The 222,294-nt window shown below is 73.2% G+C and carries 216 protein-coding genes and 2 pseudogenes (2 of these 218 running past the window's edge); 116 read left to right on the top strand and 102 right to left on the bottom strand.

Translation table 11 applies throughout. The features are described from left to right. The 5 genes in view from ACIBST_RS02100 to ACIBST_RS02080 are tightly spaced (at most 46 nt apart) and all read left to right on the top strand, a layout consistent with a single transcriptional unit that may run on beyond the window. Positions 1-566, top strand: the 3' portion of a protein-coding gene (locus ACIBST_RS02100; protein ID WP_397168287.1) for an ABC transporter permease. It extends 385 nt beyond the left edge of the window; only the last 566 of its 951 coding nucleotides appear in the window; the start codon falls outside the window, past its left edge; its stop codon occupies positions 564-566. Then, positions 563-1,450, top strand: coding sequence for an ABC transporter permease (locus ACIBST_RS02095; protein ID WP_397168285.1), 888 nt, complete (start codon positions 563-565; stop codon positions 1,448-1,450). Before ACIBST_RS02100 ends, ACIBST_RS02095 begins: the two co-directional genes overlap by 4 nt. A gap of 46 nt (positions 1,451-1,496) precedes the next feature. Then, complete coding sequence (locus ACIBST_RS02090; RefSeq protein WP_397168283.1) at positions 1,497-3,359, top strand: ABC transporter substrate-binding protein; 1,863 nt, start codon at positions 1,497-1,499, stop codon at positions 3,357-3,359. Further along, complete coding sequence (locus tag ACIBST_RS02085) at positions 3,356-4,588, top strand: erythromycin esterase family protein (protein ID WP_397168282.1); 1,233 nt, start codon at positions 3,356-3,358, stop codon at positions 4,586-4,588. The genes ACIBST_RS02090 and ACIBST_RS02085 overlap by 4 nt, the downstream gene beginning before the upstream one ends. Further along, entirely contained in the window at positions 4,585-6,672 is a 2,088-nt protein-coding gene (locus ACIBST_RS02080) for a prolyl oligopeptidase family serine peptidase (protein WP_397168280.1), read from the top strand. The genes ACIBST_RS02085 and ACIBST_RS02080 overlap by 4 nt, the downstream gene beginning before the upstream one ends. Here the strand turns inward: ACIBST_RS02080 and ACIBST_RS02075 are convergent. The 6 genes from ACIBST_RS02075 to ACIBST_RS02050 all read right to left on the bottom strand — a co-directional run bounded on the left by ACIBST_RS02075 (position 6,650) and on the right by ACIBST_RS02050 (position 13,775). Beyond that, the gene (locus ACIBST_RS02075) at positions 6,650-8,311 is read right to left on the bottom strand and encodes a helix-turn-helix domain-containing protein (protein WP_397168278.1); all 1,662 of its coding nucleotides are present in this window, start codon (positions 8,309-8,311) and stop codon (positions 6,650-6,652) included. The genes ACIBST_RS02080 and ACIBST_RS02075 overlap by 23 nt on opposite strands. Positions 8,312-8,400: 89 nt before the next feature. Further along, positions 8,401-9,510: an o-succinylbenzoate synthase gene (gene menC / locus ACIBST_RS02070; protein WP_397168276.1), complete on the bottom strand. Its 1,110-nt coding sequence runs from the start codon at positions 9,508-9,510 to the stop codon at positions 8,401-8,403. After that, positions 9,507-10,394, bottom strand: coding sequence for a GNAT family N-acetyltransferase (locus tag ACIBST_RS02065; protein WP_397168274.1), 888 nt, complete (start codon positions 10,392-10,394; stop codon positions 9,507-9,509). The genes menC and ACIBST_RS02065 overlap by 4 nt, the downstream gene beginning before the upstream one ends. A gap of 113 nt (positions 10,395-10,507) precedes the next feature. Further along, positions 10,508-11,635 (bottom strand): M20 family metallopeptidase, encoded by a 1,128-nt coding sequence (locus ACIBST_RS02060; protein ID WP_397168272.1) that lies wholly within the window; start codon positions 11,633-11,635, stop codon positions 10,508-10,510. A 126-nt stretch (positions 11,636-11,761) separates the two neighbouring features. After that, complete coding sequence (locus ACIBST_RS02055) at positions 11,762-12,424, bottom strand: potassium channel family protein (protein ID WP_397168270.1); 663 nt, start codon at positions 12,422-12,424, stop codon at positions 11,762-11,764. After that, on the bottom strand, positions 12,417-13,775 hold the full coding sequence (locus ACIBST_RS02050) for a TrkH family potassium uptake protein (protein WP_397168269.1): 1,359 nt from the start codon (positions 13,773-13,775) through the stop codon (positions 12,417-12,419). The genes ACIBST_RS02055 and ACIBST_RS02050 overlap by 8 nt, the downstream gene beginning before the upstream one ends. A gap of 225 nt (positions 13,776-14,000) precedes the next feature. Between ACIBST_RS02050 and ACIBST_RS02045 the strand changes: the two genes are divergently transcribed. Both ACIBST_RS02045 and ACIBST_RS02040 read left to right on the top strand, forming a co-directional pair. Then, positions 14,001-15,596 (top strand): PP2C family protein-serine/threonine phosphatase, encoded by a 1,596-nt coding sequence (locus ACIBST_RS02045; protein WP_397168268.1) that lies wholly within the window; start codon positions 14,001-14,003, stop codon positions 15,594-15,596. Beyond that, the gene (locus tag ACIBST_RS02040) at positions 15,593-16,651 is read left to right on the top strand and encodes a B12-binding domain-containing protein (RefSeq protein WP_397168266.1); all 1,059 of its coding nucleotides are present in this window, start codon (positions 15,593-15,595) and stop codon (positions 16,649-16,651) included. Before ACIBST_RS02045 ends, ACIBST_RS02040 begins: the two co-directional genes overlap by 4 nt. 13 nt (positions 16,652-16,664) lie before the next feature. Here the strand turns inward: ACIBST_RS02040 and ACIBST_RS02035 are convergent, their stop codons facing one another. Next, positions 16,665-17,306: a 4a-hydroxytetrahydrobiopterin dehydratase gene (locus tag ACIBST_RS02035; protein WP_397168264.1), complete on the bottom strand. Its 642-nt coding sequence runs from the start codon at positions 17,304-17,306 to the stop codon at positions 16,665-16,667. Positions 17,307-17,414: 108 nt separating this feature from the next. Between ACIBST_RS02035 and ACIBST_RS02030 the strand changes: the two genes are divergently transcribed. Then, complete coding sequence (locus tag ACIBST_RS02030) at positions 17,415-17,561, top strand: hypothetical protein (RefSeq protein ID WP_364334320.1); 147 nt, start codon at positions 17,415-17,417, stop codon at positions 17,559-17,561. Beyond that, positions 17,519-17,857 carry a hypothetical protein gene (locus ACIBST_RS02025; RefSeq protein WP_397168262.1) on the top strand — a complete coding sequence of 113 codons (339 nt, stop codon included), beginning with the start codon at positions 17,519-17,521 and terminating at the stop codon, positions 17,855-17,857. The genes ACIBST_RS02030 and ACIBST_RS02025 overlap by 43 nt, the downstream gene beginning before the upstream one ends. A 25-nt stretch (positions 17,858-17,882) precedes the next feature. Here the strand turns inward: ACIBST_RS02025 and ACIBST_RS02020 are convergent, their stop codons facing one another. Beyond that, positions 17,883-18,344, bottom strand: a complete 462-nt coding sequence (locus ACIBST_RS02020) for a VOC family protein (protein ID WP_397168261.1) — start codon at positions 18,342-18,344, stop codon at positions 17,883-17,885. 50 nt (positions 18,345-18,394) lie between these two features. Continuing rightward, on the bottom strand, positions 18,395-19,324 hold the full coding sequence (locus tag ACIBST_RS02015; RefSeq protein WP_397168259.1) for a LysR family transcriptional regulator: 930 nt from the start codon (positions 19,322-19,324) through the stop codon (positions 18,395-18,397). A 72-nt stretch (positions 19,325-19,396) separates the two neighbouring features. Here ACIBST_RS02015 and ACIBST_RS02010 point away from each other — a divergent pair, with 72 nt between their 5' ends. The 4 genes from ACIBST_RS02010 to ACIBST_RS01995 all read left to right on the top strand — a co-directional run bounded on the left by ACIBST_RS02010 (position 19,397) and on the right by ACIBST_RS01995 (position 23,137). Continuing rightward, a complete protein-coding gene (locus ACIBST_RS02010) occupies positions 19,397-20,344 on the top strand; it encodes an NAD-dependent epimerase/dehydratase family protein (RefSeq protein WP_397168258.1) in 948 nt (315 codons plus the stop codon). Positions 20,345-20,350: 6 nt separating this feature from the next. Further along, positions 20,351-21,223, top strand: coding sequence for an aldo/keto reductase (locus ACIBST_RS02005; protein WP_397168256.1), 873 nt, complete (start codon positions 20,351-20,353; stop codon positions 21,221-21,223). Between the two features lie 60 nt (positions 21,224-21,283). Next, positions 21,284-22,327, top strand: a complete 1,044-nt coding sequence (locus tag ACIBST_RS02000) for a response regulator transcription factor (protein ID WP_397168255.1) — start codon at positions 21,284-21,286, stop codon at positions 22,325-22,327. A gap of 87 nt (positions 22,328-22,414) precedes the next feature. After that, a complete protein-coding gene (locus ACIBST_RS01995) occupies positions 22,415-23,137 on the top strand; it encodes a hypothetical protein (RefSeq protein ID WP_397168253.1) in 723 nt (240 codons plus the stop codon). 72 nt (positions 23,138-23,209) lie between these two features. Here the strand turns inward: ACIBST_RS01995 and ACIBST_RS01990 are convergent, their stop codons facing one another. Further along, complete coding sequence (locus ACIBST_RS01990; protein WP_397168251.1) at positions 23,210-24,559, bottom strand: S8 family peptidase; 1,350 nt, start codon at positions 24,557-24,559, stop codon at positions 23,210-23,212. A 91-nt stretch (positions 24,560-24,650) separates the two neighbouring features. Further along, positions 24,651-25,619, bottom strand: a complete 969-nt coding sequence (locus ACIBST_RS01985; protein WP_397168250.1) for an EamA family transporter — start codon at positions 25,617-25,619, stop codon at positions 24,651-24,653. A gap of 216 nt (positions 25,620-25,835) precedes the next feature. Here ACIBST_RS01985 and ACIBST_RS01980 point away from each other — a divergent pair, with 216 nt between their 5' ends. Next, positions 25,836-26,657: a lysostaphin resistance A-like protein gene (locus ACIBST_RS01980; protein ID WP_397168248.1), complete on the top strand. Its 822-nt coding sequence runs from the start codon at positions 25,836-25,838 to the stop codon at positions 26,655-26,657. Then, a complete protein-coding gene (gene lexA / locus ACIBST_RS01975; protein ID WP_397168247.1) occupies positions 26,654-27,313 on the top strand; it encodes a transcriptional repressor LexA in 660 nt (219 codons plus the stop codon). Before ACIBST_RS01980 ends, lexA begins: the two co-directional genes overlap by 4 nt. A 13-nt stretch (positions 27,314-27,326) precedes the next feature. On the opposite strand, the gene ACIBST_RS01970 is transcribed toward lexA, so the two are convergent. Continuing rightward, on the bottom strand, positions 27,327-27,941 hold the full coding sequence (locus tag ACIBST_RS01970; RefSeq protein WP_397168245.1) for a peptide deformylase: 615 nt from the start codon (positions 27,939-27,941) through the stop codon (positions 27,327-27,329). A gap of 164 nt (positions 27,942-28,105) precedes the next feature. On the opposite strand from ACIBST_RS01970, the gene ACIBST_RS01965 reads away from it, so the two are divergent. The 4 genes from ACIBST_RS01965 (at position 28,106) to ACIBST_RS01950 (ending at position 31,662) form a co-directional block, all read left to right on the top strand. Beyond that, a complete protein-coding gene (locus tag ACIBST_RS01965; protein WP_397168244.1) occupies positions 28,106-28,993 on the top strand; it encodes a hypothetical protein in 888 nt (295 codons plus the stop codon). Between the two features lie 113 nt (positions 28,994-29,106). Next, positions 29,107-30,153 carry a methyltransferase gene (locus tag ACIBST_RS01960; protein WP_397168243.1) on the top strand — a complete coding sequence of 349 codons (1,047 nt, stop codon included), beginning with the start codon at positions 29,107-29,109 and terminating at the stop codon, positions 30,151-30,153. Between the two features lie 64 nt (positions 30,154-30,217). Then, positions 30,218-31,066: a GNAT family N-acetyltransferase gene (locus tag ACIBST_RS01955; RefSeq protein WP_397168241.1), complete on the top strand. Its 849-nt coding sequence runs from the start codon at positions 30,218-30,220 to the stop codon at positions 31,064-31,066. 143 nt (positions 31,067-31,209) lie between these two features. Next, entirely contained in the window at positions 31,210-31,662 is a 453-nt protein-coding gene (locus tag ACIBST_RS01950; protein ID WP_397168239.1) for a PepSY domain-containing protein, read from the top strand. 97 nt (positions 31,663-31,759) lie between these two features. Here ACIBST_RS01950 and ACIBST_RS01945 read toward each other — a convergent pair whose 3' ends face one another. From ACIBST_RS01945 to ACIBST_RS01935, 3 genes are read right to left on the bottom strand one after another with little or no spacing between them, the layout of a single operon-like run. Continuing rightward, the gene (locus tag ACIBST_RS01945; RefSeq protein WP_397168238.1) at positions 31,760-32,371 is read right to left on the bottom strand and encodes a class I SAM-dependent methyltransferase; all 612 of its coding nucleotides are present in this window, start codon (positions 32,369-32,371) and stop codon (positions 31,760-31,762) included. After that, entirely contained in the window at positions 32,368-33,039 is a 672-nt protein-coding gene (locus tag ACIBST_RS01940) for a TIGR04282 family arsenosugar biosynthesis glycosyltransferase (RefSeq protein WP_397168237.1), read from the bottom strand. The genes ACIBST_RS01945 and ACIBST_RS01940 overlap by 4 nt, the downstream gene beginning before the upstream one ends. Before the next feature lie 41 nt (positions 33,040-33,080). Beyond that, a complete protein-coding gene (locus ACIBST_RS01935; protein ID WP_397168235.1) occupies positions 33,081-34,421 on the bottom strand; it encodes a glycosyltransferase 87 family protein in 1,341 nt (446 codons plus the stop codon). Positions 34,422-34,549: 128 nt separating this feature from the next. Here ACIBST_RS01935 and ACIBST_RS01930 point away from each other — a divergent pair, with 128 nt between their 5' ends. Beyond that, a complete protein-coding gene (locus ACIBST_RS01930; RefSeq protein WP_397168233.1) occupies positions 34,550-35,530 on the top strand; it encodes an NAD-dependent epimerase/dehydratase family protein in 981 nt (326 codons plus the stop codon). Further along, the gene (locus tag ACIBST_RS01925) at positions 35,527-36,216 is read left to right on the top strand and encodes a glycosyltransferase family 2 protein (RefSeq protein WP_397168231.1); all 690 of its coding nucleotides are present in this window, start codon (positions 35,527-35,529) and stop codon (positions 36,214-36,216) included. Before ACIBST_RS01930 ends, ACIBST_RS01925 begins: the two co-directional genes overlap by 4 nt. Here ACIBST_RS01925 and ACIBST_RS01920 read toward each other — a convergent pair. Both ACIBST_RS01920 and ACIBST_RS01915 read right to left on the bottom strand, forming a co-directional pair. After that, positions 36,194-36,526, bottom strand: a complete 333-nt coding sequence (locus ACIBST_RS01920) for a YnfA family protein (protein WP_352325964.1) — start codon at positions 36,524-36,526, stop codon at positions 36,194-36,196. The two genes, ACIBST_RS01925 and ACIBST_RS01920, sit on opposite strands and share 23 nt — an antisense overlap. A gap of 179 nt (positions 36,527-36,705) precedes the next feature. Beyond that, positions 36,706-36,855, bottom strand: coding sequence for a hypothetical protein (locus ACIBST_RS01915; protein WP_397168229.1), 150 nt, complete (start codon positions 36,853-36,855; stop codon positions 36,706-36,708). A gap of 96 nt (positions 36,856-36,951) precedes the next feature. On the opposite strand from ACIBST_RS01915, the gene ACIBST_RS01910 reads away from it, so the two are divergent. After that, positions 36,952-37,098, top strand: a complete 147-nt coding sequence (locus tag ACIBST_RS01910; protein WP_397168228.1) for a hypothetical protein — start codon at positions 36,952-36,954, stop codon at positions 37,096-37,098. A gap of 101 nt (positions 37,099-37,199) precedes the next feature. Continuing rightward, entirely contained in the window at positions 37,200-38,414 is a 1,215-nt protein-coding gene (nhaA, locus tag ACIBST_RS01905) for a Na+/H+ antiporter NhaA (RefSeq protein WP_397168226.1), read from the top strand. On the opposite strand, the gene ACIBST_RS01900 is transcribed toward nhaA, so the two are convergent. Further along, the gene (locus ACIBST_RS01900; protein WP_397168224.1) at positions 38,411-39,367 is read right to left on the bottom strand and encodes a helix-turn-helix transcriptional regulator; all 957 of its coding nucleotides are present in this window, start codon (positions 39,365-39,367) and stop codon (positions 38,411-38,413) included. The genes nhaA and ACIBST_RS01900 overlap by 4 nt on opposite strands. A 72-nt stretch (positions 39,368-39,439) precedes the next feature. On the opposite strand from ACIBST_RS01900, the gene ACIBST_RS01895 reads away from it, so the two are divergent. The 5 genes from ACIBST_RS01895 (at position 39,440) to ACIBST_RS01875 (ending at position 44,592) form a co-directional block, all read left to right on the top strand. After that, positions 39,440-40,198 (top strand): DinB family protein, encoded by a 759-nt coding sequence (locus tag ACIBST_RS01895; protein WP_397168223.1) that lies wholly within the window; start codon positions 39,440-39,442, stop codon positions 40,196-40,198. Between the two features lies 1 nt (position 40,199). Beyond that, positions 40,200-40,907 (top strand): alpha/beta fold hydrolase, encoded by a 708-nt coding sequence (locus ACIBST_RS01890; RefSeq protein ID WP_397168222.1) that lies wholly within the window; start codon positions 40,200-40,202, stop codon positions 40,905-40,907. 68 nt (positions 40,908-40,975) lie between these two features. Next, positions 40,976-42,052: a phosphate ABC transporter substrate-binding protein PstS gene (gene pstS, locus ACIBST_RS01885; protein WP_397168220.1), complete on the top strand. Its 1,077-nt coding sequence runs from the start codon at positions 40,976-40,978 to the stop codon at positions 42,050-42,052. A 103-nt stretch (positions 42,053-42,155) separates the two neighbouring features. Further along, the gene (ppk2, locus tag ACIBST_RS01880) at positions 42,156-43,115 is read left to right on the top strand and encodes a polyphosphate kinase 2 (protein ID WP_397168218.1); all 960 of its coding nucleotides are present in this window, start codon (positions 42,156-42,158) and stop codon (positions 43,113-43,115) included. Between the two features lie 370 nt (positions 43,116-43,485). Then, positions 43,486-44,592, top strand: coding sequence for a mandelate racemase/muconate lactonizing enzyme family protein (locus ACIBST_RS01875; protein ID WP_397168216.1), 1,107 nt, complete (start codon positions 43,486-43,488; stop codon positions 44,590-44,592). A 53-nt stretch (positions 44,593-44,645) separates the two neighbouring features. On the opposite strand, the gene ACIBST_RS01870 is transcribed toward ACIBST_RS01875, so the two are convergent. The 10 genes from ACIBST_RS01870 to ACIBST_RS01825 form a co-directional block, all read right to left on the bottom strand. Beyond that, complete coding sequence (locus tag ACIBST_RS01870; RefSeq protein WP_397168214.1) at positions 44,646-45,653, bottom strand: dihydrodipicolinate synthase family protein; 1,008 nt, start codon at positions 45,651-45,653, stop codon at positions 44,646-44,648. Position 45,654: 1 nt separating this feature from the next. Continuing rightward, positions 45,655-46,680 (bottom strand): NAD-dependent epimerase/dehydratase family protein, encoded by a 1,026-nt coding sequence (locus ACIBST_RS01865; protein WP_397168213.1) that lies wholly within the window; start codon positions 46,678-46,680, stop codon positions 45,655-45,657. Next, positions 46,667-48,130 carry a beta-N-acetylhexosaminidase gene (locus ACIBST_RS01860; RefSeq protein ID WP_397168212.1) on the bottom strand — a complete coding sequence of 488 codons (1,464 nt, stop codon included), beginning with the start codon at positions 48,128-48,130 and terminating at the stop codon, positions 46,667-46,669. Before ACIBST_RS01860 ends, ACIBST_RS01865 begins: the two co-directional genes overlap by 14 nt. Before the next feature lie 32 nt (positions 48,131-48,162). Next, positions 48,163-48,933, bottom strand: a complete 771-nt coding sequence (locus tag ACIBST_RS01855) for a sugar phosphate isomerase/epimerase family protein (protein ID WP_397168210.1) — start codon at positions 48,931-48,933, stop codon at positions 48,163-48,165. Next, entirely contained in the window at positions 48,930-49,937 is a 1,008-nt protein-coding gene (locus tag ACIBST_RS01850; RefSeq protein ID WP_397168209.1) for a Gfo/Idh/MocA family protein, read from the bottom strand. Before ACIBST_RS01850 ends, ACIBST_RS01855 begins: the two co-directional genes overlap by 4 nt. 32 nt (positions 49,938-49,969) lie before the next feature. Then, positions 49,970-50,782 carry a carbohydrate ABC transporter permease gene (locus tag ACIBST_RS01845; RefSeq protein ID WP_397168208.1) on the bottom strand — a complete coding sequence of 271 codons (813 nt, stop codon included), beginning with the start codon at positions 50,780-50,782 and terminating at the stop codon, positions 49,970-49,972. Beyond that, the gene (locus ACIBST_RS01840) at positions 50,775-51,707 is read right to left on the bottom strand and encodes a sugar ABC transporter permease (protein ID WP_358293385.1); all 933 of its coding nucleotides are present in this window, start codon (positions 51,705-51,707) and stop codon (positions 50,775-50,777) included. The genes ACIBST_RS01845 and ACIBST_RS01840 overlap by 8 nt, the downstream gene beginning before the upstream one ends. After that, on the bottom strand, positions 51,704-52,996 hold the full coding sequence (locus ACIBST_RS01835; RefSeq protein ID WP_397168207.1) for an extracellular solute-binding protein: 1,293 nt from the start codon (positions 52,994-52,996) through the stop codon (positions 51,704-51,706). Before ACIBST_RS01835 ends, ACIBST_RS01840 begins: the two co-directional genes overlap by 4 nt. Positions 52,997-53,051: 55 nt before the next feature. Beyond that, complete coding sequence (locus ACIBST_RS01830; protein WP_397168206.1) at positions 53,052-54,167, bottom strand: GntR family transcriptional regulator; 1,116 nt, start codon at positions 54,165-54,167, stop codon at positions 53,052-53,054. A gap of 112 nt (positions 54,168-54,279) precedes the next feature. Next, positions 54,280-56,523, bottom strand: coding sequence for a hypothetical protein (locus ACIBST_RS01825; protein ID WP_397168204.1), 2,244 nt, complete (start codon positions 56,521-56,523; stop codon positions 54,280-54,282). A gap of 249 nt (positions 56,524-56,772) precedes the next feature. Here ACIBST_RS01825 and ACIBST_RS01820 point away from each other — a divergent pair, with 249 nt between their 5' ends. After that, on the top strand, positions 56,773-57,252 hold the full coding sequence (locus tag ACIBST_RS01820) for a hypothetical protein (protein WP_397168203.1): 480 nt from the start codon (positions 56,773-56,775) through the stop codon (positions 57,250-57,252). Here ACIBST_RS01820 and ACIBST_RS01815 read toward each other — a convergent pair. The 4 genes from ACIBST_RS01815 to ACIBST_RS01800 all read right to left on the bottom strand — a co-directional run bounded on the left by ACIBST_RS01815 (position 57,241) and on the right by ACIBST_RS01800 (position 62,096). After that, positions 57,241-57,864 (bottom strand): cysteine hydrolase, encoded by a 624-nt coding sequence (locus ACIBST_RS01815; protein ID WP_397168202.1) that lies wholly within the window; start codon positions 57,862-57,864, stop codon positions 57,241-57,243. The two genes, ACIBST_RS01820 and ACIBST_RS01815, sit on opposite strands and share 12 nt — an antisense overlap. An 11-nt stretch (positions 57,865-57,875) precedes the next feature. Continuing rightward, a complete protein-coding gene (locus tag ACIBST_RS01810; protein WP_397168201.1) occupies positions 57,876-58,904 on the bottom strand; it encodes an alcohol dehydrogenase catalytic domain-containing protein in 1,029 nt (342 codons plus the stop codon). A 147-nt stretch (positions 58,905-59,051) separates the two neighbouring features. Further along, positions 59,052-60,740 carry an RICIN domain-containing protein gene (locus ACIBST_RS01805; RefSeq protein ID WP_397168199.1) on the bottom strand — a complete coding sequence of 563 codons (1,689 nt, stop codon included), beginning with the start codon at positions 60,738-60,740 and terminating at the stop codon, positions 59,052-59,054. A 201-nt stretch (positions 60,741-60,941) separates the two neighbouring features. Then, a complete protein-coding gene (locus ACIBST_RS01800; protein WP_397168198.1) occupies positions 60,942-62,096 on the bottom strand; it encodes an ROK family protein in 1,155 nt (384 codons plus the stop codon). Between the two features lie 161 nt (positions 62,097-62,257). On the opposite strand from ACIBST_RS01800, the gene ACIBST_RS01795 reads away from it, so the two are divergent. Genes ACIBST_RS01795 through ACIBST_RS01760 form a run of 8 tightly spaced genes read left to right on the top strand, consistent with a single transcriptional unit; the run spans position 62,258 to position 72,495 of the window. Next, positions 62,258-63,559 (top strand): glycoside hydrolase family 36 protein, encoded by a 1,302-nt coding sequence (locus ACIBST_RS01795; protein WP_397168197.1) that lies wholly within the window; start codon positions 62,258-62,260, stop codon positions 63,557-63,559. Then, complete coding sequence (locus tag ACIBST_RS01790) at positions 63,556-64,485, top strand: carbohydrate ABC transporter permease (protein WP_397168196.1); 930 nt, start codon at positions 63,556-63,558, stop codon at positions 64,483-64,485. Before ACIBST_RS01795 ends, ACIBST_RS01790 begins: the two co-directional genes overlap by 4 nt. Positions 64,486-64,493: 8 nt before the next feature. Continuing rightward, positions 64,494-65,303 (top strand): carbohydrate ABC transporter permease, encoded by an 810-nt coding sequence (locus tag ACIBST_RS01785; RefSeq protein WP_352353992.1) that lies wholly within the window; start codon positions 64,494-64,496, stop codon positions 65,301-65,303. Between the two features lie 22 nt (positions 65,304-65,325). After that, entirely contained in the window at positions 65,326-66,627 is a 1,302-nt protein-coding gene (locus ACIBST_RS01780; protein ID WP_397168195.1) for an ABC transporter substrate-binding protein, read from the top strand. 8 nt (positions 66,628-66,635) lie between these two features. Continuing rightward, the gene (locus ACIBST_RS01775) at positions 66,636-68,180 is read left to right on the top strand and encodes an alkaline phosphatase D family protein (RefSeq protein ID WP_397168193.1); all 1,545 of its coding nucleotides are present in this window, start codon (positions 66,636-66,638) and stop codon (positions 68,178-68,180) included. 10 nt (positions 68,181-68,190) lie between these two features. Then, positions 68,191-70,149 (top strand): NPCBM/NEW2 domain-containing protein, encoded by a 1,959-nt coding sequence (locus tag ACIBST_RS01770; RefSeq protein WP_397168192.1) that lies wholly within the window; start codon positions 68,191-68,193, stop codon positions 70,147-70,149. Between the two features lie 4 nt (positions 70,150-70,153). Then, positions 70,154-71,776: a beta-N-acetylhexosaminidase gene (locus ACIBST_RS01765; RefSeq protein ID WP_397168190.1), complete on the top strand. Its 1,623-nt coding sequence runs from the start codon at positions 70,154-70,156 to the stop codon at positions 71,774-71,776. Continuing rightward, entirely contained in the window at positions 71,773-72,495 is a 723-nt protein-coding gene (locus ACIBST_RS01760) for a tyrosine-protein phosphatase (RefSeq protein WP_397168189.1), read from the top strand. The genes ACIBST_RS01765 and ACIBST_RS01760 overlap by 4 nt, the downstream gene beginning before the upstream one ends. 19 nt (positions 72,496-72,514) lie before the next feature. On the opposite strand, the gene ACIBST_RS01755 is transcribed toward ACIBST_RS01760, so the two are convergent. Further along, positions 72,515-73,366, bottom strand: a complete 852-nt coding sequence (locus ACIBST_RS01755) for a PHP domain-containing protein (RefSeq protein ID WP_397168187.1) — start codon at positions 73,364-73,366, stop codon at positions 72,515-72,517. Positions 73,367-73,479: 113 nt separating this feature from the next. On the opposite strand from ACIBST_RS01755, the gene ACIBST_RS01750 reads away from it, so the two are divergent. Then, complete coding sequence (locus ACIBST_RS01750; protein WP_397168186.1) at positions 73,480-74,124, top strand: TetR/AcrR family transcriptional regulator; 645 nt, start codon at positions 73,480-73,482, stop codon at positions 74,122-74,124. Here the strand turns inward: ACIBST_RS01750 and ACIBST_RS01745 are convergent. The 7 genes from ACIBST_RS01745 to paaA all read right to left on the bottom strand — a co-directional run bounded on the left by ACIBST_RS01745 (position 74,112) and on the right by paaA (position 79,588). After that, a complete protein-coding gene (locus ACIBST_RS01745) occupies positions 74,112-74,966 on the bottom strand; it encodes a 3-hydroxyacyl-CoA dehydrogenase family protein (protein WP_397168185.1) in 855 nt (284 codons plus the stop codon). The genes ACIBST_RS01750 and ACIBST_RS01745 overlap by 13 nt on opposite strands. After that, positions 74,963-75,703: an enoyl-CoA hydratase/isomerase family protein gene (locus tag ACIBST_RS01740; protein WP_397168184.1), complete on the bottom strand. Its 741-nt coding sequence runs from the start codon at positions 75,701-75,703 to the stop codon at positions 74,963-74,965. The genes ACIBST_RS01745 and ACIBST_RS01740 overlap by 4 nt, the downstream gene beginning before the upstream one ends. A gap of 69 nt (positions 75,704-75,772) precedes the next feature. Next, positions 75,773-76,858 carry a 1,2-phenylacetyl-CoA epoxidase subunit PaaE gene (paaE, locus tag ACIBST_RS01735; RefSeq protein ID WP_397168183.1) on the bottom strand — a complete coding sequence of 362 codons (1,086 nt, stop codon included), beginning with the start codon at positions 76,856-76,858 and terminating at the stop codon, positions 75,773-75,775. A 1-nt stretch (position 76,859) separates the two neighbouring features. Continuing rightward, positions 76,860-77,402: a 1,2-phenylacetyl-CoA epoxidase subunit PaaD gene (paaD, locus tag ACIBST_RS01730; RefSeq protein WP_397168181.1), complete on the bottom strand. Its 543-nt coding sequence runs from the start codon at positions 77,400-77,402 to the stop codon at positions 76,860-76,862. Further along, complete coding sequence (gene paaC / locus ACIBST_RS01725; protein WP_397168180.1) at positions 77,399-78,319, bottom strand: 1,2-phenylacetyl-CoA epoxidase subunit PaaC; 921 nt, start codon at positions 78,317-78,319, stop codon at positions 77,399-77,401. Before paaC ends, paaD begins: the two co-directional genes overlap by 4 nt. 13 nt (positions 78,320-78,332) lie before the next feature. Then, positions 78,333-78,626 (bottom strand): 1,2-phenylacetyl-CoA epoxidase subunit PaaB, encoded by a 294-nt coding sequence (gene paaB, locus ACIBST_RS01720; RefSeq protein ID WP_352324188.1) that lies wholly within the window; start codon positions 78,624-78,626, stop codon positions 78,333-78,335. Then, positions 78,623-79,588, bottom strand: a complete 966-nt coding sequence (paaA, locus tag ACIBST_RS01715) for a 1,2-phenylacetyl-CoA epoxidase subunit PaaA (RefSeq protein WP_397168179.1) — start codon at positions 79,586-79,588, stop codon at positions 78,623-78,625. Before paaA ends, paaB begins: the two co-directional genes overlap by 4 nt. 91 nt (positions 79,589-79,679) lie before the next feature. Between paaA and paaZ the strand changes: the two genes are divergently transcribed. Beyond that, complete coding sequence (gene paaZ, locus ACIBST_RS01710) at positions 79,680-81,719, top strand: phenylacetic acid degradation bifunctional protein PaaZ (protein ID WP_397168178.1); 2,040 nt, start codon at positions 79,680-79,682, stop codon at positions 81,717-81,719. Position 81,720: 1 nt separating this feature from the next. Next, entirely contained in the window at positions 81,721-82,512 is a 792-nt protein-coding gene (locus tag ACIBST_RS01705; protein ID WP_397168177.1) for an enoyl-CoA hydratase/isomerase family protein, read from the top strand. Between the two features lie 59 nt (positions 82,513-82,571). Here ACIBST_RS01705 and ACIBST_RS01700 read toward each other — a convergent pair whose 3' ends face one another. Beyond that, positions 82,572-83,081 (bottom strand): Lrp/AsnC family transcriptional regulator, encoded by a 510-nt coding sequence (locus ACIBST_RS01700; protein ID WP_397168176.1) that lies wholly within the window; start codon positions 83,079-83,081, stop codon positions 82,572-82,574. Positions 83,082-83,207: 126 nt separating this feature from the next. On the opposite strand from ACIBST_RS01700, the gene pdhA reads away from it, so the two are divergent. The 4 genes from pdhA to ACIBST_RS01680 all read left to right on the top strand — a co-directional run bounded on the left by pdhA (position 83,208) and on the right by ACIBST_RS01680 (position 87,405). Further along, positions 83,208-84,308: a pyruvate dehydrogenase (acetyl-transferring) E1 component subunit alpha gene (pdhA, locus tag ACIBST_RS01695; RefSeq protein ID WP_397168175.1), complete on the top strand. Its 1,101-nt coding sequence runs from the start codon at positions 83,208-83,210 to the stop codon at positions 84,306-84,308. Between the two features lies 1 nt (position 84,309). Further along, entirely contained in the window at positions 84,310-85,329 is a 1,020-nt protein-coding gene (locus ACIBST_RS01690) for an alpha-ketoacid dehydrogenase subunit beta (protein ID WP_397168174.1), read from the top strand. Further along, a complete protein-coding gene (locus ACIBST_RS01685) occupies positions 85,326-86,822 on the top strand; it encodes a dihydrolipoamide acetyltransferase family protein (RefSeq protein WP_397168173.1) in 1,497 nt (498 codons plus the stop codon). Before ACIBST_RS01690 ends, ACIBST_RS01685 begins: the two co-directional genes overlap by 4 nt. A 241-nt stretch (positions 86,823-87,063) precedes the next feature. Then, positions 87,064-87,405 (top strand): MazG-like family protein, encoded by a 342-nt coding sequence (locus ACIBST_RS01680; protein WP_397168172.1) that lies wholly within the window; start codon positions 87,064-87,066, stop codon positions 87,403-87,405. A gap of 146 nt (positions 87,406-87,551) precedes the next feature. On the opposite strand, the gene ACIBST_RS01675 is transcribed toward ACIBST_RS01680, so the two are convergent. The 3 genes from ACIBST_RS01675 to ACIBST_RS01665 form a co-directional block, all read right to left on the bottom strand. Then, positions 87,552-87,872 carry a GYD domain-containing protein gene (locus ACIBST_RS01675; RefSeq protein WP_397168171.1) on the bottom strand — a complete coding sequence of 107 codons (321 nt, stop codon included), beginning with the start codon at positions 87,870-87,872 and terminating at the stop codon, positions 87,552-87,554. Positions 87,873-88,021: 149 nt separating this feature from the next. Beyond that, entirely contained in the window at positions 88,022-88,552 is a 531-nt protein-coding gene (locus tag ACIBST_RS01670; protein WP_397168170.1) for a hypothetical protein, read from the bottom strand. Between the two features lie 213 nt (positions 88,553-88,765). Further along, a complete protein-coding gene (locus ACIBST_RS01665) occupies positions 88,766-89,293 on the bottom strand; it encodes a hypothetical protein (protein WP_397168169.1) in 528 nt (175 codons plus the stop codon). Positions 89,294-89,690: 397 nt separating this feature from the next. Between ACIBST_RS01665 and ACIBST_RS01660 the strand changes: the two genes are divergently transcribed. After that, positions 89,691-91,169 (top strand): alpha/beta fold hydrolase, encoded by a 1,479-nt coding sequence (locus tag ACIBST_RS01660; protein ID WP_397168168.1) that lies wholly within the window; start codon positions 89,691-89,693, stop codon positions 91,167-91,169. A 246-nt stretch (positions 91,170-91,415) separates the two neighbouring features. Here the strand turns inward: ACIBST_RS01660 and ACIBST_RS01655 are convergent, their stop codons facing one another. Further along, on the bottom strand, positions 91,416-91,715 hold the full coding sequence (locus ACIBST_RS01655) for a hypothetical protein (protein ID WP_397168167.1): 300 nt from the start codon (positions 91,713-91,715) through the stop codon (positions 91,416-91,418). Positions 91,716-92,036: 321 nt separating this feature from the next. On the opposite strand from ACIBST_RS01655, the gene ACIBST_RS01650 reads away from it, so the two are divergent. Both ACIBST_RS01650 and ACIBST_RS01645 read left to right on the top strand, forming a co-directional pair. Beyond that, the gene (locus ACIBST_RS01650; protein WP_397168165.1) at positions 92,037-92,789 is read left to right on the top strand and encodes a peptidylprolyl isomerase; all 753 of its coding nucleotides are present in this window, start codon (positions 92,037-92,039) and stop codon (positions 92,787-92,789) included. Between the two features lie 126 nt (positions 92,790-92,915). Beyond that, the gene (locus tag ACIBST_RS01645) at positions 92,916-93,671 is read left to right on the top strand and encodes a PASTA domain-containing protein (protein WP_397168164.1); all 756 of its coding nucleotides are present in this window, start codon (positions 92,916-92,918) and stop codon (positions 93,669-93,671) included. A gap of 155 nt (positions 93,672-93,826) precedes the next feature. Here the strand turns inward: ACIBST_RS01645 and ACIBST_RS01640 are convergent, their stop codons facing one another. Then, positions 93,827-94,189: a DUF1622 domain-containing protein gene (locus ACIBST_RS01640; protein ID WP_397168162.1), complete on the bottom strand. Its 363-nt coding sequence runs from the start codon at positions 94,187-94,189 to the stop codon at positions 93,827-93,829. A 513-nt stretch (positions 94,190-94,702) separates the two neighbouring features. Then, positions 94,703-95,302, bottom strand: coding sequence for a TetR/AcrR family transcriptional regulator (locus ACIBST_RS01635; RefSeq protein WP_397168160.1), 600 nt, complete (start codon positions 95,300-95,302; stop codon positions 94,703-94,705). Positions 95,303-95,584: 282 nt separating this feature from the next. On the opposite strand from ACIBST_RS01635, the gene ACIBST_RS01630 reads away from it, so the two are divergent. After that, positions 95,585-95,947 (top strand): STAS domain-containing protein, encoded by a 363-nt coding sequence (locus ACIBST_RS01630; protein ID WP_397168159.1) that lies wholly within the window; start codon positions 95,585-95,587, stop codon positions 95,945-95,947. Between the two features lie 434 nt (positions 95,948-96,381). Here ACIBST_RS01630 and ACIBST_RS01625 read toward each other — a convergent pair whose 3' ends face one another. After that, complete coding sequence (locus tag ACIBST_RS01625) at positions 96,382-96,762, bottom strand: STAS domain-containing protein (protein WP_397168157.1); 381 nt, start codon at positions 96,760-96,762, stop codon at positions 96,382-96,384. 342 nt (positions 96,763-97,104) lie between these two features. Here ACIBST_RS01625 and ACIBST_RS01620 point away from each other — a divergent pair, with 342 nt between their 5' ends. The 3 genes from ACIBST_RS01620 to ACIBST_RS01610 all read left to right on the top strand — a co-directional run bounded on the left by ACIBST_RS01620 (position 97,105) and on the right by ACIBST_RS01610 (position 100,855). Beyond that, positions 97,105-97,551 carry an ATP-binding protein gene (locus ACIBST_RS01620; RefSeq protein WP_397168155.1) on the top strand — a complete coding sequence of 149 codons (447 nt, stop codon included), beginning with the start codon at positions 97,105-97,107 and terminating at the stop codon, positions 97,549-97,551. Positions 97,552-97,700: 149 nt separating this feature from the next. Next, positions 97,701-98,600 carry an SDR family oxidoreductase gene (locus ACIBST_RS01615; RefSeq protein WP_397168154.1) on the top strand — a complete coding sequence of 300 codons (900 nt, stop codon included), beginning with the start codon at positions 97,701-97,703 and terminating at the stop codon, positions 98,598-98,600. 77 nt (positions 98,601-98,677) lie between these two features. After that, on the top strand, positions 98,678-100,855 hold the full coding sequence (locus ACIBST_RS01610; protein ID WP_397168152.1) for a SpoIIE family protein phosphatase: 2,178 nt from the start codon (positions 98,678-98,680) through the stop codon (positions 100,853-100,855). A gap of 14 nt (positions 100,856-100,869) precedes the next feature. Here ACIBST_RS01610 and ACIBST_RS01605 read toward each other — a convergent pair whose 3' ends face one another. Beyond that, positions 100,870-101,577, bottom strand: a complete 708-nt coding sequence (locus tag ACIBST_RS01605; RefSeq protein ID WP_397168150.1) for an NADPH-dependent F420 reductase — start codon at positions 101,575-101,577, stop codon at positions 100,870-100,872. 320 nt (positions 101,578-101,897) lie between these two features. Here ACIBST_RS01605 and ACIBST_RS01600 point away from each other — a divergent pair, with 320 nt between their 5' ends. Then, entirely contained in the window at positions 101,898-102,413 is a 516-nt protein-coding gene (locus ACIBST_RS01600; protein WP_397168149.1) for a carboxymuconolactone decarboxylase family protein, read from the top strand. Between the two features lie 24 nt (positions 102,414-102,437). Here the strand turns inward: ACIBST_RS01600 and ACIBST_RS01595 are convergent, their stop codons facing one another. Beyond that, positions 102,438-102,830 carry a nuclear transport factor 2 family protein gene (locus ACIBST_RS01595; RefSeq protein ID WP_352330337.1) on the bottom strand — a complete coding sequence of 131 codons (393 nt, stop codon included), beginning with the start codon at positions 102,828-102,830 and terminating at the stop codon, positions 102,438-102,440. Positions 102,831-102,969: 139 nt separating this feature from the next. On the opposite strand from ACIBST_RS01595, the gene ACIBST_RS01590 reads away from it, so the two are divergent. After that, positions 102,970-103,542 carry a carboxymuconolactone decarboxylase family protein gene (locus ACIBST_RS01590; protein WP_397168147.1) on the top strand — a complete coding sequence of 191 codons (573 nt, stop codon included), beginning with the start codon at positions 102,970-102,972 and terminating at the stop codon, positions 103,540-103,542. After that, positions 103,542-105,077 carry an NAD(P)-binding domain-containing protein gene (locus tag ACIBST_RS01585; RefSeq protein WP_397168145.1) on the top strand — a complete coding sequence of 512 codons (1,536 nt, stop codon included), beginning with the start codon at positions 103,542-103,544 and terminating at the stop codon, positions 105,075-105,077. The genes ACIBST_RS01590 and ACIBST_RS01585 overlap by 1 nt, the downstream gene beginning before the upstream one ends. A gap of 68 nt (positions 105,078-105,145) precedes the next feature. Here ACIBST_RS01585 and ACIBST_RS01580 read toward each other — a convergent pair whose 3' ends face one another. Next, positions 105,146-106,288, bottom strand: a complete 1,143-nt coding sequence (locus tag ACIBST_RS01580) for a glutamate--cysteine ligase (RefSeq protein WP_397168143.1) — start codon at positions 106,286-106,288, stop codon at positions 105,146-105,148. 274 nt (positions 106,289-106,562) lie between these two features. Here ACIBST_RS01580 and ACIBST_RS01575 point away from each other — a divergent pair, with 274 nt between their 5' ends. After that, positions 106,563-107,834 carry a cytochrome P450 gene (locus tag ACIBST_RS01575; RefSeq protein ID WP_397168141.1) on the top strand — a complete coding sequence of 424 codons (1,272 nt, stop codon included), beginning with the start codon at positions 106,563-106,565 and terminating at the stop codon, positions 107,832-107,834. 25 nt (positions 107,835-107,859) lie between these two features. Here the strand turns inward: ACIBST_RS01575 and ACIBST_RS01570 are convergent, their stop codons facing one another. Further along, positions 107,860-108,711: a DUF72 domain-containing protein gene (locus ACIBST_RS01570; protein WP_397168139.1), complete on the bottom strand. Its 852-nt coding sequence runs from the start codon at positions 108,709-108,711 to the stop codon at positions 107,860-107,862. Positions 108,712-108,789: 78 nt separating this feature from the next. Here ACIBST_RS01570 and ACIBST_RS01565 point away from each other — a divergent pair, with 78 nt between their 5' ends. After that, entirely contained in the window at positions 108,790-109,647 is an 858-nt protein-coding gene (locus ACIBST_RS01565) for an NAD(+)/NADH kinase (protein ID WP_397168137.1), read from the top strand. A 6-nt stretch (positions 109,648-109,653) separates the two neighbouring features. Here the strand turns inward: ACIBST_RS01565 and ACIBST_RS01560 are convergent, their stop codons facing one another. Continuing rightward, complete coding sequence (locus ACIBST_RS01560; protein WP_397168135.1) at positions 109,654-110,949, bottom strand: YibE/F family protein; 1,296 nt, start codon at positions 110,947-110,949, stop codon at positions 109,654-109,656. A gap of 70 nt (positions 110,950-111,019) precedes the next feature. On the opposite strand from ACIBST_RS01560, the gene ACIBST_RS01555 reads away from it, so the two are divergent. Both ACIBST_RS01555 and ACIBST_RS01550 read left to right on the top strand, forming a co-directional pair. Further along, positions 111,020-111,733: a DUF72 domain-containing protein gene (locus ACIBST_RS01555; RefSeq protein WP_397168133.1), complete on the top strand. Its 714-nt coding sequence runs from the start codon at positions 111,020-111,022 to the stop codon at positions 111,731-111,733. Further along, positions 111,733-112,701: a magnesium transporter CorA family protein gene (locus ACIBST_RS01550; protein WP_397168131.1), complete on the top strand. Its 969-nt coding sequence runs from the start codon at positions 111,733-111,735 to the stop codon at positions 112,699-112,701. Before ACIBST_RS01555 ends, ACIBST_RS01550 begins: the two co-directional genes overlap by 1 nt. A gap of 16 nt (positions 112,702-112,717) precedes the next feature. On the opposite strand, the gene thrS is transcribed toward ACIBST_RS01550, so the two are convergent. Continuing rightward, positions 112,718-113,893 carry a threonine--tRNA ligase gene (gene thrS / locus ACIBST_RS01545; RefSeq protein ID WP_397168129.1) on the bottom strand — a complete coding sequence of 392 codons (1,176 nt, stop codon included), beginning with the start codon at positions 113,891-113,893 and terminating at the stop codon, positions 112,718-112,720. A 197-nt stretch (positions 113,894-114,090) separates the two neighbouring features. Between thrS and ACIBST_RS01540 the strand changes: the two genes are divergently transcribed. Continuing rightward, complete coding sequence (locus ACIBST_RS01540) at positions 114,091-115,065, top strand: response regulator transcription factor (protein ID WP_397168127.1); 975 nt, start codon at positions 114,091-114,093, stop codon at positions 115,063-115,065. Here ACIBST_RS01540 and ACIBST_RS01535 read toward each other — a convergent pair. Next, on the bottom strand, positions 115,019-115,549 hold the full coding sequence (locus ACIBST_RS01535) for an ATP-binding protein (protein ID WP_397168126.1): 531 nt from the start codon (positions 115,547-115,549) through the stop codon (positions 115,019-115,021). The genes ACIBST_RS01540 and ACIBST_RS01535 overlap by 47 nt on opposite strands. 176 nt (positions 115,550-115,725) lie before the next feature. Between ACIBST_RS01535 and ACIBST_RS01530 the strand changes: the two genes are divergently transcribed. The 3 genes from ACIBST_RS01530 to ACIBST_RS01520 all read left to right on the top strand — a co-directional run bounded on the left by ACIBST_RS01530 (position 115,726) and on the right by ACIBST_RS01520 (position 117,627). Continuing rightward, complete coding sequence (locus ACIBST_RS01530) at positions 115,726-116,193, top strand: adenylyltransferase/cytidyltransferase family protein (RefSeq protein ID WP_352328879.1); 468 nt, start codon at positions 115,726-115,728, stop codon at positions 116,191-116,193. Positions 116,194-116,258: 65 nt separating this feature from the next. Next, positions 116,259-116,843 (top strand): hypothetical protein, encoded by a 585-nt coding sequence (locus ACIBST_RS01525; RefSeq protein ID WP_364334046.1) that lies wholly within the window; start codon positions 116,259-116,261, stop codon positions 116,841-116,843. Positions 116,844-116,883: 40 nt separating this feature from the next. Further along, positions 116,884-117,627 (top strand): DUF427 domain-containing protein, encoded by a 744-nt coding sequence (locus tag ACIBST_RS01520; RefSeq protein ID WP_397168124.1) that lies wholly within the window; start codon positions 116,884-116,886, stop codon positions 117,625-117,627. A gap of 43 nt (positions 117,628-117,670) precedes the next feature. On the opposite strand, the gene ACIBST_RS01515 is transcribed toward ACIBST_RS01520, so the two are convergent. Beyond that, a complete protein-coding gene (locus ACIBST_RS01515; protein WP_397168122.1) occupies positions 117,671-118,270 on the bottom strand; it encodes a TIGR03086 family metal-binding protein in 600 nt (199 codons plus the stop codon). Positions 118,271-118,357: 87 nt separating this feature from the next. Here ACIBST_RS01515 and ACIBST_RS01510 point away from each other — a divergent pair. Further along, positions 118,358-118,525 (top strand): annotated as a pseudogene (locus ACIBST_RS01510) (hypothetical protein); the annotation flags it as partial. Here the strand turns inward: ACIBST_RS01510 and ACIBST_RS01505 are convergent. From ACIBST_RS01505 to ACIBST_RS01485, 5 genes are all read right to left on the bottom strand, one after another. Then, positions 118,518-119,780, bottom strand: coding sequence for a M20/M25/M40 family metallo-hydrolase (locus ACIBST_RS01505; protein ID WP_397168120.1), 1,263 nt, complete (start codon positions 119,778-119,780; stop codon positions 118,518-118,520). The pseudogene ACIBST_RS01510 and the gene ACIBST_RS01505 sit on opposite strands and share 8 nt — an antisense overlap. After that, on the bottom strand, positions 119,777-121,639 hold the full coding sequence (locus ACIBST_RS01500) for a prolyl oligopeptidase family serine peptidase (protein WP_397168118.1): 1,863 nt from the start codon (positions 121,637-121,639) through the stop codon (positions 119,777-119,779). Before ACIBST_RS01500 ends, ACIBST_RS01505 begins: the two co-directional genes overlap by 4 nt. Positions 121,640-121,645: 6 nt before the next feature. Then, positions 121,646-122,680 (bottom strand): C39 family peptidase, encoded by a 1,035-nt coding sequence (locus tag ACIBST_RS01495; RefSeq protein WP_397168116.1) that lies wholly within the window; start codon positions 122,678-122,680, stop codon positions 121,646-121,648. 107 nt (positions 122,681-122,787) lie between these two features. Beyond that, positions 122,788-123,900 carry a DUF5925 domain-containing protein gene (locus ACIBST_RS01490; RefSeq protein ID WP_397168114.1) on the bottom strand — a complete coding sequence of 371 codons (1,113 nt, stop codon included), beginning with the start codon at positions 123,898-123,900 and terminating at the stop codon, positions 122,788-122,790. A 56-nt stretch (positions 123,901-123,956) separates the two neighbouring features. Next, entirely contained in the window at positions 123,957-125,486 is a 1,530-nt protein-coding gene (locus ACIBST_RS01485) for a serine/threonine-protein kinase (protein WP_397168112.1), read from the bottom strand. A 95-nt stretch (positions 125,487-125,581) separates the two neighbouring features. Between ACIBST_RS01485 and ACIBST_RS01480 the strand changes: the two genes are divergently transcribed. The 5 genes from ACIBST_RS01480 to scpA all read left to right on the top strand — a co-directional run bounded on the left by ACIBST_RS01480 (position 125,582) and on the right by scpA (position 133,186). Beyond that, a complete protein-coding gene (locus ACIBST_RS01480) occupies positions 125,582-127,447 on the top strand; it encodes a potassium transporter TrkA (RefSeq protein ID WP_397168110.1) in 1,866 nt (621 codons plus the stop codon). 40 nt (positions 127,448-127,487) lie between these two features. Continuing rightward, entirely contained in the window at positions 127,488-128,426 is a 939-nt protein-coding gene (gene mtnA / locus ACIBST_RS01475) for an S-methyl-5-thioribose-1-phosphate isomerase (RefSeq protein ID WP_397168108.1), read from the top strand. Positions 128,427-128,504: 78 nt separating this feature from the next. After that, entirely contained in the window at positions 128,505-129,284 is a 780-nt protein-coding gene (locus ACIBST_RS01470) for an N-acetylmuramoyl-L-alanine amidase (protein WP_397168107.1), read from the top strand. Between the two features lie 45 nt (positions 129,285-129,329). Further along, the gene (locus tag ACIBST_RS01465; protein WP_397168105.1) at positions 129,330-131,045 is read left to right on the top strand and encodes a methylmalonyl-CoA mutase family protein; all 1,716 of its coding nucleotides are present in this window, start codon (positions 129,330-129,332) and stop codon (positions 131,043-131,045) included. Then, positions 131,042-133,186, top strand: a complete 2,145-nt coding sequence (scpA, locus tag ACIBST_RS01460; protein WP_397168103.1) for a methylmalonyl-CoA mutase — start codon at positions 131,042-131,044, stop codon at positions 133,184-133,186. Before ACIBST_RS01465 ends, scpA begins: the two co-directional genes overlap by 4 nt. Before the next feature lie 71 nt (positions 133,187-133,257). Here the strand turns inward: scpA and ACIBST_RS01455 are convergent, their stop codons facing one another. Then, positions 133,258-134,931 (bottom strand): protein kinase, encoded by a 1,674-nt coding sequence (locus tag ACIBST_RS01455; RefSeq protein WP_397168101.1) that lies wholly within the window; start codon positions 134,929-134,931, stop codon positions 133,258-133,260. A 101-nt stretch (positions 134,932-135,032) separates the two neighbouring features. Here ACIBST_RS01455 and meaB point away from each other — a divergent pair, with 101 nt between their 5' ends. The 5 genes from meaB to ACIBST_RS01430 all read left to right on the top strand — a co-directional run bounded on the left by meaB (position 135,033) and on the right by ACIBST_RS01430 (position 141,353). After that, complete coding sequence (meaB, locus tag ACIBST_RS01450; protein ID WP_397168100.1) at positions 135,033-136,001, top strand: methylmalonyl Co-A mutase-associated GTPase MeaB; 969 nt, start codon at positions 135,033-135,035, stop codon at positions 135,999-136,001. Positions 136,002-136,216: 215 nt separating this feature from the next. Further along, the gene (locus ACIBST_RS01445; RefSeq protein WP_397168098.1) at positions 136,217-138,382 is read left to right on the top strand and encodes a CehA/McbA family metallohydrolase; all 2,166 of its coding nucleotides are present in this window, start codon (positions 136,217-136,219) and stop codon (positions 138,380-138,382) included. 92 nt (positions 138,383-138,474) lie between these two features. Next, positions 138,475-139,095 carry a TetR/AcrR family transcriptional regulator gene (locus ACIBST_RS01440; RefSeq protein ID WP_397168096.1) on the top strand — a complete coding sequence of 207 codons (621 nt, stop codon included), beginning with the start codon at positions 138,475-138,477 and terminating at the stop codon, positions 139,093-139,095. After that, positions 139,092-140,183: an acyltransferase family protein gene (locus tag ACIBST_RS01435; RefSeq protein ID WP_397168094.1), complete on the top strand. Its 1,092-nt coding sequence runs from the start codon at positions 139,092-139,094 to the stop codon at positions 140,181-140,183. Before ACIBST_RS01440 ends, ACIBST_RS01435 begins: the two co-directional genes overlap by 4 nt. A gap of 105 nt (positions 140,184-140,288) precedes the next feature. Continuing rightward, entirely contained in the window at positions 140,289-141,353 is a 1,065-nt protein-coding gene (locus tag ACIBST_RS01430; RefSeq protein WP_397168093.1) for a glycoside hydrolase family 19 protein, read from the top strand. Positions 141,354-141,372: 19 nt separating this feature from the next. Here ACIBST_RS01430 and ACIBST_RS01425 read toward each other — a convergent pair whose 3' ends face one another. Then, on the bottom strand, positions 141,373-141,774 hold the full coding sequence (locus ACIBST_RS01425) for a MerR family transcriptional regulator (RefSeq protein ID WP_397168091.1): 402 nt from the start codon (positions 141,772-141,774) through the stop codon (positions 141,373-141,375). Between the two features lie 86 nt (positions 141,775-141,860). Here ACIBST_RS01425 and ACIBST_RS01420 point away from each other — a divergent pair, with 86 nt between their 5' ends. Next, positions 141,861-142,751 carry an NAD(P)-dependent oxidoreductase gene (locus tag ACIBST_RS01420; protein WP_397168089.1) on the top strand — a complete coding sequence of 297 codons (891 nt, stop codon included), beginning with the start codon at positions 141,861-141,863 and terminating at the stop codon, positions 142,749-142,751. A 42-nt stretch (positions 142,752-142,793) separates the two neighbouring features. Here ACIBST_RS01420 and ACIBST_RS01415 read toward each other — a convergent pair whose 3' ends face one another. Together ACIBST_RS01415 and ACIBST_RS01410 are read right to left on the bottom strand one after the other, a co-directional pair. Beyond that, entirely contained in the window at positions 142,794-144,563 is a 1,770-nt protein-coding gene (locus ACIBST_RS01415; protein WP_397168088.1) for an AMP-dependent synthetase/ligase, read from the bottom strand. A gap of 50 nt (positions 144,564-144,613) precedes the next feature. Continuing rightward, positions 144,614-144,796: a hypothetical protein gene (locus ACIBST_RS01410; protein ID WP_352354135.1), complete on the bottom strand. Its 183-nt coding sequence runs from the start codon at positions 144,794-144,796 to the stop codon at positions 144,614-144,616. A 25-nt stretch (positions 144,797-144,821) separates the two neighbouring features. Between ACIBST_RS01410 and ACIBST_RS01405 the strand changes: the two genes are divergently transcribed. From ACIBST_RS01405 to ACIBST_RS01395, 3 genes are all read left to right on the top strand, one after another. Next, on the top strand, positions 144,822-145,349 hold the full coding sequence (locus ACIBST_RS01405) for a CGNR zinc finger domain-containing protein (RefSeq protein ID WP_397168086.1): 528 nt from the start codon (positions 144,822-144,824) through the stop codon (positions 145,347-145,349). A gap of 234 nt (positions 145,350-145,583) precedes the next feature. Beyond that, entirely contained in the window at positions 145,584-147,194 is a 1,611-nt protein-coding gene (locus ACIBST_RS01400; RefSeq protein WP_397168084.1) for an ABC-F family ATP-binding cassette domain-containing protein, read from the top strand. Positions 147,195-147,231: 37 nt separating this feature from the next. After that, a complete protein-coding gene (locus ACIBST_RS01395; protein ID WP_397168082.1) occupies positions 147,232-148,230 on the top strand; it encodes a hypothetical protein in 999 nt (332 codons plus the stop codon). Between the two features lie 67 nt (positions 148,231-148,297). On the opposite strand, the gene ACIBST_RS01390 is transcribed toward ACIBST_RS01395, so the two are convergent. Both ACIBST_RS01390 and ACIBST_RS01385 read right to left on the bottom strand, forming a co-directional pair. After that, entirely contained in the window at positions 148,298-148,555 is a 258-nt protein-coding gene (locus tag ACIBST_RS01390; RefSeq protein WP_352331027.1) for a zf-TFIIB domain-containing protein, read from the bottom strand. 59 nt (positions 148,556-148,614) lie between these two features. Beyond that, a complete protein-coding gene (locus ACIBST_RS01385) occupies positions 148,615-149,469 on the bottom strand; it encodes a phosphotransferase family protein (protein ID WP_397168081.1) in 855 nt (284 codons plus the stop codon). 40 nt (positions 149,470-149,509) lie between these two features. On the opposite strand from ACIBST_RS01385, the gene ACIBST_RS01380 reads away from it, so the two are divergent. Beyond that, positions 149,510-149,818 carry a hypothetical protein gene (locus tag ACIBST_RS01380; RefSeq protein ID WP_397168079.1) on the top strand — a complete coding sequence of 103 codons (309 nt, stop codon included), beginning with the start codon at positions 149,510-149,512 and terminating at the stop codon, positions 149,816-149,818. 60 nt (positions 149,819-149,878) lie between these two features. On the opposite strand, the gene ACIBST_RS01375 is transcribed toward ACIBST_RS01380, so the two are convergent. Next, entirely contained in the window at positions 149,879-150,118 is a 240-nt protein-coding gene (locus tag ACIBST_RS01375) for a hypothetical protein (RefSeq protein WP_352331431.1), read from the bottom strand. A gap of 150 nt (positions 150,119-150,268) precedes the next feature. Between ACIBST_RS01375 and ACIBST_RS01370 the strand changes: the two genes are divergently transcribed. Next, positions 150,269-151,165: a TIGR03619 family F420-dependent LLM class oxidoreductase gene (locus ACIBST_RS01370; protein WP_397168077.1), complete on the top strand. Its 897-nt coding sequence runs from the start codon at positions 150,269-150,271 to the stop codon at positions 151,163-151,165. On the opposite strand, the gene ACIBST_RS01365 is transcribed toward ACIBST_RS01370, so the two are convergent. Genes ACIBST_RS01365 through murQ form a run of 3 tightly spaced genes read right to left on the bottom strand, consistent with a single transcriptional unit; the run spans position 151,162 to position 153,618 of the window. Next, positions 151,162-151,539, bottom strand: a complete 378-nt coding sequence (locus tag ACIBST_RS01365; RefSeq protein ID WP_364333958.1) for a VOC family protein — start codon at positions 151,537-151,539, stop codon at positions 151,162-151,164. The two genes, ACIBST_RS01370 and ACIBST_RS01365, sit on opposite strands and share 4 nt — an antisense overlap. Positions 151,540-151,543: 4 nt before the next feature. After that, entirely contained in the window at positions 151,544-152,662 is a 1,119-nt protein-coding gene (locus ACIBST_RS01360; protein ID WP_397168075.1) for a serine hydrolase domain-containing protein, read from the bottom strand. Between the two features lie 56 nt (positions 152,663-152,718). After that, positions 152,719-153,618, bottom strand: a complete 900-nt coding sequence (murQ, locus tag ACIBST_RS01355; RefSeq protein ID WP_397168073.1) for an N-acetylmuramic acid 6-phosphate etherase — start codon at positions 153,616-153,618, stop codon at positions 152,719-152,721. Between the two features lie 57 nt (positions 153,619-153,675). Here murQ and ACIBST_RS01350 point away from each other — a divergent pair, with 57 nt between their 5' ends. Further along, positions 153,676-154,788, top strand: a complete 1,113-nt coding sequence (locus ACIBST_RS01350; protein ID WP_397168071.1) for an exo-beta-N-acetylmuramidase NamZ domain-containing protein — start codon at positions 153,676-153,678, stop codon at positions 154,786-154,788. A gap of 2 nt (positions 154,789-154,790) precedes the next feature. Here the strand turns inward: ACIBST_RS01350 and ACIBST_RS01345 are convergent, their stop codons facing one another. The 8 genes from ACIBST_RS01345 to ACIBST_RS01310 all read right to left on the bottom strand — a co-directional run bounded on the left by ACIBST_RS01345 (position 154,791) and on the right by ACIBST_RS01310 (position 163,717). Further along, positions 154,791-155,645, bottom strand: coding sequence for a GNAT family N-acetyltransferase (locus ACIBST_RS01345; protein WP_397168070.1), 855 nt, complete (start codon positions 155,643-155,645; stop codon positions 154,791-154,793). Continuing rightward, positions 155,645-156,655 carry an ABC transporter ATP-binding protein gene (locus tag ACIBST_RS01340; protein ID WP_397168068.1) on the bottom strand — a complete coding sequence of 337 codons (1,011 nt, stop codon included), beginning with the start codon at positions 156,653-156,655 and terminating at the stop codon, positions 155,645-155,647. Before ACIBST_RS01340 ends, ACIBST_RS01345 begins: the two co-directional genes overlap by 1 nt. Beyond that, entirely contained in the window at positions 156,652-157,638 is a 987-nt protein-coding gene (locus tag ACIBST_RS01335; protein WP_397168066.1) for an ABC transporter ATP-binding protein, read from the bottom strand. The genes ACIBST_RS01340 and ACIBST_RS01335 overlap by 4 nt, the downstream gene beginning before the upstream one ends. A gap of 3 nt (positions 157,639-157,641) precedes the next feature. Further along, complete coding sequence (locus ACIBST_RS01330; protein ID WP_397168064.1) at positions 157,642-158,547, bottom strand: ABC transporter permease; 906 nt, start codon at positions 158,545-158,547, stop codon at positions 157,642-157,644. Next, on the bottom strand, positions 158,544-159,551 hold the full coding sequence (locus ACIBST_RS01325; RefSeq protein WP_397168062.1) for an ABC transporter permease: 1,008 nt from the start codon (positions 159,549-159,551) through the stop codon (positions 158,544-158,546). Before ACIBST_RS01325 ends, ACIBST_RS01330 begins: the two co-directional genes overlap by 4 nt. A gap of 3 nt (positions 159,552-159,554) precedes the next feature. Continuing rightward, positions 159,555-161,387, bottom strand: coding sequence for an ABC transporter substrate-binding protein (locus tag ACIBST_RS01320; RefSeq protein WP_397168060.1), 1,833 nt, complete (start codon positions 161,385-161,387; stop codon positions 159,555-159,557). Positions 161,388-161,558: 171 nt separating this feature from the next. Next, positions 161,559-162,524 carry a zinc-dependent alcohol dehydrogenase family protein gene (locus tag ACIBST_RS01315; RefSeq protein ID WP_397168058.1) on the bottom strand — a complete coding sequence of 322 codons (966 nt, stop codon included), beginning with the start codon at positions 162,522-162,524 and terminating at the stop codon, positions 161,559-161,561. Beyond that, positions 162,524-163,717 (bottom strand): M20 family metallopeptidase, encoded by a 1,194-nt coding sequence (locus tag ACIBST_RS01310; RefSeq protein WP_397168056.1) that lies wholly within the window; start codon positions 163,715-163,717, stop codon positions 162,524-162,526. The genes ACIBST_RS01315 and ACIBST_RS01310 overlap by 1 nt, the downstream gene beginning before the upstream one ends. A 100-nt stretch (positions 163,718-163,817) precedes the next feature. On the opposite strand from ACIBST_RS01310, the gene ACIBST_RS01305 reads away from it, so the two are divergent. The 5 genes from ACIBST_RS01305 (at position 163,818) to ACIBST_RS01285 (ending at position 168,593) form a co-directional block, all read left to right on the top strand. Next, a complete protein-coding gene (locus ACIBST_RS01305; protein WP_397169419.1) occupies positions 163,818-164,558 on the top strand; it encodes an HAD-IIA family hydrolase in 741 nt (246 codons plus the stop codon). Between the two features lie 167 nt (positions 164,559-164,725). Continuing rightward, a complete protein-coding gene (locus tag ACIBST_RS01300) occupies positions 164,726-164,908 on the top strand; it encodes a hypothetical protein (RefSeq protein ID WP_397168054.1) in 183 nt (60 codons plus the stop codon). Between the two features lie 79 nt (positions 164,909-164,987). Continuing rightward, a complete protein-coding gene (locus ACIBST_RS01295; protein ID WP_397168053.1) occupies positions 164,988-165,917 on the top strand; it encodes an acyl-ACP desaturase in 930 nt (309 codons plus the stop codon). A 78-nt stretch (positions 165,918-165,995) separates the two neighbouring features. Further along, positions 165,996-167,963 (top strand): ABC1 kinase family protein, encoded by a 1,968-nt coding sequence (locus ACIBST_RS01290; protein ID WP_397168051.1) that lies wholly within the window; start codon positions 165,996-165,998, stop codon positions 167,961-167,963. Between the two features lie 96 nt (positions 167,964-168,059). Further along, positions 168,060-168,593: an NADPH-dependent FMN reductase gene (locus ACIBST_RS01285; RefSeq protein ID WP_397168050.1), complete on the top strand. Its 534-nt coding sequence runs from the start codon at positions 168,060-168,062 to the stop codon at positions 168,591-168,593. Positions 168,594-168,617: 24 nt separating this feature from the next. Here the strand turns inward: ACIBST_RS01285 and arfB are convergent, their stop codons facing one another. Next, positions 168,618-169,028, bottom strand: a complete 411-nt coding sequence (arfB, locus tag ACIBST_RS01280) for an alternative ribosome rescue aminoacyl-tRNA hydrolase ArfB (protein ID WP_352327447.1) — start codon at positions 169,026-169,028, stop codon at positions 168,618-168,620. A gap of 145 nt (positions 169,029-169,173) precedes the next feature. On the opposite strand from arfB, the gene ACIBST_RS01275 reads away from it, so the two are divergent. Next, positions 169,174-169,953 carry a hypothetical protein gene (locus tag ACIBST_RS01275; RefSeq protein WP_397168048.1) on the top strand — a complete coding sequence of 260 codons (780 nt, stop codon included), beginning with the start codon at positions 169,174-169,176 and terminating at the stop codon, positions 169,951-169,953. A gap of 30 nt (positions 169,954-169,983) precedes the next feature. Here ACIBST_RS01275 and ACIBST_RS01270 read toward each other — a convergent pair whose 3' ends face one another. Then, positions 169,984-170,250, bottom strand: coding sequence for a helix-turn-helix domain-containing protein (locus ACIBST_RS01270; RefSeq protein WP_397168046.1), 267 nt, complete (start codon positions 170,248-170,250; stop codon positions 169,984-169,986). A gap of 155 nt (positions 170,251-170,405) precedes the next feature. On the opposite strand from ACIBST_RS01270, the gene ACIBST_RS01265 reads away from it, so the two are divergent. The 3 genes from ACIBST_RS01265 (at position 170,406) to ACIBST_RS01255 (ending at position 173,534) form a co-directional block, all read left to right on the top strand. Next, on the top strand, positions 170,406-171,227 hold the full coding sequence (locus ACIBST_RS01265; RefSeq protein WP_397168044.1) for a hypothetical protein: 822 nt from the start codon (positions 170,406-170,408) through the stop codon (positions 171,225-171,227). Beyond that, the gene (locus tag ACIBST_RS01260; protein WP_397168042.1) at positions 171,224-171,814 is read left to right on the top strand and encodes an HAD family hydrolase; all 591 of its coding nucleotides are present in this window, start codon (positions 171,224-171,226) and stop codon (positions 171,812-171,814) included. The genes ACIBST_RS01265 and ACIBST_RS01260 overlap by 4 nt, the downstream gene beginning before the upstream one ends. 139 nt (positions 171,815-171,953) lie before the next feature. Then, entirely contained in the window at positions 171,954-173,534 is a 1,581-nt protein-coding gene (locus ACIBST_RS01255) for an alkaline phosphatase D family protein (protein ID WP_397168041.1), read from the top strand. Positions 173,535-173,676: 142 nt separating this feature from the next. On the opposite strand, the gene ACIBST_RS01250 is transcribed toward ACIBST_RS01255, so the two are convergent. Beyond that, positions 173,677-175,800 (bottom strand): efflux RND transporter periplasmic adaptor subunit, encoded by a 2,124-nt coding sequence (locus tag ACIBST_RS01250; protein ID WP_397168039.1) that lies wholly within the window; start codon positions 175,798-175,800, stop codon positions 173,677-173,679. 176 nt (positions 175,801-175,976) lie between these two features. On the opposite strand from ACIBST_RS01250, the gene ACIBST_RS01245 reads away from it, so the two are divergent. The 6 genes from ACIBST_RS01245 to ACIBST_RS01220 are packed head-to-tail and all read left to right on the top strand — an operon-like array spanning position 175,977 to position 181,855. Continuing rightward, positions 175,977-177,062 (top strand): efflux RND transporter periplasmic adaptor subunit, encoded by a 1,086-nt coding sequence (locus ACIBST_RS01245; protein WP_397168037.1) that lies wholly within the window; start codon positions 175,977-175,979, stop codon positions 177,060-177,062. Next, positions 177,059-177,820: an ABC transporter ATP-binding protein gene (locus ACIBST_RS01240; RefSeq protein WP_397168035.1), complete on the top strand. Its 762-nt coding sequence runs from the start codon at positions 177,059-177,061 to the stop codon at positions 177,818-177,820. The genes ACIBST_RS01245 and ACIBST_RS01240 overlap by 4 nt, the downstream gene beginning before the upstream one ends. Next, on the top strand, positions 177,807-179,057 hold the full coding sequence (locus ACIBST_RS01235; protein ID WP_397168033.1) for an ABC transporter permease: 1,251 nt from the start codon (positions 177,807-177,809) through the stop codon (positions 179,055-179,057). Before ACIBST_RS01240 ends, ACIBST_RS01235 begins: the two co-directional genes overlap by 14 nt. A gap of 10 nt (positions 179,058-179,067) precedes the next feature. Next, the gene (locus tag ACIBST_RS01230; RefSeq protein WP_397168031.1) at positions 179,068-179,622 is read left to right on the top strand and encodes a hypothetical protein; all 555 of its coding nucleotides are present in this window, start codon (positions 179,068-179,070) and stop codon (positions 179,620-179,622) included. Continuing rightward, positions 179,619-180,311: a response regulator transcription factor gene (locus ACIBST_RS01225; protein ID WP_352330355.1), complete on the top strand. Its 693-nt coding sequence runs from the start codon at positions 179,619-179,621 to the stop codon at positions 180,309-180,311. Before ACIBST_RS01230 ends, ACIBST_RS01225 begins: the two co-directional genes overlap by 4 nt. Positions 180,312-180,343: 32 nt before the next feature. Next, a complete protein-coding gene (locus tag ACIBST_RS01220) occupies positions 180,344-181,855 on the top strand; it encodes a sensor histidine kinase (RefSeq protein ID WP_397168030.1) in 1,512 nt (503 codons plus the stop codon). Here the strand turns inward: ACIBST_RS01220 and ACIBST_RS01215 are convergent. After that, positions 181,840-183,243, bottom strand: a complete 1,404-nt coding sequence (locus tag ACIBST_RS01215) for an FG-GAP and VCBS repeat-containing protein (RefSeq protein ID WP_397168028.1) — start codon at positions 183,241-183,243, stop codon at positions 181,840-181,842. The genes ACIBST_RS01220 and ACIBST_RS01215 overlap by 16 nt on opposite strands. A 136-nt stretch (positions 183,244-183,379) precedes the next feature. Between ACIBST_RS01215 and ACIBST_RS01210 the strand changes: the two genes are divergently transcribed. Then, entirely contained in the window at positions 183,380-184,609 is a 1,230-nt protein-coding gene (locus tag ACIBST_RS01210; protein ID WP_358293170.1) for a cytochrome P450, read from the top strand. Here the strand turns inward: ACIBST_RS01210 and ACIBST_RS01205 are convergent. From ACIBST_RS01205 to ACIBST_RS01165, 9 genes and pseudogenes are all read right to left on the bottom strand, one after another. Further along, the gene (locus ACIBST_RS01205) at positions 184,599-186,005 is read right to left on the bottom strand and encodes an MFS transporter (protein ID WP_397168026.1); all 1,407 of its coding nucleotides are present in this window, start codon (positions 186,003-186,005) and stop codon (positions 184,599-184,601) included. The genes ACIBST_RS01210 and ACIBST_RS01205 overlap by 11 nt on opposite strands. Before the next feature lie 57 nt (positions 186,006-186,062). After that, positions 186,063-186,662 (bottom strand): TetR/AcrR family transcriptional regulator, encoded by a 600-nt coding sequence (locus tag ACIBST_RS01200; protein WP_397168024.1) that lies wholly within the window; start codon positions 186,660-186,662, stop codon positions 186,063-186,065. A 76-nt stretch (positions 186,663-186,738) separates the two neighbouring features. Next, the gene (locus ACIBST_RS01195) at positions 186,739-187,710 is read right to left on the bottom strand and encodes an urease accessory protein UreD (protein WP_397168022.1); all 972 of its coding nucleotides are present in this window, start codon (positions 187,708-187,710) and stop codon (positions 186,739-186,741) included. Beyond that, positions 187,692-188,372: an urease accessory protein UreG gene (gene ureG, locus ACIBST_RS01190; protein ID WP_397168020.1), complete on the bottom strand. Its 681-nt coding sequence runs from the start codon at positions 188,370-188,372 to the stop codon at positions 187,692-187,694. The genes ACIBST_RS01195 and ureG overlap by 19 nt, the downstream gene beginning before the upstream one ends. Before the next feature lie 17 nt (positions 188,373-188,389). After that, complete coding sequence (locus ACIBST_RS01185) at positions 188,390-189,061, bottom strand: urease accessory protein UreF (RefSeq protein ID WP_397168019.1); 672 nt, start codon at positions 189,059-189,061, stop codon at positions 188,390-188,392. Then, positions 189,058-190,782 carry an urease subunit alpha gene (ureC, locus tag ACIBST_RS01180; protein ID WP_397168017.1) on the bottom strand — a complete coding sequence of 575 codons (1,725 nt, stop codon included), beginning with the start codon at positions 190,780-190,782 and terminating at the stop codon, positions 189,058-189,060. Before ureC ends, ACIBST_RS01185 begins: the two co-directional genes overlap by 4 nt. Before the next feature lie 223 nt (positions 190,783-191,005). Continuing rightward, a pseudogene (locus tag ACIBST_RS01175) lies at positions 191,006-191,311 on the bottom strand (urease subunit beta); the annotation flags it as partial. A 31-nt stretch (positions 191,312-191,342) separates the two neighbouring features. Beyond that, positions 191,343-191,648, bottom strand: coding sequence for an urease subunit gamma (locus ACIBST_RS01170; RefSeq protein WP_352330244.1), 306 nt, complete (start codon positions 191,646-191,648; stop codon positions 191,343-191,345). 9 nt (positions 191,649-191,657) lie between these two features. Then, positions 191,658-192,590: an urea transporter gene (locus tag ACIBST_RS01165; protein WP_397168015.1), complete on the bottom strand. Its 933-nt coding sequence runs from the start codon at positions 192,588-192,590 to the stop codon at positions 191,658-191,660. Positions 192,591-192,814: 224 nt separating this feature from the next. On the opposite strand from ACIBST_RS01165, the gene ACIBST_RS01160 reads away from it, so the two are divergent. Genes ACIBST_RS01160 through ACIBST_RS01145 form a run of 4 tightly spaced genes read left to right on the top strand, consistent with a single transcriptional unit; the run spans position 192,815 to position 196,830 of the window. Further along, a complete protein-coding gene (locus ACIBST_RS01160) occupies positions 192,815-194,032 on the top strand; it encodes an ammonium transporter (RefSeq protein WP_397168013.1) in 1,218 nt (405 codons plus the stop codon). Continuing rightward, a complete protein-coding gene (locus tag ACIBST_RS01155; protein WP_397168011.1) occupies positions 194,032-194,424 on the top strand; it encodes a CrcB family protein in 393 nt (130 codons plus the stop codon). The genes ACIBST_RS01160 and ACIBST_RS01155 overlap by 1 nt, the downstream gene beginning before the upstream one ends. Continuing rightward, on the top strand, positions 194,421-194,798 hold the full coding sequence (gene crcB, locus ACIBST_RS01150) for a fluoride efflux transporter CrcB (protein WP_397168009.1): 378 nt from the start codon (positions 194,421-194,423) through the stop codon (positions 194,796-194,798). Before ACIBST_RS01155 ends, crcB begins: the two co-directional genes overlap by 4 nt. A 22-nt stretch (positions 194,799-194,820) precedes the next feature. After that, a complete protein-coding gene (locus ACIBST_RS01145) occupies positions 194,821-196,830 on the top strand; it encodes an APC family permease (protein WP_397168007.1) in 2,010 nt (669 codons plus the stop codon). Here the strand turns inward: ACIBST_RS01145 and ACIBST_RS01140 are convergent. Further along, positions 196,814-197,464 carry a heme oxygenase (biliverdin-producing) gene (locus ACIBST_RS01140; RefSeq protein WP_397168006.1) on the bottom strand — a complete coding sequence of 217 codons (651 nt, stop codon included), beginning with the start codon at positions 197,462-197,464 and terminating at the stop codon, positions 196,814-196,816. The two genes, ACIBST_RS01145 and ACIBST_RS01140, sit on opposite strands and share 17 nt — an antisense overlap. 255 nt (positions 197,465-197,719) lie before the next feature. Between ACIBST_RS01140 and ACIBST_RS01135 the strand changes: the two genes are divergently transcribed. Genes ACIBST_RS01135 through ACIBST_RS01110 form a run of 6 tightly spaced genes read left to right on the top strand, consistent with a single transcriptional unit; the run spans position 197,720 to position 203,553 of the window. After that, entirely contained in the window at positions 197,720-198,556 is an 837-nt protein-coding gene (locus ACIBST_RS01135; RefSeq protein ID WP_397168004.1) for an STAS domain-containing protein, read from the top strand. Continuing rightward, positions 198,556-198,921, top strand: a complete 366-nt coding sequence (locus ACIBST_RS01130) for an STAS domain-containing protein (protein WP_397168003.1) — start codon at positions 198,556-198,558, stop codon at positions 198,919-198,921. Before ACIBST_RS01135 ends, ACIBST_RS01130 begins: the two co-directional genes overlap by 1 nt. Then, positions 198,918-199,313, top strand: coding sequence for an anti-sigma regulatory factor (locus ACIBST_RS01125; protein ID WP_397168001.1), 396 nt, complete (start codon positions 198,918-198,920; stop codon positions 199,311-199,313). The genes ACIBST_RS01130 and ACIBST_RS01125 overlap by 4 nt, the downstream gene beginning before the upstream one ends. Then, positions 199,301-200,302 (top strand): ATP-binding protein, encoded by a 1,002-nt coding sequence (locus ACIBST_RS01120; RefSeq protein ID WP_397168000.1) that lies wholly within the window; start codon positions 199,301-199,303, stop codon positions 200,300-200,302. The genes ACIBST_RS01125 and ACIBST_RS01120 overlap by 13 nt, the downstream gene beginning before the upstream one ends. Continuing rightward, positions 200,289-201,971: a hybrid sensor histidine kinase/response regulator gene (locus ACIBST_RS01115; RefSeq protein WP_397167998.1), complete on the top strand. Its 1,683-nt coding sequence runs from the start codon at positions 200,289-200,291 to the stop codon at positions 201,969-201,971. Before ACIBST_RS01120 ends, ACIBST_RS01115 begins: the two co-directional genes overlap by 14 nt. Continuing rightward, positions 201,964-203,553 (top strand): SpoIIE family protein phosphatase, encoded by a 1,590-nt coding sequence (locus ACIBST_RS01110; RefSeq protein ID WP_397167996.1) that lies wholly within the window; start codon positions 201,964-201,966, stop codon positions 203,551-203,553. The genes ACIBST_RS01115 and ACIBST_RS01110 overlap by 8 nt, the downstream gene beginning before the upstream one ends. Positions 203,554-203,610: 57 nt before the next feature. On the opposite strand, the gene ACIBST_RS01105 is transcribed toward ACIBST_RS01110, so the two are convergent. The 3 genes from ACIBST_RS01105 to ACIBST_RS01095 form a co-directional block, all read right to left on the bottom strand. Then, positions 203,611-204,972, bottom strand: coding sequence for a phenylacetate--CoA ligase family protein (locus ACIBST_RS01105; RefSeq protein WP_397167995.1), 1,362 nt, complete (start codon positions 204,970-204,972; stop codon positions 203,611-203,613). A gap of 682 nt (positions 204,973-205,654) precedes the next feature. Then, the gene (locus ACIBST_RS01100) at positions 205,655-206,311 is read right to left on the bottom strand and encodes a response regulator (protein WP_397167993.1); all 657 of its coding nucleotides are present in this window, start codon (positions 206,309-206,311) and stop codon (positions 205,655-205,657) included. Beyond that, positions 206,308-207,798 carry a sensor histidine kinase gene (locus tag ACIBST_RS01095; protein WP_397167991.1) on the bottom strand — a complete coding sequence of 497 codons (1,491 nt, stop codon included), beginning with the start codon at positions 207,796-207,798 and terminating at the stop codon, positions 206,308-206,310. Before ACIBST_RS01095 ends, ACIBST_RS01100 begins: the two co-directional genes overlap by 4 nt. Positions 207,799-207,974: 176 nt before the next feature. Here ACIBST_RS01095 and lon point away from each other — a divergent pair, with 176 nt between their 5' ends. Further along, on the top strand, positions 207,975-210,335 hold the full coding sequence (gene lon, locus ACIBST_RS01090; RefSeq protein ID WP_397167989.1) for an endopeptidase La: 2,361 nt from the start codon (positions 207,975-207,977) through the stop codon (positions 210,333-210,335). 93 nt (positions 210,336-210,428) lie between these two features. On the opposite strand, the gene ACIBST_RS01085 is transcribed toward lon, so the two are convergent. Continuing rightward, positions 210,429-210,848, bottom strand: coding sequence for a MarR family winged helix-turn-helix transcriptional regulator (locus ACIBST_RS01085; RefSeq protein ID WP_397167987.1), 420 nt, complete (start codon positions 210,846-210,848; stop codon positions 210,429-210,431). Positions 210,849-210,887: 39 nt separating this feature from the next. Between ACIBST_RS01085 and ACIBST_RS01080 the strand changes: the two genes are divergently transcribed. The 9 genes from ACIBST_RS01080 to ACIBST_RS01040 all read left to right on the top strand — a co-directional run bounded on the left by ACIBST_RS01080 (position 210,888) and on the right by ACIBST_RS01040 (position 218,946). After that, positions 210,888-211,700: an SAM-dependent methyltransferase gene (locus ACIBST_RS01080; protein WP_397167985.1), complete on the top strand. Its 813-nt coding sequence runs from the start codon at positions 210,888-210,890 to the stop codon at positions 211,698-211,700. Positions 211,701-211,997: 297 nt separating this feature from the next. Continuing rightward, positions 211,998-212,960, top strand: a complete 963-nt coding sequence (locus ACIBST_RS01075) for a methionine ABC transporter ATP-binding protein (RefSeq protein WP_397167983.1) — start codon at positions 211,998-212,000, stop codon at positions 212,958-212,960. Then, entirely contained in the window at positions 212,957-213,613 is a 657-nt protein-coding gene (locus ACIBST_RS01070) for a methionine ABC transporter permease (protein ID WP_397167981.1), read from the top strand. Before ACIBST_RS01075 ends, ACIBST_RS01070 begins: the two co-directional genes overlap by 4 nt. A 10-nt stretch (positions 213,614-213,623) precedes the next feature. Next, the gene (locus tag ACIBST_RS01065; protein ID WP_364333824.1) at positions 213,624-214,451 is read left to right on the top strand and encodes a MetQ/NlpA family ABC transporter substrate-binding protein; all 828 of its coding nucleotides are present in this window, start codon (positions 213,624-213,626) and stop codon (positions 214,449-214,451) included. 101 nt (positions 214,452-214,552) lie between these two features. After that, on the top strand, positions 214,553-216,088 hold the full coding sequence (locus ACIBST_RS01060; protein WP_397167980.1) for an AMP-binding protein: 1,536 nt from the start codon (positions 214,553-214,555) through the stop codon (positions 216,086-216,088). 109 nt (positions 216,089-216,197) lie between these two features. Next, entirely contained in the window at positions 216,198-216,686 is a 489-nt protein-coding gene (locus ACIBST_RS01055) for a DUF5946 family protein (RefSeq protein ID WP_397167978.1), read from the top strand. A 93-nt stretch (positions 216,687-216,779) separates the two neighbouring features. Then, a complete protein-coding gene (locus ACIBST_RS01050; protein WP_397167976.1) occupies positions 216,780-217,046 on the top strand; it encodes a hypothetical protein in 267 nt (88 codons plus the stop codon). Positions 217,047-217,095: 49 nt separating this feature from the next. After that, the gene (locus tag ACIBST_RS01045; RefSeq protein ID WP_397167974.1) at positions 217,096-217,317 is read left to right on the top strand and encodes a hypothetical protein; all 222 of its coding nucleotides are present in this window, start codon (positions 217,096-217,098) and stop codon (positions 217,315-217,317) included. Positions 217,318-217,710: 393 nt separating this feature from the next. Continuing rightward, positions 217,711-218,946, top strand: a complete 1,236-nt coding sequence (locus ACIBST_RS01040; RefSeq protein WP_397167973.1) for a S1C family serine protease — start codon at positions 217,711-217,713, stop codon at positions 218,944-218,946. Between the two features lie 110 nt (positions 218,947-219,056). Here the strand turns inward: ACIBST_RS01040 and ACIBST_RS01035 are convergent, their stop codons facing one another. The 5 genes from ACIBST_RS01035 to cydC all read right to left on the bottom strand — a co-directional run. Beyond that, on the bottom strand, positions 219,057-219,797 hold the full coding sequence (locus tag ACIBST_RS01035; RefSeq protein ID WP_397167971.1) for an ABC transporter permease: 741 nt from the start codon (positions 219,795-219,797) through the stop codon (positions 219,057-219,059). Continuing rightward, positions 219,790-220,683, bottom strand: coding sequence for an ABC transporter ATP-binding protein (locus tag ACIBST_RS01030; protein WP_397167969.1), 894 nt, complete (start codon positions 220,681-220,683; stop codon positions 219,790-219,792). The genes ACIBST_RS01035 and ACIBST_RS01030 overlap by 8 nt, the downstream gene beginning before the upstream one ends. Continuing rightward, on the bottom strand, positions 220,680-221,003 hold the full coding sequence (locus tag ACIBST_RS01025) for a transcriptional regulator (protein WP_352328377.1): 324 nt from the start codon (positions 221,001-221,003) through the stop codon (positions 220,680-220,682). Before ACIBST_RS01025 ends, ACIBST_RS01030 begins: the two co-directional genes overlap by 4 nt. Next, positions 221,000-221,620 (bottom strand): hypothetical protein, encoded by a 621-nt coding sequence (locus ACIBST_RS01020; protein WP_397167967.1) that lies wholly within the window; start codon positions 221,618-221,620, stop codon positions 221,000-221,002. The genes ACIBST_RS01025 and ACIBST_RS01020 overlap by 4 nt, the downstream gene beginning before the upstream one ends. 80 nt (positions 221,621-221,700) lie before the next feature. Next, positions 221,701-222,294, bottom strand: partial view of a thiol reductant ABC exporter subunit CydC gene (gene cydC, locus ACIBST_RS01015; RefSeq protein WP_397167966.1) — the 3' end only. Its footprint extends 1,086 nt past the window's final position; the window shows 594 of its 1,680 coding nt (coding positions 1,087-1,680); its start codon lies off the right edge, out of view; it ends in the stop codon at positions 221,701-221,703.

The raw sequence follows: 222,294 nt of genomic DNA, 5'->3' as shown, positions 1-222,294 counted from the left end.
ACCGGCTGCTCACGGCGGTCTCGTACGTGCTCTACGCGACGCCGTCGTTCCTGCTCGGGCTGATCCTCATCGCCGTCTTCAGCCAGGCGCTGCCGATCTTCCCGGCCGAGGCGTCCCAGTCGCACTCGCCCTGGGTCGTGCTCACCGATCCGCGGGCGATGGCGTTGCCGGTCATCACGCTGGCCGCGGCCAGCGTCGCGGTGTTCGCGCAGTACCAGCGCTCCTCGGCCCTGGACCAGCTCGGCCAGGACTACATCCGGGTGGCGCGGGCCAAGGGCCTGCCCGAGCGGCTGATCCTGCTGCGCCACCTGCTGCGCAACGCCTGCCTGCCGCTGGTCACCCTGGTCGGCACGCTCATCCCCACCCTCCTGGCGGGCAACCTGATCGTCGAGTCGCTGTTCAACTATCCCGGCCTCGGCCTGCTGTTCCTCAACAGCCTGCAACGCGAGGACTATCCGGTGCTGCTCGCCTACACCCTCGTCGGCGGCGTCCTGACCGTGGCCGGCAACTTCGTCGCCGACCTCGTGGTCGCCGCCGCCGACCGCCGAATCGAGCTGACGAAATGACCACACAGAACGTGGAGGCCACGCCGGAGGCCGAGACCGTCCCGGCGCGGGACCGGCGCCGGGTGCTGCGCGGGCTCCGGCGCAGCCCGCTCGGCCTGACCGGCGGCCTGCTCCTGCTGCTGATCGCCGGGTTCTGCTTCCTCGGGCCGCTGCTCCACCCCACCAACCAGATCGACGTGGACCTGGTCAACGCGGCCCTGCCGCCCGGCCCCGGCCATCCGCTCGGCACGGACGCCAACGGCTTCGACGTGCTCGGCCGGCTGATGGCCGGCGGCCGCCTGTCGCTGCAGATCGGCCTGCTCGCCGCCCTGTTCGCCACCGCGATCGGCACCCTGTACGGCGCCGTCGCGGGCCTGGCCGGAGGCGTCGTGGACGGGTTCCTCATGCGGCTGGTCGACGTCATGCTCTCGGTGCCGTTCCTGTTCTTCGTCCTCATCCTGTCGGCCCGCTTCCACGCCGACGCGCTGTCGCTGAGCCTGGTCATCGGCGGGTTCTCCTGGCTGGTGTCGGCCCGGCTGGTCCGCGGCGAGGTGCTGACGCTGCGGGTGCGGGAGTTCGTGCTGGCCGCGCGGGTGATGGGCGCCTCCCGCCGGCGGCTCATCCTCACCCACCTGATCCCGAACGCGCTCGGCGTGATCATCGTCAACATCACGTTCCAGGTCGCCGACGCGATCCTGGTCGTGGCGGCGCTGGGCTTCCTCGGGTTCGGGCTGACGTACCCGACCGAGGACTGGGGCAGCCAGCTCGCCGGCGGCGTCGCCTACATCTCGGCCGACTACTGGTGGCTGATCTACCCGGTCGGGGGCTGCATCGTCCTGACGGTGCTCGCGCTCAACCTGCTCGCCGACGCCCTGCGCGACGCCGTCGGGCGGCAGGCCGACTGATGGAACCTCGTCGCGCATCTCCACCCCCACATGTAGGGAGCCTGCAATGACGCACGTGTCCGGACAGCGGCGAGCACGCCTGGCGGTGGCGCTCGCCGCCGCGGTGGCGATGCTCGCCACAGCGTGCACCGGCGGCGGGGGCGCCGCGAAGGACCCCGCCGCGGCCTACGCCAGCCAGCCGGCGCAGTCGGGCAAGCCCAAGGACGGCGGCACGGTCACCGTCGCGCTGACCCCCGGCCTCAGCCCGAACTACATCTACCCCTACCCGCCGGCCGCCGCCAACGGGACCGTCATCGCCCGCGGCCTGATGTGGCGCTCCCTCTACCGGCCCAGCGGCGAGGGCGACCAGGTGGCCGACGCCGAGCTGAGCCTGGCCGAGCCGCCCGCCTACAGCGCCGACCGCAAGACCGTGACCATCAAGATGAAGGACTACAAGTGGTCCGACGGCAACCCGGTCACCGCCGGTGACGTCGTCTTCTCCCTGACGCTGCTCAAGGCGGCGCTCGCGGAGAGCCCGGCCAACTGGAGCTTCTACACCCCGGGCCAGTTCCCCGACGGGGTCACCGCCAAGGCCGCCGCGCCCGGCACGCTGACCCTCGAACTGGAGACGGCCTACAACCCGTCGTACCTGATGTCGATGCTGACGCTGCTGTACGTGATGCCGTCCAAGGCGTGGGACATCGACCGCGCGGGCGGCCCGCACCTCGACTACACCAAGCCGAAGAACGCCACGGCGATCTACAAGTACCTCACCAAGGAGTCGGAGTCGCAGTCCACGTTCGCCACCAACCCGCTGTGGCAGGTGGTCAACGGCCCGTACCGGCTCAAGAGCTTCGACCCGACGACCGGCTCGTTCTCGCTGGCGCCCAACGAGTCCTACAGCGGGCCCGGCGACTCGCGGCTCGACCAGGTCGACTTCAAGGCGTTCACCTCGGCCGCCGCGGTGCTCAACCAGTTCAAGGCGGGGAACCTGACCGTCGGCACGCTCGACTCCAGCTTCATCACGCAGATCGGCGCGCTGAAGGCCAAGGGGTTCAACGTCTACGGCGCGCCCGCGCCCGCCCGCTTCGACTCGCTGACCATCAACTTCGGCAACACCGTGAACGGCTTCGACAAGATCATCGCCCAGCCGTACGTCCGGCAGGCCCTCCAGCGCCTGATCGACCAGCCGGGCTACATCGCCGGCCGGGGCATCTACAACGGCGCGGGCTCGCCCAACTACAGCACCGCGGGCAGCGGCTCGCCGTACCCCCCGGCGTTCGGCGACGCGCCGCCGTACCCGCACGACCCGGCGGCGGCGGCCAAGCTGCTCACCGACAACGGCTGGCAGGTGGTCCAGAACGGCTCCACCACCTGCGTGCGGCCCGGCACCGGGCCGGGCGAGTGCGGCGCCGGCATCCCGCGCGGCCAGAAGATCAGCTTCACCCTGGCCTCCGCGAACACCCCCGCCTACGTCGGCGCCCGGGACGTCGCCTTCGCCTCGGCGGCCAAGAAGCTCGGCATCGAGGTCAAGATCGTCACCAAGTCCCTCACCTACATGTACGCCAACTACGGCAACACCTTCGCCCCCGCGAACAAGAACGAGTGGGCGATGCAGGACTACGGACCGCTCTACCTGGCGGCCGGTTACCCCAGCAGCAACACCGTCTTCAACGCCAAGGGCAGCTTCAACCTCGGCGGCTACCGCGACGACGAGGTGGACCGGCTCATCGACGCCTCGACCTTCGGCGCCGACGCCGGGGCCCTGTCGGCCGAGGTGACCAGAATCGCCCAGGAACTGCCCGTGCTGTTCTTCCCGACCCCGCACACCCTGGTCGTGTGGAAGGACACGCTGTCCGGCCCGCAGTCGTCGTTCCGGGCACTGCTCAGCTACCTGTACACGCCCGAACTGTGGTACTTCCACGCATGACGCCCGACGCCTTCGCCCGGCCGCTGCGCCACCTCGACCCGGCCGCCGCCGCCGTCGCGGACGCCCGCACGCTGCGCGAGCTGGTCGGCGACGCCCGCGTGGTGGCCGTCGGCGAGGGGGCGCACAATGTCACCGAGTTCTACCGGCTCAAGGACCGGCTGTTCCGCATCCTCGTCCGCGAGCTGGGGTTCTCGGCGTTCGTGATGGAGTCCGGCTTCGCCGAGGGGCTGGCCGTGGACGCCTGGGTCCACGGCGGGCCCGGCGCGGCGGCGACGGTCGCCCGCGACGGCATCACCTACCGGTTCGGCGAGTGCGAGCCGATGCGGCGGCAGCTTCGCTGGATGCGCCGCCGCAACTCGGCGGGCCCGGCGCAGGTCTCCTTCTACGGGATGGACCTGCCCGGCTCGTCCACCTCGCCCGGCCCGGCGGTGCGCGCGTGCCTGGACCGCATGCCGGCCGGGCCGGGCGACGAGGAGCTGCTGATCCTGAGCGACCTGGGCGGCCGGACCGAGGCGGCGGTCCGGTACGCGGCCATGCCCCCGGCCGGCCGGGCCCGCCTGATCGCGGGGCTGCGCGAGCTGGCCGGGCGCGCGCTCCGGTCGCAGGACCCGGTGCTGCGCCGGTGCGCCGCCTCCCTCCAGGCGTTCGCCGACGAGGCCGAGGCGGGGGAGGCCGTGCCGGCGGGCCTGCCGTATCCCCGGGACCGGTTCATGGCCGAGACCGTGGAATGGGTGCTCGAACGGGAGGAGCGGATCGTCGTCAGCGCCCACAACTCCCACGTCCGGCGCTCGCCCTTCCACGGCCGGCCGACGCTGGGCGGCATGCTCGCCGCGTCCCTGGGAGACGGCCTGGTCGTCGTCGGCACGACCTACGGCTCCGGCCCGGAGGTGCGCTTCACGCAGCGCTCCCCGCGGCCGTTCGACTGCGACGTCTCGCTGGAGGCGCGCACCCTGCCGCCCAACTGCGTGGAGGCGCCGCTCGACCGCCTCGGCCCGCCCGTGACCGTCGTCGACCTGCGCCGCGCGCCGGGGGAGCTGTTCGACGGGATCGACGGCACGCTCGCCGGCGGCGGCCTCGACCCGGTGGACGACTTCCCGGCCGCCTACGACGCCCTGATCCACGTCCGCCGGGTCGGCCGGGTCCCCGGCGCGTTCGAACGGCTCCAGGCCGAGTTCGACGCCGCCCGTCCCGCCAGTCCCGCCCGTCCTGAATCGCCGGAGTTGTCGTGACCCTCTCCTATCCGCTCGCCTATCCGCCCGCGCGCACCGTCGAGGTCGTCGAGGACGTCGCGGGCGTCCGCGTGCCCGATCCGTACCGGTGGCTGGAGGAGGAGACGCCCGAGGTGCGGCGGTGGCAGCGGCGGCAGGCCGAGCTGGCCGCCGCCGTCGCCTACGACGGGCAGGACCCGGCGGCCGCCCGGGACCTGATCCTGGCCTTCGACGCCGGTTCCCGCCCGCCGCTGCCCAAGTATGCGGCCGGCCGCTGGTTCCGCCCGGTCACCCCGCCCGGCGGGACGGCGGCCACCGTGGTCGTCGCCGACCAGCCCTACGGCCCCGGCCGGACGGTGGCCGACCTGGCGCAGTTCGGCGGCACGCGGGACGCGGTGCTGTCCTGGCTGGCGCCCTCCCCGGACGGCCGCGTCCTGGCCCTCGGCGTGTGCGTCGACGGCAGCGAGCACAACACCATCCGGCTCGTCGAGGTCGACACCGGCCGCACGCTCGACGCGCCCGCCCAGGTCCTGCACAGCGCGTGGGCCGGCGGCGTCTCCTGGACGCCCGACAGCGGCGGCTTCTCCTTCCTCGCGCTCACCGGCCCGCCGGAGGAGTTCCGGCAGGCGGTCTTCACCCACCGCCTCGGGACGCCGGGGGAGACCGTCGTGGAGCCGATCCCGGTCCCGGCCGGCTCGCGGGAGTACACGCTCGTCCAGTTCTCCCCGGACGGCCGCTGGGCCGTGGCCGCGCACCGGGTGGGCAGCCCGATCCCGTGCGCCGTCCGCGACCTGTCCGTGCCCGGGTCGGCGTGGCGGCCCTTCGTCACCCGCTGCGCCGGCACGGTCGCCGGCCACGTCGTCGGCGACCGCTACGTGGCGGTGACCGACGTCGGCGCGCCGCGCGGCCGGGTGGTCGCCATCCCGCTCGACGCCGCCGACCCGGACGACCCGTCGGGATGGACGGAGCTGGTGCCCGAGGGCGAGACCGTGCTGCGCTCGCTCACGCCGGTCGGCGAGCACCTGTACCTCAGCGAGTTCGACCGGACGTTCGCCCGGGTGCGGATCCTCGACCGCGCGGGCGCCGTCGCCGGCGAGGTGCCGCTGCCCGGCCGGGGCGCGCTCGCCGCCCCCTTCTTCGCCCTGACCGCCCTGGCCACCGGCGTGCCCGCGGCCGACTTCGTCTTCGCCTTCTCCACGCTGACCAGCTCCTGGGGCGTCTACCGGCACCGGCCCGGCCAGGGCGCGCCGCACACCCTGTCGGCCCCGGCGGTCACGCTCGACGCCGAGGTGGCGGAGGGGCAGGCGGTGGCGGCCGACGGGGTCGCGGTGCCGTACCACGTGGTGCGCCCGGCCGGTCTCGACCCGGCGCGGCCCGCGCCGGTGCTCGTCTCGGCGTACGGGGCGGCCAACGTGCCGCTCCTTCCCCAGTACCAGCCGGACCTGGCCGCGTTCGTCGCCGCCGGGGGCGTGCTGGTGCAGGCGTACCTGCGCGGGGGCGGCGAGTTCGGCGGGGACTGGTACCGGGCCGCGCACCGGGAGCGGCGGCACGTCCGCGACTCCGACCTGGTGGCCGTCGCCGAGCACCTGATCGCCGAGGGCGTGACGGCCGCCGACCGGCTGGCGCTGACCGGCGGCTCCGACGGCGGGCTCATGTGCGGGATCGCCGTCACCACCCGGCCCGAGCTGTGGCGGGCCGTCCTGCCGCGGGCGCCGCTGCTGGACCTGATCGGCGGCACCCGCGACCCGTACCTCGACTTCGTCATCCGCAAGGCGTGGGCGGACCCGGACGACCCCGAGGAGGTCCGGCGGCTGCTGCGGATGTCGCCGTACGAGCGGGTGCGCCCCGGCGTCTTCCCCGCGGTCTACCTCCAGGCCGGGGCGACGGACCCGCGCTGCCGTCCCTGGCACGCGCGCAAGTTCGCCGCCCGCCTCCAGGCGGCCCAGCAGGGGGACGAGCCCGTCCTGCTGCACGTCTTCGACGACGCCGGGCACGGCGCGGCCACCCCCCAGGACGTGGCGGTCGCCCAGGACGCCGAATGGCTGGCCTTCCTCATCGGCACGCTCGGCCTGCGCGGCCCGGTCAGTCGTCCGGCGCGGACCTGATCGACATCAGGCGCAGCTGCAGCATGGCCGACAGGCGCGCGTCCGGGGAGCCGAGGTCGATCCGGCCCACCTCGGCCGCGCGCCGCAGCCGGTAGCGGAACGTGTTGGGATGGACGAACATCGCGGCGGCGGCCACCGAGACGTCGCCGAAGGCGTCGAGCCAGGCGTCCAGCGTCTCGACCAGGCTCGTCTGGTGCTCCCGGTCATAGGCGACGACCCGGGCGATCGGCCCGCTCGGGACGTCGCCGCGCGGCACGAGGTCGGCCAGCTCCAGCAGCAGCGCGTCCACGTGCACGTCGTCCAGGCGGGCCACCTGGCGTCCGGCGGCGCCCGAGCGCAGCACGCGCAGCGCCCGGTCGGCGCCCGAACGCGAGCGGGCCAGGGCCGAGATGTCCCCGGCCGGCCGGCCCACCCCGACCAGCGGGCGCAGGCGGGAGCCGACCCGGGCCAGGAACTCGGTGGCCACCAGGACCGCGCGCTCGTCGGCGTCCTGCCGGTTCTGCGGCAGTGGCAGGATGCCGTAGGCGACGTCGCCGACCAGCGCGGCGGCGGCCCGCGGGTGCACGGCCGACAGGTGCATGGCGAAGGCGTCGGCCAGCCGCTTGCGCTCGGCGGCGAGCTGGGCGGGCAGCGGGCTCTCGCCCGGCGGGCCGACGACGGTGAGCGCGAGGACGACCGCGGGCTCGTCCTTCAGCCCTAGGCGGCGGGCGGCCTCCAGGGAGCCGGGCCCGCTCTCCAGCGCGGTGCCCAGCAGCTCGGCCCGCAGCCGCCGTTCCATGTCGGCGTCGGCGCGCTGCCACACCATGTGCATCGCGACCAGCTTGGACGCCTCGTAGAGCGCCTGGGCGCGCTCCTCGCCCAGCGGCTCGGGGACGACGACCCAGATCGTGCCGAGGATCTCGTCGCCGGCGCGCACCGCGATCGCCGCCCGGGGCAGCGCGGGCGGCTGCCGGCCCTCGGGGTCGGGCAGGGGCGCCACGAAGACGGGCCGGTCGCTGCGGTAGATCGCCTGGAAGACGCCGCGTTCCTCCAGGATGCGGGTGTACTGCTCCGGGACCTGGCGGCCCAGGATCGTCCGCACGCGGGAGGTGTCGGTGTCCTCCTGGCGGCTGGAGAAGGCCAGCAGCCGCGAGTGGCGGTCCTCGATGGTGACGGGCGCGTCGAGCAGCGCGGCGATGGCGTTGGCCACGGCGAACAGGTCGCCGGACCCGATCCGGCCCGAGGCGTGGGCGTCGGGGCCGAGCCGGCCGCCGTCGGAGGTCAGCTCGCGCAGCATGCCGGCCAGGTGCGTCCAGGACGCTCCGCGGGCGAAGGCCAGCACCGCCACGTCCGCCCGGCCCGCCGCCGCGACCAGCCGCTCGTCGGCGACGACGGGCGCCCGGACGACCAGCGCGGCGGCGCCGTGCCGCCCGAGCCGGGTCACCACCTGGGCGATCTCGGCCGGGTCGTGCAGGCCGACGCCGAGGACCAGCGCGTCGGCCGGCAGCTCGGGCTCGTCGAGCGGGTCGTGGATGACGACGCCGCCGATGTCGCGGGCGAGCCCGGCGTCGCCGCAGACGACCTGGAGCAGGGTGGTACCGAGTTCCTCCAGGACGCGGCCCAGGCTGGCACGCGGGAGGCCGGTCACGGGGACAAGCACGCTCCCGAAGCTAGCGCCGCCCCGGTGGCCCATCCTTCGTCCAGGACGACGAAATGCCACCGGCTGATCTGTCGGGACGGACCAACGGCTCAGGACGGCATCGGCACCCACGTCCTGGCGACGGTGACCTCCTCCAGCACCTCCGGGATCGGGGCGACGCCGATCCCCGGGCCGGTCGGCACGGCGAGATGGCCGTCCACCAGGCGGAACGGCGGCGTCAGGTCGGTGCGGTAGTAGCGGTCGGAGGCCGAGGTGTCGCCGGGCAGCAGGAACCCGGGCAGCGCGGCGAGCGCCACGTTGGCGGCCCGGCCCACGCCGGTCTCCAGCATGCCGCCGCACCACACCGGGACGTCGTGCGCGGCGCACACGTCGTGGATGCGCCGGGCCTCCAGATGGCCGCCGACCCGGCCCGGCTTGATGTTGACCACCTGGCAGGCCCCGAGCGCGATGGCGTCGGCGGCGGCGCGAGCCGAGACGATCGACTCGTCCAGGCAGATCGGCGTCGTGATCCGCTCGGCCAGCCGGGCGTGCCCGAGCAGGTCGTCCTGCGCGAACGGCTGCTCGATCAGCAGCAGGCCGAACGGGTCCAGCCCGGCCAGGTGCCGGGCGTCGCCGCGCCCGTACGCGGTGTTGGCGTCCACCTGGAGCGGGACGTCGCCGAACCGCTCGCGCACGGCCCGGACCGGCTCGACGTCCCAGCCGGGCTCGATCTTCAGCTTGATCCGCAGGTAGCCCGCGTCCAGGTACTCGGCGACGGCGTCGAGCAGCGCCGGGATCGACCCGGTGATGCCCACCGACACCCCGCACGGCACGCTGTCGCGCACCGCCCCGAGCGCGTGGGCCAGCGGGACGCCGCGGGCGCGCAGGTCCGCGTCCAGGACGGCGGTCTCCAGGGCGGCCTTGGCCATCCGGTGCCCCTTGAACGCCGCCAGCGCCGGGGCGACCTTGTGGGCGTCCAGGTCGGCCACGCCGGCCAGCGCCGGGACCAGGAAGCGGGCCAGCACGTCGGCGGCGGCGTCGGTGTACTCCGAGGAGTACAGGGGCGCCGTGCCCGCGCCGCACTCGCCCCAGCCCTCGGCCTCGCCGGTGACGACCCGCACCAGCACCGCCCGCCGCACCGTCTCGGTGCCGAACGACGTGCGGAACGGCGTCACGAGCGGCATCTCGACCGTGCGGACCTCCACACCGGTGATCTTCACTCCGTCTCCTGTCTGTCCACGATGTACCAGCCTGTCCGGTCGAAGCCGCGTACCCGGCCGCCCTGTTCGAGCAGTTCGCCCAGTACGTCCCGCAGTGCCCTGCGCCAGTCGGCGGCGCGGGCCGGGTCGCTCTCGCGCATCGCCTCGACGTCGCCGGGCACGCCGACCAGGACGGTGGCCGCGCCGGCGTACCGGACCAGCGGCCCGCCCGCCGCCGACGCCTCCAGCGCCACGGCCGCGCCCGCCGCCCGCGCCGCCGCCGCGTCCGCCACGGCCGGGCGGCCCGCGCAGGCCGCCTCGACGACGGGCGTCTCCAGCCGCCAGCGGACCAGGACGCGGTCGGTGGCGTCGGCGCGGTTGATGTCGTCGTCCATGGGGCCGTAGAAGTCCGGCAGGTACTCGGCCGGGTCGGCGCCCAGCTTGGCCAGGTTGAAGTAGGCGTTGCGGCGGACCAGCGGGTCGTAGGTCCAGCAGATCTCGCCGACGCCGCGCAGCATCGCCCAGGCCCGCTGGTGCAGCTTCATGGCGAACCCGACGTTGCGGCCCTGCATGCCCGCCACCACGCCGGCGATGTGACTGTGCAGGGCGGCGCGCGCCGGCGGCGAGAAGAAGCCGAAGCACGCGCCCACCATCCGGTCGCCGTCGAAGGCGCCGCTCACGTAGCTGCCCGCCTTCGACATCGCGCGCAACATGTCGGCCGTCACCGGCGGGTTGTTCTCGCCGGTGCGCCAGATGTGCTCGTACAGGCGGCGGACGGCTTCCAGCTCGCCGACGCTGTCCAGGGGGCGGATGTCGATGCCCGCGCCGTCGGCGGCGGCCTGCGCCGCGGCGCACGCGGCCTCGACGGGCCGGGAGTCGCGACGGTCACGGATGAGATCAGTCACGCCGGTCATGGTCGCAGCCGCCTTCGTCCCGTAGCTGGTCGGCGAGCACCGGGCGGCGGCGTCCGGTTCGTCCGCCCGGACAACAGCGTCCCGGGTGCCCTTGTGAGGAGCGGTCACCGCGCTGCGGCCAGCAGGTCGGCGACCAGGGCCGTCAGCAGCCGGGTGCGGCCCGGCAGCTCGGCGACCAGCACGTGCTCGTCGTCGGCGTGCGCGCCGCCGCCGACCGCGCCCAGGCCGTCCAGGGTGGGGGTGCCCGTCCCGGCGGTGAAGTTGCCGTCGGAGGCCCCGCCCACGGCGACCGCGGCCAGCGGGCCGATCCCGAGGGCGTCGGCGAGCCGGCACGCCCGCTCGAACAGGTCCTTCGACGCCGACGCCGGGAGCGGCGGCCGGTTCGGCCCGCCGCCGACCGTGACGCCCGCCCCGGGCAGCACCGGCCGCAGCCCGCGCATCGCCGCGTCCACCCGGTCCTGCTCGCGGGCGTCCCTGACCCGTACGTCCACGTCGAAGCGGGCCCGCGCGGGCACCGTGTTGACCGTGGTGCCCGCCTCCAGCCGGGTCGGGGTGACGGTCGTGCCCAGCGCGGGATCGGCCAGCGCCGCCACGGCCGCGACCTGGTGGGTCACCTCGACCGTCGCGTTCACGCCGCGTTCCGGCTCCAGCCCGGCGTGCGCGGCCCGGCCCCGCACCAGCACCTCGTACCGGGAGACGCCCTTGCGCTCGGTCTTGAGCGCCCCGCCGGGACCGGCGGCCTCCAGGACCAGCGCCGCCGCGCAGCCGCGGGCCTCGTCCTCGACCAGCCGCCGCGAGGTGGGGGAGCCGGGCTCCTCGTCGCCGGTGACCAGGACGGTCACGCCGTCCAGGTCGTCCAGCGCCGCCAGCGCGTGGAAGGCCATCACCAGCCCGGCCTTCATGTCGAAGCAGCCCGGCCCGCGCAGCACTCCGTCGCGAACCTCGAACGGGCGCCGCTCCAGCGAGCCGACCGGCCACACCGTGTCGTGGTGGCCGAGCAGCAGCACCCGGGGCTCGCCGCCGAACCGCCACCGCAGGTGGGTGCGCCCGTCGATGACCACGCGCTCGGCCTCGGCCCCCAGGCGGGCCGCGCCCAGCCCGGCCACGGCCGTGGCGCTGCGGGCGACCGCGGCCAGGTCGCCGGACGGCGACTCGCAGCGTACGAGCCGCTCGATGTCGGCGATCATCGCGGCCTCGCGGGCCCGGTCGGACGGGGTACGGCGTGGTGTCATGGTGGCTGCCTCCGGTCGGACGGACCGCCCATCATCGTCAACCACGACGCGGACGGGCCTGTCGCACCGGCCAACATCGGCCCGCCTCGTTGGGCCCCGCCGACGACCGCCCCCGGGCCCGCCCGGCTAGGTCAGGTCGGCGAAGCGCTCGACGTCCTCGGTGCGGCCGGAGACGATGATCACGTCGCCGTACGCCAGCTCGGTGTCGGAACCGGCGTAGGTGAACTCCTCCTCCGCGCTCTTGACCGCCACCACGGTGACGCCGTGCTTGCGGCGCAGGTTGGAACGGCCGAGCGGCACCCCGATGTACTCCTTGGGCGGGCGGGTCTTGGCCATCGCGAAGTTCTCGTCCACCTGCATGAAGTCCAGCATCCGGCCGGTCACCATGTGGGCCACCCGCTCGCCCATGTCGTGCTCGGGGAAGACGACGTGATGGGCGCCGATGCGCCCGAGGATCCGGCCGTGCTGGCGGCTGACGGCCTTGGCCCAGATGTCGTCGATCTCCAGCTCGATCAGCAGCGACGTGGTCAGGATGCTGGCCTCCAGGTCGCCGCCGATGGCCACGACCGCCCGGTAGAAGTCGGGCACGCCGAGCTGGCGCAGCGTCTCCAGGTCGGTGGAGTCGGCGGTGGCGATGTGGGTGATCTGCCCGGCCAGGCTCTGGGCGACCTTCGGCCGGTTGTCGATGGCCAGGACCTCGGTGCCGCGCCGGGTGAGCTCCAGGGCGAGCGAGGTGCCGAACCGGCCCAGGCCGATGACCACGACGGGGTCTGTCTTCTTGTCAGCCAACGATGACACGTTCCTCGGGTAGTTCGTAGCGGCGGGTGCGCTCCTTCAGGGCGAGCGCGGACCCCAGCGTGAGCGGGCCGATGCGCCCGATGAACATCAGCGCCGCCAGCAGCAGGTGCCCGGCGGGCGTGGTCTCGGCGGTGATGCCGGTGGACAGCCCGTTCGTGCCGAACGCCGAGACCACCTCGAACAGCACCTGGTCCAGGCTGTGGGGCGTGATGGCGAGCAGCAGGTAGGTCGAGACGGCGACCAGCACGACGCCGATCATGGTGATCGAGATGACCTGGCGCTGCGCGGACTCGGCCAGGCGCCGGTGGCCGATGTTCACCCGGGGCTCGCCCCGCAGCTCGGCCCAGATGATGAACGCCAGCAGCCCGAACGTGGTGACCTTGATGCCGCCCGCCGTGCCTGCGCTGCCGCCGCCGATGAACATCAGCAGGTCGGTGGCGAGCAGGCTGCTCGGGTAGAGCTGGCCGATGTCGAGGCTGTTGAACCCGCCCGAGCGCGGCATGACCCCGGTGAAGAACGCGGCCAGCAGCTTGCCGGAGTCGTCGAGCCCGCCGAGCGTCCTGGGGTTGCGCCACTCGGTCACCAGGAAGACCAGCGTCCCCACCGCCAGCAGGACGAGCGTCACCCCGACGGTGACCCGGGTGAGCACCGACCAGCGGCTGGGCCGGCGCCAGGCGCGGGCCAGCTCGAACACCACCGGGAAGCCCAGCCCGCCCACGATCACCGCGATCGCGATCGGCAGGCAGATCCACGCGTCGGTGACGAAGCGCATCAGGTTGTCCGGCCACAGCGCGAACCCGGCGTTGTTGAACGCCGACACCGCGTGGAACCAGCCCAGGTACATCGCCCGGCCCAGCGGCTCGCCGTAGCCCGTGACGAAGCGCGCGGTGAGCACGGCGCCGACGATCAGCTCGGAGACCAGGCTGAAGATGACCACGTTGCGCACCACGCGCCGGACGTCGGACATGCTCAGCGTCTTGGTCTCGGCCTGGGCGAACATGCGGGCGCGCAGCCCCAGCCGGCCCGCGACCAGCACGGTGAACAGCGTCGCCATCGTCATGATGCCCAGCCCGCCCACCTGGGCCAGCATGGCGAACACCACCTCCCCGGCCACCGACCAGTGGGTGGCGGTGTCCACCACGACCAGGCCGGTCACGCAGGCCGCGGACGTCGCGGTGAAGAGCGCGGTCAGCCAGCCGGCCGACTCGCCCGTGGCGGTGGCCATCGGCGAGGTCAGCAGGGCCGTGCCGGTCAGGATGAGCGCCGCGAACCCGGTCGCGATGACCTGCGCCGGATGGTGGAACCGGGACAGGAAGGCGCCCGTCAGCCGCAGGTTCCTCATGGCGCGCCCCCGCCGCGCGCGGCCGGGCGGGGGACATGATGTGAGACGGGCACGATCAGACGGTAGACCACCCGGCGACCACTCCGGCAAACGCGTCCGGAGACGTGCCCCGGAGGGTGCCGCGGCTAAAAATGCGACAAAGACGATTCGGCGTCGGGAAAGCCGTGCAGGTCACGTCAGTAGAGTGACAATGTCGTAGGTGATCACGAACGGGGCGCGATCGGCATGCTGGGGGAGGACACGCCGTACCCGATGCTGGTCGCCGACGCCTCGGGCGCCGTCGAGCGGGCGAACGCCGCCGCCCGGTCGCTGCTGGGCGAGGCGCCGCGGATCGCGCCGGACTGGCTGGCCCGCGCCCACCACGACCTGTGCGCCCGCCTGGCCGCCTCGCCCGCCGCCGAAGGCGCGCCCGACGCCGGGAGCCTGCCCGAGCCCGCGCGGGGACCGGTCGGGGAGCGGGTGTTCGAGGCCCACCCCGTGCTCGCCGGGCGCGACCGCGTCACCTGGTGGCTGGTCGACGTCACCACGCGGGAGCGGGCCATGGAGCTGCTGCGGGCCGAGCGGGACTCGACCGCGTCCATGGTGGCGGCGGCCACCGAGCTGCTGTCCTCGCTCAACCTCGACCGCTGCCTGGAGGCGGTCGCCCGCCTGGCCGTCACGCACCTCGCCCACGCCGCCCGGGTCGTCGTGCCGTTCGGCCCGCGCCGGTACGAGGTCGCCTACAACGAGGCCGGCGGCGAGGCCGTGCGCCGGAACCTGGACATCGATCCGCGGTCCATGCCGGGGCTGGCCGAGGCGCTGCGGGCCTTCCCGCCGGTGCCCGCCCGCTGGGTGGACCCTGGGCGGGCGCCCGGCTGGGTGCTGGGCGAGGGGCGGCACGACACGCGTTCCGTGGCGGTGATCTCGCTGCCCGGCTACGGCCTGCCCGCGGGGGCGCTGATCCTGCTGCGCTCGGCGGCCGGCTTCTCCCCGGCCGAGGAGGCGTTCGCCCGGCTGTTCGTGGCCCGGGCCGGCACCGCGATCTCCATCGCCCGCGTGTACGCCGAGCAGGGGGCCATCGCCGAGACGCTGATGGCCGACCTGCTGCCGCCGATGACGCCGTACCTCGACGTCGCCGACGTGGCGGCCCGCTACCGGGCGGCGGGCCACGGCGCGCTGGTCGGCGGGGACTTCTACGACGTGCACCCGGTCGCCGGATCGGGCGGGGCGGCGCTGGTGGTGCTCGGCGACGTCTCGGGCAAGGGGCTGGAGGCCGCCGTGCTGACCGGCAAGATCCGCAACACGCTGCGCGCCCTGCTGCCGCTGGCCGACGACCACCAGCGCGTGCTGGAACGGCTCAACGAGGTGCTGCTCGCCGGGCCAAGCCCGCGCTACGTCACGCTGGTGCTGGCCGGGGTCGAGCGCCGCGGCCACCGGCTGGAGCTGCGGCTGACCAGCGCGGGCCATCCGCCGCCGATGATCGTCCGCAACGACGGCCGGGTGGAGGACGCCCGCACCCAAGGCACCCTGATCGGCCTGCTCGACCAGATCACCAGCGTCACCCAGACGGTGCTCCTGGACCCCGGCGAGACGTGCCTGCTCTACAGCGACGGCGTCATCGAGGCCAGGGGCGGCCCGCTGGGCGACGAGATGTTCGGCGACGACCGGCTGCGCGAGGAGCTGCGGCAGTGCGTCGGCATGCCGGCCGCCGCGCTGGCCGAACGCGTCCAGATGCTCGCCTCCCAGTGGGCGGGCGAGCGGGAGCGCGACGACATCGCCATCGTCGCCATCGGCGCGCCGCGCGAGTCCGCCGACGGCCCGGCCGGAGGTCCTCCGGCGTGAGCGCCTCCGGCATGAGGGACGAGATCGAGCGCTGCGTCGAGGCGCTGCGGGCGGCGGCGACGTCCGGCGACGAGTACGCCGCCATCGACGCCGCGCGGGCCGGTCTGGACGCCGGCGTGCCCCTGGAGACCATGCTCCTGGACGTCGTCGCCGTCGCGCAGGCCCGCGTGGGCCTGGACTGGGCGGCCAACCGGCTTACCGTGGCCCAGGAGCACACGGCGACCGCCGTCCACGAGCGGGTGCTGGCCGTGCTGGCCCACGAGCCGGGCGCGCGCGGCCACCGCGTCGCGCCGGTCAAGGGGCGGGTGAGCGTGGCGTGCGTGGACGGCGAGTGGCACACCTTCCCGGCCCGGCTGCTGGCCGAGGTGCTCCGGCTGCGCGGCTGGCAGGTGGACTACCTGGGCGCGCACGTGCCGACCGCGCACCTGGTCGTGCACGTGCACAGGACCGCCCCGGCCGCGGTCGCGCTGTCCGGGTCGCTCGCCACCCGGCTGCCCGCCGCGCACGCGGCCATCAGCGCCTGCCAGGCGGCGGGCGCGCCCGTGCTCGTCGGCGGCGCCGCCTTCGGGCCCGACGGCCGCTACGCCCGCCTGCTCGGAGCCGACGCCTGGGCGCCCGACGCGCGGGCCGCCGCCGACCTGCTCGACGCCGGGCCGCCGCGCCGGGCCGCGACCGGGCTGAGCCCGGGACGGCCGCCGCACCTGGCCGGCCCCGAGTTCACGGCGCTCACCGACCGGGCGCCCGAGCTGGTCAGAGGCGTCATGCAGGAGCTGGACGAGCACGTGCCCGTCACCGGGGGCGAGGAGCCGACCGGCCACACCGCCGAGGACGTCGCCTACGTCGTCGACTACCTCAAGGCCGCCGCCTACGTCGACGACCCCGGCCTGTTCACGTCCTTCATCGGCTGGATGGCGGAGGTGCTGGCGGCGCGCGGCGCGCCGGCCCGGGTGCTGGCAGTCACGCTGGACGCGCTGTCCGCCCGCCTGGCCGGCCTGCCGCGCACCCGCGAGCTGCTCGCGGAGGCACGGGCCGGGCTGCCCGACGGCCCCCGCTGACCGCCGCCGCGGCTCAGTCGCGCTCCTGCCAGGTGCACAGGCAGACGTTGTTGCCCTCGGGGTCGGCCAGCACCCAGAACCGCGGCGCCTCGTCGGTGTGCACCAGCCGCCCGCCCGCCGCCAGCGCCGCGTCGATCCGGGGCTGGACCTGCGCGGGCTCCACCCACACGTCGAGGTGCCAGCGCTGGCGGGGCTCCTCGTCGCCGGACGGCTGGAACCACACGCCGGGCAGCGCGCCGGCCGGGTCGTGCAGGTCGCCCCGGTCGTCGGCGGGCATCGCCAGCACCGCCCCCCAGAACGGCCGGACCGTCTCCCGCACGGGAGTGTCGAGGCCGAGTTCGAGCGCGGAGACCGACGCGGGGTCGAGGCGCACCCCGGCGTCGGCGGCCAGGGACGTGACCGCCCGCGCCAGCCGCAGGTCGCGCCCGGTGACGCCGCCCGCGTCGTGGCTGGACAGCCGGACGTCGACATGGGCGTAACGCAGGTCGAGGTCGGGATGGTGGTCCATCTCCTCGGCCACCGCCCCGATGGCGTCGACGAGCGCGAGCCCGGCCGCGAACGTGCCGGTGTGGATGCGGGTGTGCAGGCGGCCCAGCAGGTACGCCCACCCCGCCGGCCCCTCCTGTGCGATCTGCGCTCCGGTCAGCTTGGCCATACGGCCATTCTGGCAGCACACGTCTTCTGCCTTCCCCGCGACTGAGGTGAGCGCACCGGATCCGCCAGGCGGCAGACAGCCTGCACATGCTCGGCTACCGTCCGCAGTATGGCGTACGACGACGAGCAGGAAGAGCGTCCGGTGTGCGGCATCTGCATGGGTGCCGGCGGGGAGTGGATCGACCGGAACGGCGACTCGAAGAAGCAGTCCACATGGGTGTCGTGCAAGTCCTGCAGCGGGACCGGCAGGAAGTGACGGACCCGATCACCTGCCCCGAATGCCGGGGCCGCCGCGGCGTGCAGCTCGGCGAGCTGTTCCTTTCCTGCACGTTCTGCGGCGGCCTCGGCCAGGTGGGCGGCGAGAACGAGCCCGCCGAGCGCGGCGCGGAACCGCCCCCGGACGGGCCGCCGCCGGCCTGGCGACACAACGTTTGGTCCGACCCCTGGATTGCCGAGACGCTGAAATGCCGCTTCTGCCTCGGCTCGAAGAAGGTGACCCACATCGAAGCGGGCACGCTGCTCATCGTGCCATGCAGGTGTGCCGACGACTGATTCCTCAGCCGGACGTCCTGGATGGTCAGTCGAGGCAGAACTCGTTGCCCTCGGGGTCGGTCAGCACGATGTGGCCGGCGCCGAACGGCGGCTCGGGCTCGTGCCGCCGCACCCGCGTCGCGCCCAGCCCGACCAGCCGCTCGCACTCGGCCTCCAGCGCCGCCATGCGCTCCTCGCCGCGCAGCCCGGGAGCCGCCCGGACGTCGAGGTGCACGCGGTTCTTGCCGGACCTGCCCTCCGGCACCCGCTGGAAGAACACCCGGGGGCCGCGGCCTTCGGGGTCCTCGATGGCCGACCGCGCGTCGCGCTCCTCCTCGGGGACGCCCGCCCTGGCCAGGAAGTCGTCCCAGGCGGCCAGCGGGTCGGCGCCCTGCGGCAGCTCGATCCCGGGCGGGCCGGGGTGGACGTAGCGCAGCGCGTCACGCCAGAACGTCGACAGCGCCTTCGGGTCGTGGGCGTCGAAGGTGATCTGGACATGGCGGCTCATCTGAATCACTCCGTTCGGTGCAGGAAGAGGTTCCCGGGACCACTGTGGCATCACCGGCGGACAGGATCGGTCCGCTGCCGTCCCAGGGCCGCGGCCTCCTCGCGCAGCCACTCGACCAGCGTCGGCACCAGCGGGTGGTCGCGCCGCGGGGCGGTGGCGATCCCGATGTAGCGGGCCGGGCGCGGCGGGTTCAGCGGCACGACGGCCAGGCCGGGCGTGTCGCGCGCCAGGCAGATGGACGGCACCAGGCTGACGCCCAGCCCGGCCGCCGTGAGCGCCTGCGCCAGGTGGTAGTCGGTGGTGGAGCCGCTGACCCGCAGCTCGAACCCGGCCGCGGCGGCGTACCCGCGCAGGAACGCCTCGGTCTTGGAGCAGCCGATCACCCACGGCTGCTCGGCCAGCTCGGTCAGGTCCAGCGACGCCCGGCCGGCCAGCGGGTGGGCGGCCGGCAGCGCCACCGACAGCGGGTCCTCGGCCAGCGGCGTCCAGGCCAGCCCCGTGCGGTCGCCGGGCAGCACCGGTAGCGGCCCGTCGAAGTGGTAGGCGATCGCCAGGTCCGCCTCGCCGCGGCGGACCAGCGGCAGGCTGTCCTCCGGCTCCCGCTCGACCACGTTCGTCGCGACCTCGGGATGGGCGGCGACGAACCGCGCCAGCACGCCGGGCAGCAGCGCGCGGCCGCCGCTGGTGAAGGTGGCCACGGTCAGCCGCCGGCGCCCCGAGGCCAGCTCGTCGATCCGCTCCCGGGCGTGCCGCAGCTCGGCCGCTATCGTCTCGGCCGTCTCCACCAGCAGCCGGCCCGGCTCGGTGAGGGCCACGCCCCGGGTGCTGCGGGTGACGACCGGGGTGCCGAGCTGCCGTTCCAGCGCGGCGATCTGCTGCGAGACGGCGGACGGCGTGAGCAGCATCGCGGCCGCCGCCCGGTTGAAGCTGCCGTGCGCGGCCACCTCCCGCAGCACCCTGAGCCGGTGGGCGTCGATCAACAGTTCTCCTTAACACAAGACCAGTGAGTCACCACTACCACTGCTGACCCGGTTCGGGCCAGTCTTGGCCGCATGCGACACATCTGCGTCATCGGCGGCAACCGCTACTTCGGCCGCCGCCTGATCGGCCTGCTGCTGGCCGGCGGGGACCGCGTGACCGTGGTCAACCGGGGCTCGGCCGCGCCGCCGCCCGGGGCCGAGCACGTCGTCGCCGACCGGGCGGACGCGGCGGCCCTCGCCCGCGCCCTGGACGGCCGGGCCTTCGACGCCGTCGTGGACCAGGTCTGCTACACGCCCCAGCACGCCGACGTCGCCCGCCGGGTCTTCGCCGGCCGCGCCGCCCGCTACGTGATGACCTCCACCATGGAGGTCTACGACCCGGCCACCTCGCCGTCCCTGCTGCCTCCGGCCGCGGCCCCGGTGCGCGAGGAGGCGGTCGAGGCCGCGTCCTGGCCGGTGGACCGCGGCCTGCCGTGGGGGTCGCCGGACGCCCTGTCCCGGCTGCTCGGGGAGGCGGCCGCGTACGCGGAGGGCAAACGCCAGGCCGAGGCCGTGTTCGCCCGGGACCCGGCCTTCCCGTTCCTCGCCGTGCGCAGCGCCCACGTGCTCGGCGGCGGGGACGCCGACTTCACCGGACGGCTGCGCCACTACGTGGACCGCGTACGCGCCGGGCTGCCGGTCGCCGTGCACCGCGACCCGGCGCCGACGTCGTTCGTCCACCACGCGGAGATCGCCGCGTTCCTGCACTGGACGGCGACCGGCACCGACGTCACCGGCGCGCTCAACGCCGCCTCGCGCGACGCGCTGACCGTCAACGGCCTGTGCGCGGCCGTCGCCGCCGCGACCGGCTCGCCGGCCCCCGCCTACCGGGTGGTGACCGGCGGTGAGCCCGCCTCGCCGTTCTCCTTCGACCGCTCCTACGCCCTCGACACCGGCCGGGCCGCCGCGCTCGGCTTCACCTTCAGCGACGTCGCGGCCTGGCTGCCGCGAGCCGTCGCCGACCTGCTCCAGGAAGGCTGACCAAACATGATCACCCGTCGTGTCGGAACCGCCGAGGTCGGCGCCGTCGGTCTGGGCGCCATGCCGCTGTCCATCGAGGGCCGTCCGGATCGCGCCCGCGCGATCGCCACCGTGCACGCCGCCCTCGACGCGGGCCTCACCCTGATCGACACGGCCGACTCCTACCACTGGCACGCCGGCGAGCGCGGCCACAACGAGGAGCTCGTCGCCGAGGCCCTGGCCACCTGGTCCGGCGACGCCTCCGGCGTGCTGGTCGCCACGAAGGGCGGGCGCGGCCGTCCCGGCGACGGCTCCTGGACGGTCGACGGCCGTCCCGACCGCCTCAGGGCCGCCTGCGAGGGCTCCCTGCGCCGCCTGCGCGTCGAGGCGATCGGCCTCTACCAGCTGCACAAGCCCGACCCGGACGTCCCGTGGGCGGAGTCGGTGGGCGCGCTGCGCGACCTCCTCGACGCGGGCCTCATCCGCGCGGCCGGCGTCTCCAACGTGACCTGCGAGCAGATCCACGAGGCCAGGGCCGTCCTCGGCGACCGCCTGGTCTCGGTGCAGAACCGCTACAGCCCTCAGCACCGCGACAGCCTGCCCGAGCTGCGGCTGTGCGACCGCCTCGGCATCGCCTTCCTGCCGTGGAGCCCCCTCGGCGGCATCGCCCGCAGCGCCCTGGACGGCCCCGGCGCAGCCCCGCCGCGCACCCCCTTCCACGAGGTGGCCGAGGAACGCGGCCGCACCCCGCAGCAGGTCTGCCTGGCCTGGCATCTGGCGCACTCCGCGCACGTCGTCCCCATCCCGGGGGCCACCCGGCCGGAGTCGGTGCGGGCGTCGGCGGAGGCGACGGCACTGACGCTGACCGGTGACGAGCTGCGGCGGCTGGATGTGACCTGACGTAGCCGAACGGCTACCCTGTGCTTGCCGGGTGGGGGTGCGGCGTGCTGACCTGGCCGCGTGAGCTCATGCCAGGACCGCGTGGTCCACGAGGTGCGCACCCTGATGGACCGGGGAGTCGCCACCGAGCACGTCGGCGCCGCCGTGTCCGCCGCCATCGCCCCGCTGCTGCCGCACGACGCGCTGAGGCTGGTCGGCACCAGCCCGGCGACCGGGCTCGGGCAGGGCTCGTTCAGCTTCTGGCACCGCTACGAACGCGAGCTGGCCGTCTCCCTGCTCGCCCACCGCCGCGCCCACGGCGACCCGTGCCGGCCGGCGTCGCTGGCCCGGCTGCGGGTGCCGGTGGCGGTGGCCGGCGCGGAGGAGGGGGCGCGGCGGGCGTTCGCGGCCTGCGGCGCCTCCTGCGAGCTGCGGCTGCTGCTGCGGGACGGGCGCGGCGGCGTGTGGGGCCTGCTCGGGCTGGTCCGCGCCTGCGACGCCCCGCCGTTCAGCCAGGACGACCTGCGCAGGGCCACGCTGCTCGCCCCGGCCCTGATGGCCGCGCTGCGCAGGTACGTCACCGCCGCCCCGCTCGCCCCCACCTCGCCCGCCCTGCCCGCCGGGGTGATCGTCGTCGGCCCCGACCGCGGCGTCCGCGCCGTGACGCCGCAGGCCAGGGCGTGGCTCGACCGGCTGCGCCGCCCCGACCGGTACGGCGTGCACGCCTGGCTGGCCGACACGTTCGTCACGGCCCTGGCCGCCGACGCCGCCGAGCACGCGCGCGGCGCGGACGCCGGCCGGCCGGTCATCTGCGCCCCGGCGGCCCGGTACGGCCGCTGGCTCGCCGTCGAGGGCCAGGCTCTCGACGGGGACGGCACGGGCGAGGTGGCGGTGGTGATCCAGGCGGCGACCGGCGGCCTGCTGCTGCCCTCGTTCTGCGACTGGTACGCCCTCACCCCGCGCGAGCGCGGCGTCCTCGACCTGCTGTGCGCCGGAGCCGCCCCGAAGCAGATCGCCCGGCTGCTCGACCTGTCCGGACACACCGTGCACGACCACCTCAAAGCGATCTTCCGCAAGACCGGCGCGAGCGGCCGGGACGAGCTCATGGCCGCCTTCACCGCCTGAACGCCATCCCCAACACTGGGGGGCTGCCCCCGCCGCCGCCCCGCCCGACCATGAGGGAGTACGCAGCACTACCAGGGGAGGCACCCGATGACCCAGATCTCAACCCCCGCCCGCCGCCAGGTCGAACGCTTCCTGGACTTCTCCGACCACGTCGGGGGCCTGGAGGAGGCCGACGTGCTGGCCCTCCTGCGCGACCACGACATCACCACGCTGGAGCAGCTCGTCGCCAAGGCGGTCAGGGCGCCGCGCTCGGCCGAGCCCGTGCCGGCGGACCCCGCCAGGACGCTCGCCCGGCCCAAGGCCGCCACAGCGCTCGCCACCGCACGCATCACCCACCCCGCGCCCGCCATGGCGGTGGTCGTGGACGGCGTCGAGCACGACCCGGCGGACCTGACCCGGTTCGACGGCCGCCCGCTGACCTACCTCTACCACCCCGAGCGCCTGACGGCGGTCACCGACGACACCGCGGTCAACGGCGCGCTGTGGGCCGCGGCGCTGCTGCGCGACCCGCGTCCGGCCACACGGGGCGAGGTGCAGATGTTCGAGCACGTCGAGTACGCCGGCGACTGGTTCTGGTGCCCGGCCCGCCAGGCCTACAACGACCTGACCGACGTCCACCACGGCCCGCTGCACCTGCACGACTGGAACGACGTCATCAGCTCCATGGGCGGCACGAACTGCACGGTCCGCTACTACGAGCACATCAACTTCGGCGGCAGCTCGCTGATCGTGCCGCCCTTCTCCGACATCCCGAACCTCGTCCCCAGCGGGTGGAACGACCGGATCTCCTCGGTCTGGAACCACGGCTGACCCTTCGTCCACCGGCCCTCCCCGGCGGACGGCGGCGCCGCGTACCCACGGGTACGCGGCGCCGTCGCGGTTTCAGGCGGCCCGGGTGCGGTGCGAGCGGAGCGCGGCCAGGACGCCGGCGGGGTTGACGATGCCGTACCCGTAGTCGTGGTCGAAGCCGACCGTGCTTCGGTCCTCGGCGGTGCGGTTGAGCAGCGTGCGAAGCTGCGCGGGCGACAACTTGGTGGACGGGTGGCGGGTGCGCAGGGCGGCGATGACGCCGGCCACCACGGGGCAGGAGGTGGAGGTGCCGGTGTCGGGCGTGCCGGGGCCGCCGGCCTCGGAACCGGTGTAGTGGGTGTAGGCGGCCAGGTCGGGCTTGTGGTCGCCCAGCCGGGCCGGCCCCTGCGAGGAGTAGCCGACGCGCTCGCCGCGGGTGTCGACCCCGGCCACCGTGACCACCTTCGGGTGGCCGTTGCCGCCCACGATGTCGGTGAACCCGCAGCTCGCGGCCGGGCAGTCGCGTCCGCAGTTGCCCGCCGCGAACACGATGTCGGCCCCGGCGTGCTCCAGGGCGGAGATCATGACGTTGAACGGGTGCATCGGGTTGTCGGAGTAGTTGCCGGGGTGGCCGGGCGGGAAGTCCTGCTGCGGGTTGTACAGGCCCCAGCTGTTGCTGACGACCAGCGAGCGGGACTCGGCCGGCATGGCCTCCAGGATCCCGCGCAGGTGGGTGTAGGCGGCCACGGCGTCGGACAGCATGCCCTCGACCGTGCCCTTCCTGCTCTGCAGGACGGCGACGTCGAGCAGCGTCGAGCGCGGGGCGGCGAGCTGGGTGTTGAAGGCGCACAGGCTGCCGTGCTCCACCGGGTAGCGCCCAGGCGTGGGCGTGACGCCGGGCGGGGCCCAGCTGTGCCCGGCGTCGAGGGTGACCTGGCGGCCGAGCTTGGTGCTCACGTGGTCGGCGTTGACGCCGCCGTCCACGACCGCCAGGTTGACGCCGTGGCCGTCGTAGCCGGCCGCGCGCAGGTCGGAGGCGTGCAGCAGCCGTTCGACGTCGTGCCAGTCGCCGACCGGGCCGGTGTCGGCGCAGGTCAGGTTGGGATGGATGGACGGGTCGGCGAACACGCCGACGACCTCGCGTACGGACGACGACAACAGCGCCAGCCTGGACGGCAGGTCGTCGTCGGACAGCTCGCCGCGCACGAGCACGCTGGCGTGCTCGGCCGACAGGGAGAAGCCCAGCGGCCGGTTGAGCGACGACAGCAGGCCGCCCGAGGGCGAGGCGGGCAGCGCGCGCGGCAGGGCCAGCGGGGCGAACGCCTGGTCCAGGACGATTCCCGGCAGGTCTCCTGCCACGTCGGCGACGGTGGCGGTCACGCCGGGGTCGAGGACGGCTTCGACGGTTTCACGGGCGGGGCGGAGCTGGATCAGGACACGCAAAGCTCCACCTCCTCTCTCGGGACGGGGATGGGACAGTCGTTGCTTCCCCCTGTAAATACCCGTTGTAGTGAATTAACTACTTACAGTAGTGTCAGCACTTCATTGCTCCCGAGGTCACCTCTTTGTCGCCATCCAGCCCCGTCGCTCGGGACGCTCGCGTGCGGCGGGTCGCGGTCTGGGCGAGGAGCGCGCCCGACAGCACGATCACGCCGCCCGCGATCTGCAACCCGCCCAGGCCCTCGCCGAGCACCCCCCAGGCCGCCAGCGCCCCGCCGATGACCTCCAGCGACGCCACCGTGGCGCCCACCGCGGCCGACAGCCGCCGCACCGCGTTCACCCCGAGGACGTACGCCACCACGCTGGCGACCACCACCATCCAGGCGAAGGCCACCGGCACGGGCAGCGTCAGGGCGCCCGGCGCGGGAGTGGCGGACGTCGTGAACGCCTCCCACCGCAGGGCCCACGGGCGGGCGACCGGGACCAGCGCCACGGCCGCGCCCGCCATGCCCCAGGCGACGAGCCCGAGCGGGTCGACGTCGTCCCCGAAGCTGTCGTTCATCAGGAAGTATCCGGCGGAGCAGGCCGCGGCCAGCAGGCCGAGGGCCAGGCCCAGCGCGTCCAGCCGCAGGTCGTGCCAGACCTCGGCGACGATCCCGAGCCCGGCCAGGGCGACGAGCGCCCCGCCGTAGGCCGCCCTCGGCAGCCGGACCTTGCGGACCAGCCGCACCCAGGCCGCCACCATGACCGGGGCCATGTAGACCAGCAGCAGGGCGACCCCCACCGGCAGGCGGGTGATCGCCGCGAAGTACAGCGACTGCACCCCGGCCACCGCCACGACCGCGTACAGCGCGAAGAACGGCCACCTGGCCCGCGGGATCCGCAGCGCCGCGGGCCTGACCGCGGCCAGCACGCCCAGCAGCAGCAGCCCGGCCGCCGCCATCCGCGCCCACACGGCCTCGATCGGCGTCAGCCCGGCCGCGACGAGGTACTTGGCCATCGGCCCCGAGAACGCGAAACACGCCGAGGACCCGAACGCGAGCGCGAGCCCCGCATACCTCATACCGCACCACCAGCACCCTCGCCACTGTCACCACTCAAGAAGCCACGACCCTGACACGCGCCCCGGCGCGGGCGCAACGCGATTACCGGTCCTCAGCCGGTGGTCGTAGTCCCCGGGTGGCAGAGGCGGGCCGGCGATTCGGATCTTCGGCCGATGGGCGGCGGGAGCAGGCTCCTGAACACTTGGCGGGGCCCGCCCCCGGAGAAAGGTCCGCCCATGTTCCGACAGCTCGACGACCGCGTCACGTCGATCGTCTACATCGTCCTCGTGCTCGCCGTCTCGGCGGCCACCGCGCGCGTCGCCGAGGGGCTGGTGCTGGCCCTGTCGCCGCTGCTCACCGTGCTGGTGCTGCTGTTCGTCGTCACCCGGGAGGGTTGCTCCAGGGACGGGCTGCGCCGCCTCGGCCTGGGCCGGGCCGGGCTGCGCGCCTGGCCGGCCGCCGTCGCCGCCACCGCCGGGGTGTGCCTGCTGGCCACGGCGGGCGCGGTCGTCCTGGGGTTCGGACGGTTCACCGCGCCGCGGGGCGACTGGGCGCAGTCGGTGGCGGCCGTGCTCGTCACCGGGCCGATCCTGGCCTTCGCCGAGGAGATCGGCTGGCGCGGCTACCTGCAGCCCCGGCTCGCCTGGCTGGGGGAGCGCGCGTCCATGCTCGTCACCGGCGTGGTGTGGATCGCCTGGCATCTGCCGTACATCCTGTTCACGCCGTACTACCACGCCGAGGGGTCGCGGGCCGTCGTGCTGCCGCTGTTCGGCGGGTCGGTGATCGCGTTCTCGTTCCTCTTCGGGTACCTGCGGGTCATGTCCGGCAGCGTGTGGCCGGCCGTGCTGGCCCACTTCGCGCACAACGCGACGTTCGCCCTGCTGCTGGAGCACGCCGTCGCGACGGACCGGCCCGTGGTGGTGGCCGAGTACCTGGCCGGCGACACCGGGCTGTTCGTCCTGGCGGGCACGGCGGCCTGCGCCCTCGCGGCCGGGATCGCCCGTTCCGCCGGAGGCCGCCACCGCTCCGGCCGGCCGGCCTCTAGCATTCCTCTGTGACCACCTACGACGACCATGACACGTTCGAGCACCTGAACGTCTCGGCCCTGCCGCGACGACAGCAGCGGATCCTGGCCGCGATCCGCGACTGGGTGGTCAGGCACGGATACCCGCCGAGCACCCGCGAGCTGGCCCAGGCGGTCGGGCTGCGCTCGCCCTCGTCGGTCTCGAAGCACCTGAGGAGCCTGGAGGAGCAGGGCTTCCTCAGCCGCGGCGCGACGATGACCCGCCCGATCGACGTGCGCCTGTTCCTGCGGCCGCCGTCGGCCGAGCCGCCCGCCGGGCTGGTGAGCGTCCCCGTGGTCGGCGACATCGCCGCGGGCACGCCCATCCTCGCCGACGAGCACCTCGACGACACCCTGACCCTGCCCCGCGACCTCACCGGCCGCGGCACCGTGTTCGGCCTGCGGGTGCGCGGCGACTCGATGGTCGACGCGGCCATCTGCGACGGCGACATCGTGGTGGTGCGGCAGCAGCCCGAGGCGCACTCCGGGCAGATCGTCGCCGCCATGATCGACGGCGAGGCCACCGTGAAGGTCTACCGGCGGCGCGACGGGCACGTCCGGCTCGAACCGCGCAACCCCCGCTACGCCGTCATCGACGGCGACCGGGCCGTGGTGCTGGGGATCGTGGTCTCGGTGATCCGCAGCGTGTGACCCGGCGGCGGCGTCAGGGCCGGGGGGCCAGGAGACGCTCGTGGTTGGCGGTGGTCGACAGCGAGCGCAGGTCGGCGCGGTCGAGGTAGATCGCGCCGTTCAGGTGGTCGGTCTCGTGCTGGGCGATGCGGGCCGGCCAGCCGGACAGCTCCATCTCGTACGGGCGGCCGTCCCCGTCGAGGGCCGACAGCCGCACCCGCGCGTGCCTCGGGACGACGGCGGTCAGCCCCTCCACGCTGAGGCATCCCTCGTAGAACGCCCGGAAACCGGAACCGACGGGCGTCACGACGGGGTTGACCAGCTCCAGCGGCGGCTGCGGCACGCGTTCGCGCTCGGCGGCCAGGTCGGGCGGCAGCTCGGCCGGGTCCTCGATGACCGCCAGCGCCAGCGGGATGCCGACCTGCGGCGCGGCCAGGCCCACCCCCACGCCCGGCAGGTGCCGGAACATCGCGTCGAGCAGCTCGCGCAGGAGGGCGTCGGAGAGCTGGCCGTCGTACGGCTCGGCGGTCCTGCGCAGCACGGGGTCGCCGATCTGGGTGACCGACCACGGCCTGGGGGAGGCGAGCAGGGCGTGCACCCGCTCGGTCAGCTCCTCGGCGCTCCGGCCGATGCCGTTCAGGGGGCTCATGGGGGTCCTTCCGCTCGACGTCGCTCGCTCAGCAGACGGTAGAGCATGCCCGGTGACCCGGTTTCGGCGGGTAAAGAGGGCTAGAAACATTCATAGAGTAGTTGATCCACTGCAATGGGTAATGATCGCTGCGGATGATCACGTAACGTCGCAGGGAGACACCCATGTGCAAGAGAACGATCGCCGTCCTCGGCCTGGCCGCAACGGGGCTGCTCACGGCGGCGGGCCCGGCGGCGGCCGAGGACGGCAGCGCGGCCGCCGCTCCGTGCTTCGCCGCCCGGCTGGAGATCACCGGCGGGCCCTCGGTCACGGCGGGCACCCTGCTCGACACCTCGGCCGTGCGGACGTTCCTGCAAGGGCTCGTCCGCCCGGCGGACCGGCCCGGGGCGCTGCCGCGTTCGGCGGACGCGTCGTTCGCCGAGGCCGCCGAGTTCCCCGGCGTGCTCGACGCCTTCCTGCTCGACGTCGAGCAGGAGATCGGGGTGAGCAGGCCGGACGGCGGCACGCAGGAGGCCCGGCCGACCGCGGCGGACGGCGACACGCTGGCCCGCCGGATCCTGGAGCCGCTCGTCGCCGACGCCCTGGGCTGCCCCCCTGCCCCCGGCACGTCGGCTCCCGGCACGTCGGACGTCGTCACGTCGGACACCGGCACGTCGGACACCGTCACGTCGGACACCGGCTGGGCTGAGACCGGCACGTCGGCCGCCGGGTCGTCGGCCGAGGCCGAGCCGTCGTCCCTGCTGGACGCCGCGGGAGCCACGGCGGTGCTCGAAGCGCTGGTCAACCGGCCCGAGACGTGCGTCACCGACGGCGCCTCGACCATCCGCGCCGGCGACGACGGCATGTCGGTCACGGCCTCGTCGTCCCGGGTGTCGCTGCTCGACGCGCTCGGCGTCAGAAGGACGCTGGACGTCCTGACCGGCCGGCCCCCGGCGGCCTGCCCCGCAGCCGACGTGCCCCTGTCGGCGGCGGCGACCGCCGAGCAGGACCGGCCGGCGTCGCTCCTGGGCGGCCTCGGCCTCGGATCACTGTTCTCCAGGCTCCTGGGCTGACGCACTCCCCGGAGGCGGCCCCCGCGCCAGGGTGCGCGCGGCGGGACGGGCCGGGGATCGCGTGGTAGGTTGCGGGCGAGCCTTGATCCTTTCGGGAGAAGGGGGCTGCGGCCGTGACAGGCACCGGCGACGAGACCGTCCACCCGACGGCGTGGCAGGCGGCGTGGGAGGTGCTGGCCCCCGTCACGGACATGGTGACCCCGATGGCCGTGCGCGTCGCGGCCACCCTGCGCCTGACCGATCTGATGGGCGGCGACGAGCTGCCCGTCGAGGAGCTGGCCCGCCGGTCGGGCGCCGACCCCGACGCCCTGGGCCGGATGCTGCGCCACCTCGCCTGCCACGGCGTCTACGCCGAACGGGAGCCCGGCGTGTTCGCGGTCAACGAGCCCGCCGCGCTGCTGGCCTCCGGCCATCCCTCCATGATGCGCGACCGGCTCGACCTCGACGGCTTCGGCGGGCAGATGGACGTCGCGTTCACCGGCCTGCTGCACACCGTCCGCACCGGGCGGCCCGCGTGGGAGAGCGTCCACGGCGCCCCGATCTGGCGCCATCTGGCCGCCCACCGGCAGGTCGGCGAGTCGTTCGACGCCCTGATGGCCGCCGGCGCCGACGACCTCGCCGACGCGGCAGAGGGGTACGACTGGTCCGGCGTACGGCACGTCGTGGACGTCGGCGGCGGCACCGGCGCGCTGATCGCCGAGATGCTGAGGGCCCACCCGGGGCTGCGGGCCACGCTCGTCGACCTGCCGGACACGCTGGAGCGGGGCCGGCGGCACCTGACCGGGCTCGGGCTGGACGGGCGGTGCGCGTTCGCCGGCCAGAGCTTCTTCGAGCCGCTGCCTCCGGGCGGCGACGTCTACGTGCTCAGGCGCGTGATCCACGACTGGGACGACGCCGACGCCGCGCGCGTCCTGCGGCGCTGCGCCGACGCGGCCGGGCCGCACGGACGGGTCGTCGTGATCGAGTCCCGCGGCGGCGCCGGCGACGACCCGGCCATGTTCGCCGAGATGGACCTGCGCATGCTGGTGATCAGCGGCGGCCGCGAGCGCACCGTCGCCGACTACGCCGCGCTCGCCGACGCGGCCGGGCTGGACGTGGCCGGGGTGCGTCACACGCCGCTCGGCAACGTCGTCCTCGACTGCGTCCCCCGAAGCGGCTGACCGGCTCTTCTCCGGAGCGGCCCCGCGTGGTGACATACTTGATCATCCCCATGCGAAGGAGACCATGGTGACCATCGACCTCGAATGGGCCGCGCTGTCCGCCACGGACCTGCCGGCGATCACGGGGCTGGCCGGCAGGTGCGCGGCGCACGACGGCGGGCTCCCGGCCACCGCGTCGCCCTCCTTCCTGGAACGCCGGTACATCACGGGCATCGCGGTGGGCGCGTTCACGGACGGGCGGCTGGTGGCCTGCGGGGCCGTGCGGCAGGCGGGCGAGACGTCGGCGGCGACCGGCCTGGTCGACCCCGACCACCGCGGACGGGGGCTGGGGTCGGGCCTGCTCGACCGGCTGGCCGCCGAGCCCGGGAAGGTGCGGCTGGAGACCGAGTCGCTGACCCCGCAGGCGCACGAGCTCTTCCTGGCGCGCGGGTTCCGCCAGACGTTCGCCGAGGACGTCTTCCGGCGCGACCTGGCCCGGCCGCTGCCGGACGTCCCGATGCCGGCGCAGGTGACGGTCGAGGAGTGGTCGCCCCTCACCGAAGGAGCGTTCCACCAGGCGTACTCCGCGTCCTTCGCCGACCGTCCGGGCTTTCCCGGGTGGACGCGGGAGCAGTGGGTGGACTGGCTGGTCGACGACGGGTTCCTGCCGGGGTGCTCGCTGGTGGCGTTCGAGGGGGACGTCGCCGTCGGGTTCGTGACGTGCGCGGATGAGTTCCTGGTCCAGGTCGGGGCCGTGCCGGGGTGGCGGCGGCGCGGGCTCGCGCGGGCGCTCGCCGTCGCGGCTCTCGGACGTATGCGCGAGGGCGGCGCCGGCCAGGTCTTCCTGGACGTCAACGTCAACAACCCGGCCTCGGCCGCGCTCTTCGGCGGTCTCGGGTTCGAGAAGATCGCCCGCCGCGCCCGTTACGAGTAGGTCCGTCGGGGGTTGCGGGGGCCGTTCGGCGTCTTAACCGGACGTTAGGGTTGTCGCAGTTCGTCGCTATCGTCCTGGCGGCCACTCTGGGAGGCGTCAGGACGACGACCGAACCGACGGAGTGATTCCGCATGCGTAAGCCTATGATCATCGCTGGACTGGCCACGGCCGGTGTGCTCGCCGCCGGCGTCGGCACCGCCTTCGCCACCGCCTCTGCCCCCACGTCCGCCCCCGCCTCTGCCCCCACGTCCGCGCCGGCTCCGGCGGTCGCCCGGGAGCAGGCCGAGAAGACGGCGCTGGAGAAGGTGCCGGGCGGCAAGGTCACCTCGGCCGAACTGGAGAACGAGGACGCCGGCCAGGTCTGGGAGATCGACATCGACGCCGCCGACGGCACCGAGCGCGAGATCACCGTGGACGCCGCCAAGGGCACCGTCCTCACCGACGAGACCGACGACGAATCCGACGACCACGGTGACGACCCCACGGCCGCCCAGACCGCCAAGACCGACGGCGACCACAACCAGACCGCCAAGGGCGACGACGACGCCGACGACCACGGCAAGGCCGGCAGCGACGACGACGCCGACGACGACTGAGCGCCGCCAACCGTCCGTCCGCCCGGCCGCTGACCCCGGTGCGCCCTGGGTTGCCCCCACCCGGCGCTGGATCCCAGTGCCGGGTGGGCCTTGGGGGCTAATGGAGGTGGGCCAGCCAGCGGTTGTGTGCCGGGTGGCAGTGGGTGGACGTGAATCCCGCGTTCGTGGCCAGGCGTCCGATGTCGGCCGCTGAGACGGTCGCCCAGCCGAACCACTCCCCGATATGCGCGCCCCGGCGCAGGCGTACCCGGTCGACCCGGCTGCGCGTCCAGGGCGGGGCGATCTCGGCCAGGACGGTGCCGTCCGGCCGCACGAGCTGCCGGACCCGGCGGAGCAGGGCGGCGGGGTCGCCGCCGATGCCGATGTTGCCGTCGGCGAGCAACGCCGTCGCCCACTGGCCGGTGCCGGGGACGTCGTCGAAGACGTCCCGCAGGAGGGCGAACCCGCCCGCCCGGCGGGTCAGGGCGACGGCGTGCGGCGTGACGTCGATGCCGAGCGAGGCGACGCCGCGCCGGGTCAGCGCCGCCGTGAGCCGGCCGGGGCCGGAGCCGATGTCCAGCGTGGGGCTGCGGCAGTGGCTCAGGATGTCCTCGTCGCCGTCGATCGGCGCCGACCAGCGCGCGGTCGCCAGTTCGGCGCGGGTGCCGTCCAGGTACTCGATCTCGGCACGCTCACCCGCGAGCGCGGCCGCATAGATCTCCCCGATCATCGGCCCGGCCTCCCGGTGGCCCGGCTCTCCTCGGTCACCGGCCTGGCCGCCTGTTCGCGGTGCAGGGTTCGGAGGGTGGTGGCGAAGTACGTGGTGGGGGACTGGTGGGCCACTTCGGTGGCGGTTGTGGCGGTGTCGACGTCGATCAGTTCGGGCAGGTGGTGGACGGTCAGGCCCGCGCGGACGAGCCGGTCGAGCTGGACCTTGCCGGTCTCCGGGTGCGACATCGGCACCCCGAGGAGCAGCGCCGGGTCCGGCCGCCGCAGCCCCAGCAGCCAGAAGCCGCCGTCGGCCGCCGGGCCGTACACCGCGTCGTGGTCCGCCAGCGCCTCCCCGGCCACGCGCAGCAGGTCGGGGGTGACCTGCGGGGTGTCCATGCCGATGAGCACGACGGGTCCCGGCCGCAGCCGGTGAGTGTCGGCGAAGGCCGCCGCCAGGCGCTCGTCCAGGCCGGCGCCGCGTTGCGGGATCACCACGAAACCCGGGGGCAGCCAGCGGCCCGGCAGGCCGTCCAGGGCGAGGACCCGCTGGGCGGCGGGGGTCGCGGCGACGGCGCGCAGGCTGTCGCGGAGCGCGGCCTCGGCCAGCGCGGCGGCCTCGGCCGGACTGTACGGGGGCGTCAGCCGGGTCTTGACGCGCCCGGCCACGGGCTCCTTGGCGATGAGCACGATCTGCGGCAGGTGCTCGAACGTGGGACGGCTCAGCTTCCTCAGTCCTTCCGTGCCGATGACAGCAGGTGATCGCCGCGAGACCGGCGCACAGCCCAGCCGGCCAGCACGGCCAGGGCGGCCACGGCGTACGCGGGGGTGCCGGGGGTGTCCGGGGCCGCCGGGCCGGCGGTGTAGGCGACCGCGCCGGCCAGGGCGACGCCCAGCCACTCCCACCGGCCGTCCAGCGCGACCAGGGCGACGACGAGCAGCGCGTACCAGGAGTAGCCGGGGGTGAACAGCAGCAGGAGGGAGCCGCTGACCAGCAGCGCGCCGCGCCAGGGCCGCCCGGCGTCGCCGTACCGCAGGACGGCCAGGACGACCAGGCCGAGCAGCGCGACCGCGGCCCAGGGCGCCCACCCGTCCGGCACGAGCAGCCGCAGGACGGCGTAGCGGTTCCCGCCGCCGGGCCCGTCATAGCGCTCCTCCTTGAGGTAACCCGGCAGGTAGCCCGCCACCGAGGCGCCCGAGGCCAGCACGTACGGCAGATAGGACAGCGCGATCACGAGCCCGGCGGGCACGACGACGCCGAGCGCCCGCCGCCAGGCCACACCCCCACCCGGCCCCCTGCCCGGGGACAGCACCCCCGACAGCGCGCCGGGCACCGCGGTCACGGGCAGCAGCTTGGCCGCCACGGCCGCGCCGAGCAGCGCCCCGCGCCCCCGCACGGCGGTGAAGGCGAGCACCACCAGCAGCACGCCCAGCAGGTCGACGTGCGCGTTGTTCACCGCCTCCACCGGCACGGCCGGGCACCACGCCCAGGACGCCGCCCGCCGGGCCCCCGCCGCCCGGCACAGGATCGCCAGCACGGCCACGGCCGCCGCGAAGCCGCCGAGCTGGAGCGCCTTGTGCCGCACCCCGTCCGGCGACAGCCAGTGGACCAGCAGGAAGTAGCCCTGCGCGACCGGCGGATAGATCGTCGGCTCGGTGGGGCGGTTGATCCGGGTGCAGCCGCCGCCGGGCAGGGGCCACAGGGCCGGGGCGTCGCAGGCGGCCGGGAAGAGCCAGTCGTCGCGCAGCCGGACGAGCGCCGGGTCGGCCGGCGGATGGTCGTAGGGCGAGATGCCGGCGGCCTGCACCCGGCCGTCCCAGGCGTACCGGAAGGAGTCGGTGCTGCTGCTCGGCGGGGCCGCCAGGCCGGTCGCGGCGAGCGTGATCCCGCCGGCCAGGACCAGGACGGCCGCCCGCCGCTCCGGCAGCCGGGCGGCCTGCCACAGCGCCGCTGCGAACAGCGCCCAGGCCGCCAGGTACCAGCCCAGGTGCGGCGGGCCCGTCACCAGCCGCAGCACCACGGCCGCCAGGGCGGCGAGCGTCCCGGCGGCCGCCGTCGTCTTCCGGTCCACGGCGGCAGCCTCGCATCCCGGGGCCGGTGTGAGGGGGCCGCGGCGGTTGACGTTCGCCGTTCGTAAGAACCCTTACGAACCGCGAACGCGGCTTGGGCCCGCCCGGCCCGGCGGCTACCGTCGGCGGCGTGAGAGTGATGGTCACCGGCTCGGCCGGCTTCATCGGCGGGCACGTCGCCGAGGCCCTGGAGGCGGCGGGGCACGACGTCGTCGGCCTCGACACGCGGACCGGCGCGGACGTGCGCGACGCCGCGGCCCTGGACGCGCTGCTGCCCGGCGTCGATGCCGTCGTGCACCAGGCGGCCAAGGTGGGCCTCGGCGTGGACGTCTCCGACCTGCCCGCCTACGCCTGCGTCAACGTCTTCGGCACCGCCGTGCTGCTGGCCGCCATGGCCAGGCACGGGATCACCCGGCTGGTGCTGGCCTCCTCGATGGTGGTCTACGGCGAGGGACGTTACGCCTGCGCCGCGCACGGCGACGTCCGGCCCGGCCCGCGGACCGCGGACGACCTGGACGGCGGCCGGTTCGAGCCGCCCTGCCCGCGCTGCGGCGAGCCCCTGAGCTGGGCGCCGATCGAGGAGGACGCCCGGACCGATCCGCGCAACGCCTACGCCACCAGCAAGCTCGCCCAGGAACACCTGGCCGCCAACTGGGCGAGGGAGACCGGCGGGGCCGTCGCGGCCCTGCGGTACCACAACGTCTACGGGCCCCGCATGCCGCGCGACACCCCGTACGCCGGGGTCGCCGCGATCTTCCGCTCCGCGCTGCGGGCCGGCCGGGCGCCGGCGGTGTTCGAGGACGGCCGCCAGCTCCGCGACTTCGTCCACGTGCGCGACGTGGCCGGGGCGAACCTGGCGGCCCTGACCGCGTCCTTGCCGCCCGGCGGGCTGAGGGCCTGGAATATCGCCTCAGGCACGCCGCGCACCGTGGGGGAGATGGCCCGCGTGCTCGCCGCCGGGTGCGGCGGCCCGGGCCCGCGGGTGACCGGCGGCTACCGGCTGGGCGACGTCCGGCACATCGTCGCCTCGCCCCGGCGGGCCGAGGCCGAGCTCGGCTTCCGCGCCGCGATCGGGTTCGAGTCCGGGATGACGGAGTTCGCCCGGTCATGACGATCGACGTGATCCTGCCCTGCCTGGACGAGGAGGCCGCGCTCGCCTGGGTGCTCGGCCGCATGCCCGCCGGCTACCGTCCGATCGTCGTCGACAACGGCTCCACCGACGGCTCGGCGCGGGTCGCCCGCGAGCTCGGGGCGCGGGTGGTCGCCGAGCCCGTGCGCGGGTTCGGGGCCGCCTGCCACGCCGGGCTGCTGGCCTCCTCCGCCGACCTGGTCTGCTTCATGGACGCCGACGCCTCGCTCGATCCCGCCCAGCTTCCCCGGGTGGCCGGGCCCGTCCTCGACGGGGAGCTCGACCTCGTGCTCGGACGCCGGCGGCCGCGCGGCGCCGGCGTCTGGCCCGTGCACGCCCGGCTGGGCAACGCCGTCCTGGCCCGGAGCCTGCGCCGCCGCACCGGGGTGGCGCTGCGCGACCTCGGGCCGATGCGGGCCGCCGCCCGCGTGCCGCTGCTGTCGCTCGGGACGGCCGACCGCCGCTTCGGCTACCCGCTGGAGACGGTGCTGCGCGCCGCGGCGGCCGGTTGGCGGATCGGCGAGACGGACGTGGACTACCTGCCCCGCGCGGGCCGCTCGAAGGTGACCGGCACCCTGCGCGGGACGCTGCGGGCCGTCGCCGACATGCGCCGCGTCATGGCGGACGCGCACCCCGGGGACGGGGTCAGGCGCGCGGGGCGTACATGATGACCAGGACGCCGGCCAGGCAGATCAGGGCGCCGACGACGTCCCAGCGGTCGGGGCGGAACCCGTCGGCGACCATGCCCCACACCAGGGACCCGGCGACGAAGACGCCGCCGTAGGCGGCCAGGATGCGGCCGAAGTTGGCGTCCGGCTGGAGGGTGGCGACGAAGCCGTACAGGCCGAGGGCGACGACGCCGCCGCCGATCCACAGCAGGCCGCGCTGCTCGCGCACGCCCTGCCAGATCAGCCACGCGCCGCCGATCTCGGCGAGCGCGGCCAGGGCGAACAGCAGCAGCGAGCGGATCATCGTCATGACGGTCAGTACATCGCATCCGCGCGGGCGGCGGCGGGGAGGGGGCAGCCGGGGCCGGTGCAGCCGGTCAGGCTGTCGCAGCCGGCGGCGACCACCTGCGTCAGCGACTCCCGGACGGTGGCCAGGTCGGCGATCCGCGCGGCGATCTCGGGTGAAGCCGAGCCGCTGGGCGGCCTTGATCACGGTGAGCAGCGCGACGGTCCCCGGCGGGTACGCGCGGTGCGCGCGAACAGCTCGCCGAACTCGGCCACCCGCAGCGGCCGTTCGGCGGTGGGCAGCGTGCAGGCGGACGGCGTCCAGCCGGGGGAGAGGGGCAGGTCTGCGGTCATGTGCCGACGGTAACCCCGTACCCGGGTACCGGATTCAAGGGGCGGCGGGAACTTGTAGGGTAGGAGGAGGACACGATCGGACAAACGGGAGGCAAGGTGCACATAACCCGCCCCTGCCTCTGCCTCGCGCGTGAGCGGCACGGTCGTCCGCTGCGCCCGCTGGAGTTCCGTCCGATCGGCACGAACGGCTACGTCAGCACGTGGGGCATCATCGCGGGCATCCGCCCGCCGCAGGGACGCTGAGCGCCCGCACCCCGGCGTGATCCGGGGGCGGTCGCCGTGGGGCCGTGGGCCGCGCCTTGGGCGGCCCGATCGTTTCCGTACCGTCCTGGAGTTCTCCCTTCATGTCTGCCTCCTCGCGGATCATCACTGCCCTGCGCTCCGACGCGGTCGGCGGCGTCCTGCTCATCGTCGCCGCCCTGACCGCGCTGGCCTGGGCCAACTCGTCCCTCGCCGGCTCCTACGAGGCCCTGCGCACGTGGTCCTTCGGCCCGGAGGGGCTGGGCCTGCGCCTGAGCGCGCAGGCGTGGGCCGCCGACGGGCTGCTGGCGGTGTTCTTCTTCATCGTCGGCAACGAGCTCAAGCAGGAGCTCGTGCACGGCGAGCTGCGCGACCCGCGCCGCGCCGCGCTGCCCGTGGTGGCCGCGCTCGGCGGCGTGGTGGTGCCTGCGCTGCTGTTCCTGGCGGTGAACGCCGCCGCGCCGGGCGAGGCGGCCCGCGGCTGGGGCGTGCCGATGGCCACCGACATCGCCTTCGCGCTCGCCGTCCTGGCCGTCGTGGGCCGCGGCCTGCCCGCCCCGCTGCGCACGTTCCTGCTGACGCTGGCGACCGTGGACGACGTGTGCGCGGTCGTCGTGATCGCCGTCGGCTACACCTCGGGGCTGAACCTCGCCGCCCTGGCCGGGGCCGCCGCCGCGCTGTGCGTGTGGGCGTACCTCCAGCACGGGCGGGGGCGCGCGGTCACCGCCGTGCGCCGCGCGCTGCCCGCCTGGCTGCTGTACGGGCCGCTCGCCGTGCTGATCTGGGCCCTGGTGCACGCCTGCGGGGTGCACGCGACCATCGCCGGCGTCGCGATGGGCCTGCTGATGCGCACCAGGCCGCGCGCCGGCGAGCAGGAGCCGCCCTCGCAGCGCGCCGAGCACGCGTTGCGGCCGTTCTGCGCCGGGGTGGTGCTGCCGGTGTTCGCGCTGCTGTCGGCCGGGATCTCCCTGTCGGGGGCGGGCGGCTTCTGGACGGGGACCGTGACCTGGGGCGTGCTGGCCGGGCTGCTGGCCGGCAAGCCGCTCGGCATCGTCGGCGCCGCCTGGCTCACCGCGCGGCTCACCAGCGCCCACCTCAACCCGCGGCTGGGCTGGAGCGACATCGCCGGGGTCGGTGTGCTGGGCGGCATCGGCTTCACCGTCTCGCTGCTGATCGCCGAGCTGTCCTACGCCGGGCCGGGCCACCTGACGCAGGCCAAGGGCGCGATCCTGCTGGCCTCGGCGGCGGCGTCCGTACTGGCCGCCCTGATCCTCGGCGCGCGCGTCCGCCGGCACCGGACGGTCGCGCGGGCGGCCTAGCCGGGCAGCGCGGCGGCCAGGCGGGCGGCCAGGCTCGCGACCGCCGCGCGCAGTTCAGGCCCGCCCTCGACGCGGAAGGCGAACGGCACGGCCGGCAGCCACTCCTGGGCGTACATGGCCGGGTTGCCCGTGCTGCCGACCAGCACGCAGCCCTCGCCGTGCGGTTCGAGCCGTCCCATGGGCGGGCGCACCCAGGGCGCCACCTCGGCCAGGGGCGCGTCGAAGACCACGCGGGCCGCGTACGCCCATCCGGCGCCCAGGTTCTCCTCCAGCGCCGCCACCGGGTCCAGCCCGTCGGGCGGCCGGAACCCGTGGACGGTCTCGTGCACGGCCCGGACGCGGTCGACCCGGTAGGTGCGGATCGCGCCGGCGCGGTGGGAGTGGCACAGCAGGTACCAGCGCCCGTACCGGACGACGACCGCCCAGGGGTCGACCTCGGCCTCCCACTCCGTGCCCGACCCGCTCCGATAGGCGATGCGGACGCGCCGCCGGCCCGCGGACGCGGCGACCAGCGCGCTGGTCACGGCGACGCCGGGACGGGCCGCGTACCGGTCGGGCGCGGCGGAGGCGTGCTCGCGCAGCGCGGCGGCCTGCCGTCCGACGCCTTCCGGCAGGGCCCGGATGACCTTGGACAGGGCCGTGCCCACCAGGTCGTCGGCGTCGGTGGCGGCCGGCTGGCCGTCGAGCACCGCCATGACCAGGGCCAGTGCCTCGGGCTCGGTGAAGGCGACCGGCGGCAGCCTGGTGCCGCGGCCGAGCCGGTAGCCGCCGTAGGGGCCTCTGGCCGACTCGACGGGGATGCCCGCCTCGCGCAGGATGCCGACGTACCGGCGGGCGGCGCGCTCGGTCACGCCCAGGGCCGCGGCCAGCTCACCGGCCGTCACGCCGGGACGCTGCCGGAGGACCTCCATGGCGCGCAGGGCCCGCGCGGTGGGGCTGAGTTCGGTCGGCATCCGAGCAGACTAGAACGGTCACGGCAGGAACCGGAAGTAGAACGTCCGGAATACGTCCTACCGTGTGGCGTCATGACCGAATCCCGGGAAGAACCAGAGGTCGAAGGCGTGAGCGTGCGGCGGGCCACGTTCACCCGGCTGCACGTGCGCGACGTCCGCGTCCGCGCGGCCGACCTGTCCGGCGTGCGCGTGAGCGGCGCCGAGCTCGTCGACGTCGAGATCAGCGGCGAGCTGCGCAACGTCGTGGTGAACGGCGTGGACATCGCCCCCCTCGTCGAGGCCGAGCTGAACCGCCGCATGCCCGAGCGCGCCCGGATGCGTCCCGACGACCCCGAAGGCTTCGTCGAGGCGTGGGCGATCCTGGACCGGCTGTGGGCCGGCACCCTCGCCCGCGCGGCGACGTTCCCCGAGGCGGCGCTGCACCGGCGCGTCGACGGCGAATGGTCCTTCGTCCAGACGCTGCGGCACCTCAACTTCGCCTCGGCCGCCTGGGTCGGCCGGATGATCCTGGGCGACCCCTCGCCGTGGCACCCGCTCGACCTGCCGTGGGACGAGGCCCCCGGCTGGGACGGCGTCCCGTGGGACCGCGCGGCCCGGCCGCCGCTGGCGGAGGTGCTCGCCGTCCGCCGCGACCGCCGGGCCATGGTCGGCCGGGTCATCGCCTCGCTCACCCCCGAGCTGCTCGCCTCACACGTCACCCGCGACGAGCCCGGCTGGCCGCGGCTGGCCGGGTTCCCCCTCAAGGAGTGCCTGCACATCGTGCTCACCGAGGAATGGGAACACCGGCTCTACGCGGAACGCGACCTGAACGCACTGGAGAAAGAAGACTGACATGGACATCCTGCTCATCGGCGGCCTCTGGCTCGACGCCTCCGCCTGGGACGAGGTGACGCCCGCGATCGAGGCGCTCGGCCACCGTCCCGTGCCGGTCGCCCTCCCCGGCCAGGGGGACGGGAACGCCGCCGCCACGCTCGCCGACCAGGTGGCGGCGGTGCTCGCCGCCGTGGACGCGGCCGACGGGAAGCCCCTGGTGGCCGGCCATTCCGCGGCCTGCACGCTGGCCTGGCTGGCCGCCGACGCGCGGCCGGACAAGGTGGGCAAGGTCGCCTTCATCGGCGGTTTTCCCGCCGCCGACGGCGACGCCTACGCCGACTTCTTCGAGGCCGTGGACGGCGCCATGCCGTTCCCGGGATGGGAGCCCTTCGAGGGGCCGGACTCGGCCGACCTCGACCAGGAGGCAAGGGAGAGGTTCGCCGCCGCCGCGGTCCCCGTCCCCGAGGGGGTGGCCAAGGGCGTGGTCCGGCTGACGGACGAGCGGCGCTTCGACGTGCCGGCCGTCGTCGTGTGCCCCGAGTTCAGCCCCGCGCAGGCACGGGAGTGGATCGGCGGCGGGCAGGTCGCCGAGCTGGGCCGGGCTAAGCACCTCGACCTCGTCGACCTCGACTCCGGCCACTGGCCCATGTTCACCAGGCCGGTCGAGCTGGCCCGCCTCCTGGCCGCCGCGGCCGACGGGACGCCGGGCGGCTTGGCGACAAGGTAACCCTTCGTGTCCGGGGGCTTGACCCCGGGATGATGGGTCCGGACGCGTCCGGTTCATAGCCTTGTGCAATGGCAAGGCTGACATGGACGGCCAAGTCGGTCCTGGTCGCCGTGCTCGTTCTGGTCGGCGGGGCCGCCGCCGCGGCCGGGGCCGTGTTCCTGAGCATGAGCAGCGAGGACGGCGCCGCTCCCGAGCCGGTGGTCGCGTGGCTGCACGGCTCGGGCTCGACCGCGCAGAAAGGAGCCATGGACGCCTGGACCGGCGAGTTCGAGCGCGTCCACCCCGAACTGCGCGTCGTCTACGAGGCCAACGGCTCCGACCACGGCATCGAGGACTTCATCGCGGGACGCAGCGCGTTCGCCGGCTCGGACGTGCCGATGACCCCGGAGGAGCAGGCGCGGGCCGACCGGCGCTGCGGCGGCCGGGCCGAGCACCTGCCGATGGTGGTGGCCCCGGTCGCGGTGGCCTACAACCTGCCCTCCGTGCCCGGCCTGCGGCTCTCCCCGGCGACCCTGACCGGCATCTTCACCGGCCGCCTCACCAGGTGGAACGCCCCCGAGATCGCCGCCGACAACCCCGGTCACCGCCTGCCGGCCGCCCGCATCCACGTCTTCCACCGCTCCGGCCAGTCCGGCACCACCCAGAACCTCACCGAGTTCCTGCGGGCGACCGGCGGCTGGCCGCACCAGCCGTCCCGGACGTGGACCGGCGCGGGCCAGGGCGTCACCAGCTCCAGCGGCATGACCCAGGTGCTCCAGCACACCGGGGACTCCATCGGCTACGTCGAGTACGGCTTCGCCGGCAGCGCCCGGCTGAGCACCGCGGACGTCCGCAACGCCGCCGGGCAGTTCGTCGCGCTGTCGCCGGAGAGCGCCAGCAAGGCCCTGCAGGGCGCCACGGTCGAGAGCAGCGAGCGCGGGCTGTTGCTGACCTTCGACCACCGGCGGCCGGTCCCCGACGCCTACCCGATCGTGCAGGTCACGTACGAGATCGTCTGCGCGGGCCGCGCGGACCCGCTGGCGCGCGCCTTCCTCGGCTACGCCGCCGGCGACGCCGGCCAGTCCTACCTGGCCCTGTACGGCTACGCCCCGCTGCCGCACGACCTGCTCGCCCAGGTGCGCGGCCGCCTGGGAGCCACGAGCTGAACGGCCCGCGGGATTTTCCGGAACAGTGCCCGCCGGCACGATTAGCCGGCCGCGTCCGGTGAAGAGAGGACGCCATGAACGCGAACATCCGGTCGCGGGCCGCATGACCGGTCCAGGCGACGAGCAGCCCGTGGTCCTCGCCCCCCTGGCGGCCGCGGAGCACAGCGAACTGCTCGACACCACCCCCGGGCTGTGGGTGGACGACGGCGACGACGACGATCCGGTGCTGATGCGCGCCGACGGACGGCCGGTGGACACCTGGCGGCAGCACTACCCCTACGACGAGCGCCTGTCCAGGGAGGTCTACGAGCGGGACAAGCGGCTGCTGCAGATCGAGCTGCTCAAGCTGCAGTACTGGATCAAGGCCACCGGCAGACGGCTGGTGGTGCTGTTCGAGGGGCGCGACGCGGCCGGCAAGGGCGGCACGATCAAGCGCTTCATGGAGCACCTCAACCCGCGCGGTGCCACGGTGGTCGCGCTGGAGAAGCCGAGCGAGCGCGAGCGCGGCCAGTGGTACTTCCAGCGCTACATCGCCCACCTGCCGGCCAACGGGGAGATCGTGCTGTTCGACCGCTCCTGGTACAACCGGGCGGGCGTCGAGCGGGTCATGGGCTTCTGCGACGTGCACGAGTACCTGGAGTTCATGGAGCAGGTGCCCCGCCTGGAGGACCTGCTGGTGGACTCGGGGCTGCACCTGGTCAAGCTCTGGTTCTCGGTCTCGCGGGCCGAGCAGCGCACCCGGTTCATCATCCGCCAGGTGGACCCGGTGCGGCAGTGGAAGCTGTCGCCGATGGACCTGGCCTCCCTCCGCAAATGGGACGACTACACCCAGGCCAAGGAGGACATGTTCCTGCACACCGACACCGAGTCGGCGCCCTGGACCGTCATCAAGAGCAACGACAAGAAGCGCGCCCGGCTGGAGGCCATGCGCCACGTGCTCAGCCTCTTCGACTACGACGACAAGGACGAGGAGGTCGTCGGCGTGCCCGACCCGCGGATCGTGATCTCGGCGGGGGACATCTTCGACGAGGACCACGTCGCCTCCCAGGGCACCGACCCGTGACCGCCCGGCTCCGGCGGGCGGCCGGCGGTCTTCGGCGTGGAGCCGGAGAACATGCCCAGAAGATGTTCTCGCCGGTGGTGTCGCGCAGGCCGTCGTGGCCGGCCGACAGCTTCGCGTACTCCGAGCGCGAAGGCGCGCGCTCCTTGGCGTACTCGACGAGCGTGGCGCCTGCGCCCGGCCGGGTCGCCGGTCAACGTCCGGATGCGGCCAGAGGGGCCCGGTGAAAGGGCCGCATGAATTCCTGCCGTTGATTCTGAAATCAATTACGGCGTGCTAGATTCGGGAGGCTTAAATGCTCGGGTAAGCATGAATTCCTGCTCATTGGAGAATGATGAAGTCGCTGGTCGTCGAGCGTATTGAGATATTCGTCGTGGAATTGCCGTCCATCCGTTCGTTCAGTATTTCGGGGGGAAACGTCACCACCGAGGGGAAGCCCGCCGAGCGGGTTCTCGTCAAGGTGACGGCCGGCGGGGTGACCGGGTGGGGCGAGGCCACGCCGACGCCCGCCTGGACGTACGAGACCGTGGAGTCGATCTCGACGACGATCGCCGGCTACCTGGCCCCCGCCCTCCTCGGCCGCCCCGCCTGGGACCTGGACGGCGCCTGCGCGGCCTACGAGAAGGTGATCAACCGCGGGCTGACCATCGGGTCGCCCATCGCCAAGTCCGCGCTCGACATCGCCCTGCACGACCTGCTCGGCCGCGCCCTCGGGGTGCCGCTCGGCGTGCTGTGGGGCCAGCGCCGCCGCGACCGCATCACGCTCGGCTGGATCGTGGCCGGTCAGACGCCCGGCGAGGTGCGGAAGGCGGTCGAGGAGGGGCAGGCGGAGGGCTACCGCGCGTTCAAGGTCAAGGTCGGCCTGCACGACGAGGCGACGGACCTGTCCGTCGTCGCGGCCGTCAGGGATGCGGCCCCCGACGCGCCGCTGTGGGTGGACGCCAACCAGGCCTACACCGTGGACGGCGCGCTGCGCATGGCCCGCCGGCTGGCCGACCTGGACGTCACGGCGTTCGAGCAGCCGCTGCCCGCCAACGACGTCACCGGGCTGCGCCGGCTGCGCGACCACAGTCCGCTGCCGGTCGCGCTCGACGAGAGCCTGCGCCACCCCTCCGACCTGGCCACGTTCGTCAAGCTCGACGCCGTCGACATCGCCATCGCCAAGGTGCAGCGGTCGGGCGGGCTGACGTTGTCGCGCCGGCTGTGCCAGCTCGCCGAGGACGCCGGGCTGCGCATCATGGGCTCGGGGCTGACGGACACCGACCTCGGGTTCGCCGCCTCGCTGCACCTGTTCGCGGCGTTCGGCGTGGACACCCCGGTCGACCTCAACGGCCGCCAGTTCGTGCGCTCGGCGTACGTCGGCGGCTCCACGGTGGAGGTCTCGGACGGCACGGCCCTGGTGCCCACCGGCCCCGGCCTCGGCGTCGAGGTGGACGAGGACGCCGTCCGCGCCCTGTCCACGGCCCACTGGACCGTCTGACGCACGCAAGCCGGGGGCCGGGACGCGTCGCTCCCGGTCCCCGGCTCCCCGGCTCAGCGCAGCCAGTCGTCCAGGTGCGCGGCGACGAAGTCGTCGTCCACCAGCCACGGGTAGGCCGCGCTCACCCGCGCGATCTCCGCGGCCTGCCCCGGTGACAGCCCCTCGTCCGGGTCCAGGCACCACGTCCCGGCCAGCAGGCCCTGGCGGCGCAGCACCTCGTGCACCCCGGCGATGCAGCCGCGGAACCCGCCCGCCACGTCGAACACCGCGCCGTTGGCGTCGGTCAGGTCGCCGGCGCGGGCCAGCAGGGAACGCAGGACCTCGTCGTCCCCGGCCCACGCCCGGCGCACCTCGTCGAACATGAGCACCGCCGCCCGCGTCCACACCGCCCACTGGCCGAGCAGCCCGCCGACGATCCGGCGGCCCGCGACGGGGGCGAGCAGGTCGGCCAGGATGTTGTCGTCGTTGCCGGTGTAGAGCGCGATGTCGTCGCCGCGCCCGGACGCCGCCACCGCCCTGACCACGTCGAGCGTGCGATACCGGTCGAAGGGCGCCATCTTGATCGCCACCACCGACTCCTGCTCGCTCAGCGACCGCCAGAACGACGGGCCGAGCCGGCGTCCGCCCACCGCCTCCTGGAGGTAGAAGCCGATCACCGGCAGCACCTCGCCCACCGCCCTGGCGCGGGCCAGCAGCTCCGGCTCGCCCGCCCCGGGCACCTGGGGCGACAGCAGCACGGCGTGGTAGCCCAGCGAGGCGGCGAGCTCGGCCTCCGCCACGGCCTGGGCGGTCTCGCCGCACGCGCCCGCGACCATGACGAACGGCCGCTCCGCCTCCTTGGCCACGACCTCGGCGGCCAGCTCCAGCACCGGCCGCAGCAGCCCCGCCCGGCGGATCTCGAACTGCGTCGTGTGCACCGCCACGGCCGCGCCGCCCGCCCCGGCGGCCAGGTAGTAGCGGGTGAGCGCGCGCTGGCGGCGCTCGTCCAGGACGCGCCCTGAGGTCAGCGCCAGCGGGTGGGCCGGGATGACCGTCCCCTCCCGCAGCAGGCCGATCGACATCTCAGAACCTCCCGTCGCGTACCGCGAACTTGGTCGGCTTGCCCGACAGGGGCAGCCCGCGCGACAGCCAGCCGGCCTGCCACGCGATCAGCGTGTCCAGCGGCACGTCCGGGTAGCCGAACAGGCCGTGGCAGCGCGAGGCGTCGCTGAGCAGCGCGGTGCCGCTCTCGACGCCGGCGAAGGACGCCTTCGTCCCCATCGCGGCGGCCAGCCGGGCCGCCGTGCGCCGCACCGAGGCGGTCTCCGGGCCGGTCAGGTTCAGGGTGAACGCCTCCGGGGCGCGCGCGTGCCGCAACGACCGCAGCGCGACCTCGTTGGCGTACCCCTGCCAGACGACGTTGACGTGCCCGGTGGTGAGGTCCACCGGCTCGCCCGCCGCCACGGTGGCCGCGAGGTCGGCCAGCACGCCGTAGCGCAGGTCCACCGCGTAGTTCAGGCGCAGGATCGCGACCCTGGTGCCGTACGCCGCGGCGGCGTGCTCGAAGACGCGTTCCCGGCCCAGGCAGCTCATCGCGTACTCGCCCACCGGGTCCGGCCGGTCCTCCTCGGCGCTGCCGCCGCCGGCCACGTCCACCAGCGGGTAGACGTTGCCGGTGGAGAACACCGCGATCGCCGAGTCGCGGTAGCGCCGGGCCACGGCGGCCGGCAGCGCCGCGTTGACCGCCCACGCCTGGTACGGCGCCGCCGACGTGCCGAACTTGGCGCCCGCCATGAACACGACGTTGGCCGCGTCGGGCAGCCCGGCCAGGTCGCCGCCGGACATCAGGTCGGCGGCGACCACCTCGACGCCCTCGTCGGCCAGCGCCCGCGCCGCCCGGCCGTCCGACCAGCGGGACACCGCGTACACGCGGGCCGAGCCGCGGCCCGCCGCCTCCAGGGCCCGCCGCGCCAGGCGGACCAGGCTCGGCCCCATCTTGCCGCCCGCGCCGAGCACGACGAGGTCGCCGTCCAGCCCGGCGAGGTCGGCGGCCAGCGCGGCCGACGGGGTCGCCAGCCGGTCCTCCAGCTGCTGCTCAGAGGTGAACACGCGCGGCTCCTTCGGGTCGCCGGTAGGCCACGCCCATCCGGTCCAGCAGGGGGAGGTGATCGGCCAGCCGCCGGGTGAAGCCGCCCAGGTCGCGGCCCGCCGACCAGGCGGCCTCGGCCACGGCGCACAGGCGCGGGAAGGCGTTGTAGTCGAAGCGTTCCCTGGTGGGCAGGTACTCGCCCCACAGCTGGGCCTGCAGGCCGAGCACCGAGTCGCCGGCGTCGTACCGGTAGACCGTCTCCAGGGGGAGCGGGCCGGAGATGCTGACCGGCTCGCCCGGCGCGTCGGACTCGGCGTAGTCGAGGTAGGTGTGCGTGTGCGGCGCGGCGACCACGTCGTGCCCGGCGCGCAGGGCCGCCTCGATCCGGTCCACGCCCCGCCAGGCCATGATCACCATGTCCTCGGGCGGGTCGTGGTCGAGCATGTCGTCCCAGGCCACCGCGCGGCGGCCGAGCCCGCGCAGGTGCCCGGCGAGCAGCCGGCCCCACCAGCCGAGCAGGGCCCGCGGCCCGTCGAGCCCGGCCTCGGCGACCCGCCGCGCGGCCTCGGGGTCGGCCGCCCACTCCTCGGCGCGTACCTCGTCCCCGCCGATGTGCACGTACCGGGACGGGAACACGTCGCACAGCTCGTCCAGCACGTCGCGGGCGAACCCGGCGGCCCGCTCGCCCACGTTGAGCACGTGGGAGGAGATGCCCCACGACGTCCGCACCTGGACGGGCGTCCCGGAGGGGTGGCCCAGCCACGGGCAGGCGGCGACGGCGGCCTGCGAGTGGCCGGGGAACTCGATCTCGGGGACCACGCTCACGCCGCGCGCCGCCGCGTAGGCCACCAGGTCGCGCAGCTCCCGCTGGGTGTAGAAGCCGCCGTGCGGGACGCCGTCGAACCGGCCCTCGCGGGCGTGCCCGGCCGGCGACTCGGCGCGGCGGGCCCCGGCCTCGGTCAGCCGCGGGTGCGCGCGCACCTCGAACCGCCAGCCCTGGTCGTCGGTCAGGTGCAGGTGCAGCACGTTGAACTTGTGCAACGCCAGCAGGTCCACGTACGACCGCAGGAAGGACATCGGACGCCACCAGCGGGCCACGTCGATCATCACGCCGCGCCAGGCGTACCTGGGCACGTCGCGCACCGTCCCGCAGGGGACGCCGCCGGGGCCGTCGAGCTGGCGCAGCGTCTGCACGCCCCAGCGCAGCCCGGCGACGCCGGCCGCGGCGATCACCGCCCGCTCCGTGGTGACGTCGAGGGTGTAGCCCTCCGCGCCGAGCGACGGGTCCGGCACCAGCCGCAGCTCGATCTCGCCGGGGGCGTCGCCGCCCGCGGCCGGTCCGAGCAGCTCCCTGGCCAGGGCGGCGTGCGGCCCGCGCACCGGCGCGCGCACGCCGGGCTGGAACGTTCCCTCGCCCCGACGTGCCGAGGCGGGCAGGGGGATCACCGGCGGGACCACCGGTGGGATCACCGGTGGGATCACTGTCGGGATCACCGTCGGGATCACCGTCCCAGCACCGTTCGGAAGGCGGCCAGGGCCTCGCCGACGGGCGCCGCGTCGGGGTACCAGGCGCGTTCCCACTCCAGCGCCAGGTAGCCCGCGTAGCCGATCCGGTCCAGCTCGGCCAGCACGCCGGGCACGCCGACCGCGCCCTTGCCCGGCAGCACCGGCGCGAGGTCGGCGGGCGAGGCCGCGTCCTTGATCTGCACGTGCCGCAGGTACGGGCCCAGCGCGTCCGCGGTGGCCGCGGCGCTCTCGCCGGCCCGCCACGGGTTGACCACGTCCCACAGGGCGCCGACGCGCGGCGAGCCGACCCCGGCCAGCACGCCGGCGACCGCCTGGCCCGTCAGGAACACGTCGTGCGTCTCCAGCAGCACGTCCACGCCGTTGTCCGGCAGCCGCCCGGCCACGTCCGCGAGCCTCCGAGTCGCGGCGGCGGCCGGGTCGTCCTGCCCTTCGACGCCGCCGAAGACCCGCACGTACGGCGAGCCGAGCGCCTCGGCGATCTCGACGTGGCGCAGCACCTCGGCCACCGGGTCGCCGTCCGGCCGGGCCACGCGGGTGTAGGAGCACACGGCGACGATGCCGATCCCGGCGGCGGCGAACGTCCGGGCGATCGAGCGCAGCTCGGCGTCGGGGGTGTCCGGCGCGACGATCTCGCCTTCGGCGCAGCGCAGCTCGACGGCGGCGCAGCCGTACCGGGCGGCGGTGGCGACGACCTCCTCGGCCGGTGCGCCCGGCATGCCGAGCGTGCTGAACGCGAGCGGGTTCATGGCTGTCCCTTCACTGTGACGGTGGAGCCCCGGCGGGCGGAGTCGTAGACGGCCAGGGCGACGTCGAGGACCGACAGGGCGTACTCGGCGGTGACCTCGGGGGCGGTGCGGCCGGCGCAGGCCCGCGCGAAGTCGGCGAGCTGCGCGGCGAACGCGGTGGCCATCTCGCCGATGCCGGGCGCGGCGACCTGCGTGGCGACGCCGCCCCGGAAGGACCAGACGCCCTCGCCGCGGCTGATGCGCAGCGCGCCCTGGCCGCACACGATCTCCGCCTCGTCGGTGAACGGCAGGCCGGTGCCGGTGACCGAGATCGTCGAACGGGTGCCGTCGGCGTGCCGGGCCAGGGCGACCGCCTCGGTCTCCACCGTCCCGCCGGGGGGCCCGGCGACGTGCGCGGTGACCTCCACGATCGGCGAGCCGACCAGCATCTGGAGCTTGTCGATGCTGTGCGTGCCGACGTTGAGCACGATGCCGCCGCCGGCCATGTCGGCGTCGAGGAACCAGCGGGGTCGGGTGGGGTCGGCGTAGTCGGCGGTGCGCCGCTCGGCGGCCACCACGACCTGGCCGAGCTCGCCCGAGGCGAGGAACCCGGCCGCCGCGCGCAGCATCGGGACGAAGCGCAGGACGTGCCCGACGGCGAACACGACGCCGGCCGCCCGGCACGCCTCGATCATGCGGACGGCGTCCTCGCGGGTGGTGGCGATGGGCTTCTCCACGAGCACGTGCAGCCCGGCCGCGGCGGCGTCGAGGGTGATCGGGGCGTGCAGCGCGTGCGGCACGGTGATCACGACCGCGTCGAGGCCGCCGGCGTCGAGCATCGCCCGGTGGTCGGTGAAGACGCGGGCGCCGGCCTCGGCGGCCAGCTTCTCGGCCGCCTCGGCCCGGACGTCGCACACCGCGGCGACCTTCACCTGCCCGGCGCTCTGGCGGGCGGCGGCCACGTGGAACTCCGCGATGGTGCCCGCGCCGATGACGCCCAGGCGCAGCCCGGATGTTGTGGTCACGATTTCCTTTCCGGATCGGAATGGGCCTGTCGTCAGCCCTTGAGACCCGCGGACATGGTTCCGCGGACGAAGTAACGCTGGGCCAGCACGAACACCACCAGCATCGGCAGCAGGCTCATCATCGCCGCGGCCGTCACGAGCTGGTCGTTGCCGACGAACTGCCCCTTCAGGCTCAGCACGCCGACCGGCAGCGTGTAGTTCTCCGGCGAGGTGAGGTAGATCGTGGGCTCCAGCACGGCCTTCCACGAGGTGGTGAAGGTGAAGACCGCGAGCGTGGCCAGGGCGGGCTTGGCCAGCGGCAGGTGGATGCGCCAGAACACCTGCCAGGGGTTGGCGCCGTCGAGACCGGCGGCCTCCTCGAAGTCCTTGGGGATGCCGAGGAACGTCTGCCGCATCAGGAAGATCCCGATCGGCGTGGCCAGCCAGTACGGCACGATGAGCGGCAGCATCGAGTCCAGCCAGCCCAGCGAGCGGAACAGCAGGAAGTTCGGGACGATCGTGATGACCGCCGGCAGCATCATCGTGCCCAGGGCCATCGTCAGCAGCGCCTGCTTGCCCGGCAGCCGCATCCTGGCCAGCGCGTGCCCGACCATGGCGCTGGTCAGCACGTTCCCGGCCACCGCGAGCACCGCGATCACCAGGCTGTTGGCCAGGTAGAGCCCGAACGGCGTGCGCCGCCACACCTCGGCGTAGTTGTCCCACTGGATCGGGTCGGGGAGCCACGCGGGCGGCACCTGGATGTACTGGGCGAAGCTCTTGAGCGAGTTGCCCAGCGCCGCGACGAAGGGCAGCAGCATGACCGCCGCCCCCGCCAGCACCAGCACGTACGAGACGGTCTTACGCATAGTGCACCCACCTGCGCTGGAGCCGGAACTGCACCAGGGTCAGCGCGAGCACCAGCACGAACAGCACCCACGCCACGGCCGAGGCGTAGCCCATCTGGAAGAACTGGAAACCCTGCCGGTAGAGGTAGAGCACGGTCAGCTCGCTGGCGCCGTGCGGCCCGCCGTCGGTCATCACGAAGACCTGCTCGAACGACTGCAGCGTCTCGATGGAGGTGAGCACCAGCACCAGGAACGTGGTGCCGGAGATGCCCGGCAGGGTGATGTAGCGGAACCGGTTCCAGGCCGACGCGCCGTCGATCTTGGCGGCCTCGTAGCGCTCTTCGGGGATGGCCTGCAGGCCCGCCAGGAAGAGCACCGTCATGTAGCCGACGCCCTTCCAGACCGCGACCGCCGCCAGCGTGGGGATCACCAGCGCCGGATCCTGCAACCAGTTCTCGGCCGGCAGCCCGAGGAAGCCGAGCACCTGGTTGGCGATGCCGGTCTGCGGGTTGAAGACGGCGTCGGCCACGTAGGCGACGACCACCCACGAGGAGACGACCGGCACGAAGTAGGCCGCGCGGAACAGCGCCATGCCGCGCAGCCGCTGGTTGAGCGCGACCGCCAGGGCCAGCGCCAGCGCCGTCTGCGCGGGCACGAACAGCACCGCGAAGTAGGCGGTGTTGCCCAGCGTGCGCCAGAAGACCGGGTCGCCGAACAGCCGGGTGAAGTTGCCGAACCCGACGAACCTCGGCGCGGACATCAGGTCGTACTCGGTCATGCTGAAGAACAGCGAGGCCAGCAGCGGCCAGGCGGCCAGCGCGACCAGGTGCAGGAGGTAGGGCGAGGCGAACGCGAAGGCCCAGGCCCGCTCGCCCGTGCGCCGCCGCCGGGCGGGGGGCCGCGGCTCGGCGGCCACCTGCCCGGAGCGCCTGGTGAGCACCGTCACTGCGTCTTCCCGGCGTAGAAGCGGTCGATGACCTCCTGGGCCTCCTTCTGCCCGGTCTGCAGCGCGGTGGCGACCGGCGTGGCGCCCGACAGCGCCTCGTTCATGCGCTTGGCCAGGGCCTCGGTGTACTCCGACCACACGGCGTTGGTGCCGAGGTCGGTGGCCGCGTCGAGCGACTCCAGGAAGACCGGGCCGCGGTCGGCGGGCAGGGCCGCGGCGGCGACCTTCTTGTTGATCGGGATCGCCTCGCCCAGCTCGGCCCATTTGCGCTGCGGGCCCTCGCCGGAGAAGAAGGTGATCCACTTCCACGCCGCGTCGGCCTGCGCGGGAGAGGCGCCCTTGCCGACCACCCAGGAGTTGACGATCGCGACGTTGCCGCGCCCGGCCGGGCCCTTCGGCAGCGGCGCCACGCCGAAGTCGACGCCCGCGCTCACCGCGGGCAGCGTCCGGGCGTAGATGCCGTACGACATGGCTACCCGGCCGGTCGCGAACAGCGTGTGCACGACGCCCTTGCCCATGGCCTCGGTGGTCACGTAGTCGGGGGCGAAGCCGTCCTTGCCCATGGCGCGCAGCATCCAGTCGAGCGCGGCCGTGGACTGCGGGCTGTCGACGACGACCTTGCGGCCCCCGTCGGTGACGACGTCGCCGCCGAACGCCTTGACGATGGGCCACCAGCTCTCGGTGAACCCCGGCGAGTACGCGCGGAAGCCGTAGGTGTCGGGCTTGCCGTCGCCGTTGGCGTCCTTGGTGAGCTTCCTGGCCGCGGCGGCCAGGTCGTCGTAGGTCCACTCGGCCGTCGGCTCGGCCACCTTGGCCTCGGCGAACAGCTTCTTGTTGTAGAACAGCACCGGGGTCTGGGCGCCCTGGGGGAAGCCGAAGACCCGGCCCTGGGCGTCGCGGTTCAGCTCGATGCCGGAGAAGTCGGCGGCGTTGACGGTCTTGACCCGGTCGCTCAGGTCGGCGAGCGCGCCGCGGGCGGCGAACTCCTGCACGAGCACGCCGTCCGACAGCCACACCTGGGGCGCCTGGCCGCCGGCGATCTGCGTCCTGAGCCGCTCGAAGAACTTGACGTACGGCGCGACCTCCAGCTGCACCTTGATCGACGGGTTGGCGGCCGTGAACTCCTTGACGAGCTCCCGCATGGTCGTGTCGGCCGGGTCGCCCGCGGCGGCGTAGAAGCCGAGCTTCAGGGTGACCGCCCCGGAGTCGTCGGCCGGGCCGCCGCACGACGCCGTGCCGGCCACGGTGAGGACGGCCGCCGCGGCAGCGGCGAGCACGCGCACTCTCATTGGGTCCTCCAACAGGAACGAAGAGGGGGGAAGGGGGGTGAGGGGGACGCCGCCGTCACGTCGGGACGCGGACCTCGACCAGGCTGCCGGAGGCGGCCCCGCAGGAGGCGCGGACGGCCAGGCGGGGCTGCAGCACGACCCGGCAGACCGGGGCGGCGGGGCCGAGCTCGATCCGGCGCAGCAGCAGCTCGGTCGCCATGCGGCCGACCTCGGCCTTGGGCGGCGAGACCGCGGTGAGCGGCACCTCCGACAGGTCGGCGACCTCGTCGTCGTAGGCGACGACGGCGATGTCGTCGGGCACGGTCAGGCCGACCCGGCGCAGGTAGGGCAGCAGCGCGGTGGCCTCGCGGTCGCCGAGGCACACCACCGCGCGCACCTTCTCGGCGACCAGCGTGTTGGCGTAGGCCAGCATGTCGGGGCCGGTCCAGACGGGCTGCCTGGCCACGGCCTCCGGGATCTCCGGAAGCCCGAGGTCGGCGACGGCCTGGCGGTATCCCGCGAAGACCTGCTCGGAGCTGGCGGTGCCGATCCGGCCGAGGTAGCCGATCCGGCTGCGGCCGAGCCCGCTCAGGTGCTGCACCGCCGCGTAGCCGCCGCCGTGCACGTCGGTGCAGACGTAGCAGGTCGGGTCGGCCGGGCGGGGGTCGGCCGGGCGGCGTTCCACCAGGACGTACGGCACGGGCAGCCCGCGCAGGCGGGCCAGGTGGGCGTCGGGGTCGGCGGCCAGGTGCAGGTTGGGCACCAGCAGCAGACCGGCCACGCCGACGTCGACGAGCTGCTGGATCTGCCCGGCCTCGACGTCGGGGTCGTAGTTGGAGCAGGCCAGCACGAGCTGCACGCCGGCGGCGGTGGCCGCCCGCTCGATGCCCTGCACGACCTGCGGGAAGTAGTAGGTGTTCGACGGGACGAGCGCGCCGATGAGACGCGGCCTGGCCCCCGGGGTGACGGAGCTGGTCACGAAGGTGCCCGACCCCTGCCGGCGCCGGACGAGCCCCTCCTCGACCAGGAGGTCGACCGCGCGGCGCACGGTGTTGACCCCGACCGAGTAGGTCTGGGCCAGCTCCGACTCGGTCGGCAGCCGGCCGCCGACCGGCCAGCGGCCCTGCACGATCTCCTGCCGCAGGCGCGCCGCGAGGGTGCGGAATCGCCTTCCCCTGGGGAGGGAATTCATTCCTTCAGGTGGCTCCATAACGGGATTCTTCTCGTCATTCCAAAGTAATGTCAACCCTAAATTCACTCCGTTATTCGCGGCATATTAGGAATGAATTCCCTCCCTCTGGCGGTCACCAGCGGGCCGTGACGTCCCTGTCGCGGTCGTAGGCGGCGGCCCAGTAGCGGCCCGCGGCGGTCAGGCGGTGACCGGCGAAGCCCACCTCGCCGGTCGGCTGCCTCAGCGCCTCCGACGTCGCGGTGGCCCAGCCGTCGGCGCCCGCGGTGACCGTCACGTAGCGGCCGGCGGAGAAGGTGAAGCGCCCGCGCACCGTGGCGGCCACCGGCTGCCCGCTCTCCTCGTCCACCACGCGCAGCCGCACGCGGGCCGCGCCGCCCTCCAGCGTCACCGCCATCGACTGCACGACCATGGGCCGCAGTGCGCTCGCGCCGGTCGTCACGGTGACCGGGGCCGAGGGCGGGCCGCGGTGACCGGCGACGTCCACCGGCACGACCCGGTAGTGGTAGGTGGTGGCGGGCAGCAGGCCGGTGTCGGTGTGGGTGAGGCCGCGCGCCTTCCCGGCGAGCGTGCCGGGACCGGGGGTGAAGCCCGCCTCGGTCGAGCGGTGCACCTCGTAGTGGGCGACCTCGGTGTCGTCGCGCGCCCGCCCGTACGTCAGGTCCACCGTGGCGTGGCCGAACGCCACGGCCCGCGGCGGCGAGGCCACGCCCGTGGGCGGCCCGGAGTCGGCGGGCGGCTCGGGCCACCTGGCCGAGGGCCCCCAGACCGTGGGCAGCTCCCGGTAGGAGTCGTAGTGGTGCAGCGCGATCCCGGCGAAGGCCGGGCTGCCCGCGAACGCCCGGGAGACCTTGGCCAGCTCGGCCTCCAGCGCGTCCCTGCCCTCCTCGCGGAAGGTGATGCTGGAGGGGTCGCCGCTGGTCGCGATGTCCAGCGTCTCCACGCCGACCACCACCGACAGCGGCTTGCCGATCCGCTCGGCGTAGGCCAGCTCGCCGGCCGCCTGCGCGATGATGCCGGCGCCGCCGTCCGCCTGGTCGCGGTAGTCCATGATCGCGATGTAGTCGCTGAGGTCCTGGACGTGCTCGGCCAAGGTGCGGGTGGTCCCGCCGTAGGTGATGCCGGTGCAGCAGGCGGAGGTGTCCAGCCAGCGCGGCACGGCCGGTCCGAACAGCAGCGGCTGGCCGGAGGCGTCCCGGCGGGCGATCATCGCGCGCAGCGTGTCCAGCCACTGGATCTGCACGTCGGGCTTGCCGCTGGTGAACCAGGGCAGGCTGTACGGCTCGATGTCGACGTTGATCCCGTCGAACCGCTCCGCCGGCTCGGAGGACAGGTTGTAGTCGAGCACCCGTTCCATCTCCCCGACGGCCCGCTCGCGGTAGCGGGACAGCGCCCCCAGGTACGGCGGCCGCGTCCCGCCTGCGACGGTGGCGTGCACCTTCATGCCCCGGCCGTGCGCCCAGGCCACCAGGTCACGCAGCCCGGGACGCGCGTCCTCGATCATGTCGCGCCCGGCGTAGGTGTCCACGCCCAGGTAGAGCGTCGACCCGGCGGGCAGGACGGTCTCCAGCAGGCGGCGCGAACCGGGGTTGAGCACCAGGTTGTAGGACGCCTTCTCCCAGATCCACATCGCCCGGTCCTGCCGGTGCGGCACCGGGGCCTGCCCGCGCGCCGCGCCGAGCGCCACGTACGTGGTGGACGACCTGGACACGTGGCCGCGCGCGTCCACCGCCTCGGCCTCCAGGCTCGCCATCACGTCGCCGTACCTGGCCGGGTTCAGCAGCGCGACGTGGCGTCCTCGCGCGCCGGTGGCGGGCTGCCAGGGGCCGCCGTTGACGCGCACCCGGACCGAGCGCACATCGGCGCCGGCCACGTCCACCCGGATCGGCGTGGGACGGGTGAGCCGGGCTCCGTCGGCGGGCTCGGTGATCGACACGCGCGGGGCCCTGGCCCGCGGATTGTCCACGCGCAGGGTCAGCGGCGGCGACCAGGCGCCGTAGCGGGTGTCGGCGGCCGTGGCCTTGGCGTAGACCTCGATCTCGCCGTCCAGGGCGCGGGTGTCGAGGTCGTAGGACCAGGTTCCGCTGTCGTCGGCGTCGGGGTCGGCGACCTCGGCCCGTTCCACGCGCTCGCCGTCCACTACGACCGACACGTCGTAGGCGGCGGTGAAGCGGCCGGTCAGCCGTACCAGGCCGGGGGCGTGCTCGGCGGAGTCGATCACGACCGACGGCGGGTCCGCCGCGCTCGCCACGGCCGGTGCGGCCAGACTGAGCGGCCCAGTGAGCGGTCCAGTGAGCGGCACAATGAGCGGCACGGCGAGCGCGAGCGCCCCCGCGATTCTCCACAGCCTTGCGGGCATGAAGCCACCTCCATAGGAATGAATCAACGCCGGAAACGGATATGTCCGGACATTGAATCCATGAGATGGCGAAACGATAGCCCCGAATTTCCGGAAGAAGAATGGCATGAATTCCGGCCACCTGATCGCGGGCGTCCCCAAGGGCTCCGCCCGACGGCGCAGAAAGCGGCCGGGGATCCCCCTGGCGGGGGAGGAGGTTCGCGCGCGATGGGGAGGGGCGGCCGCCGGGCGGTCCCTAGCGTTGCGGGCATGGTCGACTCTCATCGCCCGCGGCGCTGGCCGGCGTACGGGCTGGCGGCGCTGATGCTCGGGTACGCGGCGGGCAAGGCCGCCTTCGCAGTCCAGGGCAGGCTCGGTTTCCCCGGCGGGCCACCCGTGCCGGCGGCCGAGGCCGCGGGCTACTTCCTGGACCCGTCACTCGCGCAGGGGTTCGCGGCGGCCTCCGGGGTGCTGGGGGCCTGCGTCGCCGTGGCCACCGTCACCGCCGCGGGCCGCCGGCTGCGCAGGGGCGCGATGCTCGGCGTGCTGGCGGTGATGCTGGCGGCGCTCGGCGGGGGCGCGGGCATCATGATCCTCGACGGGTTCGTCGGCCTCGGCGTCGGCTGGCGCTGGTACCACGGGATCGTCGGGCTCGTCGTGGCCGGCCTGGCCGCCGAGATGACCCGCTCCTACTGGACGGCCACCCGCCCCGCCCGCCCGAGCCCCGGCTCGGCCCGGTCAGCCCCATGAGAAGGCCGCGACCAGCTTCTCCGTGGTCAGGATGGCGTGGGCGAAGGTGGGGCCGTTGAGCTCGTGCGCGGCGTGCAGCATCTCCGGCAGGTACGCCGCGGTCGCGTCGCGCACCAGCGTCACGTGGTAGCCCAGCTCCATGGCGAACCGCCCGGTGGACTCGACGCACGTGTTGGCCAGCACGCCCACGGCCACCACGTGCGTGACGCCGCGCTGCCGGAGCTGGAGGTCCAGGTCGGTGTTGGCGAACCCGCTCTGCGCCCAGTGCTCGGCGGCGACGACGTCGCCCTCCTCCGGCTGGAGGTCGGGATGGAACTCCCCGCCCCACGACCCGCGGGCGAAGGTGTGCCGTTCCTGGATGCCGTGCTGCGTCGGGTTCGGATGGTCCCAGCTCTCGTAGTCGCCAGGCTCCCAGCGGCGGTGCGGGACGAACACCACCCGCACGCCGGCCGCCCGCGCCGCGGCGATCACCGCCCGCAGGTTGTCCAGCAGGCCGATCGCCTGCGCCACCGGCCCGAGCCGCGGCCACACCTTGCCGCCCTCGGAGATGAAGTCGTTGTACGGATCGACCAGCAGCACCGCCGTGCGGCGCGGATCGTAGGACTCGGTCACGGCCGCCCCCCTCAGTTGCCGGTGGTCAGGACCATGCGGAAGCGGGCCCGCCCGGCCAGCATCCGCTGGTACGCCGCCGCGGCCTCCTCCAGCGGCGCCTCCTCCGTCCAGGCCCGCACGCCGCTCCGCGCGGCGAACCGCATGGTGTCCTGGGTGTCCACGGCGATGCCGGAGGCGTGCCCGTAGACCCGGCGGGCGCCGCCGACGAGCTGCAACGGAGTGACGGCGAGCGGATCGGTGTCGATGCCGACGGTGATGAGCTCACCCCGCCGGCCCAGCCCGTCGATCGTGCCGGACATCGCCGCCGAGCTGGTCACCGTCGCCAGCACCACCTTGGCCCCGCCGCGCGCCAGCAGCGCGTCGGCGGCCTGCTCGGCGGCGCCGTCGATGTAGTGGGCGGCGCCGAGCTCGCGGGCCAGCGGCTCCTTGTCGCGCCCGCGCGCGATCGCGACCGTGTCGAAGCCCATCCGCGCGGCGAACTGCACGCCCAGATGGCCGAGGCCGCCCAGCCCGAGGATCGCGACGGTGTCGCCCGGCCGCGCCGAGCTGCGCCGCAGCGCGTTGAACACGGTCACGCCCGCGCAGGCCAGGGGCGCCGCCTGCACCGCGGTCAGCTCGTCGGGGATCGCCGCCAGGGCGACGGCCGGCGCCACGACCGAGTCGGCGAACCCGCCCGGGTAGGCGGCGCCCGGCACCTGGAGCTCGGGGCAGAGCACGCCGTCGCCCTCCCGGCAGGCGTCGCAGTGGCCGCAGCTCCCGCCGTACCAGCCGACCGCCACCCGGTCGCCCACGGACCAGCCCGCGACGCCGTCGCCGATCGCGTCGACGCGTCCGGCGATCTCGTGCCCCGGCGTGACCGGGAAGGCGGTGCCCGGGAGCGCGCCGCCGATGATCAGCGCGTCGGAGTGGCACACCCCGCACGCCTCGACGGTGATCCGCACCTGGCCGGGGCCGGGTTCGCGGGTCTGCGCGGGGGCCTGGGCCATGGCGCCGCCTGGCTCGGCGACCTGGATGGAACGGTGCAGGGCAGAAGACGGCATGGCGTCCGCGCTTTCTTCGTACGGGATGCGGCGGCCTCACCGGGAGACCCTCACAAGGGCACCTTTTCCACTTCCGCCTCGTTTACCCCACCGGCGCGCGAAGGCCCGGGACCCTGGCGCGGGTCCCGGGCCCGGAGGGGCCGCCGGTCAGCCCGCGGGGACGACCGGGACGCCGCCGAAGGTCACCACCAGGCGGCCGTCCGCGGCGAAGGACCAGTTCAGGGCGCCGCCGTAGGCCGAGCAGCGGGAGCCGTTCGAGCCGGACCAGAACTGGTTGGACGCGTCCGCGGTGCCGACGATCTTGTCGTTGGCGCCGCTGCCGGAGCGGCACGAGGTGTTGTCGCGGAACACCGAGGTGCCGCCGTCGAAGGAGAAGTTGCGCTCGGCGTTGTCGACGGCGACGTTCCCGGTGATCGACATCGTGCCGAGGTTGCGGTTGTAGGTGAAGCCGTGCTTGCCGTTGCGGTAGGCGATGTTGCGCCGGATGACGTGGTCCACCTTGATGTCCTCGCCGCCCAGCTTGTAGCCGTTGCGGTCGCCGTTGCCGGCCTGGCTGCCGTCGCTGAGCGTGCCGTTGCCGTAGGCCAGGGAGTCCTCGACGGTGACCGGGCCGATCGGGCCGGTCTCAGTCTTGGTGTACAGGTCCCAGCCGTCGTCGATGTTGTTGCGGGACACCGCGTACCGGAAGACGTTGCCGGGGCCGACGGTCAGCTTGGCGGCGAAGCCGTCGGCGTCCTCGCCGTCGGAGTCGGCGTTGTCGTGCGAGACCGTGCTCAGGACGAGGTTGCCGGACGGCCACCGGCTCTGCGGCGTGTCGGAGGCGATCCGGGAGAGCTGCAGGCCCGTGTCGCGGTTGTACCGGGTCACCGACCGTTCGATGATGTTGCCGCTGCCGCCGACGAAGATGCCGTTGTCGCCGGCGCGCTCGACGGTGATGCCGTACAGGTGCCAGTACGAGCCGTTGACGGCGAGCCCGCGGTTGGCCGGGTCCTCGCTCTGGGCCGCGAAGTTCAGCACCGGCGTCTCGCCGGGGTAGGCCGACAACGTCTTGCGGGCCGCGGCGGTGCCGTCGTTGCCCGGGGCGATGGTGACCGTCTGGCTGAAGGCGTACGTGCCGCCGCGCAGGTAGATCGTGCCGCCCGCCGCGACGCGGGTGATGGCGGAGGTGAGCGTCGTCGGGTCGGACCGGGTGCCGGTCGCGCCGTCCCTGCCGATGGGGGAGACGTACAGCGCGTCGGTGGGCGGGGTGACGGTCGGCGTCACGGTGGGCGTGACGGTGGGCGTGACGGTGGGGGTCGGCGTGGGGCTGGTGGTCGGGCCGCCGCCGGCGGGCTTCAGGGTCCACTGCTTGGTGGCGGCCGAGTCGCAGGAGTTCTGCTGCAGGAGCGCGCCCGGGGCGGTGGAGCCGTCCTTGACGTTGAGGCACTTGCCGCCGTTGGCATTGACGATCCGGTACGCGTCACCGGCGGCGGTGAGCTGCCAGGTCTGCGACGCGGCGCCCGTGCAGGTCTCCTGCTGCACGGGCTTGCCCGCGCTGGTGGAGGCGTCGCGGACGCCGGCGCACTTGCCGCTGTGCGCCGCCTTGACCTGGAAGCCGCTCCCGGCGGCGGTGAGGGTGAAGACCTGCCCGGCGGCCTCGGCGCAGGCGTTCTGCGCCAGTTGCACGCCGTCGCCGGTGCTCTGCCCCGGCACGGTGGCGCACAGGCCGCTGCCGCCGTTGACCAGCGTGTAGTTCCCGCCGGCCGGCGCCGCAGAGGCGGGCGTGTTCAGCACGGCGACCAGGCCGCCGGCGGTGAGCAGGCCGGTGGCCAGCACGACCGCCAGTCTCGTCGCCAAGGGTTGGTTCTTACGCACGTCCAGCTCCGTTTCGGTGGAGGAGTGGAAGGGGGTGCCGCGCGAGCCTTGCCAACCGGTTGCAGTAACAGTGGCTTCGTGTCGAAGAAAGGTCAATACGTCCAGGTAAAACTGCAAACGCTTCGGGCGTTGTGCCTGGTGACGTCGCTATTTCTGCAACAACCGATTGCAGAAAACCTGGAATCAGCGGGTGAGGGGCAGCGGGCCGCTCTCGGGGGTGAACAGCTGCTCGTCGAGGTGGTCGACGGCGTAGTCGATCGCGCCCGCCACCACGCACTCGTCGCCCAGCGTGGACGCCCGCACCTCCGGCATGCGCATGCACCGCCGCTCCAGCCGTTCGCGCAGCGGCCCGAGCAGCACGTCGGCCGACCTGGAGAACCCGCCGCCCAGCACCACGACCTGCGGATCGAGGACGAGCACCATGGCTGCCGCGCCCACGGCCAGATCGTCGAGATAGCGCCCGACCGCCTCCAGCGCCACCGGGTCGCCGTTCCTGGCGGCGGCCAGCGTGAAGCCCGCCGCGTCCTCCGGCGGCGTGCCCTCGGGGACGGCCGCGCACGAGTTGAGGTGCTCGGGCGCGTCGAACCAGCGGGCCTCGGGCAGCATGGAGATCTCCCCGGCCGCCGCCCCGAACCCCCGGTGGACCCGGCCGCCGATGATCAGCCCGGCGCCCATGCGCCTGCCGACGTGCAGGAACACCACGTCCTTGGCGCCCTGGGCGACGCCGCGCCTGGTCTCGGCCATGGCGGCCAGGCGGCTGTCGTTCTCGATCAGCACCTGGCAGGGGAACATCTCCCGCAGCCGGCCCGCCAGGTCGAGGTCGCGCCAGGACGGGACGGCGGCCGAGTAGATGACCCGCCCCTCGATGTCGATGATGCCGATGGTGCCGACGGCGATCGTCCACAGGTCGGAGACCGCGACGCGGCCGAGCGACAGGCAGCCGGAGACGGCCCGCTCGATGGCGGCCAGGCGCTCCTCCAGCGGCGCGTCCGGCAGCACCGGCTGGCGGGTCTCGGCCAGGATCTCGCCGTCGAGGTCGGACAGGGCGGCGCGGATGTTGTGGCCGCCCACGTCGACGCCGACCAGGTAGCCGCTGTCGGCGCGGAAGCGGTAGCGGCGGGCCGGCCGGCCCATCGAGCCGGGGCTCGGCGGCACCTCCTCCACCCAGCCCAGCTCCATCAGCTCGCCGGCGACCTCCTTCATGGACGGCCGCGACAGCCCCGTGCGCTCGGCCAGCGCCGACAGGGTGAGCGGGCCGGCCCGGCGCAAGGCCCGGATGGCGGTCAGCGAGTTGAGCTGTCGCAGCCGTGACAGGTCGCCGCCGCGTAGATCCGCCATCGCCGTCCTTAACGTAGGTCTCCTCTGTAAGCAGAGATTATGCCAGGGCCCCGCTCGGCGGCGCACCACCCACGAACCCCTCCAAATTGGGCGTTGACCCTCCGAAACCGACGGTGCTACTAATGAAGCGCTCCTTCGTAAGTTGAGAGAGATGAGGTCTGATGTCATTCGTTGACGTCGGCGAGATCAGGTGCGACCAGGCCCGGACCCGGGTGTTCGAGCACGGCTGGCAGTCGTGGAGCCCCACCGGCGCCTACGGCCTCGGGGACGTTCCGCCCAGACCCGCCGACCAGACCATCCAGATCCTCTGCTACCGGCCCGGGACGCCCGTCCCCGACGGCGTCTTCCAGGGCGAGGGGCTGCTGGCCGTCGAGACCGGCGACGGCGCGGTTGAGCTGTGGAGCGCGCCCGGACCGCTCCAGGTGCCCTCCGTCCGGGCCCGCCGGGAGGGCGACCGCCTGGTGATCTCCGCCGACGGCCCGGTACGCCACCACCGCGCCGAGGGCGACCTCGGCCGGGCCCTGCGCACCTGGGCCGACGGCATGGCAGAGCCCAGGACGTTCCCCGCCGTCCCGCCCATGTGGTGCACCTGGTACGGCTACTGGGACAAGGTCACCGACGCCGACGTCCTGGAGAACCTGGCGCTGGCCGACCGGCACGGCCTGACCGCCGACATGTTCCTCCTCGACGACGGCTACGAGGCCGGCATCGGCGACTGGCTGGACACCAGGCCCGGCTTCGGCTCCCTCGCCCGCGCCCTGGACGCCGTCACCGGCTCCGGCCGCCGCGCCGGCATCTGGACCGCCCCCTTCCTGGTCGGCCACGACAGCCGCCTGTTCCACGAGCACCCCGACTGGCTGGTGGACGGCGCGTACGCGGGCCGCATGTGGAACCAGGACCTGGCCGTCCTCGACGTCACCCACCCCGGCGCGGCCGAGCACCTGGTCGGCGTGTTCGCCGCCTTCGCCGCCATGGGCGTCACGCACTTCAAGCTCGACTACCTCTACGCCGGCGCCCTGGAAGGCCGCCGCCACGAGCACCTCGACCCGATCGCCGCCTACCGGCGCGGGCTGGAGCTCGTACGGCGCGGCGCGGGCCCCGAGGCCACCCTGCACGGCTGCGGCGCGCCCATGCTGCCCAGCATCGGCCTGGTCGACATCATGCGGGTCAGCCCCGACATCGCGCCCACCCTGCACCCCCGGTCGGGCGACATCAGCCAGCCCTCCCAGCTCGGCGCCCGGCTGACCGGCGCGGCCCGCGAGTTCCTGCACGCCCGCTGGTGGGTCAACGACCCCGACTGCCTCATCGTGCGGCCCGAGGTGGAGGCCCGGCAGGAGTGGGCGGCGCACATCGAGGGCACCGGCGGCCTGCGCGGCTCCAGCGACCCGATCGCCGCCCTCGACGACTGGGGGCTGGAGACCACCCGCCGCCTGCTGGTCCCCACCGCCACGGACCCGTCGTGATCACCGAGACCGTCCGGGCCGCCGCCGAGACGGCCCCGCGGCGGCCGCCGCGCAGGCGGGCCCGCGACTGGCACGCCTACCTGTTCGTCGGGCCCAGCCTGTTCGGGGTCGTGGCGTTCCTGCTGCTGCCGGTCGTCATCGTCCTGGTGCTCAGCTTCTTCGACTGGGAACTGCTGTCGGAGCCCACGTTCGCCGGGCTGGACAACTACCGCCGGCTGGCCGCCGACGGCGAGACCTGGCACGCCCTGGGCGTCACCCTCCTGTACGTCGTCCTGTGCATCCCGCTGCAGACCGTGCTGGCCCTGGTGCTGGCGCTGCTGCTGGACCGCAGGGTCAAGGGCCTGCGGCTGTACCGCTCGTTGTACCTGATCCCGTGGATGGCCACCCCGATCGTCCTCGGCCTGGTGTGGAACTGGATCTTCGACCCGCGCGACGGCGCGCTCAACAGCCTGCTCGGCCTGGCCGGCGTCACCGGCCCCGACTGGCTGTCCGACCCCGCCTGGGCGCTGCCCGCGATCGCGCTGGTCAACGTCTGGCAGCACACCGGCTACACCATGCTGTTCTTCCTGGCCGGCCTCCAGGGCATCCCCAAGGAGCTGTACGACGCCGCCGCCACCGACGGCGCCACCCCCGCCCAGCGGTTCTGGCGCATCACGCTGCCGCTGCTCAACCCCACGATGTTCTTCGTCATGGTGACCAACCTGATCGGCGCCTTCCAGGTGTTCGACACCGTCTACGTCATGACCAACGGCGGCCCCAGCCAGAGCACCGAAGTGCTCAACTTCCGCATCTACGAGACGGCGTTCAAGCAGTTCGACTTCGGCTACGCCTCGACCCTGTCGATGCTGCTGTTCGGGGTCATCCTGCTGGTGACGCTGGCGCAGGTCAGGTTCTTCGGCAAGCGCACCACCTACGACCTGAGCTGAGGCCCCCCATGATCAAGCGCACCCTGCTCCACGTCGTGCTCGCGGCCGGCGCGTTCGTCTCCGTCTTCCCGTACCTGCTGGTCGTGCTGACCGCCTTCAAGACGCAGTCGCAGCTCAGCTCCACCGAGCCGTGGCTGCCCGGCCTGCCGCCGACCACCGCCAACCTGACCCGCCTGCTGAGCGGCGACTTCCCCCGGTACGTGCTCAACACGCTGCTGATGACCGTCGTGCTCACCCTCGGGCAGCTCGTCTTCACCACCTTCGCCGCCTACGCCTTCGCACGGCTCCGCTTCCGGGGCAGGGAGGCCCTGTTCTGGCTGTACGTCGCCACCATGATGGTGCCGGGCGCGGTCACGATGATCCCCCTGTTCCTCATCATGCGCGAGCTCGGCCTGGTCAACACCTGGTACGGCCTGCTCATCCCGTACGTGCTGGGCACCCCGTACGGCATCTTCCTGATGCGCCAGTTCTTCAAGTCCCTGCCCGCCGGGCTGGAGGAGGCCGCCCGGATCGACGGGGCCGGGGCGATGACCGTCCTGCTGCGCATCCTGCTGCCGCTGTGCCGCCCGGCGCTCGGCACCCTGACGATCATCACCGTGATCTCGTCGTGGAACAGCTTCATCTGGCCGCTGATCATCACCAGCGGCGACGAGACCAGGGTGATGACGGTGGCGCTCGCCACCCTCAAGGTCGGCATCGGCGTCGACTACAACCTGATGATGGCCGGCGGGCTGATCGCGCTCGTGCCGATGGTGGCCGTCTTCGTCTTCTTCCAAAGGCACATCGTCCGGTCGGTGGTCCTCACCGGCCTCAAGTAGCACACGAACAAGAGGTCAGCGAATGTTGCAATCCCCCCCGATTCGCTGGGCCGGGGCGCTGCTCTGCGCCGCCACGCTCATCCTGTCCGGCTGCGGGTCGGGCTCCGGAGACTCCGGCAAGGTCACGCTCACCTACCGGCTCTGGGACGACCAGCAGAAGGTCGGCTACGAGAAGGTGATGGCCGCCTTCGAGAAGGCCAACCCGGGCATCGACGTCAAGATAGAACTGCTGCCCTACGACCAGTACTGGACCAAGCTCACCGCCGACGCCGTCGCCGGGACCGCGCCGGACGTCTTCTGGATGAGCCCCACCCAGTTCCCCGAGTTCGTCACCAAGGGCGTGCTGGCGCCCGTCCAGGTGGACGGCTCCAAGTACCACCAGACCGTGGTCGGCTCGTTCACCTACCAGGGCAAGCTGTACGGCGTGCCGAAGGACTGGGGGATCGTCGGCCTGCTCTACAACAAGGACCTGTTCGCCAAGGCCGGCGTCACCATGCCGGACAAGCTCACCTGGGCGGCCGACGGCTCGGGCACCCTGCTCGACACGGCCCGCAAGCTCACCGTGGACGAGGCCGGCAAGCACCCCGGCGACGCCGGCTTCGACCCCGCCAAGGTCACCACGTACGGCTTCGCCTCCTGGAACCACTACCAGACGCAGTGGATGAACTGGGTCAGCTCCAACGGCGGCAAGCTGCTGGACAAGCCCTTCGGCAGCTACACCTTCAACGACGCCGCCTCCGTCCAGGGGCTGCAGTTCGGCGTGGACCTGGTCAACAAGCACCACGTCTCGCCGCCGGCCACCCAGACCAACCCGCCCACCGGCAAGGTCACCGACATGTTCAAGGCCGGGAAGGTCGCCATGTTCCCGGCGAACAACGCGCTGCTGCCGTTCGTCGCGCCGGAGGCCAACTTCGAGATCGGCGTCGCCGCCATGCCCGAGGGCCCGCAGGGCCGTTCGGTGAACCTCAACGGCCTGTCCGAGGCCGTCTCGGCCAAGAGCGCCCACCCGGCCGAGGCGATGAAGCTGGCCACCTGGCTCGGCACCGAGGAGCCGCAGAAGATGATGGCCGACGGCGGCTACGTCTTCCCCGCGCTCAACGGGCTGTCGCAGGGCTACGTCGACTACTGGAAGTCCAGGAAGCTCGACGTCTCGCCGTTCCAGGAGGAGTCGGAGGGCCAGACCTTCCCGCTGCCGGTCACCACCGGCTTCACCGGCTTCGAGAACAAGCTCAACCAGATCCTCAACGAGATGTACCTCGGCAAGCTCACCCCCCAGCAGGCCGCCGACCAGGCCGTGGCCGCCGGCAACGCCTCCATCAAGTAGGAGCTCCATTGATCACCCGGCGATCGTTGTTCGCCGGGGGCGCGAGCCTGGGCCTCGCCGCCGCACTGGGTGCCTCACCCGTGCGCGCGGCGGCCCGGCGTGCCCCCCTGTCCGACCCGTTCCAGCTGGGCGTCGCCTCCGGCGAGCCCACGCCGGACGGCGTCGTCCTCTGGACCCGGCTCGCCATGGACCCGGTCGCGCTCGACGGGCTCGGCGGCATGCCGGACCGCGTCGTGCCGGTGCACTGGCAGCTCGCCTCCGACGAGAACTTCCGCCACGTCGTGCGCCAGGGCGTCGAGCAGGCCCGCCGCGAGTCGGCCCACAGCGTGCACGTCGAGCTGGACGGCCTGCGCCCGGGCGCGGAGTACTTCTACCGCTTCCGCGCCGAGGGCGAGATCAGCGAGACCGGCCGCACCCTGACCGCCCCCGCCCCCGGCGCCCGCTCCCGCCCCCTGAACCTGTCCTTCACCTCCTGCGCCGACTACCAGACCGGCTGGTTCACCCCCTACCGCCGGATGGCCGAGGACCACCCCGACCTCATCGCCTTCCTCGGCGACTACATCTACGAGTACGGCGACTACAAGTACCCCGTCCGCGACCAGGCCGGCGGCGAATGCCTCGACCTGGCCGGATACCGGCTGCGGCACGCCCAGCACAAGGCCGACCCCGAGTCGCGGCTGGCCCACGCCATCGCCCCCTGGGTGGTCGTGTGGGACGACCACGACATCGAGAACGCCTGGGCCGGCGACGTGCCCGAGCAGCCCGACCCGCCCTTCCTCGCCCGCCGGGCCGCGGCCTTCCAGGCGTACTACGAGAACATGCCGCTGCGCCGCGCCCAGCGCCCCGACGGCCCGGCCCTGCGGCTCTACCGCACGATCCGCTGGGGCGCGGTCGCCAACCTGCACATGCTCGACACCCGCCAGTATCGCGACCTGTACGCCTGCACCGGCAAGAGTGGCACGGTCGGCGCCGACTGCGCCGAGCGGCTGGCCCCCAACCGCACGATGCTCGGCGGCGAGCAGGAGTCCTGGCTCGACGGGCAGCTCAAGGGTTCCCAGGCCACCTGGGACCTGCTCGGCCAGCAGGTCTTCCTCATGGAGATGGACTGGACCAACGGCGAGGGCAAGGGCTACTCCAACGAGGGCTGGGACGGCTACGTCGCCTCCCGCAACCGGCTGACCGCCGCCATCGACGACCACCGGCGCAACGCGGTCGTCCTCACCGGCGACGTGCACTCCCACTGGGCCGGGGAGGTCAAGCGCGACTTCCAGGACCCCGAGTCGAAGTCCGTCGCGGTCGAGCTGGTCACCACGTCGGTCACCAGCGCCGGCAACGGCCTCGACGAGTACCCCAACACCCAGACCCTGCTCGCCGAGAACCCGCACGTGAAGTTCTTCAACGGCCGCCGCGGCTACGTCCGGGCCAAGCTCACCCAGCAGGAGATGAAGGTCGACTTCCGCTCGCTGTCCCGGGTGACCGAGCCGTACGCGCCCGCCTACACCTCCGGCTCGTTCGTCGTCGAGCCGGGCGACCCGAGCCTCCACCCAGCCTGACGGGATCCCCATGCGCACGATCACGGCCGCCGCCGCGGCGGCCCTCCTCACCCTGCCCTTCGCGCCCTTACCCGGTTCCGCGGCGACGGCCGCGACGGCTGCGACCGTCGCGGCGCCGCCGATGGGCTGGAGCAGCCGCTCCCTGGGCTGCTCGGTCTCCGAGGCGGCCGTCCGCCAGGCCGCCGGCGCCCTCGCCCCGCTCGCGCCGCTCGGCTACCGGTACGTCGTCCTCGACGACTGCTGGCTGGCCGCCCAGCGCAGCGGCGGCGCCCTGGCCCCCGACCCGGCCCGTTTCCCCGGCGGCGTCAAGGCGCTGGCCGACGAGCTGCACGCCAAGGGGCTCAAGCTCGGCCTGAGCGTGTCGGCCGGCGCCAAGGCGTGCTCCGGCGGCGGCCCCGGCTCCTACAAGCAGGAGGCCGCCGACGCCGCCCAGCTCAGGGCCTGGGGCGCCGACTACGTCAAGTACGACTGGTGCAACGTCCCGACGGCCGACTTCCCCGGCCAGAACGTGCAGCAGATCGCCCAGACCCTCTACCCGCGCATGCGCCAGGCCCTCGGCGACGGCGTGGTGTTCGCCATGAACAACGAGGACGGCAGCACCGTGCCCTGGCTGTGGGGCAAGGACGCCGGCGCCACCACCTGGCGGACGAACGTCTACAACAAGCCCATCCCCGACAGCTACCCCAGCATGGTCGACGTCTGGGAGACCAACCAGCTCAGAGCCGAGTACGCCGGGCCGGCCAGCTGGGCCGACCCCGACCTGATCCAGGCCGGGCGCGGCGGGATGACCGAGACCGAGTACCGCGCCCAGTTCACGCTGTGGGCCATGGGGGCCGCGCCGCTCGTCCTGCAGGCCGACCCGGCCAAGGCGCCGGCGGCCGTCGTCGCCAACCCCAGGGTGATCGCGGTGGACCAGGACCGGCTGGGCGCGCACGGCCGGCTCGTCTCCTCCGACGGCTGGTACCACGTCCTGGCCAAGCCCCTGGACGGCGGCGACCGGGCGATCGCGCTGTTCAACGAGAGCGACCGGGCGGCGGTGATCTCCACCCGGCTCGGCGCGGGCTCCCGCCACCGGGTCGAGGAGCTGTGGTCCGGCGCGGTCAGCTCGACGAAGGACGTGCTGTCGGCGCAGGTCCCGGCGCACGCTGCGGTGCTCTACCGGGTCTCGCAGAGCCGGGAGCAGGCGCCGCCGCTGGTGACGTTCGAGGCCGACCCGCCGCGCTTCCTCGGCGAGGACCGGCCGTCGGTGCTGGAGCCCGGCGTGCCCGGCGAGCTGGTCACCCGCGTCACCAACACCGGGGCCACCGCCCCGCTGCGGGACGTCGAGGTCAGGGCGGCCGTGCCGGGCGGCTGGCGCGCCGAGGCCCGCACGCCGGCCAGGACCGCCCGGCTCGGCGCCGCCGAGACGTTCACCGTGACCTGGACGGTCACCCCGCCCGCCGACGCCGCGCCCGGCGCCTACGAGGTCGCCTTCACCCAGGGCGACCGGCGCGCCGTCGCGGTCGTCATCGTGGCCAGGGCGCCGGGCTCGGGCCGCACCTACCTGAGCGACCTGGCCTGGACCAGGGCTGTCAACTACTTCGGCCCGGTCGAGAAGGACACCAGCAACGGCGAGCGGGCCGCCGGCGACGGCCGCCCGATCACCGTCGAGGGCGTCCGGTACGCCAAGGGCCTGGGCACGCACGCCCCCGCCGACATCGAGTTCCACACCGCCGGCCGGTGCACGACGGTCGAGTTCCAGGCCGGCATCGACGACGAGGTCGGCCAGGCCGGATCGGCCGACTTCGAGGTGTGGGCCGACGGCGGCCGGGTCGCGCACTCCGGCGTGCTGACCGGCGCCATGCCCGCCAGGAAGGTCACGGCGTCCGTCGCGGGCGCCCGGTTCGTCCGGCTGGTCGCGACCAACGGCGGGGACAACGCCACCTCCGACCACGCCGACTTCGCCGACGCCACCGTCACCTGCCAGTGAGGAGATGCACTTGAAGATCGTTCCCAGGCCCGTCAGCCACGGGACCAGGCGCGGGAGGTTCGTCCTCGACGGGCGCACGGCGCTCACCGCCGACCCGGCGCTCGCCGGGGTGGCCGCCTGGCTGCGCGCCGAGCTCAGCCAGGTCACCGGAGGTGAGCTGCTGCCCGGCACGCCGGGCCCGGGGACGATCACCCTCGGGCTGGCCGACGGCCTCGGCCCGGAGGCGTACCGGCTGAGCGTGGGCGACGACGGCGTCGCCATCGACGCGGGCGGCCCGGCCGGCGCCTTCTACGGCGCGCAGACCTTCCGCCAGCTCCTGCCCGCCGCCGCCTACCGCCGGTCGCCGGCCGCCGAGCCCCTGGTCGCGCCGGGCGTGCACATCGAGGACGAGCCGCGCTTCGGCTGGCGCGGCTGCCTCCTCGACGTCGCCCGGCATTTCATGACCAAGCATGACCTGCTGCGGTTCATCGACCTGATGGCCCTGCACAAGCTCAACGTCCTGCACCTGCACCTGACCGACGACCAGGGCTGGCGCGTCGAGATCAGGCGTTACCCGCGCCTGACCGAGGTCGGCGCGTGGCGGCGGGAGAGCCAGACCGGCTGGAACGGCGCCATGGACGGCCGCCCCCACGGCGGCTACTACACCCAGGACGACCTCAGGGAGATCGTCGCCTACGCCGCAGCCAGGCACGTCACCGTCGTGCCGGAGATCGACCTGCCCGGCCACACCCAGGCCGCCATCGCCGCCCACCCCGAGCTGGGCAACCTCGGCACGCCGCTGGAGGTCCGCACGACCTGGGGCATCGGCAGGAACGTGCTCAACGCCGAGGACGCCACCATCGACTTCTTCAAGAACGTGCTCGACGAGGTGCTGGAGCTGTTCCCCAGCCCGTACGTGTGCGTGGGCGGCGACGAGTGCCGCAAGGAGCAGTGGCGGGAGAGCCCGTCGGCCCAGCGCCGGATCAGGGAGCTGGGCCTGCGGGACGAGGAGGAGCTGCAGAGCTGGTTCATCCACCAGTTCGACGACTTCCTCACCGCCCGCGGACGCCGCCTGGTCGGCTGGGACGAGATCCTGGAGGGCGGGCTGGCGCCCGGGGCGGTGGTGGCGTCCTGGCGCGGCGACCTCGGGGCGGTGGCCGCCGCCCGGCGCGGCCACGACGTCATCAACTGCTCCAACACCCAGGTCTACTTCGACTACCGCCAGGGGCCGGGGGAGGACGAGCCGGTGCCGTTCGGGACCGTGCTGGCGCTGGAGGACGTCTACGCCTTCGAGCCCGTGCCCGCGCAGCTGCGCGACGACCCGGCGGCGGCCCGGGTCCTCGGCGCGCAGTGCGGGGTCTGGACGGAGCTGATCGACTCCAACCGGCGGGTCGACTACATGGTCTTCCCCCGGCTGGCGGCCTTCGCCGAGACCGTCTGGGGGCCGCCCGGCCGCGACCTGGAGGACTTCCGCGCGCGGCTGGCGGGCCACCTGCCGCGGCTGGCGGCGATCGGGGTGGAGTACCGGCCGGAGTCCGGGCCGCTGCCCTGGCAGACCAGGCCCGGCGTGCCGGGACGGCCGGAGGATCCGAAGGAGTGGCAGGCCACCATCGACGCCTGGACCAGCAACCTGCGGGACCTCGCGTGAGGCCCCCGGTGCCGTCGCCGGGCGGACGGGTGCTGAGCTGGCCGGGCTGCGAGAACGTGCGCGACCTCGGCGGGCTGCCGACGCAGGACGGCGGGCGGATCCGGTGGGGCGCGCTGGTGCGCGGCGACCGTCCGAGGAGCACGGCCGTCCCGGCGCTGCGGGCGCACGGGATCCGGCTCGTCGCCGACCTCCGGCTGGCCGCCGAGTGCCTGGCCGACCCCGGTCCCGACGTGCCGGGCCGCCGCCACCTGCCCGTGCTGCGGGACGAGGACACCGTGCTGGAGGCGCTGGACGAGACCCTGCCCGGCATCTACCGGGTGATCCTCGACCGGGGCGCCGCCCGCTTCGCCGCCGTCCTGTCGGCCATCGCGCACGCGCCGGACGGGGGCGTCCTGCTGCACTGCCACTCCGGCAAGGACAGAACCGGGCTGGCGGTCGCGCTGGCCCTCTCGCTGGCCGGCGTCTCCCGGGAGGAGATCGCCGCCGACTACGCCATGACGGCGGTCTGCCTGCGCCTCGACGACCACCTGGCCGCCCTGGACGGCGACTCGGGACGGGCCCGGGCGCTGCGCCTGTTCGCCGAGGTCACCGCGGACACCATGCTGGCCGCCCTGGCCCACCTGGACGACCGGCACGGCGGCGCGCAGGCGTACCTGCTGGCCGGCGGCCTGCCACCAGGCGACCTGGCCCTGCTCCGTGCCCGCCTGGTGGACCGCTGAGGAGACCGGACGACGGGGGTCAGCCCGTACGGCCCCAGAAGTCGTACGGGTCCCGGCCCGGGCGGAAGCCGTGCGCCCGGGCCAGCTCCGCCGCCTCCCGGAACCGGCGCGCCACGACGGACGGCTCGTGGGCGTCGCTGCCGAACGTCACGGCCTGCCCGCCCTCCTCCCGCCACCACCCGAGCAGCGTCGCGTGCAGCGGCAGGACCGTGTTGATCTCCAGCGCCCGGCCCGACCCTGCGGTCACCCGCAGCGCGTGCCGGAACTCCTCCTCGAAGTCGGCCGGGTCGAACGGCCCGGCCGCCCGCGGCCAGTAGCGCACCGGGTAGTCGACGTGGGCCAGCACGGAGAACACGTCGCTGCCCGCGACCAGCTCGGGGATCTCGGCCAGGTAGTCCCGGACCACCTGGGCGGCGGCGCCGCGGGCGAACAGGCCGGGCGGCTCGCAGAACCCGTCGCCGGCGGGCAGGCAGTGCAGGGAGCCGAGCACCCGGTCGAACCGGCCGGCGGCGAGCACGCGGGCGACGTCCCCGGCGTGCCGGTGGGGCTCGCCCACCTCCAGGCCGCTCAGGATGCGCAGCTCAGGGAAACGCCCGCGGCACCGCTCGACCGCCTCCAGGTAGCCGGCGGCGTCGAAGGCCGGGGGAGCCAGGCGCCCGTCCGGCGTCGTCAGCGCGAGCAGGTGGTCGTGGCCGTCGAGGGCGCCGGGGTCGACCGTCCAGACGGTGTGGTCGACGTGCTCGGTGAAGGCGATGGCGGGCAGGCCGAGCTCCACCGCCCGCGCGCAGGAACGCTCCATGTCGCCCTTCGGGGCGTCCCAGGACCATTCGCTGTGCACATGGCTGTCGGCGGGCAACGTCACGGGGCTCACTCCTCGGAGGGTAGGAGAAGATCGTCCCGACTGTACCCCGGGAGCGTCCCGGCGTCCCGGGGGTGTGACCGCCTCGGGGAAGAGGTCTGATCTGCCGTGAGATGCTGGCTTTCGTGACGACGACCGAGCCCGCCGGGCCCGCCCCGCGCCGCGGGCGCGGCCGACCCGGCTACGACCAGGCCGCGATCCTGCGCGCCGCGGTGGCGCTGTTCAACCGCAGGGGTTACGACGCCACCAGCATGGGAGACCTGGCCAAGGAGCTCGGCCTGACCAAGCCGGCCATCTACCACCACGTCACGGGCAAGGAGCAACTGCTCGGCCAGGCCCTCGACGACGCCCTCGACGAGCTCACGGCCGCCGTGACCGCCGCCACCCGCGACGCCGCCGGCCGCACGGCCTACGAACGCCTGCGCGAGGTCGTGCGGCGCAGCGTCGAGGTGCTGGTCGCCCACCAGCCGAGCGTCACGCTCCTGCTGCGGGTGCGCGGCAACAGCCCGGTCGAGCTGGCCGCCCTCGAACGCCGCCGCTGGCTCGACGACCGCCTCGCCGCGCTGGTCGCCGACGCCGTCGCCGAGGGCGCGCTGCGCGACGACGTGCCGCCCGCGCTGGTCAGCCGGCTGCTGTTCGGCATGGTCAACTCGCTGGTGGAGTGGTACCGCCCGGACGGCGCCTACGACCGGGCGATGGTCGCCGACGCCGTCACCGCGATCGCCTTCGACGGCCTGGCCCGGCACGCGCCGGGGGCTCACCAGGTGTAGAAGCCCTGGCCCGTCTTGCGGCCGAGATGCCCGGCGGCCACCAGGTCGCGCAGGATCCGCGGCGGCTCGAACCGGGGGCCGAGCTCGCGGGCCAGGTGCTCGGCGATCGCGAGCCGCACGTCCAGGCCCACCACGTCGGTGGTGCGCAGCGGGCCCGTCGGGTGGCGGTAGCCGAGGGTCATGGCCGTGTCGATGTCGGCCGCGCTCGCCACGCCCTCCTCCAGCATCCGCATCGCCTCCAGGGCCAGGCAGACGCCGAGCCGGCTGCTGGCGAAGCCCGGCGAGTCGGCCACCGTGACCGGCGTCCTGCCGAGCGCCCGCGTCCACTCCTGGGCCCGCTCGACCAGCTCGGGGTCCGTCCGCGGGCCGACGACGACCTCGATGAGGTCGCTGACCGGGACGGGGTTGAAGAAGTGCAGCCCGATGAAGCGCTCCGGCGCGGCCAGGCCGGCCGCGAGCCCGCCGATCGACAGGCTGCTGGTGTTCGTGGCCAGCACCGCGCCCGGCGCCTGCCGCTCGACCAGGGCGAACACCCGGGCCTTGAGCGCCGCGTCCTCCGGCACCGCCTCCACGACCAGCTCGCACGGGGCCAGCTCGGCCGGGTCGGCCGTCGTGCGCAGCCGGGCCAGGACGTCCTTGAGCGGGCTGCCCAGCCTGCCCTTCTCCTCGGCCTTGGCCAGGCTGCCGGTCACCCGTTCCAGGGCCTGGGCGGCGGCCGGCGGGTCGCTCTCCACGACGACGACCCGGCTGCCGGCGGCGAGGAAGGCGTGCGCGATGCCCGACCCCATCCGCCCGCCGCCGAATACGCCGACGACGTGCGGCAACGTCAGCGGGTAGGTCATGAGCGCGGCTCCTTCCGCCGGTCGAGGAACGCCGTCATGCGCGCGTGCTTCTCCTCGGTCTCGAACAGGACGGCCTGGGCCAGGTCGTCCACGAACGGGTGCGCGGCGCGCGGGGCGTGGAAGACGGCCTTGGTCAGCCGGGTGGCCAGCGGCGCCCGCGCCGCGATGCGGTCGGCGAGCCGGTGACCGGCGGCGAGCAGGTCCTGCGGCTCCACGACGTCGTTGAGCAGGTGCACCGCCCGCGCCTCCTCGGCCGTCAGCACCCGGCCGGCCAGCAGGATCTCCTTGGCCAGCGGCTCCCCGACCAGCTCGGCCAGCCGCCAGGCGGCCCCGGCGGCGGCCAGGATGCCGAGGTCGGTCTCCGGGTTGCCGATCCGGGTGCGCGGCGTGCCGATCCGGAAGTCGCAGGCGTAGGCCAGCTCGGCCCCGCCGCCCAGGGCGTAACCGTCCACGAGGGCGATGGTCGGCATCGGCAGCCGGTGGATGCGGTCGAAGATCCTGGAGTTGATGCCCCGCAGCGCGTCGCCCCGGTCCCGGTCGCGGAGCTGGGCGATGTCCGCCCCGGCGGCGAAGGTCGTGCCCTCGCCGGTGAGCAGCACGACGCGCGGCTCGTCCTCGACGGCGGCGCACGCCTCGTGCAGCGCGGCGACCAGCTCCCGGTCGATGGCGTTGCGCACCTGCGGCCGGTTGAGCCGCCACACCACCCGGTCGGCGCCCTCCTCGACGATGAGGGTCATGGGCGCTCCGCCCGGGGAGCTGCCTGGGGAGCGCGGGCTTTCGTCACGGATAACTCCTCTGCGTCGGGGTCAGGCGTCGTAGTCCACGGTGACACGGTCGCCGGCCGGGAACGTCTGACAGGTGAGCACGAAACCGGCCTCCACCTCGGCCGGTTCGAGCGCGTAGTTGCGGCGCATGTCCGCCGCGCCCTCGCGGACCACCGCCCGGCAGGTGCCGCAGACGCCGCCCTTGCAGGCGAACGGCAGGTCCGAGCGGGTCTGCTGGGCGCCGTCGAGCAGGGTGGACTCGCGCGAGACGGTGGCGGTCGTGCGCCTTCCGTCGAGCACCGTCGTCAGCACGGTCGTCGCGCCCGCCGGCACGCCCTCGGGCCGCCTCGGCACCGGCGGGGGAGCGTCGACGTAGAAGAGCTCGACGTGCACCTTCGCGGCCGGGACGCCGAGCTCGGCCAGAACCTGGCGGGCGTCCTCGACCATGCGCAGCGGCCCGCACAGCCAGACGTGGTCGAACGTCTCGATCGGCACCAGCTCGGTGAACAGCCGCCGCAGCCGGTCGCCGTCCAGCCGGCCGGAGAACAGCTCGACGTCGCGCGGCTCCCGGGAGAGCACGTGGACGAGCTGGAAGCGGGGGCCGTACCGGTTCTTCAGGTCGCCGAGCTCCTCGGCGAACATCACGGTGCGGCTGCTGCGGTTGCCGTACAGCAGCGACACCCGCGCGCCGGGATGGGTGAGCACCGTCGAGGCGACCGACATCATGGGGGTGATGCCCGACCCGGCGGCCACGCACAGGTGCCGCTCGCCCGCGCCGGGGTCGGCCTGCCAGGAGCCGGTGGGGGTCTGCACCTCGATCCGCGTCCCCGGCCGCACGTCGCGGACCAGCCAGGAGGAGAACAGCCCGTCCGGGATCTCCCGGACGCCGATGCGCGGCGCGTCCCCGGCCGGGGCGCAGATCGAGTACGACCGCCGCTCCTCCCGCCCGTCCACGAAGCGGCGCAGGGTGAGCGACTGGCCCGCGCGGAAGGCGTACGCCTCGCGCAGCTCGCCGGGCACGGCGAAGGTGATCGCGGCGGCGTCCTCGCACAGGTGGTCGACCGCCGCCACCGTCAGCTCGTGGAAGGCGGCGTGCGCCCGGGCCGGCGCGGGCGCGAGCGTGGTCATCTCATATCTCCTTGACATGCTCGAACGGTTCCAGGCAGTCGGCGCAGGCGTAGAGGGCCTTGCAGGCGGTGGCGCCGAACTCGGAGGTCAGCCGGGTGGCCCGGGAGCCGCAGCGCGGGCAGGCCGGGGCGGGCCTGGCCGGGCCGAGCGTCAGCGGCACCGGCCCGGACGTCCGCCGGGCCGGTCCGGGCGCCGACAGCCCGGCCTCCCGCAGCGCGGCCCGGCCGCGCTCGGAGATCCAGTCGCTCGACCACGGCGGATCGAGCACGACCCGCACCTCGACCCGCGGGAAACCCGCCTCCCGCAGCCCGTGGACGAGGTCGTCGCGCATGGTCGCCATGGCCGGGCAGCCAGTGTAGGTCGGGGTGATCGAGGCGACCACGACCTCGCCGTCCGGGCCCGGCCGCAGATCGACGCCGCGCAGCACGCCGAGGTCGGCCAGGGTGAGCATCGGCATCTCCGGGTCCCGCACCCGCTCGGCGACCCGGGCGGCGCGCTCGCGGGCGTCCCCGGGCGGGGGGCCGGTGTGCCCGGCGGCGGTCACCAGCGGCCTGCCGGGTAGGCGCGGGCGACGGACTGCATGTCGGCGAGCAGGCCGGCCAGCGCCGGGGTGTGCACGCCGTCCCGGCCGCTGCCCGGCCTGTCCTCGTCCGGCCGCTCCTCCAGGGCCGGGCGGGGGACGTCGCTCACCGTCAGCACCTGGCCGAGCACGGCGTCCACGTCGGCGCGCAGCGCGGCGGCCTCGACGGCGACGCCCGAGCGGGCGAGCGCCGACTCGACGGGATGCGCGGTGACCAGCTCGGCCAGCAGCGGCCACAGCTCGGCGAGCGCGGCGTCGAGCCGGCGGCGCGACTCCTCGGTGCCCTGGGCCAGGGTGAGGAACCAGCGCCCGGCCCAGTCCCGGTGGTAGGCGACCTCCTTGACGCCCTTGGCCGCCACAGCGGCCAGCACCGTGTCCGCGCTCGCCGACAGCCGCTCCAGCAGCGCCAGCCGGGCCGTCGAGAACAGCAGCAGGCGCACGACGACGTGCGCGAAGTCGCCGTTCGCGACCTCGGCCAGCCACACGTTCCTGAACTGCCCGGCGTCGCGGAAGAACGCCAGCGCGTCCTCCGGCGGCACCGGCGAGCTCTCGGGCAGCGCGGGCACCACGCCGGGGTCGGCCGCGGCCGCCCGCGCCAGCAGCAGCCGCGCCTGCCCGAGCAGGTCGAGCGCCACGTTGGCGAGCGCGATGTCCTCCTCCAGGTCGGGGGCGCGGCTGCACCACTCGGTGAGCCGCTGCGACAGGACGAGCGCGTCGTCGCCGAGCATGAGGCAGTACGCGGCCAGCTCGGCATGGCCGACCCCGTCGGGCACGGTGGTGTCCACGCCCGCCAGCGGGTCCTCGAAGTCCGTGCCGAACGCCCACTGCGCGGAGTCCCCGCCGGTCAGGCCGTCGAAGATGCTCTCGTGGTCATCGCTCACGCCGGACCTCCTCTCACATGTGCGGGACGTCGCCCGGGATGTCGTAGAACGTCGGGTGCCGGTAGACCTTGTCGCCGCTCGGCGCGAACAGCGGGTCCTTCTCGTCCGGGCTGGAGGCCGTGATGGCGTCGGAGCGCACGACCCAGATGCTCACGCCCTCGTTGCGCCGGGTGTAGACGTCGCGGGCGTGCCGCAGGGCCATCGCGTCGTCGGGGGCGTGCAGCGACCCGACGTGCACGTGGTTGAGGCCGCGCTTGACCCGGACGAACACCTCGTACAGCGGCCATTCCCGCCGGTCGGCGCTCATCGGGCGCCCGCCCCGGCCGCCGTGCGGCTGGCGAACGCCGACGCGGCCTCGCGCACCCAGGCGCCGTCCTCGTGGGCGGCGCGGCGGTGGCGCATCCGCTGGGCGTTGCACGGCCCGTCGCCGCGGATCACCGCGGCCAGCTCCGACCAGTCCGGCTGCCCGAAGTCGTGGTGCCCGCGCTCCTCGTTCCAGCGCAGGTCGGGGTCGGGCAGCGTGACGCCGAGCGCCTTGGCCTGCGGGACCGTCATGTCGACGAACTTCTGGCGCAGCTCGTCGTTGGAGTTGCGCTTGATGCCCCAGGCCATCGAGCGTTCGCTGTTGGGTGAGCGGTCGTCGGGCGGGCCGAACATCATGAGGGAGGGCCACCAGAACCGGTTGACCGAGTCCTGGACCATCTCCCGCTGGGCCTCGGTGCCGCGCATCATCGTCATCAGCAGCTCGTAGCCCTGCCGCTGGTGGAAGGACTCCTCCTTGCAGATGCGGATCATGGCCCGGCCGTACGGGCCGTAGGAGGTGCGGCACAGCGGCACCTGGTTGCAGATCGCGGCGCCGTCCACGAGCCAGCCGATGGTGCCGACGTCGGCGTAGGACAGCGTCGGGTAGTTGAAGATCGAGGAGTATTTCTGCTTCCCCGTCAGAAGGAGTTCGGTCAGCTCGGCGCGGGAGACGCCCAACGTCTCGCACGCGGAGTACAAATAGAGGCCGTGCCCGGCTTCGTCCTGCACCTTGGCCAGCAGGATCGCCTTGCGGCGCAGCGACGGGGCACGCCCGATCCACTCGCCCTCCGGCTGCATGCCGATGATCTCGGAGTGCGCGTGCTGGGCGATCTGGCGGACGAGCGTCCTGCGGTACGCCTCCGGCATCCAGTCGCGGGGCTCGATCCGGTCGTGACCCGCGATGGTCGCGTCGAAGGCGGACTGCAGCCGCTCCTCCAGGTCCGGCTCCGCCGGCGTGGTGGTCATCGTCCCTCCGAGACGTCGGTCTTATTTACTTATCGCTCGGTCAGTAATACGGTTGCATGAGTCGGGGCTTCCGCGCAAGAGAGGAGACAGCGTGAGCGCGCTGCTGGAGAGCTACGCCGCCGGACGATGGTTCCGCGCGTCGGACGACGGGGAACCCTTGCTCGACGCCGCGACGGGCGAGGAGGTCGCGCGGATCTCCAGCCGGGGGCTGGACGTCGCCGCCATGGTCAGGCACGCCAGGGACACCGGCGGCCCGGCGCTGCGGGCCCTGACCTTCCACGAGCGGGCCGCCCTGCTCAAGGCGCTGGCCAAGCACCTGATCGAGCGCAAGGACGCCCTGTACGCCCTGTCCACGCGCACCGGCGCCACCTCCCGCGACACCATGGTCGACGTCGACGGCGGCATCGGCACCCTGTTCAGCTACGCGAGCAAGGGCGTGCGCGAGCTGCCCAACGACACCGTCTTCCTCGACGGCGGCCTGGAGCGCCTGGGCAAGGGCGGCACCTTCGCCGGCCAGCACCTCTACACCTCGCGGCCGGGCGTCGCGGTGCAGATCAACGCCTTCAACTTCCCCGTCTGGGGCATGCTGGAGAAGCTGGCCCCGGCCTTCCTCGCCGGGCTCCCCTCGATCGTCAAGCCCGCCGCCCAGACCGCCTACCTCACCGAGCTGGCCGTCCGGCAGATCATCGAGTCCGGCATCCTGCCGGAGGGGACGCTCCAGCTCCTGGCCGGCAGCCCTGCCGGGCTGCTCGACGAGCTGACCGTCCAGGACTCCGTCGCCTTCACCGGCTCGGCCCACACCGCGGGCATCCTGCGCCGCCACCCGAACGTGCTCGACGGCGGCGTCGTCCTCGGCGTCGAGGCCGACTCGCTCAACTGCTCGATCCTCGGCCCCGACGTGCACCCGGACGATCCGGAGTTCGACCTGTTCGTCAAGGGCGTCGTCACCGAGATGACGGTCAAGGCGGGCCAGAAGTGCACGGCCATCCGCCGCGTGCTCGTGCCGGCGAACCTGGCGGACCAGGTGACCGAGGCGCTGGCCGCGCGCCTGTCCTCGATCACCGTCGGCGACCCGCGCAACCCCGAGGTGCGCATGGGCCCGCTGGCCAGCCTGGCCCAGCGCGAGGAGGTGCGCAAGGCGGTCGAGGCGCTGCGGGCCGGGGCGGAGGTCGTCCACGGCGACCCGCGCGGCGCGTCCCTGCTGGAGGGCGACCCCGAGCGCGGCGCGTTCATGACCCCGCTGCTGCTGCGCGCCCGCCCCGGCGCCGCCGAGCCGCACGACGTGGAGCCGTTCGGGCCGGTCGCGACCGTGCTCGCCTACGACGGCGTCGAGGAGGCGGTCGCCCTGGCCGCGCGCGGCAAGGGCAGCCTGGTCGCCTCCGTCGCCACCCACGACCCGCAGGTCGCGCGGTCCGTCGTGCTCGGCCTCGCACCCTGGCACGGCCGGGTCCTGGTCCTCGACCGCGACGACGCCAAGGAGTCCACCGGGCACGGCTCGCCGCTGCCGGTCCTCGTCCACGGCGGCCCCGGGCGGGCCGGCGGCGGCGAGGAGCTGGGCGGCGTGCGCGGCGTCCTGCACCACATGCAGCGCACCGCCGTCCAGGGCTCGCCGGACCAGCTCACCGCGATCACCGGCCGCTGGACGACCGGCTCGGCCCGCGCCGAGTCCGGCGTCCACCCCTTCCGCAAGTCGCTGGCCGAGCTGCGGGTGGGCGACACGATCGCCTCCGCGCCGCGCACGGTCTCGCTCGCCGACATCGAGCACTTCGCCGAGTTCACCGGCGACACCTTCTACGCCCACACCGACCCCGCGGCCGCCGCCCGCAACCCGCTGTTCGGCGGCATCGTCGCGCACGGCTACCTGGTGGTGTCCCTGGCCGCCGGGCTGTTCGTGGACCCGGCGCCCGGCCCGGTGCTGGCCAACTTCGGCGTCGACGGGCTGCGCTTCCTCACCCCGGTCAAGGCCGGCGACGCCATCGCCGTCGCGCTGACCGTCAAGCAGATCACGCCGCGCAGCGGCGCCGACTACGGCGAGGTGCGCTGGGACGCCACCGTGACCAACCAGGACGGCGTCCCGGTCGCCACGTACGACGTGCTGACCCTGGTGGCCAAGACCTGGCCGGAGGGCTGACGTGGACGACACCCCGGTCCTGCTCGAACGCGAGGGCGCCGTGGCCGTCGTGACGCTCAACCGTCCCGACCACCGCAACGCGCTGGACGACGGGCTCAAGCAGGCGCTGCGCCGGGCGCTGGAGGAGGTCGCCGCCGACGACTCGGTCAGGGCCGTGCTGCTGACCGGCGCCGGCCGCGCGTTCTGCGTCGGCCAGGACCTCGCCGAGCACGCCGAGGCCCTGCGCGCCGACCCCGGCCACGCCTTCGACACCGTCGAGGCGGACTACGCGCCGGTCGTCCGGCTGCTGGCCACGATGCCGAAGCCGGTCGTCGCAGCCGTCAACGGCGCCTGCGTCGGCGCGGGGCTGGCCCTCGCGCTCGCCTGCGACCTGCGGGTCCTGGCCGAGGACGCCAAGCTGGCCACGGCGTTCACGGGGATCGGGCTCACCTGCGACTCCGGCCTCTCCGCGACGCTGACGCGGGCGGTCGGCGAGTCCAGGGCCAAGGAGCTGGTGCTGCTCGGCGAGCCGTTCGGGGCCGCGCAGGCGGTCGCGTGGGGCGTGTCGGGGCGGGTGGTGCCGGGGGCCGAGGTGTGCATGGCGGGACGCGAGCTCGCCGCCCGGCTGGCGGCCGGGCCGACGGCGGCCTACGCCGAGTCCAAGCGGCTCATCGCGCAGGGGTGGGAGCAGGGCCTCGGGGCGGTGCTCGCCGAGGAGGCCCGCGCGCAGGCCCGCCTCGGCCTGACCGCCGACCACGCGGGCGCGGTGGAGGCGTTCCTCGCCAAGCGCAGGCCGACCTTCGAAGGGCGCTGACCGAGAGCGCTGACCGGGGGCGCTGAACGAGGGCTCGGGGTGAGGCTCGGGGTGGGGGCTCACGTCTCGTGGGCGCCCCATTCCGCGCCCCGGCCGCGGGCCTCCTCGAACACCAGCCAGGTCCGGGTGGCCCGCACCCCCGGGATGTCCTGGATGCGTTCCAGCACGACGTGCCGCAGCGCGGCGTTGTCCGGCGTCCTGACCAGCACCAGGACGTCGTAGTCGCCGCCGACCATGGCGAAGTGCTCCACGTACGGCGTCTCGCGCAGCCGTGCCGTGACCTGGCGCCAGGAGTTCTGCTCGATCGTCACCGACACGTACGCGCTGGTGCCCAGGCCCGCCCGGTGCGGCGCCAGCTCGGCGGTGAAGCCGGTGATCACGCCGTCGTCCATCAGCCGGGTGAGCCGGGCGTAGACGTTGGCGCGCGAGACGTGCACGCGCTCGGCCAGCGTGCGCATCGACATGCGGCCGTCGCGCAGCAGCTCGGCGATGATCGCCCGGTCCACTCCGTCCAGGTTTGCGGCCGAACGTCCCGGCCAGCCGCCCTCGACGCCCTCGTTGGCTGACAATTGGCCCTCCACTAATCCCATTTAAAGCCGTTTGTCGCTCATCATGCCTGATGTCTTGAACGTATGGCCCCGGAAGCGGACGCTTTCCCTCACAAACGTCCAGAGAAAGTGAGCGTCGCCATGTCCGTGAGGAGGAGTCCCCAGACGGTCGACGGCCTGCTGCCCTCACCAGAGCCGGTGCGCTTCGTCGCCGAGGACGGCACCGCCGTCGAGCCGCCCGCCGGGTACGCCGAGCCCGCCGGGGAGCACCTGGTGGAGGCGTACCGGCGGATGGTCCTGGGCCGCCGCTTCGACCGCCAGGCGACCGCCCTGACCAAGCAGGGCCGGCTGGCCGTCTACCCCTCCAGCCGCGGCCAGGAGGCCTGCCAGATCGCCGGCGTGCTCGCGCTGCGCGAGGACGACTGGCTGTTCCCCACCTACCGCGACTCGGTCGCGCTCGTCTCCCGCGGCCTCGACCCGGTCGAGGTGCTCACGCTGCTGCGCGGCGGCTGGCACTGCGGTTACGACCCCGCCGCCACGCGCGTCGCCCCCCAGTGCACGCCGCTGGCCACCCAGACGATCCACGCCGTCGGCATGGCCGAGGCCATGCGCCGCAAGGGCGAGGACGGCGTCGTCATGGCCTTCATCGGCGACGGCGGCACCAGCGAGGGCGACTTCCACGAGGCGCTCAACTACGCCGCGGTGCTGCGCGCCCCCGTCGTGTTCCTCGTCCAGAACAACAAGTACGCCATCTCCGTGCCGCTGGCCAAGCAGAGCGCGGCCCCGGCGCTTGCCTACAAGGGCATCGGCTACGGCATCCCCTCCGAGCAGGTGGACGGCAACGACCTCGTCGCCGTGCTGTCCGTCCTGAGCGCCGCCGTGACGCACGCCAGGACCGGCGGCGGCCCGTTCCTCGTCGAGGCGCACACCTACCGCATGGATCCCCACACCAATGCCGACGACCCCACCCGCTACCGCGAGAGCCAGGAGGTCGAGCAGTGGGAGTCGGCCGACCCGCTGGCCCGGCTGGAGACGTACCTGCGCGGGCGCGGCCTGCTCGGCACCGAGGACGTCGCCGCCGCGCACCAGGCCGCCGAGGAGTACGCCGCGCGCCTGCGCGAGGCGATGAACGCCGACCCCGAGGCCGACCCCTTCGAGCTGTTCGACCACGTCTTCGCCGAGCCGACGCCCCAGCTGCACGAGCAGCGGGCCCTGCTGGCGTCCGAGCTGACCGCGCGGGAGGACTGACATGACCGCGACGATGACCATGGCCCAGGCGTTGAACGCCGCCCTGCGGGACGCCCTGCGCGAGGACGAGCGCGTCCTCGTCTTCGGCGAGGACGTCGGCCCGCTCGGCGGCGTCTTCCGCGTCACCGACGGGCTCACCAAGGAGTTCGGCGAGGAGCGCTGCTTCGACACGCCGCTGGCCGAGGCCGGGATCGTGGGCCTGGCCGTGGGCCTGGCCATGGGCGGCTTCCGCCCGGTGATCGAGATGCAGTTCGACGCCTTCGCCTACCCGGCCTTCGAGCAGATCGCCTCGCACGTGGCCAAACTGCGCAACCGCACCCGCGGGCGGCTGTCCCTGCCGCTGGTGATCCGGATCCCGTACGCGGGCGGCATCGGCGGCGTCGAGCACCACTGCGACTCCAGCGAGGCGTACTACGCCCACACCCCGGGGCTCAAGGTCGTGACGCCCGCGACGGCCGACGACGCCTACTGGCTGCTGCGCGACGCCATCGCCGACCCCGACCCGGTGATCTTCATGGAGCCCAAGCGGCTGTACTGGTCCAAGGAGGAGACCTCCGTCGCGGACCGCCGCGCCGCCGGGTTCGGCCGGGCGGCCGTCCGCCGCGAGGGCCGCGACGCGACGCTGGTCGCCTACGGGCCCAGCGTGCCCGTGGCGCTCCAGGCCGCCGAGGCCGCGGCCCAGGACGGCCTCTCGCTGGAGGTGGTCGACCTGCGGACGATCGTCCCGTTCGACGACGAGACCGTGGTGGCCTCGGTGCGCAGGACCGGGCGCTGCGTGGTGATCCAGGAGGCCCAGGGGTTCGCCGGGGTGGGGGCGGAGATCGCCGCCCGCGTGCAGGAGCGGTGCTTCCACTCGCTGGCCGCGCCGGTGCTGCGCGTCACCGGGTTCGACATCCCGTACCCGCCGCCGATACTCGAGCACTCCCACCTCCCGGACGTCGACCGCGTCCTCGACGCGGTGGACCGGCTCCAGTTCGACGACCAGCCCGACCTGCTGCACCTCACCCGGGAGGCGTCATGACGGCGACCGCCGCGCGGCAGGTGTTCCGGCTGCCGGACCTCGGCGAGGGCCTGACCGAGGCCGAGATCGTCGAGTGGAAGGTGGCCGTGGGGGACACGGTGGAGATCGACCAGATCGTGGTGGAGGTGGAGACCGCGAAGGCGGCGGTGGAGGTGCCGGTGCCGTACGCGGGAACCGTCCTGCGGCTGCACGCGGAGGCGGGCACGGTCGTGGCGGTGGGCGAACCCCTCATCGAGGTCGGCGACGAGCCCGTGCACGCGGTCGGGGGCGCGGCCGAGCGTGCAGTCGGCGGCGAGGTCGGGAGCGGGCGCGAGGACCCGGCGGCGGCGCGGTACCGGGAGGAGGAACGCGCGGGATCGGGCAACGTCCTGATCGGCTACGGCACCACCGGCGCCCCCCACAAGAGCCGCCGCCGCCCCCGCCCCGCCAACCCCACCCCCTCCACCCCAGCCCCCGCCCCCGCTGCGGCCCCCGCACCCACCCCAGCCCCCGCCCCCGCTGCGGCCTCCGCACCCACACGGGGACCGGCATCGGGGTCCACGTCCGCGCTGGAGCGTGCGTCCGGGCCTGAGCCTGCCTCTCCGTCCCCGGCCGAGCCGGAGCGCGCGCCTCGCGTGATCTCGCCGCTGGTCCGGCGGATGGCGCGCGAGCACGGCGTGGACCTCGCCGCCGTCCTCCCCACCGGGCCGCACGGCGTCATCCTCCGCCGGGACGTCGAACACGCCATCGCCACCCCCGACACGACCCCTGACACCCCGTCCGCCGACAAGACGGCGGCCCCGGCGGCTCCCGGGACCCCGGTGGCGGAGCGCATCCCCCTGCGCGGCCTGCGCCGTACGGTGGCCGACAAGCTGACCCGCAGCCGCACCGAGATCCCCGACGCCACCACCTGGGTGGACGCGGACGCCACCGACCTGCTGGCCATCCGCGACACCCTCCGCCGGACCAGCCCGGACCTCGGCATCGGCCTGCTGGCACTCCTGGCCCGAGCCTGCGTGGCCGGCCTGCTCCGCTTCCCCGAGCTGAACTCCTCGGTCGACACCGACCGGGCCGAGATCGTCCGCCACGGCCACATCAACCTGGGCTTCGCCGCCCAGACCGAACGCGGCCTCGTCGTGCCGGTGGTCCGCGACGCCCACCTCATGACCACCGCCGGCCTGGCCGCCGAACTGTCCCGCCTGACCGCGCTGGCCCGCTCCGGCAGCCTGCCCCCGTCCGCGCTGACGGGAGGCACGTTCACCCTCAACAACTACGGCGTCTTCGGCGTGGACGGCTCCACCCCCATCATCAACCACCCTGAGGCGGCGCTCCTGGGCGTGGGCCGCGTCATCGACCGCCCCTGGGTGCACGACGGCGCGGTGGTGCCCCGCAAGATCACCCAGCTGTCCCTCACCTTCGACCACCGCGTCTGCGACGGCGGCGCCGCGGGCGGCTTCCTGCGCTTCGTCGCCGACTGCGTGGAGAACCCCGCCGTGCTGCTCGCCCACGTCTAGCAGCACGCTCCCCACACCGGCGTACGTCACCCGGTGGGCCCGAGGGCGGCGACCCCCGGGCCCACCGGACGCACGGCACCCGCATGCCCGCGCCCGCCACGGGCCCCTCAGCGGCGCCGATCATTGCGCCGGGCGCTCCGAGCACAACACTCTGAGTCCATCGAACGCTGCCGTCCGTGAGGCGGCCGCCCACCGCCTGTACGAGCACACTCGTCAGACGCCGACATGGAGGAGGAGCCCGATGCCCGATCCCACCCCGACAGACCTGTGGTCCACGATCGGCGAGCTGACGGCCTGGCTGGACCGTAACAACGGCCGGGACCCGCACGAGCTCACGCTGCGCGTCATGAAGATCGGGGAGGAGTTCGGCGAGGCGGTCGAGGCCCGCATCGGGGAGCTCGGCCAGAACCCGCGCAAGCCCGCCTCCCACACCCGCCAGGACCTCGCCGACGAGCTGTGCGACGTGATCGTGACGGCAATGGTGGCGCTCGCCTCCGTCGTCGACGACCCGCGGGCTGCGTTCGAGGCGAAGCTGGGGAAGATCGCCGACCGCGTCTCAGCGTTGGAGGACAAGCGCGCCTGACCGTCCCGGGTCAGCCGCACACGCCGCGCACCACACAGCTGAGAACGGCGGGCCGCTCCTCACCGCCGCATCCGACCGAGTGGAGCGCGGCGGCCTTCGCCGACATCCCGCGAACCGAGGGACGGGCCTGCATCTGCGCCTGGCTGTCACGCGCCAGGAGCCCGGTAAGCCACCTCCATCCGCGCGGCTTCGTCGACCTCCTCCGCCGTCAGCAGGGCGACCGTGGTCGTCCGCACCGCCCCGGACGCCGACACCGCCATCGCCAACGCCGCCGACGCCGCGTTGCTCGGCAAGTCGACGACCACGAACGTGTCCGTCTCGCCGAACGCGAAGTACATCTGCTCGACCCGCCCGCCCAGGCTTTCCACCAGGCGATCCACCGCTTGCCGGCGTCCGGTGCCACCGTCCCGGAGCACCCCGCGGATACCGTCCGCGGTGTACGTGGACTGGATCAGATATTTGGGCATGGTCGAGTTCCTCTTCTCGTGCCGCCGCCCCGGTGCGAGGTGGCTGTCGCAGGTCACCAGTTCGGGATTCTCGGCTCCGGATGAAGGTAATCCCACCCGTAGTGCTGGGTTTCCCCCTGCGGCCCTCGACGCCGGCCGGGCCCCGCCGTCTAGGCCGAGAACGTCAGCACCACGATCGCCACCCCGAGCGTCAGGTCGAGTACGGCGCAGAACTCGGCCATCGACCGGGCCACCACCTTGTTCCTGCGCCAGAGGACCACGTCCAGAACGGCGTGCCCGACCAGGGCCGCGGCGACCAGGCAGCCCCCGACCACAGGCGACAGGGACAGCGCGGCCACCGACACCGCCCCGAAGACCAGCATCGCCGGAGCCTGCGCCGCGTCCAGCGCCGGCCTCCTCGCCAGCCCGCCCGCCAGGCCGACGACGGCGACGCACACCGCACCCCCGACCAGCCCCGGCCACGGCTCCAGCCCGAGCAGCCGCAGCACCGTCACCGCCACCACGGACGTCCCGAACAACGGCCAGACCACCCCCGGCCTGCCGGTCACCGCCGCGGCGAGGTAGATGAGCGCGGCGAGGAACACCACAAGGGCCGCGTCCCGCCCGTCCTGCAGCCCCAGGACATTGAAGACCATGAAGGCCACGCCCAGCCCCGCGGGCCAGCGACGTGCCAGGGCCATGAGCACCCGGCCGGTGGGGGAGTGCCCTCGTGAGCCGCTTCGCGCGGACGACATCTCAACCATGCCCCGACTCTCCCGCGCCACCTCCGCCCACCATGAGGCCGAACACCCCGGACGTCCAGAATCCTGCGATCCCGGTCCGTTCACCCCACGTTCCGCCATCACTTCGGACCTGAGGTGACGCATGCCTGTGAGGGGGGAGGCGGGCCGCCGTCAGGCCGGCCCGACCGACCGCAACCAGACCGCCGCCGAGTACGGGCTGGTGAAGCGGAGCACGCGCAAGGGAGCGAAACGCGGATCACGGGTGCGCCGCCGGATCTCCGCCCGTCGCGCCGCATGCTGCGACCAGGCCCACCACGCCGGATGGTCGCGCTGGAACCATCCGGCGACCGTCTCCCGGTTGCCGTTGAAGACGGGCTCGCGCAGAACCGTCCTGCGCAGCGAACGCCGCAGGACCCGCGGCATGACGACCCGGCGCGGATAGTCCAGCCAGACGACGGTGTCGGCGCGTTCCCACAGCAGGTCGCGCACCTCCGGGTAGCCGAGGGAATCGAAGATCCACGCCGGGGTACCGGCGATCTCGGCGACCCGCTCCGGGAACGCCTCGTCCACGGCCCAGCCGGGTCCGGCGAAGTACAGGCCGTCCATCTCGTGACAGGGGACGGCGATCCGGCTGCTCAGTGCGCGCGCGAGCGTCGACTTGCCCGCCCCGCTGATGCCCGCCACCAGAATCCGCCGCATCCGGGCAGGCTAGCGCAGCCGTACCCGCCGCTCCTGCTGGGCGGCGCTGCTTCCAGGCCATTCGAACGCGCACGACGCCATCCCGCGCCCCTGTCGATCCCCTCCAACCAAGAAAGACCCGACCTGCCCCTCGCCGAGCGTCCTGACCGGACCGGAGAGGCGACAAGGCAGCCTGCACGAGCAGTAATACAGGCTCCAGAAAGTGCGTGCACCGGCTGGGGCACGGGCCGTGGATGACACCGGCTGGATCACGGGCCGGCAGTGACACCGGCCAGGCCACAGCGCCTGCATGGCTCTGGCCAGACCACGGTCTGACAACCCGTGGTAGGACTTCCCGGCTCCAAGACCAGCCCCTGGTCCGACGCGCTCCGGACCCCCGCGCCGCAATCATGACCGCATGCTGAAACCCCTCGCCACGATCCTGGCCGCCCTGCTGGCGACCACCGGCCCACCCGCCCTGGCCACCGCCACCGCCACGGCGAGCGCCAGCCCCCGGCCCGGCAGCGAGAGCACAGCCCGTCCCTCCCCGGTCACCCCATCCGCCACGACCACCGGATCGTCCTCACTGACCTGGCAGCCCTGCCCCAACGACAAGATCGGCATGGAGTGCGCCGACCTTCAGGTCCCGGTCGACTGGCGCAAGCCCGACGACCGCAAGATCACACTGAAGCTGGGCCGGCTGAAAGCGACCGGCGCCGCCGAAGGGTCGGTCCTGGTCGCCTACGGCGGCCCAGGAGGCCCCGGCATCGCCGCCACCGCAGCCGTCCCCGACTGGTGGGCCCGGCTGCGCGAGCGCATGGACATCGTCACCTGGGACACCCGCGGCTACGGCAAGCAGTTCGGCGGCCTGAGCACCGGCCTGGCGTGCGTCTGGACCCGCATCCCCATCCCGGAAGCCCCGCGTGACGACGCCGACTTCGGCCGTCTGTCCGACACCAACCGCGGCTTCGCCGAGGCATGCCGCCACGAAGACCCCCAACTGTTCGCCAACATGAGCTCGGCCGACCAGGCCAGAGACATGGAGGCGATCAGAAAGGCCCTGGGCGGCGCGAAGCTCAACTACTACGGCGCCTCCTACGCAGGCTTCTACGGCCAGGACTACGCCCGCCTCTTCCCCGGCCAGATCCGCACGATGGTCCTCGACGGCACCTGGAACCACAGCCCCGCCGACTGGAAGCGCGAACTGGAGGAGATGGCGAAGTCCAACGAGCAGTCCATGCGGCGCTTCTTCACCTGGTGCGCCACCCACGACTGCCAGGACATACCCGGCCTCTGGCGCGAGCTGATGGAACGAGCCCGCCGTAAGCCCATCCCCACCACGACGGCCGACATGGCCTACAAGGCCCGCGACCTGCAGTCCCTCGCCCTCTTCATGGCCCGTCAAGGAGCCCCCGCCTGGCCCGCCCTGACACGTGCTATCCGCAAGGCGGCCGGCCAGGGCGACGCCTCCGACTTCGTCCCAGCCGGTGGAGTCCGCTACCCCGACCAGTCCACCCCCGTCACCGAATGCCTCGACTGGCCGCGCTACACGACCCTCAAAGAACTGGCCACCACCGACGCCCGCCTCCGCAGGATCGCTCCTCTCACCGGCACCGCCAACACGCTGGCCTCGGCCACCCTCACCTGCATCGGCTGGCCCGTCCCGGTGACCAATCCACCCGCTCCCCTCCCGAAGGGCGTGCCTCCCGTCCTGGGCGCAGGCGCCTGGGGCGAATCGGACGCGGTCGAACGCGCCCTGGCCACCGTCCCCGGCAGCGTCACCATCCACCACGACGGCCCCGGCCACACCCTCTACGGCTTCAACCCCTGCGCCCGCGACCTGATGAACCGCTACTTCACCGACCTGACCCTGCCACCGCCGAACACCCAATGCTGACCACCTCGAACCCGCCGCCAGGCAGCCACCCGGACGAACGGCAACGTCCTCATCCCACGCTTCAGCCCGAGCGGTCCGGCTCCTGAGCGTGAGTAGCCCTAGCGCGGGAAGCCCGAGCGCGATAGGCCCGAGCGTGAGGGGGAGGCCCGAGGGTGAGGGGGAGGCCCGAGGTTGAGGGAGAGGCCCGAGGTTGAGGGGGAGGCCCGAGACTTGCTCGGCCAGCACGCCAGCCGCAGGCGGCGATCCTCAACTCGGCTGGATGGGGCTCTGCGGCGCCCGGTGGAACTCGATGCTCACGAACCGACCGTCGGCGAAGCCGAGGCGTGCACCGTCGCAGTGCGCGAACGGCGTCCCCCAGGAATCGTGTGAAGCGTCCGGAAAGCACGCCGCCAACGCCAACTCGATCGCCCCTCCATGCCCGACCAGGAGCGCCGAGTAGCCCTCCGCGACGTCGCGGACCGTGTCCACCCAGATCGTTCGGTGGGTCTCGGCCACGGTCGCCGCGTCCCGGCCCGCCCGGATGATCTCCGCGAGCCGCCCTTGCACGAACCCTCAGCCCGTTCCGTGCCGCCTCGAAGGGGTACCGAGAGGCCCCTTATGTCCGGTTCGAACCACGGGTGCCGAGGACCAGTGTCAGTTGTGGAGCAGCACACGACGGCGAAATCCATCAGACGAAGGGCGAGGTGGTGAGGGGCGACTGTTACGCCGACCTCGGCCTGGCCCCAGTGCGCCGACCAGGGGTGGATTCCGGCTGTCGCAGACGTCGCGTAAGCGGACGCCGACCTCGGGCGGCCGCGGTCTTGACTGGGCGGGTCAGATCGACTAGACCACAGGAAGCCCGGCGATCATCACGCAGTGGAGGACACGATGTCCGGCAGAGCGTTGGTACGACTCGCGGCCCGCGCCGCGTTATCCGCAGTCACGACGGGCGCGCTGGTCGCGGCCGCCGCGATGCCGGCCTCCGCGACGGTCCTGGACCGGCCGCCGAGGACGACCAAGGGGCCGTGCGCGTACACCGAGACCCCCGACGACCCGGCCGTGCGCAAGGTGCCGCTGCCGCCGGACCCGCGCCACACCCCCACACGTCCGGTCTCGGCGGTGCTCAGGACCAACCACGGCGACATCGGGCTCACCCTCGACCCGGCCAAGGCGCCGTGCACCGTGCAAAGTTTCGTGCACCTGATCCGTCATCGTTTCTACGACGTCACCTCCTGCCACCGGCTCACCGCGTACGACCGGCTGAAGGTGCTGCAGTGCGGCGACCCCAGCTTCACCGGCGAGGGCGGGCCCGGCTACCGGTACAAGGACGAACTGCCCACCGACCTGCCGCCGTGGCCCGGCGACCCGACCGGGGTGCGCAAGACGTACGCGCGGGGCGTGCTGGCCATGGCCAACGCCGGGCCCGACACCAACGGCAGCCAGTTCTTCCTGGTCTACGGTGACTCGGGCCTGGCGCCCAACTACACGGTCTTCGGCACGGTCGACCCCGCCGGGCTCGCCGCGCTCGACCGCATCGCCGCCGGCGGCATCCAGCCGGAGCCCGACGGGCCCACGCCGCCTGTAGACGGCAAGCCCGTCCTGCCGGTCGACATCCGGGACGCCCGGGTCTGCCGGAAGTAGGCGTCACTCGCCACTCCGGCGCCGCCCCCGCCCCCGCCCCCGATGCCGATGGAACGGGGGCGGCACGGTCTGGAACGCCCTCAGGACGAGGGCTCCGACCGAGGAGCCGGGAGCAGGGAGAGACGCATGAACCTGAGACGCGCGTTCGGCACGGTGGCGGGGCTGGCGCTGGCCGCCGCGGGGATGGTGGGGCTGAGCGGGCCCGCGTGGGCGGCGCTGCCCTTCCCCACCCCGACCACCTGTACGTTCCAGACGTTCAACACCGGGAACTACCTGACCGCGGTGGGCGGCGGCGGCCGTACGACCGATGTGATCCACAGCGACGCGACCGTGGCCCGCTCGTGGGAACGCTTCACCCTCGTGGACGCCGGCGACGGCGTGCACGTCGGCATCAGGACGCTGACCGGCAACTACCTCACCGCCGTGAACGGCGGCGGCCTGCAGACCGACGTCATCCACTCCAACGCCACGCTGCTGCAGGCGTGGGAGAAGTTCGCGCTGGTGCGCCAGGGCGGCGACGGCTTCGCGATCCAGACGGTCGACGGCCACTTCCTGACCGCCGTGGGCGGCGGCAACCGCACGACCGACGTGGTGCACAGCGACGCGACCCAGGTGCGGTCGTGGGAGCTGTTCCGGGTGCAGTGCAACCTCACCACCGTGCCGAACGTGCAGAGCTTCGACGACGGCAGCGCGCGGAACTCCATCGCCGCGGCGGGCCTGACGGTCAGCGGAGTCACGTTCGACAACAACTGCGTCGACGTTCGCGGGACCGTGCTGTTCAGCACCCCGGCGGCGGGGGCGACCGTGCCGCGCGGTTCGGCGGTGACCCTCAACGAGTCCAGCGGGGTGGATCGTAACGGGCGGCCCTGCATCTTCAGATGACCGCGGCGATCCGGTCGCCCAAGGGGATCCTGTCCTCCTCGGGCGGCCGGACGCCTTGGAGTGGACGGTTTGTGTCGCTCCGAATCGGGCGATGCCTTCGAGGCGTGTGCGATGTCGAGCCGTGGGATCTGCCGGGTTCGGGTGGGGTGGCGGGGTCAGCCGGGGGTGTCGGGGCTGCGTCGTGGCTGCCAGGGCAGGCGGTTCTCCAGCTCGACCTCCAGCGAGAAGCTGAGGAAGGTCCGGACGAGCACGATGAGCGCCAGCACGCCGACGCTCACGAACGTGGGAGCCACCGCCACCGTGCGGATGATGTCCCCGGCCACCAGGAACTCCAGCCCGAGCAGGATCGCCCGCCCGAGGCCCTGGCGGTAGGCGCGGTAGACGCCGTGCGGGGTCTCTCTTTCGCGTAGCCGCAGCACGAAGGACACGGTGGCCGTCAGCGCGCCCAGCACGATGATCGCCACGCCTGCGAGATCGACAGCCTGGCCGATCGCCTCCACGATCCGCGCGAAGTCCATGACCACCCTCTTTGCCCGCCTTAGGCAAGGATCAGCGTCCCGCGCCCTGCTAACCGCCCCGACACGCCGCCCCAGCCTCCCTCTTTGCCAGGCCACCGCACGGGGGCTCGCGTGCGGAGGGGCACAGGCTTCGGCGGGGAGCCGTACGGGCCGGATGGGGGCGAACGTCAGGCGGAAGGCCATGCGCCATCGGATGGATGAGGGCGAGGGGTAAGCCTCGGGCGGACGACGAAGCGAAGCGGCTCAACCTCATCCACGAATGGGCACGTCACGCGCTTCGGCGGAGAGCTCCAGCCCGTCCGGCAGGCTCCTGACCCCGGTCACCCGGGTGACGGCGGTCAGGCGGCGAGCCAAGGAGGGGCGCGATGTTGATCGCTTCAGGGTGGAGGGCGGTGAACGGGGATGGAGGGTGTGCGCGGCTCGGGGTGTCGCGGTGCAGCTTCCCGAGGGGGGGCGGGCCGTCCAGGTGGTGGTCTGGACGGCGGGGGTCTTCGTGGGGGGAGGACAGTGAGGTCAGTTCGGGGGGTTGGTGGGGAGGGAGTCGAGCCAGTGGGTCAGGCGGGTGCCCTGGCGCGTCATGATCTCGGGGTCGCGGAGGGCGTTGGCCAGGAGCGACATCCCCTGGTACGCCCCGACGAAGGTGAGCGCGAGATCGTCGGCGTCCGGCAGGCCGAGGTCGCGGAACTGGCGCTCCGACCAGTCCAGGAGCAGCCGTACGACCCGGCCCGCCTCGACGTCGAGGCCGCCCTCGTCCCGTTTGTCGAGCTCGACGGCGAGGGTGCCGGTGGGGCAGCCGTAGCGGGCGGCGAGGTCCCGCTGGCTCACCCAGGCGTCCACCATGGCCTTGAGGCGGGCGCGCGGGTCGGGGAGCCGGTCGAGCTCGGCGGTCAGCTCGGCCAGGTGCCCGGCGTGCTCGGACAGCGCGGCCAGGACCAGTTCGTCCTTGGTCTTGAAGTAGTAGTACACGTTTCCCACGGGCACGCCGGCGGCCTCGGCGATGTCGGCGATGGTCGTCCGCTCGACGCCCTGCTCGTGCAGGACGCGGGCGGCGGCGGCCATCAGCCTGCGCCGCTTGTCGGCCCCCCGGGCCCGTGTCCTCGTTGAGTCAGTCACCCAACTCACTATACGTGGGGAACGGCCGGGGCGGGCGCCTCCCCCTGCCGATCGAGCCCGCGAGGGTTGTGTGAGGGCGCGGCGAAGGGGCCGGGAGGCGTACGACCAACGCGCGGCAAGGCTGAGGGGGGCGGGTTGTGGCGGCTGAGCCACATCGTGCTTACCTGGGTACGCGTGGAGGAGCAAGGCTGCCGCTTAGGGGTAGGGGCGGGCGATGTCCGATGTCGCCGCCGATGTGCCGGATGCGGATTTCAAGGGTGGCGCTGAGCTCTGGATCCCCTCATGACAGAGTTAGCGATCAACGTCCAACGTCTGCCGGGCTGCCATGTGGTGCATCTCGACGGCGAGCTCGACCGGGTGACCCGCATGCCGCTGGCCCGTACGCTCGCGAAACTCCTGGAGGCGGAGCGGCCGAGAGTCGTGATCGATGTCACCGACCTGGCCTTCTGCGACTCGTGCGGGCTGTGGGCTCTCATCGTCGGCCAGCGGCAGGCCGAGCGGCGCGGCGGGACCGTCCGGCTGGTCGGGGTGCACGGGCCGCTGGCCCGCCTGCTGGACATCACCCGTCTGTCGCGCCTGTTCCCTTCGGACGACGGTCCGGCCGAGGCCGTGAGCTGGGCCAAGCCACGCGGCTGGCCGTCCTGACCCTGGACGGACGGCGAGGTGCGGCGGCCACGGCCGCTCAGCGACGACATGCGCGGGTCCGGACCCAGTAGCGGGCAGCCGGGTCAGGGGCGCGGCGAGGGCTCCAGGCCAGAAGCAAGGGGACGGCCCTTCGGGGCGGCGGGATCGCGGCAGGCGCCCAGACCGGATGTGTGCCGGATGAAGGGCCGGAGCGCGGCGTCGAGGCCGCAGCGGGATCGGGAGGGGCCCCGGCAGTGAGGGCGGGGCCGAGGCCCGGGGAGGTGGGCGAGTCAGCGGGGCCCGGGGAGGCGGTCGAGGCCGGTGAGGGCACCGGAGGGTGCGGGCGAGGGCCCGGGGCGAGGGCACCGGGGGGTGCGGGCGAGGGCCCGGGGCGAGGGCACCGGGGGGTGCGGGCGAGGGCCCGGGGCGGGCCCGTGAGTGGGCCAGGGGTCAGGTCAGGATGGTGGGGAGGGGGTCGGGTCGGGGTCGTGGGGGTGGGAGGCGTTGATCACCTGGTACAGCCGGCCCTCCGGGCCCAGTCGCCAGCCGAGCAGTTCCAGGAGCTCGCGCACCGTCGGCGAGGCGTGCTGGAGCACCAGCCTGCGCGGCGGCGGCAGGTCGGTGGCCGTGCTGATGATCAGCCGCAGCCCGCCGGCGTCGATGAAGGTAAGCTCGGACAGGTCCAGATGGACGTCGGTCTCGCCGATGCGTAACGCCCACGCCAGCGCTCGGGCCAGCGCGGGCCGTCCATGGTGGTCGATCTCGCCGCGTACGCGCAGGCCGAACGGGTGCACCATGGGCAGCACATCGGCGGGGTCGCCGGTATGGTCGGTCATTGAAATCACACCAATGCGGTCGTCTAGGGCAGAGCCGAGCCGCGCCACGTTCCCTGTCCAGGGAAGGTGCGGGCGCCCCTGACGGATCGCCGAAAACAAGAGGGCCCGGCGCGCCGCGCGTCCATACAGCGTCGGCACATCGGGCAGAGGGAGAGGCAGATGTCGGGCGATCAACCCTTTCCGCCAGGCATCGTCCAGGTCACCACGGCTTCGGCCGCCGGTGAACTGGACAGGTGCGCCCGTGGCGCGCCCGGCTCGGCTCGTTTACTCGGTCGCCTTACTCTCTGCCCTCGATCGAGCGCTTTACGCCGCCGTAACCCCCGTACCCGGTAGGGGCAAGCCATGCAAGCACCCTTCCACCTGCGGTGCACCATCACCAACAATCTCGCGCTCACCCGCGATCTGGTGCGCGTCTACGCCAGTCACGCGGGGCTGTCCGGGGCCCGGCTCGACCACCTGGTGCTCGCCGTGAACGAGGCCGCCGCGAACGTCCTGGAGCACGGTGGCGGTCGCGGCACAGTGACGGCCTACACCGACGCCGCCGTCCTCACGGTCGATGTCTGCGACGCGGCCGGACGCCTGCGGGCCGAGCATCTGGCCGACGCCCGGCTCACCCGCCCCTCGCCCTCGGCGCGGCGCCTCGGCCTGTGGCTGATCCATCGTCTGTGCGACGAGGTCGGCATCGACCATCCGCAAGGAGGCAGCAGGCTGCGGCTGCGCATGCGTCTGCCGCTCGCCACCCGCCTGCGTCCCTGGCAGGGCGGCGACTCCTCGCCCGCGGCCAGCTAGCCAGGGTGATCCGCCCGCCCGGCCAATGATCCGCCTTCCCGTCCGAGCGGCTGGTGAGCGGCCGGTGAGGGCGCGGTGAGCCGGCCCCGCCACTGTTGGCCTGTCTCCGCGACCGCGGAGCAGAGAGCCACACACGTGGGGAGCGGACAATGGGCATGCTGACCGGCAAGACGGCGCTGGTGACGGGCGGTTCTCGGGGGATCGGCCGGGCGGTGTCGCTGCGGCTGGCCGCCGAAGGCGCGCTGGTGGCGGTGCACTACGGCGGCGACGACGAGGCGGCCAAGCAGACCGTCGCCCTGATCGAGGAGCGCGGCGGCCAGGCGTTCGCCGTGCAGGCCCGCTTCGGCGCGAACTCCCAGCACAGCGCCAAGGGCGCAGAGGACGCGAAGGGCGCGCACGGCGCAGAGGGCGCAGAGGACGCGAAGGGCGCGCACGGCGCAGAGGGCGCAGAGGACGCGAAGGGCGCGCACGGCGCAGAGGACGCAGAGGCGGCGGTGGAGCGGCTGTTCGAAGGGGTGGTCGGTGGGTTGGCCGGGCGTGGCCTGGACATTCTGGTCAACAACGCCGGCATCGCCTCGACCGTCCCGATCGCGCACCTGACCCCCGCCGAGTTCGAACGCGTGATGACGATCAACGTCACCACCCCGTTCTTCGTGATCCAGCGCGCGCTGCCGCTGCTGAACGACGGCGGCCGCATCATCAACATGGGCTCGACGGCCAGCCGGTTCGCCGTCACCACGCAGATCGGCTACACGATCAGCAAGGCGGCGCTGGAGGCGATGGCCCCGACGCTCGCCAACGAGCTGGGACGGCGCGGCATCACCGTGAACACGGTCGCGCCCGGCGCCGTCCGGACCGACATGACCGCGGGCTACACCTCGATCCCCGAGGTGGTGGCCGCGCTGGAGTCCATCACCGCGCTCGGCCGGCTCGGCGAGCCCGAGGACGTCGCGGACGTGGTCGGCTTCCTGGCCGGTCCCGCTGGCCGGTGGGTGACCGGCCAGACCATCGACGTCTCGGGTGGCACGTACCTCGGGCCGCTCGCCTGAACGGGCCTTGGAACACTTTGCCCATCCATTACGGACAGTGCATATTCCCGTACAGGGAGCTTGCATAGCCTGATTTCATGGGAGATGTCCCCCAAACGCCGCCACCACCCCCCGGCCCGCCGGACGGCGGCCCGGCCCCCGACGAGGCGCGGGCCCCGCGGGCCGACGACGGCGGCCTGGCGCGCGACGCGCACGTCGACAGGCTGCTGCTCGGCGCGGCCACCAGCACGCAGGCGCACGTGTGCGTGCTGTTCGTCCTGGCCGAGGACGGGCGCGTGCTGATGATGGAGGCCGAATCAGGACTGCCGGAGCCCTTCTCGCGCTCCTGGGTCCTGATCCGATCCACCGACCAGTCGCCGGTCGCGGTGGCGGTGCGGCAGCGGCGGCTGGTGTGGGTGCCCGACCGGGAGGCCATGGCCCGCGAGTTCCCGCTCGTGGCGCTCGCCTTCCCTTACGGGTTCGCGCTGGCCGTCGCGCCCCTGGTCGACCGCGACGGCGAGGTGCGGGGGGCCATGATGCTGCTCTGGCCGCCCGCCCCGGGCCGCCGTCCCACCCGGCGCCGGCTCGACGTCCTGACCGCCACCTGCGCCGACCTGGCGGAGATCGTCCCGAGGGGGAGCCGGCCGGTGCCGCCGGGGCACCAGCCGCGCGTGCTGACCAGGGAGCCGCCCGGCGGCGAGGACCTGCTGCTGACCTGCCTCAACCGGCTGCCCGAGGGCTACTGCATGCTCGACGTCGAGGGGCGGCTCACCCTGGTCACCGCCCCCGCCGAGGAGCTGCTGCAGGCCGAGGCGGGCGAGCTGACCGGCAAGCGCCCCTGGGACGCCCTGCCCTGGCTGGGCGAGCCCGCCTACGAAGACCGTTACCGCGCCGCGGTGGTCAGCCAGGAGGTCACCTACTTCACCACCCGCAACCCGGGCGGCCAGTGGCTGGCCTTCCACCTCTATCCGGGCCTGGCCGGTCTGACCATGCGGGTCACGCCGAGCACGATGGCCCGCGACCCGCGTCCGGTCATGCCGGACCAGCTCGTCGCCGCCGACCGTCCGGCGCGCCTGGTCGCGCTGCACGAGATGCTGCACCTGGCCACCACCCTGGCGCGGGCCGTCACAGCCCAGGAGGTGATCAACCTGGTCGCCGACCACGTGATGCCCGCCTACCACGTGCAGGCGCTGGCCATCCTCACCTCCAGGGGCGGGCGCATGCAGGTGGCCGCCTCGCGCGGGTACAGCGAGCAGGCGATCGAGGAGTACGACGGCCAGCCCATGCTGCACCTGTCGCCCGGCCACCCCCTGGCCGCCGGCGCGCCGGCCTTCTTCGGCACCTGGGCCGAGCTGCGCGCGACGTACCCGGAGGCGATCAGGTCGGACGACATGTCGGCCTGGGCGTTCCTGCCGCTGACGGCCGGCGGACGGACGGCCGGCATGTGCATCCTGGCCTACGACCGTCCCCACCGCTTCACCACCGACGAGCGGGCCAGCCTGACGGCGCTCAGCGGGCTCATCGCCCAGGCGTTCGAGCGCGCCCGCCTCTACGACGTCAAGCACCAGTTCGCGCAGTCGCTGCAGGCGAGCCTGCTGCCGCGCACGCTGCCCGGCGTTCCCGGGCTGGAGGTGGTCGCGCGCTACCTGCCCGCCACGCCCGGCATGGACATCGGCGGCGACTTCTACGACCTGATCCGGCTGGAGGAGAAGGTGGCCGCCGCCGTCATCGGCGACGTCCAGGGGCACGACGTCACCGCCGCCGCGCTGATGGGCCAGGTGCGCACGGCCATCCACGCCCACGCGAGCGCGGGCGCCAACCCCGGCGAGGTGCTCGCGCACACCAACCGCCTGCTCAACGAGCTGGCCCCGGACCGGTTCACGAGCTGCCTGTACATCAGCGTCGACCTGGGGCGGAACACGGCGTGCGTGGCCAGCGCGGGCCACCTGCCGGCGCTGCTGCGCCGGCCCGGCGAGCCCGCCCAGGTGGTGGAGCCCGCCCCCGGGCTGCTGCTCGGCATCGAACCCGGCACCGAGTACGCCACCACCCAGGTCGCCCTGCCGCCCGGCTCGGTGCTGGCCCTCTACACCGACGGGCTCATCGAGGTTCCCGGACAGGACCTCGGCGAGGCCATCGGCGGCCTGGCCGCCGGGTTCGCCCCCGCGCCGGACCAGCCGCTCGCCGACGTGGCCGAGGACATGATCGCGGCCGCGGCGGCCGTCGAGCACCGCGCCGACGACATCGCCATGCTGCTCCTGCGCACCGACCCGGCCTGAGCGCCGCCGGTGGGTCAGGCGCGCCACTCCGGCGTGCGTTCCTGGCGGGCCTGGGCCAGGGCCTCCCGGACGCCCTCGGCGTCCTTGTCGGTGGTGTAGACGGGACTGCCGGGCTGCTGCCGCCACGACTCGTCCAGGCCGCCGGCGTCGACGGGGTCGAAGCCGAGCGCGTCCACCAGGCCCATCACGATCTTCTTGCCGCGCTCGTCGTCGGCGGCCACGGGCAGGGCGATCCGCCCGGGGGTGCCGGACGGGCGGCCGCCGTGGCCGAGGTGGTCGGCGAAGATGTTGTTGAACGCCTTCACCACCGGATGGCCGAGCTGCTGCTCGACCCAGCGGCTCTCCGGCATCCCGGCCTCGATCTCGTCGATCCGGCCGTCGCGCTGGGGATAGTAGTTGCCGGTGTCCACGACGGTCAGGCCGCCGGTGACGTCGTCGAACAGGCCGTCGGGCAGGTCGGGCACCTTGCCTTGAGGGATCGTGACCACGACCAGGTCGGCTCCCTGGGGCGCCTCCTCGACGGTGACGGGGGTCGCGCCGGTCTCGGCGGCCAGGTCGGTGAGCGTCTGGGGGCCCCGGGAGTTGGCCACCGCCACCTCGTGCCCCAGCTCGGTCAGGCGCCGGGTGAGCGTGCCGCCGATGTTCCCCGCGCCGATGATGCCGATCTTCATGCTCCGCCCCCGGTTGTGCGCCTCAGCTACTGCTCGCCAGGATATCGTCACAATGCGTTATCGCTGGTCGGAGGCACTGTCGGCGCGCCGGACGGTACCCGAACCCGATTCCGGGCGGACGGTTCCAGCGGCGCCGCTGGCATCAAGTGGTCACCGGCGCGCAACTTCCTGGTCGTTCCGCGACGGAATCTGCGCACGACGAACCCGCACACTAGATCCCATAGGCAGGCAAACGGACGTTGGAGGGCCGAATGGGAAATTCAGCATTACGTTCCGTCTCGCGCGACGCCGGGCGGCGTGAATTCGTTAATCACGCGGGCGGGACGCGTCCGCATATCCAGCTGGTGTCCGACGAGCCCGGAATCCGGGGGTTGTTCCGTTACCGTCCCGAGGCGGCCGAACCGCTGACCCTGCTCTCCGAGGTGCTGCTGTGCGGGGACAGCCCGCTGACCCGGGGCGAGCGCGAGCTGATCGCCGCGTACGTGTCCTCGCTCAACCGGTGCCGGTTCTGCTTCCACACCCACGCGGCCTTCGCCGCCGTCCGCGTGCCGGAGGGCATGACGCTGGTCGACGAGACCTGCGCCGACCCGGCGGCGGCCCCTCTCTCCGGCAAGCTCAAGGCCCTGCTGGGCATCGCCGGGGCGGTGCAGCGCGGCGGGCGGGAGGTCACCGACGAGCACGTGCGCGCGGCCAGGGCCGAGGGCGCCACGGACCTGGAGATCCACGACACGGTGCTGATCGCGGCGGCCTTCTGCATGTACAACCGGTACGTGGACGGCCTGGCCACGCTGGCCACCGACGACCCCGGCCACTACGCCGACAGGGCCCGTCTGACCAGCGGATACGTGAAGGTGTGGAACGACGAGGCGCTGGACGAGGCCGGCTGAGCGGCCCCGTCCGCCGGGGCCTGATCAGCCGAAGAACTCGTCCACCGAATAGGGGTCGAGCGGGAAGCTCCAGCGCTCGCTGATCTTCCCGTCGGTGATCCGGAACAACTGCATGCCGCGGTCGTCGAGCGAGCGGCCGTCGCGCTCACCGCGGATGCGCAGGACGGCGGCGACCTGGTCGCCGCCGACGAGGTAGGACTCCGGCTCCAGGCGCAGCGTGCCGGTGGTGGACTTCAGCAGCTCGGCCAGGTAGCCGAGCACGGCTTCCTTGCCGGAGTAGTCGCGGGCCATCGGTCCGCGACCGGGGACGTGGAAGATCACGTCGTCGGCGAGCAGCCGGCGAAGGTCCTCCAGGTCGCCCTTGGCAATGGCGTCGTAGGTGTTGCCGGCAACGGTGATGTGGGGATGCTCATCCATGACGACCGCCAGTCACAAACGGGGTTTAGGTGGCGTCCGTGACATTACGCGCGTCAGTTGCAGGAGACAAGAAGGAGGCACAATTAACGAGATCTTGCGCAATTTGCGAGAGTGTGCAGACTAGGAGAAAACCGCATCGATGGGAGCTTGCGTGCCCCATATTGCCCTCGATTCCGACGAACCCGGAATCCGCGGACTTTTCCAGTTCAGCCCAGAGACGGCCGCTCCGATGAACGCGCTGGCCGAGGTCCTCCTGCGTGGCGACAGCACACTGAGCCGCGGCGAGCGGGAGCTGATCGCGGCCTACGTGTCGGGGCTCAACGAGTGCCGGTTCTGCACGGCCTCGCACGCCGCGTTCGCTGCCGCCCAGCTCCCCGAGGGGATGGCGCTGGTGGACCAGGTCCGCGCCGACCCCGCCACGGCGCCCGTCACGCCCAAGCTCCGCGCCCTGCTCGCCATCGCCGCCGCGGTGCAGCAGAGCGGCCGCGACGTCACCGACAAGCTGGTGGCCGCGGCCAGGGCGGAGGGGGCAACCGACAAGGAACTGCACCACACCGTGCTGATCGCGGCCGCGTTCTGCATGTTCAACCGGTACGTCGACGGCCTGGGCACCCACGCCCCCGACGACCCCGCCGGGTACGACCTGGCCGCGCAGCGCATCCTCACGCACGGCTACACGACCGTCCCACCGGCGGCGGGACAGCAGGACTGATGGACGCGGAACACCACCGGTTCGTCATCATCGGCGCCGGACCCGGCGGGCTGCAGCTCAGCTACTTCCTGCAGCGCGCCGGGGCCGACTACGTCACCCTGGAACGCGAGGACGCGCCCGGCGGCTTCTTCCGCAGCTTCCCGCGCCACCGCCGGCTCATCTCGCTGAACAAGGTGCACACCGGCGAGAAGGAGCGCGAGATCCAGCTCCGCTGGGACTGGAACTCCCTGCTCAACGACGAGCCCGACCTGATGTTCCCGAACTACTCGCGCGAGTACTTCCCGCACGCCGACGACCTGGTCCGCTACCTCGCCGACTTCCAGCGCGTCCACGGGCTGCGCGTGCGGTACTCGACGGCCGTCCAGCGCGTCGAGAAGGACGGCGCGGGCTTCGTCGTCCATGCCGGTGACCGGGTCCTCCGCGCCGACTGCCTGATCGTCGCCACCGGGTGGGGCGGCCCGCACATCCCCGACATCCCGGGCATCGAGCTGGCCACCGGCTACGAGGACGTCCCCGTCAACGGCGAGGACTTCGCCGACCAGCGCGTCCTGGTCATCGGCAAGGGCAACTCGGCGTTCGAGACCGCGCAGGCGCTGCTCCCGTACGCCGCGGTCATCCACCTGGCCAGCCCCAGCCCCGTCCGCCTGACCTGGACGAGCAAGCACCCCGGCCACGTCCGCGGCCAGTACGGCGCCTTCCTGGACAGCTACTGGTTCAAGACCCTGCACGGCGTCCTGGAGTGCACCGTCGACCGCCTCTGGCGCGAGAACGGCGGGATCAGGGCCGCGATCACCTACACGCTGGCCGACGGCGAGCAGGCGCTGCTCGACTACGACGCCGTCCTGCGCTGCACCGGCTTCACCATGGACACCGGACTGTTCGGCGACTCCTGCCGGCCCGCGCTGACCCCCGGCGGCCGGATGCCGGCGATCCGCCCCGACTTCCAGTCGGCCGACGTCGACGGCCTGTACTTCGCCGGCACCCTCATGCAGGCCCGCGACTTCAAACGGGCCTCCTCGGCGTTCATCGACGGCTTCCGCTACAACCTGCGCTCCCTGACCGCCCTGCTGCTCGAACGCTACGAGGGCCGGCCGCTGCCGGTCCGCGAGCTGCCCGCCGACGCCGACGTGCTCACCGGGTCGATGCTCGACCGGGTCAACCACAGCTCGGCGCTGTGGACCCAGTTCGAGTACCTGTCCGACGCGTACGTGCTCGGCCCGGACGGCGTCGTGCGCCACTACGAGGACCTGCCGGAGGACTACGCCCGCGAGCGCTTCGCCGCCGCCGGGTTGTGCCTCACGCTGACCCTGCGCTGGGGGCCGCGCGACCGCGCCGACGTGTTCGCCATCCAGCGCCACCCCACGCCCGAGCGGGCCGACGAGTGCGCCTTCCTGCATCCCGTCGTCCGGGCCTGGCGGCACGGCGAGCCGGTCGCCGAGCGGCACCTCCTGGAGGACCTCCAGGCCCGCTGGCGCGACCCGGTACGCCACGTCGAGCCGCTGCGGGCCTTCCTGGCCGACCGGCTTCAGCCGTAGGAGAAGCCGACCGGCTTCAGCCATAGGAGGAGCCGACCGGCTTCAGCCGTAGGAGGAACCCACCGGCTTCAGTCGTGGGAGGCGAAGCGGGCCACGAGGTCGTCGACCACGTCGGCGAGCGCCCCGCGCCGGGCGTGCGCGGCCCGCTGGCGCTCGGCGCCGCCGCCGTGCTCGCGCAGCAGCCGCCAGCCCTGCTCGGCCGCTTCCAGGTCGCCGGCCGCGGCCAGCGCGGGCCCGACGTGCTCCAGCAGCCGCGCCACCAGCTCGGCGACCGGCCGCGCCGCCCCCGTGAAGGGATCGACGCCGGACCCGCCCAGCCCGTCCCTGGCGGCCCGCCAGTAGGCCACCCGCAGCAGCTCGGCGGGCACCTCGGGGCCCGGATCGCCGTCCCGCACCCTGTCCAGCGACGTGCTGACCAGCGCCCGCACCACCAGTGCGAGGAACAGCGACTCGCGCGTGGCGGCGGGGACGTCGGCCACCCGCACCTCCACCGTGGGCAGCCGGGCCGACGGGCGCACGTCCCAGAACAGCGTCCCGGGGTCGACCAGCGCGCCGCTGTCGGTCAGCGCCGCGACCGTGCGCTCGAAGTGCTCCAGCGACCCGAAGTACGGCGGCGGCCCGGCCACCGGCCACTTGCCCCAGGCCAGGACCCGCCAGCCCGCGTAACCGGTGTCGCGGCCGGCCCAGAAGGGCGAGTTGGCCATGAGCGCGAGCAGCACCGGCAGCCACGGCCGCACGTGGTTGCAGACCAGCACGGCCTGCTCCCGGTCGGGCACGTGGATGTGCACGTGACCGGCGCAGATGGCCTGCTCGTCGTGCAGGGCGCGGTAGTTGTCGATGCCGACGCCGTAGCGCGGGTGCTCGGTGATCGGCGGCGGGACGACGTCGCCGATCACCGGCGTGCCGGAGGCGACCACGGCCAGCCCTTCGGCGCGTGCGGCGGCGGCCACGACCTCGCGCATCCGCCGCAGCTCCGCCTCCAGCTCGGCCCCGCTCGCGCAGGGCGCCGTCTTGGCCTCCACCTGGAACTGCGTGATCTCCGTGCAGACCCGGTCGCCCAGCCCGGCCGCGGCGCGCCCGACGACGGCCGCCGCCCCGGGGGCCACGGCGCGGGTGACCGGATCGACGACCAGGTACTCCTCCTCGACGCCCATCAGGCGGGCGGTCACGCCGCCGGAGGTCTGCCGTAACGACTCGGCGGTAGCCGTCATGTGCGCTCCACTCCACTGCTCGACTCGACTGCGGGGACACTGCGGCGACACTGCGGGGACACTGCGGCGACGCTGCGGGGACACTGCGGCGACGCTGCGGGGACACTGCGGCGACGCTGCGGGGACACTGCGGCGACGCTGCGGCGACGCTGCGCGGACGCTGCCATCCGATCTTGCCCTGCCCGGGGCCGCCGCAGGGCCGAATGGCGCACACGCCCCGGGGGAATGGCTCTCCTGGCCGCATCACCCCCGCATCCGACAGGAGGGCCCGCCCGTGACCGCGACCATGTCCGTGGAGGAGGCCGGGCACGTGTTCGCCACGCCCGCCGCGTACGCCGACGAGACCCGGCTGCACGAGGCCCTGGCGCTGCTGCGCCGCGAGTCCCCGGTGCACCGCGTGGAGGTGCCCGGCTACAACCCCTTCTGGGCCGTCACCCGGCACGCCGACCTGCTGGAGATCGAGCGGAACCACGCCCTGTGGCTGAGCGCCCCGCGCCCGGTGCTGCGCAGCGCGGAGATCGACGCCCGCCTGGCCGAGCAGCGGGCCCGCGGCACCGGCCTGAAGACGCTCGTCCACATGGACGACCCCGAGCACCGCGTCGTGCGCGCCATAGCCGCCGACTGGTTCCGGCCGAGGGCCATGCGCGCCCTGGAGGTGCGCGTCCGCGACCTGGCCCGGCGTTACGTCGACCGGATGACCGCCCACGGCGGCTCCTGCGACTTCGCCCGGCAGGTCGCCGTGCACTACCCGCTCTACGTCATCCTGTCGCTGCTGGGCCTGCCCGAGTCCGACTTCCCGCGCATGCTGCGGCTCACCCAGGAGCTGTTCGGCCAGGACGACCGCGACAACCGGCGCGGCGGCACCGCCCAGGACCACACCGCCGTGCTGGCCGACCTGCTGGAGTACTTCCGCGAGCTGACCGCCGCGCGCCGGGCCAGGCCCACCGGCGACCTCGCCTCGGAGATCGCCAACGCCCGCGTGGACGGCCGCCCGCTGAGCGACCTCGACGCCGCCTCCTACTACGTCATCATCGCCACCGCCGGGCACGACACCACCAGCTCCACCATCGCCGGCGGCCTGGAGGCGCTCATCCGGCACCCCGGCGAGCTGCGGCGGCTGCGCCGGGATCCCGGGCTGCTGCCGTCGGCGGCCGAGGAGATGATCCGGTGGGTGAGCCCGGTGAAGGAGTTCATGCGCACCGCCGCCGCCGACACCGCCGTACGCGGCACGCCGGTCAGACGGGGGGAGTCGGTGCTGCTGTCGTACCCGTCGGCCAACCGGGACGAGGAGGTGTTCGCCGAGCCGTTCCGCTTCGACGCCGGCCGCGACCCCAACCGGCACCTGGCCTTCGGCTCGGGCGTGCACTTCTGCCTCGGGGCCGCGCTCGCCCGCATGGAGATCCGGGCGCTGTTCGCCGAGCTGCTGCCCCGGCTGGAGAGCGTCGAGTTCGACGGCGAGCCCGCCTGGGTGGCCACCACGTTCGTGGGCGGGCTCAAGCACCTGCCGATCCGCTACACGCTGCGCGACCGCCCGGCCGGGACGTGAACCCGCCCGCGGCCCCGGCGGCCGGTCAGAACAGCGTCGGGGGCTCGGCGGGCATCGGCTCGGGCAGCGGGCGCAGCTCCGGCACCAGGACGCGCACCTCGTCGTGGAAGCGGCGCGCGAGCATCGGCGCGTCGGCGTTGTCGGGCGTGTGGACGAACACCGTGGGGGAGCGGCCCTCGCGCAGCCATCCGGCGACGGTGTCCACCCACTCCCGCCAGCCCTCCACCGTGGCCTCGACGGAGTCGCGGCCCAGGTAGCGGACGATCGGGTGGCCGGTGAGCGCGCGGGTGCGGCGCGGCACGCGCGGCTTCTTCGTCCACGCGTCGCGCTCGGCGTCGCTGGTCGGCGGGGTGCGGAACAGCGTCACCGTGTCGAAGGGCACCCATTCGGCGCCGGCGGCGGCCAGCACCCGTTCGAGCTGCCCGGCCTGGCGGGCGTCGTCGAAGAAGGCGCGGTGGCGGACCTCCACGGCGTAGCGGTGGGAGCGGGGCAGCCGGTGCAGGAAGGCCGCCAGCGTGCCGAGGTCGGCGGGGCCGAAGGCGGGCGGCAACTGCACCCACAGGGCGTGCGCGCGCGGCCCGAGCGGCTCGATGGCGTCGAGGAAGGCGTGCAGCTCCTGCTCGGCGCCGATCAGCCGGTGGTGGTGGGTGACGGTCTTGGGCAGCTTGACCACGAAGCGGAAGTCGGGGTCGAGCTGCCGGGCCCACGACTCCACCGTGGCGCGGGCGGGGGTGGCGTAGAACGTGGTGTTGCCCTCGACCGCGTCGCACCAGGTGGCGTAGGCGCGCAGGCGCTCTCCCGGCGGGAGCGGATGGGGCAGGAAACGTCCGTTCCACGGTGTGTGCGTCCACATCGCGCATCCCACATGAAGCCGCATGGCTCCGACGTTAGCGGAGCCGCCGGGCGCCCGGGGCCGCCGGGGATGTCGGGGAACGCCACCGTTTAGGCTGGTCGCATGGGCATGGTCGGGACGGTCGGGCTGGTGCTGCACCCCCAGCGCGACTCCAAGAAGGCGATCGACACCATCCTGCGCTGGGCCGCGGACAAGGGGGCCACCGTCCTCGGGCTGCCCGAGGAGGTCGGGCGCATCGACTGCAGCGCGGTGCCGGTCGACGCGGTCGCCCTGGTCGAGCGGGCCGACCTGCTGGTGGGGCTCGGCGGCGACGGCACGATGCTGCGCACCATGCGGCTGCTGGCCGGCCGGCCCACGCCCATCCTGGGCGTGAACCTCGGCAAGCTCGGCTTCCTGGCCGAGATCGACGTGGACGAGCTGGCCGGCACGCTGTCGGCCATCGACCGCCACGAGTACACGATCGAGCCGCGGATGGCCATCAGGAGCGTGGTCGCGGGCGTCGCGGTGACGGCGTTCAACGACATCGCGCTGGTTCGCATCCCCGGCGAGGGGCTGGCCGCGGTGTCGGTCACCCCGTCGGGCAGCCCGTTCGTGAGCCTGTCCGCCGACGCGGTGATCGTGGCCACCTCCACCGGCTCCACCGCCTACAGCTTCTCGGCCGGCGGCCCGATCGTCTCGCCCCGCGTGGAGGCCGTCCTCGTGGTGCCCGCCGCCGCCCACTCCTCCTTCAACCGGGCGCTCGTGCTGCCCGCCGACGAGGAGGTGACGCTGGAGGTGCTGCCCACGAGCGGCAGGCTCGCCGTCGAGGTGGACGGACGGGTGGTCGGCCACCTGTGCCCCGGCGACACCGTCACGGTCACCGCCTGGCCGGGGGCGGCGAAGGTGGTCCGCCTCGGCACCACCTTCTACGAGCGCGCCCGCCGCAAGCTGCGGGTGGACGGCAGCGCCGAGGTCGGCTGACCCCGCTCAGCGGCGGTGCCGGGCGGGCCTGGTGAGCGGCCCGCCGGCCCGCACGGGCCGGGCGGACGGCTCGTCCTCCAGCGCCTCCACCGGCCGCGCGCCGCGCGCGGCGACCAGGGCCGACAGCGCGGTCGTGATCGGCACGGCGGCGATCAGCCCGAGCGTGCCCACGACGCTGCGGACGATCTCCTGGGTCACGACCGGCGTGGTCAGCACGTCGCCGAGCGGCTGAGCGCCGATGCTGAACAGCAGCAGCAGCGGCAGCGACGCCCCCGCGTACGCCAGGATGATGGTGTTGATCACCGAGGCGATGTGGGCCCGTCCGACGCGTCCCGCCGCCCGGTACAGGCGGGCGAAGCCGTAGGAGGGGTTGGCCGCGGCCAGCTCGCCCACCGTCACCGCCTGGGTGACGGTGACGTCGTCGAGCACGCCGAGCGCCCCGATGATGATGCTGGCCAGCAGCAGCCCCTCGGTGTCGATCGACAGGCTCATGCCCAGGGTCAGCGCGGTGTCGTCGGTGACGCCGTTGAGCCGGGCCAGGCCGAGCGCCGCGTACGACAGCAGCCCGGTGAGCGCGAGGCTGGCCAGAGTGCCCAGCACGGCCATCGACGTGGTCAGGGAGAAGCCGTGGGTGAGGTAGAGCACCGTCAGCATGATCGCGGCCGAGCCGACGACGGCGACCAGCATCGGCGGCTCGCCCGCCAGGACGGCCGGGATGACGAACGTCAGCAGCAGCCCGAACGTCACCGCCAGCCCCACCAGCGCCGTCACCCCGCGCCACCGCCCGAACGCGATGACCGCCAGCGCGAACGCGCCGCCCAGCAGCCACAACGTCGTGGACCGGTCGTGGTCGGAGAGCTGGTACTTCCCGTCGCCGTCCCGCAGCAGCAGCACGTCGTCGCCCGCCGTGAACCGCTGGGCGCCCGGCCCGCCCGGCAGCCGCAGCGTGACGTCGCGGCCGAGGTCGGGCCCCGAGCCGACCCGTACGGTGGCGTTGCCGCAGGTGGCCGGGTCGGGCACCGGCATGCCCTCCTGGACGGCCGGGCAGCGCCTGAGCGCGACAGAGACGACCGTGCCCTCGACCCGCTCGACCGCCGGACCCTCCCGCCCGTCCTGGCCGTCCGGCGCCGCCTGCCCCGCGGGCCAGAGCCACACCAGGCAGGCCAGCGTCGCCAGGGCCAGCGGCACCAGCACGGCCAGGCTCGCCACCACCGCGCCGCGCGACGGCGGCGCGGCGGCCACGCCGTGGGAGTGGCCGTGACCGTGGCCGTGGCCGTGGCCGTGGAAATGATCGGCGCCCATCGCGTGAAAGCTCCTCCTAGGCTTCCGGGACTGCGACAGTAACGCACCCGGCGCAGGGTAGGAGCCGGGTGTGGCGACGCTGGTGGGCACCTCCGGATGGCAGTACAAGGACTGGCGCGGCGTGCTGTACCCCGAGGGGGTCCCGCAGCGGCTGTGGCTGGAGACGTACGCGGCCGAGTTCCCCACGGTCGAGAGCAACAACGCCTTCTACCGCCTGCCCTCGCCGGAGACGTTCGCCGCCTGGCGCGAGCGCACTCCCGGCGGGTTCGTGATGGCGGTCAAGGCCAGCCGCTACCTCACCCACATCAGGCGGCTGACCGAGCCCGAGGAGCCGGTCGCCCGGCTGATGGCCGCCGCCGGGGCGCTCAAGGAGAAGCTGGGGCCCGTCCTGCTGCAACTGCCGCCCACGCTGCGCGCCGACCCCGCCCTGCTGGACCGCTGCCTGGGCTGCTTCCCCGCCGGCGTGCGGGTGGCGGTGGAGCCGCGGCACGACTCCTGGTGCACCGGCGAGGTGCGCGAGGTGCTGCTCGCGCGGGGCGCGGCGCTGTGCTGGGCCGACCGGCTCGGCCGGCCGCTGACGCCGCTGTGGCGCACCGCCGACTGGGGGTACGTGCGCCTGCACGAGGGCCTGGCCGCCCCCCGGCCCTCCTACGGCGCGGCGGCGCTGAAGAGCTGGGCGAGGAGGGTGGAGCAGGCCGGATGGCGGGACGTCCACGTCTACTTCAACAACGATCCGGGGGGAGCGGCCGTGCGCGATGCCCGGCGATTTGCCAAACTCGCCTGATGCACACGCGTCTGTACAGGAACGGCGTCCTCGAAAAGGAGGGCTTCCCCGTCGAGGAGGTCTCCGACCACGTCGGCGATCCCGAGGCCGCCGTCTGGTTCGATCTGTGCTCGCCCACCCCCGAGCAGCTCAACCAGGTCGGCGAGGAGCTCGGCCTGCACGAACTGGCCGTCGAGGACGTCCTCAGCGACCACCAGCGCCCCAAGGTGGACGTCTACGACAACCACCTGTTCATCACCGTGTACGGCATCCACCTCGACGAGGGCCGCCTCGTCCCCGTCGAGGTGAACGCCTTCGTCACCCCCAACGCCCTGGTGACCGTGCGGGAGAACGCCTGCTTCGACATCGACGAGGTGGTCAGACGCTGGGACGCGACCTCCCGCCTGGCCGGGCACGGCGTCTCCTTCCTGCTGCACGGCCTGCTCGACTACGTCGTGGACAGCCAGTCCGACCTGGTCCAGGACCTCGACGCGCGGGCCGAGGCCATGGAGGAGTCGCTGTTCGACGACGCGCCCCGCGACGGCAGGCAGCTCCAGCGCGCCATGTACGTGCTGCGCAAGGACACCGCCAGGCTCCGCAAGATCTCGATGCCGATGCGGGAGGTGCTCGGCACGCTGCTCCGCCGCGACCAGGAGATCGTCGCCGACCCGGTGATGGCCCCCTACTACGAGGACGTCTACGACCACGTCCAGCGGGTCGCCGAGTGGGTGGAGGCGATCCGCGACATGCTCGCCAACGTCCGGGAGACCCGCCTGGCCCAGCAGGGCTTCCGCCTCAACGAGATCATGAAGCGGGTGACGAGCTGGGCCGCCATCATCGCGGTGCCCACCGCCATCACCGGCTTCTACGGCCAGAACGTGCCCTACCCCGGCTCCGGGGACATCTCGGGCTTCTGGGTGTCGTCGGTGCTGGTGGCGGTGGCGTCCGTGGTGCTGTACGCGGTCTTCAAGAAGAAGGACTGGCTCTGAGCGCCGGTGACGGACCTCAGAAGCGCGGCCGGCAGTCGGCGGCCAGCCGCTCGACCGGCACCGGGCCCGCCTGGCGGCCGTCCCGCAGCCGGACGGCCGGCACGCCGTCCGCGACCTCGCGCGGCCCCACCACGAGCTGGTACGGCACCAGCCGGTGCGCCCTGATCCTGGCCCCCAGGCTGCCCCGGTCCGCGGGCGCCAGCTCGGCCCTCAGCCCGGCGGCGACGGCCCGCCGCAGCAGGTCCTCGGCCGCCGGGAGCTCGGCGTCCGACAGCGGCAGCACGACCGCCTGCACGGGCGAGAGCCACGCCGGGAACGCGCCGCCGTGCACCTCGATCAGGTGCGCGACCAGGCGCTCGATGCCGCCGACCACGCTGCGGTGCACCATGACGGGACGCCGCCCGCCCGCGTAGGCCAGGTCGAAGCGCTCGGGCTGGTACAGGTCCACCTGGACGGTCGACAGGGTGCTCTCCCGGCCGGCCGGGTCGGCGATCTGGATGTCGATCTTCGGGCCGTAGAAGGCGCCCTCGCCGCGCTCCTCGTCGTAGGCGCGGCCGCGGTCCCGCAGCACCTCGCGCAGCACGGCCTCCGAGCGCGCCCACATCGCGGGGTCGTCCACGAACTTGCCGCCCTCGCCGCGCAGCGAGAGCCGGTAGCGGGCCGCCCGGATGCCGAGCTGGGCGTGCGCGGCCTCGATCAGGTCGAGCGCGGCCGACACCTCGGCCGCCGCCTGCTCCGGCGCGCAGAACACGTGGCCGTCGTTGAGCTGGATGGCCCGCACCCGGGTCAGGCCGCCGAGCACGCCCGACAGCTCCGAGCGGTACATGCCGCCGAGCTCGGCCACGCGCAGCGGCAGCTCCCGGTGGCTGCGCCCGCGCGAGCGGTAGATCAGCGCGTGGTGCGGGCACAGGCTGGGCCGCAGCACGAACTCCTCGCCGCCCACGTTCATGGGCGGGAACATGTCCTCGGCGTAGTGCGCCCAGTGGCCCGACCGTTCGTACAGCTCGCGTTTGCCGAGCACGGGGGAGTTGACGTGCACGTAGCCGTGGCGGCGTTCGAGCTCGTGGACGTAGTCCTCCACGGCCTTGCGCACGGCGGCCCCGGCGGGCAGCCAGTAGGGCAGACCGGAGCCGATCAGCGGGTCGGTGCCGAAGATCTCCAGCTCGCGGCCGAGCCTGCGGTGGTCGTTCATGATCGTCCTTTGCGGTGAAAGGGCGAACGACCAGCTCCCGGGCGCCCGCCCGGGATGCATGGAATCAGCGCGCCGGGACCGTGTCCGGCGTCGTCGTGACGGAAGCGCGCTGCATGCCTGCCACCGTAGCACCGCGGCGGCCGTGAAGAAAATCTTCAACAGCCGGTCAAGGAATGGCAAATGATATAAAAGAGCACGTGGCTGAGATCACCTTGAGCGTCCGCCAGTTGCAGGCGTTCGCCGAGGTCGGCTACCAGGTCGCGGGCGGCGGCGGCGCGCACGCGGCGATGGCGGCGCTGCGCGAGGTGGTCCCGCTCGACGCCTACGAGTTCGTCGCCTTCGACCCCGCCACCGGCCGGCACCACAGCGTCGTCTCCGACGGCCACCGCCGCATCGACCGCGACGCCGCCGAGGAGTACGCCGCGCTCGACGCCTGCCGCGAGGCCATCGCCGGGCGGCGGCCGGTGCCCATGCCGCAGCCGGGCACCGAACGGTACTTCCGCCGCCACCTGGCCCCCTACGGCTGGCGGGCCGGGCTGACCGCGCCGCTGTTCCTGGCCGACGGCGGCCGCTACACCGGCCTGCTCCACCTGGCCGCCAAGGACGCCTTCCCGCTGCTGTCGGGCGCCCTGGTCGCCGCCGTGAGCCCGATGCTCGCGCACGTCACCGACCTGACCCGGTGCGTGATCGACCCGGCCGGGCTGCCGCCCGACTTCCGCGCGGTCGCCTTCGACCGGCTCGGCGAGCGCCGCGCGGTGCCCGGCCACGAGGTCTCCCGCGAGCTGTGGGACGACCCCGCCATGGCGGCCTTCGCCCGCGCGTTCATCGACTCGCGCGAGCTGAGCCGCCGCGGCCTGTGGCTCGACGGCGGCGGCCGCTGGCACGAGGTGCGGCTGCTGCGGGCCGGCGTCGGCTACCAGGGCTCGCTGCAGGGCGCGGTCGCCGCCGAACGGCCCTGCCCGCTGCCCTACGACCTGACCGGCCGCGAGGTCGACGTGCTCACCCGGGTCGCGGCCGGCGACTCCAACCCGCAGATCGCGGCCTGCCTGGTGCTGAGCGTCCGGACGGTGACCACCCATCTGGAGCACATCTTCGCCAAGCTGGGCTGCGACAGCCGCACCAGGCTCACCACGAAGGCGCTGGCCGAAGGGTTGTGCCGGCTCGACCTGTGACGCACGGCTCCTGCCCGGCGGCCACGCGGGCCTGCGTCAGCTCGAACCAGACGGTCGTCGAGCCCCCCTCGCGGACGAACCCCCAGCGATGGCTGAGCGCCTCGATCAGCGGCAGCCCCCGGCCGCTGGTCGCCTGCGGAGCGGTCCGGCACACGCACGGCGGGCCGTCCGCGCCGCCGTCGGCCACGCACACCCGGACCGTGGTGTCCGAGCTGAGCACCGACACCGTGAACGAGCCGCCGTCCCCGGACCGGGTGTGCAGGATCGCGTTCGTGGCCAGCTCGCTGGTGAGCAGCACCACGTCGTCATGGAACGGGTGATCGCGGCCGAGCGCGGCCGTCACGAGCCCCCTGGCCCGCGAGACCTGGGACGGAACCCCCGGAAGCCGGACCGCGAGGTCACGGCCCCCGGGTGCTTCACCCCCGTCGGCATGGTCTGAGTCCCTCGGCGCCACGGCGACCTCCCCCGAATCAGGTGACGTCATGAGACGCGCGGGCAGGGGGCGAGAGATTATCGCGAAAAGGTAGGAATGCTCTTTCCAAGGTCGCCTGCACGACCTGCCGCGGCGACCGAGTACGCTGCGATCGACGAGTCGTCTAGGCCCGTGGGGGAGCAAAGCGTGCACAGCAGCCTACTCGCCCGGCCGTCGGAGGAGGTCGCGTGAGCAGCCTGGAGGCCGTCTGGGTGGAGCCGTACGACCGGCCCGGGGCGGCCGTCGTGACGGGCGTCTTCGACATCCTGCACGTCGGCCACGTGCGCTACCTGGGCGCCGTGGCCGCCCGCGGGCTGCCCCTGGTGGTCGGCGTGGAGGACGACCCGCGCGTGCGGGCGTGGAAGGGGCCCAGCCGGCCGTTCAACCCGGCGGCGGAGCGGGCCGAGGTGCTGGCCGCGCTGCGCTGCGTGTCCGGCGTGTTCGTGGTGGCCGGGCCGCCCGAGGCCCACGGTCCCGAGGACTACATCGACCTGCTCGCGCCGATGCGGCCCGGCGCGCTGGCCCACACGGCCGGCGACCCGCACGCGGGCGCGCGCGCCACCGCGGCGGCCATCCTGGGCGCCGAGTGCTGGGAGATGGCGGCCATCCCCGACCGCTCCACGACCCGCATCGTGAACGCCGCCGGCAAGGGCTGACCCGCCGCTCCGCCGGGGGCGTCGCTGAAACGGGCAGCGGCCATGATCGCGTAACCTTTCATGCCATGATGGCCGACCTGGTGGCGAAGCGGGTGACGAACCTGCTGGCACCGCAAGTGCTGGTGATCGTCATGCCCCCCGCCGTGGGGCTGCTCGCCCAGGGATGGGCCGGCGCGGCCTGGGGGCTGGTGGCCTCGGCGTTCTGCGGCGGCGTGCCGGCGGCGGTGATCGCGCTCGGCGTGCGCTCGGGGCGGCTGGACTCCCACCACATCGTCGACCGGGCGCGCCGCACCGGCCCGCTGCTGGCCGCCGTGGCCGCCGTGCTGGTCGCGCTCGCGCTGCTGGTCGTGCTGGGCGCGCCGCGGCTGCTGGTGGCCACGGTGACCGCGATGCTGGTCGCCCTGGCGGTCACCGTGCCGATCACCACCCGCTGGAAGATCTCCTTCCACGCCGCCGTCTCGGCGGGCACGGTGGTGGTGCTGGCGCACGTGCTGCCCGCCGTGCCGGTGGCGATCGCCGGCGCGGCCGTGGTGGCACTGGTGTGCTGGGCCAGGGTCCGCCTCGCCCATCACACGTGGGCGCAGGTCGCGGCGGGCGCGGTCACCGGCACGCTCACCACGTGGGTGACGCTCGCGCTGTTCGGGGTCTGAGGGACGGAATTTCCCCGCCGCCACACGGGTTGGCGGGGACATGGATGCCACGAACCGGGGCCGGGTCCGCGTCGAGCGGTCGGCCAAGCGCGTGCGGACCTATCTGGGCGGCCGGCCGATCGCCGACACGACCCGGGCCCTGCTGGTGTGGGAAGGCCCCTTCTATCCCACCTACTACTTCCCCCTCCAGGACGTCGAGCAGGCGGCGCTCAAGCCGACCGGCGCGTCCAGGCACTCCCCGAGCAGGGGCGAGGCCGCCGTCCACACCGTCACCTCGGGCGCCGCGCAGGCCCCGGAGGCGGCGCTGGTCTACGACGACTCGCCGCTGGAGGAGATCCGCGGCCACGTGCGCTTCGACTGGGACGCCATGGACGCCTGGTTCGAGGAGGACGAGGAGGTCTACGTGCACGCCCGCGACCCGTACACGCGGGTGGACATCCTGCCGAGCTCGCGGCACATCCGGGTGGAGGTCGACGGGGTCACCGTGGCCGACTCGCGCAACGCCCGCATCCTGTTCGAGACCGGCCTGCCGGCCCGCTACTACCTGCCCAAGACCGACGTGCGGCTCGACCTGCTGGAGCGCACCGACACCGCCACCCACTGCCCGTACAAGGGGACGGCGGAGTACTGGTCGGTCAACGGGAAGAAGGACCTGGCCTGGTCCTACCGCACGCCGCTGCCCGAGAGCGAGCGCGTGGCCGGGCTGATCGCCTTCTACAACGAGAAGCTGGACATCTTCGTCGACGGCGAGCGCGAGGAGCGTCCGAAGACCAAGTTCTCCTGATCCGCCCCGTGCGCCCCGCTGCCGGGCGGGGCGCACACGGGCCTCAGGCGGCCGGCGACCAGTGCGGGTCGCGGCCGAGGTAGCGCAGCAGGGCGGCGACCTCGTCGCCGGAGGCGTCGTCCGGGAGCGCCGGGGCGTAGGCGCCCCACGGGCGCAGCGGGTCGGCGATCTGCCGGGCGACCTCCAGCAGCGGGCCGGCCATCTCCGCCGTCAGCGGCGAGGGCTGGCCGGTGGCCACGGCGATGTCCCAGGCGTGCACGGCCGCGTCGAGCGCGCACGCCGTCGAGCCGGCCCACGGCGACATCTTGTTCGGCGGCACCGGCGTGGCCACCTCGGCGGCGTCGCGGTCGACCGCGGCCCACGCCCTGGCCGAGCGGGTCAGCGCGTCCTCCAGCTCGGCCGCCGGGTCGGCGCCCGGCTCGGCGGGCGGGTCGAACGGGTTGAACGCCGGGCCGGCCTCGCCCGTGAGCGTGGCGGCGAAGCCGATCTGGTCGCCCACCGCGTGCTTGAAGACCTTGGTGACGCTCCACTCGGAGCAGGGGGTGGGCAGGTCCCAGCCGCCGGCCGGGATGCCGCTGACGGCCTTGCGCAGCGCCTCGTGCGAGGCGTCCAGAACGTCCCAGCCGCTGATGATGTCGCCCATGTGGAGCTCCTTTCGAGATGACTCCATATTAGCAGAACGGAATAGTTTGTTCCACTAGTTTGCGGCGTCCCGGCGGGGCACCGCGACCGCGTGCGCCCGGCCATGGCCGGCACGTCCCGGGCCGGGGGCGGAGCGTTGCTCGTCCGCCCCGGCGGTTACGTGGCCTGGGCGGGCGGGAGCGGTCTGGAGGAGGCGCTGACCTCCTGGTCCGGCCCGGCGGCCCGAGGGCGTCGCCGGGCCGGGACGGTCAGGTGAGCAGGCGGGTCAGCACCCGGGTGCCGAACTCCAGGCCCTCCACCGGCACCCGCTCGTCCTTGCCGTGGAACATGCCGAAGTAGTCCAGGCCGGGCCGGAGCATGAGCGGGGCGAAGCCGTACCCCTGGATGCCGATGGTGGCGAAGGACTTGGCGTCGGTGCCGCCGCTCATCACGTACGGGACCGGCCGCGCCTGCGCGTCCTCGGCCACCAGCGCCCCCGCCAGCTCGTCGAAGAACGCCGACGGGTACGGCGCGGCGGGCGCCTCCTCCAGGTTCACGAACTCACGCGTGATCTTCGGCCCGAGCAGCTCGTCGATCGTCGCCAGGAACTCCTCCTGCAGGCCCGGCAGGTACCGGCCGTCCACGTGCGCCGAGGCCGTCGAGGGCACCACGTTCACCTTGTAGCCGGCCTCCAGCATCGTCGGGTTCGCCGAGTTGCGGATCTGGCCGTGGAACAGCTCGCCGAGCGCCCCCAGCCGGGCGGCCTCGGCGTCCAGCCGGTCCAGGTCGATCGCCTGGCCGGTGATCTCCGACAGGCTCTCCAGGAGCGCGGCGACCGACGGCGTCAGGCGCACCGGCCACTGGTGCGCGGCGATCCGCGACAGGGCGTGGGCCAGCGTGGCGACGGGGTTGTCCACGGCGGGCCGCGAGCCGTGCCCCGCCACGCCGTGGGCGGTCACCTTCATCCAGGCGGTGCCGCGCTCGCCGACGGCGATCGGGTAGACGCGCCGCCCGCCGGACTCGACGCTGAAGCCGCCCGACTCGCTGATGGCCTCGGTGACGCCGTCGAACAGGTGCCGGTGCTCGGTCACCGCGTACCGGGAGCCGTGGTCGCCGGTCGCCTCCTCGTCGGCCAGGAAGGCCAGCACCAGGTCGCGCTTCGGCCGCACGCCGCGCGCCGCCATGTCCAGCACGGTCGCGAGCGTCATCGCGCACGAGCCCTTCATGTCGACCGCGCCCCGGCCGTACACGCAGCCGTCGGTGATCTCGCCGGAGAACGGGTGCATCCGCCACTCGGCGGGGTCGGCCGGCACCACGTCCAGGTGGCCGTGGACGAGCAGCGCGTCGGAGGAGTCGCCGTCGATCCTGGCCACGACGGTGGTGCGCCGGGGCGCCGACTCGAACACCACCGGCTCCAGCCCCGCGTCGGCCAGCAGCGTGGCCACGTACTCGGCCGCCGGGCGCTCGCCCGAACCCGGGTTGGTGGTGTCGAACCTGATCAGGTCCGAGCAGATCTCGGCGACGCTCTTCACGCTCTCCCCTTCAGCGTCAGCGGCGGGACGCCGGGCGTCTCCAGGTCGAAGATCAGCCCGTAGAAGGCCAGCTCGGCCTCCAGCACCGCCACGATGGTCTCTTCCCTGCGCCAGCCGTGCTGCTCGCCGGCGAAGGTGAGCAGAGCCCACTGTTTGCCGTGCTTGTCCAGTTCGGCGGTGAATCGCTCGGCCTGGCTCACGTCCACGATCGCGTCCTCCAGACCGTGCAACATGAGGCATGGGCCCGATGCCCGGGCCGCGTTCAGGAGCGGCGAGCGGTCGGTGTACCGCTGCCGCGTCTCGGGCAACGGGCCCACCAGGCCGTCGAGGTAGCGCGACTCGAAGTCGTGCGTCTCGGCCGCCCAGCTCTCCGGGTCGGTGATCGCGTAGTGCGCGACGCCGCCCGCGAACACGTCGCTGTGCACCAGCGCGGCCACCGTGGTCCAGCCGCCGGCGCTGCCGCCCCGGATCGCGATCCTGGCCGCGTCCGCCCGGCCGAGCTGCACCAGCCCGCGCGCCACCTTCGCGCAGTCCTGGACGTCCACCACGCCCCACTGGTGCCGCAGCCGCTCGCGGTAGGCCCGGCCGTAACCGGTCGAGCCGCCGTAGTTCACCACGGCCACGCCGATCCCTCTGCTGGTGAAGTAGGCGACCTCCAGGTCCAGCACGACCGGCGTGTTCCCGGTCGGGCCGCCGTGCACGAAGATCACGTACGGCGCCGGCCCGGCGACCCCGGCGGGCGGGTGCAGATGGGCGTGCACGCCCTCGATCGTCACCGCCTCCGGCGTGGGCAGCAGCGCCCGGTCGGGCAGCGGCTTGGGGGCCGAGACGACCTCGTGCCCGCCGGTGGCCAGATCGACCAGCGTGACCTCCAGCGGCGTGTACGGCGTCGCCCCCACCGCCGCCGCCTTGCCCCCGGCCGCCGACACCGTCGAGGCCCAGTACGTGTGCCCGTCCCCGCCGATCTCCCGCAGGCCGCCCGTCGCCGGGTCCAGCACGCCCAGACGGCGGTGGTCGGCGGTGCCGTACACGACGACCAGTTGGTCGCCCGCAGGGGCCAGGCAGGCCAGGCCCGGCTTCCAGGCCGCCGCGCCGAACTCCAGCTCCACGGGGGTGAGGTTGCGCGAGGGGGAGCCGTCGAGGTGCACGAGGTGCACGTTCCACCAGCCGGTCGGGTCGGTGACGGCGTACAGGGACTCCTCGTCGCGCCACTCGGCCTGCGTCACCGACTCCTCGGGGCCGCCCGCAACGACCCGGTGGGGGCCCGCGACGCCGTCCGGGGACAGGTCGGCCACGCACAGCTCGGTGCCGTCCCAGGGCATGTCGGGGTGGTTCCAGCCGATCCAGGCGATCCGGGTGCCGCCGGGGGACAGGCGGGGGTTCATCAGGAAATGGTGGGCGCGGGCGACGACCCTGAGCGGGCCGCCGTCCAGGGGGACCGCGACCAGGTCACGCACGTCGTCGATCTCGCGGACCGCCCACACCTCGGCGCGGCCGGGCGGCAGGTACAGGTCGCCGTACCGGGCCGGGCCCTCGGGGGTGAGCGCGACCGGCTCGGACGAGGAGGCGTCCAGGCGGTGGAGCCGCTGGTCGGCCCAGTGGGTGAAGACCAGGCCGCCGCCCGGCAGCGGGCGCCAGGATCGGCCGCCGTACTCGACCAGGCGGTTGCGGGCGTTCCAGCCCGGCGGCAGCACGTCGGCGCGCGAGCCGTCGGGCAGGCGGCGCACCACGCAGCGCCTGCCGCCCTCGTGCGGGCGCGGCTCGTCCCACCACACCTCCACGCCCTCGGGCGTGGCGACGGCCTCCACCCACTGGGGGCCGCCGTCGGTACGCGCCACATCGATCGGTCGAATACTCATGAAAGATCACCAATTGCCGTTGGTACAGGGAGGCAGCGGGTGCCCGGGCGGATGGAGGACGTACACGATGCCGCCGCTGCCCGAGCTCCTCAGCCACACGTTCTCGAACGCTGCCCGCGGGTAGATCCGCCGAACCTCGCCGTCCGCGGGCGCGGCGGGGTCGTTGACGACGACGTCGCCCGCGGCGGTGAAGCCGGTGACGACGAGGATGTGGCCGTTCGTGGAGTAGCCGGATCCGGGCAGCTCATGGGCCCGGAACGACAGCGACGCGATCACCGGGATCCCCGCCAGGACGAACGCCTCCAGCTCGGCCGCCGACAGCAGCCTGGTCACGAAGCCGGTCAGCCCGTAACGCCCGGCGTAGGCCACGTTGAAAGGCCAGTTCCCGGTGCCCTGGTAGCTGTCGTCGTAGGTGCCCATGGCCGCGTGGTCCACCGCAGGGGCGGGGTCGTCCGCGCCCACCCAGGCCAGCTCGCCGGGCTCGGGGCCGCGGCCCCAGAAGGCCAGCACCATCGCCACCGAGGCGGGGCTGCACCAGTTCGCGCCGCCGCCGTCCCAGCGCGGGTGGTGCCCGGCGTGCGCGTACTGGGAGTGGCCGGGCACATCCAGCTCGACGTGCCCGGCCACCCCCGGCGTGCTCACCGTGACCGGACGCTGCGGCAGGGCCGAGGCCAGCACGCCGAGAGAGGTCATCCGCGCGCCCTCGCCGCGCGCGGTGACCCTCAGCTGGAACGCCACGACCGGCCGCCTGGCCACGAACGTGTCCACGGCCACGTCGCCGTCCTCGTCGCCCTGGCCGGGCACCGAGGTGCGCGGCCCGTGCTCGGACCACCGGCCCATGACGTACCACTTGGTCAGCGTGCCCGCTCCGGTCCTGGCCCGCAGCTCCACCTCGACCCCGCCGCCGGGCGGGGTGCGCGCGGTCCACGAGGGCACGAGCTGGGTGGCCGCGAAGCCGACCCGGTGTTCCTCGCTGGTCCACGTGCCTCCGGGCACGGTGAGACGGGTGAAGGCGACGCGCGCCAGATCGACGGTGAGCACCAGCCATATTGTGGTTTCACACCCGGTGTCGCACATCGGTTGGTTTACGTACCAGCCCGGACGCGCGGGACGCCGGGGACGCGCACGGCGCCCCCGGCGGCGTCAGCTCAGAGGTAGAGACCGGTGGACTCGTCCGCGCCCGCCGGGGCGATCGCGCGGCCGGCGCGCAGGGCGTACAGCTCGGCGAGGGTCGCCCCCGAGGCCCCCACGCCCTGCGACGACCCCAGCCAGGCGACGGCCTCGTCCCTGGTCAGCGGGCCCACCTCGATCTGCGCCAGGCACCGGCCCGGACGGATCACGGCCGGGTGCAGGCGGGTCAGGTCTTCGTTCGTGGTGATGGCCACCAGCACGTCGCGGCCCTGGCCGAGCAGGCCGTCGGTGAGGTTGAGCAGCCGCGACAGCCCCTGCCCCGCCTGGGCCTTGGCGCCCGAGCTGATCAGCTCGTCGCAGTCCTCCAGCACCAGCAGCCGCCACCGCTGCGTGTCCTCGTCGGTGTCGTAGCCGACCGCCACCTCCATCAGGTAGCCCGGGTCGTTGAACAGCCGCTCGGGGTCGAGCACGCAGTCGACCTGGCACCAGTCGTGCCACTGCTTGGCCAGCGTGCGCAGCAGCGTGGTCTTGCCGGTGCCCGGCTGGCCGTGCAGCAGGATGAGCCGGCCGTTGACGTCGGCGGGCGTGGTGGCCATCAGGCGGCCGAGCGCCGGGCGCACCTGCGCCGAGTAGTTCGTGCCGATCTCGTCCCACGGCTGGGCGGTGATCGGCTTCTCCGACCGGTTGCCGCCGTGGGAGCCGCGCCACCAGAAGCCCATCTCGACGTGGTCGGCGTCGGGCACCGGCTCCTCGGCGCCGTCGATGCTCTCCTTCAGCACCGAGCCGGCCAGCTCCTCGCTCACCGCCGTCACGCTCACCGTGGCGGTGCGGTTGCGGTGCCGCACGACCCGCAGCGTCCAGCCCTCGCCGCAGATGAGCCGCGACTCCGAGCCGTCCTCCACCTGCGCGGTGCGCAGCACCCGGCCCTCGGCCGGCTGCAACCTCGCGTCCGGACGCACGCGCTCCAGATTGGCCAGCTTGGACCAGGGCTGGACGCCGGTCGCGAACGGCGACAACGCCAGGGCGTCGATGACGTCGATCGCTGAGTCGGCGTCGTCGATCCAGATGTTCATCGGCAGCTCGGACGAGGAGTCCGCGCTGGGGAACGGCACCTCCCTGATCACAGACATAGGTAAAGGATCTCCTTCGTGGGCTCGGATGTCGAAGGGTTATACACGTGGTTCGGTCACTTTTTGCCGAGAGCGCCGGTCTGGGTGACCATGCCCAGGCCGGGCACGTCCCGCCAGGTGTAGGTAAGAGTGTCGCCTTCAAGCTCCAGCCAGACAGTACCCGGGATGCAGCCGCCCGTGGACGTCCCGAGGGAGAAAGTCAGCCGGTCCGGGCGCACCTCGGTGAGGGTGATCGTGGCGGCGCAGTCGACCTGGGAGTCCTTCTCCTTCCAGGCCGCCTGCGACCGGCCGGCCTTCAGTTCCACCGTGTTCTCGGCGCCGTCGGGGTCGAGCGGGTTGGTGGTGTCGGTGTGGCCCGACCAGGTGCCGGCGAAGGCCGCCGGGATCTTCAGATCGCCGGTGCCGCCGGGGTTCCCGGTGGCCGCCGGGGAGGTGGCGGCGGGTGTGGCGGGGCCGGCGTCCGTGGACGGCGGGGCGGACGTCGGGCCGGACGGCGGGGTGGACAGGGCGGCGGCCGTGGACGGCGGCGGGGTGGACCGGGTGGCGGTCGAACCCGGTGTGCGGATGGTCAGCAGGACCACGCCACCGGCCACGGCCAGGGCCAGCAGGGCCGCTCCGGCGCCGAGGAGGGCGCGGCGTCCCCGATTTCGGGCCGCGCGGCTCTCGCGCGTGTCGGCCGCCCCCGGATCACCCCCCAGAACCCCCGCCCCCGGCCCCGCGGTCGGCCCCGCGGTCGGCCCCGCGCCCGGCCCCGCGCCCGGCCCCGTGGCCGGGGTGGGGGAGACCAGGGTCATCAGGAGGGCGGCGGCCGTCGGGCGGTGGGCGGGGTTCTTGGCCAGGGCGCCGGCGACCGGCCCGCGCAGCCGGGGCGGCAGCGCCGACAGGTCGGGCTCGGCGTGCAGCACCCGGTGCAGCACCGCCGGCACGGTGTCCGCCCCGAACGGGCTGACCCCCGTGGCCGCGTAGACCATCGTCGCCCCCCACGCGAACACGTCGGAGGCCCCGGAGGCGGGTGAGCCCGCGATCTGCTCCGGCGACAGGTACGCGGGCGTGCCCACCAGCCCCGAGGTGTGCGTCGCCGCCCCCTCGGCCCTGGCGATGCCGAAGTCCACCACCCGCGGCCCGTCCGGCCCGAGCAGCACGTTGGACGGCTTGAAGTCACGATGGACGACCCCGGCCGCGTGGATGGCCGCCAGCGCGGTGGCCGTCCCGACCGCCAGGCGTTCCAGCTCACCGCCGCGCAGCGGGCCGCGCCCGGCGGCGTTCCCGGCGGCGTTCCCGGCCACCCGGTCGGCCAGCGAGGGCCCGTCCACGAACTCGCTCACCACGTACGGCCGCGAGCCCCGCGTCGAGACGTCGAGAACGCGGGCCGTGCAGAAGGAGGCGATCGACTCCAGCGCGTCGAGCTCGCGCGCCAGCCTGGCCCGGGTCTCCTGGTCGCCGGCGTTGAGCAGCTTGACCGCGACCGGCTCCCCGGAGGCCGAGTGGGCCAGGTAGACCACGCCCTGCCCGCCCTCGCCCAGACGCCCGGCCAGGCGGAAATCGCCCAGGAACGCCGGATCGTCCGGTGTGAGGGGGATCACCATGGCGGCTACGTTACCGCTCGCCATGCGGAAGCCAAGATCGCCCGGTACCTTGTGACGTCGGTTTAAATCACTCCTTACACGGAGGTATCGGGGAAGTGTCGAGGGTCACGGTCCGCGAACGGGCGCGGTACTGGTTCGACAACACCATGTCCAGGGGGACGGCCTCGCTCATCGGCTGGCTCGCGGTGGTGTCGGTCGCGCTCATCCTCGTGGTGGCAGCGCTCACGCTCTGGCTCGCGCCCGACGAGCCCGACGGCGTCAGCGGGCCTGGGCAGGTGTTGTGGGTCGCCCTCATGCACGCCCTCACCCCCAGCAAAGTCGCCAGCGACAAGGGCTCGTTCGGCTACATGACCGTCATGTTCGCCGGCTCGCTGGGCGGCATCTTCATCGTCAGCATGCTCGTCGGCCTGCTGTCCAACGGACTCAAGCAGAAGGTGGACCGCCTGCGCAGAGGCCGCTCGCGCATCGTCGAGTCCGGCCACACCGTGGTGCTCGGCTGGTCCGACCAGGTCTTCACGATCGTCACCGAGCTCGTCAAGGCGCACGCCAGCCAGAAGAACTCGGTCATCGCCGTCCTGGCCGACCGCGACAAGCTCGCCATGGAGGAGGACATCCGCGAGCACGTCGGCGACCTCGGCAGGACCCGCCTGGTCTGCCGCACCGGACGTCCCACCGAGCCGCGCGACCTCGGCCTGATGAACCTCACCACCGCAAGATCCGTCGTCGTGCTCTCGCCCGAGGGCGAGGACCCCGACGCGCACGTCATCAAGATCCTGCTCGCCCTGGCCAAGCGGGACGGCTCCCACCCGCCCGTGGTCGCCGCCCTGGCCTCCGCCCGCAACCTGGCCGCCGCCCGGCTGGCCGGCGGCCAGGACGTGTACCTCGTCGACTCCGACGACACCGCCTCCCGGCTGATCGTGCAGTCCTCCCGCCAGTCCGGCATGTCCGTCGTCTGCATGGACCTGCTCAACTTCGACGGCGGCGAGATCTACCTGCGCGCCGACGAGGAACTGGTCGGCGCCACCTACAGCCAGGCCCTGCACGCCTACGAGACCGCCGCCGTCATCGGCTTACGCGGCCCGGCCGGCGTCGTGCTCAACCCGCCCATGGACACCGTCATCACGGCCAAGGACCAGATCGTCGTCATCGCCCACGACGACTCCCACATCAAGCTCGCCACCGGCGAGCCCCCGATCGACGAACAGGCCGTCACCACCGCCGCCGCACCGCGCCCCGAGCCAGAACGCACCCTCCTGCTCAACTGGAACGGCCGCGCCGAGCAGATCGTGCGCTACCTGGACGGCTACGTCTCCTCCGGCTCGGTCCTGGACATCGCCGCCGACCACCCCAAGGCCGGCACCGGCCTGACCGGGCTGCGCACCCTCACCGTCAACGTCAAGGACTGCGACACCACCGACCGGTACGCGCTGGAATCCCTCGGCGTCGGCCTCTACCAGCACGTCATCGTCCTGTCCGACGACCGCTTCGACCCCCACCACGCCGACACCCGCACGCTCATGACCCTGCTCCAGCTCCGCGACATGCAGAGCACGCTCGGCGAGCACTACTCGATCGTCAGCGAGATGCACGACGAGGGCAACCGGGCGCTGGCCGAGGTCACCGAGGCCGACGACATCGTCATCAGCGACACCGTCATCGGCCTGCTGCTGGCCCAGCTCGCCGAGAACCGGCACCTCGCCGACGTGTTCGGCTACCTGTTCGACTCGCACGGCTCGGAGATCTACCCCAGGCCCGCCGCCTCCTACGTCCGGACCGGCGCCGAGGTCACCTTCGCCACCATCGTCGAGGCGGCCCGGCGCAGGGGCGAGACCGCGATCGGCTACCGCGACAACGTCTCCAGGAACGTCCCGCCGCACTACGGCATCGTGCTGAACCCCGCCAAGAGCGACACCGTCGTCCTCGGCCGTGGCGACTCGGTGATCGTCCTGGCCGAACGCTGACCCCGGCCCGGCCCCGGACCCGTCGGCTACCGTGAGCGGCGTGAGGACCATCGACTGGGCCGGCGACGCCGTCGAGCTCGTGGACCAGACCCTGCTGCCCGGCCGGTGCGTGCGGCTGCGCGTCGAGACCGTGGCCGAGCTCGTCGCGGCGATCAGGCGGCTGGCCGTGCGCGGCGCCCCCGCCCTCGGCGTGGCCGGGGCGCTCGGCGTCGTGCTCGCCGACGGCGACCTCGGCCAGATCGCCGAGCTGCGCGCGGCCCGCCCGACCGCCGCCAACCTGGCCTGGGGCGTCGACCAGGCCGCCGCCCACCTGGACAAGGGCAGGCAGGCGGTGCTGGCGGCCGCGCTGCGGATCCGCGACGACGACATCGCCGCCTGCCTGGCCATGGGCGAGCGCGGCGCCGCCCTGCTGGAAGGCGACCGGCTGCGGATCATGACCGTCTGCAACACCGGCGGCCTGGCCGCCGTCGAACGCGGCACCGCCCTCGGCGTCGTCCAGACCCTGCACGAACGCGGCCGCCTGGCCGAGGTGCTCGCCCTGGAGACCCGCCCGCTGCTCCAGGGCGCCCGGCTCACCACCTGGGAACTGGCCAGGATGGGCGCGCCGCACCGGCTGGTCGCCGACTCGGCGGGGCCGTACCTGCTGGCCAAGGGCGAGGTGGACGCGGTGCTCATCGGCGCCGACCGCATCGCCGCCAACGGCGACACCGCCAACAAGATCGGCTCGTACGCGCTCGCGCTCGGCGCGGAACGGGCCGGCGTGCCGTTCATCGTCGTCGCCCCCGAGTCCACCATCGACCCCGCCACCCCGACCGGCGAGCACATCGAGATCGAGGACCGCGACCCCGAGGAGATCCTCACCCTCGGAGGTGTACGCCTGGCGCCCGAGGGCACACAGGCGCTGAACCCCGCGTTCGACGTGACGCCGCACGATCTGATCACCGCGATCGTGACCGAACGGCGGGTGATCAGACCGTGAAATAGCGCGATCCCCGGACCTGCTCACCTCGCTGGCGTTACGCTCGGTCGTCCCGATATCTACTCTCGGAGAGCACTCGTGGACATCGATCTGGTGTTACGCCGCGACTGGCAGGCCCGCGCGCCCCGCGGCGCCTACACCCAGCTTGACTCGACCAAGGGCGTCAAGGTCCACTACACCGGCGGCCGCGTCGAACCCGCCATCGTGTCCGACCACGCCGGCTGCGTCTCCCTCGTGCGATCGATCCAGGCGTACCACATGGACGGCAACGGCTGGATCGACATCGGATACAGCTTCGTCGCCTGTCCGCACCGGAAGGTGTTCGAGGGGCGGGGGCTGCATCATCTGCCGGCGGCCAACGGTCCCGGGCTCAACGCCGGGCACTACGCCGTGCTCGGGCTGGTCGGCAACGCCGGGCTCGTGCAGCCGCCCGACGCGATGCTCGACGCCGTCCTCGACGCCGTCCAGTACGTGCGCGACCGGGGCGGCGCCGGCAAGGAGATCAAGGGCCACCGCGACGGCTACTCGACCGACTGCCCCGGCGACCCCCTGTACGCCTGGATCAAGCGCGGCGCGCCCCGCCCCGGCGGCGGCACCACCCCGCCGCCGCCCAAGGGCGCGCCGCCCTTCCCCGGCCGGTTGCTGAAGTACCCGCCGGTCATGGAGGGCGAGGACGTGCGCACCTGGCAGCGGCAGATGAGCAAGCGCGGCTTCGACCTGACCGTCGACGGCGCGTACGGCGCCCGGTCCCGCGACGCGTGCCGCGAGTTCCAGCGCCAGCAGGGCGTCGAGGACGACGGGATCGTGGGCCCGCTCACGTGGAGACTGGCGTGGGAGGCGCCGCTCGCCGACGGGTAACCCCCGGATTACTGCGGCGGCCGGGCAGCGCCTACTATCCGTTGCATGGAACTGGCAGCGGGCTTTCCTCCCACCACTCGCGACGACTGGCGGAGGCTGGCGGTCGAGGTCCTGCGCAAGTCGGGGGTCGAGGCGGGCTCGCCCGAGGAGGCGCTGTCCAGCCCGACCTACGACGGCGTGCCGGTCGCGCCGCTCTACGACGTGGGCGACCTGCCGGGCGATCCGGGGCTGCCGGGCGCGCCGCCGTTCACGCGGGGGGCGCGGGTGCGGCCCGGCTGGGACGTCCGGCAGCGGCACGCCGTGGCCGACCCCGAGGCGGTGCTGGCCGACCTGGAGAACGGCGTCACCTCGCTCTGGCTGGTCGTGGGCGACGGCGCGATCCCGGCAGGCGCGCTGCCCGCCGTGCTGAAGGACGTCTACCTCGACCTGGCCCCGATCGTGCTGGAGGCGGGGGAGCACACGCGGGAGGCCGCCGAGGCGCTGTTCGGCCTGGCCGCCGCGCAGGGCGTCACGCCGAGCGGGAACCTGGGCGCGAGCGGCGGCGTGGGGGCGGAGCTGGCCGGGCGGTGCGTCGCGGTGCCGGGGCTGCGCGCGGTCATGGTCGACGCCACGCCGTACCACGACGCGGGCGCCGCCGACGCCGAGGAGCTGGGCTGCTCGATCGCGCGGGGCGTGGCCGAGCTGCGCACGCTCACCGGCGCCGGCCTCACGGTTGAGCAAGCGCTAGGCCAGATCGACTTCCGGTACGCCGCCACCGCCGACCAGTTCGCCACCATCGCCAAGCTGCGCGCGGCGCGCCGGCTGTGGGCCAGGGTGGCCGAGGTGTGCGGCGCCGCCGAGCACGGCGGCCAGCGCCAGCACGCCGTCACCAGCGCGGCCATGATGACCGCCCGCGACCCCTGGGTGAACATGCTGCGCACCACGCTGGCCTGCTTCGCGGCGGGCGTCGGCGGGGCGGAGGCGGTCACCGTGCAGCCGTTCGACGCCGCGCTCGGCCTGCCCGACGCCTTCTCCCGGCGCATCGCCCGCAACACGCAGTCGCTGCTGCTGGAGGAGTCGGGGATCGGGCGGGTGACCGACCCCGCCGGCGGCTCCTGGTACGTCGAGCGCCGCACCGCCGACCTGGCCGAGCGCGCCTGGGCGTGGTTCCAGGAGATCGAGGCCGCCGGCGGCGTGCAGGCCGCCGGCGAGCTGATCGAGCGGCGCGTCGCGGCCACCCGGGCCCGTCGCGACGACGACATCGCCCACCGCCGTTTCCCGATCACCGGCGTCAGCGAGTTCCCCGACCCCGGCGAGAAGCCGCTGCGCCGGCCGCCCGCCCCGGCCGGGCGGCCCGTGGCCCGCTACGCGCAGGAGTTCGAGGCGCTGCGCGACGTCGCCGACGCCCTGCCCGAGCGGCCGAAGGTGTTCCTGGCCACCATCGGGCCGGTCGCCGCGCACACCGCGCGGGCCTCCTTCGCCGCCAACCTGTTCCACGCCGGCGGCCTGGCCACCGAGACCGCCGGGCCGGGCGCCGACCCCGAGCAGATCGCCACCGCCTTCGCCGTGAGCGGCGCCGCCGTCGCCTGCCTGTGCTCCACCGACAAGCTGTACGCCCAGCACGCCCGCGCCGTGGCCGCCGCCCTGCGGCACGCGGGGGCGCGGCGCGTCTGGCTGGCGGGGAAGGGAGACCACGAGGGCGTGGACGCCTGCCTCTACGCGGGGTGCGACGCGCTCGCCGTGCTCCGTCAGACGTTCGAGGACCTGGAGGTGCTGCGATGATCCCCGACTTCTCGGGCGTCCCGCTCGGGCCGGGGGCCGGCTCGGGCGCGGAGGCCGTCCCCGGGGGAGAGGTGTGGGAGACGCCCGAGGGCATCGGGGTCAAGCCGCTCTACACGGCCGCCGACCTCGACGGGCTCGACTTCCTGCGCACCTATCCCGGCGCGGCCCCGTACCTGCGCGGGCCCTACCCCACCATGTACGTCAACCAGCCCTGGACGATCCGCCAGTACGCGGGCTTCTCCACGGCTGAAGACTCCAACGCCTTCTACCGGCGCAACCTGGCGGCCGGGCAGAAGGGCCTGTCGGTCGCCTTCGACCTGGCCACCCACCGGGGCTACGACTCCGACCATCCGCGCGTGGCCGGCGACGTGGGCATGGCCGGGGTGGCGATCGACTCCATCTACGACATGCGGCAGCTCTTCGACGGCATCCCGCTCGACCGCATGTCGGTGTCGATGACCATGAACGGCGCGGTGCTGCCGGTGCTCGCGATGTACATCGTGGCGGCCGAGGAGCAGGGCGTCGCGCCGGAGGAGCTGGCCGGGACCATCCAGAACGACATCCTCAAGGAGTTCATGGTCCGCAACACCTACATCTATCCGCCGGCCCCTTCGATGCGCATAATCTCGGATATTTTCGCTTATACGAGCGAAAAGATGCCGAAGTTCAACTCGATCAGCATTTCTGGGTATCACATCCAGGAAGCCGGGGCGACCTGCGACCTCGAACTCGCCTACACCCTCGCCGACGGCGTCGAGTACCTGCGCGCCGGGATCGCCGCCGGCATGGACGTCGACCGGTTCGCCCCCCGGCTGTCGTTCTTCTGGTGCATCGGCATGAACTTCTTCATGGAGGTCGCCAAGCTGCGCGCCGCCCGGCTGCTGTGGGCCAAGCTGGTGTCGCGGTTCGGGGCGGCCAACCCCAAGTCGCTGAGCCTGCGCACGCACAGCCAGACCTCCGGCTGGTCGCTCACCGCCCAGGACGTCTTCAACAACGTCGCCCGCACCTGCGTCGAGGCCATGGCCGCCACCCAGGGCCACACCCAGTCGCTGCACACCAACGCCCTCGACGAGGCGCTCGCGCTGCCCACCGATTTCTCGGCCCGCATCGCCCGCAACACCCAGCTCCTGCTGCAGCAGGAGTCGGGCACCACCCAGGTCATCGACCCCTGGGGCGGCTCCTACTACGTCGAGCGGCTCACCCACGACCTCGCCGAGCGCGCCTGGGCCCACATCGAGGAGGTCGAGGCGGCCGGCGGCATGGCCAGGGCCATCGAGGCGGGCCTGCCCAAGCTGCGCATCGAGGAGGCCGCGGCCCGCACCCAGGCGCGCATCGACTCCGGCCGCCAGCCGGTCATCGGGGTCAACAAGTACCGCGCCGCCGACGACGAGCCCATCGAGGTGCTCAAGGTCGACAACAGCGCCGTACGCGCCCAGCAGCTCGACAAGCTGGCCCGGCTCAGGGCCGAACGCGACGGCGAGGCCGTGCAGCGCGCGCTCGACGCGCTCACCAAGGCCGCCGAGAACCCCGCGCCGGGCCTCGACGCCAACCTGCTCAAGCTCGCCGTGGACGCCGCCCGCGCCAAGGCCACCGTCGGCGAGATCTCCGACGCCCTGGAACGGGTGTTCGGCCGGCACGCCGAGCAGGTGCGTACCATCTCCGGTGTGTACCGCGACGAGTCAGGCAACGCCGAGGCCATCGAGCGCGTCCGCCGGGCCTGCGCCGACTTCGAGCGGGACGAGGGCCGCCGCCCGCGCATCCTGGTCGCCAAGATGGGCCAGGACGGCCACGACCGGGGCCAGAAGGTGATCGCCACCGCCTTCGCCGACCTGGGCTTCGACGTCGACGTCGGCCCGCTGTTCCAGACGCCGGAAGAGGTGGCCAGGCAGGCGGTCGAGGCCGACGTGCACATCGTGGGCGTCTCCTCGCTGGCGGCCGGGCACCTCACGCTGGTGCCCGCGCTCCGGCGCGCCCTGGCCGACCTCGACGCCGCGGACATCATGATCGTGGTGGGCGGCGTCATCCCGCCGGGCGACCACGACGAGCTGCGCGCCGCCGGCGCCGCCGCCATCTTCCCGCCGGGCACGGTGATCGCCGACGCCGCCCTCGACCTGCTCCGGACGCTCACCGGCCGCCCGTAGCCCTGCGGACGGCTCGGCGGGTCGCCGGACGCTGACCGGCCGCCCCTGACCCCGGCAGGCGACCCGGCGGGTCAGAGGGCGTCGTCGCAGATGGTGACGGCGACGGTGCGCCGGCGGGCGACCGGCTCGGTGATCTGGAGCGTGACGCTGTGGGGGCCGGCGTCCGTCAGCGCGGTCGGCGAGGTCAGGCGCCGGGGGGCGTCCTCGGCGACCGTGGCCGAGGAGCGGGCGGTGACGGTGCCGTCGACGATCCAGGCGTACCGGACGGTGACCGGGGCGCCGGTCCTGGTCAGCGCCGCCTGGAGCCGTACGGCGCCGTCCCAGCAGTCGCCGTTCCTGGTGCCGCCGGACGGGCGCAGGGAGGCCAGGGTGAGGCGGTCGACGGACGGGGTCGTGCCGGAGGTGGTCTCGTCCTGCGGGCCGGGGACGGGTGTGCGGGTGGGCCGCGGGCGGCGGGTGGGGGAGGTCGAGGTGCCGGGGGTGGGCGTGGGGGCGGTGGTCACGTCGGCCACGTGGGTGGCCTTGGGCGTGGGCGTCGAGGGGGTGAGCCACACGATCGCGCCCGACAGCACCAGCACGGACACCCCGGAGACCCCGGCCACCACCGCCGTCTTCACCCGCCGCCGCACCCTGACCTTGGGCCCGGCTCCCGGCCCGGCGACCTTGGGCGCGGTTCCTGGCCCGGTGACCTCGGGCGCGTCCGGCCCGGCGGTCTGCGGGGCCTGGGCCTGCGGGACCGGCGATCCGCCGTGGGGGAGGGGCGGCGTGCCCGCGACCAGGCGCAGCCCGGTGGTCCCGGAGGCGGCGCCCGGCCCCGAGGGGGCCGCCGCGCGGGCCGGTGGGGCGGCCGGTGCCGGGCGCGTCGGGAGGCCGGAGGGCGGCATGGGAGCGGGTGCCGGGCGGGTCGGGGGGCCGGAGGGCGGCGCGGGAGTGGGAGCGGAGCTGGGTGCGGGAGCGGGGGCGGAGATGGTGAGCAGGTGGCGCAGGACGTCGGCCATGGGCGGGCGGCGGGCGGGGTCCTTGGCCAGGCAGGCGAGGACCACGCCGAGCAGCGGCTGCGGCAGGTCGCCGGTGCGGGGTTCGTCGTGCAGGATGCGGTTGATCACCGCCGGCAGTGAGTCCTCGCCGAACGGCGGCATCCCCGTCGCCGCGAAGACGACCACCGACGCCCACGCGAACACGTCCGCGGGGGCGCCCGCCTCCCGTCCCGAGAGCTGCTCGGGCGCCATGTACGCGGGCGTGCCGGTGATGGCGCCGGTCGCGCTCACCCCCGTCCCGAACGCCGCCGAGACGCCGAGGTCGCTCACCCGCGGACCGTCCGGCCCGAGCAGCACGTTGGACGGCTTGAAGTCGCGGTGCGCGACGCCCGCCCGGTGCGCGTCGGCCAGCGCCGTGGCGGTCGTCACCGCCAGCCGCCGCAGGTCGTCCGAGTCGCGCAGGGCGCCGGTCTCCTGGAGGGAGGGCCCGTCCACGTACTCGGTCACGACGTACGGCCGGCCCCTGACCGAGGCGTCCAGCACCCGCGCGACGCAGGACGGCTCCACGGCACGCGCGGCGGCGAGCTCCCTGGCGAACGGCTCACCGGCGGTGACGCCCTCGGCAAGCAGCTTGACGGCCACCGGACCGCCGTCGCGCCCGCGGGCGAGGTAGACGACACCGTGGCCGCCCGCGCCGAGCCGCCCGGCCAGCCGGTAGGGTCCCACCGCCGCCGGGTCGCCCTCGCGGAGGGGTTCGACGTTGGGCATGAGGAGAGTGACTCCTGTGACGGCTGTGATCAGAACTCCAGCACCTTACTGGCAAATAACCGGACTTGTCAGAAGTTAGGCTGATCAATGAGAAGAAAGGGGTGACCCGCGTGCGCTCGCTGGAGGACTACGCCCAAGGCGTACGGGCAGGCTCCCGTACGTGGATCGCGCGCGCGATCACCCTGGTCGAGTCGACCAGACCGGACCACATGGCGCTGGCGCAGCGGCTGCTCGTCGAGCTCACCCCGCTGTCCGGCCGGGCCCGCCGAGTGGGCGTCTCGGGCGTGCCCGGCGTGGGCAAGTCCACGTTCATCGACGCGCTCGGCACGTACCTCACCGGCCAGGGGCACCAGGTGGCCGTGCTGGCCGTCGACCCCTCCTCGACCAGGACGGGCGGCAGCATCCTGGGCGACAAGACCCGGATGGCCCGGCTGTCGACCGATCCGGCGGCGTTCATCCGCCCGTCGCCGACCTCCGGCACGCTCGGCGGCGTCACGAAGGCGACCAGGGAGGCCATGGTCGTGGTGGAGGCCGCCGGGTTCGACGTGGTGCTGGTCGAGACCGTCGGGGTCGGGCAGTCGGAGACCGCCGTGGCCGACATGGTGGACACGTTCCTGCTGCTCACCCTGGCCCGCACCGGCGACCAGCTCCAGGGGATCAAGAAGGGCGTGCTGGAGCTGGCCGACGTGATCGCGGTCAACAAGGCCGACGGCGAGTACGAGCTCGCGGCCAGGAAGGCGGCCAGGGAACTGGCCGGAGCGCTGCGCATGCTCCGCTCGGATGCGGGGCCGCCGCCCGTCCTGACCTGCAGCGGGCTCACCGGGGACGGCCTGGAGGAGTTGTGGCGGCGCATCCTGGCCCATCAGGACGCGCTGGACCTGGCCGCCAAGCGCCGCCGCCAGCAAGTGCAGTGGACCTGGACGCTGGTCCGCGACCGCCTGCTCGCCGAGCTGCGCCACGACCCGCAGGTGGCGGCGATCACGGCGGAGGTCGAGCGGGAGGTCCTGGCGGGCGAGCTGACCCCTGCGCTCGCCGCCGACCGCCTCCTGTCGGTGTTCAAGCGCCCCTGACGTCCGGCTGTGGGTGTTCGGGCGGCCGTGACGTCCGGCTGACCGGGTTCTAGCGGGCCCTGACGCCCGGCGGTGGTCGCCGGGGGTCTCCACTCCCCGGAGGAACAGACTTGCGTCCGGGGCAGAAATATCCGTATCCGCCGCGTCATCTCCGATCCGACGGCTTGAGCGGGACATGTCACGATGTCGCGCAACCGACGTGGGGAGAAGCGCAGATGTGTGCGGAACCGATGCTGCCCGAAACGGTCGCGGAGGCCCTGGAGGAGTACGGCCGCCTGCTGGCCGAGCACGGCATCACCTGGGGCGAGCCGGAGATCCACTACGTCAAGTTCTTCGCCCGGCGCAGGGTCCTGCCGCCCTCGCTGTTCGGCGCGTTCTGGCGCCTGGCCTTCGAGGAGGCCGCGCGGCTGCACCCCGGCCGTCCGATCGACCGGCTCGCCGCCCACCTCGCCGAGCCCGACTACGACCGGGTGCTGCGCGACGCCCTCGCCGGCGACCTGCCGCCGCACCTGACCGCGCTGCGCGTCGGCCCCGACCGGATCGAGCTGCGGGGAGCGCCGATCACCGTCCTGGCCCCGGGGGAGCCGCACCCGGGCCCGCGCTGGACGGGCGCGGTGCCGGTCGCGGACGCCCGGCCCGCGACGGCCGTCCAGGCCCCGCCGCCGCCCGCCGGACGCGGCACGGAGAAGATCTTCCTGCTCGTCGACTCCTCCCGCGACACCCCCTGCCCGGTCAGCGTGGACGACGCCCGCCGCGAGCTGGCCCCCCACGGGGCCTGGCTGGTCGAGGCCGGCATCGACAGCGTGATCGTGGCCGACGGGCAGCGCGTCCGGCTCGATCCCCTGCTGCGCCCGGTCCCCGCCGCCCGGCTCACCCTGGTGGCGGGGGAGCCGTGCCGGTGGAGCGTCGCCTCCCGGGACGGCCGCGGCTGGTACCCGCCCGGCGTCCCGGCCCGGCACGACTACCACGGCAGGCCCTACTTCCACGGTGACGGCCGCACCCTCGACGTCCCGGCCGAACCGCTGACGATCACCGTCACCCGGGGCATGGAGTACGCCGAGTCCGCCCTGGACGTCACCCTCGCCCCAGGCGAGGAACGCGTGGTGAGGCTCGTCCCTGAACGCCTCTACGACGCCGCCGCCCGCGGCTGGTACGGCGGGGACCTGCACGTCCACCTCAACTGGGCCGGCGACCTGGTCGGCCTGCCCGCCGACGCGGCGGCCGCCCAGCTCGGCGAGGACCTGCACGTGCTCAACCTGCTCGCCGGGAACGTCTCCGGGCCGCGCGTCTACGACCGGGCGGCCCTCGACCACTGGGCGGGGCAGGACCTGCCCTGGTCCGACGCCACCCACCTGGCCCGCATGGGCGTCGAGTACCGCAACGACCTGCTCGGCCACGTCTACGCCTTCGCCCCGGAACGCGCGCCGGGCCGCTTCCACACCGGGTTCGCCGGCGACGCCGACTGGCCGCCGAACGCCGAGGGGCTGCGCGAGCTGCGCGGCCTCGGCGCGGTCCTCGGCTACAGCCACCCCTTCGCCACGCCGCTCGCCGACGGCGACCCGCCCAGGGCCGTCGTCTCCCCGGTGCCGCGCAACTGCGCCGCCCGCGAGCTGGTCGCCGACGCCGCGCTCGGCCTGGTGGACAGCCTCGACGTGCTCACGCACGCCTCGATCCCGTCCACGGCGGCCGTCTACCGGCGGCTGATCGGCGCGGGCAACCGGCTCGCCGTCACCGCCGGGACGGACTCGATGATCTCCTTCACGCGTTCGGACAACCAGTCGAACCCGCCCGGCTGGGCCCGCGTCTACGCCCGGGTGGAGGGCGAGCTGACCGCCCGCGCGTTCGCCGACGCGGTACGGGCGGGCCGCACGTTCGCCACCACCGGCCCCTGGCTGGAGCTGACGGTGGACGGGCACGGCCCCGGCCACGTCATCGACGCCCGCCCCGGCGACCACGTCCGCGTCACCGCCACCGCGATCGGCCCGGAGGTGGCCGCCGTGCGCGTCCGTACGGCCGAGGGCGTGCGCGCGGGCGCGGAACGGCTCCCGTCGGGCGAGCGCCGCGCGGACGGCGAGGAGCGGCTGACCGTGACGGTCGACCTGCGCGTGGACGAGCCGACGTACGTGCTGGCGGAGGTCGTCTGCGACCCGCACCCGCGCACCATGACCGGCACCGGCTACGCCCTGACCAGCCCCGTCTACGTGGACGTGGCCGGCCGCCGGGTGGCCAGGCGGGACGACGTGCGCTGGTGCCTGGAGTGGCTGGACCTGCTGGAGGAGCTGATCAGGTCGCACGCCCGCCTGACCGCCCCCGCCCAGCTCGCGGACCACGTCACCCTCCTGAACCAGGCCAGAGACGTCTACCGCACCCGCCTCTCCTGACCTCCCGCAGCCTCCCGTTCTCCCGCGCCCCGCCCTCCCGCGAGCGGTCACCGAGTCCCGTGCTTTCTGGCCGCCTGTGCTAGATTTTGGCCATGCGGTCAGAAAATCAGTCGGGTGGCCAGAAGACCCGCTCGTTCATCGAGGAGGCCAGGCGGGCGCAGATCATCGCCTCGGCCGTGGAGGTGATCGCCGAGGTCGGGTTCGGTCAGGCGTCGCTGGCACGCATCGCCCAGCACGCGGGCATCAGCAAGGGCGTCATCTCCTACCACTTCGCCGGCAAGGAAGAGCTGATGGAGGAGGTGGTCAACAGCGTCTACGGCGAGATCGCCGCACACGTCATGGCGCGGATCGAGGGCGCCGAAGGCCCCACCGCGATGGTGCGCACGCACATCCTCGCCGTCGCCGAGCACATGCGCGACCACCGCACCCGGCTCAAGGCCCTCGGCGAGATCTTCTACAACCTGCGCACCGCCGACGAGGAGCCGCGCTACGGCGTCAACGCCAACGAGGAGCTCTACCAGGCGATGGAGCAGATCTACGCCTACGGCCAGTCCACCGGCGAGTTCCGCGACTTCGACCGCCGCGTCATGGCCATCACCCACTTCTCCGCCATCGACGACATGTTCGCCTACTGGGTGGCGAACCCCGACCACGACCTCGACGCCCACGCCGCGGAGCTGGCCGACCTGTTCGAGAGGGCGTGCGGGCGATGAGGACCGAGACCGGCACCAGGCTGTTCGCCGTCGACAACCTGCGCGTGCTGCTGACCGCGCTGGTCGTCGCCCATCACGTCGCCGTCACGTACGGCGACATCCCGCTGTGGTACTACACCGAGCCGGCCGCCGACCCCTCCGGGACGGCGCTGGACATCCTGGTGGTCTTCAACCAGGCGTTCTTCATGGGGTTCTTCTTCCTCATCTCCGGCTTCTTCACCCCCGGCTCCCACGACCGCAAGGGCGGGCGCGCGTTCGTCCGCGACCGGCTGGTCAGGCTCGGGGTGCCGCTGCTGGTCTTCCTCCTGCTGCTGCGGCCGCTGCTCACGATCGGCGAGCACGGCATGCCGTTCTGGAAGTGGTACATCGTCTCGTGGGACCCGGGGCCGATGTGGTTCGTCGAGGTGCTGATCGTCTTCGCCCTGCTCTACGCGTGGTGGCGGCGCGCGGGCCGCTCCGGCGCGCAGAAGGCGGGCGCGCAGGAGACCGGCGTGCAGGAGGCTGGGGCGCCGAGCCTCAAGGGGGTCGTGCTGTTCACCCTCGGGCTGGCGGCGGCCACGCTCCTGTGGCGGATCCCGGTGCCGCAGGGCACGTACGTGCCGGTGCTCGGGCTGCCCACGCCCTACTTCCTGCCGCAGTACGCGGCGATGTTCGCGGCCGGCGTGGTCGCCTTCCGGCGCGGCTGGTTCGGGGCGCTGCCCAGGCGGGCCGGGCGGGCGGGGTTCGTCGTCGCGGGCGTGGCGACCGTGCTGTTACTGCCGCCGGCGGCCCTGACCACGGGCCTGGTCGCGGTCGCGATCAACGCGTTGTGGGAGTCCGTGTTCGCCGTCGGCATGATCGTCGGGCTGGTGGTGCTGTTCAGGGAGCGGTTCGACCGGCAGGGGCCGCGCGGCAGGTTCCTGTCCGCCAACGCCTACGCGGTCTACGTCCTCCACCCGCTGGTGCTGGTCGCCGCGGCCTGGGCGGTGCGGGGGCTGCACGCGGCGGCGGTCGTCAAGTTCGCGCTCGTGCTGGCGGTGTCGCTGCCGTTGTGCTGGGGGCTGGCGTACGCGGTCCGGTCGTTGCCGGGGGCCAGGCGCGTTCTCTGACTCCGGGCTTGACTTTGGGCCTTGCCGGGCCCTCGAAGGCGTGCCACCATCGCGCTAACTCTTAGGAAACTTTCTTAAGAGATTCCGTGAAGGGAAGTGATCGGGGTGCGCCGGAGCCTGACGCTGTTCGCCGCCGCGCTGCTGGTGGCGGGCGTCCTGTCGGCCGTCGTGCCGGCCCCGCCGGCCGGGGCGGCCACGTGCGCGACGCCGTGGAACGCCTCGACGGCCTACAACGGCGGCGCGGTGGTGTCCAGCGGCGGGCACAACTGGTCGGCCAAATGGTGGACGCAGAACGAGACCCCCGGCACCGCCGCGGTCTGGGCCGACCAGGGCGCCTGCGGCGGCGGCGGTACCCCCACGCCCGGCTGCGACCACCCGGACTGGGTGGCCGGCCGGTACTACGCCACCGGCAGCATCGTGCGATACACCGACGGCAACTACTACATCGCCGTCCACGACAATCCCGGCTACGACCCGGTGATCAGCACCTGGTACTGGGACCCGTACGCGTGCGACGGCGGCGGCGGCCCCACCACACCGCCGGACCCGGGAGGCTTCGTGGTGAGCCAGGCGCAGTTCGACCAGATGTTCCCCGGCCGCAACTCCTTCTACAGCTACAGCGGTCTGACCACGGCGATCGCCGCCTTCCCCGCCTTCGCCGGGACCGGCTCGGCCACCGTCAGGAAGCAGGAGGCCGCCGCCTTCCTGGCCAACGTCAGCCACGAGACCGGCGGGCTGGTCTACATCGTCGAGCAGAACACCGCGAACTACCCGCACTACTGCGACGCGACCCAGCCCTACGGCTGCCCGGCCGGGCAGGCCGCCTACTACGGCCGCGGGCCCATCCAGCTGAGCTGGAACTTCAACTACAAGGCCGCCGGCGACGCCCTCGGCATCAACCTGCTGAACGACCCCTGGCAGGTGGAGCGGAACGCGTCCGTGGCCTGGAAGACCGCGCTGTGGTACTGGATGACCCAGAACGGCCCCGGCACCATGACCCCGCACGACGCCATGGTCAACAGCCGCGGGTTCGGCGAGACCATCCGCAGCATCAACGGCAGCCTGGAGTGCAACGGCGGCAACCCGGGCCAGGTGCAGAGCCGGGTCAACGCCTACCAGCGGTTCACCCAGATCCTCGGCGTCGCCCCCGGCGGCAACCTGTCCTGCTGACCGCCTTCCCGGCGCCGGATCAGGCCGGCCGTGCTTCCGCGTGGGCCCGGCCGGCCTCGTCGGCCGGCGCGCGCCGTTCGGTGGTCTCCAGGTAGCCGCGCAGGGCGCGCCGGGAGCGGGTGAGCGTGTCGATCTGCTCGTCGAGGCCGCGCAGCCGGGCGCGCAGCGTGTCCAGCAGCTCGGGGCAGGGCACCAGATCGGGGTCGGGGCCCGTGACGCAGGGCAGCAGGTACGCGATCTCGTCGGTCGACAGCCCGGCGTCGAGCAGCTTCCTGATCTGGGCCACGGTCAGCACGGCCCCGTCGTCGTACTCGCGGTAGCCGCTGGCGCGGCGGCTGGGCTCCAGCAGGCCCTGGGCCTCGTAGTAGCGCAACTGGTGCGGGCGGACGCCGGTCCGCCGGCTCAGGTCACCGATCAGCACGGCCGTCCCCCTTGACCTTCATACCGGTCTGAACGTTGACGATTCTCCCATAGCTGCTGAACCACCTCCTTGGGAGAGCGACTGTGATGACGAAGGAAAGCCGTACCCCCGTGACCGTCCTCGGCCTGGGGCTGATGGGGGAGGCGCTGGCCGGGGCGTTCCTGCGCGACGGCCGGCCGACGACCGTCTGGAACCGTACGGCGGCCAGGGCCGACCGGCTGGCCGGGCAGGGCGCCGTACGGGCCGGGTCGGCGCTGGAGGCCGTGACCGCCGCCCCGCTCGTGGTCGTCTGCCTCACCGGGTACGACGCCGTGCGCGAGGTCCTCGACCCGCTGGGCGCCGCCCTGGACGGCCGGGTGCTGGTCAACCTCACCTCCGGCACCTCCGCCGAGGCCCGCGACACCGCCGAGCGGGTGGCCAGGCACGGCGGCGCCTACCTCGACGGCGCGATCATGACCACCCCCGCCGCCATCGGCACCGCGGCGGCCGCCCTGCTCTACAGCGGCCCGCGATCGGCCTTCGACCTGCACGAACCGGCGCTGCGCAGCCTCGGCGGCGCGACGACGTACCTCGGCGCGGACCACGGCCTGTCGGCGCTCTACGACGTCGGCGTGCTGAGCCTGATGTGGAACATCCTCAACGGCTTCCTCCAGGGCGCCGCGCTGCTCGGGGCCGCCGGGGTGGAGGCCGCGGCGTTCGCCCCGGTCGCGCGGAACGGCGTCGAGACCGTGGCCGGCTGGCTGGACGGCTACGCGCGGCAGATCGACGAGGGCGCGCACCCGGCCACCGACTCGACCCTCGGCACGCACGTGGCGGCCATGGACCACCTCGTGCACGAGAGCGAGTCGCACGGCGTCGACGCCACGCTGCCGCGCTTCATCAGGGAGCTGGCCGGCCGGGCCGTCGCGGCGGGCCACGGCGGCGAGGGCTACACGGCGCTGATCGAGCAGTTCCGCAAGCCCTCCCGCCGGGACTGAGACGGCGGGCCCTCGCACCAGACCCGCCGTCCGGCGGCGCTGTCAGTCGGTGTAGAAGCCGTCGAGGACGTCGGCGTGGCGTTCCTCGACGGCCTTGCGCCTGATCTTGAGGCTGGGCGTCAGCTCGCCGGTCTCCACGGTGAAGTCGCCGGCCAGGATCGCGAATTTCTTGACGGTGGCGTAACTGGCCTGGTCGGCGTTGACCTGCCGGATCGCCTTGTCGACCTCCTCGCGCATGCGCGGGTGCCCGCACAGCGCCTCGGGGTCGGCCGGCAGCGACTCGGCCTCGGCCCACGGGCGCACCACGTCCATGTCGAGGGTGACCAGCGCCGTCACGTAGTTGCGGCGGTCGCCGTGCACGAACACGTGTGAGGCGAACGGGCAGGCGGCTTTGATCCGGCCCTCCAGGTAGGTGGGGGCGACGTACTTGCCGCCCGAGGTCTTGATCAGCTCCTTCTTGCGGTCGGTGATCAGCAGCCGGCCGGCCGGGTCGAGCTCGCCGATGTCGCCGGTGTGCAGCCAGCCGTCCGTCAGCGCCTCGGCCGTCTCCTGGGGCAGGCCGTGGTAGCCGCGCATCACGCCGCGCCCGCCGATGAGGATCTCGCCGTCGTCGGCGATGCGGACCTCGGTGCCGGGCAGCGGCGGGCCGACCGTGCCGAACCGCACCGACTCGGGACGGTTGAGGAAGCTGCCCGCCGACGACTCGGTCAGGCCGTACCCCTCCAGGATCGTCAGGCCGGCGCCGTCGAAGAACTCGGCCACGTCCCGCGACAGCGGCGCGGCACCGGAGATGAAGAAGCGGATCCGGCCGCCGAAGCGCGCCCGCAGCTTGGCGAAGACCAGCCGGTCGGCCAGCGCGTGCTCGACCCGGGTGGTGAGCGGGACGGCCGCCTCGCGCTGCCGCGCCCTGCTGACCCGCAGGCCGGTCTCCCGCGCCCACTCGAAGATGCGCAGCTTGACCCCGCCCTCGCGGCGCACGGTGGCGACGACGGTGTTGTGGATCTTCTCGAAGATGCGCGGCGCGGCGGCCATCACGGTCGGGCGCAGCGCCCCCAGGTTGTCGGCGATGCGGTCGAGACGGCCGTCGATCGCGGTCGGCACGCCGATGTCGATCATCACGACCTCCAGCAGCTTGCCGAAGGAGTGGGACAGCGGCAGCCACAGGAAGTGCAGGTCGTCGGGGGACAGCAGGCCGATCTCGCGGACCGAGCCGGCCGCGAACAGCCAGTTGTCGTGGGTGAGCTCGACGCCCTTGGGACGTCCGGTGGTGCCGGAGGTGTAGATGAGCGTGGCCAGGTCGTCCTGGGCGATGGCGTCCACCAGGGCGTCGTAGTCCTCGGGCGCGCCGCCCTGGCCGTGGCCGACCGAGTCGAGGGTGACCACCCAGCCGTCCTCGCTCGCCGAGCCGTCCACGACCACCACGCACGTGACGTCGGGCAGCTCCTTCTGCACGGACCTGAGCTTGGCCACCTGCTCGTCGTCCTCGGCGATGACGATCGTGCTGCCGGAGTCGGTGATGACGAAGGCGCACTCGGCGGCCGTGTTCGACGGGTAGATGGTGGTGGTGGCCGCGCCCGTGGAGAGCACGGCCAGGTCGGCGAGGATCCATTCGAGCCTGGTCGAGCAGAGGATCGACACGCGCCGGCCGGGCCCCGCGCCGAGCCCGGCCAGCCCCAGCGCCAGTCCGCGGACGCGCTCGCCGACCTCGCTCCACGACAGGGAGGTCCACGCCTCGCCCGACGGCACCCGGTACGCCTCGGCGTCGGGGGTGGCCGCGATCCGGTCGCGCAGCAGGGAGGGAATGCTGGACATGCCTGACCTCCTGAGGGGTGTGCCGCCGACTCTAGGACGAGTGCGCCTGATCAGTCGATGGCCGTGATCGACCTGCCGCCGGCCGGGGGCGGGCCGGCGGAGGCGACCGTCCTGGACGTGCGCACCTCCCACGCGCCGCAGGCGCAGCGCAGGTAGGAGACCAGGCCCTCGGAGGTGCGGTGGGAGGAGACGAGGGTCAGGGCGAAGGGGTCGTGCGGCTCTCCGGGATGCATGACTCCAACCTGATGTAATGACCTTGTGCATTTCAACACTTACGGCGGCAACGGCGCCGAACTCGCCGCGGCCCTGGTCAACGCGAGCGACTTCAGCCCGGCCGCGGTGCGGGAGACGCTCACGGCCAACGCCATGTGGCGCACGGACGTCACCCCGGCCCAGGCGGCGGAGCTGGCGGCCTGGGCGCGCCGGCTGGCCCCCGTCTTCGGGGAGCCCGACCTCGGCGTCCAGGTGCGGCTGATCAACGAGCTGCTGGAGATCACCGCGTCCCGGCCGCACATCAGCACGCACGACGGCCTCGAACCCCACCTGCACTTCTTCTCCGTCGAGGCCGACATCGTCTCCAGGGCCAAGGACACCACCGCGGGCGGGCTGGCCATGGCCGTGTGCTTCTCCGACGGGCGGCGGCTCGGGCGCTGCGACCGGACGGGATGCGAGACCGTCTACGTGGACACCTCGCGGAACGGGCGGCGCCGGTTCTGCTCGCTGATCTGCGCGAACCGGGTCAACGTGGCCGCCCATCGAGCCCGGAGCGTTGCCCGTCCGTCGTGATTCGGGTAATATGTCCGGGTTGTATCGCCGACCCCTGGGGGCAGTTGACGTGAGGATCTGAGGCCGCGGGCACCGCGCCTACCCGCCCGGTCACGGGCTCTGTCGCGTGCGCACCCCGACCTCGGCGACCTCCTCGCCCCGGTTCTTCCCAACTCAGGCTGTCTGGTTGTCGCGCGCGCAGCGGTGTTCCCGCCAAGTCACGAAATTTCGATTTTTGTGATGGGAGCCGCCTTTATGTCTTTTTCCATTGTCGTCGATCACGTGTCCTTCGGCCGGCCCGACGGGACCATGGTGCTCGACGGTCTCGACGCCGCCTTCCCCGCCGGACGTACCGGGCTCATCGGGGCGAACGGGTCGGGCAAGTCCACCCTGCTCAAGGTCATCGCCGGGGAGCTGACCCCGGCATCGGGCTCGGTCTCGGTCACCGGCGAGGTGGGGTACCTGCCGCAGAACGTGCCGCTGGAGGGCAGCCGCACGGTGTCCGACCTGCTGGAGATCAGCGGGAAGCGGGCCGCGCTGCACGCCGTCGAGAGCGGCGACGTCGCCGAGGAGCACTTCACCGCCATCGGGGACGACTGGGACGTCGAGGAACGCGCGCTGGCCGAGCTCGACCGGCTCGGGCTCGGCCACGTCGGGCTCGACCGCACGGTCGCGACGCTGTCGGGCGGCGAGGCCGTCATGGTCGCGCTGGCCGCGCAGATCCTCAAGCGCCCCGCCGTGCTGCTGCTCGACGAGCCCACCAACAACCTCGACCTGGACGCCCGGCGGCGGCTCCACGCCGCGGTCTCGGCGTACCCGGGGGTGCTGGTCGTGGTCAGCCACGACCGGGCGCTGCTCGGCCTCGTGGACCAGATCGCCGAGCTGCGCGACGCCGCCGTGCGCCTGTACGGCGGCGACCTGAGCGCCTACGAGGAGCAGGTCGCCGCGGAGCAGGAGGCGGCCGAGCGCACGGTCAGGACCGCCGAGGGCGAGGTGCGGCGGCAGCGGCGGGAGCTGATCGAGGCCAGGACCAAGCTCGACCGGCGTGGCCGCAACGCGCGGAAGGCGTTCGAGAACAAGAGGGTGCCCAAGATCGTCGCCGGCGGGCTCAAGATGAAGGCCCAGGTGGCGGCGGGCAAGCACCGCGCGCTGCACCAGGAGCGGCTGGCCGAGGCCAGGGGCAGGCTGACCGAGGCGGAGCTGGCCGTGCGCGACGACGCCGAGATCCGCGTCGAGCTGCCCGGCACCGCCGTCCCGGCCGGCCGGACCGTGCTGACGCTGCCGCTCGACCGTCCTGAACGTCCCGACGGCTCCGACGGCACGCCCGGCCGGGACGGGCTCAAGGCGCTCGACCGGCTGGTCGTCCGGGGCCCGGAGCGGATCGCGCTGCTCGGGCCCAACGGGTCGGGCAAGACGACCCTGCTGCGCGGGATCGTCGAGCACGGCGCGCACGTCCCGGTGGCGTACCTGCCGCAGCGGCTGGACGTGCTCGACGACGCGCTGAGCGTCGTGGACAACGTCCGGGCCGTGGCGCCGGCGGCCCCGGTCAACGACGTGCGGGCCCGGCTGGCCCGCTTCCTGTTCCGCGGCACGCGGGCCGACCAGCCCGTGGGCACGCTGTCGGGCGGCGAGCGGTTCCGCGCGACGCTGGCCGCGCTGCTGTCGGCCGATCCGCCGCCGCAACTGCTCCTGCTGGACGAGCCGACGAACAACCTGGACCTGTCCAGCGTGCGCCGGCTCTCCCAGGCGCTGGCGGCCTACCGGGGCGCGCTCGTCGTGGCCAGCCACGACGTGCCGTTCCTGGAGACGCTGGGGATCACCCGGTGGCTGCGACAGGATCGGGATGAGGGACTGGCCGAATCGTAATTGACGTCTGGGGATCAACCGGGCAATAGTGGGGCAGGTGGCTTCACCCCGGTTGATCTCCTGCGTTCTCGCCCTGGCGACGGTGACGCTCGCCGCCTGCTCCTCTCCTCCACCGCTGACCGGCGGTGAGCCGAAGGTCAGCGGCGTGGCGGACGGCAAGGGCGGAGCCTTCGGCGACCCCGGTGGCGATCCGAGTGGCGATCCCTCGTCGGGGTCCAGCCCCGCCGTCAGCGCCCTGACGCCGGAGGCGTACAAGGGCGAGCTCGACAGCAGGCACAAGGCGATGACCGGCGCGATCAGCGGGCTGGCCGGCGCGCGCGGGGTCCAGGCGCTCAACCAGCGCGTGGACAAGGCCGAGCAGGCGCTGAGCGGCGCGGCCGACGCCCTGTCCGCGATCGCCCCGCCGGCCGAGATCCGCGCCCAGCACGACGCGTACGTCACCAGCCTGCGCGACTTCGCCGCCGAGCTCGGCTCCACGGCGGGCAAGGTCGGCAGCCGCGAGCTGTGCACCTCCTCGGCCGTGCTGAGCGACCTGAACACCAAGCTCACCGCCCTGAACAAGGCGGGCGAGGCGCTGCAGAGCGCCGGCGACTACCCGGCCGACGTCGTCACCGTCAAGGCCGGCGGCAAGCAGAACAGGCGGCTGAAGAACGGCGCGTTCATCCGCCGGACCTCCCTCGGCGGCCGCAGCTCGCTGGAGGTCGACAACGGCGGCACCCGCGACGCCGTCGTCACGGCGGTCAGGGGCGGCGGCAAGACCTTCAGCGTGTACGTGCGCAAGAAGACCAAGTTCAAGGTCAGGGGCGTGCCCGACGGCACGTACAAGATCTACTTCACCCACGGCGTGGACTGGGACGGCAAGAGCAGGTCCTTCAGCCGCCAGTGCAGCTTCGAGCGGTTCCAGAAGTCGGTGAAGTTCAAGACCACGGTCACCGCCACCCAGATCCTCTGGCACGACTGGCGGGTCACCCTGCACGCCATCTCCGGCGGCAACGCCCGCACCGCGCCCGTCAATCCGGACGACTTCCCCAGCTGACCGGTTCGGGCCCGCGCACGCGAAAGGGCCGCGCGAACGCGCGGCCCTTTTCCGGCTGCCGGGGCGATCAGGTCGAGAACAGCATGCCCACCCAGCTGCGCTGGCGGTGGTGGCCGTAGTGGTGACCGCCGTGGTGGGGAGCGCCCCAGGCCGGCCCGGGGGCGGGGGGCGGCGGCGGAGCGGCGTGGTACTGCGACTCCATGCGGGTCAGGGTCTCCAGCTCGCCATAGTCGAGGAAGATCCCACGGCAGTTGTCGCACTGCTCGATGTGGACGCCGTTGCGCTCATATGTCCGCATGTTGCCGCGGCACTTCGGGCACTGCATCTAAGTCGCTCTCCTTGGATCCGGGGTCTCAGGCTGAAACCTACCGCGTGCGGCCCCCGTCACGCTCGGACGATTCTGCTGCACGATTCGATTAACGCGTGCTCCACCTCGTCGAGTTCCCGGTTCTCGCGCTCGGCGTTGAAGACGGCCACCGCGGCCAGTTGGACGGTCAGCGCCCGGGCCGGCAGGTCGAGCCGCTGCCAGGGATCGTCGCCCTGGCCGAGCGCGGGGCCGCCGGAGGCCAGGTAGGCGCCGAGGAACCGCTCCCAGACGGCCGGCTCCAGCAGGCCCGCCGCGTACCAGGCGGCCGGTCGCGCCAGGTCCCAGGCCGGGTCGCCGACGCCCAGGTCGTCGACGTCGATGAGCAGCCACCGGTCGCGGCAGACGAGCTGGCCCAGGTGCCAGTCGCCGTGAGTCAGCAGGCCCGGCGCCGGGGCGGGCTCGGGCAGCTCCTTGAACGCGTGCCGGACGAGCTGCTCGACCGGGCCGTCGCCGTTCATCCTGGACACCGCGCGGGCGGCCCGCGCCGGGCCCCCGGCGGGCGGCATCGGCGGCACCAGCGTCAGGGGGACGGCGTGCAGCCGGGCCAGCAGCCGTGCGCCCTCCTCCCAGGGGGCGGACCCGGGATCGTCGTGGGGGACCGGGCGGCCGGCCGGCCAGACGCTGACCGCGCGGCCCGCCGCCGTCAGCACCTCGGCCTCCAGCGGGGCCAGCAGCACGCCGTTGACCGCGGCCGCGGCGGCGGCCCTGAGCCGGGTGCGCAGCGGCTCCACCTCGTCGCGGGCGGAGTGGGCCTTGACCACCACCTCGCCCATCCGTAACACGACCACGTCGGTGCGTGTCTGGTGCCGCACGGGCTCGCCCGTGCCGCCGTACGCCGCGGCGATGCCCGCAAGCTCCTCCTCTAGACCCACTCGTACAGAGTATTGGGCAGTGTTGGGGGTAAATGCCGTCGTGATGGCCGAAGCGAGGGAGTGGGCGGCGCTGGCGCGCGAGTGGCTGAGGGCGAGCTCGCCGCGGGCCGCCCAGGCGATGCGCGAGCACGATCAGGAGGCCGCGCGGCGCCGCCGGGAGCGGCGCCCGGCGGCGCGCCGGCGCGTGGGCGGGGAAGCCGCCCAGGAGCCGGCGCGGTGGGCGGTCGAGCCCGAGGCGCCGGACGCCCCGGGCCGGGAGGAGATCGAGCGGGCGCGCGCGGCGCTGGCGCGGGCGACCTCGCTGGAGCGGGCGCGGGCCCGCGCGCGGCGGGAGCGGGGGCACGGCTGACGCGCCGGATCGAGCCGCGCCGGGCCCTGACGCAGGACCGCGGTCACCCGCCCGCCGCGGCTACTTCCGCAGCCAGAGCATGTAGTACGGGCTGTCCCAGCGGCACTCGTACTCCTTGTAGCCCTTCGTGACGAGCAGGGTGGTGCCCGCCGACACGCAGTTCTGCAGCGTGCGGTACGCCTGGTACGGGGTCCAGCTCGTGGCCGAGGCGCCGGCCGGAGCGGCGACGGAGAGGGTGCCGACGGCGAGGGCCCCGGCCATGGCCAGTGCCACGCCGAGCCGTGCGGACTTCTGTCGCATGCATCGTCCTTCCTCGTGGGGCACGGCGCGGGCGCACCGTGTTGATCATTTCCACGGTAGCGCTTCTTGATCAAAAAGATGCCCCTTTTGTCGATCTTGTACCTTTCGTGTGGTGGGAGATCGCGAACCCGGTTCGGTCACACTGGGAGCATGAGAATCGGTTTCGCCGTACCCCAGTCAGGGCCCTGGGCCACGCCGGAGAACATGCGCCGCATCGCCACGCGGGCCGAGGAGCTGGGCTACCACGAGCTGTGGACGTTCCAGCGGCTGCTGTACCCCGTCGGGCATCCCATGGGGCCGACCTACCGCAGCGTGCACGACCCCCTGGTCACGCTGGCGCACCTGTCCGGCCTCACCCGGACGATCCGGCTGGGCGTGGCCGTGGTCAACGCGTACGTGCAGCCGGTCGTGCTGGCCAAGCAGCTCGCCACCCTGCAGACGCTCTCCGGCGGCCGGGTCAGCGCCGGCATCGGGCTCGGCTGGGTGCCGGAGGAGTTCGAGGCCGCGGGCGTCGGCATGGAGCGGCGCGGGCGCAGGGGCGAGGAGTTCGTCGAGCTGCTGCGCAAGGCGTGGACGGACGACGTCGTCGAGCACGACGGCGAGTTCTACCGGGTGCCGGCCGCCCACATCGACCCCAAGCCGGCGCCGGGGCCGCCGCAGATCCTGCTGGGCGGCACCGCCGAGGTCGCGCTGCGCCGGGCCGGCCGGCTGGCCGACGGCTGGATCAGCTCCAGCAGGGAGGACCTGTCGGCGGTCGCGGGCCGGATCGGGCTGATCAAGGAGACGATCGCCGGCGCCGGGCGCGAGGCGGCCTCGTTCCGCTTCGTGTGCCGCGGCGTCACGCAGGTGCGGCCCGACGGCGCTCAGGACGCCCGCCGGCCGCTGACCGGCACCTACGAGCAGATCAGGCAGGACGTCGCCGCCCTGGCCGCCGAGGGCGTCACGGACGTCTTCCACGACCTCAACTTCGACCGGGAGATCGTCACCGCCGACGCCGGGGAGGCGATGCGCCGGGCCGAGGAGGCCATGGAGGCGCTGGCGCCCTAACCGCCGTAGGGGACCGTGATGATCTCCAGGTTGTGCCCGTCGGGGCCCGACCAGTAGAGCCCGCGGCCGCCGTCGTGGGTGTTGATCACGCCGGGCCTGGTGTGCCCCGGATCGGCCCAGAACGTCAGGCCGCGGCTCCTGATCCGCCCCCAGATCTGGTCGAACTCCTCCTCGCCGACGAGGAAGGCGTAGTGCTGAGGGGTCACCTCGCCGTCGGCCTGCATCACGTCGAGCGAGACGTCGTTGGCCAGCGTCACGACCCGGAACGGGCCGTAGACCGGCGCGGGCTCCAGGCCGAGGACGTCGACCAGGAAGGCGGCCGTGGCGTCCCGGTCGGTGGCGGCGACGATGGTGTGGTTCAGCTGCACGGGCATGCGTTCACGCTACGTGCCGCAGCGCCTCGGCGGCCACCGCGCACCGCAGCTCGCGCATCCCCGGCCGCCCGCGCACCGGATGGACGGCGTTGGTCAGCAGCACCACGGTCAGCCCGCGGGCCGGATCGACCACCAGCGACGTCCCGGTGAACCCGGAGTGGCCGTACGCGCCGTCCAGCGGGCCCACGATGCCGGGGTCGCCGATCCGCACGCCGAGCCCGTGCCGGAACGCGGCCCCCTCCGTCCCCTGGTCGCGGGTCATCTCGGCCACGCTCGACGGGCTCAGCATCGCGCCCCCGCCCAGCCGCAGCGCCTCCCCGAAGGCCAGCAGGTCGTCCGCCGGGGCGAACAGGCCCGCGTGCCCGGCCACCCCGCCCAGGGCGTGCGCGGTCTCGTCGTGCACCTCGCCGCGCACGCAGCCGGGGCCGGGGCGTTCGGGCTTGAACTCGGTCGCGGCGACGCGCTCGGCCCGCCCGCCGCCGCCGACCCGGCGGTAGCCGGTGCCGGGGAGGCCGAGCACGTCCGTGATCCGGGCGCGGACCAGGACGTCGAGCGGGGCGGACGCGGCCAGCTCGGCGATCCGGCCGGCCATCACCATGCCGACGTCGCTGTAGAGGTAGGGGCCGCCGACCGGGCCGGTGACCGGCGTGGCGAGCATCGCGGCCATGCGCTCGTCCGGCCCGGCCTGCGGAAGCTCCAGGTCGATCCGGCGGGTCGGCGTCAGGCCCGCCGTGTGGGTGAGCAGGCGGCGCAGCGTGATCCGCGGGTCGGCCCCGGGGATCCACGCCCGCACCGGCTCGTCCAGGTCCAGCAGGCCCTCCTCGGTGAGCGAGAGCACCACCGCGGTGGTGCACAGCTTGCTGACCGAGGCCAGGTCGAACACCGAGTCCCGGCGCGCGGGGGGCCGCTCGGCGGCGAGCGTCCCGGGAGCCCCCGGGACGGCGTCCGATCCGGTGCCCGATCCGGTGCCCGATCCGGTGGCCGGCTCGGCGTCGGTGTACCTGACCAGCTCGCCCGCCGCCGCGGCGGCGGCCACCGTGCCGTGGACGGCGATCAGCGCGACCGCCGCCGGGCACACCTCGGGCACCGCGGCGGCCAGCAGGCGCTCCAGCCGGTCCGACATCCCCGTTCCCCCCTCGTCAGTCCCCTTTTGTGCCCCGGTGTGTCCCGCCGGGTACGTCAGCCGCTGAGCGCGTCGCTGAGCCGCTCTCCGTGCGACTCCAGCAGCGCGCGGGCCGCGTCGGGGTCCAGGCCGTGCTGGATCATCACCACGGCCGTCTTCGCCTGGCCGCCGGCCGCCTCCAGCGCCGCGCCCGCCGTCGCGGCGTCGGCCCCGGTGATCTCGCTCACCATGCGCAGCGCGCGGGAGGCGAGCTTGCTGTTCATGGCCGACATCTCGATCATCTTGTTCCCGTAGGTCCGGCCCAGCCTGACCATGGAGATCGTCGAGATCATGTTGAGCACGAGCTTCTGCGCCGTGCCCGCCTTGAGCCTGGTCGAGCCCGCCACCACCTCGGGCCCCACCACGACCTCGATCCCGTGCTCGGCGGCGGCCGACAGCGGCGCGCCCGTGTTGCACGACAGCGCCGCGGTCAGCGCCCCCCGGCCGGCGGCCTCGGCCAGCGCGCCCAGCACGAACGGCGCCCGCCCGCTGGCCGACACGCCCACCACCGAGTCGAGCGCGCCCACCTCCAGGTCCTTCATGGCCGCCGCGCCCGCCTCGGCGTCGTCCTCCGCGCCCTCGATGGACCGGGTCAGCGCCTCCGGCCCGCCCGCGATGACGCCCTGCACCAGCGAGGGGTCGGTGCCGAACGTCGGAGGGCACTCGCTGGCGTCGAGGACGGCCAGCCGTCCCGAGGTGCCGGCGCCGACGTACAGCAGCCTGCCTCCCTCGGCCATCCGGGCGGCGATCGCGTCGATGGCCGCCGAGATCGCCGGGACGGCCGCGGCCACGGCCACGGGCACCTCGGCGTCGGCCTGGTTCATCAGTCGGGCGATCTGCTCCGTCGGCAGCCGGTCGATCTGGCTGTAGCGGGGATCGCTCTGCTCGGTGGACAGCTCGGGCAGCGGATCAATCATGACGCTAATTTCCACCCTTTACTTCTCAGTTGTAAATATCTTTCAGACAATGGATCCATGTCACACGTACGCACCGGAGCCGAACGGCTGGCCGCGGACCCCGCGCTGGCCGGCGGCGCCCGTCTCGGCCTGATCACCAATCCCACCGGCGTCCTGCCCGACCTGACCCCCACGACCGAGGCCCTGCTGGCCGCGGGCCTGCCCCTGACCGCGCTGTTCGGCCCCGAGCACGGCCTGCGCGGCACGGCCCAGGCGGGATCGAGCGAGCGCGACGCGGTGGACCCCGCGACGGGACTGCCGGTCTACGACACCCACGAGCTGTCGGGCGACGACCTCGACCGCGTGGTCGCCGCCTCCGGCGTGGACACGCTGGTCTTCGACATCGCCGACGTGGGCGCCCGCTTCTACACCTTCGTCTGGACCATGTACGACCTGCTGGCCTCGGCCGCCCGGCTGGGCCTGCGGTTCGTGGTGCTGGACCGGCCCAACCCCCTGGGCGGGACCGTCGAGGAGGGCCCTCTGCTGGACCCGGCGTTCGCCAGCTTCGTGGGCCGCTTCCCGCTGCCCGTGCGCCACGGCAGGACCGCGGGGGAGCTGGCGGCGCTGTTCGGCTTCGACGCCGACCTGCGGGTGGTCACGATGGAGGGCTGGCGGCGGGACATGAGCTGGGCGGAGACCGGCCTGCCCTGGGTGATGCCCTCGGTCAACATGCCGACCCCCGACACCGCGCTGGTCTACCCGGGCACCGGGCTGTTCGAGGGCACGAACTTCTCCGAGGGCCGCGGCACCACCCGGCCGTTCGAGCTGGTCGGGGCGCCGTACGCGGACGAGCGCTACGCGGCCGTCCTGAACGGGCTGGAGCTGCCGGGGGTGCGGTTCAGGGACACCTGGTTCACCCCGACGTTCCACAAGCACGCGGGCCTGCCCGTCCGCGGGGTGCAGCTGCACGTGCACGACCAGCGGGCCTTCCGGCCGGTGCTGACCGGGTTGTCGATGCTGCACACGGCCCGCGTCCTCTACCCGGACGACCTGGTCTGGAAGGGCGAGGACCTGTTCCTCGACCTGCTCTGGGGCTCCGACACGCTCACGCGCTGCCTGGAGGCCGGGGACGACCCGCGCGAGCTGTGCCCGCCGCCCGGCCGTCCCGAAGGACATCTGCTCTACAGCTGACATCACGCCAGATCGCGCCGGTAGAGCCAGAAGACGCGTTCGGCTCGCGCGCCCACGGCGCGCGAGTAGAACCGCAACGGCCCCACCCATCCGATCTCGGCGCTGTCCTGACCGGCGGCCCGCTGCTCGGCCAGGCAGCGGCGCAGCAGCACCCCGCCGAGGCCGAGCCCGCGGGCGTCCGGGGCGGTGCCCATCGGGCCGAACCAGGCCGGCCGCGCCCCCCAGGCGGCGAAGGCCAGGACGCGCCCGTCGCGCTCGGCGTAGTGCAGGCCGGTCGCGTTGGCCGCCTCCCAGGCCCACCGTTCGTTCCAGTGCTCCTCGACGAACGCGGCCACGGCCGCGCGGTCGGCGCCCGCCGCCCGCACCGTGACCCCCGCCCGCTCCAGCCGCGCCAGGTCGTCCTCGACGGACAGGTCGGCCCGCAGGTCGGCGGTCATGTTCCAGGCGACGTGGTAACGCTCGTAGCCGAGGCTCTCGGCCAGGCAGGCGGCGGCGGTGTACCGCACGTCGATGCCGGGCCAGGCGTAGCAGGGCGGGTTCCCGGCGAAGCGCGCCTGCCGCACGCCGTGCCCGCGCAGCCACTCCTCGGCCGCCCCCACCAGCGCCCGCCCGTGCCCGCGGCCCTGGACCGAGGGGTGCACGGCCAGCAGGTCCAGGTGCCCGACCTCGGGGTCCTTGGACGAGACCGAGGTCATCACCACCCCGCCGTCGGTCGCCAGCGCCGTCCAGCGGCGCTCGGCGGGCGGCTCGGCCAGGCGCCGGACCAGGCCGGGGGCCTCGGGCGCGTCCAGCGTCAGCGCGGCGGCGGCCACCCGGGCGGCCTCGGCCAGGTCCGCGCCGCGGACGGTGGGCGACATCACACCTCGCTCATCGGGCGCGCGATCACGTCACGCCGCTCGGGGTAGAAGCACGCGTGCTGCTGCGGCACGCCCTCGGTGATCTGCAGCAGCGGCCGCTCGCCCGCGCACCGCTCGCCGCGGAAGGGGCAGCGGCGGGCGAACAGGCAGCCCTCGTCGGCCTTGCTCTCGTCCAGCGACTCCAGGGGCGTCACCGGCTGCGCGCCGGGCTCCTCCAGGCCGTGCAGAACGGGGATGGCCGACAGCAGCGACTGCGTGTACGGGTGCACCGGGTCGGCGATGACCGTGTCCACCGGGCCGCGCTCGACGACCTGGCCGCGGTAGATGACGTAGAGCTCGCCGTCGTCGCCGATGTAGCGGGCGGTGGCCACGTCGTGGGTGATGAACAGCACGCTCACGCCCAGCCGCTCGCGCAGGTCCTTCAGCAGCGCGAGGATGCCCAGCCGGAGCGAGACGTCGATCATCGAGACGGCCTCGTCGGCGACCAGCATCTCCGGGTCGACGGTCAGCGCGCGGGCGATGACCACCCGCTGCCGCATGCCGCCCGAGAGCTGGTGCGGGTAGCGCCCCAGCACCGAGCCCGGGTCGAGGCCCACCATCGACAGCACCTCGGCGGCCCGCTCCTCGATCCACTCCTTCGACCGCCCGGTCTGCCCGGCCCGCAGGCTGAGCGGCGCGTAGAGCGTCTGGTGGATGGTCCGGGTCGGGTTGAGCGCCGAGTACGGGTCCTGGTGGATCATCTGGATCTTGCGGAAGTACGGCTGGCGCTTCTTCTGCTTGAGCCCCGACATGGACACGTCGCCGATGACGATCTCGCCCTCGTCGTAGGTCTCCAGCCCGGCGATGATCCGGCCCAGCGTGGTCTTGCCGCAGCCGGACTCGCCGATGAAGGAGGCCGCGCCGCCCTTGGGGATGGAGAAGTCCACCCCGCGCAGCGCCCGCACCTCCCGCCCGGCCAGCACGTTGCCGCGCTGCTTGTACGTCTTGACGATGCCGGTCCCGGTGATCACGCGTGCTCCTTCACGGTCACGGCGTGGCAGGCCACGACCCTCGATCCATGCGCCACGGCCTGCGGGTCCGCGGTGTCGCACACGTCCATGCGCAGCGCGCAGCGCTCCCTGAACACGCAGCCCTCCTTCGGCACCGTGGCCAGCGTCGGCGGCCGGCCGGGCAGCGCCTGGGCCTCGGCGATGTCGCCCACGAGCCGGGGGATGGCCCTGATCAGGCCCCGGGTGTAGGGGTGGCTGGGGGAGCCGAGCACGTCGCGGGTGGGGCCCTGCTCGACCAGGCGGCCGCCGTACATGACGACCAGGCGGTCGGCGACCTCGGCCACGACGCCGATGTCGTGCGTGATGACCAGCGTGGTCAGGCCGCGCTCGGCGTGCACCTCGCGGACGATCTTCAGGATGTTCGCCTGGGTAATCATGTCCAGGGCGGTCGTCGGCTCGTCGAGCACCACCAGGTGGGCGTTGAGCACCAGCGCCAGCATGATGCCGACCCGCTGGCGCATGCCGCCGGACAGCTCGTGCTGGTGCGAGTCGAGCACGCGCGCGCCGTCCAGGCCCATGCGGCCGAGCAGCTCTTTCGCCTCGCGGACCAGGCCGCGCAGGTCCTCCACGCCGTGCGAGCGGCCCAGGTCGAGGAGCTGCTTGCCGACCGTCTTGAGCGGGTTGAGCGAGTTCTGGGCGGCCTGGAAGACGTACCCGATGTGCCGGCCGCGGGCCTTGCGCAGCTCCTCGCCGGCGAAACCGGTCACGTCGCCGAGACCGTCGATCTCGACGCTGCCGGCGGCGATCCTGCCCGGCGGCTGCACCGCGTTGAGCAGCGACAGCGCCAGCGTGGACTTGCCCGAGCCGGACTCGCCGACGATGCCGGTGATCGTGCCCGGCTCCAGCGTCAGCGTGACGTCCCGGACGGCGGGCAGCTCGCCCGCGGGGGTCTTGTAGACGACCGTCAGGCCGTCGATGCGCACTCCCGGCGCTTGTTCGGCCACTTGCTACTCCTCGCGCAGCCGGGGGTTGAAGATCTCGTCCATGGCGTCCACCACGAGCACGATGCCGAGCGTGAGCAGCAGGATCGCCAGCAGCGGCGCCAGCAGGTAGCCCAGCGCGTTCGGCGTGATCATCGCGCCCGCCTGGAACACGGCGAGGTTGAGCATCACACCCCAGTTGTCCGACTCGTACGGCAGCACGCCCAGGAAGAACAGGCCCACCTGCGAGTAGACCGCGCCGGTGACCGCGATGAGCATGTTCATCGCGATGTAGGGCGCCATGCTCGGCAGCAGCTCCCTGCCGATGATGTGCGTGGTGGACAGCCCGAGCCCGCGGGCGGCCTCGATGAACCCGCGCTCGCGCAGCGACAGCGTCTGCGAGCGCACCGCCCGCGCCACGCCGCCCCAGCCGAGCAGGCCGAGCACCAGGCCCATCTGGAAGGGGTTGCCGAACTTCCACACCGTCGCCAGCACCAGCAGCAGCGGCAGGCCGGGGATGGTGAGCTTCATGTCGGTCAGCCGCATGAGCACGGTGTCCCAGCGGCCCCGCTTGAAGCCGGAGAACAGGCCGATCGCGGTGCCGGCGACGACCGTGATGAGCGCGGTGACCAGGGCGGTGAGCAGGACGTAACGCGAGCCCTTGATCACCAGCGCGGTCACGTCGCGGCCCTGCGGGTCGGTGCCGAACCAGTGGTCCCAGCTCGGCGGCTGGGTGATCGCGCTCGCGTTGCCCGGCAGGTGCTCGGGCAGCAGCATCGGCCCGATCACCGCCATGACGATGAAGCCGGCGATGATGACGACCCCGGCCATGCGGCTGGGCTTGCGCTTCATCACCCGCCACACGCCGTGCCAGAAGTTGCGGCGCATGGCCGAGGCGGCCGGCGCGGCCTCCGGGATGAGCGTGGCGCTCACGAGCCCTCCTCTCCGCTGCGCACCCGCGGGTCGATGACCGTGTAGAACAGGTCCGCGACGATGTTGGCGATGATCGTGCCGACCGTGATCAGCAGGAACGCCCCGCCCATCAGGCCGTAGTCGCGGTCCTGGACGCCGCTGATCAGCAGCCAGCCGAGACCCGGGTAGTTGAAGATCTTCTCGATGAAGACCGCGCCGCCCAGCAGCAGGCCCAGCGACAGGGCCAGCATGGTGAACAGCGGCAGGATCGCGTTGCGCGCGATGTAGCGGAACACGATCGAGCGCTTCATGCCGCGCAGCTCGGCGGCCAGGATGAAGTCGTCGCCCAGCACGGTGACCACGCTCGACTTCATCGCCAGGATCCAGCCGCCGTAGGCCGACAGCGCGTACGTGGCCACCGGCAGCACCGCGTGCTCGACCAGCGAGCCGATGTAGCCGGCGTTGAAGCCGGGCTCGAACAGGATGTCCACCGAGCCGTCGGCCGGCAGGATCGGGAGCAGCGTCGCGAAGATCACCACGAGCAGCATCGCCAGCACGTACTGCGGGATGCCGTGCAGCAGCGAGCCGGAGATGGCCAGGGCGTCGCCCAGCTTGCCGGTGCGCTTGATGGCGGCGTACACGCCGAGCAGGATCCCGACGAGGAAGCTCAGCAGCGTGCCGGCCAGCACCGGTAGAACGGTCCACTTGGCGGCTTCGGTGAGCACGTCGACCACGGAGGTGCCGGGCCGGCTGACCGACATGCCGAGGTCGAGGTGGAGCAGGCCCGTCATGTAATCGGTGTACTGCTGCCAGAGCGTGCCGTCGGGCAGGAAGCCGTACAGGACCTTGACGGCCTGCGCGGCGGCCTCGGGCGACATGCCCTGCTCGACCAGCTTCTCGTAGCGGGCGGCCATCGGGTCGCCGGGGATGTTGTTGATGATGAAGAAGCTGATCGTCGCGACTACGAGGATCATGACGAACCCGCGGGCCAGGTGGCCCGCGAGTCGTCGTGCGATGAGCGCCATGAACTACGACTTCGCCTTGATCATGCCGAGCTGGATCCAGACGCCCGAGGGCAGGACGCCGGCGCCCATGCGCAGGATCTCGTCGTCGTGCGGCCAGCCGGTGAAGCGGCTGTTGTTGACGAACTGGGTGTTGACGTAGTCCCAGAGCTGGATGACCGGGAGGTCCTGGTTGGCGGCCTTGGCGAGCTGGGCCATGATCGGCTTGGCCTGCTCCTCGTTGGCCGAGTTCAGCTTGCCGGTCAGCTCACCGGGGTTGATCTTGGCGCCGTCGACCTCGATCTCCTCGGGGCCGCCCATCCAGTTGCCGGCCTTGCCGGGCTCGGAGTGCTTGACCTTGCCCGCGACGTTCGTCCAGCCGTTGGAGGCGCCGTACAGGCGCTGGTAGATGTCGTACGGCGCGGGGCCGAGCGCCATCAGCCAGAAGCCCACGTCGTACTTGCCGGCCGCCAGCTCCTCCAGGTAGAGGGGGTAGTCGGCGGTCGTGACGACCTCGGCGTCGACGCCGGCCTTGACGAGCTGGCTCTTGATGTTCTCCTGGGCCGACAGCCAGTCGGAGAAGCCGGAGGGCGCGTGCATGGAGACCTTCCACGCCGAGCCGTCGGCCAGCGTCCACTTGCCGTCCTTCTTGGTGAGGCCGGCCTCCTTGAACTCGGCCTCGGCCTTGGCCACGTCGGGCGCGTACGGCTCCAGCTTGGGCAGCTCGTCGGGGATCCACGCCTGCGCGGCCTTCTGGTGGATGCCGCTGGTGGTGACCGCCGCCGTGCCGCCCTCGGGCGAGGCGACCTTGGTGACCTCCTCGCGGTTGATCAGGTAGGCCAGGCCGCGGCGCACGTGCACGTTGTCGTACGGCTTCTTGGACTGGTTGAAGGCCATGCTCACCGCGACCGGCGAGTAGCCCTTGATGACCTCGTTGCCGGCGGCCGCCTTGATCCGGTTCATCACGTCGGACGGGGCGGCGGTGAAGCCGGCGTGGTCGAGCTTGCCCGCGGTGAGGTAGTTCCAGATCTGCTCGTTGCCGGTGTAGTTGAGGAACTTCACCTGCGCCGGCGCCACGTTCGCGGCGTTGTAGAAGTACTTGTTCTTGACCAGCAGCGCCTCGGACGGGTTCACCCGCTCCAGCACGAACGGGCCGGCCGAGGTGTCCTTCGGCGGGGCGAAGGTGAGCACCTTCTCGCCCAGGCCGGTGATGGTCTCACGGGCCTTGTCGGCCTCGGCGCCCTCGCCCCTGGAGGCCTTGAGCTGGTCCCAGAAGTCCGCGGGGAGCACGCTGCTCCACACGTGGGAGGGCAGGACGAACGTGTCGAGCACGCCGCGGGCGAACTTGGGGCTCGGGTTCGCCATGTCCTGGGTGATCTTGAGGGTGTGGTCGTCGACCACGGTGACGTCCGCCGCCGCGCCCGCGGCGCCCGGCGTGATGGAGAACGCCGTGCTGCCCTGGGTGTAGGCGATGCCGATGGACATCTTGACGTCCTCGGCGGTGACCGGCTTGCCGTCGGACCACTTGGCGTTCGGCTGGAGCTTGAGGGTGATCGCCGAGTTGTCCGGCGCGATCTCCCAGCTCGCCGCGATGCCGGGGAGGGCCTGGTTGGGGTCGGTCAGGTGGTTCTTGACCCAGCCCAGCTTCATGGCCGTGTAGCCGGGGAAGGAGTTGCCCTTCGGGTTGTACGGGTTGGCCGGGGCCGTGGCCTCCAGGCCGGGCCTGTTGACGTCGATCGTGGTGAAGAGCCCGCCACCACCACCGCTCGAGCCGCCGGACTTGTTGTTAGTACCACCGCTGCACGCCGCTGTGGCGGTGGCGAGGCCCAGCAACGCCACTACCGCTGCCAGTCGCTTCATCTGCCGCTCCGGGGGATGTCGGACCTGTTGAGGATCTGTAGGGAATTGACCGGACCCTACGGTCGCCAGCAGGCAGCGTCAATAATCTCCAGATGTTGTGAGTGTAATGTAACTTTCCTTCATAGAGGTCCGCCATGGCGCCAATCTCCATCGTGCGACGGAGCGGGGGCCTCAGTCCACGACCAGCACGGCGGCGCCGCTGACGCGGTCGGCGGCCAGATCGGCCAGCGCCCGTCCGGCCTCCTCCAGCGGGTAGAGCGTGGTCGCCACCCGCGGCGGATGGGCCAGCGCCAGCTCCAGATAGGCCCGGCCGTCGGCCCTGGTGTTGGCGGTCACGCTGCGCAGCGTGCGCTCCTGGAACAGGTGCCGCTCGTAGTTCAGCGCGGGCACGTCGGTCAGGTGGATGCCGGCGATCGCCAGCGTCCCGCCGCGGTCCAGCGCCTCCAGCGCGGGCGGCACCAGGTCGCCGACCGGCGCGAACAGGATCGCCGCGTCCAGCGGCTCGGGCGGCCGGTCGCCCGCCGAGGCCGCGCCCAGCTCCAGCGCCAGCCGCCTGGAGGCGTCCGACCTGGTCACGGCGTGGACCGTGGCGCCCTGCGCGATGGCCGCCTGCGCGGTGAGATGGGCCGAGGAGCCGAAGCCGTAGATGCCGAGCCGGCCGCCCGGCGGCAGGTCGCAGCGGGCCAGCGCCCGGTAGCCGATGATGCCCGCGCACAGCAGCGGCGCCAGCCGCTCGGCCGGCACGTCGGCCGGCAGCGGGTAGACGTAGCCGGCGGGGGCCACGACGTACTCGGCGTAGCCGCCGTCGGCGTCCCAGCCGGTGTAGGCGGAGTCCGGGCAGAGGTTCTCCGTGCCCCGCAGGCAGTAGCGGCACCGGCCGCACGTCGAGCGCAGCCAGGCCACCCCCACCCGCTCGCCGGAGCCCTCGACCCGGCCCACCACCTGGTGCCCGGGGGTGGTCAGCGGCCGGCGCGGCGCGAGGTCGCCCTCGGCCAGGTGCAGGTCGGTCCGGCACACGCCGCACGCCTCGACCCGGACCAGCACCTCGCCGGGGCCGGGCTCGGGGACGTCCCGCTCGACCCGCACGAGCGGGCCGGACGCCATCGGCCCCGGCCGGTCCACCACCCAGGCGCGCATCACGGCCTCGACAGGCGCTCGTAGGCCAGCGAGGCGTACAGCGCGGCGCCGTCGGACAGCACGGAGTCGTCGAAGACGGCGTCCGGCGAGTGGTTGTAGGGCGCCGTGGCCGGGTCGCGGTCGGGCGGGCAGGCCCCCAGGAAGACGAACGCGCCCGGCACCTCCTCCAGCACGTACGAGAAGTCCTCCGAGCCCATGACCGGCTGCGGCGCCGCGAAGTAGCGGCCCGGCCCGAACAGCTCGTCGGCGGTCGCCGAGACGAACCCGGCCTCGCCCTGGTCGTTGACCGTCACCGGGTACCCCATGCCGAACGACGTCTCGACCGCGAGCCCGTGCGCCGCCGCGATGCCCTCGACCACCTCCACCAGGCGCCGCTTGACCAGCCTCCGGTGCTCCTTGCTGAACGTGCGCACGGTCGCCTCGAAGCGCGCCTCGTCGGGGATCACGTTGTCGGCCGAGCCGCCGTGGAAGGTGCCCACGGTGATCACCACGGGGTCGAACACGTCGAACGTGCGGGTCACCATCGTCTGCAACGCCGTCACCATCTCGCAGCCGGCCGCGATCGGGTCCTTGGCGCGGTGGGGGCTCGACCCGTGCCCGCCGGTGCCCTTCACCGTCACGCAGAACACGTCGGCCGCGGCCATCATCGGGCCGCCCCGCGAGGCGAACAGCCCCGGCGGCAGCATGGCCGACACCACGTGCATCCCGTACGCCGCCACCGGCCGGGCGCCGGCCGCGTCGAGCACGCCCTCGCCGATCATGTGCTTGGCGCCGTCGTGCCCCTCCTCGCCCGGCTGGAACATGAAGATCACGTCACCGGCGACGTCCGCCCGCCGCGCGCTGAGCAGCCGGGCCGCGCCGACCAGCATGGCGGTGTGCAGGTCGTGGCCGCAGGCGTGCATCTGGCCCGGATGCCGGGAGATGTAGGGCAGGTCGTTGCGCTCGGTCACCGGCAGGGCGTCCATGTCGCCGCGCAGCAGCACCGCGGGGCCCGGGCGGCCGCCGCGCAGCACCGCGGTGACCGAGCTGAGCGTCTTGCCGGTGGTGATCTCCAGGGGGAGCCCGTCGAGCGCGGCCAGCACCTTCTCCTGCGTCCTCGGCAGTTGCAGGCCGAGCTCGGGGGTGGTGTGCAGGGAGCGGCGGAGCTGGATGAGTTCGTCCCGCATGTCCAGGGCGGATTCAGTGAACGACATGATGAACATTGTTCACGTGTGCGGCGAGAAGTCGACAAGGCACGCTCGATACCATGAACGGGTGACTCAGCGTAAGCGGATCGACTCCTGGTTGTCCGACATGGACGGCGTCCTCGTCCACGAGGGGCGGCCGATCCCCGGTGCGGACGAATTCATCAAACGGCTCAAGGAGTCCGACAAGAAGTTCCGGGTCCTGACCAACAACTCCATCTACACCCAGCGCGACCTGTCCGTGCGCCTGGCCGGCGCCGGGCTCGACGTGCCCGCCGAGTCCATCTGGACCTCCGCCCTGGCCACCGCCCAGTTCCTCGACGACCAGCGCCCCGGCGGGTCGGCGTACGTGATCGGCGAGGCCGGCCTGACCACGGCCCTGCACGAGGTCGGCTACATCCTGACCGACCTCGACCCCGACTACGTCGTGCTCGGCGAGACCCGCACCTACAGCTTCACCCAGATCACCCGCGCGATCCGGCTCATCGAGGCCGGCGCCCGCTTCATCGCCACCAACCCCGACCCGATCGGCCCCTCCACCGAGGGCTCGCTGCCGGCCTGCGGCGCGGTGGCCGCGATGATCACCAAGGCCACCGGCGTCGAGCCGTACTTCGTGGGCAAGCCCAACCCCCGCATGATGCGCAGCGCGCTCAACGCCATCGAGGGCCACAGCGAGACCACCGCCATGATCGGCGACCGCATGGACACCGACATCGTCTCCGGCATGGAGGCGGGGCTGTTCACGATCCTCGTGCTGACCGGCGTCACCCAGCGCGACCAGGTCGACCGCTTCCCCTACCGGCCCTCCCTGGTCGTCGACTCCGTCGCCGACCTCGTCGACCTGATCTGAGCCCGGCGGCCGGCCCGTCCGGGATGACAAGTCTTCATCCGGGGCGCGAAGGATCGTGGCCCGGGAGAAGAAAACCACTCCCGGCGGGCGCCGTCCGGCGGCGCGGGCCGCGTCCGGCTGCGATCCTTGGTAGCGGAAGGTGACTTACCGAATGCGAGGAGGCGGCCGTGTGGCACGACGGGCCGGAGGAGCAGGACGCGAAGGCGGAGCTGGCGACGCTGCGCGTCGAGGTGACCGAGGAGCTGCGGTTCGTCAGGACGGCGATGGCCGAGGAGTTCAACTCGCTGCGCTCGGAGATCCTCGACCTCAACATCAAACTGGACCGGCTGCTGCAACGCGCCGGCATTTAGGACAACGAGGTCGACACCGCATCACATGGCCTTCGGGTAGCCTAACCTACGGTCCCGTAACCTGAAGGAGAAGATCTTTATGGCGATGTCTCAGACGGAACTGCTGCACGAGCTCGAACCCGTCGTGGGCGTGGAGCTCGATCGCCACAACTCGATGGCCAAGGAGTGGTTCCCGCACGAGTACATCCCGTGGAGCGAAGGGCGTGACTTCGACGGCATCTACGGCGGTCAGGCGTGGCAGGAGGGCGACTCGAAGATCCCCGAGGCCGCCCGCATCTCGCTGATCGTCAACCTGCTCACCGAGGACAACCTGCCCAGCTACCACCACGAGATCGCCACCACGTTCGGCCGTGACGGCGCGTGGGGCACGTGGGTCCACCGCTGGACCGCCGAGGAGGACCGCCACGGCACCGCCCTGCGCGACTACCTCACCGTCACCCGCGCCGTCGACCCGGTCGCGCTGGAGCGGGCCCGCATGCACCACATGGAGCAGGGCTTCGTCACCGCGTACAACACCATGCTCCAGCAGCTCGCCTACGTCTCCTTCCAGGAGCTGGCCACCCGCATCTCCCACCGCAACACCGGCCGGGCCTCCGGCGACGAGGGCTGCGAGCGCCTGCTCGCCCGCATCGCCGCCGACGAGAACCTGCACATGCTCTTCTACCGCAACCTGCTCAAGGCGGCCTTCGAGCTCGACCCCAACCAGACCATGCGCGCGGTGACCGACGTCGTCACCACCTTCCAGATGCCCGGCACGGGCATGGAGGGCTTCGCCCGCAAGGCCATGATCATCGCCCACGAGGGCATCTACGACCTGCGCCTGCACCTCGACGACGTGCTCATGCCGGTGCTGCGCCAGTGGGCGGTCTTCGACAAGACCGGCCTCGACGCCGAGGGCGAGCGGGCCCGCGAGGAGCTGTCGGCGTTCCTGGCCAAGACGGAGGTCACGGCCGCCCGGTTCGTCGAGCGCCGCGACGAGCGCCGCGCCCGCGCCGCCGCCAAGGGCTGACGCCGGGCCGCCACCGGGTCGCTACGGGGCCGCCACCGGGCCGCCGCCGCCCGCGTGGCCGTGGGATGATCCCTCCTCATGGAGCTCCTGGGCACGCTGTTCGTCTCGCTCGCCATCCTGGTGATGATCCTGCTGCTGGCGACGGCGGCCCAGCGCCTGCTCGGGGTCAGGTTCGGCGCGTTACGCACCTTCCTGGCCGCGATGGTGGCCTGGGGCCTGGCCCAGCCGATGCTGACGCCGGTGATCGCCTCGTTCGGGCCGGTCGACCCGGAGACCACGCCCGACGCCGGCGCGCTCGGGCTGCTGCTCCTGATCGCCATGTGCATGGTGCTCATCCCCATGGTGATCCTGGTGCTCGCCGAGGCGCTGGTCCCGCCGGGCTCGGTGCCGGGGCCGCTGGAGGTGCTGCGCTCGCTGCGCGGCCGGATCCGCCGGGCCCGGCGCTATTCGCAGATCACCAGGATCGCCTTCCGGCACGGCCTCGGCCCCTACCTGCGGGGCCGCGGCGAGAGCCTGGAGGACAGGTCGGGCAAGGTGCGCCTGGCCAGGTCGCTGCGCCAGGCGCTCGACGACGGCGGCGTCACCTTCGTCAAGCTCGGCCAGGTGCTGTCCACCCGGCGTGACCTGCTGCCGGCCGAGTTCATCGACGAGCTGGGCCGCCTGCAGGACCACGTCGCCCCCGCGCCGTGGGAGCGCATCGAGCCGGTGCTCGCCGCCGAGCTGGGCGGCCCGGTCGAGGAGGTGTTCGCCGCCTTCGACCGGACGCCGCTGGCCGCCGCCTCCATCGGCCAGGCCCACACCGCCCGCCTGCACACCGGCGAGGACGTCGTGGTCAAGGTGCGCAGGCCGGGCATCGAGGGCGTGGTGGCCCAGGACCTCGACATCGTCCGCCGGCTGGCCGCCACGCTGGAGTCCAGGACCCGGTGGGGGCGTTCGCTGGGGCTGCGCGACCTGGCCGAGGGGTTCGCCGTCGCCATCCGCGAGGAGCTGGACTTCCGCGTCGAGGCCGCCAACATGGCCGCCGTGGCCGCCTCCGGCAGCGGCGGCGTCACCTATCCCGAGCCGTTCCCCGCCCTGTGCACCGAGCAGGTGCTGGTCATGCGGCGCCTGTCGGGCGGGCCGGTCACCGCGGCCGCCCCCGGCCAGGGGCCCGCGCTGGCCCGCGACCTGCTCGACTGCCTGCTCAGGCAGATCCTCGTCGAGGGCGTCTTCCACGCCGACCCCCACCCGGGCAACCTCATGCTGCTCGACGACGGCACGCTCGGCCTGCTCGACTTCGGCTCCGTCGGCCGCCTGGACGGCTCCGTCCGCTCGGCCCTGCAGCGTTTCCTGCTCGCGATGAACCGGCAGGACCCGCTCGGCGTCACCGACGCGCTGCTGGAGGTCGTCCCGCGGCCGGAGGAGATCGACGAGGCGGCGCTGGAGCGGGCGCTCGGCCAGTTCATGGCCAGGCACCTGGGGCCCGGCATGGACAGCGTGCAGATGTTCACCGACCTGTTCAAGATCGTCTCGGAGTACGGGCTGTCCATCCCGCCCGAGGTGGCCGCCGTCTTCCGGGCCCTGGCCACGCTGGAGGGCACGCTCGTGCGCCTGTCGCCCGGCTTCAACCTGATCGGCGAGGCCCGCGCGTTCGCCGGGCGCTACCTGGCCGAGCGGGCCGGGCCCGAGTCCGTCAAGGAGGCCATGGGCCAGGAGCTGGCCGCGCTGCTGCCGATGCTGCGCCGCCTGCCGCGCCGGGTCGAGCGCATCGCCAGCGCCGCCGAGCACGGCAGGTTCAGCCTGAACGTCCGGCTGCTGGCCGACGACCGCGACCGCCGCTACGTCACCGGGCTGGTCCACCAGGTGCTGCTCACCGTGCTCGGCGCAACGGCCGGGCTCATGGCGGTGCTGCTGCTCGGCATCGAGGGCGGGCCCGTCGTGGTCGGCACCACGAGCCTGTACCAGCTGCTCGGCTACAACCTCCTGGTGATCGCCTCGATCATGGTGCTGCGGGTGCTCGCGCTGATCTTCCGACGCCCGCCTGACCAGGAACGTCACCGGCGCTGAGGCGAAGACTGAGCTGCATTTGACCTCGGGCTGGTCTTGGACATCCGAGGCATCGGGAAGTTTCCAGGTGACACCGGAACGCCTGGGGAGCAGTAGGTGAAAATCATCGGGATCGCCGCCAGTCTCCACGCGGGGTCATTCATCAACAGATTGCTGGACGCAGCGGGCGGCGAATTGCCGGAAGGCGTACGGTTCGAGATCTGGACGGGGATGGGCGACGTCCCGCCGTACCAGCCGGGGAAGGTGCCGGTGGCGGCCAGGGAACTGCTCGGGCTGGTCGCCGGGGCGGACGCGGTGCTGCTGACGGCTCCCGAGCACAGCCTGCTGCCGATGGAGCTGACGTACACGCTGGAATGGCTCTCGGCCGGCGACGTGCTGTCCGGCAAGCACGTGGCGGTGATGAGCGCCAGCGCGCGGGCGTGCGGCGCGATGTGGGCGCAGGCGGAGCTCTACAAGCAGCTCCAGGGCGCGGACGCGGTCGTGATGGGCGCCGAGCTGGTCATCTCGCCGGCCTGCCCGCACTTCGACGACGACGGCCGCCTCACCGACCCCGTGCTGCGCGGCCAGGTGCGCGCGGTGATCGGGCAGCTCTGCCCGGCGGGGGTCAGGGAACCGGCGTTCTCGCTCTGATCCCGGCGCGCCCCCGGAGCGGGCTCAGTGGGGGTCGCGGCGCAGGCGCTTGACGTCGGAACGGTGCTTCTTGCCCGCGATGCGGCGCTCGACGGCGCCCCGGCTCGGCTTGGTCGGGCGGCGGCGCTTGGGCGGCGGCGCGACGGCCTCCCGGACGCGCTGGGCCAGCCGGTGCCCGGCGGCCTCCCGGTTGCGCAGCTGCGACCGGTACTCCGAGGCCACGACGGTGATCGTGGCGGCGCCCAGACGGTCGAGCGCGCGGGCCTTGAGCGCGGGCGGGATCGCGGTGCTCGCGGCCACGTCGAAGATCAGCTCCACCCGGCTGTCGGTGGTGTTGACGCCCTGACCGCCCGGACCTGAGGAACGGGAGAAACGCCAGACGAGCTCGGCGTCGGGGATGACGATCGAGTCGTTGACGACCAGCGGGCCGGGCATGGTGGGAGCTCCTGTTCCGGAAGAATGCGCCTTGCTCAGATGAGTGTCACCGTATATGAGCGACATATGCCGTCCGCAACGGCATTTTCAATCACTGCCCTCGCTGCGAATATGGAGAGAACATTTCGCGGGAAGGGCTAATTCCATGGACCCGAAGTGGGTCGCGCAGGCGGCGCTGACCGTTGGGCTCGCCGTGGTCTCCGCCGTCGTCTTCCTGCTGCTGAGGTGCCAGGGGAAGGGGCGGCCCTTCGGGCCCGCCGGGCGGCGGCTCGCGATCGCCATCAGCCTGCTCACCGGCGGCCTGTCCGCGGGCGTCGCGCTGGCCGGGCACGCGCTGCTGAGCGACTCGCTGGCCACCGTCCTCGGTGCGGTGGCGCCGAGCGGCCTGTGGATCGGCCAGATGCGCGCCAAGCAGGACGAGCGGCGCTCGCTGGCCCGGGAGGCGGCCACGTTCTGGCTGGTGTCGCTGCTGGCCCGGCTCGACCAGGCGATGGCCGAGGACGAGCGCGTCTGGTGCGAGAAGCGGGTGGACCCGTCCTGGAACGTCTACGAGCTGAGCCTGGCCGCGGCCCGCTACCACGAGCGCATCCGCGAGCGCCTGTCGGCCGACGACCGGCGGCGCGAACGCGTGCACGCCCGCCTGGACGCGGTCGAACGCAGGCTGGACGTGGCCGCCCTGATCGAGGACGGCGCCGCCCGCTCGAAGGTGGCCACCGCGCTCACCCTCTCCCGCCACACCAGGATCCCCAGGTACGAGCGCTACCTTGGCAACCTCAACCGGCTGCACGGCGTGCTGCGGCACGACGCCGAGAACGACGTGCTGCGCCTGCTGGCCGCGGCCTACCGGGCCGGCTACCGCTCGCTGCCGGGGTACGTGCCGCCGTCACGGGCCCGCGGCGGCGAGCACATCGCCCGCGCCCGCTGACCGGGACCGGCGGACGGCGCTCCCGGGCCATCAGGCCAGGGCGGCGGGGGAGTCCTCGGCGTCGCCGAGCGTGAGCTCCAGGCGGGCGCCGAGCGCGTCGACGACCGCGCCGAGCGTGCGCAGGGTCAGGTTCTCGTCGCCGGAGAGTATCTGGCTCACCCGGCCCGGCGAGACGCCCAGTGACGCGGCCAGATCAGCGCGGGTGATCTTGTGTTCCCGCATGTACCAGGTGATCTCGTCGACGACCTCTTGGGCGAGACCGCCCACCTCGTCACGGGGGTTCCGGCGAAAGGCCATGTCGGTCTCGCTCTCGACGCTGTCCGTCCTCGTCACTCCACTTTAGCTCTACCTAAACCTTTAGGCAAGCCTAAACCCCCGCCGCTCTTGACGGGCGCGGGCGGGCGGCGTATGCCAATATCCGCGGAAAGACCGAGCGGTCAGGGGGAGGCGCTGTGACGGCCATCGTGGGCGTGCACGGGATCGGCAAGTACAACTACTACCTGGAGGCCGGCGGGTCGGCCACCGGGGCCGCCGAGGCCATGCGGCTCAAGTGGGACCGCTACCTGCACGCGGCGCTCGGCGGCGATACGGCCGCCTACTTCAGCGAGGTCGCCTACTTCTCCCACCTGCTGCGCGACCCCAAGCCCGGGGAGAGCTCCAAGCAGGCGGCGGCGCGCGTCGAGGCCGCCACCCAGCGGGTGCTCGTCGAATGGGCCAAGGACCTCGGGCTCGGCGAGCACGTCACCGGCGCGCTCAAGTCGTTCACCGGATGGCTGCTCGGCAAGCTCGACAGCAGGTCGGCGGCGTTCGCCAAGCTGTTCGCGCCCGAGGTCGCGGTCTACCTCACCGACCAGGAGCGGCGCGACAGGTGCCGGCTGGCCGTGGCCGACGCCATCCGCAGGAACCGGCCGCGGGTGGTGATCGCCCACTCCCTCGGCAGCGTCGTGGCCTACGAGGCCCTGTGGGCCAACCCCGACCTGCCCGTCGACCTGCTCCTGACGCTCGGCAGCCCGCTCGGCATGCGCAACGTCGTCTTCGAACGCCTCCTGCCCGCCCCCGTCAACGGCCTCGGCGAACGCCCCAGGAACGTCGCCCGCTGGGTGAACATCGCCGACAAGGACGACATCGCCGCCATCCCGCCCGCCCTGCGCGCCAGCTTCACCGGCGTGGACGTCGAGGAACTGGTCAACCTCGACTGGATCGACTTCCACACGGCCGAGAAATACCTGGGCTGCCCGGCGCTCGACCCGCATCTGCGACCATTCCTTGCATGACGTGGATTGTGTTCGACTACGGCAGCGTCCTGTCCCTTCCCCAGTCCGAGTCCGACAACGAGGCCATGGCGCGGGCCGTCGGGGCCGAGCCGGGGGCCTTCGCGCGCGGCTACTGGGAACACCGCCTGGAGTTCGACCGGGCGAGCCTGAGCCCCGTCGACTACTGGGCGGCCGTGCTGGGCCGGTCCGTCACCCCGTCCGAGGTCGCCCGCCTGGTGGCCATGGACGTCGCGAGCTGGGCCTACCCCGACGAGGGCACGGTCGCCGTCCTCGATGAGATCCTCGACGCGGGCGACGGCGTGGCGCTGCTGTCCAACATGCCCGTCTGCATGGCCGACGGCCTCGACGAGCTGCCCTGGATCGCCGCCATCGGCCACCGCTTCTACAGCGGCAGGATGGGGCTGGTCAAACCCGACCGGGAGATCTTCGACGAGGTCGCCCGCGAGCTGGCCGCCGACCCGTCCGAGATCGTCTTCATCGACGACCGCGCCGAGAACGTCGAGGGCGCCGAGCGCGCGGGCATGACCGGCGTGCTGTTCACCAGCGCCGCCGCGCTCCGCAAGTCCCTGCGCGAGCTGCCCCGCTGACCTCCCGGCCGCCTCCCGGCCGCCTCCCGGCCGCCTCCCGCCGGCCTGTCTCCGGGCGACCGGCGCTGTTCACCCACGCTTGACTCCGCTGTCATGACGGGGCCACGGCGGGGTCAGCGCGGGCGGACATACCTGGAGCGTGGACCGCAGAACGTTCCTGACAGCGGCGGCAGCCGGCCTCGTCGCGCCCCGCACCGCCAGCGCGCCCGCCTCAGTGCCCGCCTCAGCGCCCGTCTCAGTGCCCGCCTCCTCGACCACACTCAGATCCGACCCGTTCACCCTCGGCGTGGCCTCCGGCGATCCGTCCGCCGACGGCTTCGTCCTGTGGACCCGGCTGGCCGTCGAGCCGCTCAGCGGCGACGGCCGCGGCGGCATGCCCGCCCGCGACGTCGAGGTCGACTGGCAGGTCGCCACCGACGAGCGGTTCTCCTCGGTCGTGCGGTCGGGCACCGCGACCGCCCGGCCGCGCGACGCCCACAGCGTGCACGTCGAGCTGGACGGGCTGGAGCCCGGCCGCGACTACTTCTACCGGTTCAGGAGCCAGGGCAGGCTCTCGCCCGCCGCCCGCACCCGGACGACGCCCGCAGGGGAGAGCCCGCTCACCTTCGCCGTGGCCGCCTGCGCGCACTACGAGCACGGCTACTACACCGCCTACCGCCGCCTGGCCGAGCAGGAACCCGACCTGGTCGTCTTCCTCGGCGACTACATGTACGAGTACGGCCCCAGCGGCTACACCGCCCTGGCCGGACGGGTGCGCACGCACACGCCGGGCAAGTGCGCCACCCTCGCCGACTACCGGCTGCGGCACGCCCAGTACAAGAGCGACCACGACCTGCAGGCCGCGCACGCGGTCGCGCCCTGGCTGGTGGCCTTCGACGACCACGAGGTGGAGAACAACTGGGCCGGCCCCGTCTCCAGCACCGGCGCGCCCGGCTTCGCCCGCCGCCGCGCCGACGCCTTCCGCGCGTACTACGAGAACATGCCGCTGCGCCGCGCCAGCCTCCAGGGCGCGGTGCTGCGCATCAACCGGCGCGTCTCCTGGGGGACGCTGGCCCGCTTCCACCTCCTTGACACCCGCCAGTTCCGCGACGACCAGGCATGCCTGGACGGGGTGCGGGCCGGCTGCGACGAGCGGCTGTCCGACGGGCGCACGCTGCTCGGGGCCGCCCAGTGGCGGTGGCTGGAGGAGGGGCTGAGCGGGTCCGGCGCCCGGTGGAACCTGCTGGGCCAGCAGATCCTGATGGCCCAGCGCGACTACAAGATCGGGCCGGGCCGCGAGGTGAACCTCGACTCCTGGGACGGCTACGCCGCCGAGCGCACCCGTCTGCTCGGGTCGCTGTCGGGCACCTCGAACCCCGTCGTCCTGACCGGGGACGCGCACATGCACCACCTGGCCGACCTCAAGACCGACTTCGACGACCCGGACTCGCCGGTGGTGGCCAGGGAGCTGGTGACGTCGTCGATCGCCAGCGACGGCGACGGCTACCGGGACCGCACGTGGATCGCCGAGGCCCTGCAGGAGAACCCGCACATCTCCTACATCGACCAGCGGCGCGGCTACCTCATGGCCCGGCTGACCAGGGACGAGCTGGCGGTGGACTTCCGCACGCTCGACTACATCTCCCGCCGCGGCGCGCGGGCCCGTACCGCCCACCGGCTCACGATCCCGGCCGAACCGCCCCGCTCAGCCGCCGGCCGCGCCGCACCCCGCCATGGCTGAGGAACGGCGGGGCGCGCAGCCTTCGCCGACCGGGGACGTCGGGTCCTGCCGCCCCTGCCGCCCCTGCGGCCCCTGCGGCCTTCGTCGGCTGAAGGTTCGCTGGGAACGGGCTGAGGGCCGGCTGGGAGGCAGGGGCGGGTGGTCAGGCGCCCGGCCAGGTCGCGTCGGGGAACTCGCCGGCGGTGGTGCCGGACATGACGACCTGGTCCCGTTCGTCCAGACCTGAGGTGATCTGGACGTACTGGTCGCCACGGACGCCGGTGCCGACCACCTTCGCGGCGTCGTGCCCGCCCGACCGCACGGTGACCACCTGGGCGCCGTCTGAACGGCTGCGGACGGCGGCGGCCGGGACGTAGATCGCGTCCTTGGCCTCGGCGGTCGTCACCGACACCGTGGCGGTCTGGCCGAGCATGAGCCCGGCGGGCGGCTCGTCGAAGGCCAGGGTGACGGAGTAGCGGACGAGCCGGTCCTCGACGGTGGCGGTCGGGGCGATCGCGGTGACCGTGCCGCCGTGGCGCTCGCCGGGGCGGGTGGCGAGGGTGATGGCGGCCTGCTGGCCGAGTTTGAGCCGGTTGACGTCGGACTCGGTGACCATGGCCTGGACCTGGAGCTCGTTCAGGTTGCCGAGGCTGATGAAGGTGCCGGTGCCGGCCGTGTCGCCGACCCGTCCCGCCACCGACAGGACGGTCCCCGAGGTGGGGGCCACGATGCGGGTGGCGCGTACGGCGTCGGCGGCCGCCTCCAGGGCGGCTTCGGCGCGGTCCACGTTCGCGGCGGCCTGGTCCTCGGTGATCCCGGTTCTGGGGGCGCCGTCCTTGGGGGTGGTGGCGGTCCTGGTGGCGGTGTCCCGGGAGGTCGTGCCGGGGGAGCAGGAGCCGGAGGGACGGGCGGAGGTCGTCGCGTGCGGCTTGGCGGTGGCCTTCGCGGTGGGCTTGGCTGTGGGCTTGGCGGTCGCGGTCGCGGACGGGGGCGCGGTGGTCGAGGGCCTGACCGTGGCGGGCGGCCCGGGGGTGGACGGGCCGCCCGGTGTGGAGGGTTCGCCGGAGGTGGACGGTGTGCCGGGGGTGGAGGTCTGGCCGCCTCCAGGGGTGCCGCCGCCGGGCGGGGTCGCCGTCACGGTCACCGTCGCCGTCACCGTGGCGGTCGCGGTGACCGTCACCGTGGGCTGGGGTTCGGAGGGCTCGTGAGTGGGGGTGGGGGAGGGCGTTCTGGTGGGGGTGGGGGTCGCGGTTGGGGTGCGGCTGTGAGCCGGGTACGCGCCGGACGTCCGCGTGGAAGCGGGGGTGGCGGCCTTGCCCGCCTTGGCGGCGGTGGCGTCGGTGGGCGTGTCGGCGGTGGGCGGAGCGGTCGATGGCTTGGCCGTGGCTGTGGGCGTAGGCGTGGGCGGGGTGGTCGGGCCGAAGACGCCCTCGCCCGCCGAACCTCCGCCGATGGCCGTACCGGAGCCGCCCGCCCCACCCGGGACGGCGGCACCCCCACGAGTGACGGCGCCCCCGACAGTGGCGGCGGTCCCTGGAGGGGCAGCGGTGCCGGATGAGGTGGTGGCGGTGTCCGGGGCGGGGGAGGTGGTGGGGCCGGTGCCGCCGGTGGTCGGGGTGGGCCTCTGAGTGCCGGGCGGCGTGGGCTTCGAGGTGGCCGACGGGGTGGGGCAGTTGGCGGCGTTCGGCGATCTGGGGTTGCCGGTGGTGGCGGGGGTGTCGCCGCTGGTGGCCGGGCCCGGAGTGCCGGCGGCGGGCCCGGCGGAGACCGGCGAACCGGCAGAACCGGTGGTCCCCGAGCTCCCGGCTGAGCCGGTGGCTCCCGTGCTCCGGGTGGTCCCGGTCCCAGTGGTCCCAGTCCCGGCGGTCCCGGTCCCAGTGGTCCCAGTCCCGGTGGTTGCGGTTCCGGTGGTTGCGGTTTCGGGGGAGTTGGTGGTGGCGGTGGTGAGGGATTCTTGGGCGGCGGAGAGGTCGGCCTTGGCGGCGGCGTACGCCTCGCGGGCCCCCCGCCCGTCGATCCTGGCCAGCACCTGGCCCTTGGTCACCTTGGTCCCGACCTTGACGTACACCTTGGTCACCGGGCCGGACGAGCCGAACGCCAGGTCCCGACGGGCCCCGTCCACGGTGTTGCCGGCGGCGCTGACCAGGGCCGTGACCGGGCCCCGCTGGGCGGCGGCGAGCCGTACCCGGACGGCCGGCGGGTCGTCGTCGCGGAGTGCCAGCGCCAGGCCCGACCCGGCGACGAGCACGGCCAGGGCGAGCCCGCCCAGCGCGAAAGTCGGTCTCATGGCGGCCCATCCTGGCCGACCAGTTTCACGGCAGCCTGCGAGCAGCCTGAGAGTTCGCTGTGTGACCCCGCGCAGGCCCGGTTTGTCAGCGAACGTTCAGCTCCGTCACGGCTGCGGCGCAGGCTGGTGTGCAAGGGTCACCGGCTGTGAAGGTGTCGACAAGGCGCAGAGCGCTGATGACCAACGGAGCACTGGGCGTGCTCCTGCTGGGCGGGGCCACGCTCGCCTACGTCCAGCTCGGCACGGACCGCGCGGCCGGCGAGACGGCCGTGCGCACGGTGACGGCGAGCCGCGGCTCGGTGACCGCGACGGTGTCCGCGTCGGGCGCGGTGGCCAGCTCCAGGACCAGGGCCCTGTCGTTCGGCACGGGCGGCACGGTCGAGCGGATCTACGTCAAGGCGGGGGACAAGGTCGACAAGGGCGACATCCTGGCCAGGCTCGACGACGACGCCGCCCAGGAGAGCCTGTCGGCGGCCAAGGCCACGTACCAGAGCGCGATCGACGAGGGCACCGGCACCGCCGCGCTCTACGCCTCCTACGTCAAGGCGCGCAACGCCTACCGCGAGGCCGAGCGCACGGTCGCGGCCACCGTCCTGCGGGCCCCGTTCAAGGGCACGGTCACGGCGGTCAACGGATCCGTCGGCGGCGCCGCCTCCGGCTCGGGCGGAAGCCAGAGCCAGTCACAGGGCCAGTCCCAGAGCAGCGGCAACAGCGCGGACACGGGGACGGGCGGGTTCGTCGACCTGGCCGACACCGGACGGCTCCAGCTCGTGGGCACCTTCACCGAGTCCGACGTCGGCAAGCTCGAACAGGGACAGAACGCCACCGTCACCTTCGACGCCCTGCCGGGGGTGACCGCCGACGGCAAGGTCACGCAGATCCAGCCGGTCGCCTCCACCAGCAACAACGTCGTCCAGTACCCGGTCACGGTCACCTTCGCCAAGATCCCCGCGAAGGTCAGGCTGGGCCAGACCGCCACCGTCGAGGTGGTCGTCGGCAGGGCGGAGAACGTCGTCACCGTCCCCTCCACCGCGGTCTCCACCAGCGGCGGCCAGACCACGGTCACCCTGCTCAGGGACGGCCGCCAGGTCAGGACCCCGGTCGAGGTCGGCGTCCGGGGCACGGCGCTCACCGAGATCACGTCGGGGGTGTCCGAGGGCGACCGGCTCGTGCCGCCGGCGACCGGTACGCAGGGCACCAACCAGCGCGGCGGGTTCGGCGGCGGGTTCCCAGGCGGCGGCATGCCGGGCGGCGGGCGATGACGGCCCCGGCCCCCGCCACCGCGACGGCGGCGCCCGTCCTGCGGGTGAAGGACCTCGTCAAGGAGTACGGCGAGGGCGACGCCAAGGTCCACGCCCTGCGCGGCGTCAGCCTGGACGTCGAGCGCGGCGACTACGTCGCCATCATGGGCGCCTCCGGCTCCGGCAAGTCCACCCTGATGAACATCCTCGGCTGCCTCGACGTGCCCACCTCCGGCACGTACCAGATCGACGGCGCGGACGTGGGACGGCTGGCCGAGCACCAGCTCGCGGTCCTGCGCAACCGCAGGGTGGGGTTCGTCTTCCAGTCCTTCAACCTGATCCCGCGGATGAGCGCGCTGGCCAACGTCGAGCTGCCGCTCGTGTACGGCGGCGTCGGCCCGGCCGAACGGCGCTCGCGCGCCCTGGCCGCGCTGGAGCAGGTCGGGCTGACCGACCGCGTGCGGCACGAGCCGAACCAGCTCTCCGGCGGCCAGCAGCAGCGCGTGGCCGTGGCCAGGGCGCTGGTCACCGCGCCCGCGCTGCTGCTGGCCGACGAGCCCACCGGCAACCTGGACACCGCCTCCACCCGCGACGTGCTGCAGATCCTCGACCGGCTCAGCGAGTCGGGACGCACGATCGTGCTCATCACCCACGAGGACGACGTGGCCGCGCACGCCAAACGGGTGATCCGGCTGGTGGACGGCGAGATCGTGGAGGACCGCCGCCAGGCGCCGGTCGACGGACCACCCCCGAGGACGGCGGCCAGTGAACCAGCTTGAGATCCTCCGCTTCGCGCTGCGCGGCCTGCTGGCCAACAAGATGCGCAGCGCCCTGACCACGCTGGGCATCCTCATCGGCGTCGCCGCGGTCATCCTGCTGGTGGCGGTCGGCGAGGGCTCCTCGCAGAGCATCCAGAAGAACATCCAGCGCCTGGGCGCCAACACGCTGACGATCTCCCCGTCCTTCTCGGGCGGCGGAGGCGGTTTCGGCGGGCGCGCGGCGGGCGGCGGCGGCAACACCGGGCCGCGGACCCAGGCCAGGCAGCTCAGCCTGGCCGACGCCAAGGCGCTCACCGACCGGACGCTCGCGCCGTCGGTCAGGTCCGTCTCGCCGGTGGTCGGCGTCAACTCCGCCGCCGCCGCGTACGGCGCCGCCAGCCACACGATCGCGCAGTTCGTCGGCACCTACCCCAGCTACTTCGAGGCCATGAACAAGCCGGTGGCCAAGGGCACGTACTTCTTCAACGACGACGTGCTGGCCGCCAGGAAGGTCGTGGTGCTCGGGCAGACGGTGGTGGAGGAGCTGTTCGGCACCGTGGACCCGATCGGCCGGCAGGTCAGCGTGTCCGGGGTGCCGTTCACGGTGGTCGGGGTGCTCAAGGAGAGCGGCTCCACCGGCATGCAGGACGCCGACGACGTGGCCGTGGCGCCGCTGCCCGCCGTGCAGCAGAGCCTGAGCGGGTTCGGCTCGCTGGACTCGATCGTGGTGCAGGCCACCGGGGCCGGGGCCACCACGGCGGCGCAGTCGGAGGTGACCGCCGTCCTCGACCAGCGGCACGGCATCACCGACGGCAACGCCGACTACCGGATACTCAACCAGGCCGCCCTGCAGGAGACGGTGAGCGAGGCGACCGGCACGTTCACCGTGCTGCTCGGGGCGGTGGCGGCGATCTCGCTGCTGGTGGGCGGCATCGGCATCACCAACATCATGCTGGTCACCGTGACCGAGCGGACCCGGGAGATCGGCATCCGCAAGGCGATCGGCGCGCCGCGCAGCGCGATCCTGGGCCAGTTCCTGATGGAGGCCACCCTGCTCAGCCTGGTCGGCGGGCTGCTCGGGGTGCTGGTGGCCTTCGTCGGCACCCGGTTCACCGTGGCCGGCATCGAGCCGGTCCTCGTGCCGCCGTCCGTCGCGCTGGCGCTCGGCGTGTCGGTGGGGATCGGGCTGTTCTTCGGCAGTTATCCCGCCAACAGGGCGGCCAAGCTCCGGCCGATCCAGGCCCTGCGGCATGAGTAAGGAGAAAGACATGGACCGGCTCGACTCCTCGCCCTTCCCCGACGACCTGGGGGAGGAGCTCGCCGTCCGGCCGCGCGGGGGCGTCTCGAAGCTGACGCTCGGGCTGGCCGCCGGGGTGGTGCTGGTGGCGGGCGTCCTCATCGGGATCCAGGCGGCCAAGCTGTTCGGGACGTCCGACGCCGCGCCGGCCGCCGCGCAGCTCCGCCGTACGGACGGCCAGTTCCCCGGCGTCGGCCAGAACGGCGGCTTCGGGCAGCGCATGGGCGGCACAGGCGGCGGCACGGGCGGCGGCACGGGCGGCGGCACGGTCGGCACCGTCGAGAAGGTGGACGGCGCCAAGATCTACGTCAGGACCATGGACGGCGCCACGGTGACGGTCACCACCAGCGACCAGACGACGGTCCAGATCTCCAGACCCGGCAAGGTCGCCGACCTGGCCGCCGGCACCACGGTCGTGGTGCGCGGGCAGCAGTCCGGCGACGGCTCGGTCACCGCGACCGCGATCACCCAGGGAGCCCAGGGCGCCCGTGGCGCACAGGGCACGCCGGGAGGGGGCCCGCGATGAACCAGCCCGAAGCCAGGCTGCTGGTGGTCGACGACGAGCCCAACATCAGGGAGCTGTTCTCGGCCGGCCTGCGCATGGCCGGGTTCGAGGTGCTGACCGCCGCCGACGGGCGGGAGGCGCTGCGGGTGGCCGAGGAGAGCACTCCCGACCTGGTGATGCTCGACGTGATGCTGCCCGACATCGACGGCCTGGCGGTCGCGGGAAGGCTGCGGTCCCGCGGCCGCCGGGTCCCGGTGCTGTTCGTCACCGCCAAGGACACGCCGGAGGACCGGATCACCGGTCTCGGCCTCGGCGAGGACTACGTGACCAAGCCGTTCAGCCTGGAGGAGGTCATCGCCCGGATCCGGGCGGTGCTGCGCAGGACCCGCAGGGGCGCGCCGCCGCCCCACCGGCTGAGCGTCGCCGACCTGGAGCTGGACGAGGAGAGCCACGAGGTCTGGCGCGACGGCGTCCCGGTGCGGCTGTCGCCGACGGAGTTCCGGCTGCTGCGCTACTTCATGCTGAACGTGGGCCGGGTGCTGTCCAAGACGCAGATCCTCGACCACGTCTGGAACGGCGACTGGCGCACCGACGTGGGCCTGGTCGAGTCGTACGTGTCGTACCTGCGGCGCAAGATCGACACCGGCGACCGGAAGTACCTGCACACGCTGCGCGGGGTCGGCTACATCCTGCGCCCGCCGCGCCTATGAGCACGCCTAGGAGCGCGCCCACGCGCGCGCGTATGACCGCGCCCCTGAGGAAGCACCTCGCCCGCGCCCCGCTCTGGCTGCGCCTGGTCTCGGCCACGTTGCTGCTGGTCACCCTCGCCATCACGGTGACCGGCCTGTTCGCCGTGCGGCTGCTGCGCGGCTACCTGGTCGAGCGGGTGGACCGGCAACTGGTGGCGGCCGCCGCGCCGCGCGACCTGCCGCCGCCGCCCGAGGCGCGGCAGGCCGGGCGGCAGCCGCAGCGGTTCTTCGGGCTGTTCCACTCGGTGCTGGTGGACGCGGGCGGCGCCACCGTACGGGTGATCAGCGAGTCCACCGAGGAGCACTCGCCCAAGCTGCCCCGGCTGACCGGCGCGGACGTCGCCGCGCGCGGCGGGCGGCCGTTCACCGTCGAGTCCCGCGCGCCCGGCGGGCCGGACTGGCGGGTGGTCGCCGTCCCGGGCCGCGACGGCGACAGCCGGGTGATCGCCATCAGCCTCGGCGACGTCGAGGGCACGGTGGCCAGGCTCGCCCTCATCGTGGCCTTCGCTGGCGGCGGCACGCTGGCCGTGCTGGGCGTCGCCTGCTACTGGCTGGTACGGCGGAGCCTGCGCCCGCTGCGCGAGATCGGCCGCACCGCCAAGGACATCGCGGGCGGCGACCTGTCGCGCCGGGTGCCGATGTGGGCCGGCACCACCGAGGTCGGCAAGCTCGGCCGCTCGCTCAACGGCATGCTCGCCCAGATCGAGTCGGCGGTGCGCGAGCGTGAGGCGGCGGCGGAGGCGGCGCGCGAGTCGGCCACGGCCGCGCGCGAGTCGGCCACGGCGGCGCGGCGTTCGGAGGAGGTCATGCGCCGGTTCATGGCCGACGCCTCGCACGAGCTGCGCACGCCGCTCACCTCGATCAGGGGGTTCGCCGAGCTGTTCCGGCTGGGGGAGGAGAAGGACCTGGCCGAGGCCGCGCGGCTGCTGAGCCGGATCGAGGGGCAGGCCGCGCGCATGGGCCTGCTGGTGGAGGACATGCTGCTGCTGGCCAGGCTGGACCAGCGGCGGGAGCTGGCACGACGGCCGGTGGACCTGCTCAGCCTGGCCGCGACCGCCGTGATCGACGCCCAGACCCTGGCCCCCGACCGGCGCATCGAGCTGGTCCGCCTGGACGGCGGCGAGGGTGAGGTGCTGGTGACCGGCGACGAGTCGCGGCTCGGCCAGGTGGTCGGCAACCTGGTGAGCAACGCGCTGCAGCACACGCCCCCAGGGACGCCGTTCGAGGTGCGCGTCGGGCTGGACGGCGAGCGGGCCGTGGTGGAGGTGGCCGACGAGGGCCCCGGGTTCCCGCCGGAGGTGGCCGAGCGGGTGTTCGAGCGGTTCTACCGGGCCGACCCGGCGCGCGGGGTGGGCGGGGCCGGACTGGGGCTGTCGATCGCGGCGACGCTGGTCGAGGCGCACGGAGGGGTCGTCATGGCCGAGGGGGAGCCGGGCAAGGGGGCTCTGTTCCGCGTGCTGCTGCCCCCCGCCGGGAGCCCGGAGGGTGTTCAGCCGAAGGTGTAGCCGTACAGGCCGGTGCCCTGGGAGACCTGGCGGAGGCGGCCCAGGCGCAGGCCCGTCTCGCGGACGCCGGGGGCGTACATGACCAGGCCCTGGTCGGGGGCGGCGACCAGGAGGCCGTCCAAGGGGCGTCCAGCGGTCAGCGCGCGGTAGCGGCCGCCGCCCCCGCCGGGCAGCGCGGCCAGCGCGGCGCCGAAGTCCCGTCCCTTGCCCTTGACCAGCAGGTTCCCCTTGCGGGTCAGGCCGCCCGGCGCGCGTCCCTGGAGCACCTGGACGGCGTGCTCGCCGGGCACGCCGATGGCCAGCTCGTCTTTGCCGTCGCCGGTGAAGTCCCCGGCGGCCAGCGCCGCGCCGAACCGGTCGTAGTAGCGCGGCTCGCCCTTCAGCGAGCGCTGCGACCACGCCTCGCTGCCGTGGGTGCGCAGGCCGGCGCGCGAGCCGTACAGGACGTCCACGGTGCCGTCGCCGTAGTCCATGGCCCGCTGGTTCTCGCTGAGGCCCTCGCCGGGGACGCCGATCGCCAGGTCGTCGCGATCGTCGCCGTTGAAGTCGCCGGTGGCCAGGGCCGCGCCGAAGGCGTCCCACTTCTCCGCCGCTCCGGCGATGCCCGGCGAGCTCTGCGTGAGCAGCCGGGCCCGGCGGGCGCGCGGGTCGAGCACGGTGACCGACCCCTGGCCGTCCAGGAGCACGCTGTCGGCGGGCGCGCCGACGGCCAGCTCGTCCCGGCCGTCGCCGTCGAAGTCGCCGGCCGCCAGCGCCGCGCCCCACTGGTCGGTGACGTTCGCCGCCTGCCGCACCCACGACGTCTTCTGGGTGATCTGGTACGCCTTGCGGCCCTTCATCCCGTAGACGGTGACCGCGCCGCCCGAGGCGTGGCTCGGGGAGCCCACGGCCAGCTCGTCGCGGCCGTCGCCGTCGAGGTCGCCGGCCGCCAGCGCCGCGCCGAACCGGTCGCTGCCGCGCCTGGCCGGGGCCAGCTCCTCGCCGGGGACCAGCCCGGCGGGGGAGCCGTCGAAGATCTGCACGACCCCGTTGCCGTCCGCGCCGGGCACCCGCTTTCCGGCGAACTCCTCCGACACCCCGACCGCCAGGTCGGCGCAGCCGTCGCCGTCGAAGTCGCCGACGGCCAGCGCCGAGCCGAAGGCGTCCCCGGGTTCGGCGCCGGGCTGGGTGAGCTTGACGGTCCGGCCCGAGCCGTACATGACGGTCACCGAACCGGCCCTGGAGTCGTCGTAAGGGGCGGCGACGGCGATGTCGGCGCGACCGTCGCCGTCGAAGTCGAGGGGGTGCCCGCCGCACGCGCGGGCGGCCGGCCCGGCGGCGGAGACGGGCCCGGAGACGGGCCCGGAGACGAGGGGGACGACCAGGCAGGCGGCGAGCAACGCGTTCATACGGACAGTCATCTCCATCCACGCCGAACCAGGACTTAACGCCACGAGAACGGGCCAGGAGGGCACGATGCACATCCGCTTCGGAGGGGACTTTCGGCCCGTCCGCCGGGGCGTGGGAGCGTGCCAGGATAGACGGGTGGACATCGACCTCGCTGATCTGGACTTCTGGCGCAAACCGCTCAAAGAGCGGAATGAGGCTTTCGCCCGGCTCCGGCAACTGGAGCACCCGGTGTTCTTCCCGGAGAAGAAAGTGCCCTTCCTCCGCTCCGGCAAGGGCTTCTACGCCCTCGTCCGGCACGCGGACGTGGTCGAGGCCAGCCGCAACGCCAAGATCTTCTCCAGCGAGCCCGCCGTGACCAACCCCGAGCCGCCGGGCTGGGTCAAGCAGGTGTTCGGCGAGTCCATGGTCAACATGGACGACCCCCGCCACGCCCGCCTGCGCCGCATCGTGACGCGCTCGTTCAGCCCCAGGATGCTGGCCGGGCTCCAGGGCGACATCGAGGCGGCCTGCGCCCGCATCGTCGACGACGTCGTCAAGGAGGGCCCGCGCGACTTCGTCACGCAGGTGGCCGCCAAGCTTCCCATCCACGTCATCTGCGACATGCTCGACATCCCGCAGGAGCTGCGCGCCAAGGTCCACCAGCACGTCGACATCTCCACCGCCTACACCGGCGTGCGTCCCAGCCTGGCCCGCAGCGTCCAGATGGCCGGCCAGAACATGCTGGCCCTGCTGGCCCTGCAGCGCATGGTCATCAAGCTCGGCCACGAGCGCGTCGCCGAGCCCAAGGGCGACCTGGTCTCGCTCCTGGTCAACGCCAACCCCGACGGCGAGAAGCTGACCGACAAGGAGCTGGGCTCGTTCTTCTCGCTGCTGCTGGTGGCCGGCAACGAGACCGCCCGCAACACCATGGCCCACGGCATCCGGCTGCTCACCGAGAACCCGGCCCAGCGCGAGCTGCTGACCTCCGACTTCGACGCCCACATCAACGGCGCGATCGAGGAGATGGTCCGCTACGTCTCGCCCATCATGCAGTTCCGCCGCACGGTCACCGAGGACTACACGCTGCGCGGGCTGGAGCTGAAGCAGGGCGACAAGGTCGTGCTGTTCTACGGCTCGGCCAACCGCGACGAGTCGGTCTTCCCCGACCCCGACACCTTCGACATCACCCGCGACACCAAGCCCCACGTCGGGTTCGGCGGGCCGGGCCCGCACTTCTGCCTCGGCGCCAACCTGGCCAGGCAGGAGATGCGCACGATGTTCCGCGAGCTGCTGACCCGGCTGCCCGGCGTGCGCTCGGTCGGCGAGCCCGAGCTGCTGCTGTCCAACTTCGACAACAGCGTGCGCAGTCAGGCGTTCACGTACTAGCCGTCTCCGGCTCCCCGGCCAGCACGTTCGTCCTGATGGTGAGGAACGTGACGGCCGCGGCGACCGCCATCATGGCGGCGCTGATCAGCATGGCCGCCCGGAACCCGGCGTCGAACACCGGCGGGTTCTCGAACGCGTCACCCACCAGCCCGACCAGCGGCGGCACGGCGGCCACCGCCAGCAGGCTGCCGGTGCGGGCCACGGCGTTGTTGACGCCGCTGGCCGTGCCGGCGTAGCGCTCGTCGGCCGTGGCCAGCACCGTCGCGGTCAGCGGCGCGACGGCCGCCGACAGGCCGAGCCCGAAGACGGTCACCGCGGGCAGCACCAGCAGCGGGTAGGAGGCGTGCGGGCCGATCATGCTCATCAGCACGAACCCGGCCCCCGCCAGCAGGATCCCGATCGTCATCGGCCAGCGCGGCCCGAGCCGCCGGGCCGTCTCCCCGGCCCGCGACGACAGCAGCATCATCAGGATCGTGGTCGGCAGCATCGACAGCCCGGCCGCGATCGGCGAGAACCCGGACACCACCTGGAGCTGGATCACCAGCAGGAAGAACACCACGCCCATGGCGGCGTACATGATCAGCGTGACGACGTTGACCGCCGTGAAGACGTGGTTCCTGAAGATGGCGACCGGCACCAGCGCCTGCGGCGACCTGCGCCGCTCGGTCACCACGAACGCCGCCCCGAGCAGCGCCCCTGCGATCAGCGGCACCGGCGCGCCCTTCTCGATCAGCCCGTACGTGATCCCGGCCAGCGCCAGCGCGGCCAGCAGCGAGCCCAGGACGTCGAATCGCCCGGCCGCCTGCTCGTCGCGGCTCTCCGGCACGTGCCGCAGCGTCACCAGCACCACGATCAGCGCGAACGGCAGGTTGATCAGGAACGCCCACCGCCAGCCCGCCGTCTGCACCAGCCAGCCGCCCAGCAGCGGCCCGATCGCGCTGGCCACGCCGCCCAGCCCGGACCAGACGCCGACCGCCCGCGGCCGGTCCTGCCTGACGAACGACGCCTGGATGATGGCCAGCGACCCCGGCGTGAGCAGCGCGCCGCCGACGCCCTGCAACGCGCGCGCCCCCACCAGGAACTCGATGTTCGGCGACAGGCCGCACAGCGCCGAGGCCACGGCGAACCACACCGTGCCGATCAGGAAGATCTTGCGCCGCCCGTAGCGGTCGCCGAGCGACCCGCCCAGCAGGATCAGGCCCGCCAGGGTGAGGGTGTAGGCGTTGACGGTCCACTGGAGGCCGTCCATGGCCGCGTGCAGCTCCTTGCCGAGGAACGGAAGCGCGACGTTGACCACGGTGCTGTCGAGCAGGGCCAGCCCGGAGCCGAGCACGGTCGCGCCCAGGATCCACCGCCCCCGCGCCGACTTCACCTGGACGTGACCGTTCTGTACCATCCGACAATCTTGTCACCGTCCCCGGCGGCCTCCGGCGGCCACCCCGGAGTTCGGCCCCTACGGACGGGCGCCGAGAGCCCGGAGCACGAACCCGGACACGGCCTGCGCGGCCGTCTCGACCGTGACCTCGCCGCTGATCAGCGGCACCCGCTCGGCCCCGATGACGGCCAGCACCATCCGCGCCGTCGCGCCCACCTCGGGCACCTGGAAGTCGCCCGCCCGCACGCCGTCGTCGAGGATCTCCACCAGCACCCGCTGCATGGGCGCGACGTGCTCGGCGAGCTGCTGGTAGGCGTCGGGCCCGAGCGCCGCGCCGAGGTCGGCCGCGCCCGGATGGGGATGGGCGAGCAGCCCCGCGAGCTGCAGCCGGACGAAGGCCCGCAACCGGTCGGCGGGCGAGGCGTGCTCGGGCAGCTCCCGCTCGTAGCTCTCGATGAAGTAGCTGGTGACGCGCTCGGTGAAGGCCAGCAGCAGCGCGGCCTTGTCGGGGAAGTAGTTGTACAGGACCGTGCGGGTGATGCCGGCCTCGTGGGCCACGTCCGTCAGGGAGATGGCGTCGATGCCCTGGGCCCTGGACAGCCGCGAGACGGCCTGCAGGATGCGGTCGCGCGTCTGGGCGCGATGCTCGCCGATCGTGGCGGCCGAGATGCGGGGCATAGGCCCATGGTAGGCCGGATCGCCACCGGCGCACCCGTGACCGCTCCCGGGAGCCCCGCGCCGGCGCGGGCCCGGCTCAGGGTTTGCGCCGGTCCGGGGCCGGGTGGCCGGTGACGGCGCGCCGGGCGAGGTCCCACAGGCGTTCCAGGGCGGCCAGGACGGGCGGCGACTCCGGCCCGAGCACCCTGACCCAGGCGCCCGCCCCGTTCGGCAGCGTGCTGGCCCCGCCCGCCAGCCCGCCGCCCGCCAGCCCGCCGCCCGCCGGCCCGCCGCCCGTCGCCGCCTCGTGCAGCGCGCCGGCCAGCTCGGCGGCGGGCACGGCGGAGGTGATCACGTACAGGGTGGACAGCACGCCGTGCCCGCCGAACATCGCCGGGCCGGTGACCGGGGCGCGCTCGGGCACGAGCCGGAGCGGGTCGGCGAACAGCAGCCGGCCGCCGGCGTCGCGGACGTCCAGGTCGGTGCAGTACGCGGTGTAGGCGTGCCGCTCCCCCCGGGCCAGCCGCCCCGCCAGCACGGTCTCCCCGACGATCACCGTGGCCCCGGGCCCGGCGCTGACCAGGGTGCGCTGGTAGAACCGGGACCCGGCGAAGGGGATCACCGGGTCCGGCAGGTACTCCAGGTAGCCGTCCGGCCCGGCGGTGAGCGAGACGAGCTGGGTGGCGTAGTCCTGCTCCATCCGGTAGAGCTTGGTGGCCGCCTGCGTGGTGACGTGCACGGATGCCCCCGCGCCGCAGGCGACGTCGAGCCGCTGGCGGTCGCCCTGGAGCACGCCGCCGCCGGTGGACATCACCATCACGTACGGCAGGTCGGGCCGGGCCGGGTCGTAGTAGTGCGGCCGCATGATCTGCAGCGGCGCCTTCTGGTAGTGGCCGGTCAGCTCGGTGCGCCCGCCCCGCCGCTCGAACGCCAGCTCCAGCACGCCGACCTTGCCGGGGCTGCCGACCGGCAGGGTGTCGGGCACGCCGGCGTGCCGGGCCACGTCCGCCGGGACCGAGTCGATCGTGTAGTGGCCGGCGGCCAGCCGGTCTACCGGGCCGGCGAGCACGCCGGAGCCCCGCTGAGGACGAAATCGGCCACCTCGGCCACGCCGGTGCCCCGCAGGGCGTCGGTGAGCACGACCGGCCGCCCGTCGCGGACCCGGTCGGCGTCGCGCGCCATGACCTCCAGGTCGGCCCGCACGTACGGCGCGATGTCGATCTTGTTGATGACCAGCAGGTCCGAGTCGGTGATGCCGGGGCCCCGCTTGCGCGGCATCTTGTCCCCCTCGCCGGTGTCCAGGACGAAGACGTAGACGTCGGCCAGGACGGGGCTGAAGGTGAGGGTCAGGTTGTCGCCGCCGCTCTCGAACAGCAGCGTGTCGATGTCGGGGAAGCGCTCCAGCAGCTCGGCCCCGGCGGCCAGGTTCATCGTCGGGTCGTCGCGCACGGCGGTGTGCGGGCAGGAGCCGGTCTCGACGCCCACGACCCGCTCGGGGTCCAGCAGGCCGTCCAGGGTGCGCCGGACGTGCTGGGCGTCCTCCTGGGTGTAGATGTCGTTGGTGACGACGGCCACGCTGCGTCCCCGGTCGAGCAGCACGGGCACCAGCGCCTCGATGAGCGCGGTCTTGCCGGAGCCGACCGGGCCGCCGACGCCGATCTTGAAGACGCGGTCCATGGCGGCGCCGGCGGGCACGTTCACGGCGGGGTGCGGGTGGTGGTGGTGATCCATCGGGACGCTTCCCTCTCTCAGGTGGTGAACAGCCGGGCCTCGGCCCGTTCGTGGGCGGCGCTCATCGTGTCCGCGAGCGGCGTGGCGGCGTGCAGGTCCAGCGGGCCGCGGGCGGCCAGGGCGTGCCCGGCGGCCCGCCCGATCGCGCCGGCCGCGCCGTGCAGGGCGGCCTGGGCCTGGCGGAAGTCCAGCAGGCGCAGCCGTACGGCGGCGCTGACCCAGCTCGCGGCGAACGCGTACAGGTCGCCGGTCACCGCGTCGGCCTCCCGGACGCCGAGCCCGGCGTAGGCCGCGCCCAGCACGACGGCGTGGTTGCCCGGCGTGACCCTGGCCTCGACCAGCTCCGACAGGCGGGCCAGCGCCGGCGTCGCGAAGACCAGGGCGGCCGTGCGCAGGACCTGGTTGCCGGTCCTGGTGGCGGCGGCCCGGATCTCCCGGCCGAGCTTGACGGCGTGCAGCCGCCGGTCCACCTCGGTCACCGCGTCCCAGTCGCCGGCCGTCACCGCCCGGTGGGTCAGGACCAGGGCGGTGGCGTCGCCCGGCCCCGCCGCGTGCAGCAGCAGGTCCTCCAGCAGCGCGGCGACGTCCACCGGGCCGGCCTGCGCGTACGCCTCCAGCCCGTGCGAGAGCGTGTAGAGGCCGCCCGGGAAGGCCGAGTCGGTGAGCTGAAGCTGGGCGAGCAGGCTCATGCCAGGAAGAACAGGTGGTTCAGCGGCAGCTCCTGGGCCGGCGCGATGGTCGCGTGCTCGCCGTCCACCGTGACCTTGAACGTCTCGGGGTCCACGGTGATCCTCGGCAGCGCGTTGTTGCGGATCATGTGCCGCTTGTCCACCGTCCTGGTGTGGCGCACCCTGGCGATCAGCCGTTGCAGGCCGAGCCGCTCCGGCACCCCGGCGGCGATGGCGGCGTCCGGCAGGAACGTCAGGCTGCTCTTGCGCTGGGCCATCCCCATCGCGCCGAACATCGGCCGGTAGTAGACCGGCTGCGGCGTGGGCAGCGACGCGTTCGGGTCGCCCATCTGCGACCAGTTGATCAGCCCGCCCTTGACCACCAGCGCCGGCTTGGCCGCGAACGACGTGAACGGCCACAGCACGACGTCGGCCAGCTTGCCGTCCTCCAGCGAGCCGACGTGCTCGGCGATGCCGGTCGTCCGGGCCGGGTTGATGGTCAGCTTGGCCAGGTAGCGCAGCACCCGCGCGTTGTCGTTGCGGTCGGAGTCCTCCGGCAGCCGGCCGCGCTGGTCCTTGCAGTGGTGTGCGGTCTGGAAGGCGCGGGTGAAGGTCTCCCCGATCCGGCCCATCGCCTGGGAGTCGGAGGAGAACATGCTGATCACGCCCATGTCCTGCAGCACGGTCTCGGCGGCGATGGTCTCCACCCGCACCCGGCTGTCGGCGAAGGAGACGTCCTCGGGGATGTCGTGGTTGAGGTGGTGGCAGACCATCACCATGTCCAGCAGCTCGTCGGCCGAGTTGATGGTGTACGGCAGCGTCGGGTTCGTCGAGGACGGCAGCGCGTTCGGCTCGCCGGCGATGCGGATCATGTCCGGCGCGTGGCCGCCGCCCGCGCCCTCGGTGTGGAAGGTGTGGATCGCCCGGCCGTCGATGGCGCTGATCGTGTCCTCCAGGTAGCCGGCCTCGTTGAGGCTGTCGGCGTGCAGCGCCACCTGGACGTCGTACTCGTCGGCGACGCGCAGCGCGCAGTCCACCACCGCCGGGGTGGAGCCCCAGTCCTCGTGCACCTTCAGCGCGCACGCCCCGGCCTCGATCTGCTCGGCCAGCGCGGCCGGCAGGCTGGCGTTGCCCTTGGCCATGATGCCGATGTTGACCGGCAGCGCCTCGACGGCCTGCAACATGCGGCCGATGTTCCACGGGCCGGGCGTGCAGGTGGTGCCGCGGGTGCCGTCGGTGGGGCCGGTGCCGCCGCCGATCAGCGTCGTGATGCCGTTGGTGAGCGCGGCCTCGGCCTGCTGCGGCGCGATCAGGTGCACGTGCGGGTCGATCGCCCCCGGCGTGGCGATCATGTTCTCGCCGGCCAGCACCTCGGTCCCGGCGCCGATCACCAGGCGGCGGTCCACGCCGTTCTGGGTGTGCGGGTTGCCCGCCTTGCCGATCCCGACGATCCGCCCGTCCTTGATGCCGATGTCGCCCTTGACGACGCCGAGCACCGGATCCAGCACGACCGCGTTGGTGATCACCAGGTCGAGCGCGATCGTGGCGTTCTGGGAGCCGGGGTCGGCCGCCATGCCGTCGCGGGCGGTCTTGCCGCCGCCGTAGACGGCCTCGTCGCCGTAGAAGCCGGCCGTGTGGTCCTTCTCGATCTCGATCACCAGGTTGGTGTCGGCCAGCCGGACCCGGTCGCCCACGGTCGGGCCGAACATGGCGACGTACTGCTTGCGGTTCATGGTGCTCATCGGCTCAGGCCTTCTTCTTCCTGGCGGCCGGCTTCTTGGCCGCCGGCTGCTTGGCGGCCGGTTCCTTGGCGGCGGGCTGCTTCGCGGCGGCCTTCTTGGCGGGCGCCTTGCGCGACGGCGGCTCCTCGCCCGGCGCGCGGACCGCGGCCGCGGGCTCGGGCTGGTAGGCGTAGCCCAGCTCGGCCAGGCGGCGCAGGGCGCGGGTGCGGCTGTCCCTGGCCCGCAGGCCGCCGTCCACCAGGCCGGCGAAGCCGACGACGCGCATGCCGCCGGCGAACTCGACCAGGGTGACCTGGTGGGTGTCGCCCGGCTCGATGCGCACGGCGGTGCCGGCCGGGATGTCGAGATGCATGCCGTACGCCTTCTCGCGGTCGAAGCTGAGCGCCCGGTTCGCCTCGAAGAAGTGGAAGTGCGAGCCGACCTGGATGGCCCGGTCGCCGGTGTTGCGCACGGTCAGGGTGACCCTGGCGCGACCGGCGTTGATCTCGATCGGCTCGTCGCCGTACATGATCCGGTCCGTGTCCGTCATGGCGAACCGCTCCTTTCTGGTCGCGGCGGTGTCAGCCGCCGATGGGGTCGTGGCAGGAAACGAGCTTGGAGCCGTCCTTGAACGACGCCTCGACCTGCATCAGCTTGAGCATTTCGCGCACCCCGGGCATGACGTCCCCGGCGCCGAGCACCTGCTTGCCGAGCTCCATGCACTCGGCCACCGTCCGGCCGTCCCGGGCGGCCTCCAGGACCGCGACGCTGATCAGCGCCACCGCCTCGCTGTAGTTCAGCTTCACGCCGCGCTCGCGGCGCTTGGCGGCCAGATCGGCGACGACGTAGATCAGCAGCTTGTCGATCTCACGCGGTGCGAGGTTCATGAGCTCTCCTTAGGTGGAAGCGCGCCGGACGCCGGAGAACGCCGGGACCGCCGCCAGGAAGATCCAGGTGACCAGGACGAACGGCCAGGTCAGGGTGTGCCCGCCGACCGGCGCGAACAGGTGGCCGACGAACGCCGTCAGCACGGTCGCCGACACCACGCCGGCCAGCGCGTACAGCAGGCCGAGGACGGTCGGCACGAGGAACGCGCAGCCGAGCGCGATGCCGGTGAGCACCGCGTTGTAGCCGTACAGGCCGGCGCCGATGTCGGCGGCGGGCGCGCCGAGCAGCACGGCCACCAGGATCCCGACGGCGCTGGCGGCCAGCGCGGCCACCGCCACCCGCCACCCGGCGAACGCCAGGCCGACCAGGAAGATCAGGCCGACGTACCACTTGCCCTGGAAGAACACCTGGCCGACGCCGTTCAGCAGCCCCTGCCACAGGTCGGTGAACGTCACCGCGGTCCCCGGGGACGTCGCCGACGGCGGCGCCGCCAGGGCGTGCCGGCGCCAGACCCGCTCGTAGGCCGGGCCGCCGACCACCATGATCGTGGCCACCGCGCAGAACGGCGCGGTGAGCCCCGGCAGGTCGTGCGGCCCGAGCAGCGTCTTGAGCGCCGACGTCAGGACGCTGCCCATGATCGCGCCGACGACGACCAGCAGCAGCGTGATCCACCGGGTCTGGAAGTACAGCACCAGCGCGACGCCGATCAGCGTGCCGTTGAACCCTTCCAGTCCCGCCGTCACGCTCTCCCTGGCCGCGCCGAGGAACCAGGCGGTGAGCGTGCCCACGGCGGCGCCGGCCAGGCCGAACAGCGCGAACTGCCATCCGGCGGCGAGCAGCGCGACGACGAAGCAGATCGCGGTGCCCAGGTTGTTCTGCAGGTCCACCTGGCTGACGCCGCGGAGCGTGGCGAGCGGCAGGTCGGGCATCTCGGCGCGCATGTCCGCCTGCCTCTCTCGCCGGAACCTGGGGTGACGAGCGGCAGCATTCCCCTGCGGCCGGCGGGCCACGCGGCGGCGGCCGTGGGATGGACATTCTTTGCGAAAGCCGTCGAGAACTAAGAGCGCCTCAACAATGCACATGCCCGGCAAAGGCGCTTGACCAGGGAGTTTTGCCTCCGTTGCGCCCGATCATCTCTGCCTGGGGACAGAAGGGAGGTCCGACGATGCCGCCAGGGCTCAACACCGGCGATTCGGCCTGGGTGCTCGTGAGCGCCGCCATGGTGCTGCTCATGACGCCCGGACTGGCCTTCTTCTACGGCGGCATGGTCCGCGCCCAGAACGTGCTCAGCATGCTCTTCATGAGCTTCGTCTCGATCGCCCTGGTCACGATCCTGTGGTTCGGCTACGGCTACGGGCTGGTCTTCGGCCCCGACGTGGGCGGCGCCGGGGTGATCGGCTTCGGCGACCTGCGCTTCGCCGACATCACGCCCACGATGCTGCACGGCCGCGTCCCCACCTACGCCTTCGCGCTGTTCCAGCTCACCTTCGCCATCATCACGGTGGCCCTGATCAGCGGCTCGGTCGCCGGCCGGACCCGGCTCGGGCCGTGGATCGTGTTCTCCGTCGTCTGGGTGACGCTGGTGTACTTCCCGATCGCGCACTGGGTGTTCGACCGGCAGGGCTGGATCAGCCGGTGGGGCGTGCTCGACTTCGCCGGCGGCCTGGTCGTCGAGCTGAACTCCGGCATGGCCGGCCTGGCGCTGGCCCTCGCGCTCGGCCCCGGCGTGCGTTTCCGCAGGAAGGAGCCGCCCCGGCCGAGCAACATCCCGTTCGTCATGCTCGGCCTGGGCCTGCTGTGGTTCGGCTGGTTCGGCTTCAACGCCGGCTCGGCCATGGCCGACGGCGGCATCGCGGTCAACGCCTTCCTGACCACCATGATCGCCGGGGCCGCCGGGATGCTGACCTGGCTCGTCCTGGAGTGGTTGCGGTACCGGCACTTCACCCGGCTCGGCTCGGCCACCGGCGCGCTGGCCGGGCTGGTGGCCATCACGCCCGCCTGCGCCTTCGTCAACGCCGAGGGCGCCCTGGTCATCGGCATCGTGGCCGCCGTCGTGGTGTCGTACGCGGTCACCTGGAAGCTCGTCCTCGGCTACGACGACACCCTCGACGTCGTCGGCGTGCACGGCGCGGGCGGCATCGTCGGCACGGCCCTCATCGGCCTGCTCGCGACCGGCGTCAGCGCCACCAGGACCAAGGGCCTGCTGTACGGCGGCTCGATCGAGGTGCTGCTCAAGCAGCTCGCCGCGATCGTCGTGGTCGGTCTGTACTCCTTCGTCGTCACCTACCTCATCGGCCGCGTCGTGGACCGGCTCTGCCGGATGCGCGAGACCGAGGCCGAACAGCTCGCCGGCACCGACGCGCAGCTCGGGACGGAGGACTGATGGCCGCCGCCCGCCACCCGGCCCGCGCGCTCGCCCTGGTCGGGGTGGGCGGCGGGATCGGCGCGGTGGCGCGTCACCTGCTCACCCAGACCCTGATGGGCGCCGACCACCCGCTGCCCTGGCCCACGCTGGTGGTCAACGTCCTCGGCTGCCTGCTGCTGGGCCTGCTCACCGGCGAGCTGACCCGCCACCCGCTGCACCGCATGCCGGTCAAGGCGCTGCTCGGCACCGGCTTCCTGGGCGGCTTCACCACCTTCTCGCACCTGGTGGACGGCGTCCGCGAGCTCACCGTCGGCGGCGCGGCCGGCTGGGCGGCGCTCTACCTCGTGCTCAGCGTCGTCCTGGGCCTGCTGGCCGTCTGGGCGGGCCTGAGGCTGGGCGGACGCCGATGATCCTCGTGCTGGTGGTCTTCGTCGGCGGCCTGATCGGCGCGCCGGCCCGCTACCTCGTGGACGCCGGCGTCACCAGGGCGGCCGGCCGGGCGATGCCGTGGGGCACGCTGGCCGTCAACGTCATCGGCTCGGCCGTGCTCGGCGTCCTGATGGGCATCGCCTCCCGCGACGCCCTGCCACCGGCCGTGCTGTCGCTGGTCGGCACCGGGTTCTGCGGCGCGCTCACCACGTTCAGCACCTTCAGCGCCGACACCTGGAAGCTGCTGGCCGCCGGGTCCACCGGCCGGGCGCTGGCCAACATCGCCGTGAACCTGGTGCTCGGCCTGGCCGTCGTCAGCCTCGGATACCTGCTCGGCAGGGCGATCGCCGGCTGACCGGAAGGAGGCGGGAACGCCCATGACCACCGCCTCCCCGTGGGAGCGGGCCAAGCGGGCCCTGGTCGGCCGGCCGCTGCGCACCAAGCACCTGGAACAGCAGCTCCTGCCCAAGCGGCTGGCGCTGCCGGTCTTCTGCAGCGACCCGATCTCGTCGGTGGCGTACGCGACCGAGCAGATCATCATGGCCCTCACCCTGGGCGGCCTCGCCCTGCTGCACGTGACCGGCTGGATCGCCCTGGCCATCGTGGCCATGCTGGTGATCATCATCGTGTCCTACCGGCAGACCTGCTACGCCTACCCGGGCGGCGGCGGCGCGTACGTCGTCAGCCGGGAGAACCTGGGCGTCAACGCCAGCCTGGTCGCCGCCAGCGCGCTGCTGGTCGACTACGTGCTGACCGTCGCCGTCTCCGTCGCCGCCGGGGTGGACGCCATCACCTCCTACGCGCCCGGCCTGGAGCGCTGGTCGGCGCCGCTGAGCGTGGCCTGCGTGGTGCTGCTCACCCTGGTCAACCTGCGGGGCACCCGCGAGTCCGGCCGCGGGTTCGCGGTGCCCACCTACGCCTTCATCGCCTCGGTCTACCTGCTGTTCCTGGTCGCCGCCTGGCGGCTGCTGAGCGGCGAGCGTCCCCGGGCGGTCAGCGCCGGCTTCACCATCGAGCCGCTCTACCAGCCCGTCGGCTTCATCGCCGTCTTCCTGGTGCTGCGCGCGTTCGCCTCCGGCTGCACGGCGCTGACCGGGGTGGAGGCGGTCAGCAACGGCGTGCCCGCCTTCCGCCGGCCCAAGAGCAGGAACGCGGCGAACACCCTGGCGATCATGGGCGCGCTGTCGGTCACCATGTTCTCCGGCATCACCGTGCTGGCCCTGCTCACCCACGTGCGGATGACCGACCCCGACCACCCCGGCCGGCTCGCCGGGATGCCCGCCGGGTACGTCGAGCCCACCGCCCTGGCCCAGATCGGCGACGCCGTCCTCGGCCGGGGCGTCCTGTACGCCTTCCTCCAGGCCAGCACCGCGGCGATCCTGATCATGGCCGCCAACACCGCCTACAACGGCTTCCCCATGCTGGCCTCGATCCTGTCCGCCGACTCCTACCTGTCCAGCCAGCTCCACAAGCGCGGCGACCGGCTGGTCTTCAGCAACGGCATCCTGCTGCTCGCGACGGCCGCGGCCGTGCTGCTCGTCGTCTTCGACGCCAACAGCTCCCGGCTCATCCAGCTCTACATCATCGGCGTCTTCATCTCCTTCACGCTGAGCCAGGCCGGCATGGTGCGGCACTGGCAGCGGACCGGCCCGCGCTCGCCCGGCGTGCGGCGGCGCCAGGCCGTCAACGCGACCGGCGCGACGGTGACCGCCGCCGTCCTGGTGATCGTGCTGGTGACCAAGTTCACGAACGGCGCCTGGCTGGTCTGCCTGGCCATCCCGGGGCTGTTCGCGCTCATGAAGGGCATCAGGCGGCACTACGACAAGGTACGGGCGGCCACCACGCCGGACACGCCCGTCGAGCTGCCGGGCGGCGCCCACGCCATGGTGCTGGTCTCCCGGCTGGGCAGCCCCGCGCTCCAGGCGGTCGCCTACGCCGCGGCCACCCGCCCGGCCGGGCTGGAGGCCGTGCACGTGTGCACCGACGAGGAGGCGACCCGCGAGCTGCGCGAGGGCTGGGAGCACTACGCGCCCTCCTCGGTGCCGCTGCGGATGATCGAGGCGCCCTACCGGACCGCCGTCGGCCCGATCCTGCGGCACGTACGCGACCGGCTGGCCCTGCACCCGGACCAGATCGTCACCGTCTACATCGTCGACTACGTCACCAGCCGCTGGTGGGAGCCGGCCCTGCACAACCGGCTGACCGCCCGGCTGCGGGACCGCCTGCTGCTGCTCCCCGGGGTCATGGTCACCCTGGTGCCCTACCGGCTGGACCCGGGGGAGGGGCGCGCCGAGCGCCCGCCGCGGCTGCCCACGCGCCTGGCCGTCCTGGCCCGGCAGCCGGACGGCGGCGACGACCCGGCGGAGACGGCTACGCCGGGGCCCTGACGACGTGCATGAGCTCGGCCAGGACCTCGGTGTTGAGCTGGTAGGCCAGCCGCACCTCGCCGATGATCCGCTGCCGCTCGCGCTCGTCGAGCTGCGCGCCGAGGGCGTCGAGCCGGGCGCGGTACTCGGTCTTGAACCGCGGCAGGCTGCCCACCTCGTCGAAGATGTAGAAGTCGACGCCGCCGCCGGCCTGGTAGCCGAAGATCTTCTGCAGTTCCATGCGGATGAACTGGCCGCCCGACAGGTCGCCGAGGTAGCGGGTGTAGTGGTGGGCGACGTAGCCGCCGGGCCAGTCGGTCATCTGGTGGATGCGGGCCTGGAGGGTCCGGGTGGCCTTGGAGGGGGCGACGCGCTCGCGCCAGGCGGGGCCGTAGATGGTGGCCAGGTCGCGTTCCAGGGCGGGCTCGCGGTACAGCTCGGGGAAGACGAAGCGGCCGGCGACCGGGTGGGCGGCCAGCTCCTTGGAGACGCCGTCGAGCGCCAGGTAGGCGAAGTAGTGCTGGGCGACCATCTCGCCGTACTCGTGCTCGGTCAACCGGCCGGCCATCAGCTCGGTGAGGTAGCCCTCGGACTCGGCCGACTCGTGGTCGCCCCAGGTGGCGGCCCTCAAGGTCTCGGAGAACGACGTCGTCACAGCACTTCCCCAACTCGCGCGAATGTTTCTGACATAGTGTCACAACCCTCGGAGGCTCCGTCAAGGCGATGACGACAGCATGTCAGCAAAACTCGCCTCCGCCGTTCATCTACCCAGGAAGGCGGAGCTCAAGGGATCGTGCCTGGCGGAGCCGCCCGTCGCGCACAGTGCTGGCCGTCAAACGGTCCGCTACCTGGAAAAATCGCTCTAACATACGTTGACACCGTCACTCGCTAGCCGACCCAGGAGTGATCCTTGACCGTCCAAGCCGACGTCGCCCGGCGACGCATCGAAGAGCTGCTCCGTGAGCATGAGGAGCAGATCCTCGCCCGTTGGGTGCAGCTCGCCAAGGCCCCGTCGGACGAGCTTCTCGACATATACCGGGCCCTGCGCTCCTCGCTCGATCAGGGCAAGGGGGAGCTCGCCGACGTCCGCGGGCTGCTCGCGGAGCTCTCCCGCACCCGCGCTCGCGCGGGCCACGCGCCGTCCGACACCGCCCGCGCCGTCTTCGGGCTCAAGGAGGCCCTGTACGAGATCGTCGAGGCCGACGGCGAGCCGGAGGCCCTGCGCGGCTTCATCTGGTTCTCCCGGCTCATCGACGACCTCGGCCTGCTCACCTTCGAGACCTTCGCCGACGCCCGCGAGAAGATCATCCTGGACCAGGCCGAGCAGCTGCTCGAACTGTCCACCCCGGTGGTCAAGCTCTGGGAGGGCATCGTCGCCGTGCCGCTGATCGGCACCCTCGACTCCGCCAGGACCCAGGTCGTGATGGAGAAGCTGCTGCAGACCCTGGTCGACACCGGCGCCGAGCACGCTGTGATCGACATCACCGGCGTGCCCGCCGTGGACACCCAGGTGGCCCAGCACCTCCTCAAGACCGTGGTGGCCGCCAGGCTGATGGGCGCCGAATGCGTCATCTCCGGCATCCGCCCGCAGATCGCGCACACCATCGTCACGCTCGGCATCGAGTTCGGCGACATCGTCACCAAGGCGTCGCTGGCCGACGCCCTCGCCCACGCCTTCAGGCGCAGCGGCGTGCAGGTGAGCCTGTCACGCAACGCCCGCATCGCCGTCCGGGCGGAGGGCGCCTGATGGACCGGGTGCCCGTACTCAAGCTCGGCGACATCCTGATCGTCTCCATCCAGATCGACCTGGAGGACCAGAGCGTGCTGGCCCTCCAGGAGGACCTGGCCGATCGGGTCGTCGCCACCGGGGCCAGAGGTGTGATCATCGACATCACCGCGGTCGAGATCGTCGACTCCTTCATCGGCCGCATGCTGGCCACCATCGCCACCATGTGCCGCATGCTGGACGCCCAGACCGTGGTCGTCGGCATGCGTCCCGCGGTGGCGATCACCCTGGTCGAGCTCGGCCTGTCGCTGGGCGGCGTGCGCACGGCGCTGAACCTGGAGAAGGGAGTGGCGCTCCTTGACCACGTCAGGGGCGCCGCCACGTGACCGAGACGAGGACGATCGCGGGCAGCGCGGACGTCGTGGTGGTCCGGCAGATCGTGCGGACCCTCGCGATCGAGGCCGGGCTCTCCCTCGTGGACCAGACCAAGATCGTCACTGCGGCCAGCGAGCTGGCCCGCAACGCGCTCGTCTACGCCGGCGGCGGCGACGTGCGCATCGACCTCGTCGAGAACGGCAGGAAGCGGGGCCTGAAGCTGGTCTTCAGCGACGAGGGCCCCGGCATCCCCGACCTCGACAAGGCGCTCACCGACGGCTTCACCACCGGTGGCGGCATGGGCCTCGGCCTCGGCGGCTCACGCCGGCTGGTCGACGAGTTCGACCTGATCTCCGCCCCCGGGAAGGGCACGACCGTGACGGTGACCAAGTGGGCGAGGTGAACCCGGCCTGGGTTCGCGCCGAGGACCCGAGTGCCGTCGGCGCCGTCCGGCGGCGGGCGGTCGAGCTGGCCGAGGCGGCCGGCTTCGACACCACCCGCACCGGGCAGACGGCCGTGGCCGTCAGCGAGGCCGTCTCCAACCTGGTCAAGCACGCGGTGGAGGGCGTCGTCCTGGTCCGGCCGCATCCCGAGACCGCGGCCGGCGTGGAGCTCGTCGCGGTGGACAAGGGCCCCGGCATGGCCGACGTGGCCCGCGCCCTGCGCGACGGCTACTCCACCTCCGGCACGCTCGGCATCGGCATGGGTGCCATCGCCCGCATCGCCACCGGTTACGACGTTCACTCGGTGCCCGGCATGGGCACTGTGCTCGTCATGCATTTCACCGCCGAGAACACGCCCGGCCCCCCGCTGCGCGCCAGCGGCCTGACCCGGCCGATCGGCGACGAGGTGAGCTGCGGCGACGGCTACGCCATCGCCGAGAACGGCGAGAGCACCACGGTGATGCTGTGCGACGGCCTCGGCCACGGCCACATCGCCGCCATCGCCGCGCAGACCGCCGTCGAGCTGTTCGCGCAGGTCCAGGACCAGGAGCCGCTGTCGATCCTGGAACACCTGCACCGCGGGCTGAGCGGGACCCGCGGCGGCGCCGTCGCGGTCGCCCGGGTCGGCCGCGACACCGTCACCTACGCCGGGCTGGGCAACGTCTCCGGCTGGGTCGCCGACGCCGGCGGCCGGCAGGGCATGATCTCGCTGCCCGGCATCGCCGGCCACCAGGGCCGCACCCTCCGCCAGTACGAGTACAAGATCCCCCCGTACGCCACCGTCGTGATGCACTCCGACGGCCTGACCGACCGATGGGACCCCGGTAACGTGCCGGGGCTGTTCGCGCGCACCCCAGCGGTCATCGCCGCGGGCCTGCTGCGCGAGGCGGGCAGCAGGCGTGACGACGCCTGCGTGGTGACGGTGAGGCCCGGCAATGGCGGCAACTGAGCTCATCAGGGTCAGGCTCGACACCGACCAGGACGTCTTCGTCCTGCGCCGCGTCGGCCGGGCCGCGGCCGAGCTGGCCGGGCTGGAGTCCCAGGACCAGATCCGGGTCGCCACCGCCCTCAGCGAGGTGGGCAGGGAGGCGTTCGGCAAGGGCGCCGCCGCCGTGATCACCCTGGACGGCGACGTGCTCGCCATCACCATCCGCCACACCAGGCCGTCCGGTTTGGACCGCTCCGAAGGCGTGACGCTGGCCGGCCGGCTCGTCGACGACATCGCCCTCGGCGACGGCCACGTCACGCTCACCAAGCGGCTGCGGCCCCGGCTGACCGCCGTCCCGCTGGAGGCCATCCGCGCCGACCTCGCCAAGCTGGCCCCGATCAGCGCGCTGGAGGAGCTGCGCGAGCAGAACAGGGAGCTGGCCGAGACCCTGGAGGACGTGCTGCGGCTCAACTCCGAGCTGCAGGAGACCAACACCGGCGTGCTGGCCATGTACAACCAGCTCTCGGCCGAGCTGGAGGAGACCAACAGGGGAGTCGTCGCCCTGTACGCCGAGCTGGACGAGAAGTCCGCCCAGCTCCGCGAGACGATCGAGGCGCGCAACCGGTTCTGGGCCACCGTCAGCCACGAGCTGCGCACCCCGCTGAACTCCGTCATCGGCCTGGTCCGGCTGCTGACCGGCCAGGGCGGCGAGCCGCTGAGCGAGGAGCAGGCCCACCAGATCGGGCTGATCGGCGACTCGGCCCAGACGCTGCTCGAACTCGTCAGCGAGCTGCTCGACATGGCCAAGGCCGAGTCCGGCCGGCTGGACCCGCAGCCCACGCTGGTCAACCTGGCGCGGATGGCCGGGCAGCTGCACGTCACGATGCGGCCGACCAGCGAGCGCGTGGGCGTGACGCTGAGCCAGGAGATCGCGCCGGAGGCCACCGAGCTGTACGCCGATGAGAGCATGTTGCTGCGGATTCTCCGCAATTTGCTCTCGAACGCGCTCAAATTCACTCAAAGCGGGCAGGTAGTGCTGGCCGCGCATGCCGACGAAGCCAAAAGCGAGATCGTCATCACGGTCACGGACACCGGCATCGGCATCTCGGAGGAACACTTGAGGCGCGTGTTCGAGGACTTCTACCAGGTTCCCGGATCGCTCCAGGTCAGGGCCAAGGGCACCGGCCTCGGCCTGCCGTACGCGCGCAGGCTCGCCGAGGCGCTGGGCGGCACGCTGGAGCTGACCAGCACGCCGGGCGAGGGCACCACCGCCACCCTGCGGCTGCCGCACCAGAGCGGCACGCCCGAGGTGCAGCGCGTGCTGATCGCCGACGACGACGAGGTCTTCCGCGCCACCGCCCGCCGCATGCTCTACGGCTTCACCGTCCACGTGGACGAGGCCGCCGACGGCGCCGCCGCGCTCGACGTCATGGCCGCCACCCCGCCCGACGTGATCCTGGTCGACCTGCTCATGCCCCGCGTGGACGGCAACGTGCTGCTGCACCAGATGGCCGAGGACGAGCGGCTGAGCGACATCCCGGTCGTCATCGTGACCATCGCCCCGCAACACGCCCCCGGCAACCGGCCGGTACTGTCCAAGCACGGGCTGCGCAGGGAACAACTCCTGCAGGCCATCCGCAGCGCCCGCCAGGGCGAGAACGGCGGTGCTGGAGAGGACCAGGATGTCTGAGTCCGCACGCGTGCTGGTGGTGGACGACACCCCCACCAAGCGCTACATCCTGTCGAGCTGGCTACGACGATCCGGGCACCAGGTGCTGGAGGCCAGGGGCGGCGAGGAGGCCCTCGGACTGCTTGCCGACCACCAGGTCGACCTGGTCGTCCTCGACGTCCGCCTGCCCGACATCGGCGGCTACGAGGTCTGCGAGCTGATCAAGGCCAACCCGGCCACCGCCTCCATCCCCGTCATCCAGGTGTCGGCCAACGCGATCACCCCCGCCGACCGTACCGAGGGGCTGGAACGCGGCGCCGACGCCTACCTGAGCGAGCCCATCGAGCCGACCGAGTTCGCCGCGACCGTCGAGGCCATGCTGCGCTACTACCGGGCGCGCTGGCGGGCCGAGCTGATGGCCGAGCGCCTGGCCAAGCTCGCCGAGGTGACGTTGCGGATGAACGAGGCCGAGACCTTCGACGAGCTGCTGACCGTGGCCGTCGAGGGCACCGCCGAGGTGCTCGGCCGCTACAGCGGCACGCTCGCCATGCTGCCCGACGGGCGGGTCCGGCGCTTCCGCGCCCGTCCCGGCGAGCCCGCCGACGCCCAGGCCGCCGCGCCCGACGTGCTGGAACGCCTGTCCGAGCGGGCGCTGAAGGACGCCGCCAGAGCCAAGGTGTTCACCCTGGCCAGCACCGAGTGGCAGGGTCTGCTGCCCGACGTGCGCGCCGAGGACTCCACCACCGGCGTGCTCTGCCGCACCAAGAACTCCCCGTCGCCGGTCTACCTGGGCGTCGAGGCCGTCTCGCCGCTCGACGCCGACGAGGTGAACCTGCTGCGCCAGCTCGGCCAGGAGCTGGCCCTGGCGCTGGGCGCGCTGCGCGCCTACACCGAGGAGCACGACATCGCGCTGACGCTGCAGCGCAGCCTGCTGCCCAGCCGCATCCCCGAGGTGCCGGGCCTGCAGGTCGCGCTGCGCTACCAGCCCGCCGTGGACAACGTCGAGGTCGGCGGCGACTTCTACGAAGTGCTGCAGGTCGACGGACGCGTGCTGGTCGCCGTCGGCGACGTGGAGGGCCACTCCCTGCACGCCGCGACCGTCATGGCCGAGGTGCGCCACGCCCTGCGCGCCTCGCTCATCGCCCAGGTGGACCTGAGCGCCTCCCTCGACCTGCTCAACCAGATGATGCGGCGCTACCACCGGGGCCTGACCGCCACCGTGTGCCTGATGCTCATCGACCCGGCCACCGGCGAGATCGAGCTGGCCAACGCCGGGCACATGCCGCCGCTGTTCGCCGGGCCCGGCAGCTCCTACCACACGCTGGGCAACCTGCTGCTCGGCGCCGTGCCCGAGCGGTACCAGGTCGACCGGCTCAAGCTGCCGCCCGGCGGCACGATGATGCTGTTCACCGACGGCCTGCTGGAGGACCGGCACGTCCTGCTCGACGACAGCATGGAGAAGGCCAGGCAGCTCGCCGAGACCGTCGAGGACGACCTGGAGGACTTCGCCGAGCGCATGCTGGGGGCGTTCGGGGCGCGCGAGGACGACGTGGCGCTCGTCGTCGTCCGCCGCACCCTCGACGCGGACTCCGCCGGCGCCTGACCGGTTGTAACGCGGCTTGAACCTCCCTCGGCGGGTGCAGCGGCGCCTCAACCCCGCTCAGCGGGTGTACCGGTGCTTGGCCCCGGGCGGGAAGTACTCGGGGTCTCCGGCCTCGCGCAACCGGATGAACGGCATCTGCTGCGCCACCGGCACATAGTTCGCGAACTCGCTGTTCAGCCGCAGGAGCTGGGCCAGGATCGAGGCGCCCACCGCCTGGGCGACCTCGTCGCTGGGCTTCTCACCGGGCATCAGCTCCACCGTGACCGTCAGGTGCCGGTCGTGGTCGGCGTCCTCGGCCGCCTCCATCACGAACTTGCCCGTCACCGACCCGCTGACCTCCGGCTGCTCCAGCCCCACCGCGATGTTCTCCGGGTAGACGTTCGCGCCGTAGTACGACAGCGTGAAATGGCTGCGGCCGAACACGTAGACGAACGGATGCCGCGGGCCGGCGAGGTCCGTCCGGAAACCGTGCCGCCCGGCGAACTCCAGCATGCGCTCGTACGGGATCACCCCGCCCTCGTCGGCGATGTGGTACCGGATCAGCGGCACGCCGTTGTCGCCGGTGAACAGCAGCGTGCCCTCGTGCTCCTCGAAGAAGCGCACCCGCGGGTCGTACTGCACCAGGGTCGGCAGCCGGGACTCCCCGAACAGCTCCCTGGCCGTTTCCGGACGGCCGGACAGGAAACGGCGCAGCTCGACCGAGAGCGGCGTCTCGTTGCCGAGCACCCCGGCGTCCGCGGTGCCGTACAGGGAGGCGACGCCGCGCACCGGGTCGGCGATCCCGGCCCGCTCGGCCACCAGCGTGCGCCACTCCTCGCTGAACACCTCGCCCGCCGTGACCAGCTTGACGTTCCAGTCGGCCCAGGGGAGCGGCTCGGTGTCGATGACGTTCTTCAGGAACGGCGGATAGCCCAGCAGGACCACCTGGTCGAAGTGCGGCGCCAGCTCCGGCAGCACCCGCGCGATCTCCCTGCGGTCGGTGCCCGGCGCGACGACGGTGATCGGGTAGCCGCGTTCGGCCAGGTGACGACAGCACTCGATGGTGAACAGCCCGCCGACCCAGGTGCCCAGGGCGAAGCAGACCACGGCCAGCGTACGGCGCTCGCGGGCCCCGAAGGAGTCCCGAAAGACCTCCTCGAAACGGGACGCGATCACCCGCTCGTCGGCCACCGTGCGCGGCCAGAACGACGGCGTCCCCGTCGAGCCCGACGACACGGCGATCATGTCCCCGATCACGCCGTCCCGGCAGAGGTCGGGGAGCGGGTGACGGCGGATGTAGGCGTCCTTGGACGTCATCGGCAGCCGGCTGAAGCGCTCCAAGGTGGTGACGTCCGCCGGCTCGACACCGTGCTCGGCCAGGAACGAACGGTAGGCGGGCACGGTGGCGGCCACCTGCTGGAAGAGCTCAAGGGGATCCATGGGGCACGCGCGGCCGACCGCCCGGAACATACGCCCCGAACCGGCCCCCACGCCTCCTCCCTCCAAGATTCGATCGTCTCCAGCCCCCATGGTCCCACCACCCCCCACCCAAGCCATCTCCCCGCACCGCGCCCTCGCCCGCCGAAACGCCGGGTCTCATGAGTCCGCCCAAACGCCCGTCCCGCCCCTCCCTACGCCCGCGCCACTGCTGACGCCCTGTCCCGTCGGCGTCCCGTGGAGCGCCTGGTGCCCCGTGCGGACCGCCTGGTGTCTCGGTGGACCGTCTGGTGTCTCGTAGACCTGCCCACACGCTGGCGTCCCTGGCTCCGCTGGGTCGATGGCCGTGTCGTCCCTACGCCTGCGGTGCCCTATGCGCGGCGTCCCTGGCTGCGCTGTGCGGCTGGCCGTGTCCTCCCTGAGGCTTGCGGTCACCGACGTCTGGCGTCGCTGGCTCCGCTGTGCCGCTGGTCGCGGCGTCCTCAACGCCTGCGGTCCCCAACGCCTGTCGTCCCTGGACGCACGTCCTGTGCCTGCCGACTTGGTCTCCGTCGTACCGCCGTACTTCCCGTTCGGGGGCGCGTGGCGTACCAAGTGCTTGCGGGCTTGCTGTGGCCCTTGGCGGGCCGTGGGTCCGTCCGTGTTCCGGTGCCGGCGTCCGTCGTGTCCGTCCCCGGGGGACGGGTTACTCGCCGGGGCGGACGAGGCCGGTTTCGTAGGCGAAGACGATGGCCTGGGCGCGGTCGCGCAGCCCGAGTTTGGTCAGCATGCGGCCCACATGTGTCTTGACCGTCTGCTCGGCCACGAACAGCTTCTGGGCGATCTCCTGGTTGGACATGGCCTGGGCGACCAGGATGAGCACCTCCGTCTCGCGCTCGGTCAGCTCCTCCGGACGCCTCCCCGACGGCGGACGGGGCCCGCCCAGCCGGGCGAACTCGTGGATCAGCCGCTTGGTGATGGCCGGCGCGATGAGCGCGTCGCCGGCCGCGACCACCCGGACGGCCTCGGCGAGCTGGGCCGCCGAGGCGTCCTTGAGCAGGAAGCCGCTGGCCCCCGCCCGCAGCGCCTCGTAGACGTAGTCGTCGAGGTCGAACGTGGTCAGGATGAGCACCTTCGACGCCGGGCACGCCGCCAGCACCTCCCGGGTGGCCTCCAGCCCGTTCATGACCGGCATGCGCACGTCCATCAGCACCACGTCGGGGCTCAGCGCGACGGCCCGCGTCACGGCCTCGCGGCCGTCGGCCGCCTCGCCGACGACCTCGATGTCCGGCTGGCCGCTCAGGAACACGGTGAACCCGGTGCGGACCATCCCCTGGTCGTCGGCGATCAGCACGCGGATCACGCGGCGCTCTCCCTCTCCTCGATCGGCGGCTTCCCGCCTGGCAGGTTCTCGGCCGACAGCCCTGCGGCCGGCCCGGTCGACGACTCGGGCGGCGGTTCCGTCGGTAACGTGGCGCTCACCTGGTAACCGCCGCCGCGCGTGGGCCCTGCGTCGAGCGTGCCGCCGAGCAGCGCCGCGCGTTCCCGCATGCCCACCAGCCCCTGGCCCGCGCCGGCCGCAGCGGCGGGTGAGCGGCCGGGGCCGTTGGCGACGCGCAGGCGCAGCGTGCCGGCGTCGGCGGTGATCTCGACGGTGATGCTCGACCCCGGCGCGTGCCGCATCGCGTTGCTGAGCGACTCCTGCACGATCCGGTACGCCGACAACCCCACCGCGGGCGACAGCCGCCCGATCGGCCGCCGCCGGTCGACCGCCACGGTCAGCCCCGCGTTGCGGGCGTTGGCCACCAGCTCCTCCAGCCGGTCGAGGCCGGGCTGCGGCGCGGTGTCGGTGCGGCCCTCGGGGTCGCGCAGGACGCCGAGGACCTGGCGCAGCTCGTTGATGGCCTCCAGGGACAACGCGCGGATCTCGGCCAGCCCGGCCTCCAACTGGGACGCGTCACCCGCGGCCCTGAGCGGCACCGCCTCCGCCTGGATGGCGATCACCGACATGTGATGGGCCACCACGTCGTGCAGCTCACGGGCGATGCGGGCGCGCTCCTCCAGCACCGCCTGCGCGCCCTCGGCCTGCCGGGTGCGCCGCTCCTCCTCGACGAGCATGGCCGTGGCGTTGCGCCGGGCGCGCACGTTGTAACCGAACAGCAGGACGACCACGGCCGCGCCCGCCACCACCGGCGTCGAGTCGACGTCGACGGCCAGGCACAACAGGACGGTGAGGACCCCCGCCCCCACCGTGATCCGCCGCTCGCAGCGCACGCCCACGGAATAGAGCGCCAGCAGGTACGCCACCCCCACCGCGACCGGGTAGGGCGCGTAGCCCTCGTCCCGGCCGATCGTGAGGCTGGCGCAGACGGAGACGGGGGTCAGCACGGCCGCCACCCGCCAGGCCGCCAGCGGCCACCGGTTGCGCAGCACCACGGGCAGGCCGGCGGCCAGGGCCGCGAGGACGACGACGCCGCCCCAGAGCGGCGCCGGATCACCGGGCGTGGCCGCGGCCTGCTCGTTCCACTCCTGCGCCGTGGACAGCGTCACGCCGAACAGCTCCACCCCCAGCAGGAGCTCGGCGATCTGCAACAGGCTGTACGTCTTCCCCGGGACCAGCGGCGCCAGCCATCCGGGCACCGGCATCCGCAGCCATCGGGAACGCGGCCGGGACGGGGGATCGGCGCTGCCCGTCAGCAACGCGAGCGTGAAGGGCCGCGACACCGCCAGCAAGGCCCGCCACACCGCCACGGCGAACCGCCCGGCCGCTCCTCCGGGCGACTTCGGAGGGCCGGTGCGCGCGTCGCCCCGGGAGGCGAGGGGCGCGGAGCGCCGGGGACGGTGATTCACCTGGTCAAGAATACGGAAAGGCGGGCGGCCGGGCGTCAGACCAAGGTCTGATCCTGACGTCACCCTCAGGTATCGCTTACAACATTACGATCGCCGTGAGCGAACATCGGCAAGGTTGGGAACAACAGCGCGCTCCAATGAATTGAGTCGGTATAACTCAACCCTTTGGAGTTCGCATGAGTGAGAGCTTGATCCTCCCGGTCCTGCCGCTCGACGACGAGGTCGTCCTGCCGGGCATGGTGGTTCCGCTGGACCTGTCCGACTCCGAGGTGCGTGCTGCGATCGACGCGGCCCGCGCGTCCGGTGGTAACAAGCCGCGGGTCCTCCTCGTTCCCCGGATCGACGGCCGTTACGGCGCCGTCGGCGTCCAGGCGGTGATCGAGCAGGTCGGGAGGCTGCCCGGCGGTGAGCCCGCCGCCGTGGTCCGCGGTGTCAACCGCGTGCGCGTGGGCACCGGCACCACCGGCCCCGGCGCAGCGCTGTGGGTCGAGGCCGACACGATCGACACGGTCCCGGCCGGCGAGCGCGCCCAGGAGCTGGCCAAGGAGTACAAGGCCCTGGCCACCACCATCCTGCAGAAGCGCGGCGCCTGGCAGGTCGTCGACCAGGTCAACCAGATCGACGACCCCTCGGTGCTGGCCGACAGCTCCGGCTACACCCCGTGGCTGACCACCGCCCAGAAGGTCGAGCTGCTGGAGGCCGCCGACCCGGCCGACCGCCTGGCCAGGCTCATCGAGTGGTCCCGCGAGCACCTCGCCGAGCTCGACGTCGCCGAGACGATCCGCAAGGACGTCCAGGAGGGCATGGAGAAGCAGCAGCGTGAGTTCCTGCTGCGCCAGCAGCTCGCCGCGGTCCGCAAGGAGCTGAAGGAGCTCAACGGCGACACCGCCGAGAGCGAGGAGGAGGACTACCGGGCCCGCGTCGAGGCCGCCGACCTGCCGGAGAAGGTGCGCGAGGCCGCGCTCAAGGAGGTCGACAAGCTGGAGCGCACCTCCGACCAGTCCCCGGAGGGCGGCTGGATCCGCACCTGGCTGGACACGGTGCTCGACATCCCGTGGAACGAGCGTACCGAGGACAACTACGACATCGCGGGCGCGCGGGCCGTGCTCGACGCCGACCACAAGGGCCTCGACGACGTCAAGGACCGCATCATCGAGCACCTGGCCGTGCGCAAGCGCCGCCAGGACAAGGGCGTCGGCGTGGTGGGCGGCCGGCGCAGCGGCGCCGTCCTGGCCCTCGCCGGTCCTCCCGGGGTCGGCAAGACGTCCCTGGGCGAGTCGGTGGCGCGCGCGATGGGCCGCAAGTTCGTCAGGGTCGCGCTCGGCGGCGTACGCGACGAGGCGGAGATCCGCGGGCACCGGCGCACCTACGTCGGCGCCCTGCCGGGCCGTGTCGTCCGGGCCATCCGCGAGGCCGGCTCGATGAACCCGGTCGTCCTGCTCGACGAGGTCGACAAGGTCGGCGCCGACTACCGCGGCGACCCGACGGCGGCGCTGCTGGAGGTCCTCGACCCGGCCCAGAACCACACCTTCCGCGACCACTACCTCGAGGTCGAGCTCGACCTGTCCGACGTGCTGTTCCTGGCCACGGCCAACGTGCTGGAGGCCATCCCCGGCCCGCTGCTCGACCGCATGGAGGTCGTCACCCTCGACGGCTACACCGAGGACGAGAAGGTCGCCATCGCCCGCGACCACCTGCTGCCCAGGCAGCTTGAGCTCGCGGGGCTGACCGCCGAGGAGGTCAAGGTCGACGACGGCGCGCTGCGGCGGCTGGCCGGCGAGTACACCCGCGAGGCGGGCGTGCGCTCGCTGGAGCGGGCGGTCGCCAGGATCCTGCGCAAGGTGGCGGCCAAGGACGAGCTGCCCGTCACGGTCGGCCCCGACGACCTGGTCGGCTACATCGGCAGGCCGCGGTTCGTGCCGGAGTCGTCGCTGCCCGAGTCCACCCAGCGCACCTCCGTGCCGGGCGTGGCCACGGGCCTGGCGGTGACCGGGGCCGGCGGCGACGTCCTCTACGTGGAGGCGTCGCTGGCCGACCCGGAGACCGGCGAGACCGGCCTGACCCTGACCGGCCAGCTCGGCGACGTGATGAAGGAGTCGGCCCGGATCGCGCTGTCCTACCTGCGCTCGCACGGCGCGGAGCTGGAGCTGCCGGTCACCGCGCTGAAGGACCGCTCGGTCCACGTGCACTTCCCGGCGGGCGCCGTCCCCAAGGACGGCCCCTCGGCGGGCGTGACGCTGACCACCGCGCTGGCCTCGCTCCTGTCGGGCCGCCAGGTCCGCGCCGACGTCGCCATGACCGGTGAGATCTCGCTGACCGGGCGGGTCCTGCCGATCGGCGGCGTCAAGCAGAAGCTGCTGGCCGCCCACCGGGCGGGCATCACCACGGTGCTCATCCCGGCCCGCAACGAGCCCGACCTCGACGACGTGCCCGAGGAGGTGCGCAACGAGCTGACCATCCACGCGGTCAGCGACGTGCGCGAGGTCCTCGACATCGCGCTGACCCCGGCCGAGGTCGCCACCACGGTCGCGGCCTGACGCCGCACCCGGCGCCGCCCCGCCGCACCCTGCTCTCAGGGCGCGGCGGGGCGGCTCCATGTACAGGGGCCTGAAGGAACCGGCGGGCCGGGGTCAGCCGGGGAGCAGCAGGGCCTCCAGTTCCTCCAGCAGCGCCGTGACGCGGGCCGCGCGTTCGGGATCGTCGCCCACGGCCGCGCGCACCGCCTCCTCCACCGGTCTGGCCGCCCGGCGGTGGACCGCGGCCAGCGCGGGCTCCGTCAGCGTGACGAGGGTGCGCCGCCCGTCGCCGGGGTCGGGCTCGGTCCGGACGAGGCCGCGCTCGCGCATCCGGGCCACCGAGGCCGACACGTGGCTCTGGACGAAGCCCGTCCTGGCCTGGATCTCGCCGACGGTGCCGCCGGGGTGGCGCAGCACGTCCTCGAAGACGGCCTCCTCGCCGGGGGTGAGGGGCGGGCCCTTGGTCTCGCCGGCCGCCGTCTTGGACAGCTCCACCAGCCGTCGTCCGAGCCTTCGCAGTCGTGCCACGTTCATGCCGGCCGAGTGTATCGCTGGAGATGTATCGTCAGCGATATGAATGGGGTGGCGAGGACGGCGGTGGGCGCGGCCTGGTTACGGGCGCGCGAGAGCGAGCGGCCCGACCGGCTGTTCGACGACCCGTACGCGGGCGCCTTCGTGGCGGCGGCGGACGCCGGGTCGCCGGATGCGGAGCGGGGGAGCGGGGCGGGTGATCTCTTCAGCGCCCACCTGGTGTTCAGGACCAGGTTCTTCGACGATTACCTGAGCGGTTGCGGCTGCGACCAGGTCGTCCTGCCGGCCGCCGGGCTCGACGCCCGCGCCTTCCGGCTCGACTGGCCGCCGGGCGTGCGGCTGTTCGAGCTCGACCTGCCCGAGCTGCTGGCGTTCAAGGACGGCGTGCTGCGCGGGCTGGCCGCGACGGCGCGGTGCGAACGCGTCCCGGTGCCGGTGGACCTGCGCGAGGACTGGCCGGGCAGCCTGCGCGCGGCCGGGTTCGACCCGGCGCGGCCGACGGCCTGGCTGATCGAGGGCCTGCTGATCTACCTGAGCCCGGCCGAGGCCGGGCGGCTCCTCGACGACGTCGGCGCGCTGTCGGCGACGGGCAGCAGGCTCGCCTTCGAGCACGACCCGGCCGCGGCCGCCGTGCTCGCCGAGCGGGCGCGCGCGATGCCCGAGCTGCGGCGGATCGCCACGCTCTGGAAGGGCGGCCCTGGCGAGGACGCCGTCGCCCGGCTGACGGCCCGCGGCTGGCGGGCGCGTACGGTCGAAGCCGCCGCCCTCGCGGCCCGGTACAACCGCCCCGCCCCGCGCGGCGGTTTCCTCACCGCGGTGCTGAGTGACGCAGATCACCACAATTCCCCGGAATAGGAGTATGTAAAGGCGGCGTTAGCACCGGCGTGAACGAGGCATACGCGAACGACCACCGCGCCCACCGGGACGCCATGTGTTGTCGCATGCGTATGGGGCGAATGCCGGCCCGTTAGAGACCAGATCCCGCCCGTTCTCCTCGAAGGTCACCATGATCCACACTTTTTGCTTCGTGCTGCGCAGGCTGAGCCACCTGCCGTTCCCTCCGGGCAGCCACTAGATCCCACCGCTGCGACGGTGATGTTCGTGTAAGGAAGCGGCCCGCCATCAGGCCGCTCTCACTCGTGGGGAAATTTCGTGATCCAGGCTTCCGGCCTGCGCAAGCAGTACGGCCAGACCGTCGCGCTCGACGGCGTCGACCTGCATGTGCGCGAGGGCGAGATCTACGGCGTGCTCGGCCAGAGCGGCGCCGGCAAGAGCACGCTGCTGCGCTGCGTCAACCTGCTCGAACGCCCCACCGCGGGCACGGTCACCGTCGCCGGGCAGGACCTGACCGCCCTGCCCGGCCGCGAGCTCAACCGCGCCAGGCAGCGCATCGGCATGATCCACCAGCACTTCGCGCTGCTGTCCTCGCGCACGGTGGCCGGCAACGTCGCCTTCCCGCTGGAGGTCATGGGCGTGCCCAGGGCCGAACGGCAGCGGCGCGTGGCCGAGCTGCTCGACCTCGTCGGCCTCCAGGGACGCGGCGGCGACCGCCCCCACCAGCTCTCCGGCGGCCAGAAGCAGCGCGTCGGCATCGCCAGGGCGCTGGCGGGCAACCCGTCGGTGCTGCTGTCGGACGAGGCCACCTCCGCGCTGGACCCGGCCACCACCCAGTCGATCCTCGCCCTGCTCAAGCGGCTCAACGCCGAGCTGGGCCTGACGATCCTGCTCATCACCCACGAGATGAACGTCGTCAAGAGCGTCTGCGACTCGGTGGCCATCATGGCCGGGGGCCGCGTCGAGGAGTCGGGGACGATCGCCGACCTCATCAGGACCCCCGGATCCCGCCTGACCAGGGAGATCTTCCCGCTGCCCGAGCCCGCTCCGGCCGGTTCCGTCACGCTCACCTTCACCGGTGACCCGGGCCGTCCGCTGGTCTCGGAGCTGGCGCGCAGGTTCGACGTGGACGTCAACATCCTCGGCGGCTCGATCGAGGACCTGGCCGGCGGTTCGGTCGGCCGCCTGCGCGTGGCGCTGACCGGCGCGGAGTCGTCCTCGGCGCTGTCGTTCCTGCGGGAGTCGGGGCTGCTCGTCGAAGTCGCGGGGGAGGCCGCATGACCTGGGAAGAGATCGTGCCGCTGCTGTGGCCGGCCACGTGGGAGACCGCCCAGATGGTGGGGTGGGCCACGCTGTTCACCGTGCTGTTCGGGCTGCCGCTGGGCGTGGCGCTGGTGGCCTTCGACCGGGACGGGCTGCGCCCGCTGCCGGCGGTGAAGTCCGTGCTGGGGATCGTCGTCAACATCGGGCGGTCGTTGCCGTTCATCGTGCTGATGATCGCGATCATCCCGTTCACCCGGCTCGTCATCGGGACCACGATCGGCACCGCGGCCGTGGTGGTGCCGCTGACCGTGGGGGCCGTGCCGTTCTTCGCCCGGCTGGTCGAGACTGCGCTGCGCGAGGTCGGCACCGACGTCGTCCAGGCCGCGCAGGCCATGGGGGCCAGCCGGACCGCCATCGTGCGCAAGGTCCTGCTGCCCGAGGCGCTGCCGGGCCTGGTGTCGGGGCTGACCGTCACGATCGTCGCGCTCATCGGGTACTCGGCCATGGCGGGCACCGTCGGCGGCGGCGGGCTCGGCGACCTGGCCGTGCGCTACGGCTACCAGCGGTTCGAGACGCTCGTGATGATCGTGACCGTCGTCCTGCTCATCGTCATCGTGCAAATTCTGCAGAGTCTGGGCGACTGGGTCGCTCGGCGCATTTCACATAAGTAAGGGAAAAATCATGAAGATTCGCTCGATATTGGGTGCTGCCGCGCTGTCCCTGTTGCTCGCCGCATGCGGTACGTCGCAGTCCGCGACCACCACCCCCGCCGCCGAGTCGGCCGACACGGTGCTGAAGGTGGGCGCGAGCCCCGTCCCGCACGGCGAGATCCTGAAGTTCGTCAAGGACAACCTGGCCCCCGCCGCCGGGCTGAAGCTGGAGATAGTCGAGTTCACCGACTACGTCCAGCCGAACGTGCAGCTCGACGAGGGCCAGCTGAACGCCAACTTCTTCCAGCACAAGCCCTACCTGGACGACTTCAACGCCTCCAAGGGCACCAAGCTGAGCTTCGTCACCCCGGTGCACCTGGAGCCGCTCGGCCTGTACTCCAAGAAGATCACCTCGCTGTCGGCGCTGGCGGACGGGGCCACCGTGGCCGTCCCCAACGACGCCACGAACCTCGGCCGCTCGCTCAAGCTGCTCGCCGACAACGGCCTGGTCAAGCTCAAGGACGGCGCCGGCACCGCGGCCACCGAGCGCGACGTCACGGACAACCCCAAGAAGCTGCAGTTCAAGCCCCTTGAGGCGGCCCAGCTCCCGCGCTCGCTCGACGACGTGGACGCCGCGGTGATCAACGGCAACTACGCCATCGAGGCCGGGCTCAAGCCCGCCAGTCAGGCGCTGGTGCTGGAGAAGACCGAGGGCAACCCGTACGTCAACGGGCTCGTCGTGCAGGCCGGCCACGAGAAGGACGCCAACATCGTCACCCTCGGCAAGCTGCTCCAGGACCCGAAGGTCAAGGACTTCATCAAGCAGAAGTACGAGGGCTCGGTGATCCCCGCCGAGTAGATCCCGGCGCCGGCGGACTCGAAAGCCGCGGCCCTCCGCCGGGGGGCCGCGGCTTCGGCGCGCCCTAGCGCCGCCGCCGACGGACCGAATACTGTTCTAATATGTACCCGGGAGCCATCGCAGCCGTCACCCCCGACAAGCCCGCTGTGATCATGGCGGGCTCCGGGCAGGTCCTCACCTACCGCGAGCTCGAAGAGGAGTCCAACCGCCTGGCCCACGCCTTCCGCGCGGCCGGGCTGAAGCCCGGCGACCACGTCGCCTTCATGCTCGCCAACCACCCGCTCTTCCTGGCCATCGCCTGGGCCGCGCACCGCGCGGGCCTGTACTACACGCCGATCAGCTCCCGCCTGCAGACCGACGAACTCGCCTACATCGTGGACAACTGCGGCGCCCGGGCCTTCATCTCCAGCGCGAACCTGGCGGAGGTGGCCACCTCGATCACCGAGGCCACGCCGCGCGTGGAGCTGCGGCTCATGCTCGACGGCGTCGCCGACGGCTTCGTCTCCTACGAGGAGACGGTGGCCGGCTGCCCGGTCACCCCGATCGCCGACGAGTGCCAGGGCGCCGACATGCTCTACTCCTCGGGCACGACCGGCCGTCCGAAGGGCGTCAAGGTGGCCGCCTCGCTGGCGCCGCTGACCGAGTCGAACACGCTGGTCCGGCTCATCCAGGCGCTGTTCGCGCCGTCGGCCGACAGCGTCTACCTCTCGCCCGCGCCGCTGTACCACGCCGCGCCGCTGCGCTACTGCCTGTCCTTCCAGCGGCTCGGCGCCACGGTGGTGGTGATGGAACGCTTCGACCCCGAGGAGTACCTGCGGCTGGTCGAGCGGTACGGGGTGACGCACTCGCAGCTCGTCCCGACGATGTTCATCAAGATGCTGAAGCTGCCGGAGGAGACCCGCAAGAAGTACGACCTGTCGTCGCTGGTCTGCGCCATCCACGCCGCCGCGCCGTGTCCCGTGCCGGTCAAGGAGCAGATGATCTCCTGGTGGGGGCCGGTGATCCACGAGTACTACGCGGGCACCGAGGGCAACGGCTTCCTCTACGTCGGCTCCGAGGACTGGCTGGAGCACAAGGGCACGGTCGGCCGCTCGCTGCTCGGCGTCGTGCACATCTGCGACGAGGAGGGCGAGGACCTGCCACCGGGCGAGCACGGCACGGTGTACTTCGAGAACGGCGCCCGCTTCGAGTACCACGGCGACCCCGACAAGACCCGCTCGGCGCAGGACCCGAAGGGCCGGGGCTGGACCACCCTCGGCGACATCGGCTACCTGGACGCCGACGGCTTCCTGTACCTCACGGACCGCCGCTCGTACATGATCATCTCGGGTGGGGTGAACATCTACCCGCAGGAGGCCGAGAACGTGCTGGCCGTCCACCCCAAGGTGGCCGACGTGGCCGTGTTCGGGGTGCCGGACGAGGAGATGGGGGAGCAGGTCAAGGCCGTGGTCCAGGCGATGACGGCGGCGGAGGCGGGGCCGGCGCTGGAGGCGGAGCTGATCGCGTACTGCCGGGAGCACCTGGCCCACTACAAGTGCCCGAAGTCGGTCGATTTCCGCGACGAGCTGCCGCGCCACCCGACCGGCAAACTCTACAAGCGCCTCTTGAGAGACGAATACTGGCCCGCCCGTACCTGACCGATGACCGCGAACGCCCCGGCGGCACGTGACGCGAGGGTGCCGCCGGGCCGCCCGGTCGAGGCCGGCGCCTCGACAGCGCCGCTCGCGGCCGCCTAGGGTGCGGGCCATGACGGATCGTCCGACCGTGGCCCGGTGCGAGTGCGGCGCGTCCGCCGGACCGCTGGGCGCCTGCGTGGACTACTACCACGCCGTCCTGGCCGAAGAGCAGGGCGATCCCGGCATGTACCGGTGGCACGCGGTGGTGGTCTGCGCCTACTTCCTGCAGCATCCGTCCGCGGCGCACCCGAAGTACCTGGACGGCCAGTACCGCCAGTTGCAGCTCTGCCTGGACCGGGGCCTGGACGCGCTGCTTCGCGTGGGAGCCCGCCAGGTGGCCAGGAACCGGCGCGGAACGCGGCCGGTCCACGACCTGGAGCCGTTGTCGGCGTACGCGCCGCTCCCGCCGGGCGGGCCGCCCCGGCATTTCCGCGCCACCTTCCGCGACCTCCCGGTCCGGGACGGCAGCTTCGTGTCCGACGGCCATCCGGCGTACGGCCGGCGCATCGAGATGATCGCCGAAGCCACGCTGGAATCCTGGCGCTCCCTCCAGACCTGACCCCGTACCAGGCGGAGGCCGCGGCTCCTCGTCGTCCGATCGTAGATCCGGCAGCTATCGGATCTTGATCTCGGGGTGGCAGCCTCTGGACCCGTGACCTCTTCAGCAGGCGAGCACGCCGACGACCGTGTCCCCAACCAGGTCCCCGTCCTCATGGCGTCCGAGGGGGGCGACAGTGACCCCGCCTCGGCGGTGCGCACGATCGGCACCCTCGCCATCTGCCTGGGCCTGGCGCTGTCGGTGCTCACCATCGTCAGGCCGTGGCAGGACGAGCCCACCGCCTGGCTGTTCGTCTATCTGGTGATCGCCCTGGGCGGCTTCGCCCTGCGCATCGAAGCGGCCGTCCGCGCCCGCCGCTGACCGGACCTGCCGGTGGAACGAAGGCCGCATCGGGCACCAGAATGGGGTCATGCCCCAGGAGATCGACCGGAGCAGGCTCAAGGTCGTCAGCAGAGCGCAGATCGCAGAGTTACGGGCGCGGCAGGCTCACGAGCGGGAGTGGCGTGAGGCGCGCAGGATGGCGCACCTGTACCGGAAAACCCGTCGCACGGGGATGATGATGATCATCCCCGTCGCCATAGTGGTAGGAGTGCTGCGAGCCCTCGGCGTCCTCCCGCCGCTGCACCTTTGAGCCACCGCCCACATTCCGGCCCGCCCAACCAGGAGTCGTTCATGCTCTTCGGACCCACCGTGATCCTCGCGCTGCTGGCCGTCCTCATCGTCGCGGCGCTGATCGTGGTCGTCGCGGTGAGAACCGCCACCCGCGACCGCCGTACCCCGCCCTCCGGCTGAACCGGGCTCAAACAGCGCCCCATACGCTGAGCAGCGCCCCCGCTGTGACCAATACCCCTGTGACGATTCGCATTTGTAGATTCTTTTCTGCTTTTGTCTGGATACGTCCGGGCGGTGAGCAGCGGAGATAAGGTGTGAGTGAGTCGTCTCACAGAGTTCCGATCAGCGCCTTAACCAGCTCTTACGCCCCTCTTGGCACCCTTGAGTCATAGGGACTTGAGGGAGATGACAGATGAACGCGAACGAGCCTCGCGAGCAGGGCACCGGTGGGTGGAGCCAGTTCGGCGCCACCCCGCCGGCCGCCGGGGGCTTCCCCCGACGGGACACGATCGTCATGGAGCAGCCGCCTCCTCCTCCGCCGTCCACCCCCGTCAAGGCGCGGCTCAACGCCGGGCAGAAGGCCGTCGCCGGGCTCGCGCTGGCCGCGATGGCCATCGGCGGCGGTGTCGTGGGGGCCGCCGTCGCGACCGCGTTCCAGCCCGAGCCGCAGCAGGTGGTCAGCGCGCCGAGCCCGGTGCTCAGGGCCGCCTCCAACCAGTTGTCCACCGCCGAGGTGGCCGAGCGGGTGCAGCCGTCGGTGGTCATGATCCAGGGGCAGACGGGTGAGGGGTCGGGCGTCGTGCTCTCCGAGGACGGCCTCATCCTCACCAACAACCACGTGGTCGTCGGCGCCTCGCAGGGCGGGGGTCAGATGACGGTCAAGTTCAGCGACGGGAAGACGGCCAAGGCCACCGTCGTGGGCACCGACCCGGCCACCGACCTCGCGGTCATCAAGGCCGAGGGCGTCTCGGGGCTGACCAAGGCCACGCTGGGCGACAGCGACCAGCTCAAGGTCGGCGACGACGTGCTGGCCATGGGCAGCCCCCTCGGCCTGGACGGGTCGGTCAGCAGGGGCATCGTCAGCGCCCTGAACCGTACGCTCAAGCTGGGCGGCGAGCAGCGTCAGCAGCTTCCCCCCGGCTTCGGCGGCGAGCAGCAGCAGAGCCCGGTGGAGGGCACCACCATCGGCGACGTCATCCAGACCGACGCCGCGATCAACCCCGGCAACTCCGGCGGCGCGCTGGTGAACGCGGCGGGCGCGCTGGTCGGCATCAACACCGCCATCGCCTCCGACGCGGCCGGCGGCGGCGTCGGCTTCGCGATCCCGGTCAACACCGCCAAGCAGGTCGCCGAGCAGCTCATCAAGAGCGGCAAGGTCAGCCACGCCTTCCTCGGCGTGAGCGTCACCGACGCCACCGGCGACGTGCCCGGCGCGCTGATCCGGCAGGTGACCGCGGACAGCCCGGCGGCCAGGGCCGGGCTGCAGGAGGGCGACCTGATCACCAAGATTGGGGACACACCTGTTGACTCAGGCGATACGGTTGTTGGACAGGTCAGAGGTTTCAAACCGGGCCAACAGGTCAAGATCACATATATGAGGGACGGCCGGTCCGCGGAGACCACCGTCACCCTCCAAGAGAAGAAGTAAACACAAGGACCCCCTCCCGGAGACGGGTGTGCCGTTGAGATCGCTGCGGACTCGGCGGCACACCCCCCCATCAGGCGAACCGCCGCCCCCAGGCGGGACGCCGGCCCCCGTCAGGCGAAACGGCGGCCCTCGTCGCGGCGGTAGGCCCACGCCGCGGCCGCCGCCGCGACCACCGTCCAGACGCCCAGCATGACCAGCGCGACCCCGTCGGGACGGACCCCCGAGATGGCCGCCCAGATCAGCTCGGCCGCGCCCCTGGACGGGACGTACGGCGAGAAGGCCTCCACGATGTCCGGCAGGATCTGCGGCGGCAGGATCAGCCCGCCCACGATCGCCACGGGGAAGAAGACGATCTGCGCCACCGCCAGCGCCGCCTTCGACGGCAGCGTCAGGCCCAGGAACAGGCCGATCAGCATGAACGGCACCCCTCCGGCGACCAGCGCGGCCAGCCCCAGTGCCAGCCGGACCGGCGTGATGACCGCCTCGGTCAGCAGGGCCGCGACCACCAGCACCGGCACCACCGACAGCAGCATCAGGACCACCGTCGAGACCATCCGCCCGGCCAGGCGCGGGAACGGCCCGGCGGGCAGCGTGCGGGTGTAGGGGTCCCAGGGCTGCTCACGGTCCTGCGAGACCGACGCGCTGAGCCCGATCACCGCCGAGGACATGGCGCCGAAGAACATCAGCGCCCCCGTCGCCGACGTCGCCGCCGCCGGGTCGCCGCCCGCGAACGGCACCACGAACGCCAGCATCGAGATGGCCGGGAACATGGAGCTGGCCAGGATCCCGATGGGCACCCTGAACTGCTCGACGAGCTGCAGCCGGGTGTGGGCCACGATCAGGCTAGACATGCGCGCTCTCCTTGGGGGGCGAGGTCGAGGTGATGGTGAGGAAGGCCTCCTCCAGCGTGGTCGGCCTGACCTCCAGCCCGGAGAACGGGGTGCCGCTGCGCACCAGCTCGACCACCAGCCGGTCGGGATCGGCGGTCAGCAGGCTGACGCGGCCGTCCTGGCGTTCGGTGCTGAGCACGCCGGGCAGCTCGGGCAGGTCCTCGGCGTCGAGCGAGACGCGCCGCACGCCCACCATGTCGCGCACGGCCCGTACGGTGTCGTCGGCCAGGACGCGGCCCTGCCCGACGACGACCACGCGCTCGGCCAGCGCCTCGATCTCCTCCAGGTAGTGGCTGGTCAGGACGACCGTGCCGCCTTCGGCGTGGAAGGCCTGGATGCCGTCCCAGAGGGTGCGCCTGGCCTCGACGTCGAGGCCGGTCGTCGGCTCGTCCAGGAACACCAGGCGCGGGCGGCCGGCGAAGGCCAGCGCGACGGCCAGGCGCCGCTTCTGCCCGCCGGACAGCCCGCCCACCTGCCGCTTGACCAGGTCGCTCAGGCCGAAGCGGCCGAGCAGCTCGTCCCTGCCGAGCGCGTCGGGGAAGTGGGCGCGCACGAAGTCGGCGATCTCGCCGACCCGCAGCGACTCGGGCAGGCCGGTCTCCTGCGGGGTGACGCCGATGCCCCGGCGGATGACGGGGTCCTGGGGCGAGCCGCCGAACAGCTCGACCGTGCCGGAGGTCGGGCGGCGCAGCCCGACGAACAGGTTGATCAGGGTGGACTTGCCCGCGCCGTTCGGGCCGAGCAGGCCGACCAGTTCTCCTGCCCGGATGTCGAGCGAGACGCGGTCGAGCGCGATCACGTCCCCGTAGCGGCGGGTGACCTCCACCGTTCTGGCGAGGGCCGTCATGGGGTTCCTCCAGCGTTGTCGAGCAAGGCGCGGATCGCCTTGGTGTAGTCCTCGAAGGCCAGCCGTCCGCGCTGGGTGAGCGCGACGTAGGTGACGGGGGTGCGGCCCTTGTGGGTCTTGGTGATGCGGACGTAACCGGCGTCCTCCAGCTTGGTCAGGTGCACCGAGAGGTTGCCGGCCGTCATCCCGAGCAGGTCCTTCAGCGAGGGGAAGGCGATCTCGTCGCGCCCGCCGAGGGTGTTGAGCGTGGCGACCACCCGCAGCCTGGCCTGCGCGTGGATCACCGGGTCGAGCTCGGGGACGGCCCCGTCGGGGCTCACATCCGCCGCCGCAGCACGACGCCGGCCGCGATGTAGCCGCCGCCGGTCAGCACGGCCGTCAGCAGCGCGTGCCAGCCGGCGCCGAGCATGACGCCCACCCCGTTGACCACCGCCGCCCACACGCCGACGAAGAACATCGGCCAGTACGTCCAGATCGCGCCGCCGGCCATGTAGAGCAGCGCGACGAGCATCATGAATCCGCCGCCCCACAGCAGGCCGCTCTCGGTGGCGGGGAGCTGGGGGCTGAAGCGGATGGCGAGCGCCGTCATGGAGACCAGGCCGGCCGTCCAGGCGTAGCCGTACATCATGCCCTTGGCCGAGCTCTCGCCGCGGACCTGCGCCCCCAGCCGCACCATGCCGAAGATCGCGATGGCCCCGGCCAGCGACATGCCCGCGAACAGCACCATGAGCGCCTGCGGGCGGGAGATCGGCGCATAGGGGACGCCGTCGAGGCCGTAGTGCAGGAACAGCGCCGTGAAACCGAGCAGCCAGGCCACGCCCCAGGGGACGTAGAGCAGCACGGGGTCGCCGTGCAGGCGCCGGACCGTGGCGGTGCGCTGCTGCTCGATCAGCCACAGCGTCTCCTCGGGAGTACGCGCTCGATCGTCGTCCACCATGCCAACTCCTCTTACCCGCAAACAGGTTTGCATCATAAACCTGATGGCGACGCAAACTCAAAGCGAGGGCGAAGGATCGGTCAGCGCCTGGTCAGCGCCTCGGACTCCCACAGGTCGCGGTAGTAGCCGGGCGCCGCCACCAGCTCGTCGTGCCGCCCGCGCTGGACGACGCGGCCCTCGTCGAGCACCACGATCTCGTCCACCGACTCCAGGCCCTTGAGCCGGTGGGTCACCAGCACGGTGGTGCGGTCGCGGATGACGTCCAGCAGGTCGGCCATCAGGCGGTCGGCGGTCTCCTCGTCCAGCGCCTCGGCGGGCTCGTCCAGCAGCAGCACGGGCGGGTCGTACAGCAGCGCCCTGGCCAGGGCCAGGCGCTGGAGCTGGCCGCCGGAGACGGTCCTGCCGTCCTCGCCGAGCTCGGCGTCCCAGCCGGTGCGCTCGACCCACGGGCCGAGCCTGGCCTCCCGCACGGCCGCCGCCAGCCGCTCGTCGCCGGCGTCCGGCCCGGCCAGGCGCAGGTTGTCGCGCAGGGTCGTGCGGAAGATGTACGGGTCCTGGGTGAGGCCGGTCATCAGCGTGCGGACGTCGTCGCCGGACAGGTCGCGCAGGTCGGTCCCGTTGACGCGCACGCTTCCCGACTCGGGCTCGACCAGGCGCATCAGCGCGGCCAGCAG

Origin of the sequence: Nonomuraea sp. NPDC049684 (assembly GCF_044465345.1) — a bacterium.
In the GTDB taxonomy this organism is placed as follows: Bacteria; Actinomycetota; Actinomycetes; order Streptosporangiales; family Streptosporangiaceae; genus Nonomuraea.
The sequence above is the reverse complement of the archived record's forward strand: the minus strand, read 5'-3'. Positions and strand labels throughout refer to the sequence as shown.

What these genes read in the sequence shown, in the direction of transcription:
- ACIBST_RS02090 (WP_397168283.1), top strand. Translation starts at nt 1,497, where the DNA reads ATGACGCACGTGTCCGGACAGCGGCGAGCACGCCTGGCGGTGGCGCTC.
- ACIBST_RS01490 (WP_397168114.1), bottom strand. Translation starts at nt 123,900, where the DNA reads ATGTCTGTGATCAGGGAGGTGCCGTTCCCCAGCGCGGACTCCTCGTCC.
- ACIBST_RS01295 (WP_397168053.1), top strand. Translation starts at nt 164,988, where the DNA reads ATGGCGATGTCTCAGACGGAACTGCTGCACGAGCTCGAACCCGTCGTG.
- ACIBST_RS01260 (WP_397168042.1), top strand. Translation starts at nt 171,224, where the DNA reads ATGACGTGGATTGTGTTCGACTACGGCAGCGTCCTGTCCCTTCCCCAG.
- ACIBST_RS01020 (WP_397167967.1), bottom strand. Translation starts at nt 221,620, where the DNA reads ATGGTGGACGACGATCGAGCGCGTACTCCCGAGGAGACGCTGTGGCTG.
- ACIBST_RS01370 (WP_397168077.1), top strand. Translation starts at nt 150,269, where the DNA reads ATGAGAATCGGTTTCGCCGTACCCCAGTCAGGGCCCTGGGCCACGCCG.
- ACIBST_RS01055 (WP_397167978.1), top strand. Translation starts at nt 216,198, where the DNA reads ATGACGGATCGTCCGACCGTGGCCCGGTGCGAGTGCGGCGCGTCCGCC.
- ACIBST_RS02020 (WP_397168261.1), bottom strand. Translation starts at nt 18,344, where the DNA reads ATGAGCCGCCATGTCCAGATCACCTTCGACGCCCACGACCCGAAGGCG.
- ACIBST_RS01220 (WP_397168030.1), top strand. Translation starts at nt 180,344, where the DNA reads ATGACCGCGCCCCTGAGGAAGCACCTCGCCCGCGCCCCGCTCTGGCTG.
- ACIBST_RS01855 (WP_397168210.1), bottom strand. Translation starts at nt 48,933, where the DNA reads ATGAACCCGCTCGCGTTCAGCACGCTCGGCATGCCGGGCGCACCGGCC.
- ACIBST_RS01420 (WP_397168089.1), top strand. Translation starts at nt 141,861, where the DNA reads ATGACGAAGGAAAGCCGTACCCCCGTGACCGTCCTCGGCCTGGGGCTG.
- ACIBST_RS01565 (WP_397168137.1), top strand. Translation starts at nt 108,790, where the DNA reads ATGGGCATGGTCGGGACGGTCGGGCTGGTGCTGCACCCCCAGCGCGAC.
- ACIBST_RS01950 (WP_397168239.1), top strand. Translation starts at nt 31,210, where the DNA reads ATGATCATCGCTGGACTGGCCACGGCCGGTGTGCTCGCCGCCGGCGTC.
- paaB (WP_352324188.1), bottom strand. Translation starts at nt 78,626, where the DNA reads ATGAGCGCCGACCGGCGGGAATGGCCGCTGTACGAGGTGTTCGTCCGG.
- lon (WP_397167989.1), top strand. Translation starts at nt 207,975, where the DNA reads ATGAGTGAGAGCTTGATCCTCCCGGTCCTGCCGCTCGACGACGAGGTC.
- scpA (WP_397168103.1), top strand. Translation starts at nt 131,042, where the DNA reads ATGATCCCCGACTTCTCGGGCGTCCCGCTCGGGCCGGGGGCCGGCTCG.
- ACIBST_RS01900 (WP_397168224.1), bottom strand. Translation starts at nt 39,367, where the DNA reads ATGCCGACCGAACTCAGCCCCACCGCGCGGGCCCTGCGCGCCATGGAG.
- ACIBST_RS01290 (WP_397168051.1), top strand. Translation starts at nt 165,996, where the DNA reads ATGGAGCTCCTGGGCACGCTGTTCGTCTCGCTCGCCATCCTGGTGATG.
- ACIBST_RS01045 (WP_397167974.1), top strand. Translation starts at nt 217,096, where the DNA reads ATGCCCCAGGAGATCGACCGGAGCAGGCTCAAGGTCGTCAGCAGAGCG.
- ACIBST_RS01625 (WP_397168157.1), bottom strand. Translation starts at nt 96,762, where the DNA reads ATGACCGACCATACCGGCGACCCCGCCGATGTGCTGCCCATGGTGCAC.
- ACIBST_RS02005 (WP_397168256.1), top strand. Translation starts at nt 20,351, where the DNA reads ATGATCACCCGTCGTGTCGGAACCGCCGAGGTCGGCGCCGTCGGTCTG.
- ACIBST_RS01115 (WP_397167998.1), top strand. Translation starts at nt 200,289, where the DNA reads ATGGCGGCAACTGAGCTCATCAGGGTCAGGCTCGACACCGACCAGGAC.
- ACIBST_RS01585 (WP_397168145.1), top strand. Translation starts at nt 103,542, where the DNA reads ATGGACGCGGAACACCACCGGTTCGTCATCATCGGCGCCGGACCCGGC.
- ACIBST_RS01345 (WP_397168070.1), bottom strand. Translation starts at nt 155,645, where the DNA reads ATGTCGCCCACCGTCCGCGGCGCGGACCTGGCCGAGGCCGCCCGGGTG.
- ACIBST_RS01165 (WP_397168015.1), bottom strand. Translation starts at nt 192,590, where the DNA reads ATGCGCGCCGAGATGCCCGACCTGCCGCTCGCCACGCTCCGCGGCGTC.
- nhaA (WP_397168226.1), top strand. Translation starts at nt 37,200, where the DNA reads ATGTCTGCCTCCTCGCGGATCATCACTGCCCTGCGCTCCGACGCGGTC.
- ACIBST_RS01680 (WP_397168172.1), top strand. Translation starts at nt 87,064, where the DNA reads ATGCCCGATCCCACCCCGACAGACCTGTGGTCCACGATCGGCGAGCTG.
- ACIBST_RS01740 (WP_397168184.1), bottom strand. Translation starts at nt 75,703, where the DNA reads ATGACCCTCATCGTCGAGGAGGGCGCCGACCGGGTGGTGTGGCGGCTC.
- ACIBST_RS01435 (WP_397168094.1), top strand. Translation starts at nt 139,092, where the DNA reads ATGAGGACCGAGACCGGCACCAGGCTGTTCGCCGTCGACAACCTGCGC.
- ACIBST_RS01965 (WP_397168244.1), top strand. Translation starts at nt 28,106, where the DNA reads ATGTGCAAGAGAACGATCGCCGTCCTCGGCCTGGCCGCAACGGGGCTG.
- ACIBST_RS01440 (WP_397168096.1), top strand. Translation starts at nt 138,475, where the DNA reads ATGCGGTCAGAAAATCAGTCGGGTGGCCAGAAGACCCGCTCGTTCATC.
- ACIBST_RS01870 (WP_397168214.1), bottom strand. Translation starts at nt 45,653, where the DNA reads ATGTCGATCGGCCTGCTGCGGGAGGGGACGGTCATCCCGGCCCACCCG.
- ACIBST_RS01825 (WP_397168204.1), bottom strand. Translation starts at nt 56,523, where the DNA reads ATGCCCGCAAGGCTGTGGAGAATCGCGGGGGCGCTCGCGCTCGCCGTG.
- ACIBST_RS01765 (WP_397168190.1), top strand. Translation starts at nt 70,154, where the DNA reads ATGCACTTGAAGATCGTTCCCAGGCCCGTCAGCCACGGGACCAGGCGC.
- ACIBST_RS01445 (WP_397168098.1), top strand. Translation starts at nt 136,217, where the DNA reads ATGTGTGCGGAACCGATGCTGCCCGAAACGGTCGCGGAGGCCCTGGAG.
- ACIBST_RS01325 (WP_397168062.1), bottom strand. Translation starts at nt 159,551, where the DNA reads ATGGCGCTCATCGCACGACGACTCGCGGGCCACCTGGCCCGCGGGTTC.
- ACIBST_RS01925 (WP_397168231.1), top strand. Translation starts at nt 35,527, where the DNA reads ATGACGATCGACGTGATCCTGCCCTGCCTGGACGAGGAGGCCGCGCTC.
- ACIBST_RS01520 (WP_397168124.1), top strand. Translation starts at nt 116,884, where the DNA reads ATGGATGCCACGAACCGGGGCCGGGTCCGCGTCGAGCGGTCGGCCAAG.
- ACIBST_RS01315 (WP_397168058.1), bottom strand. Translation starts at nt 162,524, where the DNA reads ATGCGCGCCTGGGTGGTGGACCGGCCGGGGCCGATGGCGTCCGGCCCG.
- ACIBST_RS01275 (WP_397168048.1), top strand. Translation starts at nt 169,174, where the DNA reads ATGGACCCGAAGTGGGTCGCGCAGGCGGCGCTGACCGTTGGGCTCGCC.
- ACIBST_RS01995 (WP_397168253.1), top strand. Translation starts at nt 22,415, where the DNA reads ATGACCCAGATCTCAACCCCCGCCCGCCGCCAGGTCGAACGCTTCCTG.
- ACIBST_RS01570 (WP_397168139.1), bottom strand. Translation starts at nt 108,711, where the DNA reads ATGCGGCTTCATGTGGGATGCGCGATGTGGACGCACACACCGTGGAAC.
- ACIBST_RS01365 (WP_364333958.1), bottom strand. Translation starts at nt 151,539, where the DNA reads ATGCCCGTGCAGCTGAACCACACCATCGTCGCCGCCACCGACCGGGAC.
- ACIBST_RS01915 (WP_397168229.1), bottom strand. Translation starts at nt 36,855, where the DNA reads ATGACCGCAGACCTGCCCCTCTCCCCCGGCTGGACGCCGTCCGCCTGC.
- ACIBST_RS01650 (WP_397168165.1), top strand. Translation starts at nt 92,037, where the DNA reads ATGTCCGGCAGAGCGTTGGTACGACTCGCGGCCCGCGCCGCGTTATCC.
- ACIBST_RS01800 (WP_397168198.1), bottom strand. Translation starts at nt 62,096, where the DNA reads ATGGCGGATCTACGCGGCGGCGACCTGTCACGGCTGCGACAGCTCAAC.
- ACIBST_RS01105 (WP_397167995.1), bottom strand. Translation starts at nt 204,972, where the DNA reads ATGGATCCCCTTGAGCTCTTCCAGCAGGTGGCCGCCACCGTGCCCGCC.
- ACIBST_RS01595 (WP_352330337.1), bottom strand. Translation starts at nt 102,830, where the DNA reads ATGGATGAGCATCCCCACATCACCGTTGCCGGCAACACCTACGACGCC.
- ACIBST_RS01085 (WP_397167987.1), bottom strand. Translation starts at nt 210,848, where the DNA reads ATGAACGTGGCACGACTGCGAAGGCTCGGACGACGGCTGGTGGAGCTG.
- ACIBST_RS01375 (WP_352331431.1), bottom strand. Translation starts at nt 150,118, where the DNA reads ATGCGACAGAAGTCCGCACGGCTCGGCGTGGCACTGGCCATGGCCGGG.
- ACIBST_RS01320 (WP_397168060.1), bottom strand. Translation starts at nt 161,387, where the DNA reads ATGAAGCGACTGGCAGCGGTAGTGGCGTTGCTGGGCCTCGCCACCGCC.
- ACIBST_RS01920 (WP_352325964.1), bottom strand. Translation starts at nt 36,526, where the DNA reads ATGACGATGATCCGCTCGCTGCTGCTGTTCGCCCTGGCCGCGCTCGCC.
- ACIBST_RS02010 (WP_397168258.1), top strand. Translation starts at nt 19,397, where the DNA reads ATGCGACACATCTGCGTCATCGGCGGCAACCGCTACTTCGGCCGCCGC.
- ACIBST_RS01160 (WP_397168013.1), top strand. Translation starts at nt 192,815, where the DNA reads ATGCCGCCAGGGCTCAACACCGGCGATTCGGCCTGGGTGCTCGTGAGC.
- ACIBST_RS01690 (WP_397168174.1), top strand. Translation starts at nt 84,310, where the DNA reads ATGACCGCGACGATGACCATGGCCCAGGCGTTGAACGCCGCCCTGCGG.
- ACIBST_RS01970 (WP_397168245.1), bottom strand. Translation starts at nt 27,941, where the DNA reads ATGAGCCCCCTGAACGGCATCGGCCGGAGCGCCGAGGAGCTGACCGAG.
- crcB (WP_397168009.1), top strand. Translation starts at nt 194,421, where the DNA reads ATGATCCTCGTGCTGGTGGTCTTCGTCGGCGGCCTGATCGGCGCGCCG.
- ACIBST_RS01515 (WP_397168122.1), bottom strand. Translation starts at nt 118,270, where the DNA reads ATGGGCGACATCATCAGCGGCTGGGACGTTCTGGACGCCTCGCACGAG.
- ACIBST_RS01250 (WP_397168039.1), bottom strand. Translation starts at nt 175,800, where the DNA reads ATGAGACCGACTTTCGCGCTGGGCGGGCTCGCCCTGGCCGTGCTCGTC.
- ureG (WP_397168020.1), bottom strand. Translation starts at nt 188,372, where the DNA reads ATGGATCACCACCACCACCCGCACCCCGCCGTGAACGTGCCCGCCGGC.
- ACIBST_RS01795 (WP_397168197.1), top strand. Translation starts at nt 62,258, where the DNA reads ATGTCATTCGTTGACGTCGGCGAGATCAGGTGCGACCAGGCCCGGACC.
- ACIBST_RS01415 (WP_397168088.1), bottom strand. Translation starts at nt 144,563, where the DNA reads ATGTCCAGCATTCCCTCCCTGCTGCGCGACCGGATCGCGGCCACCCCC.
- ACIBST_RS01620 (WP_397168155.1), top strand. Translation starts at nt 97,105, where the DNA reads ATGCAAGCACCCTTCCACCTGCGGTGCACCATCACCAACAATCTCGCG.
- ACIBST_RS01550 (WP_397168131.1), top strand. Translation starts at nt 111,733, where the DNA reads ATGCACACGCGTCTGTACAGGAACGGCGTCCTCGAAAAGGAGGGCTTC.
- pstS (WP_397168220.1), top strand. Translation starts at nt 40,976, where the DNA reads ATGGCAAGGCTGACATGGACGGCCAAGTCGGTCCTGGTCGCCGTGCTC.
- ACIBST_RS01185 (WP_397168019.1), bottom strand. Translation starts at nt 189,061, where the DNA reads ATGAGCCTGCTCGCCCAGCTTCAGCTCACCGACTCGGCCTTCCCGGGC.
- ACIBST_RS01455 (WP_397168101.1), bottom strand. Translation starts at nt 134,931, where the DNA reads ATGCCCAACGTCGAACCCCTCCGCGAGGGCGACCCGGCGGCGGTGGGA.
- ACIBST_RS01785 (WP_352353992.1), top strand. Translation starts at nt 64,494, where the DNA reads ATGATCAAGCGCACCCTGCTCCACGTCGTGCTCGCGGCCGGCGCGTTC.
- ACIBST_RS01080 (WP_397167985.1), top strand. Translation starts at nt 210,888, where the DNA reads ATGAATGGGGTGGCGAGGACGGCGGTGGGCGCGGCCTGGTTACGGGCG.
- ACIBST_RS01670 (WP_397168170.1), bottom strand. Translation starts at nt 88,552, where the DNA reads ATGGCCCTGGCACGTCGCTGGCCCGCGGGGCTGGGCGTGGCCTTCATG.
- ACIBST_RS01985 (WP_397168250.1), bottom strand. Translation starts at nt 25,619, where the DNA reads ATGAGGTATGCGGGGCTCGCGCTCGCGTTCGGGTCCTCGGCGTGTTTC.
- ACIBST_RS01215 (WP_397168028.1), bottom strand. Translation starts at nt 183,243, where the DNA reads ATGAACGCGTTGCTCGCCGCCTGCCTGGTCGTCCCCCTCGTCTCCGGG.
- ACIBST_RS01535 (WP_397168126.1), bottom strand. Translation starts at nt 115,549, where the DNA reads ATGACGTCACCTGATTCGGGGGAGGTCGCCGTGGCGCCGAGGGACTCA.
- ACIBST_RS01485 (WP_397168112.1), bottom strand. Translation starts at nt 125,486, where the DNA reads ATGGTGATCCCCCTCACACCGGACGATCCGGCGTTCCTGGGCGATTTC.
- ACIBST_RS01745 (WP_397168185.1), bottom strand. Translation starts at nt 74,966, where the DNA reads ATGACCTACCCGCTGACGTTGCCGCACGTCGTCGGCGTATTCGGCGGC.
- ACIBST_RS01630 (WP_397168159.1), top strand. Translation starts at nt 95,585, where the DNA reads ATGACAGAGTTAGCGATCAACGTCCAACGTCTGCCGGGCTGCCATGTG.
- ACIBST_RS01645 (WP_397168164.1), top strand. Translation starts at nt 92,916, where the DNA reads ATGAACCTGAGACGCGCGTTCGGCACGGTGGCGGGGCTGGCGCTGGCC.
- ACIBST_RS01675 (WP_397168171.1), bottom strand. Translation starts at nt 87,872, where the DNA reads ATGCCCAAATATCTGATCCAGTCCACGTACACCGCGGACGGTATCCGC.
- ACIBST_RS01590 (WP_397168147.1), top strand. Translation starts at nt 102,970, where the DNA reads ATGGGAGCTTGCGTGCCCCATATTGCCCTCGATTCCGACGAACCCGGA.
- ACIBST_RS01810 (WP_397168201.1), bottom strand. Translation starts at nt 58,904, where the DNA reads ATGCCGTCTTCTGCCCTGCACCGTTCCATCCAGGTCGCCGAGCCAGGC.
- ACIBST_RS02060 (WP_397168272.1), bottom strand. Translation starts at nt 11,635, where the DNA reads ATGACACCACGCCGTACCCCGTCCGACCGGGCCCGCGAGGCCGCGATG.
- ACIBST_RS01580 (WP_397168143.1), bottom strand. Translation starts at nt 106,288, where the DNA reads ATGACGGCTACCGCCGAGTCGTTACGGCAGACCTCCGGCGGCGTGACC.
- ACIBST_RS01245 (WP_397168037.1), top strand. Translation starts at nt 175,977, where the DNA reads ATGACCAACGGAGCACTGGGCGTGCTCCTGCTGGGCGGGGCCACGCTC.
- thrS (WP_397168129.1), bottom strand. Translation starts at nt 113,893, where the DNA reads ATGAACGACCACCGCAGGCTCGGCCGCGAGCTGGAGATCTTCGGCACC.
- ACIBST_RS01035 (WP_397167971.1), bottom strand. Translation starts at nt 219,797, where the DNA reads ATGTCTAGCCTGATCGTGGCCCACACCCGGCTGCAGCTCGTCGAGCAG.
- ACIBST_RS01240 (WP_397168035.1), top strand. Translation starts at nt 177,059, where the DNA reads ATGACGGCCCCGGCCCCCGCCACCGCGACGGCGGCGCCCGTCCTGCGG.
- ACIBST_RS01205 (WP_397168026.1), bottom strand. Translation starts at nt 186,005, where the DNA reads ATGGTACAGAACGGTCACGTCCAGGTGAAGTCGGCGCGGGGGCGGTGG.
- ACIBST_RS02095 (WP_397168285.1), top strand. Translation starts at nt 563, where the DNA reads ATGACCACACAGAACGTGGAGGCCACGCCGGAGGCCGAGACCGTCCCG.
- ACIBST_RS01130 (WP_397168003.1), top strand. Translation starts at nt 198,556, where the DNA reads ATGGACCGGGTGCCCGTACTCAAGCTCGGCGACATCCTGATCGTCTCC.
- ACIBST_RS01230 (WP_397168031.1), top strand. Translation starts at nt 179,068, where the DNA reads ATGGACCGGCTCGACTCCTCGCCCTTCCCCGACGACCTGGGGGAGGAG.
- ppk2 (WP_397168218.1), top strand. Translation starts at nt 42,156, where the DNA reads ATGACCGGTCCAGGCGACGAGCAGCCCGTGGTCCTCGCCCCCCTGGCG.
- ACIBST_RS01835 (WP_397168207.1), bottom strand. Translation starts at nt 52,996, where the DNA reads ATGAGAGTGCGCGTGCTCGCCGCTGCCGCGGCGGCCGTCCTCACCGTG.
- ACIBST_RS01685 (WP_397168173.1), top strand. Translation starts at nt 85,326, where the DNA reads ATGACGGCGACCGCCGCGCGGCAGGTGTTCCGGCTGCCGGACCTCGGC.
- ACIBST_RS01225 (WP_352330355.1), top strand. Translation starts at nt 179,619, where the DNA reads ATGAACCAGCCCGAAGCCAGGCTGCTGGTGGTCGACGACGAGCCCAAC.
- ACIBST_RS01560 (WP_397168135.1), bottom strand. Translation starts at nt 110,949, where the DNA reads ATGGGCGCCGATCATTTCCACGGCCACGGCCACGGCCACGGTCACGGC.
- ACIBST_RS01270 (WP_397168046.1), bottom strand. Translation starts at nt 170,250, where the DNA reads ATGGCCTTTCGCCGGAACCCCCGTGACGAGGTGGGCGGTCTCGCCCAA.
- ACIBST_RS01780 (WP_397168195.1), top strand. Translation starts at nt 65,326, where the DNA reads ATGTTGCAATCCCCCCCGATTCGCTGGGCCGGGGCGCTGCTCTGCGCC.
- ACIBST_RS02030 (WP_364334320.1), top strand. Translation starts at nt 17,415, where the DNA reads ATGGCGTACGACGACGAGCAGGAAGAGCGTCCGGTGTGCGGCATCTGC.
- paaA (WP_397168179.1), bottom strand. Translation starts at nt 79,588, where the DNA reads ATGACCACCACGCCGGCGGAGCCGGACCTGGAGGAGCGGCTGCAGTCC.
- ACIBST_RS01945 (WP_397168238.1), bottom strand. Translation starts at nt 32,371, where the DNA reads ATGATCGGGGAGATCTATGCGGCCGCGCTCGCGGGTGAGCGTGCCGAG.
- ACIBST_RS02050 (WP_397168269.1), bottom strand. Translation starts at nt 13,775, where the DNA reads ATGAGGAACCTGCGGCTGACGGGCGCCTTCCTGTCCCGGTTCCACCAT.
- ACIBST_RS01170 (WP_352330244.1), bottom strand. Translation starts at nt 191,648, where the DNA reads ATGAACCTCGCACCGCGTGAGATCGACAAGCTGCTGATCTACGTCGTC.
- ACIBST_RS01200 (WP_397168024.1), bottom strand. Translation starts at nt 186,662, where the DNA reads ATGCCCCGCATCTCGGCCGCCACGATCGGCGAGCATCGCGCCCAGACG.
- ACIBST_RS01310 (WP_397168056.1), bottom strand. Translation starts at nt 163,717, where the DNA reads ATGTCGTTCACTGAATCCGCCCTGGACATGCGGGACGAACTCATCCAG.
- ACIBST_RS01065 (WP_364333824.1), top strand. Translation starts at nt 213,624, where the DNA reads ATGAAGATTCGCTCGATATTGGGTGCTGCCGCGCTGTCCCTGTTGCTC.
- ACIBST_RS02085 (WP_397168282.1), top strand. Translation starts at nt 3,356, where the DNA reads ATGACGCCCGACGCCTTCGCCCGGCCGCTGCGCCACCTCGACCCGGCC.
- paaE (WP_397168183.1), bottom strand. Translation starts at nt 76,858, where the DNA reads ATGACCACGCTCGCGCCCGCGCCGGCCCGGGCGCACGCCGCCTTCCAC.
- ACIBST_RS01410 (WP_352354135.1), bottom strand. Translation starts at nt 144,796, where the DNA reads ATGCATCCCGGAGAGCCGCACGACCCCTTCGCCCTGACCCTCGTCTCC.
- ACIBST_RS01110 (WP_397167996.1), top strand. Translation starts at nt 201,964, where the DNA reads ATGTCTGAGTCCGCACGCGTGCTGGTGGTGGACGACACCCCCACCAAG.
- ACIBST_RS01770 (WP_397168192.1), top strand. Translation starts at nt 68,191, where the DNA reads ATGCGCACGATCACGGCCGCCGCCGCGGCGGCCCTCCTCACCCTGCCC.
- ACIBST_RS01305 (WP_397169419.1), top strand. Translation starts at nt 163,818, where the DNA reads ATGGACGGCGTCCTCGTCCACGAGGGGCGGCCGATCCCCGGTGCGGAC.
- ACIBST_RS02035 (WP_397168264.1), bottom strand. Translation starts at nt 17,306, where the DNA reads ATGGCCAAGCTGACCGGAGCGCAGATCGCACAGGAGGGGCCGGCGGGG.
- ACIBST_RS01830 (WP_397168206.1), bottom strand. Translation starts at nt 54,167, where the DNA reads ATGAATTCCCTCCCCAGGGGAAGGCGATTCCGCACCCTCGCGGCGCGC.
- ACIBST_RS01895 (WP_397168223.1), top strand. Translation starts at nt 39,440, where the DNA reads ATGACCGAATCCCGGGAAGAACCAGAGGTCGAAGGCGTGAGCGTGCGG.
- ACIBST_RS01040 (WP_397167973.1), top strand. Translation starts at nt 217,711, where the DNA reads ATGAACGCGAACGAGCCTCGCGAGCAGGGCACCGGTGGGTGGAGCCAG.
- ACIBST_RS02025 (WP_397168262.1), top strand. Translation starts at nt 17,519, where the DNA reads ATGGGTGTCGTGCAAGTCCTGCAGCGGGACCGGCAGGAAGTGACGGAC.
- ACIBST_RS01660 (WP_397168168.1), top strand. Translation starts at nt 89,691, where the DNA reads ATGCTGAAACCCCTCGCCACGATCCTGGCCGCCCTGCTGGCGACCACC.
- ACIBST_RS01955 (WP_397168241.1), top strand. Translation starts at nt 30,218, where the DNA reads ATGGTGACCATCGACCTCGAATGGGCCGCGCTGTCCGCCACGGACCTG.
- ACIBST_RS01890 (WP_397168222.1), top strand. Translation starts at nt 40,200, where the DNA reads ATGGACATCCTGCTCATCGGCGGCCTCTGGCTCGACGCCTCCGCCTGG.
- ureC (WP_397168017.1), bottom strand. Translation starts at nt 190,782, where the DNA reads ATGAGCACCATGAACCGCAAGCAGTACGTCGCCATGTTCGGCCCGACC.
- ACIBST_RS01525 (WP_364334046.1), top strand. Translation starts at nt 116,259, where the DNA reads ATGATGGCCGACCTGGTGGCGAAGCGGGTGACGAACCTGCTGGCACCG.
- murQ (WP_397168073.1), bottom strand. Translation starts at nt 153,618, where the DNA reads ATGATTGATCCGCTGCCCGAGCTGTCCACCGAGCAGAGCGATCCCCGC.
- ACIBST_RS02045 (WP_397168268.1), top strand. Translation starts at nt 14,001, where the DNA reads ATGCTGGGGGAGGACACGCCGTACCCGATGCTGGTCGCCGACGCCTCG.
- ACIBST_RS01500 (WP_397168118.1), bottom strand. Translation starts at nt 121,639, where the DNA reads ATGAGTATTCGACCGATCGATGTGGCGCGTACCGACGGCGGCCCCCAG.
- ACIBST_RS01360 (WP_397168075.1), bottom strand. Translation starts at nt 152,662, where the DNA reads ATGTCGGACCGGCTGGAGCGCCTGCTGGCCGCCGCGGTGCCCGAGGTG.
- ACIBST_RS01845 (WP_397168208.1), bottom strand. Translation starts at nt 50,782, where the DNA reads ATGCGTAAGACCGTCTCGTACGTGCTGGTGCTGGCGGGGGCGGCGGTC.
- ACIBST_RS01640 (WP_397168162.1), bottom strand. Translation starts at nt 94,189, where the DNA reads ATGGACTTCGCGCGGATCGTGGAGGCGATCGGCCAGGCTGTCGATCTC.
- ACIBST_RS01465 (WP_397168105.1), top strand. Translation starts at nt 129,330, where the DNA reads ATGGAACTGGCAGCGGGCTTTCCTCCCACCACTCGCGACGACTGGCGG.
- ACIBST_RS01155 (WP_397168011.1), top strand. Translation starts at nt 194,032, where the DNA reads ATGGCCGCCGCCCGCCACCCGGCCCGCGCGCTCGCCCTGGTCGGGGTG.
- ACIBST_RS01665 (WP_397168169.1), bottom strand. Translation starts at nt 89,293, where the DNA reads ATGCGGCGGATTCTGGTGGCGGGCATCAGCGGGGCGGGCAAGTCGACG.
- ACIBST_RS01145 (WP_397168007.1), top strand. Translation starts at nt 194,821, where the DNA reads ATGACCACCGCCTCCCCGTGGGAGCGGGCCAAGCGGGCCCTGGTCGGC.
- ACIBST_RS01350 (WP_397168071.1), top strand. Translation starts at nt 153,676, where the DNA reads ATGTCACACGTACGCACCGGAGCCGAACGGCTGGCCGCGGACCCCGCG.
- ACIBST_RS01610 (WP_397168152.1), top strand. Translation starts at nt 98,678, where the DNA reads ATGGGAGATGTCCCCCAAACGCCGCCACCACCCCCCGGCCCGCCGGAC.
- ACIBST_RS01070 (WP_397167981.1), top strand. Translation starts at nt 212,957, where the DNA reads ATGACCTGGGAAGAGATCGTGCCGCTGCTGTGGCCGGCCACGTGGGAG.
- arfB (WP_352327447.1), bottom strand. Translation starts at nt 169,028, where the DNA reads ATGCCCGGCCCGCTGGTCGTCAACGACTCGATCGTCATCCCCGACGCC.
- ACIBST_RS01980 (WP_397168248.1), top strand. Translation starts at nt 25,836, where the DNA reads ATGTTCCGACAGCTCGACGACCGCGTCACGTCGATCGTCTACATCGTC.
- ACIBST_RS01390 (WP_352331027.1), bottom strand. Translation starts at nt 148,555, where the DNA reads ATGCAGTGCCCGAAGTGCCGCGGCAACATGCGGACATATGAGCGCAAC.
- ACIBST_RS01820 (WP_397168203.1), top strand. Translation starts at nt 56,773, where the DNA reads ATGGTCGACTCTCATCGCCCGCGGCGCTGGCCGGCGTACGGGCTGGCG.
- ACIBST_RS01615 (WP_397168154.1), top strand. Translation starts at nt 97,701, where the DNA reads ATGGGCATGCTGACCGGCAAGACGGCGCTGGTGACGGGCGGTTCTCGG.
- ACIBST_RS01030 (WP_397167969.1), bottom strand. Translation starts at nt 220,683, where the DNA reads ATGACGGCCCTCGCCAGAACGGTGGAGGTCACCCGCCGCTACGGGGAC.
- ACIBST_RS01400 (WP_397168084.1), top strand. Translation starts at nt 145,584, where the DNA reads ATGTCTTTTTCCATTGTCGTCGATCACGTGTCCTTCGGCCGGCCCGAC.
- ACIBST_RS01060 (WP_397167980.1), top strand. Translation starts at nt 214,553, where the DNA reads ATGTACCCGGGAGCCATCGCAGCCGTCACCCCCGACAAGCCCGCTGTG.